This window comes from Loktanella sp. SALINAS62 (assembly GCF_018263905.1).
Lineage (GTDB): Bacteria > Pseudomonadota > Alphaproteobacteria > Rhodobacterales > Rhodobacteraceae > Loktanella.
Window position 1 is genome coordinate 1 of sequence record NZ_JAAFZU010000012.1, and the last position, 173,517, is coordinate 173,517.

The 173,517-nt window shown below is 61.1% G+C and carries 173 protein-coding genes, 2 tRNA genes and 1 pseudogene; 120 read left to right on the top strand and 56 right to left on the bottom strand.

Annotation, left to right across the window (positions count from 1 at the left end):
• Nucleotides 1–169: 169 nt before the first annotated feature.
• Nucleotides 170–1,342 (bottom strand): DUF6538 domain-containing protein, encoded by a 1,173-nt coding sequence (locus GZH79_RS05510; RefSeq protein ID WP_211642784.1) that lies wholly within the window; start codon nt 1,340–1,342, stop codon nt 170–172.
• Between the two features lie 62 nt (nt 1,343–1,404).
• Nucleotides 1,405–1,490, bottom strand: a tRNA-Leu gene (locus GZH79_RS05515).
• 147 nt (nt 1,491–1,637) lie between these two features.
• Here GZH79_RS05515 and GZH79_RS05520 point away from each other — a divergent pair.
• Nucleotides 1,638–2,624 carry a complex I NDUFA9 subunit family protein gene (locus GZH79_RS05520; RefSeq protein ID WP_211642785.1) on the top strand — a complete coding sequence of 329 codons (987 nt, stop codon included), beginning with the start codon at nt 1,638–1,640 and terminating at the stop codon, nt 2,622–2,624.
• On the opposite strand, the gene GZH79_RS05525 is transcribed toward GZH79_RS05520, so the two are convergent.
• Nucleotides 2,608–3,420: an undecaprenyl-diphosphate phosphatase gene (locus tag GZH79_RS05525; RefSeq protein ID WP_211642786.1), complete on the bottom strand. Its 813-nt coding sequence runs from the start codon at nt 3,418–3,420 to the stop codon at nt 2,608–2,610. The two genes, GZH79_RS05520 and GZH79_RS05525, sit on opposite strands and share 17 nt — an antisense overlap.
• A 227-nt stretch (nt 3,421–3,647) precedes the next feature.
• On the opposite strand from GZH79_RS05525, the gene GZH79_RS05530 reads away from it, so the two are divergent.
• From GZH79_RS05530 to GZH79_RS05570, 9 genes are all read left to right on the top strand, one after another.
• Nucleotides 3,648–5,123 (top strand): NAD(P)-dependent oxidoreductase, encoded by a 1,476-nt coding sequence (locus GZH79_RS05530; RefSeq protein WP_211642787.1) that lies wholly within the window; start codon nt 3,648–3,650, stop codon nt 5,121–5,123.
• A complete protein-coding gene (locus tag GZH79_RS05535; protein WP_211642788.1) occupies nt 5,120–5,824 on the top strand; it encodes a hypothetical protein in 705 nt (234 codons plus the stop codon). Before GZH79_RS05530 ends, GZH79_RS05535 begins: the two co-directional genes overlap by 4 nt.
• Entirely contained in the window at nt 5,821–10,353 is a 4,533-nt protein-coding gene (gltB, locus tag GZH79_RS05540) for a glutamate synthase large subunit (RefSeq protein ID WP_211642789.1), read from the top strand. Before GZH79_RS05535 ends, gltB begins: the two co-directional genes overlap by 4 nt.
• A 106-nt stretch (nt 10,354–10,459) precedes the next feature.
• A complete protein-coding gene (mtgA, locus tag GZH79_RS05545; RefSeq protein WP_211642943.1) occupies nt 10,460–11,176 on the top strand; it encodes a monofunctional biosynthetic peptidoglycan transglycosylase in 717 nt (238 codons plus the stop codon).
• 55 nt (nt 11,177–11,231) lie between these two features.
• Nucleotides 11,232–11,897 (top strand): glutathione S-transferase family protein, encoded by a 666-nt coding sequence (locus GZH79_RS05550; protein WP_211642790.1) that lies wholly within the window; start codon nt 11,232–11,234, stop codon nt 11,895–11,897.
• Between the two features lie 78 nt (nt 11,898–11,975).
• Nucleotides 11,976–13,031, top strand: a complete 1,056-nt coding sequence (queG, locus tag GZH79_RS05555; protein WP_211642791.1) for a tRNA epoxyqueuosine(34) reductase QueG — start codon at nt 11,976–11,978, stop codon at nt 13,029–13,031.
• Complete coding sequence (locus tag GZH79_RS05560) at nt 13,028–14,185, top strand: PQQ-dependent sugar dehydrogenase (RefSeq protein WP_211642792.1); 1,158 nt, start codon at nt 13,028–13,030, stop codon at nt 14,183–14,185. Before queG ends, GZH79_RS05560 begins: the two co-directional genes overlap by 4 nt.
• Nucleotides 14,182–15,186: a phosphatase domain-containing protein gene (locus GZH79_RS19305; RefSeq protein WP_211642793.1), complete on the top strand. Its 1,005-nt coding sequence runs from the start codon at nt 14,182–14,184 to the stop codon at nt 15,184–15,186. Before GZH79_RS05560 ends, GZH79_RS19305 begins: the two co-directional genes overlap by 4 nt.
• Nucleotides 15,187–15,241: 55 nt before the next feature.
• Nucleotides 15,242–16,165 carry a DMT family transporter gene (locus tag GZH79_RS05570; RefSeq protein WP_211642794.1) on the top strand — a complete coding sequence of 308 codons (924 nt, stop codon included), beginning with the start codon at nt 15,242–15,244 and terminating at the stop codon, nt 16,163–16,165.
• Here GZH79_RS05570 and GZH79_RS05575 read toward each other — a convergent pair.
• Together GZH79_RS05575 and GZH79_RS05580 are read right to left on the bottom strand one after the other, a co-directional pair.
• Nucleotides 16,162–17,070: a formate/nitrite transporter family protein gene (locus GZH79_RS05575; protein ID WP_211642795.1), complete on the bottom strand. Its 909-nt coding sequence runs from the start codon at nt 17,068–17,070 to the stop codon at nt 16,162–16,164. The two genes, GZH79_RS05570 and GZH79_RS05575, sit on opposite strands and share 4 nt — an antisense overlap.
• 121 nt (nt 17,071–17,191) lie before the next feature.
• A complete protein-coding gene (locus tag GZH79_RS05580; RefSeq protein WP_211642796.1) occupies nt 17,192–18,061 on the bottom strand; it encodes a branched-chain amino acid aminotransferase in 870 nt (289 codons plus the stop codon).
• 211 nt (nt 18,062–18,272) lie between these two features.
• Here GZH79_RS05580 and GZH79_RS05585 point away from each other — a divergent pair, with 211 nt between their 5' ends.
• The 6 genes from GZH79_RS05585 (at nt 18,273) to dxs (ending at nt 23,551) form a co-directional block, all read left to right on the top strand.
• Entirely contained in the window at nt 18,273–18,785 is a 513-nt protein-coding gene (locus GZH79_RS05585; protein WP_211642797.1) for a MarR family transcriptional regulator, read from the top strand.
• Nucleotides 18,775–19,476 (top strand): response regulator, encoded by a 702-nt coding sequence (locus GZH79_RS05590; protein WP_211642798.1) that lies wholly within the window; start codon nt 18,775–18,777, stop codon nt 19,474–19,476. Before GZH79_RS05585 ends, GZH79_RS05590 begins: the two co-directional genes overlap by 11 nt.
• Before the next feature lie 129 nt (nt 19,477–19,605).
• Nucleotides 19,606–20,535 carry a histone deacetylase family protein gene (locus tag GZH79_RS05595; protein ID WP_211642799.1) on the top strand — a complete coding sequence of 310 codons (930 nt, stop codon included), beginning with the start codon at nt 19,606–19,608 and terminating at the stop codon, nt 20,533–20,535.
• Entirely contained in the window at nt 20,528–20,767 is a 240-nt protein-coding gene (locus tag GZH79_RS05600) for an exodeoxyribonuclease VII small subunit (RefSeq protein ID WP_211642800.1), read from the top strand. The genes GZH79_RS05595 and GZH79_RS05600 overlap by 8 nt, the downstream gene beginning before the upstream one ends.
• Nucleotides 20,767–21,630, top strand: a complete 864-nt coding sequence (locus tag GZH79_RS05605) for a polyprenyl synthetase family protein (protein ID WP_211642801.1) — start codon at nt 20,767–20,769, stop codon at nt 21,628–21,630. The genes GZH79_RS05600 and GZH79_RS05605 overlap by 1 nt, the downstream gene beginning before the upstream one ends.
• A 7-nt stretch (nt 21,631–21,637) precedes the next feature.
• A complete protein-coding gene (gene dxs / locus GZH79_RS05610) occupies nt 21,638–23,551 on the top strand; it encodes a 1-deoxy-D-xylulose-5-phosphate synthase (protein WP_211642802.1) in 1,914 nt (637 codons plus the stop codon).
• 58 nt (nt 23,552–23,609) lie between these two features.
• On the opposite strand, the gene GZH79_RS05615 is transcribed toward dxs, so the two are convergent.
• Together GZH79_RS05615 and GZH79_RS05620 are read right to left on the bottom strand one after the other, a co-directional pair.
• Nucleotides 23,610–24,392, bottom strand: a complete 783-nt coding sequence (locus GZH79_RS05615) for an ion transporter (RefSeq protein ID WP_211642803.1) — start codon at nt 24,390–24,392, stop codon at nt 23,610–23,612.
• A gap of 53 nt (nt 24,393–24,445) precedes the next feature.
• A complete protein-coding gene (locus tag GZH79_RS05620; protein WP_211642804.1) occupies nt 24,446–25,306 on the bottom strand; it encodes an SDR family oxidoreductase in 861 nt (286 codons plus the stop codon).
• On the opposite strand from GZH79_RS05620, the gene GZH79_RS05625 reads away from it, so the two are divergent.
• Nucleotides 25,294–26,670: a lytic murein transglycosylase gene (locus GZH79_RS05625; RefSeq protein WP_249219008.1), complete on the top strand. Its 1,377-nt coding sequence runs from the start codon at nt 25,294–25,296 to the stop codon at nt 26,668–26,670. The two genes, GZH79_RS05620 and GZH79_RS05625, sit on opposite strands and share 13 nt — an antisense overlap.
• Here GZH79_RS05625 and GZH79_RS05630 read toward each other — a convergent pair.
• The 4 genes from GZH79_RS05630 to ribA form a co-directional block, all read right to left on the bottom strand.
• Nucleotides 26,650–27,111 carry a hypothetical protein gene (locus GZH79_RS05630; RefSeq protein WP_211642805.1) on the bottom strand — a complete coding sequence of 154 codons (462 nt, stop codon included), beginning with the start codon at nt 27,109–27,111 and terminating at the stop codon, nt 26,650–26,652. The genes GZH79_RS05625 and GZH79_RS05630 overlap by 21 nt on opposite strands.
• Nucleotides 27,108–27,590, bottom strand: a complete 483-nt coding sequence (locus GZH79_RS05635; protein ID WP_211642945.1) for an RNA pyrophosphohydrolase — start codon at nt 27,588–27,590, stop codon at nt 27,108–27,110. Before GZH79_RS05635 ends, GZH79_RS05630 begins: the two co-directional genes overlap by 4 nt.
• 66 nt (nt 27,591–27,656) lie before the next feature.
• Nucleotides 27,657–28,151 carry a L,D-transpeptidase family protein gene (locus tag GZH79_RS05640; RefSeq protein WP_211642806.1) on the bottom strand — a complete coding sequence of 165 codons (495 nt, stop codon included), beginning with the start codon at nt 28,149–28,151 and terminating at the stop codon, nt 27,657–27,659.
• A gap of 10 nt (nt 28,152–28,161) precedes the next feature.
• The gene (gene ribA, locus GZH79_RS05645) at nt 28,162–29,232 is read right to left on the bottom strand and encodes a GTP cyclohydrolase II (RefSeq protein ID WP_211642807.1); all 1,071 of its coding nucleotides are present in this window, start codon (nt 29,230–29,232) and stop codon (nt 28,162–28,164) included.
• A 158-nt stretch (nt 29,233–29,390) separates the two neighbouring features.
• On the opposite strand from ribA, the gene GZH79_RS05650 reads away from it, so the two are divergent.
• Entirely contained in the window at nt 29,391–30,077 is a 687-nt protein-coding gene (locus GZH79_RS05650) for a response regulator transcription factor (protein ID WP_211642808.1), read from the top strand.
• A gap of 57 nt (nt 30,078–30,134) precedes the next feature.
• Here GZH79_RS05650 and GZH79_RS05655 read toward each other — a convergent pair whose 3' ends face one another.
• From GZH79_RS05655 to GZH79_RS05665, 3 genes are read right to left on the bottom strand one after another with little or no spacing between them, the layout of a single operon-like run.
• Nucleotides 30,135–30,308 (bottom strand): Trm112 family protein, encoded by a 174-nt coding sequence (locus tag GZH79_RS05655; RefSeq protein ID WP_211642809.1) that lies wholly within the window; start codon nt 30,306–30,308, stop codon nt 30,135–30,137.
• Nucleotides 30,305–30,943 carry an LON peptidase substrate-binding domain-containing protein gene (locus GZH79_RS05660; protein ID WP_211642946.1) on the bottom strand — a complete coding sequence of 213 codons (639 nt, stop codon included), beginning with the start codon at nt 30,941–30,943 and terminating at the stop codon, nt 30,305–30,307. The genes GZH79_RS05655 and GZH79_RS05660 overlap by 4 nt, the downstream gene beginning before the upstream one ends.
• A 27-nt stretch (nt 30,944–30,970) precedes the next feature.
• A complete protein-coding gene (locus GZH79_RS05665; RefSeq protein WP_211642810.1) occupies nt 30,971–31,873 on the bottom strand; it encodes a co-chaperone YbbN in 903 nt (300 codons plus the stop codon).
• Between the two features lie 99 nt (nt 31,874–31,972).
• Here GZH79_RS05665 and GZH79_RS05670 point away from each other — a divergent pair, with 99 nt between their 5' ends.
• The gene (locus GZH79_RS05670) at nt 31,973–32,605 is read left to right on the top strand and encodes a GDSL-type esterase/lipase family protein (RefSeq protein WP_211642811.1); all 633 of its coding nucleotides are present in this window, start codon (nt 31,973–31,975) and stop codon (nt 32,603–32,605) included.
• A 73-nt stretch (nt 32,606–32,678) separates the two neighbouring features.
• Here the strand turns inward: GZH79_RS05670 and GZH79_RS05675 are convergent, their stop codons facing one another.
• Nucleotides 32,679–33,467, bottom strand: coding sequence for an exodeoxyribonuclease III (locus GZH79_RS05675; protein WP_211642812.1), 789 nt, complete (start codon nt 33,465–33,467; stop codon nt 32,679–32,681).
• A 10-nt stretch (nt 33,468–33,477) separates the two neighbouring features.
• The gene (locus tag GZH79_RS05680; RefSeq protein WP_211642813.1) at nt 33,478–34,473 is read right to left on the bottom strand and encodes an asparaginase; all 996 of its coding nucleotides are present in this window, start codon (nt 34,471–34,473) and stop codon (nt 33,478–33,480) included.
• A gap of 166 nt (nt 34,474–34,639) precedes the next feature.
• On the opposite strand from GZH79_RS05680, the gene GZH79_RS05685 reads away from it, so the two are divergent.
• Together GZH79_RS05685 and rlmN are read left to right on the top strand one after the other, a co-directional pair.
• Nucleotides 34,640–35,170: an invasion associated locus B family protein gene (locus tag GZH79_RS05685; protein WP_211642814.1), complete on the top strand. Its 531-nt coding sequence runs from the start codon at nt 34,640–34,642 to the stop codon at nt 35,168–35,170.
• A 95-nt stretch (nt 35,171–35,265) separates the two neighbouring features.
• Nucleotides 35,266–36,447: a 23S rRNA (adenine(2503)-C(2))-methyltransferase RlmN gene (rlmN, locus tag GZH79_RS05690; protein ID WP_211642815.1), complete on the top strand. Its 1,182-nt coding sequence runs from the start codon at nt 35,266–35,268 to the stop codon at nt 36,445–36,447.
• Nucleotides 36,448–36,666: 219 nt separating this feature from the next.
• Here rlmN and GZH79_RS05695 read toward each other — a convergent pair whose 3' ends face one another.
• Nucleotides 36,667–37,512 carry a TIGR00730 family Rossman fold protein gene (locus GZH79_RS05695; RefSeq protein ID WP_211642816.1) on the bottom strand — a complete coding sequence of 282 codons (846 nt, stop codon included), beginning with the start codon at nt 37,510–37,512 and terminating at the stop codon, nt 36,667–36,669.
• A gap of 83 nt (nt 37,513–37,595) precedes the next feature.
• Between GZH79_RS05695 and dapD the strand changes: the two genes are divergently transcribed.
• From dapD to GZH79_RS05720, 5 genes are all read left to right on the top strand, one after another.
• Nucleotides 37,596–38,423: a 2,3,4,5-tetrahydropyridine-2,6-dicarboxylate N-succinyltransferase gene (gene dapD / locus GZH79_RS05700; protein ID WP_211642817.1), complete on the top strand. Its 828-nt coding sequence runs from the start codon at nt 37,596–37,598 to the stop codon at nt 38,421–38,423.
• Nucleotides 38,423–38,704, top strand: coding sequence for a hypothetical protein (locus GZH79_RS05705; RefSeq protein ID WP_249219009.1), 282 nt, complete (start codon nt 38,423–38,425; stop codon nt 38,702–38,704). The genes dapD and GZH79_RS05705 overlap by 1 nt, the downstream gene beginning before the upstream one ends.
• A gap of 65 nt (nt 38,705–38,769) precedes the next feature.
• Nucleotides 38,770–39,024 (top strand): GlsB/YeaQ/YmgE family stress response membrane protein, encoded by a 255-nt coding sequence (locus tag GZH79_RS05710; protein ID WP_249219010.1) that lies wholly within the window; start codon nt 38,770–38,772, stop codon nt 39,022–39,024.
• A 71-nt stretch (nt 39,025–39,095) separates the two neighbouring features.
• Nucleotides 39,096–40,124, top strand: a complete 1,029-nt coding sequence (locus tag GZH79_RS05715; protein WP_211642818.1) for a sodium:calcium antiporter — start codon at nt 39,096–39,098, stop codon at nt 40,122–40,124.
• A gap of 32 nt (nt 40,125–40,156) precedes the next feature.
• The gene (locus tag GZH79_RS05720; protein WP_211642819.1) at nt 40,157–40,516 is read left to right on the top strand and encodes a hypothetical protein; all 360 of its coding nucleotides are present in this window, start codon (nt 40,157–40,159) and stop codon (nt 40,514–40,516) included.
• Here the strand turns inward: GZH79_RS05720 and GZH79_RS05725 are convergent.
• Complete coding sequence (locus tag GZH79_RS05725; RefSeq protein WP_211642820.1) at nt 40,477–41,559, bottom strand: Hint domain-containing protein; 1,083 nt, start codon at nt 41,557–41,559, stop codon at nt 40,477–40,479. The two genes, GZH79_RS05720 and GZH79_RS05725, sit on opposite strands and share 40 nt — an antisense overlap.
• Nucleotides 41,556–43,160, bottom strand: coding sequence for a Hint domain-containing protein (locus GZH79_RS05730; protein ID WP_211642821.1), 1,605 nt, complete (start codon nt 43,158–43,160; stop codon nt 41,556–41,558). The genes GZH79_RS05725 and GZH79_RS05730 overlap by 4 nt, the downstream gene beginning before the upstream one ends.
• A gap of 276 nt (nt 43,161–43,436) precedes the next feature.
• On the opposite strand from GZH79_RS05730, the gene dapE reads away from it, so the two are divergent.
• Nucleotides 43,437–44,585, top strand: a complete 1,149-nt coding sequence (gene dapE, locus GZH79_RS05735) for a succinyl-diaminopimelate desuccinylase (protein ID WP_211642822.1) — start codon at nt 43,437–43,439, stop codon at nt 44,583–44,585.
• 90 nt (nt 44,586–44,675) lie between these two features.
• Complete coding sequence (rnr, locus tag GZH79_RS05740) at nt 44,676–46,925, top strand: ribonuclease R (RefSeq protein ID WP_211642823.1); 2,250 nt, start codon at nt 44,676–44,678, stop codon at nt 46,923–46,925.
• Here the strand turns inward: rnr and GZH79_RS05745 are convergent.
• On the bottom strand, nt 46,922–47,386 hold the full coding sequence (locus tag GZH79_RS05745) for a DUF1810 family protein (RefSeq protein WP_211642824.1): 465 nt from the start codon (nt 47,384–47,386) through the stop codon (nt 46,922–46,924). The two genes, rnr and GZH79_RS05745, sit on opposite strands and share 4 nt — an antisense overlap.
• A 188-nt stretch (nt 47,387–47,574) precedes the next feature.
• On the opposite strand from GZH79_RS05745, the gene GZH79_RS05750 reads away from it, so the two are divergent.
• Genes GZH79_RS05750 through preA form a run of 3 tightly spaced genes read left to right on the top strand, consistent with a single transcriptional unit; the run spans nt 47,575 to nt 50,990 of the window.
• Nucleotides 47,575–48,897 carry an NAD(P)-dependent oxidoreductase gene (locus GZH79_RS05750; RefSeq protein ID WP_211642825.1) on the top strand — a complete coding sequence of 441 codons (1,323 nt, stop codon included), beginning with the start codon at nt 47,575–47,577 and terminating at the stop codon, nt 48,895–48,897.
• Complete coding sequence (locus GZH79_RS05755; protein ID WP_211642826.1) at nt 48,854–49,672, top strand: DNA-formamidopyrimidine glycosylase family protein; 819 nt, start codon at nt 48,854–48,856, stop codon at nt 49,670–49,672. Before GZH79_RS05750 ends, GZH79_RS05755 begins: the two co-directional genes overlap by 44 nt.
• A gap of 13 nt (nt 49,673–49,685) precedes the next feature.
• Nucleotides 49,686–50,990, top strand: a complete 1,305-nt coding sequence (gene preA / locus GZH79_RS05760) for an NAD-dependent dihydropyrimidine dehydrogenase subunit PreA (protein WP_211642827.1) — start codon at nt 49,686–49,688, stop codon at nt 50,988–50,990.
• Nucleotides 50,991–51,062: 72 nt separating this feature from the next.
• Here preA and GZH79_RS05765 read toward each other — a convergent pair whose 3' ends face one another.
• Together GZH79_RS05765 and GZH79_RS05770 are read right to left on the bottom strand one after the other, a co-directional pair.
• Nucleotides 51,063–51,731 carry a flavodoxin reductase gene (locus GZH79_RS05765; protein ID WP_211642828.1) on the bottom strand — a complete coding sequence of 223 codons (669 nt, stop codon included), beginning with the start codon at nt 51,729–51,731 and terminating at the stop codon, nt 51,063–51,065.
• A 32-nt stretch (nt 51,732–51,763) separates the two neighbouring features.
• The gene (locus GZH79_RS05770) at nt 51,764–52,381 is read right to left on the bottom strand and encodes a TetR family transcriptional regulator C-terminal domain-containing protein (protein WP_211642829.1); all 618 of its coding nucleotides are present in this window, start codon (nt 52,379–52,381) and stop codon (nt 51,764–51,766) included.
• 162 nt (nt 52,382–52,543) lie between these two features.
• Here GZH79_RS05770 and GZH79_RS05775 point away from each other — a divergent pair, with 162 nt between their 5' ends.
• The 6 genes from GZH79_RS05775 (at nt 52,544) to GZH79_RS05800 (ending at nt 59,056) form a co-directional block, all read left to right on the top strand.
• A complete protein-coding gene (locus GZH79_RS05775; protein WP_211642830.1) occupies nt 52,544–53,794 on the top strand; it encodes a Zn-dependent hydrolase in 1,251 nt (416 codons plus the stop codon).
• 75 nt (nt 53,795–53,869) lie between these two features.
• On the top strand, nt 53,870–55,324 hold the full coding sequence (gene hydA / locus GZH79_RS05780; RefSeq protein ID WP_211642831.1) for a dihydropyrimidinase: 1,455 nt from the start codon (nt 53,870–53,872) through the stop codon (nt 55,322–55,324).
• 106 nt (nt 55,325–55,430) lie between these two features.
• Nucleotides 55,431–56,210 (top strand): ABC transporter ATP-binding protein, encoded by a 780-nt coding sequence (locus GZH79_RS05785; protein WP_211642832.1) that lies wholly within the window; start codon nt 55,431–55,433, stop codon nt 56,208–56,210.
• 72 nt (nt 56,211–56,282) lie between these two features.
• A complete protein-coding gene (locus tag GZH79_RS05790; protein WP_211642833.1) occupies nt 56,283–57,200 on the top strand; it encodes an ABC transporter permease subunit in 918 nt (305 codons plus the stop codon).
• Nucleotides 57,197–58,033, top strand: a complete 837-nt coding sequence (locus tag GZH79_RS05795; protein ID WP_211642834.1) for an ABC transporter permease — start codon at nt 57,197–57,199, stop codon at nt 58,031–58,033. Before GZH79_RS05790 ends, GZH79_RS05795 begins: the two co-directional genes overlap by 4 nt.
• Nucleotides 58,034–58,072: 39 nt before the next feature.
• The gene (locus GZH79_RS05800) at nt 58,073–59,056 is read left to right on the top strand and encodes an ABC transporter substrate-binding protein (RefSeq protein ID WP_211642835.1); all 984 of its coding nucleotides are present in this window, start codon (nt 58,073–58,075) and stop codon (nt 59,054–59,056) included.
• 65 nt (nt 59,057–59,121) lie between these two features.
• Here the strand turns inward: GZH79_RS05800 and GZH79_RS05805 are convergent, their stop codons facing one another.
• The 5 genes from GZH79_RS05805 to chlG form a co-directional block, all read right to left on the bottom strand.
• A complete protein-coding gene (locus GZH79_RS05805; RefSeq protein ID WP_211642836.1) occupies nt 59,122–60,123 on the bottom strand; it encodes an HWE histidine kinase domain-containing protein in 1,002 nt (333 codons plus the stop codon).
• A gap of 242 nt (nt 60,124–60,365) precedes the next feature.
• Entirely contained in the window at nt 60,366–60,899 is a 534-nt protein-coding gene (gene idi / locus GZH79_RS05810; protein ID WP_211642837.1) for an isopentenyl-diphosphate delta-isomerase, read from the bottom strand.
• Nucleotides 60,896–62,077, bottom strand: coding sequence for a geranylgeranyl diphosphate reductase (locus GZH79_RS05815; RefSeq protein WP_211642838.1), 1,182 nt, complete (start codon nt 62,075–62,077; stop codon nt 60,896–60,898). The genes idi and GZH79_RS05815 overlap by 4 nt, the downstream gene beginning before the upstream one ends.
• Before the next feature lie 2 nt (nt 62,078–62,079).
• A complete protein-coding gene (locus GZH79_RS05820) occupies nt 62,080–63,360 on the bottom strand; it encodes a BCD family MFS transporter (RefSeq protein ID WP_211642839.1) in 1,281 nt (426 codons plus the stop codon).
• A 1-nt stretch (nt 63,361) separates the two neighbouring features.
• The gene (gene chlG, locus GZH79_RS05825) at nt 63,362–64,267 is read right to left on the bottom strand and encodes a chlorophyll synthase ChlG (RefSeq protein ID WP_211642840.1); all 906 of its coding nucleotides are present in this window, start codon (nt 64,265–64,267) and stop codon (nt 63,362–63,364) included.
• A gap of 135 nt (nt 64,268–64,402) precedes the next feature.
• Here chlG and GZH79_RS05830 point away from each other — a divergent pair, with 135 nt between their 5' ends.
• The 9 genes from GZH79_RS05830 to GZH79_RS05870 all read left to right on the top strand — a co-directional run bounded on the left by GZH79_RS05830 (nt 64,403) and on the right by GZH79_RS05870 (nt 73,576).
• Nucleotides 64,403–65,188 carry a ThuA domain-containing protein gene (locus GZH79_RS05830; RefSeq protein ID WP_211642841.1) on the top strand — a complete coding sequence of 262 codons (786 nt, stop codon included), beginning with the start codon at nt 64,403–64,405 and terminating at the stop codon, nt 65,186–65,188.
• Complete coding sequence (locus tag GZH79_RS05835; protein WP_211642842.1) at nt 65,185–66,246, top strand: Gfo/Idh/MocA family oxidoreductase; 1,062 nt, start codon at nt 65,185–65,187, stop codon at nt 66,244–66,246. Before GZH79_RS05830 ends, GZH79_RS05835 begins: the two co-directional genes overlap by 4 nt.
• Nucleotides 66,243–67,892 carry a glycosyltransferase family 4 protein gene (locus GZH79_RS05840; protein WP_211642843.1) on the top strand — a complete coding sequence of 550 codons (1,650 nt, stop codon included), beginning with the start codon at nt 66,243–66,245 and terminating at the stop codon, nt 67,890–67,892. The genes GZH79_RS05835 and GZH79_RS05840 overlap by 4 nt, the downstream gene beginning before the upstream one ends.
• Before the next feature lie 86 nt (nt 67,893–67,978).
• The gene (locus GZH79_RS05845) at nt 67,979–68,764 is read left to right on the top strand and encodes a hypothetical protein (protein WP_211642844.1); all 786 of its coding nucleotides are present in this window, start codon (nt 67,979–67,981) and stop codon (nt 68,762–68,764) included.
• A gap of 6 nt (nt 68,765–68,770) precedes the next feature.
• Complete coding sequence (locus GZH79_RS05850; RefSeq protein ID WP_349291167.1) at nt 68,771–70,129, top strand: tetratricopeptide repeat protein; 1,359 nt, start codon at nt 68,771–68,773, stop codon at nt 70,127–70,129.
• A 1-nt stretch (nt 70,130) separates the two neighbouring features.
• The gene (locus GZH79_RS05855; protein ID WP_211642845.1) at nt 70,131–70,535 is read left to right on the top strand and encodes a DUF6165 family protein; all 405 of its coding nucleotides are present in this window, start codon (nt 70,131–70,133) and stop codon (nt 70,533–70,535) included.
• The gene (locus GZH79_RS05860; RefSeq protein ID WP_211642846.1) at nt 70,532–71,305 is read left to right on the top strand and encodes an FkbM family methyltransferase; all 774 of its coding nucleotides are present in this window, start codon (nt 70,532–70,534) and stop codon (nt 71,303–71,305) included. The genes GZH79_RS05855 and GZH79_RS05860 overlap by 4 nt, the downstream gene beginning before the upstream one ends.
• A 79-nt stretch (nt 71,306–71,384) precedes the next feature.
• Entirely contained in the window at nt 71,385–72,185 is an 801-nt protein-coding gene (locus tag GZH79_RS05865) for a flagellar motor protein MotB (protein ID WP_211642847.1), read from the top strand.
• Nucleotides 72,186–72,262: 77 nt separating this feature from the next.
• On the top strand, nt 72,263–73,576 hold the full coding sequence (locus GZH79_RS05870) for a flagellar hook-basal body complex protein (RefSeq protein ID WP_211642848.1): 1,314 nt from the start codon (nt 72,263–72,265) through the stop codon (nt 73,574–73,576).
• On the opposite strand, the pseudogene GZH79_RS19310 reads toward GZH79_RS05870, so the two are convergent.
• From GZH79_RS19310 to GZH79_RS05885, 3 genes and pseudogenes are all read right to left on the bottom strand, one after another.
• Nucleotides 73,576–73,656 (bottom strand): annotated as a pseudogene (locus GZH79_RS19310) (flagellin); the annotation flags it as partial. The gene GZH79_RS05870 and the pseudogene GZH79_RS19310 sit on opposite strands and share 1 nt — an antisense overlap.
• Before the next feature lie 193 nt (nt 73,657–73,849).
• Entirely contained in the window at nt 73,850–74,191 is a 342-nt protein-coding gene (locus tag GZH79_RS05880) for a flagellar biosynthesis protein FlgN (protein WP_211642849.1), read from the bottom strand.
• Nucleotides 74,184–74,477, bottom strand: a complete 294-nt coding sequence (locus tag GZH79_RS05885) for a rod-binding protein (RefSeq protein WP_211642850.1) — start codon at nt 74,475–74,477, stop codon at nt 74,184–74,186. The genes GZH79_RS05880 and GZH79_RS05885 overlap by 8 nt, the downstream gene beginning before the upstream one ends.
• A 104-nt stretch (nt 74,478–74,581) precedes the next feature.
• Between GZH79_RS05885 and GZH79_RS05890 the strand changes: the two genes are divergently transcribed.
• Both GZH79_RS05890 and GZH79_RS05895 read left to right on the top strand, forming a co-directional pair.
• On the top strand, nt 74,582–75,955 hold the full coding sequence (locus tag GZH79_RS05890; RefSeq protein WP_211642851.1) for a flagellar hook-length control protein FliK: 1,374 nt from the start codon (nt 74,582–74,584) through the stop codon (nt 75,953–75,955).
• Nucleotides 75,956–75,965: 10 nt separating this feature from the next.
• Nucleotides 75,966–76,646, top strand: a complete 681-nt coding sequence (locus GZH79_RS05895; protein ID WP_211642852.1) for a flagellar hook capping FlgD N-terminal domain-containing protein — start codon at nt 75,966–75,968, stop codon at nt 76,644–76,646.
• Here the strand turns inward: GZH79_RS05895 and ubiB are convergent.
• Nucleotides 76,643–78,172: a 2-polyprenylphenol 6-hydroxylase gene (gene ubiB / locus GZH79_RS05900; protein WP_211642853.1), complete on the bottom strand. Its 1,530-nt coding sequence runs from the start codon at nt 78,170–78,172 to the stop codon at nt 76,643–76,645. The two genes, GZH79_RS05895 and ubiB, sit on opposite strands and share 4 nt — an antisense overlap.
• Nucleotides 78,173–78,175: 3 nt before the next feature.
• Nucleotides 78,176–78,925: a bifunctional demethylmenaquinone methyltransferase/2-methoxy-6-polyprenyl-1,4-benzoquinol methylase UbiE gene (ubiE, locus tag GZH79_RS05905; RefSeq protein ID WP_211642854.1), complete on the bottom strand. Its 750-nt coding sequence runs from the start codon at nt 78,923–78,925 to the stop codon at nt 78,176–78,178.
• An 83-nt stretch (nt 78,926–79,008) separates the two neighbouring features.
• On the opposite strand from ubiE, the gene mutM reads away from it, so the two are divergent.
• The 11 genes from mutM to GZH79_RS05960 all read left to right on the top strand — a co-directional run bounded on the left by mutM (nt 79,009) and on the right by GZH79_RS05960 (nt 91,622).
• Nucleotides 79,009–79,860: a bifunctional DNA-formamidopyrimidine glycosylase/DNA-(apurinic or apyrimidinic site) lyase gene (gene mutM, locus GZH79_RS05910; protein WP_211642855.1), complete on the top strand. Its 852-nt coding sequence runs from the start codon at nt 79,009–79,011 to the stop codon at nt 79,858–79,860.
• 61 nt (nt 79,861–79,921) lie between these two features.
• On the top strand, nt 79,922–80,698 hold the full coding sequence (locus GZH79_RS05915) for an enoyl-CoA hydratase (protein ID WP_211642856.1): 777 nt from the start codon (nt 79,922–79,924) through the stop codon (nt 80,696–80,698).
• A gap of 145 nt (nt 80,699–80,843) precedes the next feature.
• Nucleotides 80,844–81,107 carry a 30S ribosomal protein S20 gene (gene rpsT / locus GZH79_RS05920; RefSeq protein WP_211642857.1) on the top strand — a complete coding sequence of 88 codons (264 nt, stop codon included), beginning with the start codon at nt 80,844–80,846 and terminating at the stop codon, nt 81,105–81,107.
• 556 nt (nt 81,108–81,663) lie between these two features.
• Nucleotides 81,664–83,034 (top strand): chromosomal replication initiator protein DnaA, encoded by a 1,371-nt coding sequence (gene dnaA / locus GZH79_RS05925; protein ID WP_211642858.1) that lies wholly within the window; start codon nt 81,664–81,666, stop codon nt 83,032–83,034.
• A 102-nt stretch (nt 83,035–83,136) separates the two neighbouring features.
• Nucleotides 83,137–84,255: a DNA polymerase III subunit beta gene (gene dnaN, locus GZH79_RS05930; protein WP_211642859.1), complete on the top strand. Its 1,119-nt coding sequence runs from the start codon at nt 83,137–83,139 to the stop codon at nt 84,253–84,255.
• A 73-nt stretch (nt 84,256–84,328) separates the two neighbouring features.
• Nucleotides 84,329–85,444 carry a DNA replication/repair protein RecF gene (gene recF, locus GZH79_RS05935; protein WP_211642860.1) on the top strand — a complete coding sequence of 372 codons (1,116 nt, stop codon included), beginning with the start codon at nt 84,329–84,331 and terminating at the stop codon, nt 85,442–85,444.
• A complete protein-coding gene (locus GZH79_RS05940; RefSeq protein ID WP_211642861.1) occupies nt 85,441–85,968 on the top strand; it encodes a GNAT family N-acetyltransferase in 528 nt (175 codons plus the stop codon). The genes recF and GZH79_RS05940 overlap by 4 nt, the downstream gene beginning before the upstream one ends.
• Nucleotides 85,965–86,585 (top strand): LysE family translocator, encoded by a 621-nt coding sequence (locus GZH79_RS05945; RefSeq protein ID WP_211642862.1) that lies wholly within the window; start codon nt 85,965–85,967, stop codon nt 86,583–86,585. Before GZH79_RS05940 ends, GZH79_RS05945 begins: the two co-directional genes overlap by 4 nt.
• Before the next feature lie 80 nt (nt 86,586–86,665).
• Entirely contained in the window at nt 86,666–89,083 is a 2,418-nt protein-coding gene (gene gyrB, locus GZH79_RS05950; RefSeq protein ID WP_211642863.1) for a DNA topoisomerase (ATP-hydrolyzing) subunit B, read from the top strand.
• A gap of 205 nt (nt 89,084–89,288) precedes the next feature.
• Nucleotides 89,289–90,083, top strand: a complete 795-nt coding sequence (locus GZH79_RS05955; protein ID WP_211642864.1) for an inositol monophosphatase family protein — start codon at nt 89,289–89,291, stop codon at nt 90,081–90,083.
• A gap of 129 nt (nt 90,084–90,212) precedes the next feature.
• A complete protein-coding gene (locus GZH79_RS05960) occupies nt 90,213–91,622 on the top strand; it encodes a hypothetical protein (RefSeq protein WP_249219011.1) in 1,410 nt (469 codons plus the stop codon).
• 39 nt (nt 91,623–91,661) lie between these two features.
• Here GZH79_RS05960 and GZH79_RS05965 read toward each other — a convergent pair whose 3' ends face one another.
• From GZH79_RS05965 to pnp, 3 genes are all read right to left on the bottom strand, one after another.
• On the bottom strand, nt 91,662–91,793 hold the full coding sequence (locus tag GZH79_RS05965; protein WP_211642865.1) for a lipoprotein: 132 nt from the start codon (nt 91,791–91,793) through the stop codon (nt 91,662–91,664).
• 29 nt (nt 91,794–91,822) lie between these two features.
• Nucleotides 91,823–91,966, bottom strand: a complete 144-nt coding sequence (locus tag GZH79_RS05970; protein ID WP_211642866.1) for a hypothetical protein — start codon at nt 91,964–91,966, stop codon at nt 91,823–91,825.
• A gap of 119 nt (nt 91,967–92,085) precedes the next feature.
• Entirely contained in the window at nt 92,086–94,221 is a 2,136-nt protein-coding gene (gene pnp / locus GZH79_RS05975; protein WP_211642867.1) for a polyribonucleotide nucleotidyltransferase, read from the bottom strand.
• Nucleotides 94,222–94,479: 258 nt separating this feature from the next.
• Here pnp and GZH79_RS05980 point away from each other — a divergent pair, with 258 nt between their 5' ends.
• Both GZH79_RS05980 and GZH79_RS05985 read left to right on the top strand, forming a co-directional pair.
• Nucleotides 94,480–94,917, top strand: a complete 438-nt coding sequence (locus tag GZH79_RS05980; protein ID WP_211642868.1) for a universal stress protein — start codon at nt 94,480–94,482, stop codon at nt 94,915–94,917.
• 43 nt (nt 94,918–94,960) lie between these two features.
• Nucleotides 94,961–96,472 (top strand): alanine/glycine:cation symporter family protein, encoded by a 1,512-nt coding sequence (locus GZH79_RS05985; protein WP_249219016.1) that lies wholly within the window; start codon nt 94,961–94,963, stop codon nt 96,470–96,472.
• Nucleotides 96,473–96,535: 63 nt separating this feature from the next.
• On the opposite strand, the gene GZH79_RS05990 is transcribed toward GZH79_RS05985, so the two are convergent.
• The 8 genes from GZH79_RS05990 to rbfA form a co-directional block, all read right to left on the bottom strand.
• Nucleotides 96,536–96,718, bottom strand: a complete 183-nt coding sequence (locus GZH79_RS05990) for a CsbD family protein (protein WP_211642870.1) — start codon at nt 96,716–96,718, stop codon at nt 96,536–96,538.
• 191 nt (nt 96,719–96,909) lie between these two features.
• Nucleotides 96,910–97,179 (bottom strand): 30S ribosomal protein S15, encoded by a 270-nt coding sequence (gene rpsO, locus GZH79_RS05995; protein WP_211642871.1) that lies wholly within the window; start codon nt 97,177–97,179, stop codon nt 96,910–96,912.
• A gap of 114 nt (nt 97,180–97,293) precedes the next feature.
• Entirely contained in the window at nt 97,294–98,145 is an 852-nt protein-coding gene (locus GZH79_RS06000) for a calcium-binding protein (protein ID WP_211642872.1), read from the bottom strand.
• A 90-nt stretch (nt 98,146–98,235) separates the two neighbouring features.
• Nucleotides 98,236–99,120 (bottom strand): alpha/beta hydrolase, encoded by an 885-nt coding sequence (locus tag GZH79_RS06005; protein ID WP_211642873.1) that lies wholly within the window; start codon nt 99,118–99,120, stop codon nt 98,236–98,238.
• Nucleotides 99,117–99,641, bottom strand: coding sequence for a DUF1643 domain-containing protein (locus tag GZH79_RS06010; protein ID WP_211642874.1), 525 nt, complete (start codon nt 99,639–99,641; stop codon nt 99,117–99,119). The genes GZH79_RS06005 and GZH79_RS06010 overlap by 4 nt, the downstream gene beginning before the upstream one ends.
• On the bottom strand, nt 99,628–100,548 hold the full coding sequence (gene truB, locus GZH79_RS06015) for a tRNA pseudouridine(55) synthase TruB (protein ID WP_211642875.1): 921 nt from the start codon (nt 100,546–100,548) through the stop codon (nt 99,628–99,630). Before truB ends, GZH79_RS06010 begins: the two co-directional genes overlap by 14 nt.
• Nucleotides 100,549–100,615: 67 nt before the next feature.
• Nucleotides 100,616–101,332, bottom strand: a complete 717-nt coding sequence (locus GZH79_RS06020) for a phosphodiester glycosidase family protein (RefSeq protein WP_211642876.1) — start codon at nt 101,330–101,332, stop codon at nt 100,616–100,618.
• On the bottom strand, nt 101,332–101,733 hold the full coding sequence (gene rbfA, locus GZH79_RS06025) for a 30S ribosome-binding factor RbfA (RefSeq protein WP_211642877.1): 402 nt from the start codon (nt 101,731–101,733) through the stop codon (nt 101,332–101,334). Before rbfA ends, GZH79_RS06020 begins: the two co-directional genes overlap by 1 nt.
• 98 nt (nt 101,734–101,831) lie before the next feature.
• Between rbfA and dapB the strand changes: the two genes are divergently transcribed.
• Both dapB and GZH79_RS06035 read left to right on the top strand, forming a co-directional pair.
• Complete coding sequence (gene dapB / locus GZH79_RS06030; protein ID WP_211642878.1) at nt 101,832–102,641, top strand: 4-hydroxy-tetrahydrodipicolinate reductase; 810 nt, start codon at nt 101,832–101,834, stop codon at nt 102,639–102,641.
• 37 nt (nt 102,642–102,678) lie between these two features.
• Nucleotides 102,679–103,035: a dihydrodipicolinate reductase gene (locus GZH79_RS06035; protein WP_211642879.1), complete on the top strand. Its 357-nt coding sequence runs from the start codon at nt 102,679–102,681 to the stop codon at nt 103,033–103,035.
• Here GZH79_RS06035 and GZH79_RS06040 read toward each other — a convergent pair.
• Nucleotides 103,032–103,208 carry a DUF1674 domain-containing protein gene (locus GZH79_RS06040; RefSeq protein WP_211642880.1) on the bottom strand — a complete coding sequence of 59 codons (177 nt, stop codon included), beginning with the start codon at nt 103,206–103,208 and terminating at the stop codon, nt 103,032–103,034. The two genes, GZH79_RS06035 and GZH79_RS06040, sit on opposite strands and share 4 nt — an antisense overlap.
• Nucleotides 103,209–103,275: 67 nt before the next feature.
• On the opposite strand from GZH79_RS06040, the gene GZH79_RS06045 reads away from it, so the two are divergent.
• From GZH79_RS06045 to GZH79_RS06110, 14 genes are all read left to right on the top strand, one after another.
• A complete protein-coding gene (locus GZH79_RS06045) occupies nt 103,276–104,547 on the top strand; it encodes an RsmB/NOP family class I SAM-dependent RNA methyltransferase (RefSeq protein ID WP_211642881.1) in 1,272 nt (423 codons plus the stop codon).
• A gap of 38 nt (nt 104,548–104,585) precedes the next feature.
• A complete protein-coding gene (locus tag GZH79_RS06050) occupies nt 104,586–106,379 on the top strand; it encodes a heparinase II/III family protein (RefSeq protein WP_211642882.1) in 1,794 nt (597 codons plus the stop codon).
• On the top strand, nt 106,376–107,965 hold the full coding sequence (gene purH / locus GZH79_RS06055; protein ID WP_211642883.1) for a bifunctional phosphoribosylaminoimidazolecarboxamide formyltransferase/IMP cyclohydrolase: 1,590 nt from the start codon (nt 106,376–106,378) through the stop codon (nt 107,963–107,965). The genes GZH79_RS06050 and purH overlap by 4 nt, the downstream gene beginning before the upstream one ends.
• Before the next feature lie 9 nt (nt 107,966–107,974).
• Nucleotides 107,975–108,466 (top strand): signal peptidase II, encoded by a 492-nt coding sequence (lspA, locus tag GZH79_RS06060; protein WP_211642884.1) that lies wholly within the window; start codon nt 107,975–107,977, stop codon nt 108,464–108,466.
• A 53-nt stretch (nt 108,467–108,519) separates the two neighbouring features.
• Nucleotides 108,520–108,747 carry a DUF3035 domain-containing protein gene (locus GZH79_RS06065; protein WP_211642885.1) on the top strand — a complete coding sequence of 76 codons (228 nt, stop codon included), beginning with the start codon at nt 108,520–108,522 and terminating at the stop codon, nt 108,745–108,747.
• An 87-nt stretch (nt 108,748–108,834) separates the two neighbouring features.
• The gene (locus GZH79_RS06070; RefSeq protein ID WP_211642886.1) at nt 108,835–110,175 is read left to right on the top strand and encodes a pitrilysin family protein; all 1,341 of its coding nucleotides are present in this window, start codon (nt 108,835–108,837) and stop codon (nt 110,173–110,175) included.
• A complete protein-coding gene (locus GZH79_RS06075) occupies nt 110,172–111,482 on the top strand; it encodes a pitrilysin family protein (protein WP_211642887.1) in 1,311 nt (436 codons plus the stop codon). Before GZH79_RS06070 ends, GZH79_RS06075 begins: the two co-directional genes overlap by 4 nt.
• Before the next feature lie 67 nt (nt 111,483–111,549).
• On the top strand, nt 111,550–113,379 hold the full coding sequence (gene mutL, locus GZH79_RS06080) for a DNA mismatch repair endonuclease MutL (RefSeq protein WP_211642888.1): 1,830 nt from the start codon (nt 111,550–111,552) through the stop codon (nt 113,377–113,379).
• Entirely contained in the window at nt 113,376–114,623 is a 1,248-nt protein-coding gene (gene rmuC / locus GZH79_RS06085; protein WP_349291168.1) for a DNA recombination protein RmuC, read from the top strand. Before mutL ends, rmuC begins: the two co-directional genes overlap by 4 nt.
• Before the next feature lie 28 nt (nt 114,624–114,651).
• Entirely contained in the window at nt 114,652–115,041 is a 390-nt protein-coding gene (locus GZH79_RS06090; RefSeq protein ID WP_211642889.1) for a hypothetical protein, read from the top strand.
• An 86-nt stretch (nt 115,042–115,127) separates the two neighbouring features.
• Nucleotides 115,128–116,426 (top strand): FAD-dependent oxidoreductase, encoded by a 1,299-nt coding sequence (locus GZH79_RS06095; RefSeq protein WP_211642890.1) that lies wholly within the window; start codon nt 115,128–115,130, stop codon nt 116,424–116,426.
• The gene (locus GZH79_RS06100; RefSeq protein WP_211642891.1) at nt 116,423–117,178 is read left to right on the top strand and encodes a DUF1365 domain-containing protein; all 756 of its coding nucleotides are present in this window, start codon (nt 116,423–116,425) and stop codon (nt 117,176–117,178) included. The genes GZH79_RS06095 and GZH79_RS06100 overlap by 4 nt, the downstream gene beginning before the upstream one ends.
• Nucleotides 117,175–118,404, top strand: coding sequence for an MFS transporter (locus tag GZH79_RS06105; protein WP_211642892.1), 1,230 nt, complete (start codon nt 117,175–117,177; stop codon nt 118,402–118,404). The genes GZH79_RS06100 and GZH79_RS06105 overlap by 4 nt, the downstream gene beginning before the upstream one ends.
• Before the next feature lie 24 nt (nt 118,405–118,428).
• Entirely contained in the window at nt 118,429–119,163 is a 735-nt protein-coding gene (locus GZH79_RS06110) for an SDR family NAD(P)-dependent oxidoreductase (RefSeq protein WP_211642893.1), read from the top strand.
• A 6-nt stretch (nt 119,164–119,169) separates the two neighbouring features.
• Here GZH79_RS06110 and GZH79_RS06115 read toward each other — a convergent pair whose 3' ends face one another.
• Together GZH79_RS06115 and GZH79_RS06120 are read right to left on the bottom strand one after the other, a co-directional pair.
• Nucleotides 119,170–120,213 carry a saccharopine dehydrogenase gene (locus GZH79_RS06115; protein WP_211642894.1) on the bottom strand — a complete coding sequence of 348 codons (1,044 nt, stop codon included), beginning with the start codon at nt 120,211–120,213 and terminating at the stop codon, nt 119,170–119,172.
• Between the two features lie 10 nt (nt 120,214–120,223).
• A complete protein-coding gene (locus tag GZH79_RS06120) occupies nt 120,224–120,868 on the bottom strand; it encodes a histidine phosphatase family protein (protein WP_211642895.1) in 645 nt (214 codons plus the stop codon).
• A gap of 136 nt (nt 120,869–121,004) precedes the next feature.
• On the opposite strand from GZH79_RS06120, the gene recQ reads away from it, so the two are divergent.
• From recQ to GZH79_RS06195, 15 genes are all read left to right on the top strand, one after another.
• Nucleotides 121,005–123,038: a DNA helicase RecQ gene (recQ, locus tag GZH79_RS06125; RefSeq protein WP_211642896.1), complete on the top strand. Its 2,034-nt coding sequence runs from the start codon at nt 121,005–121,007 to the stop codon at nt 123,036–123,038.
• A gap of 83 nt (nt 123,039–123,121) precedes the next feature.
• Nucleotides 123,122–123,895: a peroxide stress protein YaaA gene (gene yaaA / locus GZH79_RS06130; protein ID WP_211642897.1), complete on the top strand. Its 774-nt coding sequence runs from the start codon at nt 123,122–123,124 to the stop codon at nt 123,893–123,895.
• 93 nt (nt 123,896–123,988) lie between these two features.
• Nucleotides 123,989–126,769, top strand: a complete 2,781-nt coding sequence (gene fdhF / locus GZH79_RS06135; protein ID WP_211642898.1) for a formate dehydrogenase subunit alpha — start codon at nt 123,989–123,991, stop codon at nt 126,767–126,769.
• A gap of 239 nt (nt 126,770–127,008) precedes the next feature.
• A complete protein-coding gene (locus GZH79_RS06140; protein ID WP_211642899.1) occupies nt 127,009–127,848 on the top strand; it encodes a DUF481 domain-containing protein in 840 nt (279 codons plus the stop codon).
• A gap of 218 nt (nt 127,849–128,066) precedes the next feature.
• Entirely contained in the window at nt 128,067–130,034 is a 1,968-nt protein-coding gene (locus GZH79_RS06145) for an AMP-binding protein (RefSeq protein ID WP_211642900.1), read from the top strand.
• A gap of 64 nt (nt 130,035–130,098) precedes the next feature.
• Nucleotides 130,099–130,917, top strand: a complete 819-nt coding sequence (locus GZH79_RS06150; RefSeq protein WP_211642901.1) for an ABC transporter ATP-binding protein — start codon at nt 130,099–130,101, stop codon at nt 130,915–130,917.
• Between the two features lie 11 nt (nt 130,918–130,928).
• Entirely contained in the window at nt 130,929–131,924 is a 996-nt protein-coding gene (locus GZH79_RS06155; protein WP_211642902.1) for a branched-chain amino acid ABC transporter permease, read from the top strand.
• Nucleotides 131,911–132,096, top strand: coding sequence for a hypothetical protein (locus tag GZH79_RS06160; protein ID WP_211642903.1), 186 nt, complete (start codon nt 131,911–131,913; stop codon nt 132,094–132,096). The genes GZH79_RS06155 and GZH79_RS06160 overlap by 14 nt, the downstream gene beginning before the upstream one ends.
• Nucleotides 132,097–133,173 (top strand): branched-chain amino acid ABC transporter permease, encoded by a 1,077-nt coding sequence (locus GZH79_RS06165; protein ID WP_211642904.1) that lies wholly within the window; start codon nt 132,097–132,099, stop codon nt 133,171–133,173.
• A gap of 75 nt (nt 133,174–133,248) precedes the next feature.
• On the top strand, nt 133,249–134,532 hold the full coding sequence (locus GZH79_RS06170; RefSeq protein WP_211642905.1) for an ABC transporter substrate-binding protein: 1,284 nt from the start codon (nt 133,249–133,251) through the stop codon (nt 134,530–134,532).
• Between the two features lie 75 nt (nt 134,533–134,607).
• On the top strand, nt 134,608–135,435 hold the full coding sequence (locus GZH79_RS06175) for an ABC transporter ATP-binding protein (RefSeq protein ID WP_211642952.1): 828 nt from the start codon (nt 134,608–134,610) through the stop codon (nt 135,433–135,435).
• Between the two features lie 112 nt (nt 135,436–135,547).
• On the top strand, nt 135,548–136,021 hold the full coding sequence (locus GZH79_RS06180) for a hypothetical protein (protein ID WP_211642906.1): 474 nt from the start codon (nt 135,548–135,550) through the stop codon (nt 136,019–136,021).
• Between the two features lie 78 nt (nt 136,022–136,099).
• A complete protein-coding gene (locus tag GZH79_RS06185; protein ID WP_211642907.1) occupies nt 136,100–136,486 on the top strand; it encodes a hypothetical protein in 387 nt (128 codons plus the stop codon).
• 115 nt (nt 136,487–136,601) lie between these two features.
• On the top strand, nt 136,602–137,798 hold the full coding sequence (locus tag GZH79_RS06190) for an AMP-binding protein (RefSeq protein WP_211642908.1): 1,197 nt from the start codon (nt 136,602–136,604) through the stop codon (nt 137,796–137,798).
• A gap of 11 nt (nt 137,799–137,809) precedes the next feature.
• Nucleotides 137,810–139,318, top strand: a complete 1,509-nt coding sequence (locus tag GZH79_RS06195; RefSeq protein WP_211642909.1) for a peptidoglycan-binding domain-containing protein — start codon at nt 137,810–137,812, stop codon at nt 139,316–139,318.
• A 3-nt stretch (nt 139,319–139,321) separates the two neighbouring features.
• Here the strand turns inward: GZH79_RS06195 and GZH79_RS06200 are convergent, their stop codons facing one another.
• The 3 genes from GZH79_RS06200 to GZH79_RS06210 all read right to left on the bottom strand — a co-directional run bounded on the left by GZH79_RS06200 (nt 139,322) and on the right by GZH79_RS06210 (nt 140,940).
• Entirely contained in the window at nt 139,322–140,548 is a 1,227-nt protein-coding gene (locus GZH79_RS06200; RefSeq protein ID WP_211642910.1) for a DVUA0089 family protein, read from the bottom strand.
• Between the two features lie 111 nt (nt 140,549–140,659).
• A complete protein-coding gene (gene ykgO, locus GZH79_RS06205) occupies nt 140,660–140,785 on the bottom strand; it encodes a type B 50S ribosomal protein L36 (RefSeq protein ID WP_083484190.1) in 126 nt (41 codons plus the stop codon).
• 80 nt (nt 140,786–140,865) lie between these two features.
• Nucleotides 140,866–140,940, bottom strand: a tRNA-Val gene (locus GZH79_RS06210).
• A 130-nt stretch (nt 140,941–141,070) separates the two neighbouring features.
• On the opposite strand from GZH79_RS06210, the gene GZH79_RS06215 reads away from it, so the two are divergent.
• On the top strand, nt 141,071–141,931 hold the full coding sequence (locus GZH79_RS06215) for an N-formylglutamate amidohydrolase (RefSeq protein ID WP_211642911.1): 861 nt from the start codon (nt 141,071–141,073) through the stop codon (nt 141,929–141,931).
• 19 nt (nt 141,932–141,950) lie between these two features.
• Here GZH79_RS06215 and GZH79_RS06220 read toward each other — a convergent pair whose 3' ends face one another.
• Both GZH79_RS06220 and GZH79_RS06225 read right to left on the bottom strand, forming a co-directional pair.
• Nucleotides 141,951–142,121 (bottom strand): hypothetical protein, encoded by a 171-nt coding sequence (locus GZH79_RS06220; protein ID WP_211642912.1) that lies wholly within the window; start codon nt 142,119–142,121, stop codon nt 141,951–141,953.
• A gap of 58 nt (nt 142,122–142,179) precedes the next feature.
• Nucleotides 142,180–143,433, bottom strand: coding sequence for a DNA polymerase IV (locus GZH79_RS06225; protein ID WP_211642913.1), 1,254 nt, complete (start codon nt 143,431–143,433; stop codon nt 142,180–142,182).
• A gap of 241 nt (nt 143,434–143,674) precedes the next feature.
• Between GZH79_RS06225 and GZH79_RS06230 the strand changes: the two genes are divergently transcribed.
• From GZH79_RS06230 to GZH79_RS06265, 8 genes are all read left to right on the top strand, one after another.
• Nucleotides 143,675–145,687 carry a hydantoinase/oxoprolinase family protein gene (locus tag GZH79_RS06230; RefSeq protein WP_211642914.1) on the top strand — a complete coding sequence of 671 codons (2,013 nt, stop codon included), beginning with the start codon at nt 143,675–143,677 and terminating at the stop codon, nt 145,685–145,687.
• Nucleotides 145,684–146,031 (top strand): antibiotic biosynthesis monooxygenase, encoded by a 348-nt coding sequence (locus tag GZH79_RS06235; protein ID WP_211642915.1) that lies wholly within the window; start codon nt 145,684–145,686, stop codon nt 146,029–146,031. Before GZH79_RS06230 ends, GZH79_RS06235 begins: the two co-directional genes overlap by 4 nt.
• Nucleotides 146,032–146,200: 169 nt before the next feature.
• Nucleotides 146,201–146,359: a hypothetical protein gene (locus tag GZH79_RS06240; RefSeq protein WP_211642916.1), complete on the top strand. Its 159-nt coding sequence runs from the start codon at nt 146,201–146,203 to the stop codon at nt 146,357–146,359.
• Between the two features lie 64 nt (nt 146,360–146,423).
• Nucleotides 146,424–146,900, top strand: coding sequence for a hypothetical protein (locus tag GZH79_RS06245; protein ID WP_211642917.1), 477 nt, complete (start codon nt 146,424–146,426; stop codon nt 146,898–146,900).
• 115 nt (nt 146,901–147,015) lie between these two features.
• Nucleotides 147,016–147,639, top strand: coding sequence for a CDP-alcohol phosphatidyltransferase family protein (locus GZH79_RS06250; protein WP_211642918.1), 624 nt, complete (start codon nt 147,016–147,018; stop codon nt 147,637–147,639).
• On the top strand, nt 147,636–148,829 hold the full coding sequence (locus GZH79_RS06255) for an ABC transporter substrate-binding protein (protein ID WP_211642919.1): 1,194 nt from the start codon (nt 147,636–147,638) through the stop codon (nt 148,827–148,829). The genes GZH79_RS06250 and GZH79_RS06255 overlap by 4 nt, the downstream gene beginning before the upstream one ends.
• A 103-nt stretch (nt 148,830–148,932) precedes the next feature.
• Nucleotides 148,933–150,576 carry an ABC transporter permease subunit gene (locus GZH79_RS06260; RefSeq protein ID WP_211642953.1) on the top strand — a complete coding sequence of 548 codons (1,644 nt, stop codon included), beginning with the start codon at nt 148,933–148,935 and terminating at the stop codon, nt 150,574–150,576.
• Entirely contained in the window at nt 150,569–151,201 is a 633-nt protein-coding gene (locus GZH79_RS06265; RefSeq protein WP_211642920.1) for an ATP-binding cassette domain-containing protein, read from the top strand. Before GZH79_RS06260 ends, GZH79_RS06265 begins: the two co-directional genes overlap by 8 nt.
• A gap of 73 nt (nt 151,202–151,274) precedes the next feature.
• Here the strand turns inward: GZH79_RS06265 and crtC are convergent, their stop codons facing one another.
• Nucleotides 151,275–152,189, bottom strand: a complete 915-nt coding sequence (gene crtC / locus GZH79_RS06270) for a carotenoid 1,2-hydratase (protein WP_349291169.1) — start codon at nt 152,187–152,189, stop codon at nt 151,275–151,277.
• A 2-nt stretch (nt 152,190–152,191) separates the two neighbouring features.
• Complete coding sequence (gene crtD, locus GZH79_RS06275; RefSeq protein ID WP_211642921.1) at nt 152,192–153,664, bottom strand: 1-hydroxycarotenoid 3,4-desaturase CrtD; 1,473 nt, start codon at nt 153,662–153,664, stop codon at nt 152,192–152,194.
• Between the two features lie 87 nt (nt 153,665–153,751).
• Here crtD and GZH79_RS06280 point away from each other — a divergent pair, with 87 nt between their 5' ends.
• The 14 genes from GZH79_RS06280 (at nt 153,752) to GZH79_RS06345 (ending at nt 165,232) form a co-directional block, all read left to right on the top strand.
• Entirely contained in the window at nt 153,752–154,627 is an 876-nt protein-coding gene (locus GZH79_RS06280; RefSeq protein WP_211642922.1) for a polyprenyl synthetase family protein, read from the top strand.
• A 59-nt stretch (nt 154,628–154,686) separates the two neighbouring features.
• Nucleotides 154,687–155,751: a methyltransferase gene (locus GZH79_RS06285; RefSeq protein WP_211642923.1), complete on the top strand. Its 1,065-nt coding sequence runs from the start codon at nt 154,687–154,689 to the stop codon at nt 155,749–155,751.
• A 102-nt stretch (nt 155,752–155,853) separates the two neighbouring features.
• Complete coding sequence (gene bchC, locus GZH79_RS06290) at nt 155,854–156,789, top strand: chlorophyll synthesis pathway protein BchC (protein ID WP_211642924.1); 936 nt, start codon at nt 155,854–155,856, stop codon at nt 156,787–156,789.
• Nucleotides 156,786–157,787 (top strand): chlorophyllide a reductase iron protein subunit X, encoded by a 1,002-nt coding sequence (locus GZH79_RS06295; protein WP_211642925.1) that lies wholly within the window; start codon nt 156,786–156,788, stop codon nt 157,785–157,787. The genes bchC and GZH79_RS06295 overlap by 4 nt, the downstream gene beginning before the upstream one ends.
• Nucleotides 157,777–159,378, top strand: coding sequence for a chlorophyllide a reductase subunit Y (gene bchY / locus GZH79_RS06300; protein ID WP_211642926.1), 1,602 nt, complete (start codon nt 157,777–157,779; stop codon nt 159,376–159,378). Before GZH79_RS06295 ends, bchY begins: the two co-directional genes overlap by 11 nt.
• A 49-nt stretch (nt 159,379–159,427) precedes the next feature.
• Nucleotides 159,428–160,882 (top strand): chlorophyllide a reductase subunit Z, encoded by a 1,455-nt coding sequence (bchZ, locus tag GZH79_RS06305; protein ID WP_211642927.1) that lies wholly within the window; start codon nt 159,428–159,430, stop codon nt 160,880–160,882.
• Complete coding sequence (gene pufQ / locus GZH79_RS06310) at nt 160,875–161,099, top strand: cytochrome PufQ (protein WP_211642928.1); 225 nt, start codon at nt 160,875–160,877, stop codon at nt 161,097–161,099. The genes bchZ and pufQ overlap by 8 nt, the downstream gene beginning before the upstream one ends.
• 108 nt (nt 161,100–161,207) lie before the next feature.
• Nucleotides 161,208–161,366, top strand: a complete 159-nt coding sequence (pufB, locus tag GZH79_RS06315; RefSeq protein ID WP_211642929.1) for a light-harvesting antenna LH1, beta subunit — start codon at nt 161,208–161,210, stop codon at nt 161,364–161,366.
• Nucleotides 161,367–161,378: 12 nt separating this feature from the next.
• Entirely contained in the window at nt 161,379–161,546 is a 168-nt protein-coding gene (gene pufA / locus GZH79_RS06320) for a light-harvesting antenna LH1, alpha subunit (protein WP_056029170.1), read from the top strand.
• A gap of 97 nt (nt 161,547–161,643) precedes the next feature.
• Nucleotides 161,644–162,477 carry a photosynthetic reaction center subunit L gene (gene pufL, locus GZH79_RS06325; protein ID WP_211642930.1) on the top strand — a complete coding sequence of 278 codons (834 nt, stop codon included), beginning with the start codon at nt 161,644–161,646 and terminating at the stop codon, nt 162,475–162,477.
• Between the two features lie 12 nt (nt 162,478–162,489).
• The gene (gene pufM / locus GZH79_RS06330; RefSeq protein WP_211642931.1) at nt 162,490–163,416 is read left to right on the top strand and encodes a photosynthetic reaction center subunit M; all 927 of its coding nucleotides are present in this window, start codon (nt 162,490–162,492) and stop codon (nt 163,414–163,416) included.
• 16 nt (nt 163,417–163,432) lie between these two features.
• Entirely contained in the window at nt 163,433–163,678 is a 246-nt protein-coding gene (gene pufX, locus GZH79_RS06335; RefSeq protein WP_211642932.1) for an RC-LH1 core complex protein PufX, read from the top strand.
• Between the two features lie 394 nt (nt 163,679–164,072).
• Nucleotides 164,073–164,963 (top strand): SPFH domain-containing protein, encoded by an 891-nt coding sequence (locus tag GZH79_RS06340; protein WP_211642933.1) that lies wholly within the window; start codon nt 164,073–164,075, stop codon nt 164,961–164,963.
• Nucleotides 164,963–165,232 (top strand): hypothetical protein, encoded by a 270-nt coding sequence (locus GZH79_RS06345; RefSeq protein WP_211642934.1) that lies wholly within the window; start codon nt 164,963–164,965, stop codon nt 165,230–165,232. The genes GZH79_RS06340 and GZH79_RS06345 overlap by 1 nt, the downstream gene beginning before the upstream one ends.
• A gap of 136 nt (nt 165,233–165,368) precedes the next feature.
• Here GZH79_RS06345 and GZH79_RS06350 read toward each other — a convergent pair whose 3' ends face one another.
• Both GZH79_RS06350 and pyrF read right to left on the bottom strand, forming a co-directional pair.
• Nucleotides 165,369–165,581: an orotidine 5'-phosphate decarboxylase gene (locus tag GZH79_RS06350; RefSeq protein ID WP_211642935.1), complete on the bottom strand. Its 213-nt coding sequence runs from the start codon at nt 165,579–165,581 to the stop codon at nt 165,369–165,371.
• 119 nt (nt 165,582–165,700) lie between these two features.
• Nucleotides 165,701–166,414, bottom strand: coding sequence for an orotidine-5'-phosphate decarboxylase (gene pyrF, locus GZH79_RS06355; RefSeq protein WP_211642936.1), 714 nt, complete (start codon nt 166,412–166,414; stop codon nt 165,701–165,703).
• 151 nt (nt 166,415–166,565) lie between these two features.
• Between pyrF and GZH79_RS06360 the strand changes: the two genes are divergently transcribed.
• From GZH79_RS06360 to GZH79_RS06370, 3 genes are all read left to right on the top strand, one after another.
• On the top strand, nt 166,566–167,315 hold the full coding sequence (locus GZH79_RS06360) for a hypothetical protein (RefSeq protein ID WP_211642937.1): 750 nt from the start codon (nt 166,566–166,568) through the stop codon (nt 167,313–167,315).
• Nucleotides 167,316–167,476: 161 nt separating this feature from the next.
• Nucleotides 167,477–170,086 (top strand): ATP-dependent chaperone ClpB, encoded by a 2,610-nt coding sequence (gene clpB / locus GZH79_RS06365; RefSeq protein WP_211642938.1) that lies wholly within the window; start codon nt 167,477–167,479, stop codon nt 170,084–170,086.
• A 117-nt stretch (nt 170,087–170,203) separates the two neighbouring features.
• Nucleotides 170,204–170,932 (top strand): M48 family metallopeptidase, encoded by a 729-nt coding sequence (locus GZH79_RS06370; RefSeq protein WP_211642939.1) that lies wholly within the window; start codon nt 170,204–170,206, stop codon nt 170,930–170,932.
• Between the two features lie 70 nt (nt 170,933–171,002).
• Here the strand turns inward: GZH79_RS06370 and GZH79_RS06375 are convergent, their stop codons facing one another.
• Nucleotides 171,003–171,485 carry a fasciclin domain-containing protein gene (locus GZH79_RS06375; RefSeq protein ID WP_211642940.1) on the bottom strand — a complete coding sequence of 161 codons (483 nt, stop codon included), beginning with the start codon at nt 171,483–171,485 and terminating at the stop codon, nt 171,003–171,005.
• 300 nt (nt 171,486–171,785) lie between these two features.
• On the opposite strand from GZH79_RS06375, the gene msrP reads away from it, so the two are divergent.
• Together msrP and msrQ are read left to right on the top strand one after the other, a co-directional pair.
• Nucleotides 171,786–172,685: a protein-methionine-sulfoxide reductase catalytic subunit MsrP gene (msrP, locus tag GZH79_RS06380; protein ID WP_211642941.1), complete on the top strand. Its 900-nt coding sequence runs from the start codon at nt 171,786–171,788 to the stop codon at nt 172,683–172,685.
• Entirely contained in the window at nt 172,685–173,320 is a 636-nt protein-coding gene (msrQ, locus tag GZH79_RS06385; RefSeq protein WP_211642942.1) for a protein-methionine-sulfoxide reductase heme-binding subunit MsrQ, read from the top strand. The genes msrP and msrQ overlap by 1 nt, the downstream gene beginning before the upstream one ends.
• Nucleotides 173,321–173,517: the final 197 nt, after the last annotated feature.

The window sequence follows — 173,517 nt, forward strand, 5'->3', positions numbered from 1 at the left end:
ACGTTTGAAGATCTTGCGGTGCCTGCAACGGGCACAAAACCAAAACATGCCGAGGAAACCAACCTCTCCTGGGCACCACGATTTCCCCGCAAGATATTGAAAACGCTCAGCTAATATTAATTTAGCGAGAGCCGTAGAACATGCCGGATCTTACCTCTGCGCTCTTCACCTAACTAGCTTGCAACCATTTACGCAGGACGCTTTGCGGGTAGCCGCTACCGTATGCTTCCCCGACCCCTCCTGTCTGCCAACCGCCAATCTGGTCTGCTATATCAGATGGGCATTCAATCGCCCTAAGCCGGTCCCTCATTGAATGACGAAAGCTGTGCATCGACACTCCGTCTGGAAGGTAAGCCCGTAACCACTTGTTCGTTGCCGCGCTGGCTGAATTGGCGTTTGAAGTTTTGGTCTTGTTGTATCGTGGAAAGGCAAAGCCTGTGATGCCTTGGGTCTTCAGGATACGTCTTGCGGCCCATGCTGCTGAACCTACAAGCGGGATCGTTCGTTCGCTCTGACTTGTCTTCAACCGTCGCCAAGGATGGGGTTTGATCTGTACGGACAGATTACCCGCTTCATCAGTTTGAAAATCCTCGCATCTCAGGCCAACCGCTTCCGCTAGTCTCATGCCTGTATCGGCGACAAGGGCAATCATCCAACGTAGATCGTCATCAAGCTTTAGGCATTCAGCTTGAACGGTCCTGATATCTGCGATTGGCACAGGACGGCGTATCTGAACGTTTGAAGTTCGGTCGAAGTAGACATTGCCGAAGGGGTTCTTGAAATCAATTCCTTCTTCACTGGCGGCAAAATTCAAGACGGATCTGATCGTTCCCAAGATGCGTGCGATGCTGCTACCTGCCATTCCCTTAGCAATAAGAGCGTCACGCACTTTGTTGGCATCGGCTTTAAGCAACTGATCGATTGGAACGTTCCCGCAGACCTTGACCAAATATCCACAGTTCCGCGTTGCAGCCCGTTTGAAAGTGATGCCTTTGCCCGCCCCCTTCTGTGTGAGGTATATCTCGAGGCAGTCGGACACCTTGAGGGCAGTGGGTTTGACGCCGGAAGGTTCATGTTTCGATGAGGCTGAAGACAAGTTGGACTTCAAGAGGTGCTGACCAGGTGTTCCGATGTCCTGGCACTTCAGGTGATACCAATATTCATCCAACTGATCCGCAACCCGTCTGGCACGTGACGCGGCAACTTGAAGCGATCTCGTCTTCAAGGAGTGTGAAATCTTGGCACTTCGATAGTGACCTTGAACTTCCACTGGGATCCTTCGCGTGAAATAAAAAATCCCGTCCTTGATGAAGGTATGGGGGGCAGAAATGTTCTCCGGCATGTTCTACGGCTCTCGCTAAATTAATATTAGCTGAGCGTTTTCAATATCTTGCGGGGAAATCGTGGTGCCCAGGAGAGGACTCGAACCTCCACACCGTTGCCAGTACTAGCACCTGAAGCTAGCGCGTCTACCATTCCGCCACCTGGGCAGGTCACGTGAGGGGCGATTTAGAAGGACTGACCGGAACTGTAAAGGCCATTCTGCACGCAATCCAACATTTTGCCGCAGTGCCTTTCGTCTTGCCCGTCAGGGGGGCGCGGTTTACATCAATGCAACACAGCGAAAGAGGTGTCCCATGTCCAAGCTTGTAACGATTTTCGGCGGTTCCGGCTTTCTCGGCCGTTATGTCGCGCGCCGTTTGGCGCAGGACGGCTGGCGCATCCGCGTGGCCTGCCGCACCCCGAACGAAGCGATGTTCGTGCGTACCTATGGTAATGTAGGGCAGGTCGAACCCGTCTTTTGCAACGTGCGCGACGACGACTCTGTGCGCAGTGTGACGCGCGGTGCCGACGCCGTGGTGAACTGTGTCGGTGTGCTGGCCGAGAAGGGCAAGAATACATTCAAGGCGTTGCAGGCCGAAGCGCCCGCGCGCATCGCGCGGATCGCGCGTGAAGAAGGCATCGACCGCATGGTGCAGATTTCCGCCATCGGTGCATCGCAAGACGCCGACAGCGACTATGCCAAGACAAAGGCGCAGGGCGAGGCGGCATTGCGCGAACACCAGCCCGACGCCGTCATTCTGCGACCGTCCATCGTGTTCGGATCAGAGGATGAGTTTTTCAACCGCTTTGCAGGTATGTCCCGGATGGGCCCGGTGCTGCCCGTGGTAGGTGCCGATACGCTGTTCCAGCCTGTCTATGTCGACGATGTCGCCAAGGCGGTGCATGTCGCGCTGACTGATCGGACTGTCAGCGGCGTGTATGAATTGGGCGGACCCGATGTCGCCACATTCCGCGACCTGATGCATCTGATGTTGAAAACCATCAATCGTAACAACATGGTCGTGAATATCCCGTTCTTTGTCGCCCGTGTCATGGCGGCGGTGTTTGGCGCGCTGAACAAGATTACATTTGGCTTGGCCCCCGCGCCGCTGACGACGGATCAGGTCAAAAACCTGGCCGTGGACAACGTGGTGTCCGACGATGCGCGCGGTTTCGCGGCGCTGGGCCTGACGCCCACGTCGATGGAAGCGGTGTTGCCCGATTACCTGTGGCGGTTCCGCCCGTCGGGGCAATATGCGGCGATCAAGAATTCGGCCCGTAACCTTAAGCTGCGGTCATAGCGACGATCAGCAGGATCACGCCCAGCACAATGCGGTAGATGACATATGGTGTATAGCTGACCGATTTCAGCAGACGCATCATCAATGACAGGGCTGCCAGTGCCGCAAGGCAGGACAACCCTGCCACAATGGCGATCTGGGTCCAGATCTGGGGTGTGGTGGTGCCGATCACATCCAGCGCCAGCAACGATCCCGACGCCAGAATCGTCGGGATCGACATCAGCATCGACAGCCGCGCGGCGTCGGAACGGTTGTAGCCCAAGGTGCGCGCGCCGGTGATTGTCACGCCAGACCGCGATGCGCCGGGAATCAGCGCGACCACCTGCCATAGACCCATGATCACCGCATGTTTCAGCGTCCATTGGGTGGCGGTGCGATCTTCCGGGTTGGTCTGGTCGGCGCGGTAAAGCACGATCCCGAAAATGATAAAGGCCAGCGCGATCACCGTCATACTGTCGCGGATCACGTCCGCCAGTCCGGTGATCTTCAGGATCAGGCCGGCCACGATGACAGGTATTGTTGCGATGATCAGGCACAGCGCCAGCCACGCGCCCTGCGTGTCGACCTTGCCCCGGATCAGGCGCGGCAACCCTGCCAGCGCCATGCGGACATCGGCCCAGAAAAACAGGATCACGGCGACCAGTGTGCCCAGATGCGCCGCCACGTCGATCACCAATCCCTGCGCGGGTTCGCCAGTAATATAGGGGATCAGGATCAGATGCCCGGATGACGAAACCGGCAGGAATTCCGTGATGCCCTGCACGAGGGCCACCAGAACCAAAGTAAAAAGTGTCATGACGTTGCAACCTGTTCCGGCCATTCTTGATTCGTCGTCACATTAGCCATGGAACGTGATACCGCCAGATCGAAAATAGGTATCGTTCGGACCTAAAATCGCGCAAATTCTGCCCGGCCGCAAATATGTCGCGCAAAATATGTGATAATAGGACAGTACTGCTGACTTTTCATTTGTTCGGAACTGCCGTAACACGCGTCAAAGTCCCCAAACCTCGGAGCGTACCCATGGCCGGCGAAAAGATGCTGAAGTTCACCACCGTCAGCCGCGACATGCCGGAAAAGCGTCCGCCTGACCTGCGCAATCAGGATTTTGGCGAAATCTACGCCGAATTCGCGCGCGACAAAGCGGCGGAACAATCCAGCCGGTGCAGCCAGTGTGGCGTGCCGTATTGCCAGTCGCATTGCCCGTTGCACAACAACATCCCCGACTGGCTGCGCCTGACCGCCGAAGGCCGGCTGCAGGAAGCCTATGAGGTATCGCAGGCCACGAACACATTTCCTGAAATCTGCGGTCGTATCTGCCCGCAGGACCGTCTGTGCGAAGGCAACTGCGTCATCGAACAATCCGGTCACGGCACCGTCACCATCGGGTCCGTGGAAAAATATATCACAGACACCGCATTTGCCGAAGGCTGGGTCAAACCGATCCGTCCATATGCGGAACGCACGGAATCTGTCGGCATCATCGGTGCGGGGCCAGGCGGTCTGGCGGCGGCTGACGCGCTGCGCCGTCAAGGTGTGCAGGTCACGGTTTATGACCGTTATGACCGTGGCGGCGGTCTGATGACTTACGGCATCCCCGGCTTCAAGCTGGAAAAGGATGTCGTGATGAAACGCATGGCGCAGCTTGAAGACGGCGGTGTCGCATTCCGTCTGAACTGCACCGTGGGCGAAGACATCTCTTTTGACGCGATCCGGGGCACCCATGACGCGGTGATCATTGCCACCGGGGTCTATAAAACACGAGAGCTGGACAATCATGGGTCCGATGCCGATGGCATCGTGCGCGCCATCGACTATCTGACTGCGTCCAACAAGGTCAGCTTTGGCGATACGGTCGAAGAATTCGACAGCGGAGAGTTGAACGCCGCTGGCAAAAAGGTCGTGGTCGTCGGCGGTGGCGACACTGCGATGGACTGCGTGCGGACCGCGATCCGTCAGGGTGCGACATCTGTCAAATGCCTGTATCGCCGCGACCGTATGAACATGCCCGGATCACAGCGTGAAGTTGCCAACGCCGAAGAAGAAGGCGTCGAATTCGTCTGGCTGTCCGCGCCGAAAATGTTCGTCGATAACGCAGCTGAAATGAACATCGAAACGCCTGCGCCGATCTCTGGTCCGCTGCGTGGCGTGGTGGTCGACAAGATGCGTCTGGGCCAGCCCGACGCGACAGGCCGTCAAAGCCCCGAATTGATCGCGGGCGCGCATTACGTCGAAGAGGCCGATCTGGTCATCAAGGCGCTGGGCTTCGAGCCCGAAGACCTGCCCGCCTTGTGGGGTGTCGACGGTCTGGAAGTCACGCGCTGGGGCACGGTAAAGGCCGATTTCACAACCGGAAAAACATCGCTGGATGGCGTATTTGCGGTGGGGGATATCGTGCGCGGTGCCAGCCTTGTGGTCTGGGCGATCCGTGACGGGCGCGACTGCGCGGCAGCGATCCTTGACTACCTGAACCAGTCGGACGCGGTGGCGGCTGAATGATCCGGGCAACCGCGTTTCTGTGTGTTCTGGCCGGGCCTGCCATCGCGCAGACGCCCGATACCTTTAGCCTGCCTGCGGGGTGTTCGGCCTTTGTGACGATCCAGTCGCGTAGCTGCGCCGTGGAACATCATTTCACCTGCGACGCCGACGGCGCCGGTGTCAAACGGCGCGCCAGCCTGAACGAAGACGGGCTTGTGTATCTGGGCAGCACCGATTCCGAATCGCAGTGGCTCAACAGCTTTCATCCGGTCACCGGGCATGCCGAACGTCTGGAATCCGACCCCGCCGATCCTGCATCGCTGACGGAACTGCTGCGGACGGGGCGCGACAGCTATGATTTCGTGACCCTGTCCGATGAAATCGGCCCGACGCGCTATGTCGGCGAAGACCGGCTGACCGGCGAAGTCGTCACAATCGACGATGTGACGCTGCAACGCACCGAATATCAGATCACTGCTTTTGCCCCCGATGGCCGCGAAATGTGGTCCTCTGCCGGCAACGAATTCGTGTCGGACGACTGGCGCATGTTCATCGGTGGGACAGGCCGGATCACCGTGCCCGGTGACAGCTTTGAAAAGAACGACAGCCCGGTCGAATTCATCTTTCCCGGTGAACCCGGTTTTCTGTCTGCCAATCCCAAACATGACTGCGGCGTGATGATGTCGCAATTGATTGCCCCCAGCATAGGAGAAACACGATGACGACGTATGATGACGCTTGGGTGGCCGCCGAAGAAGCAAAACGCGCTTGGATGGCCGAAAACGGTCTTTATCGTGACGAGGATGAACATTCATCCTGCGGCGTCGGTCTGGTCGTATCGATCAAGGGCGAACGCAGCCGCGATGTCGTCGATAAGGGCATCAACGCGCTGAAAGCGATCTGGCACCGTGGTGCCGTGGATGCCGACGGTATGACCGGTGACGGTGCAGGTATTCACATCCAGATTCCCGTCGCCTTCTTCGAAGATCAGATACGGCGCACGGGCCATGAACCTGAACCGGGTGAACGTATTGCCGTCGGTCAGATCTTTTTGCCGCGCACCGATTTCGCCGGTCAGGAACGCTGCCGCACCATCGTCGAAACCGAAGTGCTGCGGATGGGTCATTATATCTATGGCTGGCGGCACGTCCCGGTAAACACATCTGTTCTGGGTGAAAAGGCGAACGCGACGCGCCCGGAAATCGAACAGATCCTGATCCGTAGCCGCCCCGGCATCGACGAAGAAGCGTTCGAACGTGAATTGTATATCGTGCGCCGCCGCATCGAAAAGGCCGTGACCGCGTCCGGCGTGTCCGGTTTCTATGTCTGTTCGCTGTCGACCCGTTCGATCATCTACAAGGGTATGATGCTGGCCGAACAGGTGGCGACATTCTACCCCGACCTGATGGACGAACGGTTCGAATCCGCCTTTGCCATCTATCACCAGCGCTATTCCACCAACACGTTCCCGCAATGGTCGCTGGCTCAGCCATTCCGCATGCTGGCGCACAACGGCGAAATCAACACGCTGAAGGGCAACGTCAACTGGATGCGCAGCCACGAAATCCGCATGGCGTCCAGTGCGTTCGGGGAAGCGGCCGAAGACATCAAGCCGATCATCCCGTCGGGATCGTCGGATTCCGCCGCACTCGATTCCGTGTTCGAGGTGCTGGTCCGCGCCGGGCGCAATGCGCCGATGGCCAAGACGATGCTGGTCCCCGAAGCGTGGTCAAAGCAGCAAGCCGAAATGCCGCAGACGTGGCAGGATATGTATTCCTATTGCAACGCCGTGATGGAACCCTGGGACGGTCCGGCAGCGCTTGCCATGACCGATGGCCGCTGGGTTTGCGGCGGGCTTGACCGGAACGGCCTGCGCCCGCTGCGCTATGTCGTAACCGGTGACGGCCTGCTGATTGCCGGATCAGAGGTCGGCATGGTGCCGATTGACGAATCCACCGTTGTCGAAAAGGGCGCGCTTGGCCCCGGCCAGATGATCGCCGTCGACATGCAGGAACAGCGCCTGTTCCACGACGAAGAACTCAAAGGCAAACTTGCCGCCGCCCAGCCCTTTGGCGACTGGGTCGAAAAGGTCACCGAACTGTCCGATCTTTTGCAGAACACGCCCGAAAAGGCGCTGTACGAAGGCGAAGACCTGCGCCGCCGCCAGCGTGCCGCGGGCTATACCATCGAAGAGTTGGAACAGGTTCTTGCCCCGATGGCCGAAGACGGCAAGGAAATGATCGCCTCTATGGGCGACGACACGCCGTCGGCGGTGCTGTCCACGACGTTCCGCCCGCTGTCGCATTTCTTCCGCCAGAACTTTAGCCAGGTGACGAACCCGCCGATCGACAGCCTGCGCGAAAACCGCGTGATGTCGCTGAAAACGCGGTTCGGGAACCTGAAAAACGTTCTGGATCAGGACAGCAGCCAGACCGAAATCATCGTGCTGGAAAGCCCGTTCATCGCCAACGCCGAATTCGACAAGATGCTGGAACAGTTCGGTGGCAACACCGCCCTGATCGACTGCACGTTCGAATCCGGCGCTCATGCGTTGAACGACGCGCTGGCCCGCATCCGGTCCGAAGCCGAAGACGCGGTGCGGTCCGGTGCCGGCCATCTGATCCTGACCGACGAACACCAGTCCGCCGACAAGGTCGCGATGCCGATGATCCTTGCTACCAGTGCCGTGCATTCGCACCTGACGCGCAAGGGGCTGCGGACATTCTGTTCGGTCAACGTCCGGTCCGCCGAATGCGTCGATCCGCATTATTTCGCGGTGCTGATCGGCTGCGGTGCGACAACCGTGAACGCCTATCTGGCACAGGATTCCATCGCGGACCGCGTGAACCGGGGTCTGATCGACGGCAGCCTGACCGATGCGGTTGGCCGTTACCGCAAGGCCATCGACGCGGGCCTGCTCAAGATCATGTCAAAGATGGGGATTTCGGTCCTGTCGTCCTATCGCGGTGGTCTGAACTTCGAAGCGGTGGGCCTGTCGCGCGCCATGTGTGCCGAATATTTCCCTGGCATGCAGTCGCGGATTTCCGGCATTGGCATCAACGGCATTCAGGCCAAGCTGGAAGAGGTGCACGCCCACGGCTGGAAGAAATCGACCGACATCCTGCCCATCGGCGGGTTCTACAAGGCGCGCCGGTCCGGGGAAAAGCACGCATGGGAAGCGCAGACGATGCACATGCTGCAAGCGGCCTGTGCGAAATCGTCCTATGCGCTGTGGCAACAGTATTCCAAGGCGCTGCAAGCCAACCCGCCGATCCATCTGCGCGATCTGTTGGCAATCAAGCCACTGGGCAAAGCGATCCCCATCGAAGAGGTGGAATCGATCACCTCGATCCGCAAACGGTTCGTGACCCCCGGCATGTCGCTGGGTGCCCTGTCGCCAGAAGCGCACCGCACCCTGTCCATTGCCATGAACCGGATCGGTGCGAAATCCGACAGCGGCGAAGGCGGTGAAAGCCCCGATGATTTCACGCCCGAACCCAACGGCGACAACGCATCGGCCAAGATCAAACAGGTCGCATCCGGGCGCTTTGGCGTGACGGCGGAATACCTGCTGGCCTGCGAAGAACTGGAAATCAAGGTCGCGCAGGGTGCAAAGCCCGGCGAAGGCGGGCAATTGCCGGGGATGAAGGTCACCGACCTGATCGCCAAGCTGCGCCATTCGACCAAAGGTGTGACGCTGATCTCGCCGCCGCCGCACCACGATATCTACTCGATCGAGGATCTGGCCCAGCTCATCTACGATCTCAAGCAGATCAACCCGCGCTGCAAGGTGACGGTGAAACTGGTGGCATCGTCCGGTGTCGGCACCATCGCCGCAGGCGTGGCCAAGGCCAAGGCCGACATCATCCTGATTTCCGGCCACAACGGCGGCACGGGTGCGTCGCCCGGCACGTCGATCAAATACGCGGGTCTGCCGTGGGAAATGGGCCTGACAGAAGCGCATCAGGTGCTGGCGATGAACAACCTGCGCGAACGCATCACGCTGCGGACCGATGGCGGTCTGCGGACAGGGCGCGATATCGTCATGGCCGCGATGCTGGGGGCCGAAGAATACGGCATCGGCACCGCCGCCCTGATCGCGATGGGCTGCATCATGGTCCGCCAGTGCCAGTCCAACACCTGCCCCGTCGGTGTCTGTACGCAGGATCCTGCGCTGCGCGAAAAGTTCACGGGCAATGCGGAAAAGGTGGTCAACCTGATCACCTTCTACGCGACCGAAGTGCGTGAAATCCTTGCATCCATCGGGGCGCGGTCCATTCAGGATGTGATCGGCCGTGCCGATCTGCTGACGCAGGTCAGCCGTGGTTCGGCGCATCTGGACGATCTGGACCTGAACCCGCTGCTGATCACGGTGGATGGGGCCAGCCAGATCAAATACGACCGCCACCAGCCCCGCAACGCGGTGCTGGACACGCTGGACGTCGAAATCGTCAAGGACGCGGAACGCTTCCTGAAGGACGGCGAAAAAATGCAGCTGGAATATGCGGTGCAGAACACGCTGCGCACCGTCGGCACGCGCACATCCAGCCACATCGTGCAGCGGTTCGGGATGCGCAACCAGTTGCAGGACGACCATCTGACGGTAAAGCTGAAGGGCAGCGCCGGGCAATCGCTGGGTGCCTTTGCCGTGCACGGGCTAAAGCTGGAAGTGTCGGGCGATGCCAACGATTATGTCGGCAAGGGTCTGTCGGGCGGCACCATTGTGGTGCGGCCACAGATGCAGTCGCCGCTGGTGGCCGCCGATAACACCATCATCGGCAACACCGTGCTGTATGGTGCGACAGAAGGCTATCTGTTCGCGGCAGGCCGCGCTGGTGAGCGTTTCGCGGTCCGCAATTCCGGCGCGCATGTCGTGATCGAAGGCTGCGGCACCAACGGTTGCGAATACATGACCGGCGGTGTGGCGGTGATCCTGGGGTCCATTGGCGCGAACTTTGGCGCAGGCATGACCGGTGGCATGGCGTATCTGTATGACCCGGACGGTCAGGCGCAGGCGCTGATGAACATGGAAACGCTGGTGACCTGTCCGGTCACGGTCGATCATTGGCACGACCAGTTGCACGGCTTGGTCAAACGCCATGCCGCCGAAACCGGCAGCCGTCGGGCCAATGATATCTTGCAGCACTGGGACGAAGAGTTGCGCCATTTCATTCAGGTCTGCCCAAAGGAAATGCTGGCCAACTTGCCCGCACCCCTGACGTATGAGGCAGAGGCGATCCCGGCGGAATAACCTGCCCCGATCCCAAAGCTTTTACGCGCCCCGCAGGTTTCGCTTGTGGGGCGCTTTGCTGTGCGGTCGGCTTGACCCCACCGCAAGCGACGTGGCTTATGCAGGCATGGCGAAAAAGAGCACCAAAAACGCAACACCCCGAACCGCGCGCCCGCTGCGCCAGCGCATCAGGCGCGGCGTTTTGCTCTGCGTTGCGGCCTTGTTTGGGGCGGTGCTGCTATCCACCTTTGCCTATCGTTTTATCGGTCCACCGACGACGCCCTATCAAATCGCTGAAAGCTGGCGGCTGAACGGGCTGGATCGCAACTGGGTCCCGATGGACCGCATCGCGCCCGTGATGGCGCGGTCCGTGGTCGCGGCCGAAGACGCGAATTTCTGTCTGCACTGGGGGCTTGACGTGACCGCGATCCGTGCGGCAATGGAATCCGGCGCAAACCGGGGTGGGTCCACCATCAGCCAACAAGTGGTGAAAAATGTCTATTTGTGGCAGGGTCGATCATGGGTCCGCAAATCCATCGAAGCGATCTGGACCCCGCTGTCAGAAGCGATCTGGCCGAAACGCCGCGTTCTTGAATTATATCTGAACGTCGTGGAATTCGACGAGGGCGTGTTTGGCGTCGATGCGGCGGCTGGCCACTACTTTGGTGTCAGCGCGGCGGACCTGACCCCGGTGCAGGCCGCGCGTCTGGCCATGGTACTACCTGACCCCAAAGGACGCGACGCGGCCAATCCCACTGCCGCACAGCGCAACCGCACCGCCGCGATCATGGACGGTGCGGCGACGATCCTTGCCGATGGGCGCGCGTCCTGTTTCGAGGATTGAACCCGGAAGCGCGTTACGGCATTGAAGTGTCACCCCTTGCCCCCATGAGTTGTGCATGAACCGCCTGTATCATTATCCATTGTCACCATTTTCCCGCAAAGTGCGCCTGAGCCTTGCTGAAAAGCGCATCGAGGTCGAGCTGACACAAGAACGTTACTGGGAAAAAGACACGGACTTTCTGCGCCGCAACCCGGCGGGCAAGGTGCCCGTCCTGCGGCTGGGCAACAAGCTGATGTCTGAAAGCACGGCGATCTGCGAATATCTGGAAGAAACCCACCCCAACCCGCCGCTTTTGCCGCGTGATGCGGATGGCGCATACGAAGCGCGGCGTCTGGTTGGCTGGTTCGACGATACGTTCTATCACGAATGCACGGCCAAACTGCTGGGCGAACGTGTGTTCCGCAAGGTGATGAACACGGGCTACCCCGACAGCACCAACGTCAAGGCGGGCAGCCGCGCAGTACGGTTCCATCTTGATTACATGGCCAGCTTGCTGGAAAAACGCCGCTGGCTTGCAGGCAATGAAATGACGCTGGCCGATTTCGCCGCAGCGGCGCAGGTGTCATGCCTTGATTACATTTCCGACATCGACTGGAACAGGTCAGAGGTGGTGAAGGATTGGTATGCCAAGATCAAATCCAGACCCGCGTTCCGCACGCTGCTGGCCGATCAGGTGCCGGGGTTTCTGCCGCCTGCGCATTATGCCGATCTTGATTTTTGATCTCTTGCGTGGGTGGGCCCGCCCACCCACCCCTTTTGGGGGCCTTGCCCCCGTCCTGCGGACTCCCCCAGGATATTTATGACAAGAAGAAATCCGGACCTGACCGCCAGATTGCGGGACTATGCCCTGGATGCGGGCTTTGCAAAGATGGGGGTCTGCAGGCCCGACGCCGTGCCTGACCTGCCCGCGCGGCTGGATGCCTTTGTCGGGCAGGGGCGGCATGGGCAGATGTCATGGATGGCGGACCGCATGGCATGGCGTGGTGATCCATCCGCACTGTGGCCGCAGGCGCGCAGCGTGGTGATGCTGGCCGAAAACTATGCCCCCGACACTGATCCGCTGGCGATTCTGGAACGCCGCGACCGTGCGGCGATTTCCGTTTACGCGCAGGGGCGCGATTACCACGACGTCGTCAAGAAACGTTTGAAACAGGTGGGACGCTGGCTGATCGCACAAGAGCCAGAGGCCGAGATCAAGGTTTTCGTGGACACCGCCCCGGTGATGGAAAAACCGCTGGCACAGGCGGCGGGTTTGGGGTGGCAGGGCAAACATACCAACCTGCTGGCCCGTGATCTGGGGAACTGGGTCTTTTTGGGTGCGATCTTTACCACGCTGGATCTGGACGTGGATGCGCCAGAGCAGGAACATTGCGGATCGTGCCGCAAGTGTCTGGATATCTGCCCGACAGATGCCTTTCCCGCGCCGTTCCAACTGGATGCGCGGCGTTGCATTTCGTATCTGACCATTGAACATCGCGGACCGGTCGATCCGGAGTTGCGGGCGCTGATGGGCAACCGAATCTATGGTTGCGATGATTGCCTCGCGATTTGTCCGTGGAACAAATTCGCCCTAGACGCCCGCGATGCGCGGCTGGCCGCGCGTGACGATTTGCAGGCCCCTGCGCTTGTCGAACTTGCGGCGCTGGACGACGCAGGGTTCCGCGCCCGGTTTTCGGGGTCACCGATCAAGCGTATTGGGCGCGACCGGTTCGTGCGCAATGTGTGCTATGCCATTGGCAATTCCGGGAACCCTGCGCTCGCTGCCGCGTTGAAACCCCTGATGAATGACGCCGACCCTGCCGTGGCCGACGCCGCACGCTGGGGACTGGCCCGATTGGACAGGGAAACCCCATGAGATATGCCGTTCTGCTGACATTGTTCCCGACGCTGGCCTGTGCGCAGGTCGAACAGGGGCCCGCCAACACCGATTTCGAACCTGCATTCGAAAACCAGACCCGTGCGCCCGCGCTGCCCGACACACCTGTGACCACCAGCGTTTTCGCCGAAGGTCTGGAAAACCCGTGGGGGATTGCGGAACTGCCCGATGGCTCGTTTCTGGTGACCGAACGGACCGGCGCGCTGCGGCGTGTCGCGGCGGATGGCACCGTTTCGGCACCTTTGGACGGCGTGCCGGACGTGGACGCACGCGGGCAGGGCGGATTGCTGGACGTGGCGATCGGCACGGATTTCGCCACCAGCGGTACGATTTTTCTGACCTATGCGAAACGCTATGGCGGCGGCACCGGCACGGTGGCCGCACGCGCCACGCTGGACGGCGACAGTCTGACCGACGTGCAGGAAATCTTTGTGCAGGAACCGCCGTCGTCGGTGACAAAGCACTATGGCAGCCGGGTTGTGCCCGTCGTGGACGGCACGGTTTTTATCACCACCGGTGAACACAGCAGTGACGAAACCCGCGTGCTGGCACAGGACAACAGCACCACCTATGGCAAGATCATCCGGGTGAATGCTGACGGATCGGTGCCGCAGGATAACCCCTTTGTCGGGACCGATGGCATCGACACGATCTGGTCCTATGGGCATCGTAACGTGCAGGGTGCCGACATCGGCCCTGACGGGAAAATCTGGACGATGGAACACGGCCCCCGTGGTGGCGACGAATTGAACCAGCCGGAACCGGGCAAGAATTATGGCTGGCCGGTGATTTCCTATGGTGTGCGCTACGGCGGCGGTCCCATCGGATCGGGCGACGCGGTTCAGGACGGGATGGAACAGCCTGTGTATTACTGGGATCCGGTCATCGCGCCCGGTGGTATCGGGTTCTATGACGGCGATTATGCCGATTGGCAGGGCGATCTGTTCGTCGCGGGCCTGAACCCCGGCGCGCTGGTCCGGCTGAAAATGGAAAACGACCGTGTCGTGGGCGAAGAGCGCCTGTTGCGTGACGCGGGCCGCATCCGCGATGTCGAGGTGCTGGACAATGGCGAATTGCTGGTGCTGATCGACGCGAACCCGGGATCGATCCTGCGCGTGGTGCCCGGTCAGTGACCGCCATCCGTACCGCGATCATGCGCGCCGCCGCCATCGCAGAGGTCGCTGTGGAACGTGTCTTTTTTCGCGGTGATACGGCGAAACTGGTGATCGAACCCTACCACGGTTACGCCACGGACGAACACCTGATCGCACGCGGCCGGGTGCTGGCGTTGCGTGACGCTGAACGCGATGTGCGCGGCGGCAGCCGTCTGCAGAACGCGCGGCAGATGTTCCGTCTGTTCGCCACGCACGAAGTTGCGGACGTTGCCGTGTCGTGTGGGGACGTGACAGCCGTGTCCGACGCCGAAGGCTATTTTACGCTGTTCCTGCCACGCGACGTCCGTACCGGCTGGATTGACGTGACAGTCACAGCACAGGGTGCGCATGCGATCTGCCCGGTGTTGGTGCCATCCCCGGACGCGGGGCTGATGGTCCTGTCGGACATCGACGACACGATGATGAAAACCGGTGCCTATTCGACGTTGCGCAATCTTTGGACGTCTTTCACAGGAAGCGTGCAAAGCCGCGAGGTGTTTCCCGGTGCGGTCGAGCTGATGCGGATGCTGCACGATGATGGGCGCAACCCGGTCTATTATGTCAGCTCTTCCCCGTGGAATTTTCATGGCTTTCTGGAAAGCGTCTTTGACCGTGCCAGACTGCCGACGGGGCCGAAATTCCTGAAAGACTATGGGTTTTCAAAGGACCAGTTCATTACGTCCAGTCACGGCGATCACAAGGGCCGCGCGATTGATGTGATGATGGCCGCAAACCCCCGGCTTCCGGTGGTGCTGATCGGCGATACCGGACAGCATGACGCCCGGATCTATGCGGATGTGGCGGTCAGGCATCCGGGCCGCGTCCTGCATGTGGTCTTGCGGGCAACGCCGGACCGGCTTGATGTGCAGGATAAACTGCAGATCGGACGGTTGCGGGCGATGAATGTATCGGTCAGCGTCGCGCCGCAGTATCAGGATGCGCTGGCCCGGCTTGCGCCTGCGGTGCGTCCTGCAGCCTGACCCCCTTTCGGTCGCTGTGCAGTGGGCGTAGGGTCCCGGCGAAAGGACCACGTTCATGCAACCACTGCGCGGCATCGCCCTGAAATTCGTTTCGGTTTGCCTGTTTGTCATCATGTCCGCGCTGATCAAGGCAGCATCCGATCAGGTGCCGCCGGGACAGGCGGTGTTCTTTCGGTCGCTATTCGCCGTGCCGATCATTCTGATCTGGCTGGCCATGCGGCACGAACTGCGCGACGGGTGGAAAACGCGCAACCCTCTGGGGCATGTCTGGCGCGGTCTGGCGGGGACCAGCGCGATGGGGCTTGGATTTGCCGGGCTGGGCCTGCTTCCCCTGCCAGAGGTGACGGCCATCGGCTATGCGGCACCGATTCTCGTGGTGATCTTTGCCGCGATGTTCCTGAACGAACGGGTCGGACGTTTCCGGCTGACGGCTGTGGCGGTTGGCATGGTGGGTGTGGTCATCGTCCTGTCACCCCGCCTCACGGTCGGCGCATCTGCGGGCACGGCGGAAACGCTGGGGGCTGTGCTTGTGCTGATGGGGGCGATATGTGCAGCACTCGCGCAGGTGTTCGTGCGCAAACTGGTGGCCAGCGAAAATACCGCCGCCATCGTGTTCTGGTTTTCTGTCACGGCAACCGTTTTGTCGCTGCTGACGCTGCCGTGGGGCTGGGCCATGCCCACCGTCGACCGGATCGCATTGCTGGTCTGCGCCGGGTTGCTGGGCGGATTGGGCCAGATCTTTCTGACATCTAGCTACCGTTTTGCCGAAGCGTCCTTGGTCGCGCCGTTCGATTATTCGTCGATGTTGCTGGCACTGATCGTGGGCTACGTCTTTTTTGACGAGGTGCCGACCGGCACCATGCTATTGGGTGCGGCTATCGTGATCACAGCAGGCATCGGGATCATTTTACGTGAACGGCATCTGGGCCTGCAACGGGCCCGGCAACGCAAGGTCACCGGGACCGTCGGTCACAATTAAGATTCGCGCCGCGCCAGAACCTCTTCGCGGACCTGACCCCATGTGATCAGGCCGAACACCACCGTCCCGCCAAAAACATTGCCCAGGAACACGGGAATCCAAAAGCCGAATACCGCATGAACGATCCCCATTTCGCCGGTGACCAGCAACAGGGCCATTTCCACCGACCCCGCAATGATATGCGTGAAACCGCCGGCGGCGATCAGCCATGTCATGACGAATATGACGAAAAAATTCATCATCTCGCCTGCCGCCAGCATCCAAACCAGTGCCGCGATCAGCAGACCTGCCGGGATTGCCTTGAAAAACGCTGTCAGCGCGTCGTTTTCCGTCGCATGGCGGGAAATGACCTTCATCGCCTCTACCACTTCTGGTTCAAAGGCGGGGATATAGGCGATAAAGATTGCCGCGATGAAACATCCGATGACGTTGGCCGCGACGACGATCCCCCATAACCGGGCGACGCAGCCCAGCAAATATCGGCTGGGACGGGCCAGAAACGGCAGCACGGTGGTCAGCGTGTTTTCGGTGAACAACTGCATCCGGCCAATGATGACGATCAGGAAACCAAAGGTGTAGCCAAAGCTTTCGATCAGCGGCAACCAATCCGATTCCGGCAACCACGCGTGAAAAATACCTTCGCCGATCACTGAAAAGCTGATGCAGACACCCGCTGCGATGCCGGACCAGAACAACGACCGCGTCGGACGTTTCAGTTCTTCGTCACCTTCGCGGCGGACGACCTGATAGACCAGTTTGGCCGACATATGCGACGCTTCGCGCACCGCGTCTTCTTCGTCGACCTCGTTGGTTTCCTGTTCCGCGCGGTCGGCAACCGCGGCTTCCCGCTTTGCCTCGTTCGCTTCGACGGCGCGCCGGAATTCGTGTTCTTCTTGATCGGACATGATGTGCCTTTTGTTTATCAGGGTAAACTGGACCGGGCAGCATCATAATCAAGCCTGCGCGGATCGTGTGGCAGGTCATGGTCGGTTGCGCCCGCCCCCGGACAGGGGCGGGCGTACAAGATCAGGCGCGGACGCGCTTTTCGTAATCGCTGGCGATATCCAGCGTCAGCGATCCGACTTCAAAGTTGTAATCACCGATCTGGCCGACCGGCGTGACTTCTGCTGCAGTCCCGGTCAGCCAGCACTGCTGAAAGCTTTCCAGTTCTTCGGGCATGATGTGGCGTTCATGCACGGTGATGCCCTTGTCGCGCAGCATCTGGATCACGGTCTGGCGGGTCAGACCGTTCAGGAAACAGTCGGGCAGCGGCGTATGCACTTCACCGTCCTTGACGAAAAACAGGTTCGCCCCGGTGCATTCCGCGACATAGCCGCGATAATCGAACATCAGCGCGTCCGAACAGCCCTTTGCCTCTGCCGCGTGTTTGGACATCGTGCAGATCATGTAAAGCCCGGCAGCCTTTGCCTGATGCGGAATGGTTTCGGGGCTGGGCCGTTTCCATTTCGCGATATCCAGCTTTGCGCCCTTTGTCTTGGCATCGCCATAATAGTTACCCCAATGCCAGGCGGCGATGGCCACGCGGACCGGATTGCGCGCCGAAGCAACGCCCATGTCCGGCCCGGCCCCACGCCACGCAAACGCGCGCACATAGGCGTCGGTCAGGTTGTTGGCTTTCAGTGTTTCCGCCTTTGCCGCCATCAGTTCATCGACAGAATACGGAATCTGGAAATCAAGGCAGTTGGCCGAAAAATGCAGTCGTTCCGCATGTTCGCGGTCCAGAAAAATCTTGCCGTTGTAGCAGCGTTCGCCTTCGAATACGGACGACGCGTAATGCAGCGCGTGGGTCAGCACGTGGACATTAGCCCCGCGCCAGTCGACCAATTGGCCGTCCATCCAGATTTTACCGTCGCGGTCGTCGTATGAGCCTTCCATGTTCCACCCTTTGATTTTGCGTTTATGTCTTAAATGGTTCCGGTTCGGACATAATGTTGCGTGAATTGCAGGTGCTCGGTAGCAAGTGGGTGCTGTCATGTCAACAACACTGACGTATTTCCCATTGAACCGGCGCCGCGGTCGTAAAAATCTTCTAAAACAATACAGGTTTGACGTATAAGGCGCGAAAGATTTTAAAAAGTAGGGATCAATGGCCTCTGACAGTACCGCCCCCGCAGGTCGCAGCCTGCTGTTTTTGACGGACGATCAGCTTCGCAAGGGGATCGAGGCGATGTTCTTTGCTTATCGCGGCTTCACCGCCGATCCCGACCGGATTTTGGCGGAAAAATCATACGGGCGGGCGCACCACCGCGCGATCCACTTTATCCACCGCAGCCCCGGCACGACGGTCAACAACCTGTTGTCCATCCTTGGGGTGACCAAACAATCGCTGAACCGCGTGCTGCGGACCCTGATTGCAGATGGTCTTGTGTCGTCCACCGTGGGCGACCGTGACCGTCGCGAACGTCACCTGCATCTGACAGCCGAAGGGGCGGCGCTGGAACGCAGCCTATCGGATGCACAACGCGAGCGGATGCGCGCGGCCTATCGCGCGGCCGGTCCCGCTGCCGTTGCCGGGTTCCGCGAGGTGCTGGAAGCCATGATGGACGCTGAAATGCGCCGCCAATATCAATCACTGGTGGATCAACCCGATGGACGCTGACTCTCCGCATTTGCTGGTCGTGGACGATGACGAACGCATCCGCGATCTTTTGCGCAAATACCTTGTGCGGTCGGGGTTTCTTGTGACGCTGGCGCGGGATGCGGCGCAGGCCCGCCGTCTGTTGTCAGGACTGGAATTCGATCTGATCGTGCTGGATGTGATGATGCCGGGCGAGGACGGCATCAGTTTCTGCCGCGACCTGCGGTCCCGTCTGGGCACCCCCGTGCTGTTGCTGACAGCGCGCGGCGAAACCGCCGACCGGATCGGGGGACTGGAAGCAGGGGCCGATGACTACCTGGCCAAACCGTTCGAACCCAAGGAACTGCTGCTGCGGATCAACGCGATCCTGCGGCGCGCCCCAAAGGAAGACGCAAAGCCCATCGCCGCGACGGAACTGGTCATCGGGCTGTTCACATACGACATCGGCAAAGGCGAAATCCGCGATGGCACCGGCCCCCTGCGACTGACGGCGACCGAAAGCCAGCTGATGCGCATCTTCGCGACCCGCCCGCATGAACCCGTCACGCGACAGGAATTGGTCGAGGAATTGAGCCGGTCCGGGGGCCAGACGCAAGAACGCGCGGTCGATGTCCAGATCACGCGCCTGCGCCGCAAGATCGAACCGGACCCCAAGCAACCGCGCTATCTGCAGACCGTGCGCGGGGCGGGTTACATGCTGTCCCCCGACTAGATTGAAACACACAGGTCTGCAGGGGACTGCCAGTCAGGCTGACGTCTGACCTGTGGCAAGGTCGCGTTTGAGTATTTCGGGCAAGATGATGCTCTTGTCCTTTTGCGCGGGGCAGGGTTTTCTGGGTGCATGAAAACAGTCCTGATTACACATCCTGATTGTCTGGAACACGTCACGCCGCCCGGCCATCCTGAACAGGTGGCCCGTATGGATGCGGTGGCGCATGCGCTGGACGGAATGGATTTGCACCGCATCCTTGCACCGATGGCGGCCGAAGATGACGTGTTGCGCGTGCATCCCCGGTCGCATCTGGACGCGCTCCGCCGGGCGGCCCCCGCGACAGGTGTGGTTTCGCTGGATGCCGATACGCATATGTCGCCCGGTACATTGGCTGCCGTGTGCCGCGGGGCGGGGGGTGCCGTGCGCGCTGTCGATCTGGTCATGGATGGCACTGCGCGAAATGTATTCGTCGCCATGCGTCCGCCGGGCCACCACGCGGAAAAGACCACCGCGATGGGGTTCTGTTTCTTTGGCAATGTTGCGATTGCCGCAAAACATGCGCTGGACCATCACGGGCTTTCCCGCGTCGCGATCGTTGATTTTGACGTGCATCACGGCAACGGCACGCAGGATCTGGTCGAAGACGATCCGCGCATCCTGTTTTGTTCCACCCATCAGATGCCGCTGTATCCCGGCACCGGCCATGCCGATGAAACTGGCGTTGCGGATAATGTGGTGAACGTCCCGCTGGCCGAAGGCACTGACGGCACCGGGTTTCGCCACGCGATGAACACCCATGTTCTGCCGCGTGTGCGGGCGTTCAAACCCGACATGATCGTGATTTCTGCAGGCTTTGATGCCCATGCCCATGATCCGCTGGCCGGGCTCGCGCTGGTGGCGGACGATTTTGGATGGATCACCGGGGCGCTGTGCGATCTGGCCGACGATCTGTGTGACGGGCGGGTGGTGTCCTGTCTGGAGGGCGGCTATGACCTGACGGCGCTGGGCGCCTGTGTGGCAGCCCATGTCAAGGTTCTGAGGGAGCGATGCGATGGCTGATACGCCTGTCAATGAAATGACCTTTGAGGATGCGATCCGCGAGTTGGAAAGCGTTGTCGGCAAGCTGGAACGCGGCGACGTCGCACTGGACGACAGCATCGCACTGTATGAACGCGGTGCCGCGCTGAAAGCCCGCTGCGAAGCCAAGCTGACAGAGGCCGAGGAAAAGGTCGCAAAAATCACCGTCGGTCCCGATGGGCAGGCTGCTGGCACGGAACCGCTTGACCCGTGATGTTCGCCAACCGCCTGGCGCTTGATGCCTCTGACGCGATCCGGCTGATCGAAACGACGCTGGCCCCCGGCCCCGATGTCCCGTTGCGTGACGCGATGCTGTATGCCGTGCAGGGCGGCAAGGGGTTGCGCGCGTTTCTGGTTCGCGAAGGTGCGCGTCTGCATGGGGTCGGTGACCGCGCCGGACATGCGGCGGCGGCGATCGAGGCGGTCCATGCCTACAGCCTTGTGCATGACGATCTGCCTGCGATGGATAATGACGATCTGCGCCGTGGCCAGCCGACGGTGCACTGCAAATGGGGCGACGCGACGGCGATCCTGACGGGCGATGCGCTGCAATCGCTGGCCTTTGAATTGATTTGCGAACCGGGTTCCGGTGTGGATGCCGCGATCCGCGCGGAACTGGCGCTGACGCTGGCGCGGGCCGCGGGCGCGCGCGGCATGGTGCTGGGTCAGGCGCTGGATATTGCCGCGGAAACCGGGCCAACGCTGGATATCGACGCGATCACCGCGTTGCAGGCAGGCAAGACGGGTGCCCTGATCACATGGTCTGCCTGTGCCGGACCCCGGATCGCGGGCGACGACATAATGGCGTTGCAAGCCTATGGCGATGCGCTGGGGCTGGCGTTTCAGATCGCGGACGACGTGCTGGATGCGACCGGGGACGCTGCAACCGTGGGCAAGGCGGTGGGCAAGGATGCGGGCGCTGGAAAGGCGACGTTCGTATCGCTGCTGGGGCTGGATCGTGCGCAGACGCGCGCGCAGGATATGGTTGATGCGGCCTGTGACGCATTGACCGGTTACGGGTCCAGCGCAGATACCCTGAGGGAGGCCGCGCGATTCGTCATCGCGCGTGACAAGTGAGGACATCATGACCGACAGACCCAATACCCCCCTGCTGGATAACGTCCAGTCGCCAGCCGATCTAAAGGGGCTGTCGAACCGCAAGCTGCGCCAGATCGCGGATGAAGTGCGGTCCGAAACGATCAGCGCCGTGTCCGTGACCGGCGGCCATCTGGGTGCGGGTCTGGGTGTTGTGGAACTGACCGTCGCCCTGCACGCCGTTTTTGAAGCACCGCGTGACAAGATCATCTGGGATGTCAGTCACCAGTGCTACCCGCACAAAATCCTGACTGGCCGTCGTGACCGGATTCGCACGCTGCGGCAAAAGGGCGGTCTGTCAGGTTTTACCAAACGGTCAGAAAGCCCGTATGATCCTTTTGGTGCGGCGCATAGCTCGACCTCTATCAGTGCGGCGCTTGGCTTTGCCGTCGCCCGCGATCTGGGCGGAGAGGTGGGCGATGCCATTGCGATCATCGGTGACGGGTCGCTGTCCGCCGGCATGGCGTACGAGGCGATGAACAATGCCGGTCATCTGGGCAAGCGGCTGATCGTGATCCTGAACGACAACGAAATGTCGATTGCACCGCCGACCGGTGCCATGTCGTCCTATCTGTCGCGGCTTTACGCCGGTGCCCCGTTTCAGGATCTCAAAGCTGTGGCCAAGGGGGCCGTGTCGTTCCTGCCGCCGCCGTTCCGCGAAGGTGCCAAGCGCGCAAAGGATATGCTGAAACACATGACCGTCGGCGGCACCCTGTTCGAAGAGCTGGGCTTTTCCTACGTCGGGCCCATCGACGGGCACGATATGGAACAATTGCTGGCTGTTCTTCGCACGGTCAAGGAACGCGCCGACGGCCCGATCCTGATCCACGCCATCACCACCAAGGGCAAGGGATTCGCCCCGGCAGAGGCCGCCGCCGACAAGGGCCATGCGCGCGGCAAATTCGACGTGCTGACCGGAGAGGTGCAAAAAGCCAAATCCAACGCGCCGTCCTATACGGCCGTCTTTGCCAAGGCGCTGATCGACGCCGCCACCAAGGATGAAAAGGTCTGCGCCGTCACCGCCGCCATGCCGGACGGCACCGGGCTGGATAAATTCATGCAGCGGTTCGCCAGCCGCTGTTTTGATGTGGGCATTGCCGAACAGCACGCCGTCACATTTTGCGCGGGCTTGGCGGCGGGTGGCATGAAACCGTTCTGCGCGCTGTATTCCACGTTTCTGCAACGCGGCTACGATCAGGTCGTGCATGACGTTGCCATCCAGCGCCTGCCGGTCCGGTTTGCCATCGACCGCGCGGGACTTGTCGGCGCGGACGGGGCCACGCATGCGGGCAGTTTTGACGTGGCGTTTCTGGCGAACCTGCCCGGCTTTGTCGTCATGGCCGCCGCGGACGAGGCGGAATTGGTCCGCATGGTCGCCACCGCCGTGGCCCATGACGAAGGCCCCATCGCGTTCCGTTTCCCCCGTGGCGAAGGTGTCGGCGTCGAAATCCCCGTCGATGCGCAACCGCTGGAAATCGGCAAGGGCCGCATGATCCGCGAGGGCAAACAGGTGGCCATCCTGTCCTTTGGCACCCGCCTGTCAGAAGTCGAAGCCGCCTGCGAAGCGTTGGGTGCGCGCGGCATTACGCCGACCATCGCCGATGCCCGGTTCGCCAAACCGCTGGACCGTGACATGATCCTGAAACTGGCGGCTGACCACGACGCGCTGATTACCATCGAAGAAGGCGCCGTTGGCGGTTTCGGGTCGCACGTCGCCCAGCTTTTGTCGGACGAAGGCGTGTTCGATCACGGGCTGAAATTCCGGTCGATGACCTTGCCTGACACTTTCATTGACCACGCATCGCCCGCCGACATGTACGCCACCGCAAGATTGGGCGCCGCCGATATCGAAGCCAAAGTGCTGGACGTGCTGGGTGTGGCCCAGATGGAAAAACGGGCCTGATCCGGGCGGGGCAATGCGTCGCCATTGCCGGGTTTCATCTTGGCTGCCGTCAGGATCATCAGGGCGGCGGTGTTCGTTCGTTCAATCGCTTTTCGATCGCGTCCAGTTTCGCCATCACGTCATCACGATAGGCATCGGTGGCGGCGCCCGCTTCCTGATGGTGCGCGTCCTGCATCGAATTGACGATCAGACCGACCAACAGGTTGACCACGGCAAAGGTGGTCACAAGGATGAACGGCACAAAGAACATCCAGGCGTAGGGATAGACCTCCATCACGGGGCGGACGATGCCCATTGACCAGCTTTCCAGCGTCATGATCTGGAACAGCGAATACAGCGACAGCCCCAGATTGCCGAACCATTCGGGGAACGACGCCGCAAACAATTTCGTCGCCATGACCGCGCCGATATAAAATACGATCCCCATCAGCAGGAATACCGACGCCATGCCGGGCAGGGCGGTCACCAACCCTTCGACCACGCGGCGCAGGGACGGCGCCACGGATATGACGCGCAGCGCGCGCAGGACGCGCAATGCGCGCAGCACCGACAGACCCTGCGACGCGGGGATCAGCGCGATGCCGACGATCACGAAATCAAAGATGTTCCAGCCGTTGCGCCAGAAATCCTTGCCGCGCACGAACAGCTTGGTCCCCAGCTCGACGACGAAAATCGTCAGACACAACTGGTCCAGAAACAGGATCAATGGCCCGGCCTCCGCCATGATCGTGGCGGATGTTTCCAGTCCCAGCAGCACCGCGTTGAATATGATCACGCCCAGAATGATGTTCTGGACCAATCTGCGATCAAGCTGACGGCCAAGGGTGCTGCGCAGGGACATATCATCGGACCTTTGGATGGTTTGCGCCGATATGATCGGCCCGCTGTTCGGTTTCAAGCGCCGCTTTGCTGCGCCAGCAACGCTTTCAACCCCGACCGGTAATCGGGAAACAGCAATTCAACGCCCAGCTCGTCCTTGATCTTGTCGTTCCGGACCTTTTTGCTTTCGGCATAGAAACTGCGGGCCATCGGGGACATGTCGGCATCTTCAAATGCGACGGCCTCTGGCACAGGCAGGCCCAGCAGTTCGGCGGCATAGGCGATCACATCCTGCGGCGGGGCCGGATCGTCGTCGCAGACGTTGTAGGCGGCACCGGGATTGGGCCGCGCGATCGACGCTTCCAGCACGCGGGCAATATCCGCGACATGGGTGCGGCTGAACACCTGACCGTCCTTGATGATCCGGCGCGCGGTGCCGTTCCGCACCTTGGAAAACGGACCGCGACCGGGGCCATAGATCCCGGCAAGGCGAAAGATATGCAGCGGCAGGCCGGGGATCGCGCGCCATGCCGCTTCCGCCTCTACCCGTGCCTGTCCGCGTTTGGTGGCGGGGGTCAGGGCGGCGTCCTCGTCCACCCAATCGCCGGCATGATCGCCATAGACGCCGGTTGTGGACAGATAACCGACCCATGCGAACTGGTCTGCACGGGCGGCAATCTGGTCGTGCCACACGGCCAGCACCGGGTCGCCGTCGTCGTCGGGGGCTGCGGAAATCAACAGATGTGTCGCCGCATCCAATGCCTGCGTCATGTCGGCACCGGGCCAGATCTGCGGTTCCACGCCACGCGCCATGAACGCCGCGGCCTTGTCGTCGCTCCGGGTGGTGCCGATGATGCGCCAGTCGCGGGGCAGCAGCAGTCGTTCCAGTGCCTGCGCGGAATATCCATGTCCAAAGGAAAGCAATGTCTGTGTCATGGCAGGACCATTACCCTGTGCGCGGGCTGGTGCAAGACCCCGGCGGTATCTTGCCGCAACGCCCCCTTTTGCTTGCTGAAATCCGCCGCTGTCGTAAGGTGCGGCTGACCCCAATCCGGACCTGTTTTGCCATGCGCGCCTTTCTGATTATTGCCCTGTGCCTTGCCACTGCCGCCTGTGGTGCGCCTCAATCGACGGACAGGCCCGTCGCCCGACCGGACCGTGCCGAAAACGTGCCGGTGCCGAATGCCGGACTGAATGCCTGGGTGGCCGGCTTCCGCCCGCGCGCGCTGTCACAAGGCATTTCTGCCACGACATTTGACCGGGCGTTTGCGCAGGCAGGCTATCTGCCCGACAGCATCCGCCGCGACCGCAATCAGGCCGAATTCGTCAAACCGCTGGCGGACTACATGTCCACCGCCGCATCTGATGACCGCATTGCCGAAGGCCGCGCGCAACTGTCCGCACAAAGCGGCCTGTTGGACCGGATCGAACAGCAATACGGCGTCGACCGCCATGTCGTGCTGGCCGTCTGGGGCATGGAAAGCAATTTCGGCAAACGCCGGGGCGACGTGCCGCTGATTTCCACACTTGCGACGCTGGCCTATGACGGACGGCGCGGCCGCTTTTTCGAAGAACAACTGGTCGCCGCATTGCGTATCTTGCAAAACGGTGACGTGACGCCCGACCGGATGACCGGCAGCTGGGCCGGTGCGATGGGGCATACCCAGTTCATCCCGACCAGCTATCAGGCCTATGCGGTCGATATTACCGGCGACGGGCGACGCGATATCTGGGCGGATGATCCGTCCGACGCGCTGGCGTCCACTGCCGCCTATCTGTCGCGCTTCGGCTGGACCCGTGGCCAGCCTTGGGGGGTCGAAGTACAACTGCCGCGCGGGTTCGATTACAGCCAGTCGTCGCGCAGCGTGAAACAATCCACTGGCGCATGGGCCGCACGCGGCGTCGTGGGTGTCGATGGTCGCCCCGTGCCCGATTATGGCACAGCCAGCCTGATCACACCGACCGGCGCAGGTGGCCCTGCGTTTCTGGTGTTCCGCAACTTTGACGTCATCAGCCGTTACAACAACGCCGAAGCCTACATCATCGGCGTCGGCTATCTGGGCGACCGGATCAAGGGGCTCGGCCCCCTGCGCACCCCCTTTGTCGCCGGAGAGCGTAACCTGACCCGTGCCGAACGGGTCGAATTGCAGCAACGGCTGACCGCCGCCGGTTTCGATACCAATGGCATCGACGGCACCATCGGGTCCGGCACCCGTGGCGCGATCCAGCGCTATCAGGCCAGCCTGGGTCTGCCGCCCGACGGGTTTGCGTCTGTCGGACTACTCGACCGGCTGCGGTGAACAGGGGGTGTCGGTCAGGCATTGGGTCAACTGATCCCGCAATGCCTGATCCGGTGCGCCAAAGACCCAGCCGCCGCAGGCGTCCAGCGTGATCGTCGGCATGTCGGCGCCGACATCGACAAAAGCCATGACATCGGCGTCGGTCGGCACCGACCCGCACCACGGTCCGGCGCAGGTCACGTCCAGCCAGATCGCTTCGGCAAAGGGCACGTTGAACCCGGTCATGCCCAGCCCGACGCCTGCGAACGTACCGCGCAAACTCACGGGTTTCGTGATCGGATCGGGGGCGGGGTGATCCAGCGTGATCTGCCCGGTCAACAGCAGATAGGGCGTGTCGCTGGCATTGGCGCGATCAAACGTCGCCAGCGGATCGGGCTGGATACAGGACAATGCATTGGCCTGCGTGGCTGTCAGCGCCGCCACAACGGCGGCCCATTTCACAGTTTGCCACCCAATTCCGCCAGAACCTGTTCGTAAACCGCGCGCTTGAACGGCACGATATTGGCGACAAGCTGTTCCTTTGGCATCCATTTCCATGCGGAAAATTCCGGGTGTTCTGTTGCGATGTCGATATCCGTATCCTTGCCATGGAAACGGAACAGGAACCATTTTTGTTCCTGACCGCGGTATTTCCCGCCCCAGGCCTTGCCCACCAGATCATGCGGCAGATCATAGCGGATCAGCCCGGCGGTTTCGCCTTCGACGGTGACCAGTCGGTCGCTGACCCCGGTTTCTTCCCACAGCTCGCGCAGCGCAGCGTCGCGGCAGGTTTCGCCCCGGTCCACCCCGCCCTGCGGCATCTGCCAGGCATCGGTGTCACGGTCCAGACGGCTGCCGACCCAGACGTGCCCCCGGGTGTTCGCCAGCATGACCCCGACGCAGGGGCGGTAGGGCAGGTCGCTGATTTGCGCTTCGGTCATGAAGTGGCCTTGAGGTTTCATCGCATGTCCTTTCGTTTGGCAAATTAATGCCGTGAAGGTCCAGCGTTAAGCGATAACAAGCCGGTTGAAATGCTTTAACCTTGCCGCAATCCAGCGCAGATGATCGCGCCGAAACGCGACACAGCCCGCAGTTGGACGGCCCGGCCCCCGCCATTGGTGCAGGAAAATGGCAGACCCGGCGCCGGCCGCCGCATCGGGCCAGTTCCAGTCGGTCACAAGGATCAGGTCATACATCGGGTCGGCGCGGCGTAGGGATTCGTGGGAAAAGCGGTGTGGCGCGCGGACAAGGCGGTTGTAATCGGGATCGTCCGAATCGTCCGACCACAGATCACCGTGCCGGATCGGACGTGCCCAATGGACCGGGCGCGCCATGCGGTCGGGCCGATACAGCATGTCCACAATCCGGTGAATGCCGCGCGGCGTGGCGCCATCGCCTTCGGCCTTTGCCGTGGTCAGCCCGCCCCGCCCAATGGTGCAGGCAAAGCGGCGGCCCTGAAACCGGACATTTGTTGGTGTCAGCACAAGGTCGTCGGGCGTCATGCCGGGGCTGTCACAGCAGATGGCCGGATTTGGCAACCTTGGTCGCCAGATAGGCGTGGTTATGCACGTTTTCCCCGACCCGCAGCGGCACCCGTTCGGTCACGTCGATACCGGAATCGCGCATCCGCGCGATTTTGGCCGGGTTGTTAGTCAGCAGGCGCACCGCACTGAACCCCAGTTGCGACAGGATGGCCGCGCCGATGCGAAAATCCCGTTCGTCGTCGTGGAACCCCAGCCTGTGGTTTGCCTCGACCGTGTCGAATCCCTGATCCTGCAGGGCATAGGCCCGCATCTTGTTCGCCAGACCGATCCCGCGTCCCTCTTGATTCAAATACAATAGCACGCCTGCACCTTCGGCGCCCATCTGCGCCAGCGCACCGCGCAACTGCGGGCCGCAGTCGCATTTCAGGCTGTCCAGCAGGTCACCGGTGAAACAGGCCGAATGCAGCCGGGCCAGTACCGGTGCGTCGCGGTTGGGGTTGCCGATTTCAACGGCGTAATGTTCCTCTGCCCCGTCGTCGGGGCGAAAGACGTGCAGTCGCCCGGCGTCGGACACGGCCATGGGCAGGCGTGCGCCCGTGACCCGCGACAGTGTCGCCACCGCAGGGGTCATCGCATCGTCCGCGTTCACCACCGTCAGCCCATGCTGCACTGCAAACCCGGCGGCATCGTCCAGCGGCGCGATCACGGCGGCAGGCAACAGTCGTGCCGATTTGCACAATGCAACCGCCGCACGCGCCAGCACGGCGGACCCGTCACGCAACCCACGCAGCGGACCTTTCATCGGGTGGCGCAGATCATCCGCCGGGTCGGCCAGCGCCCGGACCCAGTCGCCGCCGGCATCGGCGGGCAGCGCGATCCGCGCGACATCGCCGTCATAGGCCGCAACCTTTAGCGTTTTGGCGCGCCAGTCTGTCAGCGCCACCGCCGGGTACAGGTCGCGCACAGCCTGCAATCTGTCCAGCGTCAGCGTTTCGGCAGCCAGCATCAACCCCGCGCCATCCACGATGACCGGCACGCCCATGCGCAAATCCGCGCGCGCGCGCGCCAGACGTTCCGTGCTATCCGGTGCCAGCGACATGCGGCCATCCCCCTTGTTGGATGCCCCGATTTAAGCCGCCGCGCGCCGGATTGAAACAAAATCAATCTAAATCACACGTCCGTGTGAACATTTTGCAGTATTGGTTGTTGTTTCCCTGTCTGGACACACCTGATGTTCAGACAAAACCGGAGTTAGTGATGGCACAGTTGAAGAAAATTCTTCTTGTTGACGATGACGATGACCTGCGCGAAGCGCTGGGCGAACAACTGCTGATGACCGAAGATTTCGATGTCTTCGAAGCAGACGATGGCGCAACCGCCATGACCAAGGTCAAGGAACAGCTGTACGATCTGGTCATTCTGGATGTCGGCCTGCCTGATACCGACGGCCGCGAATTGTGCCGCCTGATGCGCAAGCAGGGCGTGAAATGCCCTATCGTGATGTTGACAGCGCAGGACAGTGATTCCGATACGATTTACGGCCTAGACGCGGGTGCGAACGATTACGTCAGTAAACCGTTCAAGTTTCCTGTCCTATTGGCCCGTCTGCGCAGCCAGTTGCGGACACACGAACAATCCGAAGACGCGGTATTCCAGCTTGGGCCATATTCCTTCCGGCCCGCACAAAAGATGCTGGTGACCGAAGACGACCGCAAGGTGCGTCTGACGGAAAAGGAAACCAACATCCTGAAATTCCTGTATCGTGCGTCCGATGGCGTCGTGCCCCGCGATGTGCTCCTGCACGAGGTCTGGGGCTACAACGCCGGTGTGACGACACACACGCTGGAAACCCATATCTACCGCCTGCGTCAGAAAATCGAACTCGACCCCGGCAATGCGCGGTTGCTGGTGACGGAACAGGGCGGCTATCGTCTGTCCCACTGACCAAACGCCAAAGGCCCATCGCAAGGATGGGCCTTTTTGCTGTCTGCATCCGAAATATCAGTCCAGTTTGCGGGCTTCGTCCACAAGCATCACGGGGATACCGTCGCGGATGGGAAACGCCAAACCCGCGCGCTTGCTGATCAATTCCTGCGCATCGGCATCATAGCTTAGCCCGGTCTGGGTCTGGGGGCAGACCAACGCTTCCAGCATCCGGGGGTCAAAAGACGTCATTGCATCATGTCCTCGCTGCCGCCCCGCAGGGCATATTCGATCAATGTGACAAGCGTTTCGCGCCGCGTCGACAGCGAAGGCGCTTCCAGCAGCGCCTGTTTGTCCTCTGGCGGAAACGGGCAAAGCATCGACAGCGAATTGATCAGCAATTCATCTTCTGCATCGCCCAACTGGTCCCAGTCGGTTTTCAGCCCCTGATCGTCGAAATAGCGGCCCAGCATGTCCATGAACACATCGCGGTCAAAGTCGTGATCGCGTTCCACCGGTCCCAGATCTCGTTCAAACCCGTCCCATTTCACATCGCAGCGGCGATAGGGCTGGAACCCCTCCACCTCTCGCGTGACGCGGAACCGCGATATGCCGGACAGGGTGATCATGTACCGCCCGTCTTCTGTTTCGTTGAACGCGTTCAGACGTCCTGCGCAGCCGATACTGTGCAGGCGGCTTTGCTTGCCCGGCGTGTCATAGGGCTGGACCATGCCGATCAGCCGCAGCGGCGATTTCATCGCGTCCTCGACCATCGCCAGATAGCGTGGTTCAAAGATGTGCAGCGGCATCCGTCCCCGGGGCAGCAAAAGCGCACCGGGCAGCGGAAAGATCGGGATCGTCTCGGGTAGGTCAGAGGATGAGATCATGAGCAAGCATCTAGCCTGTTGCCAGACTTAAGCAAATATCATTGACGACAGTTTGCGTCGGCCTGTCAGTGCGGCGGGATCCTTTGGGTCAAGTGCTTCGAATAGCTTGAACAAATGCGCCTTTGCGGCCTCGTCGTTCCACGCGCGGTCGCGCCGGAACGATTCCAGCAGATGATCGACAGCTTCTTGTGTTTGCCCCTTGGCCGACAGCGCCGTCGCCAGATCCAGCCGCGCCTGATGGTCGTCGGGATCGGCTTCGATGCGGGCGCGCAGATCGTCGATCGGTCCGGTGTTCTGGGCATCGCGCAACAGGCTGATCCGTGCGGCGGCGGCTTCCAGTGCGGGATCGTGGCTGATCTCGGCGGGGGCGCCATTCAGGATGGCTTCGGCCTGATCCAGATCGTCCAGCGCCAGATGGGCGTTCACCAACCCGGCATAGGCGGGCGCGGATTGCGGGTCTTCCTGCAGGATCGCGGCGAATGTTTCGGCGGCATCGGCGGTGGCACCTTCGTCCAGCATCGCCTGTGCGGCTTCAATCGCGCCGGCCAGTCCGTCGTCTTCGGGCTCTCCGCCCATGTCGGCGATCTTGTTGACAAAGGTTTCCACTTCGGACGGCGGCAGCGCGCCCTGAAACCCGTCGACCGGCTGTCCTTGCCAGAAAGCATAGACCGTCGGGATCGACTGCACCCGCAACTGACCCGCGATCTGTTGGTTGGCATCCACATCGACCTTGACCAGCTTGACCCGCCCGCCTGCCTTGTTGACGGCGGCCTCGATGGCCGGGCCCAGCGTCTTGCACGGCCCGCACCACGGTGCCCAGAAATCAACGATGACCGGCGTTTTCATCGAAGCGTCAACAACATCGGCCATAAAGGTCGCGTCAGTGCTGTCGGTGATGTGCTGTTCGGGCGTGGGGGTCAGATCCATCATGCCGCATCTCCTTTTAAAATGTTCATGCCGTATATGTGTGTCGCAACCCGCGGGGGCAACCCAGTTGACGCGCTCCTAGCCCACACATAGCGTGCCGCCATGACCCGTAGCATCCTGACATTTGGCGACAGCAATACCCATGGCACCCCGCCGATCGTCACGCGCGGCACTTACGCACGGTTTGACGACGGCACCCGCTGGACCACGCGGGCCGCCCGCGCGCTGGACTGCACCTTGATCGAAGAAGGCCTGCCGGGCCGCATCGCCCGCGCCGACACCGACCCTGAAATGGGGGCGCATATGAACGGCCATCTGGGCCTGCACATCGCACTTCAAAGCCACGGCCCGATCGACACCCTGACGCTGATGCTGGGCACCAACGACTGCAAGGCACACTTTGGCCAAACGCCCGAAGGCATCGCCGCCGGTGTCGCGGGGCTGCTGGCCATCGCCTGCGGTGACGCCGCACAGACCCGCCACGGCGGCTTTGACATCCTGCTGATCTGCCCGCCCCCGGTGGTCGAAACAGGCCCGATCAAACAGGTCTTTTACGGCGGTGCTGCCCGGTCCAAAGGGCTTGCGCCGCTGTATTGTGACCTTGCCGCAAACTGGGGCGCGCAGTTCCTGAATGCGGGCGACCACATCACCGTCAGCACGCAGGACGGCGTTCACTACGACGCAGCGGCCCACGCCACGCTGGCCGATATCGTCGTGGCCGCGCTGCGGGCCTGACTTCTTCTTGCCAAAAATATCCCGGGGTTTGGGGCGGCGCCCCAATCCGCATTTTCGTGAAAATGCGGCCGCCCTACAGATCGAATGTCGCGAAAACCGGCGCGTGATCGCTGGGCTGTTCCCAGCCGCGCACGGCGCGCAGGATGCGGCTGGAATGTGCCGCACCGGAAATGTCGGGTGTCGCCCAGACATGATCCAGCCGGCGGCCCTTGTCGGCGGCGTCCCAGTCCGGCGACCGATAGGACCACCAGCTATACAGGTTCCCCATCGGCATATCCTGCCGGGTGATATCGACCCATGCGCCCGCGTCCTGCACCTGCGCCAGATGCTCCACCTCGATGGGTGTGTGGCTGACGACGCGCAGCAGCTTCTTGTGGTCCCAGACATCGTCTTCACGCGGGGCAATGTTCAGATCCCCCACAAGGATCGCGCGTTCCGGACGGTCCGCGTGAAAGGCATCGCGCATATCGGTCAGGTAATCCAGTTTCTGGCCGAACTTGTCGTTGATCGCGCGGTCCGGCTTGTCGCCGCCTGCGGGCACATAGAAATTGTGGATCGTCACACCGTTGTCCAGCCGCCCCGCGATGTGCCGCGCATGGCCCAGGCCCGCATGGTCTGCCGCGCCGACCTCTGTGATCGGCAGCTTGGACAGGATGGCGACACCGTTGTATCCCTTTTGCCCGCGCCCGATGCGGTGCACGAAACCCAGCGCTTCGAATTGTTCGGTTGGGATCTTGTCCATCGGCGATTTGCATTCCTGCAGACACAGCACGTCGGGGGCTTCATCGCGCAGCAGCCGCGCGACCAGTCCTTCGCGCAGACGGACAGAGTTGATGTTCCATGTGGCAAGCGTGAACGTCATGGCGTGATCCTTACAGCAGCTTTGCGGTTGGGCGGATATGGCCGCACAGCGTGCCGCGCCAGTTGCGGATGTCCGGCGCCATACGGGCGCGGGTGGCGGGGTGATCGGCGTCCAGCACGCCCAGTTTTACCAAAATCGCGGCAATTGCTGATTCAGCGGCGCGGGTGCTGCCGTCCACGATCTTCAGCGCGACGCCCAGCTTCTTTTCGGGAATGATGGCGATGAACACCGCCTCTGCCCCGGTCTTGATCGCAACGCGTCCGTCCATCGCGCGCATCAGGTCGGTGCAGGCGCGGGTTTCCCCCGCCACCAGCGCGGGGTGCATTGCCATCGCCTGCGTCAGCCGGACCATCGCCTGCGACCGTGTGTCGCTGCGGTCACCTGCGCTGGCGAATGCCGCCATCGCCCGCGCCAGACCGTGCACACTGGTTGCGAAATTCGGCGCCGAACAGCCGTCGATGCCATAGCCCGGCGATGTTTCTTCCGTCACCTCCTCGAACGCCTGCTTGCAGGCCTGCTGCACGGGATGATCGACCAGTTCGTAATCGGCCCCGCCGCCGATATGGCGGTTCAGCGTCAGGAACCCTGTGTGTTTGCCCGAACAATTGTTGTGGATCTGGCAGGGCCGGGCATGCGCGCGGATGATTTCGTCGCGTGCGGGCAGATCGGCGGGCCATTGCGGGCCGCAGCGGAAATCGTCATCACGCAGCCCCAGCGTATCCAGCCAGACCCGCACCCGGTCCGTGTGGATATGCGCGCCCTGATGACTGGCACAGGACAGCGCCAGATGCTCTGGCGTCAGACCGTGCGCATCCGCCGCACCGCTTTCGATCAGCGGCAGCGCCTGAATCATCTTGCACGACGACCGGGGAAAGATCACAGCACCGGGATCGCCCCATGCGTGGACGATCTGGCCGGTATCATCGCACACCACGGCATGTCCGGCGTGCTGCGATTCCAGCAGATCACCACGGATGACATCGACAAGGGGGGCTGGTGCGGGCATGTGTTCCTCTGACCCACGTCATTGTGCGTGGAATTGGCTTTCAAATCTGGGCGGTTTTTTGCTAGGGCTATGGCTACCCGGTTGAAGATCGCGCCGCCAGACGAAAAGGTCGCCAAGACCGCTGCGGCACACAATAACAGGCAAGGGCAGCTTGGAGGCCTAAGACATGAAGAAATTGACGACCCTCGGCACGACACTGGCGCTGACCTGCGCGCTCGCCGTTCCGGCCGCAGCACAGCAGACCACCGACAATCTTGTGGCCGCCAACACGGACTGGAGCACGTTCGAGGCTGAAAGCCCGCGTGAATGTATCAGCGTGTCGGCGCCCACGACCAGCACATTGACAGACGGCAACGGCAACCCGACGACGGGCAACCGTGGCGACATCTACCTGATGGTGTTCTACCGTCCCGGTGCCAATGTGCAGGGGCAGGTGACGTTCACGGGCGGTTATCCGTTTGCATCCGGGTCCACCGTCGAAATGGTCGTTGGCGGCAGCACGTTCCAGTTGTTCACCGAAGGTGAATGGGCTTGGCCCGCCACCCCAGAAGATGACGCACAGGTCGTCGCGGCGATGAAGCGCGGCACCGATGCCGTGCTGCGTGCGCGGTCCGGTCGTGGCAACATCACCACAGATACCTTTTCGCTTCTGGGCTTTACCGCCGGGGTCGAAGAAGCCGAAAACCGCTGCTCCTGATTTTGGCAGCAAACAATCTGGGGCCCGGTTTTCCATTGGAAACCGGGCCTTTTTGCTTATATGGGGCGTGCTTCACGCCTTGAGGGGTAATTGACATGACCGCGACCGCACCGATCACACAGGACGTTCACACCATCCCGCGCAAGCTGGCCGATGGCCCGGTCAACCTTGTCGGTCTGACCCGCGATGCCATGCGCGATGCGCTGATCGGCGCCGGCACCCCTGAAAAGCAGGCCAAGATGCGGGTCAACCAGATCTGGCAGTGGATTTATCACTGGGGCGTGCGCGATTTTGCCGAAATGACCAACCTGTCAAAAGACTTTCGCGCCCTGCTGGCAGAAAAATTCGTCATCAGCCTGCCAGAGGTCGTGACCCGTCAGGTGTCCACGGATGGCACCCGCAAATACCTTGTCCGCATTGCAGGCGGCCACGAGGTCGAGGTCGTCTATATCCCCGAAACCGACCGTGGCACGCTGTGCGTGTCGTCACAGGTCGGCTGTACGCTGACCTGTTCGTTCTGCCATACCGGCACACAGAAACTGGTCCGCAACCTGACGGCGGGTGAAATTGTGGGGCAGGTCATGCTGGCCCGCGACGATCTGGACGAATGGCACACCCCCGGTCAGGGCACGGGCGATAACGGCCCGCGTCTGGTATCCAACATCGTGCTGATGGGCATGGGTGAACCGCTCTATAACTTTGAAAACGTCCGTGACGCGATGAAAATTGCGATGGATGGCGAAGGTCTGGCCCTGTCGCGCCGCCGCATCACCCTGTCGACCAGCGGCGTGGTGCCCGAAATCGCGCGGACTGCGCAGGAAATCGGCTGCCAACTGGCCGTCAGCTTTCACGCGACCACTGATGACGTGCGCGACAGACTGGTGCCGATCAACAAGCGCTGGAATATCGCGGCACTGCTGGATGTGCTGCGCGAATACCCCAAGGTCAGCAACAGCGAACGGATCACATTCGAATACGTGATGCTGGACGGTGTGAACGACAGCGACGACGACGCACGCCGCCTGATCAAACTGATCGACGGCATTCCGGCCAAGATCAACCTGATCCCGTTCAACGAATGGCCCGGCGCGCCCTACAAACGGTCGTCCAACAACCGGATCAAGGCTTTTGCCGACATCATCTATAAGGCCGGTTATGCCAGCCCGATCCGCAAACCCCGTGGCGAAGACATCATGGCCGCCTGCGGTCAGCTGAAATCCGAAACCGAACGCGCCCGCAAATCCCGCAAACAGATCGAAGCGGAAACGGGCCTTTAACCGATCCGGCATATCCGTGAACAAAAGATTGCCCGATATCGACATGCGGGTCTGCGGAATGGATTTTTTGGACAAGAAGACGGGGTTCGGTCACCGTTTCTTTGCTAAGGTAAAGAAATCATTGGTGTTTAACATAATTTGTTTCGCGTGCGAAACATCAACGATTCAAGATATATCGCGCGCACAAACGGTATTTCTGCCGATCATGCGCGCGTGACCCTACCGCCCCGGAATGGTGTCGCGCACTTCGCCCGCGCCGTCCCATGTGTCGATCGCGTCCAGCGCTTCTTCGGCGGTGTCGACGAAACGGAACAGGTCCAGATCGGCGGGTGAAATCGTGCCGGCGTCGGCCAGCGCATCCCAATTAATGATCTTTTCCCAGAAACTGCGTCCGAACAGCAGGAACGGCACCTTTTGCATGCGGCCCGTCTGGATCAGGGTCAGCGCCTCGAACATTTCGTCCAGCGTGCCGAAACCGCCGGGGAACACGGTGATGACCGATGCGCGCATCAGAAAATGCATCTTGCGCGTGGCAAAGTAGTGGAAATTGAAACACAGGCCGGGCGTGACATAGATGTTTGGGGCCTGTTCGTGCGGCAGCACGATGTTCAGCCCGATGGACTTGCCGCCCGCGTCCGCAGCACCGCGGTTGCCTGCTTCCATCACGCCGGGGCCGCCGCCGGTGGCGATGACGTTTTCGGTCCCGCCATTCGCCAGTGACCGTTCCGTCATCAGCCGGGCGAACGTCCGCGCCTCGTCGTAGAACGCGGTCAGGTCGGCCAAGGTCTGCGTGCGTGCCGTCGCCTTGTCGGCAGGGGCGGGGATGCGTGCGCCGCCGAACATCACGACGGTCGACGTGACCCCCGCTTCGTTCATCAGCAATTCCGGCTTCATCAATTCCAGTTGCCAGCGGACCGGGCGCAATTCTTCGCGGCACAGAAAATCATCATCGGCGAACGCCAGTTTATACGATGGCGCACGGGTCTGCGGTGTGTCGGGCACCTGTCGCGCCGTGGCACGGTCGGTGCCGGAATCCCGTAGCGATTTTCGGTGGTCGTCTTTCATGGATTGTCCTTGTGATTGCGCGGCACGGCGTCCGTGGTCTATAGCCCGGACCTAACCGCCAAACCAGCCAAGAGGTCCTTACGATGTCCAACGCCCAGCTTGAAACCGCGATCGAATCCGCTTGGGACAATCGTGATGCCATCACGCCTGCGACCACAGGCGAAACCCGCGATGCGATCGAAGCCACGCTGAACGCGCTGGACAGCGGCAAGCTGCGGGTCGCTGAACGCCGCGACAACGGCGACTGGCATGTGAACCAATGGGCGAAAAAGGCGGTTCTGTTGTCGTTCCGTCTGAACGACATGGAACCGATCGCGGGTGGACCCGGCGGGGCGACATGGTGGGACAAGGTGCCGTCCAAATTCGACGGCTGGGATGCCGACCAGTGGCGCACGGCGGGGTTCCGCGCGGTGCCCGGCAGCATCGTGCGGCGGTCGGCCTTTATCGGCAAGGGCGTGGTGTTGATGCCGTCCTTCGTCAATCTGGGTGCCTATGTTGACGAAGGCACGATGGTCGACGGCTGGGCCACGGTGGGCAGTTGCGCGCAGATCGGCAAGAACGTCCACCTGTCCGGCGGCGTCGGCATCGGCGGCGTGCTGGAACCGATGCAGGCGGGTCCGACCATCATCGAAGATAATTGTTTCATCGGTGCCCGGTCCGAAGTCGTCGAAGGCTGCATCGTGCGCGAAGGGTCCGTGCTGGGCATGGGTGTGTTCATCGGCAAATCGACAAAAATCGTGGACCGTGAAACCGGCGAATTCACCTATGGCGAAGTGCCGCCCTATTCCGTGGTCGTGGCTGGATCGATGCCCAGCAAGAACGGGGTTAACCTGTATTGCGCCGTGATCGTGAAACGGGTGGACGAACAAACCCGGTCCAAGACCGCCATCAACGACCTTTTGCGCGCCTGATGATCCTGTCGCGGGCGCTGGGCAAACGGCGGATCGCGGCAGGCACGCGTCCGGGCTGGATCGCGGCCTGGGGTCCGGTGGTGCTGGATGCGCTGGCGCTGGCGGTCGTGTTGGCTGTTGTCCTCGCTTGGGTCAGTCCTGTTTTGCTGGCGGGTCCGGTCTGGATCGCCGTGATTGCCCTGTTCGGCATTGTTTTCGTGCCGGTTCAGGTGGTTTTGATCCTGTCTGCACTGTGGGCCGCGAAATCCCGCGGACAAATCGAAACAGAGCGGGAACCGTAGCCCATGTCACGCGTTTGTGTCATTGAAGGGCAGTATGTGCCTAGCAATAAATTAAAGGAATCGACATGGGCTGGCTTGCAGCAATCATCGTCGGCGGCATCGCAGGATGGCTCGCCGAACAATTCATGAAATCCAACATGGGTCTTCTGGCCAACATCGCGCTGGGTATTATCGGCGCCGTTGTCTTCAACTTTATCTTTGGGACACTCTTGGGTCTTTATGCGGCTGGCGCCAGCTTCAGCCTTGGATATCTGTTCGTCGGCTTTGTCGGCGCATGTATCCTGATCTGGATCGCCCGCATGGTGCGCGGTCGCACCTGACCCCCGCTACCGTCTGAATCCACAATGCGGCGCGCGTTTATTCGTGCGCCGTTTTTGTTGAAAGCGTACCGATGATTGCAAACCTGTCACTGCCGTTATTGATTGCCGTCTTTGTGCTGGCGGCGGCTGTTGTCGTCGTGTCTTCGGTCAAGGCCACCGGTCTTGCCGACATGCTTGCGGATCGCACCCGCATCGGAGAGGCGCTGGCAGGCGGCATTATCCTGGGGGCGGCCACGTCACTGGCTGGCATCGTGGTGTCGGTTGATGCAGCACTTGGCGGTGATGCCAGTTACGCCTTTTCCAATTCAGTCGGCGGGATCGCGGCACAGACGCTGTTTCTGGCGATTGCCGATCTGGTCCACCGCAAGGCCAATCTGGAACATGCGGCTGCCGAACCGGCGAACCTGTTTCAGGCGGTCATGTTGATGATGCTGCTGTCTATTCCGCTGTGTGCCATCGCCGGGCCGGACATGGCCTATTTGGGGGTGCATCCCGCATCTGTCGTCATGTTTCTGGCCTATCTTGGTGGGTTAAAGCTGACGCAACGGGTGTCCGAAAACCCCATGTGGCGGCCTGTCCAGACGACTGACACCCGCACCGACGAACCCGAAGACGATGACGAAAAACACCGGTCCCCAGTCAAGCCCGGCGTGATTTTCGTCGGGCTGGTCGTGCTGATGGGATTGGGCGGTTGGGTGATTGCGCAGGTGGGGGCCGTGCTGATCGACAGGTTCGGTCTGGCGTCTTCGCTGGTCGGTGCGGTGATTACGGCGGTTGTCACGTCGCTGCCCGAACTGGTCACGACCCTGACGGCGGTGCGGCGCGGTGCGCTGCAACTGGCCGTGGGCGGCATCATCGGCGGCAACACATTTGACACGCTGTTTCTGGTCGCGTCTGACGTCAGCTACCGCGAAGGGTCGATCTTTCATGCGGTCTCGGGGACGGATCTGTATTGGCTGGCGACGGGTCTTTTGATGACATCGGTCTTGCTGGGCGGGCTGATCCTGCGCCAGCGTCAGGGACCGGGCCGGATCGGCATCGAAAGCGTTTTGCTGATCGTGATCTATATCGCGGCACTGGGCGTGCAGTTCACCGCTTGACAGGGAACCTGCGCCGCGCGATGCGAACGGGCATGACAAAACGCACGCAACAGATTTTCACCCTGCTGGTCGAAGTCGGCCGAAGCGCCGACGACGGCCTGCCCAAAGGGGCAACCGGTGCCGCGCTGATGTGCTATGCCTCTGGCGTGGACGAAGCGGAAGCGGTGCGCGAAACGGTCGCCATTCTGAAACAGGCCGATTTGTCACCGCTGGACGTGTCGGGTTATGGCACCCTGGAAGAACGGCTTGCCGAAGGTCACGACATCCCGGACGAGGAACGCGCCCTGATGCAGCGTGCACTGGACGAAAACAGTGTGATCGTGGCGCAGATGACGCCGTTTTTCGACGACGATCAGGCCGCCAACGATTCACACAGCGACCGCACTTCGTAGTTCTGCAGGCGCAGCGGCGCGGGTCCGGTATCGGTTGGCAACAGTTCTGATGGGACATCACGCAGCACGGACAACCGCCGCAGGACAGGGTCCGTCAGCAGCCTGCGCGCGTCCAGCGATTCGCACGGCAGATTGTGCACCTGCATCGGCACCGGGCGATCCAGCAGCACTTGCCAATAGGTTTCCACGATCTGGCCGGGGCGCAGGCGGGGCACCAGACCTTCCAGCAGATCACCGGCACGCGCGACGACCGTGCGCGTGTCGAACAGATAATCCACAGCAGAGTTGCGGAACCGTACCTGTTGGCAGGCGGCGCAGTCGATGTCGCGCACAGCCCCGTAAAACGGCGCCTTCAGCCGCAGGGGACGGAACCGCGCACGGGCGGGCAGGGTCACGGACCCAACCCAGCGCACCTGCGCCATGTCACCGTCAGAGGTCAGAACCAGATCGCCCGTTCGCAGCGCATCGACGCTGCGCGGGCCGGACTGTGTCGTGACGGTTGTTCCGCCGTCCAGTGACGGCAACGGACCGATGGGTGTCCGGTCATTGGCAATCGCAGCAAAGCGCACACCGGGCGACAGGTAACAGCGTTTGCGATCCATGATCATGCGGCGTGCGTCGTTCACCGTGGGCGGCAGCGGTGCGTGATGTGTCGCGTAATGCAGCGCGCCCGTGTCCGGCAGTTCCGCCGACAGCGTAGCCTGCCGTGCGGGAGCGTCCCATGCAAAGACGATCGTGACTGACGCCGCGCGTTCGCGCAGCCCGGTTTCCAGGCGAAAGCAACGCGTTGCATCACCCAACCGTTGCCGCACGATCACCACCCCATCGGGGTCAAGCGACACCGAAAGCGCCGCCCGCCACGGGTTCTGTGCGGCATAGGACAGCAACGTCTGTTCTGTCAGGCTGGGCAGGATCGCGCAGTCGATCATCACACTGCCGCGCGGCAGCAGATCGTCAAGCCGTGCCGGACCATCGCCAAAGCCTGCGAATCCACCCGTGTCGAACAGGGCGGTGCGGGCTTCGCGCAGACCGATCCAGCTCAAAGGTTTGCCTCTGACAGCACACGCGCTTCGAAATGGCGCAGGGTGCGGCGCGCGGCAGGCCCGTAGCCCTGACCAGAGGTCCAGTTGATCTGCGGAAACAACGTCGTGATTTCGTCCAGCGCGTCGCGGGCAAAGGCCTTTTTCATCTGTGGCCCCGGTAGAAAGCTTTCGGTTGGCAGGCCTTCGGCCCAGATGACCTGATGCCGGTCGAACATCAGATGGACATAGGTGACAGACCCGCCGGGACAGGGACGTATCGTGCTGTCATTGACCAGATCCTTGGCCGCGACCAGCACCTCGTCCTCTCCGAACAGCAGCGATGACAGCGCATCGCGCAGCAAGACCCGGTGTTGGGGTGACAGCAAAAGCGATCCGTGCTGTCCCAACGCGTTGCGCGCAAATGAAATGGGCGCAAGACAGCCTTGGGCTGCCACGGTTCGGGTCCCGATCCAGCGCAGCGGCTGCGCGCCGTCGTCCAGCGTATCAACCAGATCACCGGGCACCAGTGTTTCGACCGGCATATCGCCAAGCGGCGTCTGGATCAGCGTACCTGCGACGAAACAGGGGACCGTATCGACAGTGACAAAGCCGACGTCGGACCCGAGTGTCGCACCAGAGGACGACGTGCTGACCGTATCATAGGTAAAGCTGATTTTTTCTTCGTCACTGGTGGTGACGATGTCGATGGTCCCGTCGGCCAGCAGTGTGATCTGGTGGCCCGACGGCAGGGTCACCGTATCGCCGGGGCTGACCGCAATGCCGTTGATGTGTGAAATCGACAGGGTGCCGCCCGTGGCATTCATGTCGTTTGCCAGCAGATCGACATTCGCGGTGCTGCCGGCGGCCGTGGTCACATCGTCCTGAATGGCGATCACGGTGGTCTGGATACTGTTGCCCGCGATCAGCAGCGTGGAATCAAAGCTGCTGTCAGATGCGTCTGCGATACCCAGTTTCAGCGTGTTGATCTGACCCGGATTGACCGGAATCGTCAGGGTCATGGTGACGGTAAGGCCATCCATTTCCGTGTTGAACTGATCGCCCGTGTTGTCCTTGTAAAGGTTGATGTTTTCGGTGTCGTTGATTTCGACGACGGATGCGGCGCTTTGCGTGACGGACAGCGGGATATGCACGCCGTTCGACCAGACGCCGACCACGTCGTTATAGATGGACGACGCGTATTCCGGATATTCCTCTGATGCGAAGACAAACTTGATTGACATCACGTTGCCGGTCGGGATGAAATCGACCGTGAGGAACGACGCATCATAGGTCCGCACGTCCGAGATCGCCTCGAAGTCGCTGTTGAAATTCTGGCCCCCCGTATCAGTCGAGGTATTCGACCGCTGGTTGGGATCGCCCCACCAGTTTCCAAAACCCGACCGGTTGGTAAAATCGGATACCCGGCCCGTTGACAGGATCACACCGGTATCGCCCGGGGTGACGCCCGGCGTGGTGTTGTCGCCGCCTGAATAGGTGGCCGATGAATAGCCGGACCCCGAATAGTTTGCCCCGACGACGGTGACGCCGTCGCCAAAAATCGTCTGCGCCATCTGCGACGCCGACGCATTCTGGTTCATCGAAAGTTCCGATGCCGTTGCCATGTCAAATCCCTTGCGCCCGTAGCCCAAGGTCAGCGCAAACGCTTTGCAGGGACGTTGCCCTGCGATCAGCTATATGTTGTGGTGCCTGATCGCACTCACACCCACTTTGGGGTTTGCCCTGCCTCGGGTCTGTTTATGATGCTGAAGATGCACGATAATTCAGAACATGTCATTTGTTAACTTATCAGGTGACACCCCCCGTGTCGGTTTGGTCACAATGTTTGCATCCCGCCCTGCGCCGCGCTACCGCTAGCGTATCCAGCCAAAGGTGCCCCGATGTCCGACCCCGTTGATCCCGTTGACCTGACCGCCCGACTGGTGCGCTGTGCATCGGTCACCCCTGCCGAAGGTGGCGCGCTGGTGCTGCTGGCCGACCTGCTGACCGATGCCGGTTTCGATTGCACCCGCGTGGATCGCGGCGGTGTCGCCAATCTGTATGCCCGTTGGGGGCACAAGGGCGCGAACCGCAGTTTCGGCTTCAACGGCCACACCGATGTGGTGCCGATCGGAAACCCTGACGACTGGACCGTCGATCCCTTTGGTGCCGATATCCGTGACGGGTTCCTGTGGGGGCGCGGCGCGACGGACATGAAATCCGGTGTGGCGGCCTTTGCCGCTGCCGCCTGCGATTTCGTACGCGATACGCCGCCCGATGGGGCGGTGATTCTGGCCATCACCGGGGACGAAGAAGGCGACGCGCAGGATGGCACAACGGCCCTGCTGGACTGGATGGCCGCCCATGGCGAAGCGATGACCGATTGTCTGGTCGGTGAACCCACCAGCCCCAACCACATGGGCGAGGCGATGAAGATCGGACGCCGCGGATCGATGACGGCATGGTTCACCTTTACCGGACAGCAAGGGCATTCAGCCTACCCGCACCGTGCGAAAAACCCGCTGCCCGCGATGGCACGCCTGATGGACCGGCTGGCGTTGGCATCGCTGGACGACGGCACCGACCATTTCGACGCCTCGACACTGGCGGTGGTGACGATGGACACCGGCAATCCCGCGACCAACGTCATTCCCGCATCCTGCCGCGCGACGGTGAACATCCGGTTCAACGACAGCCATACGGGGACGGCGCTGACCGACTGGTTGCAGGCGCATCTGGACGCGGTGGCGCAGGATACCGGGATCGCGATCGCCATGACGGTCAAGATCAGTGGCGAAAGCTTTCTGACGCCGCCCGGCCCGCTGTCCGACCTGATCGGGCGCGCGGTGCAGGCGGAACTGGGCCGCACGCCGGAACTGTCCACGTCGGGTGGCACGTCGGATGCCCGTTTCGTCAAGGATCACTGCCCGGTCGTGGAATTCGGCCTTGTCGGGAAAACGATGCATCAGGTCGACGAAAAGGTGCCCGTTCAGGACATCCACACGCTCAAGGCGATCTATGGCCGCATTCTGCGCGACTACTTCGCCTAGGTCTTCTTCTTGCCAAAAATATCCCGGGGTCCGGGGCAGCGCCCCGGTCCTGCATTTGCAACCAGCGCGCCGCCGCACTAGATGCTGGTCATGAACAAACTTCCATCCAAACGTGACGTTCTCGCCTTTCTGGCGGACAACCCGACGCAGACCGCGAAACGCGACATCGCGCGCGCCTTCGGGATCAAGGGGGCCGCACGTATCGACCTCAAGGCGCTCCTGCGCGAGATGGAGGCCGAAGGTGCGCTGACCAAGCGGCGGTCCAGCTACCGCGAACCGGGCAAACTGCCCCCCGTCAGCGTGGTCGAAGTGACGGGCGCGGACGCCGATGGTGATTTGCTGGCCCGCCCGCTGGAATGGACCGAAGACACCGACCCGCCCGTAATCCTGCTGGCCTTGCGCGCCGCCGACCCCGCGTTGGGGCCGGGGGATCGGCTGCTGGCGCGGCTGACGGCGACTCCCGGGGCGGACCATCCCTATCAGGGGCGGATGATCCGCCGCATCGGGACCAATCCGCAGCGTATTCTGGGCGTCTTTCGCGCGGCTTCCGAAGGTGGCCGCGTGATGCCCGTCGACAAGGGGTCGGACAAACAATGGGTGATCGCCGCAGGTGCCACCAACGGCGCGCGTGACGGAGAGCTGGTCGAAGCAGAACAGACCGGACCCAAGGGGCGCATGGGTCTGCCCAAGGCGCGCGTGCTGCACCGTCTGGGTGATCCGACAAGCGCGCGGGCAGTCAGCCTGATCGCGATCCATCAGCACGGCATTCCCGACCATTTCCCGGATGAGGTCGTCGCACAGGCCGATGCGGCCAAACCTGCCCCGCTGGGCGACCGCACCGATCTGCGGGACATGCCGCTGATCACCATCGACCCCGCCGATGCCCGTGACCGCGATGATGCCGTGCTGGTGCAGCCAAAGGGCGATGGCTTCGTCATCTGGGTCGCCATCGCGGATGTGGCGCATTACGTGACCCCCGGCAGCGCGCTGGACATCGAGGCGCGCAAGCGTGGCAATTCCACCTATTTCCCTGATCGTGTGGTGCCGATGCTGCCCGATACGCTGTCGGGCGATCTGTGTTCACTGCACGAACAGGTGGACCGGGCCTGTCTGGCGGTTGAAATGCACATTGACGCCGACGGGACCAAAACCAGCCACCAGTTCCACCGCGCCATGATGCGGTCGGTGGCGTCACTGTCATATGAACAGGCACAGGCGGCCATGGACGGCAGCCCCGACGATGCGACAGCCCCGCTGCTGGACGACGTGATCCGCCCGCTTTACGCCGCCTATGGCGCGCTGAAACAGGCGCGCGTGGCACGCCAGCCGCTGGATCTGGACCTGCCCGAACGCCGGATTGAACTGGATGACGACGGCAAGGTCACGGCCGTCAATTTCAAGGACCGGCTGGACGCGCACCGCCTGATCGAAGAATTCATGGTGCTGGCAAACGTCTGCGCCGCCGAAACCCTGATCGCCAAGAAAACCCCGCTGCTGTTCCGCGTTCACGAAGAACCCAGCCCCGAAAAGCTGGACGCCCTGCGCGAAGTCGCGGACAGCGCCGGGTTGTCGCTTGCCAAGGGGCAGGTGCTGAAAACGGCGAACCTGAACCGGCTGCTTGCCGCTGCCGCAAAGACCGACAGCGCAGAGCTGATCAATCTGGCGACGCTGCGGTCGATGACGCAGGCCTATTACCATCCCGAAAACTTTGGCCACTTTGGTCTGGCGCTGCGGGCCTATGCGCATTTCACATCACCGATCCGGCGGTATTCCGACCTGATCGTGCATCGCGCGCTGATCGCGGCGCATGGCTGGGGCAACTACGGGTTGTCGCCTTGGGACATCGAACATCTGGACGCCACGGCCAAAGCGATTTCCGACACGGAACGCCGGTCCATGACGGCGGAACGCGACACGACGGACCGGTATCTGGCGGCGTTCCTGTCTGAACACGTCGGCACGGAAATTACGGGCCGCATTGCAGGAATTGCAAGGTTTGGAATCTTCGTCAAGCTGGACGGCACGGGCGCCGATGCGATGGTGCCGATGCGGAACCTGGGGGCGGAATACTATCATCATGACGCGGAAACGCAGACCCTGATGGGGTCCGACAGCGGCACGGTCATCGCTTTGGGTCAGCGCGCCACGGTCAAACTGATCGAAGCGACACCGACGACAGGCGGGTTGATCGCGGAACTGATCGATCTGGATGGTGCGACCCTGCCGCGGGGGCCGTCGCGCGGGCGTGGCAAACCCGCCAAGCGGCGCGTCGGTCCGGCCAAGAAAAAGGCCGCCAAGACCGCGCAAAAGGTATCGCGCACGCGCAAGGCGAAACGCTAGAACGGATCGGGCGGCGGCTGTTGCAGCAGGCGCTGCGTTTTCGTGCAGCGCTGTCCGGCGAAGACCTGATCCAGCACCTTGGCGAACAGTGGCTGATGCGGCACGGCGGCTTCGAACAGGGTGGCGCTTGCCCGTATCTTGTAGGCGCAGGTGTCGCCCAAAAGCGTCGCCGCATCCTGATCGTGGTCCATCACCAGCCGAAAACAGGTATCCAGCCGGTCGCCCAGAATATGGTGGGTGACATAGTCGCGCGCCTCTGCGCAGTCGCGCAGGGAATAGAACATCGCCATCGGTGCGTCGTCGATCCCGGTCAGCACCGGAAAGACGAACCAGCACCAGTCGGTCTGTGACTGACCGGTCCGCAGGTCCGCCAGCACGCTGTCCCAGACCGTGTCTTGGGCATCGGTAAAATGGTCCAGTTCGTCTTCGTCGTCGAAATCGTCGAACGCATCGTCTGCCATCTTCAATCCCATCGCTGCCGTTTGATGGCACAGCATTACGGATCATGAGCAAAACCACCAGAGCCGAACCGTTTTTCAGTCGTTTGGCTGTCCTAAAATTGCAGTTTTCACGATGCCTAAAATTTACCGTTTGATAAAAAATCATTCCGTGCCAGTCTGAAATCAACGCTGACAGTGACGAGGCCGCCATGACATCTGTGACCGCACCAGGAATTACCGCAGGACGGCTAAGTGCCGACGCCTTGGCAGAAGCGTTTGGCGACCTGCACGCCCCGCTTGATCCGCACGAGGTGCGGGTGGCGGCAGATCGGTGCTATTTCTGCTACGACGCGCCCTGTGTCACAGCCTGCCCCACGGACATCGACATCCCGCTGTTCATCCGGCAAATCGCGACCGGCACGCCCGAAGCCGCAGCGCGCACGATCTTTGAACAGAATATTCTGGGCGGCATGTGCGCCCGCGTCTGCCCGACAGAGGATCTGTGCGAAGGCGCGTGTGTGCGTGAACTGGCCGAAGGCAAGCCGGTCGAGATCGGGCGCCTGCAACGGCATGCGACCGATACGCTGATGGCACGGCAGGGGCACCCGTTCACCCGCGCGCCCGCGACCGGCAAGCGGATTGCTGTCGTCGGCGCCGGGCCTGCCGGGCTGTCCTGCGCGCACCGTCTGGCAATGCTGGGGCATGATGTCACAATCCACGAAGCGCGACCCAAACCCGGCGGTCTGAACGAATACGGCATTGCCGCCTACAAAAGCACAGATGATTTTGCCGCCCGCGAAGCGGCGTGGCTGATGCAGATTGGCGGAATCGCGATCCAGACCGGGTCGGCGCTGGGCGACGGGTTGACCGTCGACGGTCTGGTGGCGGATTTTGATGCGGTGTTCCTTGCCGTGGGTCTGGGTGGCGTCAATGCGCTGGGTGCCGCGGGTGACGACCACGCAAGCGTCAACGACGCTGTGAATTTCATCGCGGATCTGCGGCAGGCGGGCGATCTGGCGGACATCGCCGTGGGCCGGCATGTGGTGGTGATCGGTGGCGGGATGACGGCGGTGGACGCGGCCGTGCAATCCAAGCTGCTGGGGGCCGAAAGCGTCACCATCGCCTATCGCCGCGACCGCGACCGCATGGGGGCCAGCCGCTATGAACAGGATCTGGCCGCAAGCCATGGTGTGCGGATCATGTTCAACGTCCAGCCGCATGCGATCCACGACGGCGAGATCGAACTGGAATACACCGCCGACACTGGCACCGGCCTGTCCGGCACCGGCGAAACCATCCGCCTGTCCGCCGATCAGGTGTTCCGTGCCATTGGCCAGACCCTGACGACCGATGGCGGGCTGACGATCGCGGACCGCAAGATCGCGGTCACCGGCGCGGGCCGCACCACGCGCACCGGCGTTTGGGCGGGGGGCGATTGCGCGCAGGGGGGTGACGATCTGACCGTGACGGCCGTGGCACAGGGGCGCGATGCGGCGATGGACATTCACGCCGCACTGGTCGGTGATGCCTGAGCTGCCAGAAGCAGACGCGGCCCGACGCCGGATCGCGGACGATTGTCTGCACCGCACGATTGCGGGCTTCACGTTGGGAGAGGTGGCGCATGTCACCTTACCCACCGAAGCAGAACGCGCGCGGTTCGTTGGCACCCAACTGACGCGGACGCATCGGCACGGTAAATACATCTTTGCGGGTTCGGTCGATGGCCCATGGTTGCATATTCATCTGGGCATGGCGGGCAGCCTGCGCACTTGGGATGCCCAAGATGCTGCGCCCGATTACGCGCGACTTACCATTGAATTCGAAGGCGACCGTCGGCTGACGTTTCGCGACCCACGCAAGTTCGGCGCGGTGCATCTGGTCGAGGATGTCGAGAATTTCATCGCTGAAAAAGGCCTTGGCCCCGATGCAATGCAGATTGGCGGCAACGCCTTTGCCGATATGATCGGGCGGACCCGCGGGGCCGTCAAACCAGCGCTTCTGGATCAGGCAAAGATCGCCGGTGTCGGTAATTTATGGTCGGACGAGGCGCTGTATCGCACCGGAATCGCACCCGAGGCCAAAGGGTCCGATCTGGAACCCGCCCGCATCGCGGCCCTGCACCGGGCGGTTCAGGACATCATGGGCCGCGTGATGGCTGAAAATGCCGATTATGCCCGGTTGCCCGACGACTGGCTGATTCATAACCGCACGGCTGGCGCGGCCTGCACGCGCTGTGATGGTATCATTACCCATAAAAAGGTGGGTGGACGCACCGCGTATCACTGCCCGACCCACCAAACACGCTGACCCGGAGGACCCAATGGCCGATCTGACCACCGATTTCGTAGGCATCAAAAGCCCTAACCCGTTCTGGCTCGCCTCTGCCCCGCCGACGGACAAGGAATATAACGTGCGCCGCGCGTTCGACGCCGGATGGGGCGGCGTCGTGTGGAAAACGCTGGGGGCCGAAGGTCCGCCGGTCGTCAACGTCAATGGTCCGCGCTACGGCGTAATCCACGGGGCGGATCGCCGCGTGCTGGGGATCAACAACATCGAACTGATCACTGACCGCCCGCTGGAAGTGAACCTGGAAGAAATGGCACGGGTCAAGGCGGATTACCCTGACCGCGCCCTGATCGCCTCGATCATGGTGCCCTGCGAAGAACAGGCATGGCGTGACATCCTGTCCCGGGTGCAGGAAACCAACGCCGACGGGATCGAATTGAACTTTGGCTGTCCGCACGGAATGGCCGAACGTGGCATGGGCAGTGCCGTGGGGCAGGTGCCGGAATACATCGAAATGGTCGTGCGCTGGTGCAAGGCATATTACGACCGTCCGGTGATCGTGAAACTGACGCCCAACATCACGGATATCCGCAAACCTGCGCAGGCCGCGAAAAACGGCGGGGCGGATGCGGTCAGCCTGATCAACACGATCAATTCGATCACCTCTGTCGATCTGGATATGATGGCGCCGCAGCCCACCATCGACGGCAAGGGCACCCATGGCGGCTATTGCGGACCGGCGGTCAAACCCATCGCCATGAACATGGTGGCGGAAATCGCCCGCGATCCGGCGACGTATGGCATGCCGATTTCGGGCATCGGTGGTATCGGCACATGGCGGGACGCGGCTGAATTCATGGCGCTGGGCTGCGGCAACGTGCAGGTCTGCACGGCGGCGATGACCTATGGCTTCAAGATCGTGGCGGAAATGAAATCCGGCCTGTCGCAGTGGATGGATGAAAAGGGCTACGCCTCGACCGCGGATTTCGTCGGCATGGCGGTGCCCAATGTGACCGACTGGCAGTATCTGAACTTGAACTACGTTGCCAAGGCGCAAATCGATCAGGACAAATGCATTTCTTGCGGGCGCTGCTACGCGGCGTGCGAAGACACCAGCCATCAGGCGATTGCAATGTCGCCCGACCGGACCTTTAGCGTGATCGACGAAGAATGCGTCGCCTGTAACCTGTGCGTGGATGTCTGCCCGGTCGACGATTGTATCACGATGATCGCCATGACACCGGGCAGCATCGATCCGCGCACCGGTAAAGAGGTGCTCAAGGAATATGCCAACTGGACCACGCACCCCAATAATCCCGGCGCGGTTGCGGCGGAATAGGCGGGCCAGTTAACTTCTTCTTGCCAAAAATATCCCGGGGGTCCGGGGGCTGGCCCCCGGTCCCGTCCTGAATTACCAGCCTTCTTCGGTCACGATGTTATCGGATGGGACGCCGATCGATTTGAGCGCGTCGCGGATGTCATTCACGAACCCCTTGGGTCCGCAAATATAGAACGGGCGATCCTGCTCGATTCCGATATCTTCCAGCATGGCGCGGTCCAGCTTGCCATGGCGGTGTTCAGTATCCGGCTGATCCGAAATGACGTAGACTGGCGTGACACCTGCCATCTGGTCCCACTGGTCTTTGAGGATGATGTCGCGGTCTGTCTTGTTGGCAAAGATCAGCTTGTCACCGCCAATTCCGTCGCGGGCGTGTTTGTTCAGGATCGCGATGAACGGCGTGATGCCCGCGCCTGCCGCGATAAAGGTGCCGCAGCCGTGATCGGTGATCGCGCCTGCGGGTTCATCCGCAATCCATCTGTCGCCGGGCTGGATGTCGGGCACCATTTCCGTGACGCCGTCATGTGACGGATAGGATTTGATGACAAAGACGACATCGCTATCCGATGGATCGCTGACCATGGTAAAGGGTCGGTCTTCGTCCCGCCAGCCGTCCTTGTCCAATGCCATGTGGGTGGCCTGTCCGGGTTCGAAATCGAACCCGTCGGGTCGGCTGCAGATCAGACGATATGTGTCATGGGTCAACGGCTCTGTCTTCTTGACGGTCAGCGTGTAGCTCATCGCGTTCTCCTTTTGTTAAAGGTAAAACTCGTTTAGCGCTGTCGTGGTTCCAAAAGGCTTCTGTAGAGCTGGTCCAGAAAACATTCCGCACCGGGAAACGGGTCGTCATCGTCCAGAACGGCGCGGATCTGGACATCGAAATCGGCGTAATGCTGGGTCAGTGACCAGATCGAAAAGATCAGGTGGACCGGGTCCGTGCGCCGGATCAGACCATCGTCCATCCAGCCTTGCAGCACGGTGGCGCGGTCATCGACCAGCGCCCTTAGCTCTGTGTGCAGGACGGGACCGACAAGCGGGGCGCCCTGCAGGATTTCATTGGCAAACAGGCGGCTTTCGCGGGGGTAATCCCGGCTCATCATCAATTTGCGCTGGGCATAGGCCAGAATTTCGGCAATCGGTTCGCCCGCAGGGTCCAGCGCGCGCAGCGGGTCCAGCCAGGTCACCAGCAGATCGTCCAGCAAGGCGGTATAGACGGCTTCCTTGGACGGGAAATAATACAGCAGGTTCGGTTTCGACAGTCCTGCGGTGCTGGCGATCTGGTCCAGTGTCGCACCCCGGAAACCATGCGCTGAAAACACGTCCAGCCCGGCGGACAGGATCGTCTTGCGATTGCGGGTCTGGATGCGGGTTTGCGGCGCAGCGTCTTCCATCGATTCTCCTCTTGCCGCATTTTCAGGCGATGCTGCCCGCGTTGGGCGCCATGACCGGCATCCGCGTCCTGTCTGCAAAGCAGAGTCTTGACGGACTGCAGACCCGTGGTAGCGTGAGTTTGACCAGTCGGTCAAATCAAGAATGTCAGGAGAACAGCGCATATGGGCTCACCGGGAAAAAATCTGCGTATCGATGGTGACCGGCTTTGGAACAGCCTGATGGACATGGCACAGATCGGCCCCGGTGTGGCGGGTGGGAACAACCGCCAGACCCTGACCGATGCCGATAGCGAAGGCCGCCACCTGTTTGCGGGGTGGTGCAAGGATGCGGGGCTGTCCATGGGTGTCGATGAGATCGGCAACATGTTCGCCCAGCGTGAAGGAACCGACCCCGATGCGCTGCCGGTCTATGTCGGCAGCCATCTGGACACACAGCCCACGGGCGGCAAATACGACGGCGTGCTGGGCGTGCTGGGCGGTCTGGAACTGATCCGCACCCTGAACGATCTGGATATCAAGACGAAACACCCCATCGTCGTCGTCAACTGGACCAACGAGGAAGGCACACGGTTCGCCCCGGCGATGCTGGCGTCGGGTGTCTTTGCGGGCAAGCATACGCTGGACTGGGCGAACGACCGCGTTGATGCGCAGGGTAAGCGGTTCGGGGACGAACTGGAACGGATCGGCTGGAAAGGTGACGAGCCGGTCGGGGACCGCAAGATGCACGCGCTGTTCGAATTGCACATCGAGCAGGGCCCGATCCTGGAAGCCGAGGGCCGCGATATCGGCGTCGTCACCCACGGGCAGGGTCTGCGCTGGATCGAATGCACCGTCACTGGCAAGGAAAGCCACACCGGATCGACACCGATGCCGATGCGCAGGAACGCGGGCCGGGGATTGGCGCTGATCACAGAACTGGTTCACCAGATCGCGATGGACAACCAGCCCAATGCGGTTGGCGCGATCGGCCATATCGATGTCTACCCCAACAGCCGTAACATCATCCCCGGCAAGGTGGTGTTCACCGTCGATATGCGGACGCATCTGCTGGATAAGCTGAATGCGATGGTGGATGCGCTGATGGCGAAGGCACCCCAGCTATGTGCGGATATCGGTGTGGACTTTCACGCTGAAATCGTCGGCCAGTTCGACCCGCCCGCATTCGATGAGGCCTGTGTCGGTGCCGTGCGCGATGCCGCGGAACGGTTAGGCTACAGCCATATGGATATCGTCAGCGGCGCGGGCCACGATGCCTGCTGGATAAACGACCTGTATCCGACAGCCATGATCATGTGTCCGTGCGTTGACGGCTTGTCACACAACGAGGCGGAAGAGATCACCAAGGACTGGGCCGTGGCTGGGACCGATGTACTGCTGCATGCGGTGATGGAAACCGCTGTGGTGGTGGACTAGGGGCTCTGCCCCCGGCTGCGCCTCCCCCGGGATATTTATAGCAAGAAGAAGTTTGACCCAAGAAGGACCATGGCCATGACCACAGTCATCAAGAACGGCACCATCGTGACCGCTGATCTGACCTACACGGCAGACGTGCTGATCGAGGGCGGTGTGATCACCCAGATCGGGCCGGACCTGAAAGGCGATACAGTGCTGGATGCAGGCGGATGTTACGTGATGCCCGGCGGGATCGATCCGCACACGCATCTGGAGATGCCGTTCATGGGCACCTATTCCAGCGACGATTTTGAAAGCGGAACGCGTGCGGCGTTGTCTGGGGGGACAACGATGGTGGTGGATTTTGCCTTGCCGTCGCCCGGTCAGGGACTGCTGGACGCGTTGCAGATGTGGGACAACAAATCGGGGCGCGCGGCCTGCGATTATTCGTTCCACATGGCCGTGACATGGTGGGGCGAACAGGTGTTCGACGAGATGGAAACAGTTGTCCGTGACCGGGGGATCAACACGTTCAAGCATTTCATGGCCTATAAGGGTGCGTTGATGGTGAACGATGACGAGCTTTATGCGTCGTTCAACCGGTTGGCGGAACTGGGTGGCATCGCCATGGTCCATGCCGAAAACGGTGATGTGGTGGCGGAACTGTCGGCCAAGCTGCTGGCCGCCGGGAACACCGGGCCCGAGGCGCACGCCTATTCGCGCCCGCCGCAGGTTGAAGGCGAGGCAACGAACCGCGCGATCATGATTGCGGATATGGCGGGGGTGCCGCTGTATGTCGTCCATACCTCTTGCGAGGATAGTCACGAGGCGATCCGCCGTGCGCGGATGCAGGGCAAACGCGTTTGGGGCGAGCCACTGATCCAGCATTTGACGCTGGACGAATCCGAATATTTCAACACCGACTGGGACCATGCAGCACGGCGCGTGATGTCGCCGCCGTTCCGCAACAAACAGCATCAGGACAGCCTGTGGGCGGGTCTGCAAAGCGGGTCACTGTCGGTGGTGGCGACGGATCATTGCGCGTTCACCACGGAACAGAAACGATATGGCGTGGGGGATTTCACCAAGATTCCCAACGGGACCGGCGGACTGGAAGACCGGATGCCGATGCTGTGGACCTATGGCGTGGCGACCGGGCGGTTGACGATGAACGAATTCGTGGCTGTGACATCCACCAATATCGCCAAGATCCTGAATTGCTATCCCAAGAAGGGCGCAGTTCTGGTGGGGGCAGATGCCGATCTGGTGGTCTGGGACCCCGAGAAGGAAAAGACGATCACCGCCGACAAACAGGTCAGCGCCATTGATTACAACGTGTTCGAAGGCAAGCATGTCAAAGGTCTGCCACGGTTCACCCTGACCCGCGGCCAGGTCGCCGTGCACGATGGTGAATTGCGCGCGCAGGAAGGCCATGGCAAATTCGTCAAGCGCGCGCCAAACGGGTCTGTGAACAAGGCGCTGTCGTCGTGGAAAGAGCTGACAGCACCGCGCCCTGTCGAACGGTCGGGCATTCCGGCGACGGGTGTTTGAGTTGAACAGATTTGCCATTTACGCGGGGCCGATGCCGCATATCCGTGATCCGGGGGCGGCGCTGGCCGCCGTTGCACTGCCACTTTACCCCATCATGGCGCGTTAGATGCCCGAGACCGTGATCACAGCGCAGGCGCTTGACCTGACTTTTCAGACGAACGACGGGCCGGTGCACGCGCTGAAAGATGTGAAATTGGACATCGAGAAAGGCGAGTTCGTCAGTTTCATCGGACCTTCGGGGTGCGGCAAGACGACGTTTTTGCGCTGTATCGCGGGGTTGGAGGAGCCGACGGGGGGCAGCTTGCGCGTCAATGGCATGACGCCGGACGAGGCGCGGCGCGCGCGGGCCTATGGTTATGTGTTTCAGGCGGCGGGGCTGTATCCGTGGCGGACCATCGGCGGCAATGTGAAGCTGCCGCTGGAGATCATGGGGTTTTCCAAGGCTGAACAGGCGGCACGGGTCGCGCGGGTGCTGGAGCTGGTGGATCTTGCGGGGTTCGAGAAGAAGTTCCCGTGGCAATTGTCGGGGGGAATGCAGCAACGCGCCAGTATCGCGCGGGCGCTGGCGTTCGATGCGGATATCCTGCTGATGGACGAACCGTTCGGCGCGCTGGACGAAATCGTGCGGGATCATCTGAACGAGCAATTGCTGCAGCTTTGGGCGCGGACCGAAAAGACGATCGGGTTTGTGACGCATTCGATCCCCGAAGCGGTTTATCTGTCGACCAAGATCGTGGTGATGAGCCCGCGTCCCGGGCGGATCACGGATGTGATCGAAAGCACGCTGCCCCGTGAACGTCCGCTGGATATTCGGGACAGTGCCGAATTCATCGCCATCGCGCACCGGGTGCGTGACGGGCTGCGGGCGGGGCATTCGTATGACTGAGCGGTGCGCGACTGGCGGTGGGCGGAGCCTCCGGCGGGAGTATTTCTGGCAAGATGATCCGATGGGCGCGTCATGAAGTCGGTTCTGCCCGTGGTGTCCGTGGTGGCGTTTTTATTGGTTGTCTGGATCGTTTCAGTCGTGCCGATGAACATTCATCTGGCGGCGGATCAGGCGGCACGGGGTGACGTGGCGGTGCAGCCGGATGATGCGCGCGCGCGCCAAGAGGTGGGCGCGGTTGCGCTGGCGTTGCGCAATCCGGCCGTGATCCCGATGACCTATACGTTGGATCGGCCACGATTGCCGGGACCGCAGCAGGTTGTGGGCGAATTGTGGAACACCGTTTTCATGGTGTCGCCCACGTCGCGGCAATCGCTGATCTATCATGGCTGGGTGACGCTGTCGGCCACGCTGCTGGGATTTGCGATGGGCACGGCGCTGGGGATCGCGCTTGCAGTTGGAATCGTATTTTCGCGGACCATGGACCTGAGCGTGATGCCATGGGCCATTGCCAGCCAGACAATCCCCATACTGGCACTGGCACCGATGATCATCGTCGTCATGGGGGCCATCGGTATTCAGGGGCTTTTGCCGAAGGCGATTATCAGCGCGTATCTGTCGTTCTTTCCGGTCGTCGTAGGCATGGTAAAGGGGCTGCGCAGCCCGGACGCGATGCAACTGGATTTGTTGCGGACCTATCACGCGGGACCGGCCCAAGGATTCTGGAAGCTGCGGTTGCCGGCGTCGGTGCCGTATCTGTTCGCATCGCTCAAGATCGGGATTTCGGCATCATTGGTGGGGGCCATTGTGGGTGAATTGCCGACGGGCGCGCGGGCGGGGTTCGGTGCGCGCATGCTGGTCGGTGACCAATACGGCCAGCCGCTGGTGACATGGGCCGCGTTGTTTGCGGCGGCGATCACGGCGGCGGCGCTGGTCGGGCTGTTCGCATTGATGGAACGGATCACGTTGAGACGCATGGGGATGGCGGCATGATGGCGCTGGCGGCAATCATGCTGATCTGGGGTGCGGGCTGGACCATCAACCTGATGCTGGCGCGACGTGGTGGCAACGGGGTCGGGTGGATGGCGCCGCTGGTGTTCGGCCTGACCATCCTGCTGATCTGGGAGGTTTACGTGCGGCTGGCCGGGGTCAGCCCGATCATCCTGCCGCCCCCCAGCGCCATTGCAGTGACGTTTTCTGATTCGTTGCCGTTGCTATGGGCGGATTTCGCCCAGACGATCCTGAAGGGTGCCATGACCGGCTATGTGCTGGGGGCCATTGCGGCCTTTGCCATTGCCGTTCTGGCGGATCGCAGTGATTTTCTGATGCGGGGCATCCTGCCGGTGGGCGGGTTCATGGCGGCGCTGCCGATTGTCGGCACGGCGCCGATTTTCGTGAAATGGCTGGGCAGCGATTGGCCGTCCAAGGCGGCAGTCGTCGGTGTGATGGTGTTTTTTCCAATTCTTGTGAATACGGTGGCGGGGTTGCGCGATACCACGACGATGCAGCGTGACCTGATGCGGACCTATGGTGCCGGCTACTGGCCGACGCTGTTGAAACTGCGCCTGCCGGCTGCCCTGCCGTTCATTTTCAACGGTCTTAAGATTGCGACCACGCTTGCGTTGATCGGGGCGATCGTTGCTGAATTTTTCGGCTCTCCGACGGTGGGAATGGGGTTTCGAATCTCGACCAGCGTGGGACAGCTTGCGCTGGATCTGGTCTGGGCAGAGATTGTTGTCGCGGCCCTGGCAGGTTCTGCGTTCTATGGCGTGATGGCCTGGATCGAGGGCCGACTGACATTCTGGCATCCAAGCCAGCGTACATAAGACCGGCTGAAGCCGGCTAACCTTAACAAGGAGAAGAAGATGAGACATCTTATCACCGCGGCGACGCTGGCGTTTGTCGGTAGTCAGGCCAGCGCGCAGGACAATGACGTGACACTGCAGTTGCAGTGGGTCACGCAATCGCAGTTCGCGGGCTATTACGTGGCACAGGACAAGGGTTTTTATGACGAAGAGGGCCTGAACGTCACGATCATGCCCGGTGGTCCCGATATCGCGCCGCCGCAAGTGCTGGCCGGTGGCGGGGCCGACGTGATGCTGAACTGGATGCCATCCGCGCTTGCGGCCCGTGAAAAGGGTCTGCCGGTCGTCAATATCGCGCAGCCGTTCAAAACATCCGGTCTGATGCTGACCTGCTGGAAGGATACCGGCATTACGTCGGTAGAGGATTTCAAGGGCAAGACCATCGGCGTCTGGTTCTTTGGAAACGAATATCCGTTCCTGTCATGGATGAGTCAGGAAGGCATTTCCACCGATGGCGGCGATGACGGCGTCACGGTGCTGAAGCAGGGGTTCAACGTCGATCCGCTGTTGCAGCGGCAGGCGGATTGCATTTCGACCATGACCTATAACGAATACGGTCAGGTGCTGGATGCGGGTGTAAACCCCGACGAATTGATCACCTTTAAATACGAGGATCAGGGCGTTGCCACGCTGGAAGACGGCATGTGGGTGCTGGAAGAAAATCTGGAAGATCCGGCGTTCGTCGAAAAGATGGTCAAGTTCGTCCGCGCATCGATGAAGGGCTGGAAATACGCCGAAGAAAACCCGGCAGAAGCCGCGCAGATCGTGCTGGATAACGACGAAACCGGTGCGCAGGGTCTGGAGGCACAGCAGCGCATGATGGAAGAGGTGGCAAAGCTGACTGCGGGATCGACCGGCGCACTTGCCGAGGCCGATTATCAGCGGACAGTGGATACATTGCTGGCTGGCGGGTCGGACCCTGTGATTTCCGCCGCACCCGAGGGCGCATGGACCAGCGTGATCACGGATCAGGCGCTGAACTGATAGCGATAAAAACATGAGGGAATGGCGCGGTGCCTTGCCGCGCCATTTTCGTTTGTCACGCAGGTTCAGGGATGTTGCATCCGGTCCGGCACGGTCAGGGTATAGTCAAAGCGGTCGGTCTGAAAAATGCGGTGCGCGGTTGCCTGCAGTTGCGATGGCACGACATTTTCAAGGATAAACGATCCAAAACCCGCGCGTGCGGGCTGGGGATCGATGTTGATATCGATTTCGGACCACCGGAAGTCATATCCCATCCGCCCAGTCACGTGCCACGCGATGTCCAGCTGGCCCAGATTTGATTTCAATGCGCCGTGCTTGATCGAATTGGTTGTCAGTTCGTGGATCGCCAGTGTCAGGATTTGTGCTTCGGTCGCGTTGATGATGATGCGGTCACCGGACAGCTTGATCCGGTCTGCTTCGATATCTTCGTATTGTGCCAGCTCGCGCCGGACAATCTGATCAAGCGAGATTCCGTCCCAGTTTTCGCCGGTCAGGTATCTATGGGTGCGGGCCAACGCCATCAGCCGGCCTTCGAATTTTTGCAGAAAGTCGGGCAGGTCTTCGGCATTGGCGACGGTTCGTTTGGCTGTCGCGGAAACCAGCGAAAAGATATTGCCGACGCGGTGCTGCAATTCCTGCGTCACGGCATCCTTGAGCCGGATCGCCATGACCTGCTGGGTCACATCGAGCGCGTTCTGGATCATGTATTCGACCTGACCGTCGGCGTCGTAGACGGGGTGATGCACGCAGGTCCACCAGATTTCGCGCATCTCGCCTGTATCCTTGCCGGTCTCATCGACCACAGGAATGGCATAGGGCACTTCGACAAGCGTGTTTTTTTCACCCGCCAGCGCGCGGCGCAGCGCGTCACCGATCAGTTTGCGGCGGTCATCGGTTTCAGGGAAAGCGTCAAAAATATATTGGCCGCGTATATCGCCCATCTTGCGCGAGACGGTTGAAAGATAAAGGTCACTGGCACCGATGATGCACAAGGAGTGGTCCAGCGCAATGCAAGGCGCTGGAAGGTGCTTGAACAATGCATCGCGATCAATATCGGTAAAAGGCATCTGGTCCTGTACGGGGAATGACACCGCGAAATTCAAATGAAAGTCGCGATGAATGGTGAAACGACGTACTTGAAAGATTTGCCGAAAGTTTCAGTGATTTCAAGTTCCAGCCAAAGTGTACCCGACTGGGTCACGCGATAACATTTGTTTGTGCCTCGTCTAATGACAACGAAGCTGACGTTATTTGGATCGATTTGCAAGGTCGCCGGACACCAAGACCCGACCGTTCCTGCTGGGATCAGTTACGACGCTGCGTCAGCATGGCCGAAAATCGCATCTGCGTAATCAGCCAGGTAAATTTTCAACCAAGGTGTGTAAAGGTCGGGTGTTCTGGCGATGTCGGCATGCAAATCATGCAATGTCACCCAGCGGGTTGCCATCACCTCTTGTGGATTCAGCCGCAGGGTCAGATCGGCAGGGGCGTCGGCGGTGAATACCTCGACCACTTCGTGTTCGATCAGGCCGCCGCCGACATCGGCGCGGTATTCCAGACGGTCGCGGTGGGTCAGGGTCAGACCGGTGATGCCCAGCTCTTCTGACAGGCGGCGGGTGGCGCAGGTCTGTGCAGGTTCGTTCCAGTCGGGGTGTGTGCAACAGGTGTTCGCCCACAGGCCGGGCGTGTGATATTTACCCATTGCGCGCTGCTGGATCAGAACCTGATCGCCGCGCATGACAAAAACGCTGATCGCCTTGTGGCGCAGACCGCGCACATGGGCGTCCAGTTTTTCGACCGGTTGCAATTCACCGTCGATCCATGCGGGGATCATGACTGTCATGTGCGTGTGACAGCCACCAGACCCGACAGGTGGGCAAGGTTCTTGAAGCCGATTTTCAGGTGCGCCATGGGCCGTGCCTTTACCAGTGCCTTGTTCATATAGGCCTCGAACGTCAGTTTTTGAACATCGACATCGTGGCAAAGGGACACAAAACGTTCGCGGCGTTCGTCGCTGCGGTAATAGGCGTTTTGCATCGCACCCAGCACACGGAAGACCTGTTTATGTTCACGCATGAACAGTTTGCGGGCCAGTTGCAGATCCTTGACCCGACCGGATTTCAGGTGTGCGGCAACGGCGGTTGCAGCAACACGGCCCCCGACCATGGCGTAATAGATGCCTTCGCCCGATGACGGCGCAACCACACCGGCGGCGTCACCGGCCAGCACCACGTCGCGTCCATTGTCCCAGCGGTCCAGCGGTTTCAGCGGGATTGGCGCGCCTTCGCGGCGGATCGTGCGGCAATCGGTCAGGCCATGGGCGGCGCGCAGGTCGGCGGTGGCCTGTTTCACGTCAACGGATTTGACCAGCGACCCCATGCCGATGCTGGCCTGTCCGCCGTGCGGGAAAATCCAGCCGTAGAAATCAGGAGAGATCTTGCCGTCATAGATCACGTCGCAGCGTTTGGGATCGTAGGTGGCGGTTGCGGCGGGGGCTTCGATGATTTCGTGGTAGGCGATGACATAGGGGATCTTGTCGCCGCCGGGCACGCATTGGGCCCCGACCTTGGACCGGGCACCATCGGCACCGATGATCAGTTGCGTCTGGATGCGGCTTTCATCGCCCGTCGTCTTGCAGCGATAGACGACATGGGTGCCGTCCGCATCGCGGTCGATCCGCACAAAGGTGCCTGCGATCATATCAGCCCCGGCAGCGACGGCGCGATCCCGCAGGAACGGGTCGAAATGTTCGCGGTCCACCATGCCGACAAAACCGTTTTCGATTGGAATATCGACGTGGCGCTGGGTTGGTGACACCATGCGGGCCGTGGTGATCTTGGCGACCAGTTGGTCGTCGGGAATGAAGAAATCTGCAATCAAGCGGGGCGGGATCGCGCCGCCGCAGGGTTTGATCCGGCCCAAGCGGTCCAGCATGGCCACGCGGTGGCCAGAGCGGACCAGATCCTCTGCGGCGGTGGCCCCGGCGGGCCCGGCGCCCACGACGACGACATCGTATTTCATGATCATTCTCCTGGAACGAGTGTGGGTGTGGACGCCGTGCGACGGTCCATGATTTTCATCGCCATCAGGGCGGCGGTCAGAAACAGGGCGGCCTCAAAAACAAAGACGCTGCCAAAGGCTTGGGTGTCGCCCAGCGTGGTGCGGCCCAGATCGACAAGGGCAGCACCGGTTAACCCGCCAAAGCCTGCGGCGACGGCCTGTGCCGCACCCCACAGGCCCATGCGGGTGCCTGTGCGGCGGTCGCGCCCCTCGCCCGCCAATGCCATCATGGACCCGATGGCGGCGACGGCGAACATGCCGTTGAAGAAACCCAGTGCGACGACGACCGGCACCAATGGTGCGCCCGGCCCCATTGGCCCGATAAAGGCGAGTGCGGCCAGCGCGGCAGCGGACCCGATACAGCCCGCGATGACCCATCCACGCAAGCCGCCGATCCGGAACCCGGTGGCAAGGATGCCGACCGCCAGCATCCCGACAAAGGTGCCGCCGTTCTGCGCGCCCGACAACGATGTGGACTGGCCGGGGGTAAAGCCGAACACCAGACCGGCATAGGGTTCAAGGATCAGTTCCTGCATGAAATAGGCCGTCATCGACAGGAATACGAACAGGGTAAAGTTGCGGGCGCGGCGTTCGGCCCAGACCTCTGCCAGGCCTTGGCGAAAGGGCGTGGCGTCGGGTTCCGTCACCTTGATCAGGCGGCGTTCCAGCCCCCAGACGGCCACACAGGTCAGCGCAACGGCGGCGGTGACGACGACCGACACGACCCGCAACAACAGCGCCGGGGTATAGGGATCAAGGAATGCGCCCACGGTGCCTGCGGTTACGGCAATGCCGAAGATCATCATCAGCCATGTGATCGTGGCCGCGGCGGCGCGACGGGGGGCGGCAGTGGTGGTGGCGAGCAGCGCCAGCAGCGACGTGCCGGATGCGCCGACCCCCAGACCGATCATCGCATAGGCCAGCAAGGACACGGCCAGACCCAGTGTGAAGCTGATGGGAAACAGCAAGATTGCGGCGGTCGCCAGCAGCGCACCCAGCGCCAGCATCGCCATGCCGCCAATGATCCAGCGCGTCCGCTGTCCACCTGCATCGGACGCGAACCCCCATTTCGGACGGCTAAGCTGGATGCCGTAGTGCAATGCCACCAGCGCACCGGGGAGGACGGCGGCCAGTGACAATTCGACCACCATCAGGCGGTTCAGGGTGGATGTCGTCAGGACCACGATGGACCCAAGGCACATCTGCACAAGGCCAAGGCGGACGATCTGGAACCACGTCAGCATGTCAGACTCCGATACTGCGCAGGGCGGTGGCGGCGACCATCATCCCGGCAATGAAAAACAGCACGCCCATGCCCTGATACCATTGCGCGCGCCCCAGCGGATCGCGCAGCAGGACCCGCATCGCCAAAAGCTGGATCGCCAGCAGGGCGGCGATGGCCGTGCCGTGCAACAGCTTGCCGTTCAGGTCCAGCAGCACGATCACGGCGATCTGCGGCAGGGTCATGGCCCAGCAGGCGACGCGTGCGGCCCGCGCCGGACCCAGCACCACGGGCAGCGACCGCAGGCCCAGCGCGCGGTCGCCTGTCACGGATTTGAAATCGTTCAGCACCATGATGCCGTAGGCACCGATGCCGTAAAGCGTGGCGACGACCAACACCAACGGCTGCGGCGCGCCCGCCGACAGGATCGCGGCACCGGTGATCCACGGCAGTGATTCGTAGGCGAGACCGCACAGCAGCGGTCCCCACAAGGGGGAGCGTTTGGCCCGCAGCGGTTCTGCGGAATAGGCCCATGCCGCGGCGCAGGCCAGCACCGTCGCGCCAAACCCCCACGGCCCCAGTTGCCAGCCGATCGCCAGTGACAAAACGGTCATCGCCAGCGCGATCCACAATCCCCAACGGCCTGGCACATTACCCGACGGGATCGGGCGGTCGGGTTCGTTGATGGCGTCGACATGCCGGTCGCACCAGTCGTTGGCGGCCTGACTCATCCCGCAGGTCACGGGACCGGCAAGCACAACGCCCAGCGCCACCAGCGTCCAGTCTGCGGACAGCGTGCCGACCGACACCACGCCGCACAGATAGGCCCACATGGGCGGAAACCACGTCCACGGTTTGACCAGCCGCAACAGCGCGCGCGGGGCGGGCCAGCGGCGGATCGGGACGGGATGGTCGGACAAGGTGCTCATGCTGTCAGTCTAACTAGACAGGTGGCGAGGGGGCAAGTGTAAACTAAAGCGGACACTTTAAGGTTCTGTTAACTTATGTTTGCACTTTTCCTGGCGGCGTTGCAGTTTCTCCGAAACGATTTGGAAGGGTAGATCATGAGTATTCGGGTTACGGTCTGGAATGAAAATGTCCATGAAACACATAACAAAACCGTGGGTGATCTGTATCCCGACGGGATTCACGGTGCGATCGCCAACACGCTGAATGGCGCAGATGGAATCACTGCGACCACGGCGACCCTGCAGGAACCTCAACACGGTTTGACGCAGGAAAAGCTGGATAACACCGATGTGTTGATCTGGTGGGGCCATGCCGCGCATGGCGATGTGGACGATGCCGTGGTCGAACGTGTGGTCGAGGCCGTTTGGTCCGGTATGGGTTTTATCGCGCTGCATTCGACGCATTTCGCAAAGCCGTTCAAGCGGTTGATGGGGAGCGCCTGCAACCTGACGTGGCGCGAAGCGGGCGAACGCGAGCGACTGTGGGTCACGTCGCGCAATCATCCCATCGCCGCCGGCCTGCCGGACCATTTCGAGTTGGAAAACGAGGAAATGTACGGCGAACCCTTTGGCGTGCCGGAACCACTGGAAACAGTTTTCATCAGCTGGTTTCAGGGCGGCGAGGTGTTCCGTTCCGGCCTGACCTACAAGCGGGGGGCGGGCAATGTGTTCTATTTCCGTCCGGGTCACGAAACCTATCCCACCTATTTCGACGCCAACGTGCAGACCGTGCTGAAAAACGCCGTGCGCTGGGCGCATAATCCGGCGGCCCGCGTTGTGGGCCCAAAAGATGCGCCCAATGTCCCGGTAGAAAAGGCGCTGGAAAAGATCGAGGCGCGCGGCCCCAGCCTGCACGCCGATGGCGAGGGGGGTTTCCGGTGACGACTCCTTTGCGCGTCCTGATCGTGGGCACGGGTGGCATGGCGCACGCCCATGCCGATGCCTACAAGGCGATGAACAGTGTCCAGATCGTCGGTGGTGTTGATCGCAACCCCGAACATCTGCACGCTTTCAATGCGGAATATGGCATTACCCACGCATTCGATTCCGTGGTGGAAGCCATCAAATGGGGTGAATTCGACGCGGTGTCTAACGTGACGCCCGACGCCGTTCACTTTCCCACGACCCTGCCGCTGCTGACGGCAGGCAAGCATGTGTTGTGCGAAAAACCCCTGTCGGTAAGCCACGCCGAAGCTGTGCAGATGGCCGATGCGGCTGACGCGGCGGGCGTGGTGAACATGGTCAATCTGACCTATCGCAACATTCCCGCCATCATGGAAGCCCAGCGCATCGTCGCCAGCGGTGCGATCGGTGAGGTCCGCCATTTCGAGGCGTCCTATCTGCAAAGCTGGCTGACCCAGCCTGCCTGGGGCAAATGGGATGAAGAAGAACAATGGCTGTGGCGGCTGTCGTCGCGGCACGGATCGCTGGGTGTGCTGGGCGACGTCGGCGTGCATATTCTGGATTTCGCCACCTTTGTAGCCGGGGCAAATGCGGCCAAGGTTTCCGCGCGGTTGCGGACCTTTGACAAGGCGCCGGGCGGGCAGGTCGGTGAATATGTGCTGGACGCCAATGACAGCGCCACGATGCAGCTAGAACTGACCAATGGCGCGGTCGGTGTGATCCATGCGTCGCGGTTCGCCAGTGGGCATATGAATGACCTGCGGTTGCGGATTTATGGCACGCTGGGCGGGCTGGATGTGCGGTGGGAAGACAAGCAATCTGTCCTGCGTGCCTGTGTCGGTGACAATCTGGGCACAGCCGCATGGGAGTATCTGGAGGTGCCGCCCGTGCAAACCAACTATACCCGGTTCATCGAGGCGATCCGCGCACAGCAGCCCGTGTTGCCCGATTTCGCCCGCGGTGCGCGTTTGCAAAAGGCGCTGGATGCTGCCGTGCAATCCAATGCCGAAGGATGCCGGGACATCGTGCTGGAATGACCGGACCCGCGATCTTTTTTCATGCCGACGCCATCGAGAGCAAAGGCAAGGAATTGGTCGGACGGCGCAGCGCGGGGCAGTCTTTTTTGCGGGGGTTTCTGCAACATGTGCCGGGGGATACGGTGCATGCGCTTGTGGAAACGCCACACGCGGGAAAGGTGTTTGAAACCGTCGCGCGTGATCTGGGTGAAACCCGCCCGGTGTCATCCATTGCACTGAATTCCGGTGCGGATTTCAGCGGACCGGGCACCATCTTTTTCCCCGGTCCGGGCTACATGCAGGCGGCGTGGCAGCGGCAGGGGCTGGGGATGGCATCCTGCAGTCTGGTGGGGATCACGCATACGGTGTCGACCCGCCGGGTCATGGAAGGCATGCATCGGCTGCTGTCCGAACCCGTGCAGAACTGGGACGCAATTATCTGCACCAGTCGGGCCGTGCATGGTGTTGTGCAACGTCAGATGACCGAAGAACGGGCGTTTTTGCTGGACCGTTTCGGCGGCACCCGCGTGCCGATGCCGCAACTGCCGGTCATCCCATTGGGGATTCAGGCAGACGATTTTGCGCGTCGTGACGGGGCGCGGCAAGCGATGCGCGCACGCTACGATGCCGGCGACGGGTTTGTCGTGATGACGATGGGGCGGCTGACCAGCGTGGAAAAGGCGAACCCGGTGCCGCTGTATCTGGCGCTGGAACAACTGGCGGGCGCATTGGGGCGTCCGGTGTATCTGTGGCAGGTCGGCTGGGCCAGCCGCGACACCGAAGCGGACCTGCACCGCGATGCAGCGGCGGCATTCTGTCCGTCTGTCAGCGTGCAACAGATCGACGGGCGTGACCCGGATGTGCGGCGCGATATCTGGGCCGGGGCGGACGTGTTCACGCTGCCGGCGGACAACATTCAGGAAACGTTCGGGCTTGTCCCGGTCGAAGCGATGGCTGCCGGTTTGCCCGTTGTGATGCCGGACTGGAACGGGTTCCGCGATACGGTCATTCACGGCGAAACCGGGTTTCTGATCCCCACACGGATGACAGGGCCGGGACATCCGCAGGGCCGTGATCTGGCGGCGCGGTTCGCGGACGGGCGTGACAGCTATCTGCATCATCTGTCGCTGATCCAGCAGCAGACGCAGATCGACGTGACCGCCTATGCCGGGGCATTGCTGGCGTTGGGCCGCGATGCCGACCTGTGCGCCCAGATGGGACAGGCTGGGGTGGATCATGTGCGCCGCACGTTCGATTGGTCGGTGGTGATCCCGCAATATCTGGCGCTGGGCGAGGAGCTTGCCGCGCGGCGCGCAGCCGCCAAACCGCGCAGGCCTGTGATGCCGCTGCAGATTGATCCGTTCGATCTGTACGGCGGGTATCCGACGGCGCATCCGGATGGCGATTGGATTATGTCGGGGGCCAAAACGCTGACACTGGAACAGCTGAACACGCTGGACCGGCTGAACGGCCGGACGCTGTATAACCGAAAGCAGTTGCCGGATGCGCGGGTTGTCGCCTTTGCCGACGCGGTGGCGCGTGTGGGGATCGCGACGGTTGCCGATATCGCCCAGACTGTGAAGATGCGCCTTGATCTGGCGCTGGCCGTTGCGTTGTTTCTGGCGAAATACGATTACCTGAAACTGGTCCCGCCGGAACCACAGTAACGCCCCAATTTACCTGATATTGACCAATGGTCATCCAATCCGGACTAATGACAAAGCAAAAAACCGGGTGGCAAGAGGTGTGGGCAATGCAGTTATCGGTCAGTTTTGAAAATACCAGAGGCGGTGAACCCGGCAAGGGGCCGGTTCAGGTCGGCTGGTTCCTGAACCAGATGAAAGGCGGGATCGTGTATTTCCCGCCCGAACGGGTGCGGTCCGTGGACATGAACAAAAGCCATGCCAAATCCGCCAGTCGGTGCCCGGCTGTGATCAACATGGAAAGCCGCTTTTTCGTCGTGCGCTGTCCGTTCGATCTGAACCTTGCTTTCGTGCGCGACAAGGACGGCAAGCCGGGATTGCGGAATCTGAACGGGGACAAGTCGGGTATCCGTGCCAACAAGCTGCGCGAAAAGCTGCATATCGCCGCCGAACATGAGTGGCGTTATCCCGGCGTGCCGACGATCCAGCTGGAACTGCCGTATGTTTTCATCGCGGATGAGCCGGTCTACATGAGCCAGGTCGCACCGTTCATGCATTACGCAAAGACGCCGCTGCCCGGCACGATCTTTGGCGGGCGGTTTCCGATCAATGTCTGGCCGCGCCCGTTGATGTGGGCGTTCGAATGGGTGGACCATACAAAACCGCTGGTGGTGAACCGGGGCGATCCGTTGTTTTACGTCACGTTCGAAACCGCGCCGCAGGATCGGTCCGTCGTCGTGCAAGAGGTCGAGCAAACCGACGACCTGAAAGACTATATGGAACTGATCTCTGGCGCGGTGAATTACGTCAACCAGACATTTTCGCTGTTCGAGGCGGCAGAAGCGCGCCGCCCCGCCAAGCTGGTCTGCCCGGTCAAGCGCGACAGGGCGGAGTAGCGGGTCGTGTCGGACCAACAGATTTTGCGTGCGTTGCGTGCTGCCGCGTCCGCCGCCCATCGTGACGGCGACATGGAAACGGCACTGGCGTCATATGCGTCCTATCTGTCGCAGGTGCCGCAGGACGCGCGCATCTGGTCCAACCTTGGCGCGTTGCACCGCAACGCAAAACGCACCGACATGGCGCTGCGTGCCCATGCGCGGGCGTTGGCGCTGGCACCCGGCGATGTGTCGGTGATGAACAACATGGCGAATGCCTTGTCCGATGTCGGGCAATATGACCAGTCGATCGCCCTGCGCCGTGATGTGCTGGCGCAGACCCCCGACGCCGCCAACCAACTGGCGATGATCGGGCGCTGTCTGCGGGGCAAGGGGGATTATGTGGCTGCCATCGACTGGCTGCAGAACGCCATTGCACGCTATCCCGACGAGACGGAATTGCGGATGCAACTGGCGTTTGCCCAGTTGGGGGCCGGGCGTTATGCCGATGGGTTCGACAATTACCGCGTCCGTTGGCAGGCCGGAGAGCTGAAGCCGCGCAATCTGCCGTTTCCGGAATGGCAGGGCGAACCGCTGGATGGGAAAACCATCCTGATCCTGCCCGAACAGGGGTTCGGTGATGCGATCCTGTTCGCCCGCTTTGCTGCGGTGCTGAGAGGGCGCGGCGCGCGGGTGATCCTGCAGGTGAAAAAGCCGCTGCGCCGCCTGTTTGCCGCCATCGACGGCGTGGACGAGACCGTGACAGAGATCCGCGGCGACGCACACGTCGATTTCTGGATCAACATGATGGATCTGGCCCTGCTGCATTTCCGCGCAGACACCGCGGTGCCAGCGCCGACCCGGTTGACCGTGCCGGACGATTCGATCGCCCGCGCGCGCAACATTCTGCGACCGCATGCAGGTGCGTTGCGGATCGGGGTCGTCTGGACCGGGTCCGTCACTTACAAGGGCAACGCATTCCGATCCTTTGGCCACCGGGATTTCCTGCCCTTGGCCGACATGCCGGGTGTGCAGCTGTTTTCCTTGTACAAGGGGCCAGAGCTTGCCGCCTATCATGCCGACGGAACCGATGCGTTTATCTGCGACGCTGGCAGCAGCGAACGCGATTTCGCGGATACCGCCGGGATGATGCAGGAACTGGATCTGGTCATCACGTCCGACACGGCGACGGCGCATCTGGCCGGATCATTGGGTGTCCCGGTCTGGACCGTTTTGCATTGGGATGCGTTCTGGGTATATCGCCACGCTGGAGAGACGACAGCATGGTATCCGACGATGCGCCTGTTTCGGCAGCCAGCGCCTTTGGACTGGGACGGGGTCTTGGCGGATGTGGCATCCGCTGTCCGCACCCTGAGGGAGAACTGAGATGAAAGACCTTTTGGTCCCGACAGCACCGGGAGAATTGATCGACAAGCTGACCATTCTGCGCTTGAAAGAGGAAAAGATCAGCGATGCCGCCAAACTGGCGAACGTCCGGCACGAACGTCGCGTTTTGCAGGCGATTGCGGATCGGGCATTGCCGCCTAGCGACGCACTGATGGCGCTGTGGAACGAGCTGTACGAGATCAACGCCGATCTGTGGGTGATCGAGGACGACATCCGGGCCTGCGAAGGGCGCAGCGATTTCGGTGCGACGTTCATCGCGCTGGCGCGTGCCGTTTATGTCACGAACGATCAGCGTGCTGCTGTCAAAAAGCGGATCAACCTTCTGCTTGGGTCCGCAATCGTTGAAGAAAAATCTTATTACAGTCCGGAAAGTCAGACCCTATGAACCCCCAAGATCGCGTCAACGCAGCCCGCAAGGAATTGAACGACGTCCGCAAGGAACTGTCCGACATCCTGAAAAAAGAGAAAAGCCGCAGACGCGGACCCGTGATCCGGTTGATGCACGAAGTCGCGGGTATGATGACCCCGGCCTTTCCCTATGCGTCGCAGTCGGGTCAGGATCAGGTGGTCGATACCGTGTTCAAGGGCAAGCGCGACGGCACGTTTCTGGATATCGGCGCCTTTAACGGCATAACTGGTTCAAATTCGCTGTATTTTGAAAAGTGGCGTGGATGGACCGGTACGATGGTCGAACCCGTTCAGGCGCATCGCGAAACCGCGCAAATGTGGCGCAGCGCGGCTTGCCTGCCATATGCGATTTCGGACCAGAACGGCGAAGCGTCGTTTATCGCGGTCACCAAGGGTTACACACAGATGAGCGGCCTGGAAGACAGTTATGACAGTGCGATCCTGAAGCGCGTGCGGTCCGATCCACGCCATGCCGAAGACCGCCTGACCGTGCCAACGCGCACGCTGAATGCGCTTTTCGACGAATTGGGTATCACCGAAGTCGATTTCGTTTCACTGGATATCGAAGGTGGGGAATTGTCCGCGCTACGGGCGTTCGATTTCGCAAAGTACCGGGTCGGCGCCTGGGCGATAGAGAACAACACCGGCACCCCGGATATGGCCGCGCTGATGCGCGAACATGGCTATAATCTGGCGGAATTCTGCGGTGTCGACGAAATCTATGTGCGCAACGATCTGTTGACCTAAACCCGGCCAATTCAGCGGTTCATCTTCTGTTGACGCCTTGCTTGCCATCCCGGTCGTGGGTGGCAAGCAAGGATGTGACATGACCGAAGGCAGCAACAGGCCAATCATCATCAAACGTAAGAAGGTGATCGCGGGTGGTGGGCACCACGGGGGCGCGTGGAAAGTCGCCTACGCCGATTTTGTCACGGCGATGATGGCGTTTTTCATGCTGATGTGGCTGCTGAATGCCACGACAGAACAACAGCGCGCTGGAATCGCTGATTATTTTTCCCCGACGATCCCGTTCAGCCAGTTATCGGGGGGCGGTGAGGGCACGCTGTCGGGCGATTCCCTGCAAACGCTGGATACATTGCTGGCGATGGGCACCGGCGGTATCGCAGAACTGGAGGCCGGTCAGGCCGCTGGCATCGCCGCAGCAGCAGATATGCAGGCGTTACGCGATCTTGAAAGTGCATTGCTGGGGCTGGGCGGCGAGTCGATGGAGTTGGAAAACGCGATGCGCCAGCTTGTGACGCGCATGACCGACGAAGGGCTGGTCATCGAACTGTTCGATCTTCCCGATGCGCCGCTGTTCGTGGATCTGACCGCACGACCGCAACCTGTTACCGTGGAATTGATTACACTGATCAGCCGCGTGATCCGGTTGGTCAGTAACGATATTGCAGTTGTCGGCCATGTCGCGGCGGAACAGGGACAAAGCCCGTGGGATCTGTCGATGGATCGGGCGGGTCAGACGCGCGCGATGTTGCAGGTGACAGGCACGACGCCCGAACGGATCGTGCGGACCACCGGCACGGCGGATCGCAAGCCGATCGTGTCCCCCGACGATGCAATTCGCAACAACCGGGTCCAGATCATCTTGTTGCGGTCGGGTCTGTGATTGCGCGTTAGGCCGCCGTTAAGCTGACCGCGCTAGGCAAGTGCAACACGACGTCCCGTATAGAAAGGCGCACGCCCATGACGATATCTTCTTCGCTGAATGCCGGTGTTCTTGGACTGTCAGCAAATGCGACCCGGCTGGCGACGATTTCCGACAATATCGCAAATTCGCAGACCTACGGCTATAAACGAATAGAAGCGGATTTTCATTCCATGGTCATTGGCGACCGGGCTGGGGGATATACCGCCGGGGGTGTGCGGGCGACCACGACGCGATTGATCGACCAGCGTGGGTCCGTGATTGCGACCGCAAATGCCACCGATATCGCGGTGCGTGGACGCGGCATGTTCCCTGTCACGACCGAAGTGTCGCTGGATAATCCCGGTGGGAATAATCCGATGATGCTTCAGACCACCGGATCTTTCCGTGTTGATGATCAGGGATATCTGAAAAGCAACTCTGGCCTGGTTTTGATGGGCTGGCAAGCCAACCCCGACGGGACGATCCCCGCTTATCCCCGCGATTCGCCAAACGGACTGACACCGGTTCAGATCAATACCAACCAGTATCCGGGCGAACCGACGACGGAAATGCGTTTGTTCGCCAATTTGCCCGCCACGGAAACAGAAGCCGGGGCAAACGGGAACATCCAGCCGGTGTTGATCGAATATTTCGACAACCTTGGCAAACCGGAAACGCTGTCGGTTGTCTTTACGCCAACCGTGCCGGGTGTCGGCGCATCGAATGAATGGACGATGACGATCAGCGACAGTGCCAGTGATGATGCGGTGGTCGGTGAATACCGCCTGACGTTCGATGATACGCGCGGATCAGGCGGCACATTGCTGGACGTGCAGACGATCAGCGGTGATGCCTATGACCCCGCGACGGGCCGCATGGGGTTCGATGTGGCCGGTGGTCCGATCAGTTTTGAGATTGGACCATACGGCAGCACGCAGGGCATGACGCAGCTGTCCGACAGCTTTGCGCAGGTCACGGTGAACAAGAACGGATCCCAAGTCGGTGCACTGACCGGTATCGACATTGATCCCAACGGCTATGTCCGGGCGTCTTTCGATAATGGCATAAACAGGGTTCTGTATCAGATTCCGCTGGCTGATGTGCCGAATGTGAACGGGCTGCAGGCACTGGACCAGCAAGCATACCGTGTGACGCCTGAATCAGGGGCGTTCTTCTTCTGGAATGCGGGTGACGGGCCGACCGGGGATGTCGTGAATTTCGCACGCGAAGAATCGACTGTCGATATCGCCGGTGAACTGACCGAACTGATCCAGACCCAACGCGCCTATTCTTCCAATGCCAAGGTGATCCAGACCGTCGCGTTATCTTTTGCAGAAGACACCGCCTTGCCGGTGGAAATCATTTCCTGAGTTTTGCCCAGGCTGTTGTTGATGGATTTCAATGTTTGCAGCGCAACCATCGCGCCGTTATTGGTCAGAATGCTAGACATGATATGGTCCTTTTAGTGACGGCTTTGCCGTCCTCTGGTAAGAGTGAGCCCCGTTTCAAGGCGGTGTAGTGTCATTCTGACGAGAGCCACATTGGCCGTTCATTCTGAACTGTCTCTAGATGGCAGAGAAAACCTGTAGGTTGCGTTAACAGGAGGCAGTCATTTCAAGGCGATTTCAAGATGCTTTGCCACATTAGGCCCGACGTTCCAGACTGGGATCTGGGGTGCGAATATTCGATTTCTTGCCAGCCGATGAATAGTAGCTCAAATTCGATTTGACGGATCGCATTTCTGCCAGCCGCGCGTTCGCCGCCCCGATACCGTCACAGGCGGATTTGAGTAAACGTTCGTTTCGGCCCATGACAGAAAGGATCAGTGACAAGCGGTCAGGCGCACTGCCGGATGTCACCAATCGATCGACAAGCGCGATTTTTTGTTGCGTCAGATCCTGTAACCTATCGATTTGACCTGCACGCAGGGCGCCGCGTTCCTGTTCAAGAATGGATAATAGATCTGTGGCGGTTTGTTCAGTCATTGGCGCGGGCTTTCATTGCGTTGAACAATGATTCGGCTATTCCAACTCCGCCAGCGTTCGCCATGTTTTCGGCCTGCGCATCACGCATGAAAGATGAAAACTGGTCGGACCCGGGACCGGACCCAAAGGGGCCGGAAACTTCGCCGAAGTTCATGGATTTCAGCATTTCGGACAGGAACGTCGCTTCAAGTTTGCGGGCCGCTTTCAACAGGTCCGCGTCGGGCGAGGGGATCGGCACGGCCACCAATCCGCGTGATGGGACGGGGGGAACTGGAATCTGTATCATCGGGCGGCCTCTTGTCTGTTGCCCGTCTAATAAATGTCATGGCGGTAAAACTTTTGCTAACTTTCGTCGTCCATTTTCAGCGGAAAGCCAGACAGGACAACGTGATGCAGATTGCAGCGGCACAGATGACGCAGGTTACAGGGTTGCCTAGCCGCCAAACAGGCTGTGGAAATCCTGCACGGACGCTGATTGATGTGCCCTTTGCGCAGATTTTGACCGAATTATCGATGTCGGAGCCGATTGAACATCCGATGCCGATGGATGCTGTTCCGGGCGATGATGACAAGGGCTTGGTCGACCCTGAATCGGTGGCCGGTTTGGATGTTGTCGATGCCGATGAACAGCAATTGGCTGTGGCGGGAATGTTTGCAATTGAAAAGGCGCCAGTGAATGCTCTGGTCCCGCACAGCATTCCGCAGACAGGTCGTGTCCCAACGACATTGGTATCAATGACGGATACTGAACTAAGCGACGTGCCGATTGATGAGACGGTGTTTCGGCAGATCACTGACCGACCAAAGGGGAATGCAGCGGCAGTTACGCCTTCTGCGATTCTGACGGAAACGGGACAGCTGATTCCGCCGCGACTGCAGGACATGACATTGTCGCAAAAAGATTTGGGGCAGGTGTTTGATGGTCACGCCCCGGTAAAAGGGGCGCAGGATAATGCGCCCATGACCACATTGCCCATGCCTGCGCCCCTGTCTGCCCAGACCGTGACAGGCATACCGCTTTCTGTCGCGCCGCGTATTCCGGTGCCCGATAACCGTTTACCGTATGAAACACATGGCAATCGTGAACGATTTTGGGGCCAGCCGCCGGACGTCACGAAAATAGGGTCAAGGATAGATCCCCAAACGTCTGGGGCGGTCCCAGCGCATTCCGCATTAGCGATGTCGATGATCGCGGCACCAGCCCTGGCAGACGGGATCGTTGCGCTGCCTTCTGCGGAAAATGCGGCGCCGATACGCGTTGATGCGGGGGCGTCTTTGCCGATCGGCGATCCACAGACGCTGCCCATTGGCACATACGACACCGATCTGACGCAGCGGACCGAACGTGCGTCACTGACCGCAGATGCAATTGCCCGGCAAATTGCAGTGACAGTGCGGCAGACGAGCGATCAGACGATGGAACTGATACTTAGCCCTGCCGAACTTGGCCGCGTTCGCATGACGCTGACGCCGCAAGATCAGGGGTTGGCTGTGGTTTTGATGATTGACCGACCCGAAACCGCAGAATTGATGCGGCGCCATGCCGATATGCTGGAACATGAACTGCGCTCGCTGGGATACGCCGCGGTCACCCTCAGCTTTGGGGGGGGCGCATCGGCGGGGGATGATACCGCGGGCAGTCGTCATTCTGTCCCCGATGATGAAATGCGGGCTTCTGAAATGACACTTCAGCAAACGGATCAGGAGCCCGGACCGCAGCTTGATCGCACCGCGCTGCATGGCGGTCTTGATCTTCGACTTTAAAGGATACGCAATGGATATGACCCAAATTCAACAGCCACCGGCCACCGGCGTCCCTGCGTCTGCGGTGACGGCGGCAACCTCAAATGGGATCGGTGCAGATTTCGAAAGGTTTCTGAAAATGCTCACTGTGCAGATGCAAAATCAGGACCCGCTCGATCCAATTGATTCCGCTGATTACGCGACGCAGCTTGCCACCTTTTCCGGTGTTGAACAGCAGGTGCAGACCAATGACCTGTTGCGGATCATGACAGGCCAGATGGCAGCCGGGGGGTTATCGCAACTTGCCGGATGGGTTGGCATGGAAGCCCGGACCGAAGGTGCCGTTCAGTTCGACGGGACGCCCGTGACGCTGGTGCCAAACATCCACCGCAGTGCCGACGATGCGCGTCTGGTGGTCCGCGACGTCGCTGGGACAGAGGTGCAGCGCATCCACATTCCAACGGATAATGCCGAATTGACATGGGCGGGCGTGACGACTGACGGTGCGCCGCTTCCCGTCGGGCGCTATAGTTTCGAAACGGTCAGCATCGCCGGAGGAGAAGTCCTGTCCCAAGACCCCATAAGCGTTTACGGCAAAGTCGCCGAGGTCCGGTTGGAAGAAGGACAAAACATGGTCGTTTTAACCACCGGTCAAAAAATCCCGGCAGCGGAAGTCACGGCCGTGCGTGACCCTGCGCTGCGACGCGATTAAAAGAAGGATTCCAGCGCCCAAAGACAGCCGACGATGGATGCGCCAAGTGCGGCCCAAGATATGCGCGCAATCCGGCGCTGGGGTTTGGGCGGCGGTGGCGGGTTATTAAGACGGATCAGCGCTTCTTCGGCCAGACGTGGCAATTGCGGACCAAATCGCGCCAGCACGATGGCCGTCCGCCGCAAGTCGTTCAGCAAGGCGCGGGGGCCGATGCTTGTCCGAACATAGTCAGTGACAACCGGTTTCGCCGATTGCCAGATGTTCATGTTGGGATCCAGCGTGCGCGCCACGCCTTCGACGACGACCATCGTGCGTTGCAGCAGGATCAGTTCGGTGCGCGTTTCCATGCCGAAACGTTCCGTGACTTCGAACAAATAAGACAACAGTCGGGCCATGGAAATTCGGCTGGCGTCCATGCCAAAGATCGGTTCACCCACGGCGCGCAAGGCGCGGGCGAATTCGTCAACGTCCTTGTCGGCTGGCACATAGCCCGCTTCAAAGTGGACTTCGGCGACACGCTGATAATCCTGCCGAATGAAACCAAACAGAATTTCTGCGTAAACCCGGCGGGTGTAACTGTCGATCCGGCCCATGATCCCGAAATCATATGCGACAATCGCGCCGTCTGCTGCGATCTTCAGGTTGCCCTGATGCATGTCACCATGAAAATATCCGTCGCGCAGCGCGTGGTTCAGGAACAGGGTCAGCACCCGGTCGGCCAAGGCACGTCGGTCATGACCGGCTGCATCCAGCGCCTCGACGTCACCTGCGCCGACGCCTTCGACCCAATCCAGCGTCATCACGCGGCGACCCGATAGATTCCAGTTGATCCGGGGCACCCGAAAACCGGGATCATTTTCGGTATTGGCAGCGAATTCCGCTGCGGCGGAACTTTCAAGCCGCAGGTCCAGCTCTCCCATCACCACGCCTTCGAAATGGGTGATGACGTCCATCGGACGCAAGCGCCGGGACGAGGGTGACAACACTTCGATCACACGGGCTGCGAAATAGAACGCGTCGATATCGCGGCGAAACGCCCGTTCGATGCCGGGCCGCAGGATCTTGACCGCCACGTCCTCGCCGGTTTCGATCAGCCGTGCCTTGTGCACCTGTGCCAGCGATGCCGCGGCGACAGGTTCGGAAAAGGACGAAAAGACCTCTTCGACTTCAACGCCCAGTTCGCGGCGGACTTCGTCACGGGCTTGTTGAAGCGGGAATGGCGCAAGCTTGTCCTGCAGGACGCGCAATTGCAGCGCCAATTCGTCCCCGACGACATCGGGGCGGGTGGACAAAACCTGTCCGAATTTGATGTAGGCGGGACCAAGGGCTGTCAGGGCGCGGGTGGCGGGCGGCATCGTCGTGTCGCCCTTGTAGCCCAGCCATTTGAATGGCCAGACCACGCCCCGCACCACGGCGCGCAGCAATGGCCCGGTTTCAAAGGCATCCATCACCACGGTCATGGCCCCGGTGCGTTCCAATGTGGCGCCCGTCCGGATCAGGCGGATGATGTTATGGGGCCCGCGCACCGTTTACAGTTTCCAGCCGGAATGCAGCGCCGCGACGCCCATCGTCATGTTGCGGTATTTCGCATTGTCGAACCCCGCTTGCCGCACCATGCCAAGGAACGTGTCCTGATCGGGAAAATTGCGGATCGATTCGACCAAATATTGATAACTGTCGCGGTCGTTCGCAATCATCTGGCCCATGCGTGGGATCACGTTGAAACTGTAGGCATCATAGGCCTTTTGCATCAGCGGGTTCGGCAACTGACTGAATTCCAGCACCATCAGGCGGCCACCGGGTTTAAGCACGCGGAACGCTTCGTTCAACGCCTCTTGGGGGCGGGTGACGTTCCGGATGCCAAAGCTGATCGTATAGACGTCAAATGTCGAATCCGCGAACGGCAGGGCCATCGCATCGCCGACGACCCAATCTAGCTGACCGGCCATCTGTTCGGCCTCTGCGCGCTGGCGTCCGGCGATCAGCATGGGTTCCGTGAGGTCCAGCACGGTGGCATGGCCGTCCCCCGCGCGGCGCAGAAACCGGAACGCGATATCACCCGTGCCGCCTGCGACATCCAGCAGCCGTTGACCGGGACGCGGGGCCAGCCAATCCATCATCGCGTCTTTCCACAGGCGATGCACACCGCCCGACATGACGTCGTTCATGATATCATAGCGGGATGCGACCGACGAAAACACGCCTTGGACGCGGCCGGCCTTTTGATCTTCGTCGACCGTTTCAAAGCCGAAGTGCGTCGTTCTGGGTCCGTCGGTCATGGGGTTGTCGTCCTTCTCGTGTCGTCCCAAATGTAGGACGTCGTTGTTTCCCTACAACGTCATGCGTCAGTAAGGAACACTGCATGCCCGAATTGCCAGAAGTCGAAACCGTCCGCACCGGCCTTGCCCCTGTGATGGAAGGTCAGAAAATCGCAAGTACGGATGTCAATCGTCCGGACCTGCGCTGGCCGTTTCCCGACCGTATGGCGGATCGGCTGACGGGGGCTATCGTGCTGGCGCTGCGGCGGCGGTCAAAATATATTCTGGCCGATATGGATACGGGTGAAACACTGCTGATCCATCTGGGAATGTCGGGCCGCATGCTGATTTCAGGCCACACCGTCGGTGATTTCCACCATGCGCATCCCGCCCCAGCAAAACACGATCATGTTGTGCTTCATCTGGGACAGGGCGCGCGCATCACATTCAACGATCCGCGCCGGTTCGGCGCGATGGACCTGATGCCAACGGCGGGTGCCGACGATCACTGGTTGATGCGCGATCTGGGACCGGAACCGTTTTCCAACGCATTCAACGAACCCTATCTGGTGGAACGGCTGAATGGGCGGAACACGCCGATCAAATCGGCGCTGCTGGATCAGCGAATCGTTGCCGGACTGGGCAATATTTATGTCTGCGAGGTTCTGCATCGGGCCGGAATTCATCCCGCGCGCAAGGCGGGACGCATTTCGGCAACACGTGTCGCGGGGCTGGTGCCGCTTGTCCGGCAAGTCCTGCAAGAGGCGATTGCAGCCGGTGGTTCCAGTCTGCGCGACTACCGCCAAGCGGATGGCGCGCTTGGATATTTTCAGCATGGGTTCGCTGTTTACGACCGTGAGGGCCAGCCCTGTCAGCACGCAGGATGCCCCAGCGTCATAGAGCGGATCGTGCAGTCGGGACGGTCGTCCTTCTTTTGTCCGACCTGTCAAAGATAGCTTGATCGCAGCGTTCGTTTGACGCAACACAGGTGCCTGACCAGATCAAACGGAGTGCCGTATGGCCTTTGAGACCATCACAGTCGAGACAAGCGATGACGTCACCGTCGTCACCCTGAACCGCCCCGATGCGCTGAATGCCCTGAACCAGCAATTGCTGAACGAACTCTGCGATGCGCTGGAAGAGGCGGATACATCCGACCAGACCCGTTGCATCATCGTGACGGGATCTGAAAAGGCATTCGCCGCCGGAGCTGACATCACCGAAATGGCCGACAAGTCTTATGTCGACATGGTCGGACAGGCTTATTTCCAGAAGCAGGCCGAAAGGATCATGGCGATCCGCAAACCGATTATCGCAGCCGTGTCCGGTTACGCGCTGGGCGGCGGTTGCGAACTGGCGATGATGTGCGATTTCATTATCGCGTCCGATACGGCAAAATTCGGCCAGCCGGAAATCAATCTGGGTGTCATACCCGGTATGGGCGGCACCCAGCGTCTGGCGCTGGCAGTCGGCAAGTCCAAGGCGATGGACATGAACCTGACAGGACGATTCATGGACGCCGAAGAAGCGATGGCATCCGGTCTGGTCAGCCGTGTCGTTCCGGCCAAAAAGCTGATGGACGAAGCCCGCGGTGCTGCAGCCAAGATCGCGGCCAAATCCATGCTGGCGACGATGGCGGTGAAGGACACGGTCAACCGGTCCTTTGAGACCACGCTGGCAGAGGGTCTGAATTATGAACGGCGCACGTTCTACGGCCTGTTCGCAACCCAGGACCAGAAAGAAGGCATGGCCGCCTTTCAGGAGAAGCGCGAAGCGCAGTTTCGCGACAAATAAAGGGTTTCCATTTGGGGCGGCGCCGCTTATAGGCCGCCCTACATGCGCGTGATGCCCGCTTTGGCAGATCAACCCGGTAGGTAAAAACCCGGGCGGGCCATTCAGGCGCTATAATAGTATTTGATTGTCCCGAAGGAAGCCCAGCATGGCCAATACACCCCAGTCCAAGAAGCGCGCAAAACAGAACGAAGCCCGTTTTGCCGTCAACAAGATGCGCCGTTCGCGTATTCGCACGTTCCTGCGTCAGGTCGAAGAAGCAATCGCTTCTGGCGATCAGGCCGCTGCTGCTGCTGCCCTGAAGCAGGCGCAGCCCGAACTGATGCGCGGCGTCACCAAAGGCGTCGTCCACAAGAATACCGCCGCCCGCAAAATGTCGCGCCTGTCGTCGCGCGTCAAAGCACTGGCCTGATTCGACCGGCCCCTGTGGCCCGCAAACGACGGTAAAGCGCGTCCCTTCGGGGGCGCGCTTTTTTGCGTCCGGACGGCCAATGTAAAATTTTTGTGACGTTTCAACAGGCTTACAGATTCTTTAGCACAGAGTCGTGAGTCAAGCGCGTTGTTGCGGTTGTGATGGTCCCAAACACCTTGCTACCTTGGCCCTGCGATTCACATCGTTCCGGGGGGAACATGAGGAGCCGCAGCAAAGCAGGAACGGGTTTAGGCCGGTATGCGGCAACCCTACGTTGTAGTTCCATAGGCGCTGCGTTTTCGACAGAAACAGTGTTCGACGTGTAAAACAATATTTACGCGAACGCTTGATCTGTGTCTGTGTTCGGGCGCTCTGCGCGCCTTTGTCTGCACAGCTTCATGTCACCCGCAATGCAGCCAGTGGGCCAAGCCCCTCGCTGCGAAGAAGACGGGGTATAGGGATTCGGGTTTGGCACCCGGCGCTCTTGCTGCTCTCCGGTCTGGTGTGTGACGTGGCAGGGGGACCCTGCCAAACCGGATGAAACAGGGCAGGGACTATGGGCGAAGCGACCGTGTGGGGACGGGTACAGGACGATCTCCGCAACAACATGAGCAAGGCGAAATTCCAAAGCTGGATCGCATCACTGGATTTTTCCGGTCTGGACGGCAGCGTGGCCGCATTCGATGTGCCGACCGCCTTTATCGGAAATTATGTCGAACAGCATTTTGGCGACCAGATCGTCTATAGCTTCAACCGGAATGGATGCGAGGTCAGCCGCCTGCGGTTCGCCGTGAACGCCGACCGTCAGTCAGGTCCGGCTGACAGCGTGCAGATCAAGCCTGCCACCGCCAAGATCGCAACCGCCGATTTCGCAAACGAGTCGGACCCGTTGGGCCTGCCGATTGACCCGCAGATGACGTTCGACAGCTTTGTTGTTGGTAAGCCGAACGAATTGGCCCATGCCGCCGCCCGGCGTGTCGCCGAAGGCGGCCCCGTCACGTTCAATCCGCTGTTTCTGTATTCCGGCGTGGGGCTGGGCAAAACCCACCTGATGCATGCGATTGCCAACGAAATCCGGATTCGCCAGCCCGAACTGACAGTGCTTTACCTGTCTGCGGAGCGGTTCATGTATCGGTTCATCACGGCCCTGCGCGAACGCAAGATGATGGAATTCAAGCACATGCTGCGCAGCGTCGACGTGTTGTTGGTGGACGACGTGCAATTCATGGGCGGCAAGGATTCCACGCAAGAGGAATTCTTTCATACCTTCAATGCGCTGGTCGATGCCCGCAAGCAGGTCATCCTGTCCGGCGACCGCGCACCGGGTGAAATCAAGAACATGGAAGACCGGATGCGGTCGCGCCTGCAGTGCGGACTGGTCATCGACCTGCACCCCACCGATTACGAATTGCGATTGGGCGTGCTGCAATCCAAGGTCCGTCAACAACAGGTGTTCTATCCCGATCTGAAAGTGGCGCCTGGTGTGCTGGAATTTCTGGCCCAGCGGATCACGAACAACGTCCGTGTGCTTGAAGGTGCGTTGGTGCGTTTGTTTGCCCACGCCAGCCTTGTGGGGCAGGACATCGACATGAGCCGGACAATCGACTGTCTGGCCGACATTCTGCGGGCCAACGACCGCAAGGTCACGGTCGAGGAAATTCAGCGCAAGGTCAGCGATTACTACCACATTCGCCTGTCCGACATGCTGGGGCCGAAACGTGTGCGGTCCTTTGCACGGCCGCGTCAGGTGGCGATGTATCTGTCGAAAACCATGACCAGTCGGTCCTTGCCGGATATCGGTCGACGCTTTGGAAAGCGGGATCACACGACGGTCATGCATGGTGTGCGCAAGATCGAAGATCTGGCCCAGACCGACAGTCAGATCGCGGATGATCTGGAAAACCTGCGCCGCGCATTGGAAGAGTAGCCACAGCCAGCGAAAATCGCATCAAAAACCCTTGAGTCGGAGCCGAAAAGCAGTAGCGTCACGGTCCGGCTCTTTGGTGGCCGGTCAACGACGGGGACGACCATGAAATTCAGCATCGAACGGGCCAGCCTACTCAAGGCGGTCGCACAGGCGCAATCGGTCGTCGAACGCCGCAACACGATCCCGATCCTTGCAAACGTGCTGATTGAGGCCGAAGGCGACACCGTGCAGTTCCGCGCGACCGATCTGGACATCGAAGTCGTGGATCGCGCCCCGGCCAAGGTCGAACGCGCCGGGGCCACCACCGTGGCCGCAGTCACGCTGAACGAAATTGTCCGCAAGTTGCCTGACGGTGCGCTTGTCACCTTGTCCGAAGACACGGCATCCGCGCGGCTGACCATTCAGGCCGGACGGTCGAATTTCCAACTGGCGACGCTGCCACGCGAAGATTTCCCGGTGATGGCGACGTCAGACTATACGACCAATTTCAGCGCGCCCGCGCCGGTGCTGCGCCGACTGTTCGACAAGGCGAAATTTGCAATCTCGACCGAAGAAACGCGTTACTACCTGAATGGCGTCTACATGCATGAGGCCGATTCAGATGGTGGCAAGGTGCTGCGCTGTGTGGCAACGGACGGTCACCGTCTGGCCCGCATCGACGCCAATCTGCCGGAGGGTGCGTCCGGCATGCCCGGCGTGATCGTGCCGCGCAAGACGGTGGGCGAATTGCGCAAGCTGCTGGATGATGACGAACTGCAGGTTGCCGTATCGGTATCCGAAACCAAGGTGCGGTTTGCGACGCCTGACATCACCCTGACGTCCAAGGTGATCGACGGCACGTTCCCCGACTACACCCGCGTCATTCCAACCGGAAACACCCGCAAGATGGAAGTCGACGCATCCGAATTCGCCAAGGCGGTGGACCGTGTGGCGACCGTCAGTTCCGAACGGTCGCGCGCGGTAAAACTGCAACTGGAAGAAGACCGGCTGATCCTGTCCGTCAACGCCCCAGATTCCGGCAACGCCGAAGAAGAACTGGCCGTCGCCTATAGCGACGAGCGTCTGGAAATCGGGTTCAACGCAAAATACCTGCTGGAAATCGCCAGTCAGGTGGACCGCGAAAACGCCGTTTTCCTGTTTAACTCTTCTGGCGATCCGACCCTGATGCGCGAGGGGAACGATACCTCTGCCGTGTATGTCGTGATGCCGATGCGCGTGTGACGTGTCAGGTTTTCTGTGAAAACCTGAGGCCTCCGGCGGGGATATTTTTGGCAAGAAGAAGGTGGGACGCCCCATGAGTGGATTGGCCGTCACCCACTTGCGGCTGTCGCATTTCCGGTCGCACAGGCGGGCGGTCGTCGATGTGGACCCGCGCCCGGTTGCCATCACCGGGCCGAACGGGGCGGGCAAGACGAACCTGATCGAAGCGATTTCCTATCTGTCGCCGGGCCGCGGATTGCGGCGTGCGCAATCGGGCGAGGTTGCCCGCAAGCCGGACCAGTTGGGCTGGAAGGTCGTTGCGCATCTGGGCGGCGGTGCGCGGCTGAACGAGCTGGAAACAGGTGCTGACGGCACAGCCACGCGCAGTGTGACCATCGACGGCAAAGCCGCGACCCAGACCGCACTTGCGTCTGTCGTGCGTGTTTTGTGGCTGATCCCCGCGATGGACCGGCTGTGGATCGAAGGCGCTGAAGGCCGCCGCCGCTTTCTGGACCGTGCAACGCTGTCTTTTGTGCCGGGCCACGCGGATGCCAGCCTGCGCTATGACCGCGCAATGCGTGAACGTAACCGCCTGCTAAAGGATATGGTCCGCGATCCGCATTGGTACGGCGCGCTGGAACAGCAGATGGCCGACGCCGGGGCAGAGGTGCAGGCCAACCGGCGCGCCTGTCTTGCGGCACTTGCCGCAGCGCAGGACGATGCGCAAACTGCCTTTCCGGCGGCGACGCTGACGCTGGCCGATACGGGCGATGTGAGCGCGGTCGATGCCGATGCCTTGCTTGACGCGTTCCGTGATGGGCGTGGGCGTGACATGGCCGCAGGGCGCACGCTGTCAGGGCCGCATCGCACCGATCTGGACGCAGTTTATGCCGACAAGGGCGTCGCTGCGCGGGAATGTTCGACGGGAGAGCAGAAAGCGTTGCTGATCAGCCTGATCCTGTCAAACGCACGCGCGCTGGCCGATGAGCAGGGCCATCCACCGATTTTGCTGTTGGACGAGGTCGCGGCCCATCTGGACGCGGACCGTCGTGCAGCGCTTTATGATGAAATCTGCGCGCTGGGTGCGCAGGCGTGGATGACGGGCACGGAAGCGGGATTGTTCGACGCGCTGGGTGCGCGGGCGCAATATCTGACGGTGACCGAAGACAACGGCGAATCCTGCGTGACAACCGAAACAGGCGAGGCATGAAGGTCGAAAAGATCCCCGAATTGGCGCTGAACCTTGCCGATGACCGTGCGATTGCGACGCTGATGGCCGATGCGTTCGGCCCAGATTTCAACGGTCGCGCCTATTTCAGGCAGCGCCATCATTTGCGGCTGATCGTGCGGGACGGTGACCGGATCATCGGGCATATCGCGTTGTTGATGCGCGATATCCGTGTCGGTGGTGCGCTTGTTCCGGTCATTGGTGTGGCAGAGGTCGCGACCGACCCAGACCATCGGGGGCGGGGCATCGCCGCCGCCCTGTTGCAAGAAGCGATTACCGTTTCACGCCAGTCGCTTGCGGATTTCATGGTATTGTTCGGGGACCGTCCGATGTATGCTGGGCACGGTTTTCTACGGGCAAACAACACCCTGAGTTATACGCTGCTGGACGATGCACGCACGCAAGGCATCAAAACCCGTGTGGACGAGGGGCTGATGATCCTGCCTTTACGGGACGCGGCGTGGAATTTCGGGGCGCATGTCGATCTGGTGGGGCATCTGTTTTGACGATCTCTGCCGCCGATATGGCGCTTTATGTCGGCGCGCTGTTTGCGCTGTTCCTGACGCCGGGGCCGGTCTGGGTGGCGTTGATCGCACGGACCCTGTCCGGCGGGTTCAACGCGGCATGGCCTTTGGCGCTGGGTGTCGTGGTCGGTGATGTGCTGTGGCCGCTGCTGGCAATCCTGGGCGTGTCATGGATTGTTTCGGTCTATGCCGATTTCATGGTCGTGCTGCGCGGTGTCGCGAGCGTGACGTTTCTTGTCATGGGCTGGTTGATCATCCGTCACGCGGACAGGGACGTGTCGACCAATAGCCGCCTGACGCGTCCTGGCATGTGGGCGGGGTTTATGGCCGGACTGGCGGTCATTCTGGGAAACCCCAAGGCGATCTTGTTCTACATGGGTGTGCTTCCCGGGTTCTTTGATCTGGGGGCGATGACGCGGCTGGATATCGTGGCGATCTGCACCGCCAGTTTTGCTGTGCCGCTGATCGGCAACCTGATCCTTGCGTTCTTTTTCGGGCGCGCGCGCAGATTGCTGACATCGCCTGCGGCGCTGCGTCGAACGAACCGGATCGCAGGGGGACTGCTGATTGCGGTCGGGCTGGCGATACCTTTTGTCTGACCACAAAATATAGGGCTTTGCGGGTGACACGACCCTTGGAAAAGCATATATTTCAGGGACAAGAATAAGGATAAAATCCCATGGTCGACGATACCGCTGAAAATGCTGCCTATGGCGCCGATTCCATTAAGGTTCTTAAGGGGTTGGAAGCCGTGCGCAAGCGCCCTGGCATGTATATCGGTGACACCGATGATGGGTCCGGCCTGCACCACATGGTCTATGAAGTCGTGGACAATGGCATTGACGAGGCGTTGGCCGGTCATGCCGACCATGTTTACGTGAAAATCCATGCAGATGGGTCGGTGTCTGTCGGTGATAACGGGCGTGGTATTCCTGTCGATATGCACAAGGAAGAGGGCGTCAGCGCGGCAGAGGTCATCATGACCCAATTGCACGCAGGCGGCAAATTTGACCAGAATTCCTATAAGGTGTCTGGCGGTCTGCATGGCGTCGGTGTGTCCGTCGTGAACGCGCTTTCCGACTATCTGGAACTGCGGATCTGGCGGAACGGCAAAGAACACTACGCCCGGTTCGAAGGTGGCTATACCACCGAAAGCCTGCGGGTCGTAGGGGATGCCAACGGCCGCAAGGGGACCGAAGTGCGGTTTCTGGCAAGCACCAATACCTTCAGCAACCGTGATTTCGATTTCCACACGCTGGAAAAACGCTTGCGCGAACTGGCGTTTCTGAATTCCGGCGTCCGGATCATCGTCGAAGACGAACGCCCCGCAGAACCGCTGCGGTCGGAATTGTATTATGACGGCGGTGTCCGGGAATTCGTCAAATATCTGGATCGGTCCAAAACGTCGATCCTGCCCGAACCGATCTATGTGCGCGGCGAACGCGACGACATCGGTGTCGAAGTCGCCATGTGGTGGAATGACAGTTACAATGAAATGGTCCTGCCGTTTACCAACAACATCCCGCAGCGCGACGGTGGCACCCATATGGCGGGTTTCCGCGCGGCCCTGACACGCACAATCAACAGCTATGCACAGACCAGCGGTATCGCAAAAAAAGAAAAGATCAGCTTTACCGGTGATGACGCCCGCGAAGGTCTGACCTGCGTGTTGTCCGTCAAGGTGCCCGACCCAAAGTTTTCCAGCCAGACCAAAGACAAGCTTGTCAGTTCCGAGGTGCGGCCAGCGGTTGAAAACCTAGTCGGTGAAAAGCTGGCGGAATGGTTCGAGGAAAATCCCCAGATCGCCAAGATCATTGTCGGCAAGATCGTAGAGGCCGCTTTGGCCCGCGAAGCCGCGCGCAAGGCGCGCGACCTGACCCGGCGCAAGAATCCGATGGATGTGAACTTTCTGGCTGGAAAGCTAAAGGATTGTTCAGAAAAAGACCCGACCAAGACCGAAGTGTTTCTGGTCGAGGGTGACAGCGCCGGTGGATCGGCGCAGACCGGACGCGACCGTGGCACGCAGGCGATCCTGCCGCTGAAAGGCAAGATCCTGAACGTGGAACGCGCGCGTTTCGACCGGATGCTGGGCAGTCAGGAAATCGGTAACCTTGTCATGGCGCTGGGCACCGGGATCGGGCGCGACGAATTCAACATCAGCAAGCTGCGCTATCACAAGGTCATCATCATGACCGACGCCGACGTGGACGGCGCGCATATCCGCACGTTGCTGCTGACTTTCTTCTTCCGCCAGATGCCGGAACTGATCGAAGGCGGTTATCTGTATATCGCGCAACCGCCATTGTACAAAGTGCAGCGCGGCAAGTCCGAGGTGTATCTGAAAGATCAGGCCGCCAAGGACGAATACCTGATCGAACAGGGCATCGAAGGCGCTATGCTGCGGCAGGGCAACGGTGAGGAAATCACCGGTCAGGATCTGCGCCGTGTCGTCGAAGACGCAAGGTCGTTGCGGCGCGTGCTGGATGCCTTTCCAACCCATTATCCGCGCCATATTCTGGAACAGGCCGCGATTGCAGGGGCTTTTGCCCCCGGTGCCGTGGCCGACGATTTGCAGGGTGTGGCCGACAAGGTCGCGCAACGTCTGGACCTGATCGCGCTGGAATGGGAACGAGGTTGGCAGGGCCGGATCACGCAGGATCACGGCATCCGTCTGGCCCGTATTCTGCGCGGCGTTGAAGAAGTCCGCACGCTGGATGGCCCGATGCTGCGATCCGGAGAGGCGCGCAAGACCGGCACGTTTACGCAAGCGCTGCGTGACGTCTATGAACTGCCCGCCGCACTGCACCGCAAGGAACGCAATCAGGTCATCACCGGTCCGCTGGACCTGCTGGACGCCATTCTGGAAGAAGGTGAACGTGGTCTGACCTTGCAACGCTACAAGGGTTTGGGCGAGATGAACCCGGATCAGTTGTGGGAAACCACGCTGGACCCCGACGCCCGCACCCTGTTGCAGGTCAAGGTCGAAGACCTTGCCGAAGCTGACGATCTGTTCACCAAGTTGATGGGTGATGTCGTCGAACCGCGTCGGGAATTCATTCAGGACAACGCGCTGAACGTCGAGCACCTTGATTTCTAGGCGTAAATCGGTGACGCCAATCTGATCGCGGGTCGGGTGCAGTATGGCCACTTCGCGGGCGCGGGTCTGGATTTGCCGGTCTTTGGCAATGACGGGCCTATGACGCGTTCGACCCGCCCCGCGCGGATCGCGCCGGTGACGGGCGGGGCTGTGCAACCTCGTATCGATGCCACTGGCGTCACCCGCCTTAACTGACGGAGCTTTCATGACCGACGCGATCATCGACCGCCATGCCCATGCCTGCGAACTGGCGCGCCACGCTGGCGCGGCAGCGCTTGCATTCTTCAACCAACGCGACACGCTGGCGGTCGAAGCCAAGGCTTCGCCGCAGGATGTCGTCAGTCGCGCCGACCGCGAGGTCGAGGTGTTGATCCGCAACGCGATCTCGAAATCTTATCCAAAGGATGCGATCATCGGCGAGGAAGACGCCCCCAAGCCCGGCACAAGCGGTTTCACATGGGTGATCGACCCCATCGACGGCACGATGCCGTTTCTGTCGGGCCTGCCGCATTGGTGCGTTGCGATTGCGGTGGTGGAAAATGACCGCGCCGTCGCCGCTGCAACTTTCGCGCCTGTCCACGACCTGCTTTACGATGCGCGCCTTGGCGGTGGCTTCCGCTGCGGTGGCGTGCTTCAGCAGATATCGTCCGACCTTGCCATCACGGACGCGATGACCGCTATCGGTGCAAGCCACCGGACCCCGGCCACCGACGCCGCAGGTGTGATCGAAAAGCTTTTGCGGGCGGGCGGTGCGTATTATCGCAACGGGTCAGGTGCGATGATGCTTGCCGATGTCGCCGCAGGACGGCTTGCCGGGTATTTTGAACCGCACATGAATGCCTGGGATTGTCTGGGTGGCCTATTGATGATCGAAGAGGCTGGCGGACGCAGCCAAGGCTTTGCCATGGGCGATATGTTGACACGGGGTGGCCGCGTTCTTGCTGCTGCGCCCCGGGTTTTTGACGCGCTGGCAGATATTGGTGCTGACGTATCGGCATAAGCTGGCACCTGTCGCTTGCTGACAGCGGCACAACACTGGCAACTATCGCAACAGTCTGACCTTTTTCATGCAGGGTTCAGGTCCCCCAGCTTCCGCGCTATGCAGGGCTGATTTTCAAGGCGCTGTCCCATGTCAAAGCCATCCCTGACTGACGCCCTTGGCGGCGTCCTGTTGATCGCAACAATGATTGCGCGCGGCACCTATGAATGGGGCGGGCCTGCGGTATTCCTGCAGATTTCAATGGTCACAAGTGCTGCGGCACTGGTGGTGTTTGCGTTCCACATCCGCTGGTCGCGCCGGATCTTTGTGCTGATCGGTCTGTTGCTGGTCGTGGCGGCCTTTGTGGTTCTTCCCGATCCGCGAGGTGCAATCGCGGCGGCGCTGACCTCTGCCAGTTTCATCACGGCATTTTTTGCCGCCCTGACGTCGTTGCGCAGTGCTGCGCTGACGTCGGCGCCCATCGTGGCGACCGGGCGGTTTCTGGCGTCGCAGCCGCCGGGGCGTCGGTATCTGGCGCTGACGACAGGTGGCGGGTTGTTCGGGTTGCTGCTGATGTATGGGTCAATCCAGCTGTTGGGCGGGCTTGCCACGGAAAGCGCCAGACATGAACCGCATCCCGAACGGCGCATGCACCGCATCCGTCGCATGCTGGTTGCGATCCAGCGGGGATTCATCGCAACGCTGCCGTGGTCGCCACTGGCCTTTGCGACCGCCGTGACAACCCAACTGATCCCCGGTGCAACATGGGGCGGGGCCGTGCTGCCCTGTCTTGTATCGGGTGCTGTCCTGGTCATCACGGGCTGGGCATTGGACACCATATACAAGCCCAAGATTGCCGGGCCAGCCGCCCCGATCGTCCCGCCCGAAGGCACATGGCTGCGCAAGCTGTTTCCATTGCTGACCCTGTTGATCGTGATCGCCACGGTGACACTGGGTTTGCATCTGTGGTCGGGGGTGCGGGTTGTCGGGGTGGTGATGATCGTTGTCCCCGTGATTGCCCTGCTGTGGATGGGCGAACAGGATGTGCTGAACCATCACAAGCACCCGATCCTGCATGTGGCCAGCCGGGCCCGCGATTATGCCATCACGGAATTGCCCGGCAACCGGGCAGAGATCGTCTTGCTTGCGATGGCGGGGTTCATCGGATCGCTTGGTGCAGCCCTGCTGGCACCGGTCATCGCGCAGTCCGGCATCGATTTGTCGTCGGTGCCGCCTTTTGTTCTGCTGCTGGCATTATTCTGGATCGTGCCGATTACCGGGCAGTTCGGCATGAATCCGATCCTGTCCGTTTCGCTGCTGGCACCGCTGCTGCCAGCCCCTGTCGATATCGGGATATCGCCGGCGGCCTTTGTCGTGGCAATCACGGGCGGTTGGGCGTTAAGCGGGGCGACATCGCCCTACACCGCGTCGACGTTGCTGATCGCGCAATACGGCGGCGTGTCGGCAAGCCATGTGGGTTTGCGGTGGAATGGCCGCTACGCGTTGATCTGCGGTGTCATTCTGTCGGGCTGGGTGCTGGTGGCGATGCACCTGCTATAGATGTCAGCGGGCACCATAAAGGCGCCCGCTGGCAACGATTTACAGTTTGTTCATCGTGGGCTCTGCGATGACCATGGGCTGCGTCGCCATCGGTTCCATCGCCATGGTGTCATGTTGGGCGCAAGCGGCCAGTGTGGCCAATGCGATGGCGGTCAATGTAATCTTTTTCATGCTCGTTCCTCTGGGTGATTGGGGCCGCGTCAGTTGATGACGGTATTGCCCATTGTTGCCGTTTCAGCGGTTGCGCCGCTTGGTGTTTGCATATTGGCGGGCATGTTCATGCCAGCAGTTGTATCACAAGCCACAAGTGTAAGCGTGGCAAGCATGCAAAATGCGAACTTCATCATAATCCTCCGGTTGTGTGTCCCGAAAGCTAAGGCACATCGCGCCGTCGTCATGGTCAGAACGCAAAAAGGCCCCGACGTTTTTGTCGGGGCCTGATGTCGTTTAAGAAGAAAGCCGCTTATTCGGCGGTTTCGTCTTCTTTTTTCAGCTCTTCGCCGGTGCCTTGGTCGACCATCTTCATGGCCAGACGCACCTTGCCGCGATCGTCAAAGCCCAGCAGCTTGACCCAGACGTCCTGACCTTCTTTCAGAACGTCCGACGGATGGTTCAGGCGGCGGTTTTCGATCTGGGATACGTGGACCAGACCGTCACGCTTGCCAAAGAAGTTCACAAAGGCACCGAAATCGACCAGTTTGACGACCGTACCCTTGTAAACCTTACCTTCTTCCGGCTCTGCCACGATCGAATAGATCATGTCATAAGCTTTCTTGATTGCGTCGGCATTGTTGGATGCCAGTTTGATCACACCGTCGTCGTTGATGTCGACCTTGGCACCCGACACTTCGACGATTTCACGGATGACCTTGCCACCGGACCCGATAACTTCACGGATCTTGTCGACGGGGATCTGCATCGTTTCGATTTTCGGCGCGTGAACGCTGAATTCGGACGCGCCGGTCAGGGCTTTGCTCATCTCGTTCAGGATGTGCAGACGGCCGGCCTTGGCCTGAGCCAGTGCCTTGCTCATGATCTCTGGCGTGATGCCTGCGATCTTGATGTCCATCTGCAACGACGTGATGCCGTTTTCAGTCCCGGCAACCTTGAAATCCATGTCGCCCAGGTGGTCTTCGTCACCCAGAATGTCGGACAGGATGGCATAATCGCCGTCGTCTTCCATCACCAGACCCATGGCCACACCGGCAACAGCGGATTTCAACGGAACGCCTGCGTCCATCATCGACAGCGATCCACCACAGACCGACGCCATGGACGACGAGCCGTTGGATTCAGTGATCTCTGACACGATGCGGATCGTATATGGGAAGTCGGTGGCAGCAGGCAGAACCGCCTGCAACGCGCGCCATGCCAGTTTGCCGTGACCGATTTCACGACGGCCCGGGCCGGACACACGACCGACTTCACCGACCGAATACGGCGGAAAGTTGTAGTGCAGCATGAAGTTGGATTTATACATGCCGGTCAGCGCGTCGATCATCTGTTCGTCGTCGCCGGTGCCCAGCGTGGTGACGACCAGACCCTGCGTTTCACCACGGGTGAACAGGGCCGAACCGTGGGTCCGGGGCAGAATGCCGGTTTCCGACACGATATCGCGGATTTCATCCAGACGACGACCATCGATGCGGCGACCGTTCTTGACGACATCTCCGCGCAGCACGGCAGATTCCAGCTTTTTGAGGGCGGCGCCAAGGTTGGCGTCTTCCTGCTGTTCTTCGCTCAGGCTGTCGATGATATCCTGCTTTGCAGCGGACACAGCGGTGGTGCGGTCCTGCTTGTCCGTGATCGCATAGGCGTCGCGCATCTTTTGCTCGCCTGCCGATTTGATCGCGGCATACAGGTCGTCATAGTTTGGCGGCTGGAAATCAAACGGCTCTTTCGCACAGTCTTCGGCCAGATCGATGATCAGGTCGATGACTGGCTGGATCTGCTCGTGTGCAAACGTCACGGCACCCAGCATTTCCTCTTCCGTCAGCTCGTAGGCTTCGGATTCGACCATCATCACGGCGTCTTTTGTGCCGGCGACGACAAGGTCCAGACGCTGTTCGGGGTTCATGCGCAGGTTGTGCATGTCGTCGATTTCAGGGTTCAGGACGTATTCGCCATCGGTGAAACCAACGCGGCAGGCAGCGATCGGACCCATGAACGGTGCGCCGGAAATCGTCAGTGCAGCGGATGCAGCGATCATGGCGACCATGTCGGGATCGTTGACCAGATCGTGGCTCAGCACTGTGCACATCACCAGCACTTCATGCTTGAAGCCGGGAACGAACAGTGGGCGGATCGGACGGTCGATCAGACGCGAGGTCAGCGTTTCCTTTTCGGTTGGCCGCGCTTCGCGCTTGAAAAAGCCACCGGGAACCTTGCCTGCGGCATAGTATTTTTCTTGGTAATGAACCGTCAGCGGGAAAAAGTCCTGACCCGGCTTCGGCTTCTTTGCAAACGTCACGTTGGCCATTACAGAGGTTTCGCCCAGCGTGGCGATCACAGAACCGTCGGCCTGACGGGCAACTTTGCCCGTTTCCAGTGTCAGCGTCTCTTCGCCCCACTGCATCGATTTCTTGAATTCCTTGAACATCAGTTCTTCCTTATCGGGCGCTTCGCCCTGTTACGTAGGGGGCGTATTCCCCCTGACCCCGGTATCTTGTTCGGCGCTGGGGTCCGGGCGCCTGTCTTCAGCAAGATGGACTGCCCTTATCCGAAATGTGGTGGTTTGGAAAGGGTCTGGCGCGGTGGCCCAATTGTAACAAAAACGGCGTTTTTATAACATTTTTCCTGTAAAAACAGATTAACATCGTCAAGCATTCGTACAGTGTCATTCCAATGGGAGAGTCATATGACCACGAAATTGCTTGTTGGGCTTGATGGCCGCGATAGCGGGGAACGGGCGTTGGCGTACGCGCAGACGCTAGCCGGGTTGATTGGCGATTGTGAATTAGTCCTGGCCTATGTCATCGAATGGTCCCCCTTTGCGTTCCAGACAGCCGAAGAAAACGCCCAGCGCCACAAGCGGCGCGAAGAAGAAATCGATTTGGCGCTGTCGCGCATTATCGATCCCGCCGTGGCCAAAGTGAAAGCCGACGGTCAGCAGGCCAGCGGCGTCGTCCAGCATGGCCACGTGTCCGACACATTGGACAAACTGGCGCGCAAACATGGGGCCGAACAGATCATCATTGCACGCGTCGCCGAAAGCGGGCTGGGCGCGCGGATCTTTGGGTCTTCGACGGCCAATCTGGTGATGCAGGCCCGCGTGCCTGTGACCGTTGTGAATTGAAGGGGGCGACATGAAACATCTGTATACGCGTTTGATCATCGTAATGACGACAATCTGGGCCGCAGGGGCCGCGACAGCCCAAAGCATTGATCAGGCGGTCAATGATGCCTTTGCGAGTGCAACCGGACCTTATGTCAGCTTCATCTTCTCGAACCTGCCGGGCACGAATTTCCCGTGGATCGTGCTGTGGCTGGTGGTCGGTGCAACCGTCTTTACCATCTACTTTGGCTTCGTGCAGTTCCGGTATTTTGGCCATGCCATCGCACTTGTCAAAGGTGACTATTCCAACCCCAATGATGCGGGCGAGGTCAGCCATTTTCAGGCGCTTGCCACTGCACTGTCGGGCACCGTGGGTCTGGGAAACATCGCGGGCGTGGCCGTGGCCATCGGCATTGGCGGACCGGGGGCCACATTCTGGATGATCCTTGCGGGTCTGCTGGGCATGGCGTCAAAGTTCACGGAATGTACGCTGGGTGTGAAATACCGGAATGAATATCCCGACGGCACCGTATCCGGCGGCCCGATGTATTACATGAAAAAGGGTTTTGCCGAACTGGGTCTGCCGGGTGGCGGTATTCTGGCGGTGCTGTTTTCGGTTTTCTGTATCCTTGGGGCGCTGGGCGGTGGCAATATGTTCCAGGCCAACCAGGCACACGTTCAGATCACGCAGATCACCGGCGCGTATCCGGGCTGGATCACCGGCCTGATCTTTGCAGTGATCGTCTTTGTCGTGATCGTAGGCGGTGTCAAATCCATTGCCCGTGTGACTGAAAAAGTCGTGCCGCTGATGGGTGTCATCTATGTCGGTGCCGCGCTGATCATCCTGATCGTCAACTACGACATGATCGGGACGGCGTTCGGTCAGATCTTTGCAGGGGCCTTTACCGGGCTGGGGGTCGCTGGCGGACTTGTTGGCGCGCTGATCCAAGGCTTTCGCCGGGCAGCATTCTCGAACGAGGCGGGCGTTGGATCTGCCGCGATTGCACACTCTGCCGTCAAGACCAAAGAACCGATCACCGAAGGTTTCGTGTCTTTGCTGGAACCGCTGATCGATACGGTCGTGATCTGCACCATGACAGCATTGGTCATCACCATTTCCGGCCAGTTAATTACGGACCCTGCAACGGGGATGTTCGTTCTGGACGAAGCCGGGGTTGCGATCCAAACCGTGGGCGGTAATTCGGGCGTCGCGCTGACGTCGGCTGCATTTGGGGCGTCGATCAGCTGGTTTCCTTATGTGCTATCGATCGCCGTGGTCCTGTTCGCCTTTTCAACCATGATTTCATGGTCCTACTACGGGCTGAAGGCATGGACCTATCTGGTGGGCGAGGGGCAAACCAAGGAAATCGTGTTCAAGGTGATTTTCTGCGTGTTCATCGTGATTGGCGCGTCTGCGAACCTTGGCCCGGTGATCGATTTTTCGGACGCTGCGATTTTCTCGATGGCGGTTGTCAACATCTTTGCGTTGTACTTCCTGATGAAGATCGTCCGGCGCGAACTGGCCAGCTATGGCCAGCGACTGCATTCAGGTGAAATCCGTAAATTCGAAATTTAGAACCAGCCAACAAAAAGGCCCGCCGGTGTAATCCGGCGGGCCTTTCGTGTGTTGTGGGATCAACTAGATATCGTTGCCCAGCTTACCCTTGACGGTGCCGGACACGTCCTGCACGTGGCCCTTGGCTTTTTGTGCCTGACCTTCTGCTTGCAGATCCGCGTTGTCGGTTGCGTCGCCGATCACTTCTTTCGCGGTGCCGACGGCCTTGTTGGCTGCGGCTTTGGCTTTGTCTGTCAATTCACCCATGGTCTTCTCCAGTTCAGCGCAGTGGGTGGCGATCATCGCCATCTTAAACTGCTTGAACCTTAGACTCCTGTGCGCCGAAATTGTTCCCGGCTCGTTCGCGACCGCCAACACATCTGCGACAGATCACAAACGCGAAACGCCCGCCAAAGACATTGGCGGGCGCTCGTATCAAATGCAGCTAACCGTATGGTTTAGCGGCGCAGGCCCAGACGCTTGATCAGATCCTGATAGCGTGCTTCGTCCTTGGACCGGGTGTAGTCCAGCAGCTTGCGGCGCAGTGCGACCATTTTCAGCAGGCCACGGCGACCGTGGTTGTCTTTCTTATGGGTTTTGAAATGCTCTGTCAGGGTCGCAATGCGGCTGGACAGGATCGCAACCTGGACTTCGGGCGAACCGGTGTCGCCTTCTTTGGTTGCGAATTCTTTCATGATCCGTGTTTTTTCTTCGGGCGTAATCGACATCGGGGTCTCCTGTAACAAAGGGTGAATGGCGCAATCCGGGATGTCGTCCAGAAAGGTCCGTGGAGGGTGGATGTGTGTCCTTAGTCAGGACGTCCCCAAAAGAAAAGCCCTATTTCAGTTGCGTGTCAGCACGACACTGGACAGGTCCAGTTCCGAAATGCCCAGCAAACGCGCCGTCGGCACGCCGTCGGCCAGCAGCGTCAGCCCGTCGTCATCCGTTTCGGTGGACAGTTCTGGCGTATCGTCCCAATAGGTCAATTCAATCGTATCTTCGGACGCATCGAAATCGGCAATCGTTGATTCTGCATCGACGCGTGTGATGAACAGGTCGGCCCCGCCGCCACCGTACATCACGTCGCCATCGCCCCCGATCAATGTATCGTCGCCTTCACCGCCGTTCAGGATGTCGGCTGATTGGTCGGCATCGTCACCGTCAAGGATATCATCGTCCCAGCCGCCGAACATCACATCACGCCCGTCACCGCCGACCAGCACATCGTCACCGAACCCGCCCTGAAGAATATCGTCGCCGTCCCCACCCAACAGGACATCGTCGCCATCGCCCGAGATCAGGGTATCATTGCCGGCACCACCGGACAGTACATCGTCCCCATCCTTGCCGATCAGAACATCGTCGCCATCAAGACCATCCAGCAGGTCGTCCCCACTGGCCCCGGTCAGTGTATCGTCACCTGCCGTGCCGTCGATTTGATCATCCACGATGTACTTTGGGTCATTCTGTGTGCCGTCGGGGATCGGTTTATAGATGTCATCGACTGGGGCGTTGACGTCGGTTTCCACCATGGACAGCACGTCGCCGTCAGACGCATCCAGCAGCCTGTCCAGACCGCCCGTCTGGTCGCCGCCGCTGTCTTCTGCGCCGTCATCCGTGTCGTATTCGTCGTCGGTCCGCAGCACGACAAAGCCGCCCATGGCAAGGCCGAACAATCCCAAAAATCCAAGCATATCAGGCGCCTTTTGATTTGGATCGCCCCCGGTCCAGTCGTTCGCAAGACTTACCACCGAACATCGGATTTTGCAGCCGCAAACTGATTCTTAGGTTAACGCTTTGAAGTGCGGTAGAAACGCGTCCAGTACGGCCTGCGGGTTTTCTTCCATCGCGAAATGGCCGGACCGACAGGCATTTCCGCTGACATCATGCGCCCAGTTCCGCCACAGGCCCAGCGGGTCACCGGTCCGTGCTGGAAACCCCGCTTCTGCCCAGAGAAACCGCAAGGGTGCGGCGATCCTAGCACCCGCGGCCCGATCCGCATCATCCAACCGGCGGTCGAACGTCGCGCCCGCCCGGTAATCCGCACACATCGACATCGCCCGGTCAGCCATCTGCTGACGATAGGACGCCAGCGCATCTGGGGCGAAGACATTCAGCGACTTGTCCAGCGTCCACTGCGCCAGTGTCCAATCGGCGTAACCGGCAGGATCCGCTGCGATCATCCGTTCCGGCAGCGGTGCGGGCTGTGCCAAAAAGGTCCAATGATATGCCGCCATTGCCAGATCGGCGGTCCACGCGTTCCAGAAATCGCCCGTCGGCACGATTTCGATGATCCCCAGTCGATCCAGTCTGTCGGGGTGATCCAGCGCAAACCGGTAAGCGACCCGTGCGCCGCGGTCGTGGCCCAGCACATGCGCACGGTCCAATCCAAGCGCATCCAGCAAACCCACGATATCGCGCGCCATCGTCCGCTTTGAATAGATGGAATGTGCTGCATCGTCCGGTGGCGCGTCACTGTCGCCATAGCCGCGCAGGTCGGGCACGATGACGTCAAAATGTGTGGCAAGGTCGGGTGCTACCCGTGCCCAGCAGTGATGATTCTGCGGATAACCGTGCAACAGCACCAGCGGCATGCCCTGCCCGGCGCGGTGAACGGACAGGTGAACCTCGCCACAATCGACGCGGGTTTGTGTGAATCCTGCGATCATGGCCAAGGCTCCGGTTGGGTGGCGTAGGCGACGTATAGCGGATGGCGCGGGTGGCCGTGCTTTGTCAGGCCGAGTGTATGCAGACTGATCGCGCTGTCACGCAAAAGCGCACGCACCTGCGTTGCACGATCCTGATGCGCCCCGTGCACGCCCCAGCCTGCAACCACCCGCCCCGCCCCGGCGCAGGCGTTCAGCAATGCGCGGTCGTTGGTCGGGCCGATCGGGGCTGTGGCGCGTTTCAGTGCCCGCGGATCGGTGGCGCGAAACGCAAACAGGTTCACGATCCGCAGGCCGCCGAAACCAGCGGCGCGGGCGCGCGTTTCGCACCGGGCGATGGTGGGATCGTTGGCGCGTTCCGTCGCGGTCGACGGGTTCAGCATCACGAAACACAGCGTCGCTGCGTCGCCCCAGACCCTTGTCAGCCTGTAACGGTAGGATTCGCAGGGGGAATAGACTGCGGCGGACAAGGTGCCGTCCGCAGCCGTATGGTGCCGGTGGATCAGCCCATCAGTCGTTGTCATGCGCCACGAAAACCCGCGACGGATGCAGGTCTGACCCCATCAGGCGACCGACCGCCACAGCTTGTCCGTCGTGCGCGGCCCAGACCTCTGTCCCGTAGGCGATGCCACTGGCGGCGATGACGGTGGCGGCATTGCCGTTGCGCAACGGCCCCAGACTGGCGGTGGGGCAGGTGACTTGCGGCAGATCGCACAGCCCGACCTGGATAGGTTGCACAAAGCTATCCAGTTCTGGCGTGCGCGCCATCGCGTCGATCCGGTCCAGTGTCAGCCCATCCGTCGCCCGGAACGGCCCGGACCAGATGCGGCGCAATTCGCGCACGTGACCATAACATCCCAGCGCCTGCCCCAGATCGCGGGCGATGGACCTGACGTAGCCGCCCTTGCCGCACACCATTTCAAGCGTGACATGATCGGCATCGGGCCGGTCGTCCATCAACAGGCTTTCGACCCACAGCGGGCGTGCCGCAATTTCCATCGTTTCACCGTCGCGGGCGCGCTTGTACGCGCGTTCACCGTCGATCTTGACCGCTGAAAACTGGGGCGGCACCTGTTCGATATCCCCGACAAAAGCGTTCAGCGCATCCTTGATCTGATCGTCAGTCGGTCGGATGTCCGATGTGGCGATGACCTCTCCTTCGGCATCGTCGGTGTTGGTGGCCTGTCCCAAACGCATCGTGAAAACGTAAGCCTTCAGCGCGTCGGTGATATAGGGCACGGTCTTTGTCGCCTCGCCCAGTGCTACGGCCAGCACACCGGTTGCGTCGGGGTCCAGCGTTCCCGCGTGGCCTGCCTTGTTCGCATCCAGCGCCCAGCGCACCTTGTTCACGACAGAGGTCGAGGTCATTCCAGCGGGTTTGTCCACGACCAACCAGCCAGAGATATTACGCCCTTTTTTACGACGTGCCATGCGATGCTCCGCTTTGATGAAGCCGCGTGCTAGGCCTGTGGTGCCCGCAGGTCAAGCGTGGCGGGTATCATTCGACCACACCGATCATCGGGCCCATCGGCAGGCCGAAATCATTGCGCCCCAGATCGGGGGCAAACATCCGCGACACGCGCCCGTCGAAATACAGCGCATCGGGTGTCTGCATCCGGTCCCGGAAAAACCGGGCGAAGGTGTGAAAATTCACCGGTTGGTTTGCAATGGCGAAAACGGCTGTCCGCCCGTCGGCAGTGGTGCCGACACCGTTGCGGATGTTCAGGCTGTCGCTGTCTTCCATAAAATCGGGGTGCAGCGCCCCGTTGATGACAAGCATCGGGCCAGACTGACTGGCATCCCGGCAGGCAGTCTGATTCGTCTCATAGGTCAGCGACTCGATCACGTGGGCCGTGTCATCGGTCAGACATAACAGCCCGTTGGGCAGCAAACCGAAATTGCCAGGACCATTGGACGTAATCAGCGGTGCGGTCTGTTCGCCGTTTTCGATATACAGACCAACCGCGCGGCGATCGTCGTGATACATCCCCGCATTCATGGCAAAGCCAAGCTGCGCAGGTTCCAGTTCAGCCGCCAGCATTTCAAATGACCCCAGAACGTTGCCATCGGCATCCCGATGGAACAGGCGCAGGTCCTCTGTCTGGGCGTCCACCGTGCAAGCGGTAAAGGACAGATCCTCGAACGTGATATCTTCGCAGCTCGCAGCTGCCGCCGGACCGGCGAACAGCACGATACAGGCGACGATCCAGCGCATCACGTGTCGTCCTGGTCAAGATCGCGTTTCACGTTCTTTTCTTCGAACAGCGCGCGCGTGGCATCCATCCGGTCAAAGGTGTCGTCGATTTCGAACCGGATTTCCGGGGCGAATTTGATCGACAATGCCTTGCTGACCTCGCGCCGGATTTCGTGGCGCGATTTGCGCAGCGCTGCCAGCATCTCGTCTTTCTGGCCGCCGCCCAGTGGCAGGACATACGCCGTGGCGACGCTTAAATCAGGAGAGCAGCGCACCTCGCCCACGGTAATCGACATGCGCGCCAGCGCAGGATCGTGGATTTCGCCGCGTTGCAACAGTTCGGACAGGCGGCGGCGGATCAATTCGCCGACACGCAGTTGTCGTTGGTTTGGGCCGGAGCCAGAGGAGTTCTTTTTAGCCATGACCCCCATCTAACGACGACGCCACCGATTTCCAAGCGAGGGTTTTCCCCGCCCCCTGCTGCGGCTATCAGTATGGCCAGCAACAAAAGGATACGGCCATGACGGATATGCCGGGGATCGTGATAACGGGCGCATCGGGTCGGATGGGGCGGATGCTGGTGCAGTCGGTCGCTTCGTCGGATGCCTGCCGACTGGTCGGCGCATTGGAACGGCCGGGCCATGACTGGATTGGCCGCGACGTGGGTGACGCGATGGGTGGTGCAGCGCTGGGTGTCGCAGTGACGGACGATCCGGTTGCCGCATTCGCGCAGGCGCAGGCAGTCATCGATTTTTCCGCCCCGGCTGCGACGGTCCAATTTGCAGGCCTTGCGGCGCAGGCGCGCGCTGTGCATGTCATCGGCACAACGGGGCTAAGCGCTGCCGATATCGACGCCATCGACCGTGCGGCACATCACGCTGTGATCGTGCGTGCGGGCAACATGTCGCTGGGTGTCAACCTGCTGACACTGCTGACGCGCAAGGTGGCGGCGGCACTGGATGCCGATTTCGATATCGAAATCATCGAAGCCCACCATCGGCACAAGGTCGATGCGCCCTCTGGCACCGCCCTGATGCTTGGAGAGGCTGCCGCTCAAGGGCGCGGCGTCGATCTGGCGGATGTGCGCGATTCAGGCCGCGACGGTATGACCGGCGCCCGCAAACGTGGCGACATCGGGTTTCACGCGGTGCGGGGGGGTGACATTGTCGGTGATCACGACGTGCTTTTTGCCGCCGATGGCGAACAGATCACACTGCGCCACCGAGCAACAGATCGCAGCGTCTTTGCCCGCGGTGCGCTAAAGGCAGCACTTTGGGGTCAGGACAAGACGCCGGGACATTATGACATGTTGAACGTTTTGGGACTTTGAAGGACGGTTACAACGCGAGGGTTGGAAGGGTTGAGTGATGTATCTGCGACTTGCCGTGCTTGCTGCGTTTTTCCCTGTCGCCGCATTGGCGCAGGACTGGCAGCGGGTGAGCGACGAAAACGAATTCCTGTCCCTCGTCAGCACGCAGCGCCTGACGCATCTGCTGTACAACATCGACATCACCGTATCGCCAACCGGCGCGATTGCGGGCGACGCGGTGGGCTGGGATGTGACCGGGGAATGGTCGTGGCAGGATGGGTATTTCTGCCGCAGCCTGTTTTGGGGTGGCGATGATCTGGGCTATAATTGCCTACTGGTCGAAGCGCGCGGTGACGAATTGCGGTTCACCGTGGATCAGGGCACTGGCCGGTCTGCCAGCCTGCGCCTGCGCTAGAAATCGATCGCCAATCCCTTGTTTTCCCAGTCCCCGTAACGGACGGGTTCCGGTCCGTCCCGGCCACCGTGTTCTTTCGGTAATTCCACTGCGGCTGCGGCCTTGCGGCGTTCTTCGGCCTCTGCAAGGGCGCGGCGCGCAGCGGGGGGCAGGTCGTCGTTTTGATCTGTCATGGTCAAGTCCTTGCCGGTCTGTCCCTGCTGATATACGTCGCGCAGCACACCCTACAAGGTTTTCGTCATGGATACTTCCGGTCTTGCACCACGCCGCGCCGCGCATCACCTGCTGCAACAGGTCACAACCGAAGACCGTTTGCTGTCCGAATTGATCGGGGCTGGCGCGCTGGATCATCTGGCACCGCAGGATCGCGCCCGCGCACAGCGACTGGCCACCGATACGTTGCGGATGCTGGATCGCGCTGATCGGATGTTGAAACCGCATCTGCGCCAGACGCCTGCAGATCACGTGATGAATGCCCTGCGGCTGGGCACGGTCGAACTGGGGCAGGGCGAAGCCGCACACGGTGTCGTCAACGCCTATGTCGAAATTGTCGCGCGCAATCCCCACACCGGACGGCTGAAAGGGCTGACCAACGCCGTGCTGCGCAAGATCGCCGCCGAAGGTCCGGCCAAATGGAACGCGATGCCGCTGCCCTTGCTGCCCGGCTGGCTGCGGCAACCGCTGGTGGCGGCATGGGGCCGTGCCGATGTGCAGGCGATGGAATCCGTGCAGGCCGTGGCGCCCCCATTGGATGTGACCCCCAAGGGCGACGCTGCTGACGTCGCCGCCGCTCTGGGCGGTCAGGTGCTGCCGACGGGATCGGTGCGCGTTCACGATGCAGGTCAGGTCAGCCAGATGCCCGGTTTCGACACGGGTGACTGGTGGGTGCAGGACGCGGCTGCCGCGATCCCCGTGCGCCTGCTGGGTGATGTCGCGGGTCTGTCCGCGCTTGATCTGTGCGCGGCGCCCGGCGGCAAGACACTGCAACTGGCGGCGGCGGGTGCTGTTGTGACGGCCGTGGATAATTCCGCCACCCGGCAGCAACGGGTGGGCGAAAACCTGCGCCGGATCGGGCTGACCGCCGATGTCCGCACGGCCGATGCTTTTGACGTGACGGGCCAGTGGGATGTGGTGATGCTGGATGCGCCCTGTTCCGCAACGGGGACGATGCGCCGCCATCCCGATCTGCCATATGCCAAGGACGGCGCGGAATTCGGCGGTTTGATCGACCAGCAGACCGCGATGATCGACCACGCGCTGACGCTTGTGAAACCTGGTGGCCGCCTGCTTTTCTGCACGTGCTCTTTGCTGCCCGACGAAGGCGAAGTGCAGGCCGAAGAGGCACTGCAACGCCATCCGGACCTGACCGTCGATCGTGTCGCACTGGATCGTCCGGGGATCGACCCCGGCTGGATCACGCCCGAAGGCGGATTGCGCCTGCGCCCTGATTATTGGGCGGACATCGGTGGCATGGACGGGTTCTATGCGGTGGTCCTGACAAAGCCTGCGTGACAGGGCCGTGACCCTGCGCTAACCTGCCGCCAACAAGAATGCGAAACCGCAGATCGAGGCAGCAGGTGGCACAGTCCCCATCCTGGCGAACGCGCCGCACGGCGTATTTGCACAGATATCATGCGCGCCGCGCCGCGCGCGCCAAACCTGCGACCGGATTCGTGTCGCAGCCGGAACCGCGCAGCATCGGGCATTTCGCGCGTGGCCGGCAGTTGCTTGCCGGTAACTTTTTGTTCGCGGGTGTGCTGACGACCTCCCCCGGTGGGTCGATCTGGGATGCGCAGGGCGACCGCGATCTGGTCGATCAGGAATTGCATGGGTTTGCTTGGCTGGATGATCTGGCAGCGGTCGGGGATGGCCGCGCGCGGGCTGCTGCGCAGAAATGGGTGGCGGAATGGATCGTTGCGTCGGGTGACGGGTCCGGCCCCGGATGGACGCCGGACCTGACGGGCCGTCGTCTGATCCGCTGGATTTCGCATGGTTTGTTCCTGTTGCGCGGTCTGGACCGGGCGTCGCAGGACCACATTTTTCGCAGTCTGGGCCAGCAAACGCTGTTTTTGTCACGCCGCTGGAAAGCCACGCGCGCCGGATTGCCCCGGTTCGAGGCATTGGCCGGCATGGTTTATGCGGGCCTGTCGCTGGAAGGCATGGAACATCTGGCAGATCCCGCCATTGCCGCCCTCGCAGTGGATTGCGCGGTCAGCATCGGGCCGGATGGTGGCATCGCATCGCGCAATCCCGAAGAGTTGCTGGATATCCTGACCTTGCTGATGTGGGCGACAGAGGCATTGGAAGCCAGCGACCGTCCCGTGCCACAACCGCTTGCCGACGCCGTAACGCGGATCGTGCCGACCCTGCGGACCCTGCGCCATGCGGATGGGGGTCTTGCGCGGTTTCACGGCGGCGGGCGTGGTCTGGACGGTCGGCTGGATCAGGCGCTGGCCCGCGTGGATCGGTCGATTGCCGGGGCCGGAACCACAGGCATGGGGTTTGCGCGGATCGCGGCAGGGCGCACCACGCTGATTGCGGATGGTGCGCCGCCGCCACAGGGGAACGAATCGTTCAATGCCCATGCATCAACCCTTGCGTTTGAATTGACCTCTGGCCGGCGCCCGGTGGTGGTGAACTGCGGGTCCGGCGTGACATTCGGTGCAGACTGGCGGCGCGCCGGTCGTGCGACGCCCAGTCATTCGACACTGTGTATCGCGGGCTATTCGTCGTCACGTCTGGGGGCGCCTGCATTGGTGGGTGGTCTGACCCGCGAACCGCTGATCGACCAGCCCGACGATGTGCAATGCATCGTCACCCGCATGGACGACGGCCACCGGGTCGAGCTTTCGCACGATGGTTTTCAACTGACACATGGGCAGACCCATGCACGGATTCTGGAAATGACGCTGGATGGCCGCGGTCTGGTCGGTGAAGACCTGCTGACCACCCTGTCGTCCATCGACAAGGAACGATTCGACCGCGCGCGCGGTCTGACAGGCGGGGCGATCCCCTTTGCCGTGCGGTTTCATCTGCACCCCGATATCGAAGCGCATGTCGATCTGGGTGGCGCCGCTGTATCAATCGCGTTGAAGTCTGGGGAAATCTGGGTGTTCCGGCACGACGGTCACGCCGATCTGACACTTCAGCCGTCCGTCTACCTTGAATCTGGCCGATTGAAGCCGCGCGCGGCGCAACAGGTGGTTTTAACCGGGTCCGCTTTGTCTTATGCGACCCGCATCCGCTGGTCGCTGACCAAGGCGCAGGACACACCTGATGTGGTCCGCGATCTTGCTCCCGCACGCCCGCAGGATGATGACGCATCAATCGAGGACGCCCCATGACCGATCTTTATCCCCTGCGCCGCGCACTGCTGAGTGTTTCCGACAAGACCGGCCTGATCGCATTGGGTCAGGCATTGGCCGCGCGCGGTGTCGACCTTGTTTCGACCGGCGGATCAGCGCAGGCGCTGCGCGATGCGGGGCTGGATGTGCGCGATGTGGCGGATGTGACGGGCTTTCCCGAAATGATGGATGGACGGGTCAAGACCCTGCATCCGGTGGTGCACGGCGGTTTGCTGGCGGTGCGTGACAATGCCGATCATCGTGCGGCCATGGATCAGCACGACATCGGCGGGATCGATCTGCTGGTCGTGAACCTGTATCCGTTCGAAGAAACCGTGGCCAAGGGCGGCGATTACGCCACCTGTATCGAAAACATTGACATCGGCGGTCCGGCAATGATCCGGTCGGCGGCCAAGAACCACGCCTTTGTCACCGTTGTGACGGATGTGCAGGACTATGACGCGCTGCTGGCGGAACTGGACGCGCACGACGGCCAGACCTCTCTGGCGTTCCGCAAGGGGTTGGCCCAGACCGCCTATGGCCGCACGGCGGCCTATGACACTGCTGTCAGCACGTGGATGGCGGGTGCGATCGATCTGGACACACCACGTCGCCGCAGCTTTGCCGGAACCCTGCGGCAGGAATTGCGCTACGGCGAAAACCCGCATCAGTCCGCCAGCTTCTATACCGATGGATCGGACCGGCCCGGTGTCGCCACGGCGACGCAGCATCAGGGCAAGGCGCTGTCTTACAACAACATCAACGACACCGATGCCGCATTTGAACTGGTGGCGGAATTCGACCCTGCGGACGGTCCTGCCGTGGCAATCATCAAACACGCGAATCCCTGCGGTGTGGCGCGGGGCACGACCCTGCTGGACGCCTATACCAAAGCATTCGACTGTGATCGCACCAGCGCGTTCGGTGGCATCGTCGCCCTGAACACACCGCTGGATGAAGAAACGGCCAAGGCCATCGCAGAGATTTTTACCGAAGTCGTCATTGCGCCCGGTGCATCCGACGCGGCCCGCGCCGTGTTCGCAGCGAAAAAGAACCTGCGCCTGCTGACGACGGACGGATTGCCCGACCCCAAGGCGCCCGTGATGACCTACCGTCAGGTGGCGGGCGGTATGCTGGTGCAGGACAAGGACACGGGCCATGTGGCCGCAGATGATCTGCGCGTCGTGACCAAGGCACAGCCGACCGATGACCAGATGGCGGACCTGCGCTTTGCTTGGTCAGTCGCCAAGCATGTGAAATCCAACGCCATCGTCTACGTCAAGGACGGGGCCACCGTCGGCGTCGGTGCAGGCCAGATGAGCCGTCTGGACAGCGCCCTGATCGCCGCGAAAAAAGCAGAACGCATGGCCGACGCGATGGATCTGCCGGAACCGCTGACGCGCGGCAGTGCCGTGGCGTCGGATGCGTTCTTTCCCTTTGCCGATGGCCTGATGGAAGCGGCTGCCGCCGGGGCCACCTGTGTCATCCAACCCGGCGGGTCGATGCGCGATGACGAAGTGATCGCTGCTGCCGACGCTGCCGGAATCGCCATGGTCTTTACCGGCATGCGCCACTTCAAGCACTAGGAACATCTGATGCGATTGGTTTTCTGGGCGGGTTTCTGGACGTTTCTTATCGATCAGGCGAGCAAATACGCCGTGGTCCATTGGGCCGATCTGATGACGCGCCAGCAGATCGACGTGGCCCCGCCGTTTCTGGTGTTCCAGATGGCGTGGAATCGGGGCGTGAACTTTGGCCTTGGGGCCGGGGCGGATCTGCGCTGGCTGCTGATCGCCGTTGCGATTGCGATTTCGGCCGCTGTCCTGATCTGGCTGTGGCGGACCGGCGGAACGAAATGGATCTATATCTCTGCCGGGCTGCTGGTGGGCGGTGCGCTGGGCAATGTCGTGGACCGGGTTCTGTATGGCGCCGTCGCGGATTTCATCAACATGAGCTGTTGCGGATTTAACAATCCGTTTGCGTTCAACGTGGCGGATGTTGCGATCTTTGCCGGGGCCATCGGTCTGGCGTTCCTGCCGCAGCCGCCGAACACAAAGACCAAAACCAAGTCCCGCAAGGCCGGGTGACGCCGCCGTTTTTCTGCGCTAGAACAACGCACCGGGCCACGCAAAGGACGACCATGCGCCATCTTGTTTCCACAGCCGCTTTACTTGCGATACTTGCCGGGTGCAGTGGCGCAACCGGGTCCGAAGGGCCGGATGAATTTTCGGTCATTCCGCAACGTCCGTTGATTATTCCCGACACGAACGCACTGCCTGTCCCGCAACCGGGTGGCACCAATCCTGCCGATCTGGACCCGCGCGCGCAGGCGATCCGCGCCTTGGGTGGTCGCAGTGCGGGCAACTGACGCTGCTGTCACATCCGCGTAGGGCAGGTTGCAAGTCGGGTCACAGACCATAAGTTGCTGTGAACGTTCATCAACCGCAGGCGACACATGAAACGATTTCTGGCCGTCGTTCTAACCGTTTTCGCAACCGCGACGACGGCGCAGGACGCCCCCGACGACGTCACGACCTATACTCTGGATAACGGGATGGAGGTGGTGGTCATCGAAGATCACCGCGCGCCGGTTGTCGTTCACATGGTCTGGTATCGGGCTGGATCGGCAGATGAACCCATTGGCCAATCCGGTGTTGCGCATTTCCTGGAACACCTGTTGTTCAAGGGCACGGACACCCTTGAACCCGGTGAATTCAGTGCAACCGTCGCGGACAATGGCGGATCTGACAACGCGTTCACCAGTTACGACTATACCGCCTATTTCCAGCGCATCGCGGCGGACCGTCTGCCGCTGATGATGGAAATGGAAAGCGACCGCATGGTAAACCTGCGGCTGGATCAGGACGATATCGTCACCGAACGCAACGTGATCCTGGAAGAACGCAATCAGCGCACGGAATCGTCGCCGGGTGCCTTGGCCCGCGAACAATTCAACGCGGCCCAATATCAGAATCATCGCTACGGCGTTCCCATCATCGGCTGGAAGCACGAGATGGAAGAACTGAGCCTTGAAGATGCGCAGTCCTTTTATGATCTTTATTATTCCCCGAACAACGCCATCCTGGTCGTCGCGGGTGATGTCACCCCCGAAGACGTGCTGGCATTGGCTCAAGAACACTATGGCCCGATCCCGGCAGAACCGGATCTGCCAGAACGCGTGCGCGCGACAGAGCCGCCGCAACTGGCCCCGCGCCGGATCGTTTATACCGACGAACGCGTCAGTGACCCCTATCTGGTGCGCAGCTATCTGGCACCGGAACGCGACAGCGGTGCGCAGGAAAAAGCGGCTGCGCTGACCATTCTGGCCGACCTTCTGGGCGGGTCCAGCTTTACCTCTGAACTGGGGCGCGCCCTGCAATTCGACACGCAGACGGCTGTTTACACCGGTGCGGGCTATTCCGCGACGAGCCTGGACAAGACGACATTCGGAATCTCGATCGTGCCGTCACAAGGCGTAACCTTGTCAGAGGCCGAAGCCGCGATGGACGAGGTGCTTCAGGATTTTCTGGACAGCGAGATTGACCCCGCAGCGCTGGACCGGATCAAATCGCAGATCCGGGCCGCCGACATTTACGCCATGGACAGCACGCAAAGCCGCGCCCAGCGCTATGGTGCGGCGCTGACCCAAGGGCTGACCGTGAACGACGTCAACGCATGGCCGCAAATCTTGCAGGATGTCACAGCAGAGGACGTCAAGGCCGCCGCCCGCGACGTTCTGAACCTGAACCAATCGGTGACCGGCTGGGTTGTCGCTAACAAGGAGCAGGCCCAATGATCCGTTTCGTTCTGGCCTTTTGTGCCACGTTTGCAGGCACGACCGCCATTGCCGCCGTCGATATTCAGGAAGTGACCTCTGACGGGGGCATCACCGCCTGGCTGGTCGAGGACCACAATATCCCATTCACCGCGCTTGAAATCCGTATCAAAGGCGGCGCGTCTTTGGACGTGCCTGACAAACGCGGTGCAGGCAACCTGATGGTGGGCCTGTTGGAAGAAGGCGCCGGCGACCTAGATGCGCAGGCGTTCCAGACCAGACGCGAAGAACTGGCGGCCCGGTTCGGCTTTGATATCAGCGACGATACCGTCAGCATTTCGGCGCGCTTTTTGACCGAAAACCAAAGCGAAAGCATCGCCTTACTGCGTTCGGCCTTGATCGAACCGCGATTTGACCAGACCGCCATCGACCGCGTGCGCGCGCAGGTCCTGTCTGGCATTGCGTCGGATGCCAAATCGCCCAACGCGATTGCGTCCGATACGCTGAATGCCGCCGCGTTCCCCGATCATCCCTATGGCCGCCCGATCAGTGGGACGGCGGACAGTGTGACCGCCCTGACCCGCGACGATATCGTGACCGCTTGGCAGAACATGCTGACCCGCGACCGGGTTTATGTCGGCGCTGTCGGTGACATCACGCCCGATGCGCTCGGTGAATTACTGGACTCCTTGTTGGGCGATCTGCCAGCCGAAGGACCGCCGCTGCCCGAAGATGTGGAATTCGCGCTTGATGGCGGTGTCACGGTTGTCGATTTTCCGACGCCGCAATCCGTGGCCCTGTTTGGCCACGAAGGCATGGAACGCGACGACCCCGACTATTTTGCAGCGACCATCCTGAACGAAACGCTGGGCGCAGGCGGCTTTGAATCGCGGCTGATGCAAGAGGTCCGCGAAAAGCGTGGCCTGACCTATGGCATCTCGACGTTCCTTGTGCCGAAATTCCATGCCGAAATGGTGCTGGGACAGGTCGCATCGTCCAACGCGACGATGGCCGAAGCCATCGACGTGATCCGCGACGAATGGGCTAAAATCGCGCAAAACGGCATGACGCAAGAAGAACTCGACCGCGTAAAACTTTACCTGACAGGGGCCTATGCGCTGCGGTTCGATGGCAATGCAAATATCGCGAGCATCCTTGTCGGGATGCAGATGATCGACCTGCCGCGCGCATACGTCGCCAACCGGAACGATTATATCAATGCGGTGACGCTGGACGATGTGAACCGCGTCGCGGCAGAGCTTTACCAGCCCGAAGATCTGCATTTTGTCGTGGTGGGTCAGCCCATAGGGCTGGAAGCCGACGACTGAATTTGACCGAGGGGTTGCTTGTTTCGCCCCTCGCAGAATCAACGGCGGTCATGCTATCCCTAGTGGCATGACCGTCAGTGCACCCCAGATAAAGACCGGATCGGCCCCCGTCATTCGCCAACTTGACGAAGCGGCGGTAAATCGCATCGCTGCTGGCGAAGTGGTGGAACGCCCGGCGTCGGCGGTCAAGGAACTGATCGAAAACAGCATCGATGCGGGTGCCACACGGATCGACGTGACGATTGCCGACGGCGGCAAGACCCTGATCCGCGTGTCCGACGATGGCTGCGGCATGACCGCCGCCGATCTGCCGTTGGCGATGTCCCGTCACGCGACATCGAAAATCGACGGGACAGACTTGCTGAACATCCATTCGTTCGGTTTCCGTGGCGAAGCACTGCCGTCGCTTGGGGCGGTCGGCCGACTGACGATCACGTCGCGCTGTGGTGACAGCGCCGCCGTGATCCACGTGTCTGGCGGCCGGATTGACCCGGTGAAACCGGCAGGACATCCACGCGGGACGCAGGTTGAACTGGCCGATCTGTTCTATGCCACGCCCGCACGGCTGAAATTCCTGCGGTCTGACCGCGCCGAAACGCAGGCGATCACCGATGTCGTCAAACGGCTGGCGATGGCCGAACCGTTTGTCACATTTATCCTGCGCGATGCATCCGGCGGCGATGCGCGCACGCTTTTTCGCGCCGACGCAGAAAGCGGCGACATGTTCGACGCGTTGCACCGTCGGCTGCGGGTCGCCATTGGGCGTGACTTTGCGGACAACGCGCTGCGGCTGGATGCTGAACGCGACGGGTTTCATCTGACGGGTTACGCCGCCCTGCCGACCTATTCAAAAGGGGCTGCCGTCGCGCAATATCTATGCGTCAACGGTCGCCCGGTCCGCGACAAGATGCTGCTGGGTGCCTTGCGTGCCGCCTATATGGATGTGATGTCGCGCGACAGGCATCCGGTGGCATGTCTTTTCATCGACTGCGATCCGACCTTGGTTGACGTCAACGTCCACCCCGCGAAATCCGAAGTCCGTTTCCGCGATCCGGCGGTCGTGCGCGGGCTGATTGTCAGCGGTATACGTCACGCCCTCGCAGAAGCGGGGCATCGGTCTTCGACCACGGTCAGCACGGCGACATTGGGTGCGATGACGCCGATGCCGCAGACGGACAAAGCACGGGTTTATCAGATGGACCGCGTGCCGGGACGCTTTACCGCCCAGAATATGACGTTTCAGTCCGGTTTCGCGGATGCACCCGCCGCGCGGATCGATCCGGTTCAGGAAACAGACCAGGCGGTCGCAGACGAATCGCGCCCGCTGGGCGCGGCGCGGGCGCAGCTTCATGAAAACTATATCCTGTCGCAGACCGCCGACGGGCTTGTGATCGTTGACGCGCATGCCGCCCATGAACGGCTGGTCTATGAACGGCTGAAATCGCAGATGGCCGAAACGGGCGTAGCCGCGCAGGCCCTGCTGATCCCCGAGATCGTGGAACTGACCGCCAGCGAGGCAGACCTGCTGTTGTCGCAGGCCGACGCCCTGTCACAACTGGGGCTTGGGATCGAACCGTTTGGCGGCGGCGCTGTCGCGGTGCGTGAAACACCAGCAATACTTGGCACTGTGGATGCGCGCCGCCTGTTGCTTGATGTGCTGGACGAACTGTCGGACGGTGGCGACACCGCCCCGTTGAAAGCGCGGATCGACGCGATCCTGAGCCGCGTCGCCTGTCATGGATCGGTCCGCACCGGTCGCCGCATGTCAGCACCCGAAATGAACGCCCTGCTGCGCGACATGGAAGCGACGCCGCTTTCGGGCCAGTGCAACCACGGGCGTCCGACGTCTGTCACGCTGTCGATGACCGACATCGAACGGCTGTTCGGGCGCACGTGATCCAGATTGGCGACATGGCGATCACGCTGGATGATCCGCGTGTCTGGGCGGCGGCGCTAGCCCTGCTGCTGCTGATCGCGGTGTTCTGTCTGTTGATCGCCACCGTGCGCCGTGCAGGCCGGTCGGGGCAGGCTGTCGACGGGCTGGCGGGGCAGGTCGGGCAGCTGTCGGGTTTCATGCAAACCTTGGCCGAAAATCAGGCACGGCTGGGCGAAAACATCCGGACCGTCGCCGACAGTCAGGCAAATGGACAGGCCCGCGTGATCCAGACCATGGAACGCCGTCTGGCAGAGGTGAACGCGCAGGTGGCGGAACGGCTGTCGGACAATGCGTTAAAATCCGCGCGCAGCCTGTCCGATCTTCAGGAACGGCTAAAGGATACGCTGACTGGCAGTTCTGAAAAATCGACAAAGCAGTTGACCGAATTGCAAGAACGGCTGGCCACCATCGACCGTGCGCAAAGCAATATCGAAAAGCTGTCGGGCGATGTGCTGTCGTTGCAGGATATCCTGTCGAACAAGCAGACGCGCGGGGCATTCGGTGAAATCCAGCTGACCGATATCGTCGGCAAGGCGTTGCCGTCCGACAGCTATACGCTGCAGGCGACACTATCGAACGGCAAACGGGCCGACTGTCTGATCCATCTGCCCAATCCCCCCGGTCCCATCGTCATCGACGCCAAATTCCCGCTGGAAGCCTATGAAGAGCTGACCCGTGCCGACACACGCGCAGCACAGGATGTGGCGCTGAAACAACTGGGGGCCGCCGTGCGCGTCCACATCAAGGCGATTGCCGACAAATACATCATCGAAGGCGAAACCGCCGACGGTGCGATCCTGTTTTTGCCGTCAGAAGCGGTTTACGCCGAACTGCATGCACGCCTGCCTGCCGTCGTGCGCGACGGGTTCGATGCGCGCGTCTGGATCGTGTCACCGACCACCTGCATGGCGACACTTCATACGATGCGCGCGATACTCAAAGACGCGCGGATGCGCGAACAGACCGGTGCAATCCGCAAAAGCCTGAAACAATTGCACCGCGATGTGCAGTTGATCGGGGATCGTGCGGGTAAGCTGGAAACCCATCTGCGGCAAGCGGGCGATGATGTGTCCGGCATTCTGACCGCAGCGACACGGGCCGGAAAACGGGCCGACAGGCTGGACAACTTTGATTTCGAAGAAATCGCGCCGGACGTTCAACCGCCATTGCCCCTTGCGACCGGCGCACGTGATGGACAAGACTGACTGCAACCCGAACAAAGGACCTTGATACATGACATTTCGCCCGACGATCTTGGCCGTTCTGGCGCTTGCCGCCTGTTCCGACCCGATGAATCCCGATCCCCTGTCTGACGGCGTGCGCCAGACCGGCATCGCGTTTAATGAGGCGTTCCGCGACACGCCGCTGGACGACGGGCCGATCAGCATCATCGTGAATGACCCCGACCCGCTGCGGACGCTTCTGACCTATACGCTGTCCCCCTGCCGTAACGGGACAGAGGTATGTGGCGGGTCCGAAACCGGCCCTGTCGCACAGATCGCCGTGATGGACGGCCAGTATGTTGTGGCGAATGCCTATCCGGGGCTGACGTTCTACCTTGACCCGAACGGCGACGGCTTTTTGAAACGTGGAAACACGCTGACGCCGTTGGCGTGGGACTGAACTGCGACGATTTTACCATGCCGGTTCTGCAACCGAATTGCGTTAGGAACCGTGGCTAGATCATCGTAGACCTGACCGGAGACACAATGCCCAAAGACATCCCGACCTTCGGGTCCCGCAAGGTCGCAGTGATCGGTGCCGGAATTTCCGGCATGGGGGCGGCCTATGCGCTGGCCGCCGACCACGATGTGACCTTGTTCGAAGCAGAGCCGCGATTGGGCGGCCACGCCCGCACCCGTCTGGCCGGACCCGATCATGATACCCCCGTCGACACCGGGTTTATCGTGTTCAATCATGCGAACTATCCCCATCTTGTCCGGCTGTTCGCTGATCTGGATGTGCAGACCGTGCCCAGCAACATGAGCTTTGGCGCATCATTCGATGGCGGACGGCTGGAATATGCGCTGCATTCACTCGATGCGCTGTTCGCACAGCGCCGTAATACTGCGAACCCGCGCTTTTTGCGCATGGTGCGCGATATTCTGCATTTCAACAAACACGGGCTGGCCGCAGCGCAGGACACGAAACTGACCGTGGGCGAGCTGATGGCGAAACTGGGTCTGTCGAATTATTTCCGCGACCATTACCTGACGCCGTTTTCCGGCGCGATCTGGTCAACGCCCAAGGAAAAGATAAACGATTTCCCTGCCCATGCCCTGCTGCAGTTCTTTGAAAATCACGCACTGCTGAACACCAACGGCCAGCACCAGTGGTTCACCGTCGCTGGCGGCAGTAAGCAATACGTTGACAAATTACACGCCGCGATGACCCTGCGCGGTGTCAATATCCGTCTGGCCAGCCCCGTGCAGGGCGTGCAGCGCACCGTGACCGGTGCGCAGGTCCGCAGCACCGGGACGGAATGGGAAGATTTCGATGACGTCATCTTTGCCACGCATTCCGACGACACGCTGGCGCTGCTGGCGGATGCCTCTGGTCCTGAACGCAAGGTGCTGGGCGCCGTGCGCTATCAGGGCAACCGCGTCGTGCTGCATTCCGATACGTCGATCATGCCAAAGCGGCGCAAGGTCTGGGCGTCATGGGTCTATACCGAAGATGCGGCCAAACGGTCCGATCAGATCGACCTGACCTACTGGATGAATTCGCTGCAACCCTGGCTGACCGGCCCGGATTACATGGTCACGCTGAACACCACCCGCACCATCCGCGAAGACCTGATCTGGGACGAAACGAACCTGCGGCATCCCGTTTACGACACCGCGGCCCTTGCCGCACAGAAACAGGCGGTCGCGATGAACGGGACGCGGAACACGTGGTTCTGCGGCGCATGGATGCGCAACGGTTTCCACGAAGACGGGCTTGCCAGTGCGATGGACGTGGTCACCGGGCTGAACGCCGCCCGGCCCACGACCCTTGCGGCGGAATGACAGGCATCGAACATATCGCGGGGCAGACCTTTCACGGGCGCAAGGGGGCGGTCAAAAACGCCTTTCGCTATTCCATCGACTACGTGTTGTGCGATGCAGAGGCGGCCTCGCGCGGTCCGGCCTTGTTCGGGCGAAACCGTGCTGGTCTGATGTCGCTGTGGGATACCGACCATGGCGGACAGCCAAAGGTCGGGACCGGCACGCAATGGGTGCGGCAGGTCTTGGCGCAAACGCCGTTGGACGACGTGGGCCGTATCGACCTGCTGGCGCAACCACGCGTGCTGGGTCATGTCTTTAATCCCGTGTCGTTCTGGCTGTGCCATGATGGGGGCGGTGTTCTGCGCGTGATCATAGCAGAGGTCGGCAACACCTTTGGCGACCGGCATTCCTATCTGTGTCACCACGACGATCTGTCACCGATCACAGGCGAAACGACGCTGTCGTCGCGCAAGGTGTTCCACGTTTCGCCGTTCCAGCCCATCGCGGGGGATTACACGTTCCGGTTTGATATCACGCCGGATGCGGTCGATATCCGCATCGACTATGGCCGCGATGCGGGCGGGTTGATCGCCACGCTGTCGGGACCGCGCGCCCCGCTGACCAACCGCCGTATCCTGTGGTCGCTTGTCCGGCGGCCCTTTGGTTCGCGGCGGGTGCTGGCACTGATCCACTGGCAAGCGGTCAAGCTGTGGATCAAGCGCGCAACCTTTCGTCGGTGGACCCCACCGCCCAAGGATGAGGTCAGTCGGTGAACCGACTTCCGGCCTTTGCGCTGTTTGCCGCAGTCATCAATGCGGCAGGGCTGCCGATCTATATTTATGCCCCGAAATATTATGCAGACACCTATGGCGTCAGCCTGACGGCGCTGGGCGCCCTGTTGGCTGCCCTGCGGTTGTTCGACGTGGTGCAGGACCCGCTGCTGGGCTGGATCAGCGAACGGCTGGACCGGGCCAAGGCGTGGGCAGTGACAGGTGGCGCCGTGGTACTGGCGTTGTCGATGCTGGGGCTGTTTGCGGTCGCGCCCCCCATCGCGCCGCTGTGGTGGTTTGGCATAACGATCACGGCACTGTTCAGCGCGTTCAGCTTTCTGACGATCAATTTCTACGCCCAAGGTATCGCCAAGGCCGGTGCCGGCGACGATGGACACGTGCGTCTTGCGGCGTGGCGCGAAACCGGCGCACTGCTGGGAATTTGCGTGGCGGCCATCGCGCCGACGTTGCTGATGGGGCAGGTTTCGTCGCCCTTTGCCGTCTTTGCGCTGGGCTTTGCTGCCATGACCGGGATCGCTGCCCTGTTGATGTGGCCAGAATGGAAAGGCCGCACACAGGCGCAGCCGACCCCGATCCGCACCATTTTGGCCGATGCGATCACCCGCCGTCTGCTGGTGCTGGCGTTGGTCAACGCCACACCGTTGGCGGTGTCGTCCACCCTGTTCTTGTTCTACGTTGACAGCCGCCTGCAAGCGCCGGGCTGGGAAGGCCCGCTGCTGGTTCTGTTCTTTCTTGCGGCAGCACTGTCATCGCCACTGTGGTCCGCTGTCGCGCGCCGATTTGGTGCGAAACGCACGCTGCTGGTGGCGATGGTGCTGGCGGTGCTGTCGTTCGGTTACACACTGACGCTGGGCGCTGGCGATCAGGTGGCGTTTGCCGTGGTCTGCGTGTTGTCGGGTGCGACCATCGGTGCGGATCTGACGCTGCTACCGGCCATGTTTGCACGCCGCATGGCCCGGGTGTCGCCTAACGGTGGGCAGGGGTTCGGACTCTGGAGCCTTGTGAACAAACTGACGCTGGCCTTTGCCGCAGCGGTGCTTTTGCCGCTGCTGGAACAGGCGGGGTTCCGGTCCGGTGCCGACAATCCGGCGCAGGCGCTTGATCTGCTGACATGGCTTTACGCCGGTGTGCCGTGCGGGTTGAAATTACTGGCAATCGTGCTTTTGACGCGGCTCTCGCTTGAGGAGCCGGCACGCGACCCTATCTGACGGTAATCACATAGGAGAACGGGCATGAGCGACTGGCAAGGCAAACGGTATTGGTTGATCGGTGCATCCGAAGGGTTGGGCCGTGCGCTTGCACACCAATTGTCCAAGGTCGGGGCCGAAGTGATCGTCTCTGCCCGCAGTGAAGACCGGTTGAAAGCGCTTGTCGACGAACTGCCGGGCAAGGCCAGTTTTCAGACCGTCGATGTGTCCGATATCGCGTCTGTCAAAGATGCCTATGCCGCTGTCGGTAAGATCGACGGCATGGTCTATCTGGCCGGTGCCTATTGGCCGATGCCCGCAACCGAATGGGATCAGGACAAGGCCGACACGATGGCGGTTGTAAACTATCTGGGCGCGCAACGCTGTGTCGGGGCCGTCATTGGTGACATGGTCGCGCGGGACGGTGGGCACATCTTGCTAACGTCGTCGCTGACTGCCTATCGCGGGCTGCCGGGGTCCATCGGTTATACCGCGTCCAAGGCCGCGATCCTGTCGCTGGCGGAATGTCTATACGCCGACTTGCGTAAAACGGGCGTCAAGGTGCAGGTCGCAAACCCCGGTTTCATCAAGACGCGTTTGACCGACAAGAACGATTTCAACATGCCGCAGATCATGGAACCCGAAGACGCCGCACGCGAAATGTTCGAATTGATGGACAGCGACAATTTCAAAAAGACGTTTCCCCGTGCGCTGGGGTCGCTGTTCCGTGTGGGTCAATTCCTGCCGGACGCGCTGTATTACCGGATTTTCGGACGCTGACCGCGATTACGTGATTGCGCGGTCGAACATGGCGCGGGCGCGCAACCAGACATCGCCATCGGGCAGCGTCAGCAGATGCGGCAAAAGCTGATCGGCAAAATCCTGACTGCTTTCCAGCGGCATCAGTGATGGCAGGTTGTCGATCGCCGTCACGTCCAGCGGTGGCGCCGCGTGGACGCGAAACGCAGGTGTGTCCCAGCTTGTGACGCGGTCATAGACCTTGATCGGGGAAAAATCGCTGTCTGGATCGCAGGCAATATCCCCGACGACTGACAGACGCCTGTCTGCGGATTTCGCGCTGGCGGGGACGAACACGGGCGTTCCGGGCCGGGCAAGGATGCAGTTCAGGAACAGCTCATGCGCCATGATTTCCGGGAATGGTCCGCCATGGGCGGTTTCGTCCACGTCCCATAGGGTGGTGGCGACGCCCATTTCGCGGCACAGATCGGCGGCCCCGGTGCCGACGCGGCCCTTGGCCCCGATGATCAGCGCGGTCGGGCGCTGGGTGCCCAATTGCACCAGATCAGCCTGCAAATCCGCCAGCAGATGCGCTGCTGACGGCACTGCGCGCACGGGTCCGGCGATGCCGCCACGCTGCTGCGCGATCCAGCATATCAGGGACACGGCGGCCCCCGCGTAGCCAGCCCAATAGCCGAATGCCGCGACCCGGCGGCCCTGTTCGTCGGTCAGATATTCCAGATCCAGCAAGCTCCCGCCGCCCGCATGGAACCGGTCCAGCAGGCGCCGCCCGTCGGGTTGCCCTTTGTAGGCGTGACCGAACATGATGTGCCGGTGTCGCAGCGGCGTGCGGTCGTCCGCCAATTCCTTCAGCCCGAAAACAATCGCATCTTCGGGCGCATTGACCCAGCTTTCAGCGGGCGCGATGGCCGCCCCGGTGCGGGCATAATCCGCAATCGGGACGCTGCGCTGCGCCGACTCCTCGACCGTGACGGCAAAGCCCGCTTTTAGCAGGGCGGTCACGCCTTCTGGCATGATGCCGACGCGCTGTTCATGTGCGCGTTGTTCGGCCCTGACCCAAAGATGCGTCATATCCGGCCTTTCAGTAAAACGTCTTGCGGTCGGCGCGATCAGCCGAATCCAGATGCGGTGTGCCGTTGAAGCTGACCAGCAGCGGCCCGTGATCGGTCACGTGGATACGATGGACCGAAGTGTTGAAAATCGGCAGCGCCACCCGCGCCATCTGCGGAATATCCAGACCCAGAATATCGGAAATCGCCTGTGCGATGATCCCGCCGGAACTGACGCACAGCACCCGTTTACCCGGCTGTGCGGCCATTGCCATGACATCGCGCACCCGGTCGGTAAACGCGGCATAGCTTTCGGCCCCGCCGATTTCACCCTGCCGCCATGCGGTCAGGGTAGCAGGAAAGTGGGTGACGAAATCGGTTGGATCATGCGCACCGCTGCCATGCACGCGGGTCATTTCATCGCTCAGGTCGTAATAGGCGATTTCGTTCAGGCGCGCGTCGCGGTCGGCGTCGGGATAGCCAAGGTTCGTCAGCGTTTCGCGCTGACGGCGCAGGGTGCCGGATAAAACCACGTCATAGGCCCGGTCGTGCGCGCGCATCCATTCGCCCAGCCACTGGGCCTGACGGTGCCCCAGTTCGGACAGGCGGTCATACTCTGCCTCTGTCGTTGCTGCGGAATTGGCCTGCCCGTGACGGACCAGCGTGATTTCGCCCATGATGGTCTCCCTTTTTATCCGCACCGGGGTAGTCGGGTGCGCTGGAATTGGCAACGCCACGGTGCGCCGGGGGACGCTTGTTTACAGATTCTTCATGTGGGATGAGACATCACGCAGGCAAAGATGGGAACCACGCATGGAAGCGGCGCAAATTTTGCGGGATGTTTTTGGCTTTGACGGTTTTCGTCCGGGCCAAGAAGAAATCGTGGACGCGGTCGCGGCGGGTCGCAACACGCTGGCGATCATGCCCACGGGGGGCGGCAAATCGCTGTGTTTCCAGCTGCCCGCGCTGGTCCGGGGTGGTGTGACGGTGGTGATTTCGCCGCTGATTGCCCTGATGCGCGATCAGGTGCGTGGATTGCGCGAAGCTGGGGTTGCCGCCGGTGCACTGACATCGGGCAACACGGACGCGGAAACCGATGCGGTCTGGGCCGGGCTGACCGATGGCACGCTGAAACTGCTTTATATGGCGCCCGAACGGCTGGCGTCGTTCGGCACCCAGCGGATGCTGCAAGAGGCCGGGGTCAGCCTGATCGCCGTGGACGAAGCGCATTGCGTCAGCCAGTGGGGCCACGATTTTCGCCCCGATTACCTGCGGATCGGTGAATTGCGCCGTGCGCTGGACGTGCCGCTGGCCGCGTTCACTGCAACGGCGGATGCCGAAACGCAGGCCGAGATCGTGCAAAAGCTGTTCGACGGCGTGCAGCCGGATACGTTCCTGCGCGGGTTCGATCGTCCGAACATCCATCTCGCCTTTGCGGTCAAAGACAGTCCGCGTGCGCAGATCATGGGATTTGCAGCCGCGCGCAAGGGGCAATCCGGCATCGTCTATTGCGGCACACGGGCCAAGACAGAAACGCTGGCACAGGCGCTGTCGCAGGCCGGACATTCCGCCTGCGCCTATCACGGCGGCATGGAAGCAGAGCCGCGGCGCGACATCGAACGCCGTTTCCAGCAAGAGGACGGGTTGATCGTCTGCGCGACCATCGCGTTTGGCATGGGGATCGACAAACCCGATATCCGCTGGGTCGCCCATGCCGATCTGCCGAAATCCATCGAAAACTATTATCAGGAAATTGGCCGTGCCGGCCGCGATGGTGCACCTGCCGAAACCCTGACGCTTTACGGTGCCGAGGACGTGCGGTTTCGCCGCCAGCAAATCGACGAAGGACTCGCACCGCCCGAACGGCGGACTGCCGATCATGGGCGGCTGAACGCGCTGCTTGGTCTGGCAGAGGCACAGGCCTGCCGTCGTCAGAATTTGCTGCGCTACTTTGGTGAAGATCCCGCGCCCTGCGGCAACTGCGATCTGTGCAATACCCCGCCGGAAACGTTCGACGCGACGACCCCGGTGCGGATGGCGTTGTCGGCGGCGCTGCGCACGGTTGAATCCTTTGGCGCGGGGCATCTGATCGACATCGTCATGGGGGCCGATACCGCCAAGATCCGTGAACGCGGCCACGACAAATTGCCGACCTTTGGCGTTGGCAAATCGTTTTCAAAACGGCAATGGCAGGCGATTTTTCGGCAGATGATGGGGCTGGACCTGTTCCGCCCCGATGCTGCCCGTCACGGCGCGCTGCGGATGACCGATGCGGCCCTGCCGATCCTGCGCGGAGAAGCGTCGCTGACCCTGCGCAAGGATACCGTGCAATCCGCGAAATTCAGTCCCGCCGTCCGCCAGATGGTCAGCGAAGACGACGCGCCGCTTCTGTCGGCGCTCAAAGCCAAACGGCGCGCATTGGCCGAAGCGGCAGGCGGCCCGGCCTATATCATCTTTAACGACAAGACCCTGATCGAGATGGCGGAAACGAAACCGCAGACAATGGACCAGATGGCCCGGATTGGCGGCGTCGGCGCCACGAAACTGGAAAAATACGGACGCGCTTTTCTGGAAGTGATCGCAGGCGCGGTGGAAGAGATTCATCCCGCCCGCATGAAGCTGGCAGGTCGGCTAGAAGGCGAAACCTATGACCGGCTGATGGCAGCACAGGCCGATCTGGCGCGGGGACCGGGCGGCACGGATAAACCGATGTCCTGTTCCGCAAGCCAATTGGCAAAGGTTGCGCGCCTGCGCAACGCTGACGAACAAGCCGTGGCGCGCATCATTGGCGACCGTCATTCCGAACGGTTTGCCGATGCCTTTCTGATGATCCTGAACGATGGATAACACGCACCCGACCTGCGGCGTCGCGGCGGGTGGCGCACGTCAGGCAGCGTGCTACAAATGCATCAAGACTGACCGGAGGCCCCATGCTTGTCACCATTTCGCCCGCTAAATCCCTGAACCTCGACCCTGTGGGTGTTACGCCCACGGAACCCGCATTTCAGGCTGATGCGGTGCGTTTGGCGAAAACCATGCGCGGCCAGACCTTGGGCGATCTCAAAAAACTGATGTCGATTTCCGACGATCTGGCGCGGCTGAACCGCGACCGGTTCAAGTCGTTTTCAGATGAACCCGCCCCGGATGCGGTAAAGCCCGCCGCATTGGCATTTGACGGCGATACCTATCAGGGGTTGGAAGCCCGGACACTGTCAGACGATGATTTGGCGTTTGCGCAGGACCGGCTTTGCATTCTGTCGGGGCTTTACGGCATCCTGCGTCCGCTGGATGCGATCCAGCCTTACCGTCTGGAAATGGGCAGCCGTCTGAAAACCCGGCGTGGCGCGTCGCTTTATGACTACTGGGGCGACACGCTGGCCCACGCGCTGAACGCGCAGGCTGCGGCCCAAGGGGCGGACACGCTGCTGAATTGCGCCAGTCAGGAATACTTTGCCGCCGCCGACCGGCCTGCGTTGAAACTGCGGATTGTCACCCCCCGCTTTCTGGAAGTGAAGGACGGTCGCGCGCGCATCGTCAGCTTTTTCGCCAAACGTGCACGCGGGGCGCTGGCGCGGTTCGTGATCGAAAACCGGATCACCGATGTCGACGGGGTCAAGGATTTCGTGGCGGGCGGCTATGCCTTTGATCCTGACCAGTCTGACGGCGACACCTGGGCCTTTGTCCGGCCCTATCCGGAAACCTGAAAGCGTCGTAAACAAAGCGGTCACAGCCGCTTTGGTCGGGTGACGCAGCACCGGAACGGCGCTATGTCTGTGCCAAGTCCGAAGGAGCGCGCCATGACCGATACGATCAGCTTTACCCTTGACGGCAAGTCTGTGCAGGCACAGCCCGGCCAGACCATATGGGAAGTCGCAAACGGTCAGGGGCTGGTCATTCCGCACCTGTGTTTCAAAGACGCCGCCAGCTATCGCCCCGATGGCAACTGTCGCGTCTGCATGGTCGCCGTCGAAGGCGAACGCAATCTGGTGGCGTCCTGCCTGCGGACCCCGACCGACGGGATGGTGGTGACCACAGACCAGCCCCGCGAACGGCAGGCCCGCAAGATGGTGATGGAACTGCTGGTGGCGGATCATCCCGATCACGACCGCGCACACGATAAATCCAGCCATATGCGCGACATGGCTGATCTGACCGGTGTGACCACATCGCGTTTTCCGGCAAAACGCCCCGATCACGTGCCGCTGCTGGACGACAGCCATGTCGCGATGCGCGTGAATTTGGACGCCTGCATCCAGTGCAATCTGTGCGTCCGCGCCTGCCGCGAAGTGCAGGTCAACGACGTGATCGGCATGGCCCACCGGGGGCATGACGCCTATCCGGTGTTCGACATGGCCGACCCGATGGGTGCATCGACCTGTGTGGCTTGTGGCGAATGCGTGCAGGCCTGCCCGACCGGCGCCCTGATGGAAGCCAGCGTGCTGGACGCCGACCAGATCGGTGACAGCAAGGATTTTGACGAAGAGGTCGCCAGCGTCTGCCCGTTCTGCGGTGTCGGCTGCCAGATCAGCCTGAAGGTCAAGGACGGCAAGATCAAATATGTGGATGGGCTGGACGGCCCTGCCAATGAAAACCGGCTGTGCGTCAAGGGGCGGTTCGGGTTCGATTACATCGATCACCCGCACCGTCTGACCAAACCGCTGATCCGGCGCGACGATGCCCCCGCAAAGGGGCTGAACGTCGATCCCGGCAACTACCTTGACGTGTTCCGCGAAGTGACCTGGGACGAAGCGATGACCCGCGCTGCCAAGGGGCTGACCGACCTGCGTGATACCGTGGGTGGCGAGTCCGTCGCCGGGTTCGGGTCCGCCAAATGCACCAACGAAGAAGCGTATCTGTTCCAGAAGCTGATCCGCGAAGGGTTCGGCCATAACAACGTCGATCACTGTACGCGTCTGTGCCACGCGTCCTCTGTTGCGGCGCTGATGGAAAACGTTGGCTCAGGCGCCGTTACGGCGACATTCAACGAAATCGAAAACGCCGATGTGGCAATCGTGATCGGGGCCAATCCGATTGAAAACCACCCTGTCGCCGCGACCTATTTCAAGCAATTTGCCAAACGCGGCGGCAAGCTGATCGTCATGGATCCGCGCGGTCAGGCGCTGAAACGGCATGCGTCGCACATGCTGCAATTCAAGCCGGGCACAGATGTCGCCATGCTGAACGCGATCTGCAACGTGATCGTCGAAGAACAGCTGTTCGATCAACAATACATCGAAGGCTATACTGAAAACTGGGATATCGAGCGTGAACACCTGCGCCGTTTCACCCCTGAAAAGATGGCTGACGTCTGCGGGATCGACGCCGACATGCTGCGCGACGTGGCCCGCACCTTTGCCGGTGCGCAGTCCGCGATGATCTTTTGGGGGATGGGGGTCAGCCAGCACACCTATGGCACCGACAATTCGCGCTGCCTGATCTCTTTGGCGCTGATGACGGGGCAGATCGGGCGTCCGGGCACAGGGCTGCATCCGCTGCGCGGTCAGAACAACGTGCAGGGTGCATCCGATGCAGGGTTGGTGCCGATGTATCTGCCAGACTACCAATCCGTCACCGAAGCAGAGATCCGCCGCAATTTCCAACACGTCTGGGGCAGCGATAATCTCAACCCCCAGCGCGGTCTGACCGTGACCGAAATTCTGGACGCCGTGCATCACGGCAAGATCAAGGGCATGTTCATTCAGGGCGAAAACCCCGCCATGTCTGACCCGGATCTGGATCATGCCCGCGATGCGCTGGCAAAATTGCAGCATCTGGTCGTGCAGGATATCTTTTTGACTGAAACCGCGAATTTTGCCGACGTGATCCTGCCCGCGTCAGCCTTTGCCGAAAAGACCGGGACGGTGACCAACACCAATCGTCAGGTGCAAATGGGCCGTCCTGCTGTCCCACCGCCGGGTGATGCCCGCGAAGACTGGGCGATCTTGATTGATCTGGGCCGTCGCATCGGGCTGAACTGGACCTACGCACATCCGCGTGACGTGTTCGCGGAAATGACGCGTGTCATGGGTTCACTGCAGAACATCACATGGGAGAGGCTGGAGCGTGAAGCGGTGACCTATCCCGTCCACGGTCCCGACCAACCCGGAGAGCCGATCATGTTTGCCGATGGTTTCCCCCGCAGTAACGGTCGGGCGAAATTCACCCCGGCAGAAGTGATCGCCCCTGACGAGACGCCCGACGCCGCATATCCGATGGTTTTGACCACCGGTCGGCAGCTGGAACATTGGCACACCGGGTCAATGACCCGCCGGGCCACGGTGCTGGACGCCGTGGAACCGCAGGCGAATTGTTCGATTCATCCCCATACCCTGCGCGACATGGGCGTGGCCCCCGGCGGGCAGGTCAGGCTGACGACCCGCCGCGGCAGCGTCACCCTGATGGCGCGGGCCGACCGTTCCGTCGCTCACGATATGGTGTTCCTGCCCTTTGCCTATGTTGAAGCGGCTGCAAATATCCTGACGAATCCGGCAATTGACCCCGTCGGCAAGATTCCGGAATTCAAATATGCTGCTGTGCGAGTTGAAAAAGCACCAGAGGATATATTCGTGGCGGAATAGCAGTTGCGTTGGTTCCATCACAAAACAGTAATCAGGCCATTTTTTTCAGACACATGGGCGTGATAATTTCAAGTAACTGAAATTGTTTAACTAAATTTATAGCTTCGGAGTCTGTGTCGCGATTCTGCTACAGTTTAACTACTGGACCTTTGAATCATGGCGCAAGCTATCGAACTTTTCCCGGTCATGGGCATTTAACCCCCACACCGCACAGTGCGGAGACTAAAGGGAAAGTAACAATGAAAACTCTGAACATTTTCGTAGCTGCCGCGACTGCCTCGATGATCGCTGGTGCCGCTGCCGCACAAACAACCGTCTTCAGCAACGAAGACGCCGCCGTGGATGCCGTCGATGACCTGCAAGAGCAGATCGCCGAAGACGCAGAGCGTGACATCGGCCGTTTCGGCAACGAAGGCCGTCTGGTCGGATCCTACGGTTCTGTTGCATTCCGCGCGACGGCCAACAGCAACGACGACGATGACAATTCCAATGTCGGCGTTGGCCTGCGTTACGGCACGTTTGACGGCGTGAACGGTATCGATGTGTCGGCAAAGTATGACTACGCAGCCGATAACGGCGATGAAACAACCAACCGCCTGCTGGCCGGTGCCGACTATCGCCGCGATCTGTCCGGTGCGTTCTTTGCCTACGGTAAGCTGGACGTCCTGCTGGATTCTGCTGTGACCGAGCCCGATTCGTATGAAACCGACATCTTTGCCGGTGTTGGCTTGGGCTACCGTATTCTGAATGACGCCACGTCGCAGTGGTCCGTGCAGGCAGGCCCCGGCTACCGCTATGCAGAGCAGGTCAACGGTGTTGATGTCGACGAAGTCGCAGCATCCGTGTCGTCGAACTACTACCGCTCGCTGTCGGCAACGTCCTACCTGACCAACGACACCGACATCATCTATTCGGACATCAGCACGCAGGTTCAGAACGAACTGGCGCTGAACGTATCGATGACAAACGCGCTGGCGCTGCGCACGTCGCTGACCACGATCTACAACGACAATTCGGACGACAGCTTCTCTGATGCGAACAACACCTTGGGTGTGTCGGTCGTTTACAACTTCAACTGATACCCTTCGGATTGCATTCCCGAATACTGTCAGTGAAGACGGGCGGTGGCGTAAGCCACCGCCCTTTTTCGTGGTTGATGCCTACGAATTGAACAAGCGTTCAAAAAAAACATTTGACCGCGCAGCAGGTTCTTATCCAAGATGATCCCAAGGGCGTGCTTGAGGAGGTGCAGCCCCCGTGAAGGCCGCAAGGCCCGATCCCATGGAGGGCCATCTTGATGAACACCGCCGACCTGGGCCGTGATGTCCGATCAGTGCCGCATTTGCTGGCGCGCAACGTGGCGCGTCACGGCGGCAAGCCAGCGTATCGCGAAAAGGAATTCGGCATCTGGCAAAGCTGGACCTGGGCCGAAGCCGCGCGCGAAATCGACGCGTTTGCGTTGGGTCTGCTGGAACTTGGTGCTGAAGTGGGGGACCACATCGCAATCACCGGGCGGAATCGTCCGTCCCTGTATTGGGCGATGGTCGCGGCGCAAAAGATCGGCTGCGTGCCTGTGCCATTGTATCAAGACGCCGCTGTCGAAGAAATCGCCTATGCGCTGGACCATTCCGGCGCGCGCTTTGCGGTCGTGGGCGATCAGGAAATGGTCGACAAACTGATCGACGCGCAAGCCGAAGGCGCGTCGCTGCACCATGTCATCTATCTGGACGGGCGCGGCCTGCGCCGTTACGACCACAGCGCGATGAGCAGCTTTGCCGACGTGCAGGACCGGGGGCGGGCCAGTGACCGGCGCGCCGACATGGACGCACTGACAGATGCGCGGACGTTGGACGATACCTGCGTCATGCTTTACACCTCTGGCACGACGGGTCGGCCAAAGGGCGTGGTGCTGTCCAACCGTAACGTGATCGCGACGTCAAAGAATTCCGCCGAATTCGATGCGCTGCGCGCCGGCGACGAGGTGCTGGCCTACCTGCCGATGGCATGGGTCGGTGATTTTATCTTTTCCATCGGTCAGGCGATGTGGACCGGGTTTTGCGTCAACTGCCCCGAAAGCCCGGACACCATGCTGACCGATCTGCGTGAAATCGGGCCAACCTATTTCTTTGCCCCGCCGCGCGTGTTCGAAACCCAGCTGACCACCGTGATGATCCGCATGGAAGACGCGGGCCGGATCAAAAAATGGATGTTCGATCATTTCATGGCGCATGCCCGCCGCGTCGGCCCCGATTTGCTGGATGGCAAATCTGTCGGCCTGTTTGACCGGCTGCGTTACCGGTTGGGCGACATGCTGGTTTACGGTCCGCTGAAAAATACGCTGGGCCTGTCGCGGGTGCGCGTGGGCTACACCGCCGGGGAAGCAATCGGGCCAGAGATCTTCGATTTCTACCGTTCGCTGGGTATCAACCTCAAACAGCTTTACGGCCAGACCGAAGCAACCGTTTTCATCACGCAGCAACCCGACGGTCAGGTGCGGTCCGACACGGTCGGCGTGCCGTCCCCCGGCGTAGAGCTGCGGATCGACGATAACGGAGAGGTGTTCTACCGCTCTCCCGGCACGTTTGTGTCGTATTACAAGAACCCCGAAAGTACCGCGTCGACCAAGGACCCCGAGGGCTGGGTTGCGACAGGTGACGCCGGTTTCATCGAAGACGGCACCGGACATCTGCGGATCATCGACCGCGCCAAGGACGTCGGCAAAATGGCGGACGGTGCGATGTTCGCGCCGAAATACGTCGAAAACAAACTGAAGTTCTATCCCAACATTCTGGAAGCGGTCGTCTTTGGCGCGGGCCGCGACCGGTGTGTCGCCTTTATCAACATTGACCTGAACGCCGTTGGCAACTGGGCCGAACGCAACAACATCGCCTATTCGTCCTATCAGGAATTGTCGCAGCACCCGCGGGTGTTGATGCAGATCGAGGAACACGTGAACGCCGTCAACGCCAGCGTTGCCGAAGACCCGATGCTGGCCGCCTGCCAGATCCACCGGTTCCTTGTGCTGCACAAGGAACTGGACGCGGACGACGGTGAAATGACCCGCACGCGCAAGGTGCGCCGCGCGGTCGTGGGCCAAAAATTCGATGACCTTGTCACGGCTCTCTATGACGGGTCATCGACCGTCTATACCGAAACAGAAGTGACCTACGAAGATGGCCGCAAGGGCAAGCTGAAGGCGACGCTGGATATCCGCGACGCCCGCGTCATACCGGTCACAGCCCCCCGGATGGAGGCAGCGGAATGACGATACGACGCTGTTTTCGCTGCGCGAAAAAACGCCCCGCCCGCCATCCCGCAGGAGAACGCGCATGAAGGATATCGCAGACAGCCATGTCACCGCAGATGGCCGGACCATCGGCGGCGTCCTGATGGATATGCGCGGGATCACGCTGCGCTTTGGCGGTGTAGAAGCGATCAAGGACATCAGCTTTGACATCCGCGAAGGCGAAATTCGCGCCATCATCGGCCCGAACGGTGCCGGCAAGTCATCCATGCTGAACGTGATTTCCGGTTTCTATAACCCGCAAGAGGGCGAAGTCTGGTTCCGTGGCGAAAAACGCCCACCGATGAAACCATATCAGGTGGCGCGTCTGGGCATCGCGCGGACGTTCCAGAACATCGCCCTGTTCGAAGGCATGAGCGTTCTGGACAACATCATGACCGGGCGCCTGACACACATGAAGGCGGGCATGCTGGCGCAGGCGATCTGGACGGGCAAGGCCGAGCGGGAAGAGACCGAAAACCGTGAAGCCGTGGAACGGATCATCGACTTTCTGGAAATTCAGGCGATCCGCAAAACGCCCGTCAGCCGTCTGCCCTATGGTCTGAAAAAGCGGGTCGAACTGGCACGCGCGCTTGCCGCCGAACCCAAGCTGTTGCTGCTGGATGAACCCATGGCCGGCATGAACGTCGAGGAGAAAGAGGATATGAGCCGTTATATTCTTGATGTGAATGATGAATTCGGCACGACTGTCGCGCTGATCGAACACGACATGGGCGTTGTGATGGATATTTCCGACCGGGTGGTCGTCATGGATTATGGCCGCAAGATCGGTGACGGCACCCCGTCAGAGGTCCGCAATAATCAGGACGTCATCGACGCCTATCTGGGGGTCGCCCATGACTAAGGAGCACACCAATGTCCGCTGATTTCCTGTATGGGGTCGAGGTTTTGATCAACGGCCTGATGGCAGGCGTGCTTTACGCGCTGGTGGCGCTGGGGTTCGTGCTGATCTTCAAGGCGTCAGGCATCTTCAACTATGCCCAAGGTGTAATGGCGCTGTTCGCTGCGCTGACACTGGTGGGGGTGATGGAAGGGCAGGTGCCGTTCAGCCATCTGATAAACGCGACATTCGGCACCAACATCCACCACTTTGGTTGGACCGTACCAGCGTTCCTTGGGATATTGATAACCTTGGCACTGATGGTCGTGTTCGCATGGGCGGTGCATACGTTCGTGTTCCGGCATCTGGTTGGACAGGAACCGATCATCCTGTTCATGGCGACCATCGGGCTGGCCTATTTTCTTGAAGGTGTCGGTGACCTGATGTGGGGGTCAGATATCAAGACGCTGGATGTCGGTTTGCCGCAGGGTGGATCGATGTTTGTCGAAAACCTGACCGTGGGTCTGGGTGGCGAGGATTTCTACGGCTTCTTCATCGACAAACTGGACATGGTCGCCACGCTGGTGGCCATCGTGCTGGTGGGGGCGCTGATCGCGTTTGCCCAGTATACAAAGCAGGGCCGTGCGATGCGCGCGGTGGCGGACGATCATCAGGCCGCGCTGTCGGTCGGAATTTCGCTGAACTACATCTGGGTATTGGTCTGGTCGCTGGCGGGCATGGTTGCGCTGGTCGCAGGTATCATGTGGGGCGCGAAATCCGGCGTTCAGTTTTCACTGTCGCTCATCGCGCTCAAGGCGCTGCCTGTTCTGATGCTGGGGGGCTTTACATCTATTCCCGGTGCCATTGTCGGCGGGCTGATTATCGGGGTCGGGGAAAAGCTGTTTGAATACATCGTGGGGCCGATGATCGGCGGGGCGACAGAGACATGGTTTGCCTATGTGCTTGCGCTGATTTTCCTGGTGTTCCGCCCGCAAGGCCTGTTCGGGGAGAAGATCATTGAAAGGGTTTAGCACGATCAAAACCGCCAAAAGCGGTCTGATCATCGCATGTCTGGGTGCGATAAGCTGCGCGGTTTTTGCTGTGCTGGCCATTCAGGAACAATCGCTGTTGCTGCTGACGGGTGCCGCCGCAGGCGCATTCTACGGCAAGGTCGGTTTCCTGCGTTACAAAGAGGGCGACTGAATGCTGTATCGTGAAGCCGGCGATTTCAAGACGACTTACAAGGCGGACAGCCAGACCTTTCCCATCGCGTTCGACCGGTGGCGGTATTGGGCGGTGCTGGCGGTTGCATGGCTGGTCATCCCGTTTTTCATCAATGATTACTGGGCCAACGCCATTCTGGTGCCGTTCCTGATCTATGCGATCGCGGCCATCGGATTGAACATCCTGACGGGCTATTGCGGTCAGGTCAGTCTGGGCACGGGCGGGTTCATGGCGGTGGGGGCCTACGCCGTTTACAAACTGATGACGGTTTTCCCGGATGTGTCGATGCTGGTGCATATCGTGCTGGCAGGCGCGATCACGGCTGTCGTCGGCGCGCTGTTCGGTCTGCCGTCACTGCGGATCAAGGGGTTCTATCTGGCGGTGGCGACACTGGCGGCGCAGTTCTTTCTGGTCTGGTTGTTCAACAAGGTGCCGTGGTTTTACAACTATTCAGCATCTGGTCAGATCAGCGCGCCGGAGCGGTTTGTGTTTGGACAGGCCGTCACGGGGGCAAATACCGCACCTGCTGCGCAATACCTGATCTGCCTGCTGTTCGTGACGATCTGCGCGATCCTGGCCCGAAACCTGACGCGCGGCACGATTGGGCGGTCGTGGATGGCGATCCGTGACATGGATATCGCGGCGGAAATCATCGGTGTTGATCCGCTCAAGGCAAAACTGACCGCGTTTGCCGTGTCGTCGTTCTTTATCGGCATTTCCGGCGCGCTGTTCTTTGCCGTCTATCTGGGTGCTGTGGAGGTGGGCGAGGCGTTCGGCATCAACAAGTCGTTCCTTGTGCTGTTCATGTGCATCATCGGTGGGCTTGGCAGTATCTTTGGCAGCTTTGCTGGGGCGGCGTTCCTTGTGTTGCTGCCTGTCGCACTCAAGGTGCTGGGGGCCGATGTGCTGGGCTGGCCGACGCAGATCGTCAGCCACCTGCAACTGGTGTTCGTGGGCGGGCTGATCATGTTTTTCCTGATCAAGGAACCGCACGGATTGGCGCAGCTTTGGCGTCTGACAAAGGAAAAACTGCGGCTTTGGCCGTTTCCATATTAGGTGCGCTGCGAGGAGGCAGCCCACTTGACCATCGACCGGGGAACACCCCGGCGCATCACCACTGGGAGGAAAACCATGAAAACTTCGACTTTTACGGCAGCGGCGATTGCCGGCCTGTTGGCTGGCAGCGCGGCGACGGCAGACCTTGTCATTCCTGATCTGTCCTATCGCACGGGCCCCTATGCCGCAGGCGGCATCCCGTTTTCGGACGGCTATCAGGATTATTTCAACCTGTTGAACGCCCGTGACGGCGGGATCGGCGGCGAACCGGTGCGCATTATCGAATGCGAAACCGGCTACAACACCGAAAAAGGTGTGGAATGTTACGAATCGACCAAGGGCGAAGGCGCGCTGGTCTATCAACCGCTGTCCACGGGCATCACGTACCAGTTGATCCCCAAAGCGACTGCCGATGGCATTCCGCTGCACACCATGGGTTACGGCCGGACGTCGGCCGCCGATGGTGAAGTGTTCAACTGGGTATTCAACTACCCCGCGAACTATTGGGATGCGGCATCGGTCGCGGTGAACTACCTGATTGACGAAAACGCCGGTGATCTGTCGGGCAAGACCATCGCACTGGTCTATCATGACAGCGCCTATGGCGCGGAACCGATCCGCACGCTGGAAGAACTGTCTGCAAAGCACGGCTTTGACCTAAGCCTGTTTCCCGTCACACCGCCGGGACAGGAACAGAAATCGACATGGCTGCAAATCCGCCGCGAACGTCCCGATTACGTCGTGATGTGGGGTTGGGGTGTGATGAACCAGGTCGCGATTCAGGAAGCGGCCAACATCAGCTTTCCAATGGAAAACTTCATCGGCAACTGGTGGGCCGGGGCGGAACATGACGTGACACCGGCAGGTGCGGCGGCAGACGGATACAAGTCGCTGAACATGAACCGGGTGCAGGATTACCCCGTGCTGGACGAAATCCAAAGCCTTGTCGTCGATGCAGGAAACGCCGCGGGTGACGGCAACAATCTGGGCAAGGTGCTGTATGTACGTGGCATGTATGCCGCCATGCTGGCCGCCGAAGCGATTGCAAAAGCGCAGGAAATCCACGGTGTATCCGACATCACCGCAGCCCAGATGCGTGAAGGCATGGAAGCGCTTGAACTGACAGAAGCGCGGATGGCCGAACTGGGCATGGCGGGCATCGGGCCAGAGTTTTCGGTATCGTGTGAAGACCACGGTGGATCGGGCGGTGGTCTGGTCCAGCAGTGGAACGCATCGGAAGGCGTCTTTGTCCCGCTGACCGACTTTATCGCGCCCGACGACGAAGTCATCACGGCGCTGGTGGCCGAAGATGCTGCAGCCTTTGCTGCGGAAAACAACATCACGCCGGGCTGCATGTAAGCCGCGTGTTCGGGCGGCCCGTTCCGGGCCGCCCGATTTATGAGTATTTTTGGCAAGATGATGCAGGGGCGCACCATGCTGGACACGACCGACACCGCGACAGAGACCCTGTTAGAGGTCAACAACATCGAGGTGATCTACAATCATGTGATCCTTGTGCTGAAAGGTGTGTCCCTGAAGGTGCCAAAGGGCGGCATCACGGCACTGCTGGGTGGCAACGGTGCGGGTAAAACCACAACGCTGAAGGCGATATCCAACCTGCTGCAATCCGAACGCGGCGAAGTGACCAAAGGGTCGATCCTGTATCGCGGTGACCGGGTGCAGGATCTGACGCCGACCGATCTGGTAAAGCGTGGCGTCATTCAGGTGATGGAAGGTCGGCACTGTTTTGAACATCTGACCATCGAAGAAAACCTGATGACCGGTGCCTATACGCGCCGCGATGGTTCGGGTGCTGTCAGTGCCGACCTGGAGTTGGTTTATAATTACTTTCCGCGCCTGCGGGAACGGCGTCGCAGTCAGGCTGGCTATACCTCTGGCGGGGAACAGCAGATGTGCGCGATTGGCCGCGCCTTGATGTCACGGCCCGAAACAATCCTGCTGGATGAACCGTCGATGGGGCTGGCACCGCAACTGGTCGAGGAAATCTTTGGTATCGTCAAAGATCTGAATGAACGTGAAGGTGTGTCGTTTCTGTTGGCCGAACAGAACACCAACGTGGCGCTGCGGTTCGCGCATCATGGCTATATCCTTGAATCCGGCCGTGTCGTCATGGAAGGGCCCGCGCGGGAATTGCGCGAAAACCCTGACGTAAAAGAATTCTATCTGGGCATGTCGGACGAAGGCCGCAAAAGCTTTCGTGATGTGCGCAGCTATCGGCGTCGCAAGCGGTGGCTTGCCTGAGTGCGGTCAATTATTGCTTTGCTTAAATGGTTTTAGAAACTTTATTCCGGCATTCGCATTCTCCCTGCAGGTGACAGCAACGGCTGTCCGCAACCTGAAAGGGAATGAAACTATGAAAACGATGACCATTCTAAGCGGTGCAAGCGCCATCGCTATGTCCTGCGCCGCAGCACCCGCATTTGCGGCGGCCCATACCGGCAACGCCATGATGGTATGCGACGAATTCCTGGCGCTGGCCCCTGCCGATCAGGAAGCTGGCGCACAGACGCTGGCAGACGCGGGCCGTGACAACGCCATGTCCGAAGATGCCATGTCAGATGACGCCATGTCAGACGACAGCGCGTCCGACACCTCTGGCGAGAGCGACGACATGGCCACGGACGTGTCACCGGACGCATCCGCATCGGACGATGGGTCTTTGTCGACCGACAGCGAAGGATCGGACAGCGACACATCGGACAGCGACGGATCGGATGACGAAGAGTCCGACAGTGCGATGGAATCGGGCGGTTCCGACATGCAGCAGTCCGATATGGTGCTTGCACTTGTGACGATCTGCACCAACACGGCCAGCGCCGCGAACTGATCTGTCGGTGCAGCCATTGGCGGCATCCGGTTTCGGTCGGGTGCCGCCAGTATCATACCTTGCAACGGGATACTTACGATGAATAGCACGACATTGGCCGCGGCTTGCGCGGCGCTGACGACTTTCACCATGCCTGCCGTGGCACAGACGATCGACACCGGCGCGGGCAATCCGACGCTGACCTGCACGCAGTTTCTTGAACTGGATGCGGATGCGCAGATCGACGCGGTCGCCAACTTGTCGACGGTCGGGTCTGACACGATGCCCCCACCGGACGCCGGGGTGGACAGCGGTGCGGTCGGGTCAATGACATCGTCCGATGACGCGGCATCCCCGGATGATACCGCGACGGCGACCGAAAACGCCGAACCGGGTGCGGATAATATGGGCACCGAAGCAGAGGTGTCTGACGCCATGGTGCGGGCCATGGTCAACATCTGCCGCAACAGCGCAGAGCCGGCCTGACCCTGACGCGGTATCCGCTGACAGCGGGGCGATATTGAATAGCGCCCCGCACCGCCCCTAGCTTTCGATTGTCCAGAGCGTCAGACTAAGCACGACCTGGACAGGAGAAAGCGCGATGACACCCCATTTCGATGATCTGGAAACCCGCAATGCTGAAACGCGCCGTCAGGCGCAGCTTGCGGGAGTAAAGGCCCAGATAGCCCGGATAACGGGGTCAGGCGTATCGTGGCTTGCAGGCGGGACCGTCGATTCCCTTGACGATCTGTCCCGCCTGCCGGTCCTTCGTAAATCTGATCTGGTCCGCATGCAGGCCGATGCGCCACCGTTCGGCGGTATTCCCGTGCAAAATGTCAGCCACGTTTTCCAGTCCCCCGGACCGATCTATGAACCGGGCGGCAATACGCGCGACTGGTGGCGGTTTGGCCGTTTTCTGCATGCCTGCGGAATCGGGGCCAACGATACGGTGCAAAACTGTTTCGCCTATCACCTGACCCCGGCTGGTACGATGTTCGAAAACGGGGCAGGCGCCGTCGGTGCGCGCATCATTCCCGCTGGCACCGGCCAGACCGACCAGCAGGTGCAGGCCGCCGCCGCGTTGGGTGCGACAGCCTATGCCGGGACGCCCGATTATCTGAAGGTGATCCTTGACCGGGCCGATGCGCTGGGCGTGCCGTTGTCGATCACCAAGGCGGCCGTTTCGGGCGGGGCATTGTTCCCGCAGTTGCGGCAAGCCTATGCCGACCGTGGAATCACCTGCATGCAATGCTATGCCACCGCCGATCTTGGTCTGATCGCATATGAAGCGGCGCCCGACGACGGCATGATCGTCGATGAAAATGTGATCGTCGAAATCGTCACCCCCGGTACCGGCGACCCGGTCCCGGCGGGAGAGGTGGGCGAGGTCGTCGTGACGACCTTAAACCCCGATTATCCGCTGATCCGATTTGCCACCGGCGATCTAAGCGCTGTGCTGCCCGGCCCCAGCAGGACCGGACGCACCAATATGCGGATCAAGGGCTGGATGGGCCGCGCCGACCAGACAACCAAGATCAAGGGCATGTTCGTAAGGCCCGAACAGGTCGCGGCATTGGTCAAGGCGACGGGGGCCGACCGCGCCCGGATCATCGCGGACCGGCAAGGCGACGCCGATACGATGGCCGTACAGATCGAAGGGCTGGACCTTGACGCCGAAGCAGCGTCCAAGGCCGTGGTCGATATCCTGAAATTGCGTGGCGACGTGACCATTCACGGGCCAGATACGCTTCCCCGCGACGGACTCGTGATCGAGGACCGCCGCAGTTACGACACCTGATAGGACACATGATGCGCCAACTGCTTTTGACCACCACCCTGATCTGCGCTGCAACGCTTGCCAGCGCGCAGGACGCCGCCCTGATCGTCGGCAATGCCGATTACGCCAATTTGCCCGACGTTGCGCGTGCGGATCGGCTGGTTGCCGCGGGCGCTGATCTGGCGGACCACGGGTTTGACCTGATGGGCGGACGGAACGTGGCGGCGGGTGATCTGTTCGGGCAGGCGGTGGCGTTTTCCGATCAGGCACAGGATGCGACACGTATGGTCGTGGCGTTGTCCGGTCAGTTCGCCACCAACGACGCCCAGACATGGTTCATGGGGCAGGACGCGGGCGAGCCCGATGATTTTACCGTCGGGCGACGCGCCATCCTGTTGCAGACAGCGCTGCAAACACTGGCCCGCGCGCCGGGGGCCGCCGTGCTGATGTTGGGCGTGACAGACGCTGACACCACGTATGACGACGGGCTGACGGCCGGGATCGGCACGCTGGACATTCCCAGCGGTGTCACCGTTCTGCAGGGCACGCCAGAAGTGATCGAAGGCCTGATGCGCTACGCGGTCGCTGTGCCGGGGGCGGACCTTATTGCGACGGCGCGCCGCACGCGGGGCATCACGTTGTCCGGGTTTGTGCCCAACAGCCTGACCCTGATTGAAAGCGACGCACCGATCCCTCCCAGCGAACGTGTGACCTTGCCGCCCGAACTGACGGCCCAGACCACCGACAGCGAAACGACGGCGTGGACGGCTGCACGTGCGGCAGACACCGAAAGCAGCTATGCGCGCTATCTGGATGCCTATCCGTCTGGGGCCAATGCCGCCGCTGCCGTGTCACGTCTGGCCGACCTGCGGCGTAACCCGCCCAACCCGTTGCGCGATGCAGAAAATGCGTTGGGTCTGTCTGCCGATGCACGCCGGGCCATCCAGCGTGATCTGCAGATCATGGGCTTTGATACACGCGGGATTGACGGCATCTTTGGGCCGGGAACACGTGGCGCGATCACGGCGTGGCAGGACGACAACGACGTTGATGAAACCGGCTTTTTGACCCGCGATCAGATCGACCGGCTGTCCATACAGGCCACCGCCCGCGCGCAGCAACGCGAAGCAGAAGCCGCCGCCGCGCGCGCCGAACTGGAACGCCGCGACCGCGCCTATTGGGAAGAAACCGGCGAACGCGGCGGCAAACGCAACCTGCGCGCCTATCTGGACCGGTTTCCCGACGGTCTGTTTGCGGAACAGGCGAACGAAAGACTGGGGCGCGCGAATGCCCCGGCGCCAGCCGATGACAACAGCGCCGCTGCCGCGGTTGAGGCGCAACTGGCGATGGACCCCATCAGTCTGCAACTGGTCGAGGCACGGCTGGCGCAACTGGGTCTGGAACCGGGTTCGGTTGATGGACAGTTGGACAACCGCAGCCGACAGGCGATTCGGCGATATCAGCGTGACCGGAACCTTGGGGCGACAGGCTATCTGGATCAGGCGACCGTCAGCCAGATGCTGGTTGATGCGTTCCGGTAGGCGTCAGGGCGCGGGGATGAAGCGTTCCATCAGCAATCGTACCCACGCCTGCCCGCCGCCGATCTGTTTCAGCCCGATCAGATAGGTGCCTGCCGCAACCCGCGCGGTCATCAACGCATTGGTGTCCATACCTGCGTCGTCGTTTTGTGCGATCTTGCGGCCCGCAGCATCGAACATCACCAGCCACGGGTCGCCTGTGGCGGTGGCGATGCTGTTGGCCTCTGTCAGGATCAGTCCGGATTCCGGCATCGTGACGCTGAACCATGTGGTATCGCCAGACGTGTCGATATCTTTTTGCAGGGTGTTTTCCAGAACCCCCAGTTCCGTGATCGGGTAGCTGTCATCCATCGGTGGGGCGGCATCGCCACGGGCATATAGCGCTTGCAGCGCCGCCGCCGGGTCATACGCGGTCACGGCTACAGTGATCGGCAACGTCGGATCGCCCAACGCGTCCAATCCGATGCAATAGGTGCCGGGGGCCAGCGGGTCGGTCATGTCCAGCCGCGCATTCAGCCCGTCGTAATCATCGTTTTCGCCAAGCGATGCGCCATCCGGCCCGTTCAGCCGGATCAGGGGGTCTGCATCTTCGTTGCTGGCCGTTATCGTGATCGCCATCGGTTCGGTCAGATCAAAGCGAAGGATCCCGCCGTCGGCCGCTGCCGCGTCGACAGACAGCGGTGCGCCGTTCTGTGCCAGCGTGCCAAAGGATTCGCTCGCATCGCATCCCGCCTGCTCTGCGCCGGGGGGATTGGTGGGCTGGAACGGTGTGTCATCGGTCCCATCGGTCAGGGCTTCTGTGTCGTCACGCCCGATGCGCACGAATGCCGTCATCGGCGCGTTGTCATAGCTTCTGACGATGGCGCAATAGGTGCCGGGGTCCAGATCGACCTCTGCGCGGGCGGCACCGCCGCCGCCCGAATCGTCGTCGGTCAGGATTTCGACGCCGTCCGGTCCGAAAAGCGCCAAAACCGGATCACCGTTGCCCCGACCCTGTGCTTCAATGCGGGTGGTTGCCGGCGCGCTAAGCGTGAAAACACTCGCATATTGGTTGCCATTCAACACCAGTGCCATCTGTTCGGCAAAGCTGTCGATCGTCGCGATGTCGGAATTTTCCGCCGTACCGCCGATCCAGACCCCGGACCCGCCGCTGCCGGCGCAGTTGGGGTTTTGCGCGAAAACAGGGGTTGCGCTGCAAAGCACTGCGGCAAGGCTTGGAAATATGCGGGGCATGACAATCCTATCTTTGAAATGTTCTGCGCAAACCTTACGCCAGACCCGCATCAAAACAAAAGGCCGCGTCCCAATGGGGCGCGGCCTGTTCGTTCCGAAATGTCCGGTGGTTCAGCCCTGACGAGCTTTGAACCGACCTTGCGTCTTGTTGATCACATAGACGCGGCCCTTACGGCGCACGATGCGGCAATCGCGGTGGCGCTGCTTGAGCGAGCGGAGGGAGTTGCGAACTTTCATCGAAGTTCTCCTCTTTGTCGTCGCGGCGCGGCGATGCGCCTTTGGGTTACGGTCTGGGCCAGCGGCGGCCCGGCGAATTCTGGTGGACGATACTGGGATCGAACCAGTGACCCCTTCGATGTCAACGAAGTGCTCTACCGCTGAGCTAATCATCCATTCCGGTCACAACGGCAGACAGCCCTTGCGTCGGTCAGGCGGTCTATAGAAGGTGACCGCCAGGGGATCAAGTGACTTTTGAAGGTTTCGACAATCGCACTATCTGTTGTCCCTGATCAGGAGCATCGGATGCAACACGAACCCTATTCCATCGTTATGCCCGCACAGCGCGATACCGGTGTGGTTTTCGCCTCGCCGCACAGTGGACGTGCTTACGATGCGGCATTTGTGAATCATAGTCGTCTTGATTTCCTGCAGCTTCGGTCATCAGAAGACGCGTTTGTCGATGATCTGTTCGGGACGGCACCGGCCTGCGGCGCACCGTTCCTGATGGCGCGCGCGCCCCGCGCCTATGTCGATCTGAACCGCGCGCCAGAAGAACTGGACCCCGCCCTGATCGAAGGCGTCCGTCGCGTCAGCCAAAATCCGCGGGTCGCATCCGGGCTGGGCGTGATTCCGCGCGTCGTGGCAGGTGGGCGTGCGATTTACACAGGCAAGATCACGCTGGAAGACGCGCATCACCGGATCAAGACCTATTGGCGCCCCTATCACGACCGGCTGCAGACCCTGCTGGACGAAGCACGGCGCGATTTTGGTCAGGGCATCTTGATTGATTGCCATTCCATGCCGCACGAAGCGCTGGATCAATCCGTCCGGAACGGCCAGCGGCCCGACGTGGTGATCGGCGACAGATTCGGGGCCGCCGCATCCCCCCGAATCGTGGCGGCTGTCGAAGCTGCGTTTGCAGCGGCTGGGTTCCGGACCGTGCGAAACGTGCCTTTTGCGGGGGCGTATATCGCGCAGGCCTATGGCCGTCCGTCCCGGTGCCAGCATGCGGTGCAGGTTGAAATCGACCGCGCGCTGTACATGAACGAATCGACGCTGACCTTGCGGTCCGATGTTGCGGATATGAAATCCGCGCTGTCTGCCGTCGTGGCCGATCTGGCCCACATCGGTCGCACGACCGAAAGACGGCTGGCCGCCGAATAGCAGCCAGCCGCATCGTGTTTCAGCTTGTCCGGCTTTGCTTGTCGGCATTCGGACTGCCTGCGGGGGCTTCGTCCATGGTGTCAGTGGGATTGTTCCACTTTTCCTTCGCCTCGGTGTCGGGCTTTTTGCGGTCGTCTTGCGCGATGGTCGGGCGTTGATCCTTGCCGTCGTGGTCATTCTTGTCGGTCATGACATCATCCTTTCGTTGAGTGTATGAACCAACGTCGCATGTGCCGATCCGTTCCCGATCAGCGCAGGGCGCGCCCCTTGATGATCGCGTCGGTGCCGAATCGCGCCCTGATCCGGTCCGCCGCCAGTTCCGCCTGTGTGCGTTTGGCGGCACCGGGGTCCAGCAAATCGGCTTCGCGGTCCGCGTCTTCGACGCCTGTCAGGTCGGAAATCCCGACGCCCAGCAGACGATACGCCGGGTGCGGTGCGGCGGCATCGAATAGACTGCGTGCCGTGCGATAGATCGTGTCAGCCATCTGTGTGGGTTGCCGCAGTGCCTGACGCCGCGTGATCAGTTTGTGATCCGCGCGCTTCAGTTTCAGGGTCACGACGCGACCTGCCTTGTCCTTGGCCTTGGCCCGGCCTGATACCTTTTCGGCCATGCGCCAGATATGACCGTCAAGAATGTCAGGGTCCGACGTGTCATCGTGAAACGTGGTTTCGTTGCTGAGCCCCTTGACCGGTGTATGCGCGCTGATCCGGCGGCCATCTTCTCCCCGCGCCAGCCGCCACAAACGGTCACCCATACCGCCAAAGCGGTCCCCCAGATCGCGCCGGTCCCAGCGCAACAGATCGTCAAAGGTGCGGATTCCGGCCTGTGCCAGATGATCCTGACCGACCTCGCCAATGCCCCAGATGATACGGACGGGTTTGGGCCGCAGGAATGCCGTGGTTTCGGCCTTCCCGATGATCGAAAAACCGCGTGGTTTGTCCAGATCGCTTGCGACCTTGGCCAGAAACTTGTTGTGGCTTAGCCCGATGGACCCGGTCAGACCCAGTTCGTCCTTCATCCGCTTGACCAGTCTTGCGAGCATCGCGGCGGGCGGCGCGCCGTGCAGCCGCGCGGTGCCGGTCATGTCCAGAAACGCCTCGTCCAGCGACAGCGGTTCGACCACCGGTGTCAGGTCGTCCATCATCGCGCGGATCGCGCGGGACGCTTCGACATAGGCATCAAAGCGCGGTTTCACGATCACCGCGTCCGGGCACAGTTTCAGCGCCTGAAACATCGGCATCGCGGATTTCACGCCCCGGATACGCGCGACATAGCAGGCGGTGGACACGACGCCACGCCGCCCGCCGCCGATGATCACGGGCTTGTCTGCAAGTGCCGGATTGTCGCGCTTTTCGACGCTGGCATAGAAGGCGTCGCAATCCATGTGCGCGATGGTCAGATCGAATAGTTCCGGGTGGCTGGTGACACGCGGGGATCGGCACGCCGGGCAGCGACGCGCGGTTTCGAACGTGATCAAACAGTCGCGGCACAAGCTGGGCATGCGTCATAGATAAGCGACGCGCAGGCCCACGACAACGGGCATCACAGGGCCGCGTGCAACCGCCCGCCAGCGGCATGTGCAGTCTGACGCGGCCCGCCGCAGCCTGTGCGGGTTGCACCGATCCTGCGTGTTATCTGGCGCAAAACAGACGTAACCGACAGTCCGTGTGGCCCGCGTCGCAAACGGGTGCTGACAGCGCCGTCGAAGCTTGGCAAAAGACCGCTTCAAAGGAGATCATCGCATGGGCCATTTACTGGGCATCGACACAGGCGGCACCTATACCGACGCCGCCGTTCTGGATGGTGACGCAACGCGGGTGCTGGGGCATGCCAAGGCGCTGACCTCTCGGCCCGATCTGTCTGTCGGGGTGGCGGGTGCGATTGATGCAGCACTGTCGGCTGCCGGGGTCGCCCCGCGTGACATTGCCATGGTGTCGCTGTCCACGACGCTGGCGACCAATGCGCTGGTCGAAGGGCAGGGGGGACGCGTCGCACTGGTCTTTATCGGGTTCGATGCGGCAGAACTGACCCGCGCCGGCCTTGATACCGCATTGAACGGCGACCCGGTCATCCTGCTGTCCGGCGGACACGACCATGCAGGTGTCCAGACCGCAGTGCTGGATCTGGACCTGCTGGCAGCGCGGGTCGCGGAATTGGAAGGCGTGACCGGTTTTGCCGTCGCGGCGCGGTTCGCCACCCGCAACCCGGCGCATGAACGTGCCGCACGCGATGCAATTCGCGCGCAGACCGGCCTGCCGGTGACCTGTTCGTTTGAGCTGTCGGCGGCCCTTGGCGGGCCGAAGCGGGCGCTGACGGCGGTGCTGAATGCCCGGCTGATCGGCATGGTCGCGGGACTGATCGACGCGGTCGAGGCGCATCTGACCGCCATTGGCACCGTTGCCCGGCTGATGGTGGTGCGCGGCGACGGTGCGTTGATCCCCGCCGATCTGGCCCGTCGCCGCCCGATCGAAACGATTCTGTCCGGCCCGGCGGCGTCGGTGGCGGGTGCGGGATGGCTGACAGATACGCCCAATGCGTTGGTGTCCGATATTGGCGGTACGACGACCGACATTTGCCAGTTGATCGACGGCCACCCCCGGATCGACCCGCAAGGGGCGCTGGTCGGCGGCTACCGCACCATGGTCGAGGCGGTTGCCATGCGCACCTGGGGGCTGGGGGGCGATAGCGCTGTCAGTCTGGTTCCGGGGCTGGACGGCGCTTTGCATCTGGGGCCGCGCCGCGTGATGCCGGTGTCGCTGCTGGCGACGACCCATCCCGCGCTGGTCCACACGGCGCTGGATCAGGCATTGGCACAAGTCGGCCCGCCGCTGGACGGTGCGGAATTCGTCCTGCCGTTGTGGGCGTCCCTGCCGCCCGCGTTGGATAAGCGCGAGGCAGCAGTCGCAGCACGGCTGACCAATGGACCGCAGCGGATGGGCGATGCCGTCACGACGCGTATAGAGATGCCCGCCCTGATGCGGTTGGTGGCGCGCGGTCTGGTCATGATCGCGGGGATCACGCCGTCTGATGCGGCCCATGTCACAGGGCTGACGGATCAATGGGATACGGATGCCGCAACCAAGGCGCTGACGCTGTTTGCACGTCGCCGTCGGGGTGACGGCCAGCGGATTGCAGCGGATGCTGAAACACTGGCGCATATGATCATCGACCGCGTGACGGCACAGACAGCGGACTGCTTGTTGCAAGCTGCCTTTGCCGATGATTCCAATGATTGGGGCAGCGAAACGCCTGTTGCCCTGTCGCGCCATCCGTTGACGCGCGCAGGGCTTGGCAATCATGACGGTCTGATACGCACCTCGCTGGCGCTGGGCGTGCCGGTCATTGGGCTGGGCGCCTCTGCCGCCAGTTATTATGGGCCGGTTGGGGCCGCTTTGCACACGCAGGTGATCGTGCCGGACCACGCTGCCGTCGCCAATGCGATCGGGGCCGTCGTCGGGCAGGTCGCACAGCATGCCACGGGTGCGGTCACAACACCGGGGGCGGGGCGTTTCGTGGCGCATTTGCCTGATGGCCCGGTCGCCCATGGCACCGCCGATGACGCCATCACGGACCTGACGTATGCGCTGACAGCCCATGTCACGACGCTTGCGACACAATCTGGCGTGACCGACCCCCAAATTACCGTAGAGCGTGATATCAACCGCGCACAGGTCGAAGGAACCGATACGTTTTTCGGCGCGACCCTGCGCGTCACGGCGCGCGGCCGCCCCCGCATCGCAAAGGACACCCCATGATCGCCATCATCTTTGAAGTGACCCCCGCCCCCGGCAAAACCGACGATTATCTGGCCATGGCAGCCAAAATGCGCCCACTGGTCGAACAGATCGACGGTTTCATCTCTGTCGAACGTTTCCAAAGCCTGACCAACCCCGAAAAACTGCTGTCTGTCTCGTTCTTTCGGGATGAAAAGGCGCTGGATGACTGGCGCAAGCTGTCTGCACACCGCGGCGCGCAACGCGCTGGTCGTGATGAAATGTTTGCCGATTATCGCCTGCGTGTCGCAGGTGTGATCCGCGATTATGGCATGTTCGAACGTGATCAGGCCCCCGCTGACAGCAAGGACACCCACGGCGCATGACCGAACGCGGACGCTGCCCGGCCTAGGGTAATGCGCGCCGATTAAATACCTTACTGAATTTGTCAGATTGACATATCCGACAAAAACTATCAGGCTAATCATATGAGGAGATGACCCGCAGGCTCATCCCTCGCACGAAGCTGAAAGCAGGTCAGTAAGGGATACCGCGATGCACGGTCACGAAACGAAAGGGTCACAACCGGACCACGACATCCACGATTCGGATGTGGCCGATAAACTGGAATTCTGGCTTGCGCTGGCGGCGTCCGAAGACGGTCTTGCCGATTGGATGCTGGATAAACAGCCTGTGGCCGGTGATCCGCGATGATCTTTTGTAATTTCGCCCACCATGCCGGCGCATTGCCCTGCGCCTATACTCCAAGGATCAGGACATGACTGCGCATGACAGAAAGCGGGGCGGTGCCCCCGTGGGGTTTGTGACCGAACTTGACGGGATCGAGGCCGCCGCCGTCATTTATCTGCGACTGTGGGGCGACGGGCCTGATTCGCAGGCACAGGTCTGGAATGATCTGGCGTCCCGACTGGGTGCAGAAGGGGGCCGCCGAGCGCTGGAATCTTTTGAATCGCTTTTTTCTCTCTGTATTCGGCATGGCCGTCGGCCACTGATGCGACATGCGGTGCAGTGCAAATGCCTTGGCGCCGACGAATCCTGCTTTGCCAATTTCATCGCCACGGCGGCAACCGGGGACCGCGAGGACGCAATGCTGATTGCAACGCTGCTGGTGCGGGCCGATGTGGCGCCCCTGATCGCGTCCTTGGCCGCCGATTTCGGCCATGCCCTGAAACGGATGCAACTGGCAGCACCCCGCGATCTGCATCGTCAGGCTGTGCCGCACACACTGCATTAAGCGACCGCTATGTGTGACGTGCTGCGCCTGCGTTGCAATCACTCACTTTAGCGTCAAGGCCGTTGTCAGTTTTCGCGGCCTGCGTCAGGTTGCGCCATGACAAGGAACCTGACCGATGCTTGACGCTTTTGCCCGCCGTTTGATCGACCCGCCGCTTGATCGGGCTGGGCGGGCGCTTGCGCGGGCTGGCTGGACGGCAAACACGGTGACGCTGCTGGGATTGGCGCTGGGTTTGCTTGCGGCGTTGACCATCGCGCTTGGTGCGCCTTTGCTGGCATTGTTGCCGCTGTTGGCCAGCCGCATCGCGGACGGGCTGGATGGGGCCGTCGCCCGCGCCACCAAAGGGACCGATTTCGGCGGGTATCTGGATATCACCAGCGATTTTCTGATTTACGGCGCGGTGCCCTTTGGTTTTGTGGTGCTGGACCCGCATGCCAACGGGTTGGCAGGCGCGTTTTTGCTGGTGTCTTTCTATTTCAACGGCGCCAGCTTTCTGGGCTATGCCATTCTGGCCCAGAAACATGGTCTTGAAACCCGCGCGCAGGGGGTCAAATCGCTGTATTATTCCAACGGCTTGCTGGAAGGCACCGAAACCATTGTGTTCTTCGTTCTGCTTTGCCTGTTTCCTGCGATGTTCCCCATCTTGGCCGGTATCTTTGCGGTACTGTGCTTTGTTACTGCGACCCTGCGCCTGCATGGCGCATCTGTTCTGTTTACTTCAAAAGGACCCCCGACATGAGATCACTTGCCCTGCTGGCAGCACTTGCCGCAACACCGGCCCTTGCCCAGACTGACCCATCCGACTGGGACGCCGTCGCTGCCACAGCACAGGGGCAGACGGTTTATTGGAACGCATGGGGTGGATCGACCACCACCAATGATTTCATCGCATGGGTCGGTGAACGCGTCGCCGAAGATTACGGCGTCACGCTGGAGCATGTGAAACTGACCGACACCGCCGACGCTGTCACCCGCGTTCTGTCGGAAAAGCAGGCGGGCACCGATACCGACGGTGCGATCGACCTGATCTGGATCAACGGTGCGAATTTCGCTGCGATGAAGGACGCCGATTTGCTGTTCGGCCCCTACGCCGAACAATTGCCGAACTGGCAATACGTCGACGTTGACGGCAAAACCGTGCAGACCGATTTTACCGTGCCGACAGACGGTTACGAATCCCCATGGGCCATGGCGCAGGTGGTGTTTGACTATGACAGCGCCGATATGGAACCACTGGGGTCAATGCAGGACATTCTGGCGTGGTCACAGGCCAATCCGGGGCGTTTCACCTATCCGCAGCCGCCCGATTTTCTGGGCGCCACGTTCCTGAAACAGGTGTTGGTCGATCTGCTGGACGATGCATCAGTGCTGTCCGAACCTGCAACCGACGATAACTATGAACAGGTGACCGCGCCGCTGTGGGACTACCTTGATGCGCTGACGCCGACACTGTGGCGCGAAGGTCGCGCATATCCCCCGACAGGCACCGCCATGTTCCCGCTGATCGCCGACGGTGAACTGGACCTGTCGATCTCATTCTCGCCCGGTGCCGCATCGGCAGCCATCGCTAACAACGAATTGCCCGATACGGTGCGGACATTCGTGCTGGACAAAGGCACAATCGGCAACGCCAGTTTTGTCGCGATCCCCTACAATTCCGGCAGCACCGAGGGCGCGATGGTCGTCGCCAACTTTCTGATGTCACCCGAAGCGCAGGTCCGCGCGCAAAACCCGGATGTGCTGGGCTACGGCACCGTTCTGGACATGGAAGCCCTGTCGGACGAACAGCGCGCGGCCTTTGATGCACTGGATCTGGGGATCGCCACCCTTTCGCCCGCTGCATTGGGCGCGGTGCAGGCTGAGCCGCACCCCAGCTGGATGACGCGCATCGCCGACGACTGGGCGCAGCGTTACGGCGTCGCGCAGTAGTCGTGCGTCACGTCATGCGATACGGCACCGGGCAATATCTGTTTGCCCGGTGCCTGTGACCCGTCCGTTCTTGCCCGTTCTGCCTGCGCTGACCTTGCTGGCAATGCTGGGCCCCTTGCTGGCTGGGATTTACGGCACAATCCTGCCTGCATTTGGCCACCTGCCCGCGGCGGGTCTGACCGGGCCGTCGCTGGATGCGTTCCGGGCGCTGTTCGACTGGCCCGGATTGCCGCATGCTGTGACCCTGTCGCTGACAACGGGGCTGACAACGACGTTCATCGCACTTTTTATCGTCGTCGGGCTGGTTGCGGGCTGGTCCGGGACACGGTCGTTCCGCGCGCTGGAACGCGCCCTGTCACCACTGCTCAGCGTGCCACACGCTGCGGCGGCCTTTGGTTTGGCATTTCTGATCGCGCCGTCGGGTTGGATCGCCCGTGCAGGCTCGCCTTGGTTGACCGGATGGGACAGACCGCCTGACGTTCTTATTCTGCAGGACCATTGGGGTCTGACCATGACCGCCGGTTTGATCATCAAGGAGATCCCGTTTCTTCTGCTGATGACGCTGGCCGCGCTGGGACAGGCCGATGTGGTCCGCGCCCGCACCGTCGCCGCGGCGCTGGGATATGGGCGTGTGACCGGCTGGCTGAAATGCGTCTTTCCCCGCGTCTATAGCCAGATCCGTCTGCCGGTCTATGTCGTGCTTGCCTACGGGATGAGCGTGGTGGACGTAGCCGTGATCCTTGGTCCGAACACCCCACCGCCGTTGTCCGTGCAAATCGTGCGCTGGATGAGCGCGCCTGATTTCAACGCGCGCCTGCTGGCCAATGCCGCGGCCATCCTGCAACTGGCGCTGGTCATCGGCGCGCTGCTGGTCTGGCGGCTGGGCGAAGGGTTGGTCGCCATGCTGGGCCGTCGCTGGATCATGGCCGGAACCCGCAGCACCTGCGATCCGGTCATCGCCGCGGCGTCCGTGACCTTGGCCGCGACATCCGCGCTGGCGATCGGTGGCGGGTTGGCTGTCCTGGCAGTGTGGTCATTTGCCGGATTCTGGGGGTTTCCCGACGCGCTGCCCGACGCATTTTCGCTGCAAAACTGGTCGCGTCACGCCAGCGGGTTGGGGGATGCGCTGGGCCAGACCGTGCTGATCGCCGCCTGCGTCACACTGGTGTCGCTGGCGCTGGCCATTGGCTGTCTGGAAGCAGAGCATCGCCACGGTCTGCGCCTGACGCAGCGCGGAATGTGGCTGCTGTATCTGCCACTGATTGTGCCGCAGACGGCGTTTTTGCCGGGGCTGCAGACGTTTTTGCTGAATGCTGGTCTGGATACCGGGATCGCGCCAGTGATGCTGGCGCATCTGGTATTCGTGCTGCCCTATGTCTTTTTGTCACTGGCGGACCCGTTCCGCGCGTGGGACCGGCGCACAGCGACGGTTGCTGCGGCATTGGGCGCGTCACCGAACCGGGTGTTGTGGGCCGTGCGACTGCCGATGTTGCTGCGCCCGGTGCTGACCGCGACAGCCGTTGGCCTGTCGGTCAGTGTCGGGCAATATCTGCCGACACTTCTGATCGGTGGCGGTCGCGTGTCCACGCTCACCACCGAAGCGGTCGCGCTGTCATCCGGTGGCGACCGCCGGGCCATCGCGACCTATGCGCTGATGCAAACGGCGGCGGCGCTGGTGCCGTTTGCCTTGGCTTTGGGCCTGCCTGCGCTGGCGTATCGCAACCGAAAAGGATTGCAGCATGGATGACGGGCTGGCCCTGCGCGACGTGACGATCGCAAAAGCGGGCGTTCCGCTTGTGCGGATCGACCACCATATTCATCCGGGCGAAGCCCTGACCGTGATGGGGCCGTCGGGGGTGGGCAAATCCACGCTGCTTGCATTTGTGACCGGTACCCTGTCGCCTGCCTTTACCGCGACGGGCAGGATCATGCTGGACGGCCATGACATCACCGATGCGCCGCCACACAAACGGCATATCGGGATTCTGTTCCAGGACGATCTGCTGTTTCCGCACCTGACGGTCGGCCAGAACCTTGGGTTCGGGCTGGCGCCGGGCGGCAGCCGCGCCAGCCGCAAAGCCCGCATCGACGCCGCATTGGCAGAGGTCGATCTGGCCGGTTACGCCGACCGTGACCCTGCGACACTGTCGGGCGGGCAAAAAGCGCGGGTGGCCCTGATGCGGATGCTGCTATCCGACCCTTGCGCGCTTTTGCTGGACGAGGCGTTTTCCCGACTGGATGCCGCATTACGCGCGCAGGTCCGCGATCTGGTCTTTGCCCGCGCGATGGCCCGCCAACTGCCCGTTCTGATGGTGACACATGATGTCGAAGATGCGCGCGCCGCGGGCGGCGCGGTTATCACGCTGGCCTGACCTGACGCGCCTTCGCCGCGCGATCAGGGGTCAGAACGCGTCGCCTTGTATGCTCTAGATGTTCACGCAGCAGTCAGCCTGAATCGTTCCAGCCCGCCCGGCGTGGCACGCGACAGGCCAGCATCGGTTTTAGCAGCGGTTGACGGTATCGTGTCAGGTCCAACGCCTCGTGGACGCCGGTGACGCGTTCGCCCTGCAGCGTGGTCGTCACGGTGGACCGCGAATAGAACGGCGCATCCAGCATGTTCAGCGCCTGTCGCGGCGTGGTGCCGGGGTCGGCCCGCGTTTCGCGTTTCACCTGCCACAGTGACCGTTTGAACGGCGTGCGGGGCGGGGCTGCGACCTCTGCCGCGTGGCCGGCGCGGTCAAACGCGATCGCCCGGTCAAAGCTGGTCCCGTCGCGCAGTGTCGCGTCATAAAAACAGGTGGCACCATTGGCGGTGGGATACCGGCCCCACGTCCAGAAATCGAAATCGGATTCAAGCGGGCGGGTGCCGAAATTGGCGTCGAAATAGCCGTGACCGTCCCAGTCCCAGCCATCTGATTCCAGCCGGACCTGAATATCTGCAATGGGCGCGAACGGTCGCCAGACATGCGCCCCGTCCTGCGTCAGCGGCAGTTCCACCCCCGTGATGGCACCCGGGGTCAGCGTGACCGTGCCCCGGACCCGAGAGATGACGGGCGGGCCGCTGATTTCGTTGATCTCGATCACCAGTCGGTCGTTGTCCCAGCGCATCGACGACGGACCGACCTGCAACAGATCGTCGGTCGTGCGCAGCGCCGCGCGACCCCGGTCGGTCATGGTGAACCGTCCGCCCGGCCCATATGTGCCCACGTTGATGCAGCAGTGGTTTTCCGGCGAATGGCGCCCCGACCATGCGTACCACGGCGAAAAGACTGAACCGATAAATCCGATGATGCTGATGGCGCGGGTGCCATCGGTGCTGACACCATCGACATACCACCACGCATAGCCGCCCGCTGGCACGTCTAGGTCAAAGACAGGTCTGCGATCATCGCCTCTGCCGCATGCCGGGCGGAGAGTGCCGCCATCGGAACCCCCGCCCCCGGATGCGTCCCGCCCCCGCACAGATACAGGCCGTTGATCCGCGTGCGCGCTGTCGGTCGCTGAAACGCCGCCATCGTGCCCTGCGGGGATCGCCCGTATAGCGCGCCGTCGCTGCCCGGAAACATCCGCGCGAATTCCTGCGGACCCGTGATCGTCACCGGTCCCGCGTCCAGCGTCAGGCCAAACGCTTTCAGTCTGTCGAACATCGTTTTGGCGCATTGATCTGGCTCCTCGGTCTGGGTCGGAAGTGGGCTGGCGTTGCGGATGATCTCGAACCGCTGCAGCGCACCTGCGGGACGGTGCCCGTGATCCTGTGCGCACAGGTAAAGCGTTGCATCGGTGGGTGTGTTCCGCCGCGCGATGGCTGCGAATTCCGCTGCGGGGTCGTCGGCAAAGAACAGCGTGTGATGGGCCAGCGGCACGCCCTGCGGTTTGGCCGCAAAACTTGCAACATGCGCCGACAGGCTGCGTGGTTTCACCTGCGCGGATTGCACCGTTGCTTTTGGGGCGTCGCCCAACAGGCCGTCATGCAACGCCTTGGGGTCGCCGTTGAACAGCACCGCATCGGCGGGCAGTGTCCCGTCGTCGGTCCGAACCCCGGTAATGCGCCCATCGCGGGTTTCGATGGCATGGGCCTGTGTGTTGTAATGAAACGTAGCACCGCGCGCCTGCGCCAGTGATGCAAGCGTCTGCGCCAATACGTGAATCCCGCCTGCCACGGTCCAGACGCCACGCGATTCTGCAGCCCAGATCAGCGACAGCAGGGCTGGCGTATGGCGCGGGTCGCCCCCGACGTAGGTCGCGTAGCGCGCAAATAGCTGTGCCAGTCGCGGGTCGGCAAAGCTGCGGTTTGCCAGCCCCGCCAGTGTGCGATGCGGGGCCATATCCCGCAGCAGCACGGGTTGCTGCATCACACGCGCGGCCACCCCGCCAAAGGTCGGCGCAGCTGTCTTCATCATCGGCCCTTCGAACGCATCGAACAACCGTGCGGCGCGCGCCGAAAACCGCCGCACCTGATCTGCCGCCGTCGTGCCAAAGACATCGGCCACGCGCGCCAGCGTGTCGTTGGGATCGGCCATCAGGTCCAGCGTCGTGCCACCGGGCCAGTAATGGCGCGCCAGTATGTCCAGCGGGCACAGCGTCAGATGATCGTCCAGCCGCAGGCCTACAGCGTGGAACAGATCGTCAAAGACACTGCGCATCGTCAGCACCGTCGGTCCTGCATCGATGGGTCCAGCGGCACTGGGGATCGTTCGCATCTTGCCCCCCGGTGCGGCATGACTGTCCAGTACCGTCACATGTGCGCCCGCGTGCGCCAGTCGCAAAGCGGCGGCCAGACCGCCGATCCCGGCGCCGACAATTACGACAGAGGTAGCATCTTGGGCGCGTTGCATGCGGCCATTGTTGACAGACCGCCGAAAACTGTCCAGTCTGATTTACATATTGCTGTCAGAAATTACTGACACATAGCGGAGCCTGCCATGCCACTGACCGTTCGGATCGAAGCCGCCATTCAGCGCGCCATTGCAAACGGGCAGGGCGGACTGGCCCCGGCCCGGCTGGCGGGCGCGCTTCATTATGCGACCGCGCCGGGGGGTGCCCGAATCCGGCCCACGATTCTGCTGTCCGTGGCGCGCGCCTGCGGCGATGACGCCCCGCTACTGTCTGACGCTGCCGCCACCGCGCTAGAGTTGATCCATTGCGCAAGCCTTGTGCATGACGATCTGCCTTGCTTCGATGATGCCGATACGCGCCGTGGCAAAGCTTCGGTGCATCGCGCCTATTCCGAATCGCTGGCGGTGCTGACAGGCGACAGCCTGATCGTGATGGGATTTCAGGTGTTGGCGCGCGCCGCTGCGACCCATCCCGTCCGGGCGATAGCGCTGATCGACGCGCTTGCGACCCGCACCGGCATGCCCGATGGCATCTGCGCCGGGCAGGGGTGGGAATCCGAAGACACCATCGACCTTGCCGCCTATCATCGGTCCAAGACCGGCGCATTGTTCATTGCCGCCACGACCATGGGGGCCATCGCCGCCGGTCAGGATGCAGAACCATGGGAAGAGCTTGGCGACCGCATCGGAGAGGCGTTTCAGTTGGCGGACGATCTGCGCGACGCGCTGTGCAGTGCTGCCGATCTGGGCAAACCCGCCGGTCAGGATGATCTGCACGGACGCCCCAATGCGGTCGCCGTCCTGGGCGTGCATGGGGCGGTCGCACGATTCGACGACATGCTGGCCGGCGCGATCGCCAGCATCCCCGCCTGCCCCGGAGAGGCCGCATTGGCAGGCATGGTGCGCGCCTATGCCGACCGTCTGGTGCCTGCCGCCGCACGCCAGACCGTCCCCGGAGAGTGACCGTCATTTCCGGCGATTTACCCGCCCCAAAGCGCCGCACGTCGCGTTGGACGCGTCTGATGGCGGACCCCGCGTTTCAGGCCCGCTGCGCGCGAATCCCGGTGTTGCGCCGTTTCGTCCGGCGCGAGGGCGAGGCGATGTTCGATCTGGTCGCGGGTTTCTGTCACAGCCAGATCCTGATGGCGCTTGTCCGGCTGGATATCCTGTCGCAATTGCTTGACGCGCCTGCATCGACCGAGACGCTGGCCGCCCGTGCCGCGATGCCTGTGCGCAACATGACCCTTTTGCTGAACGGCGCGGCCAGCCTGGGGCTGATCCGTCAGCGGCAGGCCATGTGGGGCTTAACGACGCGTGGCGCGGCGCTGACTGGTGTGCCGGGGCTGTCCGGGATGATTGCGCACCATGATGTGCTGTACCGTGACCTGTCCGATCCGGTCGCCTTCTTTCGTGGGCAGGTGCAGACCGAATTGGCCGATTTCTGGCCTTATGTCTTTGGGGCTGCGGGGGCGACCGATCCCGGCGTCACGCAGACCTATTCGCAACTGATGGCTGACAGTCAGCTCTTGGTGGCGCAGGACACGCTTTCTGCGGTCGATTTCTCCGATGCGCGGCATGTGCTTGATGTCGGCGGCGGTACGGGTGCCTTTCTGACAGCGCTGGGCGAACGGCACGCCGGGCCGCATCTGTCACTGTTTGATCTGCCTGCGGTCGCACCCGCAGCGGTGCAACGGTTCAACCGCGCCGGACTGGCTGACCGCAGTACGATTCACAGTGGATCGTTTCGGGATGACCCGCTGCCGATGGGCGCGGATACCATCACGCTGGTGCGTGTTCTGTACGATCACGCTGACCCCACCGTCATGGCGTTGTTGCGGGCCGCGCGTGCCGCCTTGCCGCCCGGCGGGCGCATCGTCGTATCCGAACCGATGACCGGCGGCGCACGCCCGACCCGGGCAGGTGACGCTTACTTCGCACTGTATTGTCAGGCGATGCGGACCGGTCAGGCGCGGTCCCAACAGCAGATTGCGGGGCTGCTCGGGCAGGCGGGGTTCACCGACGTCCGTTGCCCCGCAGCCAACCGTCCCTTTGTCACCAGCGTTGTCACAGGTGTCAATCAAAGTTGACACTTAACCTGTCCAACTGGGTTGACACACGCCCGTGTCTAGCTAAAGTGACAGGTGTTCGGCCCCGCGTTTCAGCGCGACCGGACCAAAACGGAGACCGATGTGTTTACTGATGCTGTCATCCTTCATGAACCCCGCCGAATCGGCGTAGAGCAGGTGACGCTTGTGGCGCCCCAGCCGGGTGATGTTGTGGTATCAGTCCAGTATTCCGGCATCTCGACTGGCACCGAAAAACTGTTCTGGTCGGGTGACATGCCGCCGTTTCCCGGCATGGGCTACCCGCTTGTCCCCGGCTATGAAGCCACGGGCGAAGTGGTCGAATCATACGATCCGGCAACCCCGGTCGGCACCACTGTCTTTGTTCCTGGCGCGACCTGTTTCGATGATGCGCATGGTCTTTTCGGTGGGGCGTCCGCCACACTGATCACCCCGGCCACCCGCGTCACGCCGCTGGATGCCACACATGGCGCATCAGGCGCATTGCTGGCGCTGGCGGCGACCGCCTATCACGCGATGACGGGGTCCGGCAAAACCGCACCTGACCTGATCGTCGGTCACGGCACGCTTGGCCGTCTTTTGGCGCGGTTGACCGTTTTGTCCGGCGCGCCTGCGCCCACCGTTTGGGAAATCGATCCGGCCCGCGTTTGCGGCGCTGACGGCTACACCGTGACGAACGCCGCCGATGATCCGCGCCGCGATTATACCGCGATCTACGATGCAAGCGGTCAGGCGGCCCTGCTGCCCGATCTGATCGCCCGCCTTGCAAAGGGTGGCGAGATCACGCTGGCCGGATTCTATACCGATCCGATCAAATTCGCCTTTGTCCCTGCCTTTATGCGCGAAGCACGGCTGCGTATCGCCGCCGAATGGCAGCCCGCTGACATGACCGCGACGCGAAATCTGGTGGATGATGGGCGGCTGATCCTGTCGGATATGATTACGCATACGCGCCCCGCACATGATGCCGCCGCCGCCTACGACGCGGCCTTTACCGATCCCGCCTGCCTGAAAATGATCCTCGATTGGAATGCCGCATGAAAGACGAAGTCCCGAACCTGCGTGACTACGACCAGACCTTGCGCGACGAGGCGGCTGAACCTTCACTGGAAGTGCCGCAGGGCGAACCGACGTCCAAAACGCAGATCATCGCGATCTATGGCAAGGGCGGCATCGGCAAATCATTCACCTTGGCGAACCTGTCGTACATGATGGCCGAAATGGGCAAACGCGTCCTGTTGATCGGCTGTGATCCGAAATCCGACACCACCAGCCTGCTGTTCGGCGGCAAAGCCTGCCCGACGATCATCGAAACCTCGTCGAAAAAGAAACTCGCCGGCGAAGAAGTCAGTATCGGTGACGTCTGTTTCAAGCGCGGCGGCGTCTTTGCCATGGAACTCGGCGGGCCAGAGGTCGGTCGCGGCTGCGGCGGTCGCGGTATCATCCACGGGTTCGAACTGCTGGAAAAGCTGGGATTCCACGATTGGGATTTTGACTACGTCCTGCTCGATTTTCTGGGCGATGTGGTCTGCGGTGGTTTCGGTCTACCGATTGCCCGCGACATGGCGCAAAAGGTGATCCTTGTCGCGTCGAACGACCTGCAGTCGCTTTATGTGGCCAACAACGTCTGCTCTGCGGTGGAATACTTCCGCAAGATGGGCGGCAATGTCGGCGTCGCCGGTCTGGTCATCAACAAGGACGACCACTCTGGCGAGGCGCAGGCTTTTGCCAAGGCGGTCAACATTCCCGTGCTCGCCGCAATTCCGCAGGATGACGACCTGCGCAAGAAATCTGCCAACTACCAGATCGTCGGCACCCATGCGTCGCAATGGGGCCCGATGTTCGAAAGTCTGGCCGAAGCCGTCGGGATCGCGCCCCCGGTCCGCCCGACACCGCTGGATCAGGACGGCCTGCTGGGCCTGTTCGACAGCAAGGACACCGGCGGCGACTACCAGCTTGTGCCCGCCACTGCCACCGACATGCGTGGCAAATACGGTGCGACCACCGCCAGCCTGGAAGTGATCTACGATGACGCGTGAAGGGTTCCACGTCAGCAAGGACGCCGACGGCACCGTGCTGGTCACGGAATCCCCTGCTTCTTCTTGCCAAAAATATCCCGGGGGGGATGCGACAGCATCGGGGGCAGAGCCCCCTGCCGACGCCGGTCTTTGTTCATCACGATCCGAAATGGATGTCGCGGCGCGCAAGGCCGGACAGTCCGACATCCTCGACCAATACGCTGCCGATTATCCCAAAGGTCCGCACGACCAGCCGCAATCCATGTGCCCTGCTTTCGGGTCGTTGCGGGTTGGCCTGCGCATGAAACGGGTTGCGACGGTGTTGTCGGGTTCTGCCTGCTGCGTTTATGGCCTGACATTCGTGTCGCATTTCTACGGGGCGCGCCGGTCGGTGGGCTATGTGCCGTTCAATTCCGAAACGCTTGTCACCGGCAAGCTGTTCGAAGACATCCGTGAAGCCGTGCATGACATGGCCGACCCCGACCGTTATGACGCGATCGTCGTGACGAACCTGTGCGTGCCGACGGCCTCTGGCGTGCCGCTGCGCCTGCTTCCCAAAGATATCAACGGCGTGCGGATCATCGGCATCGACGTGCCCGGTTTTGGCATCCCGACCCACGCCGAAGCCAAAGACGTGCTGGCCGGCGCCATGCTGAACTACGCCCGGGCAGAAGCACAGGCCGGCCCCGTCGCCCGCCCTGCGCAAGCACCGTCCGATCTGCCCGCCGTCGCATTGCTGGGCGAAATGTTCCCCGCCGATCCCATGATGATCGGCGCGATGCTGGCGCCCATGGGGCTTGCTGCCGGGCCGACCGTGCCGACCCGCGAATGGCGCGAACTTTATGCCGCACTCGACTGTGGGGTCGCTGCGGCGATCCATCCTTTCTATACCGCCAGCGTCCGTGAATTTCAGGCCGCAGGCCGCAAGATTGTGGGGTCTGCCCCTGTGGGTCACGACGGCACTGCCACGTGGCTGGCGGCCATCGGTGACGCCTATGGTATTGCGGCTGATAAAATTGCCGCTGCGCAAAACTCGTTTCTACCTGCGATCAAGGCCGCGCTGTCCGGCGCGCAGGTCAAGGGCCGGATCACCGTATCGGGTTATGAAGGGTCCGAACTGCTGGTCGCGCGCCTGCTGATCGAAAGCGGCGCGGATGTGCCCTATGTCGGCACCGCCTGTGCAAAATCGCCTTGGTCCGCCGATGATGCCGCGTGGCTTTCGGCCAAGGGCGTCAAGGTCAAATTCCGCGCCAGCCTCGAAGACGATCTGGCCGCGATGGAAGGTCTGCGCCCCGATCTGGCCATCGGCACCACGCCTGTCGTGCAACAGGCCAAGGAACTGGGCGTGCCCGCGCTTTACTTCACCAATCTGATTTCGGCGCGTCCGCTGATGGGGCCTGCCGGTGCAGGCAGCCTGCAACAGGTCGTGACAGCGGCCATGGGGAACGGCGATCGCATGGCGAAAATGCGTGGCTTCTTCGAAGGTGTGGGCACCGGCGATACCGCTGGCGTCTGGGAAGGCAGCCCTAATCTGCGCCCCGATTTCCGCGCCCAGCACCAAAAGAAACTGGACAAGCAGGCCCGCGCCGCGAAAGCGGAGCAGATGATATGACCCCGCAGTTTTGCAAAAACTCGGCTGGCCCCATGACAGGGGGTGCGTCATGCTGGTGACAGACCACGACCGCGCGGGCGGCTATTGGGGCGCGGTTTACGCGTTCTGCGCGACCAAGGGGCTGCAAGTCGTCATTGATGGACCCGTGGGATGCGAAAACCTGCCGGTGACATCGGTTCTGCATTACACCGACGGCCTGCCGCCGCACGAATTGCCCATTGTCGTCACGGGCTTGGGCGAAACCGAAATGGGCGAAGGCACCGAAGCGGCGATGAAACGCGCTTGGGACGTGCTGGACCCCGCGCTGCCCGCCGTTGTCGTCACCGGGTCAATCGCGGAAATGATCGGTGGCGGTGTCACACCGCAGGGCACCAATATCCAACGGTTTCTGCCGCGCACCATCGACGAGGATCAATGGGAATCCGCAGACCGCGCGATGACCTGGCTGTTCACTGAATTCGGCCAGACCAAAGGCCGGATGCCGCCCGAGAAGAAGCGTGAAGAGGGGTCCGCCCCCCGCGTCAATATTCTGGGGCCGATGTACGGCACGTTCAACATGCCGTCCGATCTGGCCGAAATCCGCCGTCTGGTCGAAGCCATCGGGGCAGAGGTCAACATGGTCATGCCGCTGGGCAGCCATCTGGCGGAAATGCGCAATCTGGTGAACGCCGATGTGAATATCTGCATGTACCGCGAATTCGGTCGCGGCCTGTGCGAAGTGCTGGGCAAGCCGTATCTGCAGGCCCCCATCGGGATCGAACAGACGACGAAATTTCTGCGCACGCTGGGCGAATTGCTGGGGCTGGACCCCGAACCGTTCATCGAACGTGAAAAGCATTCGACGTTGAAACCCGTCTGGGATCTGTGGCGGTCCGTCACGCAGGATTTCTTTGCGACCGCTGAATTCGCGGTCGTCGGCACCGAAACCTATACCCGTGGTATCCGCGCCTATCTGGAAACCGATCTGGGCTTTCCCTGCGCCTTTGCGGTGGCTCGCATCCGGGGCAAGAAAACCAACAATGACGACGTGCGGCATATGTTGCACACCAAACGCCCCCTGATCGTGATGGGGTCGATCAACGAGAAAATGTATTTGGCGGAAATGAAGCAGGGCTTTGGCCCCGCACCCGTATTCATTCCCGCAAGCTTTCCCGGTGCCGCGATCCGCAGGCACACGGGCACGCCGTTCATGGGCTACGCAGGCGCCACCTATCTGCTGCAAGAGGTCTGCAACGGGCTGTTCGATGCCCTGTTCCATATCCTGCCGCTGGGGTCTGACATGGATTCCGGCCCTGCGACACCCACCAGTCAGGCGCAATTGCCCTGGGATGCTGACGCGCAGGCGCGGCTAGACGACATCGTGGCCAGCCACCCGATCCTGACACGGATCTCGGCGGCCAAATCATTGCGCGACGCGGCCGAAAAAGCCGCGCGTGACAACGGGGACGACCGTGTGGTGCTGACCACCGTCGCGGCCCTTCATTCAGGAGGACAGAATGACTGATTTCACCACCGACACACCGATGGTCCGCGACCGCACGGCGCCGCCGAAGCGCGAATATTACGCCTATTTCGCGCTGATCTTTGCGGCCACGCTGCCGCTGTCGCTGCTGACATGGGCGCTGAAGGCCGCACGCCGGATGGAGTTGCCTGAAAAAGGCCCCATCGCCAGCGCCTGGAGTCAGGCCCGTATTATTACGCCGCACATTTTCAGTGCATAGCGTTACCCATTTCGCCAGTCCCCGGGCCGGCGAATTACGCGGGGGATACGCCCCCGCAATACCCGGCCGCCGGGGTGCGCGGCGTCAGTTCATAGTTGGAGACTAACGATGGCTGATAAAACCGACCTGTCCTTTACAGGTCTGACAGACGAGCAAGCGCAGGAGCTGCACACAGTCTACATGAGCGGATTTACGATCTTCACCGCGATCGCGGTCGTGGCACATGTGCTGACGTACATCAAACTGCCTTGGTTCAACTGGGGTTAAAGGAGACTTATCATGGCACAGTTCTACAAGATCTGGCTCATTTTCGACCCGCGCCGCGTTTTCGTGGCACAGGGCGTCTTCCTTTTTCTGCTGGCAGCGATGATTCACCTCGTCCTGCTTAGCAACCCGGAGACGAACTGGTTCAACCGTGCGTTCGGCAGCGAAATGGCCGCCGAATAAGCGACGGTAACGTCGCCGGGGGCGGGTCAGCTCGCCCCCGGTAAACACGACAGGGATACGGCCATGGGGGCCGCGTCACGCAACGAGGGGACGCATTATGGCGCAACTCAGCTTCGAGCGAAAATACCGCGTCCGCGGCGGGACGCTTGTAGGAGGGGACCTGTTCGATTTCTGGGTGGGGCCGTTCTATGTCGGCTTCTTCGGGGTCGTGACCTTCTTCTTTGCCGCCTTGGGCACAATTTTGATTTTTTACGGCGCCAGTCAGGGTCCAACATGGAATCCGTGGCTGATTTCCATCGAACCGCCGGGCCTGGATGTCGGCTTGGGGGCTGCACCGCTGCTGGAAGGCGGTTTGTGGCAAATCATCACCATCTGCGCGACTTTCGCGTTCATCGGCTGGATGATGCGAGAGGTCGAGATCTGCCGCAAACTTGGGATCGGGTATCATGTGCCCTTTGCCTTTGGGGTTGCGATTTTCGCCTATGTCACGCTGGTCATCATTCGGCCTGTCCTGATGGGCGCATGGGGATACGGATTTCCCTACGGCATTTTCAGCCACCTCGATTGGGTGAACAACACCGGCTATGCCTACGGCAATTTCCATTACAATCCGGCGCATATGGTCGCCATCAGCTTTTTCTGGATCACCGCACTGGCGCTTGCATTGCACGGGTCACTGATCCTGTCGGCGGTGAACCCCGCGCGCAAGGGTGACGAGGTCAAGACGCCCGACCACGAAGACACGTATTTCCGCGATTTGATCGGCTATTCGATCGGGCCGCTGGGGATTCACCGTCTGGGTCTGTTTCTGGCGCTGATGGCCGGTTTCTGGTCGGCGGTCTGCATCGTGATTTCAGGCACCATCTGGTTCGACGAATGGATCATCTGGTGGGACTGGTATTACGAGCTGCCGTGGTGGGTGAACCTGTGAGGAGTATGAAACATGGCTGAATATCAAAACATCTTTACGGCCGTCCAGGTTCAGGGTCCGCCCGAAATGGGCGTGATCGCCGACCCGACGACCCAGTTTGAACGGACAGACCGGGCCCGGTTTTCGACCCTTGCCGGTATTTTCGGCAATGCACAGATCGGACCGGTCCATCTGGGCCCCTACGGGTTGGTCGCCGTCATCGGCTTTGCGGCTTGGTTCTTTATCATCGGCATGGTGTTCTGGGATCAGGCGGATTATTCGCCTGCGATCTTCCTGCGCGACCTGTTCTGGCTGTCGCTGGACCCGCCTGCGGCAGAATACGGTCTGGGCTTTGCGCCGCTGGATGATGGTGGGTGGTGGCTGATTTCCAGCTTCTTCTTTGCTGTCGGCTGCATCGCGTGGTGGATCCGCACTTATACCCGCGCCACGGCATTGGGCATGGGGCATCACGTCAGCTGGGCATTTGCCGCCCTGCTGTGGCTGATTTTCGTGCTGAACTTCTTTCGTCCGATCGCCATGGGCAGTTGGTCCGAAGGCGTGCCTTATGGCATTTTCAGCCATCTGGACTGGACCAACCTGTTCTCGATCACCTACGGCAACCTGTTCTACAATCCGTTCCATGCGCTTTCGATCGTGTTCCTGTATGGCTCTGCCTTGCTGTTTGCGATGCACGGCGCAACCATTCTTGCAGTCAGCCGCTTTGGCGGTGACCGCGAACTGGAACAGATCTTGGATCGTGGGACGGCCACGGAACGGGCGGCGTTGTTCTGGCGCTGGACCATGGGCTTTAACGCCACGATGGAAGGTATCCACCGCTGGGCGTGGTGGTTCGCAGTGCTGACCCCGCTGACCGGCGGAATCGGGATCCTGCTGACCGGTACGGTCGTCGACAACTGGTATGCCTGGGCACAGGTCCACAACTATGCCCCTGCCAACTGATCAAGGAGCACGCGATATGAGTAGCAACGACAATTCCAATCTGCTTGGAATCAGTAGCCGATCCCGGCTTGCCGGCGATGTGACGATGCTGATGCTGCGGGGCGCAGGATATGCGCTGGTCGTGGTGCTGGCGATCTGGGCGACGATTGCGATCATCGCCTTTGTCGGCCGTGCCCTGCCCGAAGAAAGCAGGCAGCAACCCGACCCGACGCCGCTGTCTTCACATATGACGATCCCCGCACCGGCAGTCGTGCAGGTCTGATAAGAATTCCCGGGCCGACAGCTCATGTCAGCCCGGGACAGGGATCGGATGGCGGTTAAACGCTGTTCCGGTCGGTGCCATGCTTTCCCGGCGACGGCACCTGTTCCCGTCCTGTTGGCTACAGGGCTTGGGCGTCGTCGGTCAGCCGACGACGCCCGTTCATATCCTAACACATGATGACCGTGTTTCGCATGCGAAACATATTATGTCATAAAGACGCGTGGATGGGGCACCGGGTAAGGATTGTCTGAACAATGCGCCCGCATGGCGCGGCCTGAATTCGTTGTGGTAAATTCCGCGCGGGCCGATCAGGGATCGGCGCACGCAGCAACGCCACAGATTGCAACGCCGGGACCGGCTGGATACCCTTTGCAAAAGTGCAGGGGGTAGACGCATGATCGAAGACACCGTTTCACAGTTTCTAGGCCAGAACCTTGTTCTGATCTTGCTTGCGGTGTTCTTGATCGCCTGCATTCTGGCGGGCGTGCGGATCGTTCCGCAGTCGGAAAAATTCGTCGTGGAACGTTTGGGCCGGTTGCGGTCCGTGTTGGGGCCGGGGATCAATTTCATCATCCCGTTTATGGATCAGGTCAAACACCGGATTAGCATTTTGGAACGCCAATTGCCCAGCATGCAGCAGGATGCGATCACGTCCGACAACGTGTTGGTTCAGGTTGAAACCAGCGTGTTCTACCGGATCATCGAACCTGAAAAGACGGTTTACCGTATCCGCGACGTCGACGGCGCCATCGGCACCACGGTCGCGGGCATCGTCCGGTCAGAGGTTGGCCGGATGGAACTGGATCAGGTGCAGTCGAACCGGTCCAGCGTCATTGCCGCCGTGCGCGACCAACTGGCCCAGCAGGTCGATGACTGGGGGATCGAGGTGACCCGCGCCGAAATTCTGGATGTAAATCTGGACGCCGCGACGCGGGCGGCCATGTTGCAGCAGCTGAACGCCGAACGCGCCCGCCGCGCGCAGGTCACAGAAGCCGAAGGGCGCAAGCGGTCTGTCGAATTGCAGGCCGACGCCGATCTTTATGCCGCAGAGCAGGAAGCAAAAGCGCGCCGCGTTCTGGCCGATGCAGAAGCTTATGCCACGCAGGTTGTCGCGGTTGCCATCGCGGAAAACGGATTGGAAGCAGCGCAATATCAGGTGGCACTGAAACAGGTCGAAGCCCTGAACAAACTGGGATCTGGCCCAGGCAAACAGACGATCATTCTGCCCGCCGATGCGGTCGAGGCGTTCGGCAACGCATTCAAGATGCTGAAGGGTGTGCGCTGATGCCGCTCTGGTCGATCTGGTGGGTCTGGATGTCCGCAGCACTGGCGCTGGCAACGCTGGAAGTCATGGTCCCGGGTTACATCTTTTTGGGGTTTGCCGCCGGGGCTGCCGTGACAGGGGTAATCCTGCTGGTGGCGGATATCGCGTCGCTGCCGGTCGTTCTTGTGATCTTTGCGGTGCTGTCAGGGGTCGCTTATCTGGGTGCGCGCCGCGTCTTTGGCATTCCGGGCAACAAGCCCAAGGTTTGGGACCGGGATATCAACGACTGACCTGCAATCTGATGGACGACAAAAAAGGGCCCGTCGCAAAAGCGGCGGACCCCAGTGGAAGGTCGGCAGTAGATAATGCAATCGCATCAGGGACAGAGGCAGAGATTGCAGCCGATACCTTCGACTCGGAAAAGGGTCAGACGTGGGACAGCAGGCTGGACCCGCTGTCGGACATCCGCAGGGCGTGACGGGCCAAACCGGATTTGACGCGTTCCATGTCCATCGTCATCGGTCCGGCGACCTGACAGGGGTAGCGAAAGGTCTGGCCAGCGCGTTGGATGTCGACGCGTGCTTCGAATGCGCCGGCGGTGGCGTTGTAGCGGACGGAACCAAGGTTGATCTGTGTCATAACGTTACTCCTGCTGAAAAGCCGGCAACATTTGTTGCCTGGCCCGCATCGTTGATTGTCAGAGTAACGGCACAGCCACCGAAAAAGTTCCAAAACAGGCAGAAAAAAGTTTACAAGCGCTACGAGCTATGAGCCGAAGCAAGCTCTGACAGAATCGCCTGCGCTGCTGCCTTGGGGTCATCGGACTGCCAGATCGGACGACCGACCACCAGATGGTCGGCCCCGTTCAGGATGGCGTTTGCGGGGGTTGCGACCCGCTTTTGGTCGCCAAGAGATGCCCCTGCTGGCCGGACGCCGGGGGTCACGATCAATCGGCCTGCCGATTCGGGCAGGGCGCGGATTGCCGCGGCCTCTTGTGGGGATGCGATCAATCCGTCGGCCCCGGCATCCAATGCGCGCGCGGCGCGATCAATGACCAGATCGGACACGGTGCCAGCGCGCATCAATGACGCATCCAGATCATCGCGGTCGAGCGACGTCAGGATCGTGACCGCAAGAATTTTCATGTTGCTGCCCGCAGCCCCCTGTTTTGCGGCCCGCACGACATGGGGGTCGCCATGGACGGTCAGAAAGTCGATGTCGAATTGGGTGAATCCGCGCACCGCCGCTTCGATCGTGGCGCCGATGTCGAACAGTTTCATGTCCAGAAAGATACGCTTGCCGTGTTCCTGTTTCAGTTCATTGGCAAGTGCGAGCCCACCACCCGTCAGCATCCCCAGACCGATCTTGTAGAACGATACGGCGTCGCCCAACCGTTGGGCGATATCCATTCCGGCCAGGACATTGGGCAGATCAAGGGCTACGATCAGGCGGTCATCGGCGGGATGGGACATGGCGGCTTCCTTTTCATGGGTTGTTATCGTTTAGGGAAGCTGCATGAAAAGGGCAACGCAGGCTGTGTTCGCTAATTGACGGCGGATTGTCAGACCCTAATTAAACGGATAAGCGCGGTTGCGTGGGCGGCAAGTTAAAGGAAACAAGGTTATGGCAAATTCTTCTGGCGCGATGTCCAGCAATCCGTTTTTCATGATCGTTGGTCTGGGGGTCGGAGCTGCGGCTTTGATCGCAATCGCGATTGCGGCAACGTCACCGACGACAGGCGATGCTGTCGGCAGCGGGCCCGAGGTTGAGGTGGTCGCGGAAGATGAAGAAGAAGCTACTGTTGATGTCGACGCCGCCGCAGACGACGAAATGGTAGAGGAAGACGCGCCCGTAGCGGAAGAGCCTGCAGAAGACGCGCCTGCCGCGACCGAAGATGCGGATGCCGACGATGCGCCGCTAGAAACCGAAGGTGAACTGCCGCTTGATGTGTCAGAAGCAGAAGAAGAAGCGACCGACGGCGACGTCGTCGGCTCTGAAGCGCCGGACACCAGCGAAACTATCGTCGAAACCAGCGGTAACGCGGTCACGCCCGAAGATACCGATGTCACTGTGGAAACAGTGCCTGCCGATGATGTGGATGTACCGGCGGCCGGCGACACGCTGATCCCCAATGCGAATGACGGCAATGTCGACCTGTCCGAGCCAGATGATGACGCGTTTGTCAGCCCGGAGGTGCAGAATACGGACGTACCCGAAGACGAACAGACGCCCAGCGGGCTTGAAACCGACCTTGTCGTAGATCCTGATCGGGGCGCGGCAGGCGGGCCGGACCCCGATGGTGGCGCGGAACCGTTCTTTCCAACGCCATCCGGTCCCGAAGGTGGCGACGCGGACGCACTGACAGTCGATTGATCCCATAAAAACGCGGCCCCGGTGGGCCGCGTTTTTCATGACAGCACACCCTGCGGCGATCTTGCAACAGGGTCAGTCGCCCCCCATCTTTCTGTAGAGGTCCGAACCGGACGTGCCGCAAAGCGGGCGCCCCTTGTCGGATGCTTTACAGGAGAGACGACATGAACCTTGAAACATTCACGGAACGGTCGCGCGGTTTCATTCAGGCCGCACAGACCATCGCCATGCGCGAAAACCACCAGCGGGTTTTGCCCGAACATTTGCTGAAAGCCTTGATGGATGACGATCAGGGTCTGGCTTCCAACCTGATCACCAAAGCGGCGGGCGACGTGGCTGCGGTGCGTGCATCGGTCGATGCCGCTGTCGGCAAGGTGCCTGCGGTATCGGGCGATACCGGCCAGATCTACGTGGACACGACGACGGCCAAGGTGCTGGACGAAGCGCAAAAGCTGGCCAACAAGGCTGGCGACAGTTTTGTCCCCGTCGAACGGTTGCTGACGGCCTTGGCATTGGTGAAATCCAAGGCAAAGGATGCGCTTGACGCAGGCAAGGTGACGGCGCAAGGCCTGAACGCCGCGATCAATGACGTCCGCAAGGGCCGCACCGCTGACAGCGCCAGCGCCGAAGACGGTTATGACGCGCTGAAGAAATACGCCCGCGATCTGACAGAAGCCGCCCGTGCGGGCAAGATCGACCCGATCATTGGTCGGGACGAGGAAATCCGCCGCGCGATGCAGGTGCTGTCACGGCGGACCAAGAATAACCCCGTGCTGATCGGTGAACCCGGCGTCGGTAAAACGGCGATTGCCGAAGGTCTGGCGCTGCGGATCGTGGATGGCGACGTGCCGGAAAGCCTGCGCAACAAGCGGTTGATGGCCCTGGATATGGGCGCGTTGATCGCTGGTGCCAAATACCGTGGCGAGTTCGAGGAACGGCTGAAGGCGATCCTGACCGAAATCGAGGCTGCGGCAGGCGAAGTCATTTTGTTCATCGACGAAATGCACACGCTGGTCGGCGCTGGCAAATCCGAAGGTGCGATGGATGCCGCCAACCTGATCAAACCCGCATTGGCGCGGGGGGAACTGCATTGCGTGGGTGCCACGACGCTGGACGAATACCGCAAGCATGTCGAAAAGGATGCGGCACTGGCCCGGCGGTTCCAGCCCATCATGGTCGAAGAACCGACGGTCGTGGACACGATCAGCATTCTGCGTGGGATCAAGGAAAAATACGAACTGCACCACGGTGTGCGGATTGCGGATGCGGCTTTGGTGGCTGCGGCGACCCTGTCGCATCGCTATATCACGGACCGGTTCCTGCCCGACAAGGCTATCGACCTGATGGACGAGGCCGCCAGCCGTCTGCGGATGGAAGTGGACAGCAAGCCCGAAGCACTGGATGCGCTGGACCGTGACATCATGCAAAAGCAGATCGAACAGGAAGCGCTGCGCAAAGAAGACGATGCCGCGTCCAAGGACAGGCTGGCCAAGCTGGAAAAAGATCTGGCCGACCTGCAGGACCGCGCGTCCGAAATGACCGCCGCATGGCAGGCAGAGCGTGACAAGCTGGAAGGCGCGCGCGACGTCAAGGAACGGCTGGACCGCGCGCGGGCCGAACTGGAAATCGCCAAACGTGAAGGCAACCTCGCGAAAGCGGGTGAGCTGTCTTATGGTGTGATCCCGGAACTGGAACGCACGCTGGCGGAAACCGACGGCGACGAACGTGTGGTCGAAGACGCGGTACGGGCCGAACAGATTGCAGAAGTTGTGGAACGCTGGACGGGGATTCCCATGTCCAAGATGCTGGAAGGCGAGCGTGACAAGCTGCTGCGGATGGAAGACGAACTGGGACGCCGGGTCATCGGCCAACGGACAGCGGTGCGCGCGGTGTCGAACGCGGTGCGCCGGGCGCGTGCCGGGCTGAACGACGAAGCGCGGCCATTGGGCAGTTTCCTGTTTCTGGGGCCAACTGGCGTCGGCAAGACGGAACTGACAAAGGCGCTGGCCGACTACCTGTTCGACGACGATTCCGCGATGGTGCGGATCGACATGTCCGAATTCATGGAAAAGCACGCGGTCAGTCGTCTGATCGGTGCGCCTCCGGGCTACGTCGGCTATGACGAAGGCGGTGTTTTGACCGAAGCGGTGCGGCGCAGACCCTATCAGGTCGTGCTGTTCGACGAGGTCGAAAAGGCGCATCCCGATGTGTTCAACGTGTTGTTGCAGGTCTTGGACGATGGCGTCCTGACGGACGGGCAGGGGCGGACGGTGGATTTCAAGCAGACGCTGATCATCCTGACGTCGAACCTGGGTGCGCAGGCGCTGAGCCAACTGCCCGAAAACGCCGATGCCAGTCAGGCAAAGCGAGATGTGATGGACGCGGTGCGGGCGCATTTCCGTCCCGAATTCCTGAACCGTCTGGACGAGACGATCATCTTTGACCGGCTGGCCCGCGAGGATATGGCCGGGATCGTCAAAATCCAGTTGGGGCGTTTGGAACAGCGTTTGGCCGGGCGCAACATCAGTCTGGTTCTGGACGATGGCGCGCTGCAATGGCTGGCGGACGAAGGTTATGACCCGGTGTTCGGGGCGCGGCCACTGAAACGCGTGATCCAGCGCGCGATGCAGGATCAACTGGCAGAGATGATCCTGGCTGGTGACGTGATGGACGGGGCCACCGTGACGATCAGTTCCGGTCCGGACGGGTTGATCGTGGGCGACCGGATCAGCGCCAGCAACCGACCCAAACCAGACGATGCCGTGGTGCATTGACCAGACAAATGGCGGGGCATGCCCCGCCATTTTCTTTTCCGGCTGTGCATGATGACCCGTGTGGGAACCCGCGCCATGGCTTATGTATTTGTCCAGAACCCTGAACGGAGCCGACCGATGATGCGACCATTCCTTACGTCTACCATGCTTGCTGCGATGCTTGGCCTGTCGGCCTGTGATGACGCGCCGACACTGGTGTCTGATACGCAGGTTGCACAGATGGGCCTGCAGGAATGGGAACAGATCACGTCGTCGATGCCCGCATCGACCAATGCTGAATATCAGCGGCGGCTGGACCGTGTGACACGTCGTTTGCTGAATGCTGCGGGGGAAAACCCCGCCGACTGGCGCTGGCAGGTGTTTCAAAGCGGTCAGCCGAACGCCTTTGCCTTGCCCGGCAACCGGATCGGTGTGTTCAGCGGAATGATGCAGATTGCAAACACCGATGCGCAACTGGCAGCGGTTGTCGGCCACGAGATCGGGCATTTGCAGGCCAATCACAGTGCGGAACGCGTTTCGGCGCAGATTGCCAGTGAATTGGGGCTGAGTGTTCTGGATGCTGCCTTGGGTGCCGGAGAGGTCGTGGGACGCGAACAGATCGGGTCAGCGCTGGGCATGGGGCTGAACTATGGCGTACTGTTGCCCTATTCGCGCCGGAACGAACTGGAAGCCGACCGTCTGGGTATCGAGTTGATGAATCAGGCAGGTTACGATCCGAATGCAGCGCTGCGGTTTTGGGAAAGCATGGCGCGGGCCAATGCCAATCGCGGGCCTGCGTTCCTGACGACCCATCCGGCGCCGGAATCCCGGATTGCCCAGATCGAAGAAATCATTGCCGCGCTTTAGTCAGGCCGGTGGCTGAACGAAAAAAGGCCCCGGTGTGAACCGGGGCCTTTTCGCGTCAACAATGGGTTGATTACATCGGTGGCATGATGACGGTGTCGATCACGTGGATCACACCGTTGGTTGCTGCGATGTCTGCGGTCGTGACGGTCGCGTCGTTGACCATGACAGCGTCACCGACGCTGATCGTCACATCCGCACCGTTTACGGTGGTTGCGGTCATGCCATCGGACAGGTCCGTGGACATCACGGCGCCCGGGACCACATGATAGGTCAGGATCGCGGCGAGTGCTTCTGGATCTTCCAGCAGACCTTCGACCGTGCCTTCGGGCAGGGCGGCAAAGGCTTCGTCCGTGGGTGCAAACACGGTGAACGGGCCTTCGCCCTTCAGCGTTTCGACCAGACCGGCGGCTTCGACGGCGGCGACCAGCGTGGTAAAGTTACCGGCTTCGACGGCGGTATCGACGATATCCATTTCTGCGGCATGGGCGGCGGCGAATGCGCCGGTTCCCAGTGTCATCAAGGCAGCGGTCGTCATAAATGTACGGCGTAGCATAGTGTCATCTCCTGTTGAAGAATTTGGCAGCATTGGCTGCGAACCACAGCTAGGTGCGCGTTCGGAAAAAACATCAGGGCATCTGCGACGCCTTGTCACTTTTCAATGGCCACGACGCGACTAAGCCAGATCAGTTTTTTTCTTCAAGTCGCGGGTTCGTGACCTGACGTGATCCGGCGTGAATGGCCGGATCGGTGCAACCGGGTTTTCGTTACAACATGCTGCTGGGATCGTGAGAAACCTTTCAGCGGTTTGTCACGTATATAAGGGACGGAACGAGCATTATAGATGGAGTACCGCATGGCCTATCGCTGGAAGAACGACCTGACTGCCGCAGACGTCACACCCAAAGCCGCCTTTCTGAACAGGCGGCAGATGATCGCGGGAACGGCAGGTCTGGGGGCGATCGCGTATGCGGGTGGGGCACAGGCGCAGGATGCGCTGGAACCCAACACGCTGGAAGAGATCACGACCTACAACAACTTTTACGAATTCGGCACCGGCAAGACCGATCCCGCGCAGAATGCCAGCGCCATGGTCATCGACCCTTGGACCGTGACGGTAGACGGTTTGGTCGACAATCCCGGTGACTATGATTTTGCAGACCTTCTGGATGGGCTGACGACCGAAGAACGGATCTACCGGTTCCGCTGTGTCGAAGCGTGGTCGATGGTCATTCCGTGGAACGGCATCGAACTGGCCGACATTCTGGACAAGGTCGGGGTGCAGGCTAATGCGCAATACGTCCGGTTCGAAACCGTGGTGCAGCCCGAAAACATGCCGGGCGTGCGCAGGGGTGTCATCGACTTTCCCTATATCGAAGCGTTGCGACTGGACGAAGCGCGCCACCCGCTGACCCTGATGGCGACGGGCATTTACGGCGAACCGATGCCAAAACAGAACGGCGCGCCGATGCGTCTGGTGGTGCCGTGGAAATATGGTTTCAAATCGATCAAGTCGATCGTGCGGATCACCTTGACCGAAGAACAGCCCGTCAACACATGGCAGGACATCAACGCGCGGGAATACGGGTTCTACGCCAACGTGAATCCGAACGTGGATCACCCGCGCTGGCCTCAGGGGTCCGAACGCCGGATCGGCGGCGGCCTGTTCAGTGCGCGGCAGGACACGCTGATGTTCAACGGCTATGACGAGGTTGCCGACCTTTATGCCGGCATGGACCTGAGCGTCGATTACTGATGACCCTGTCGCAACGCATCAACGGGGGGCTGCGGCGCGTGCCGGCGTGGCCTCTCTATATACTGACTGCGGTCTACACGGCGTGGATGTTCTGGCTGGCGGCCAGCGGGCAGCTGGGCGTGGAACCGATCAACACGCTGGAACGCGAATACGGAGAAGCCGCGCTGATCCTGCTGATCGTCGGATTGGTGGTCACGCCGCTGCGGGACTGGACGGGAATCAGCCTGGTCAAGTTCCGCCGCGCCATCGGGCTGTCGGCGTTCTTTCTGGTGGTCGCACATTTCGCTGTGTTTGCCGTGCTGGACGTGCAGTCGCTGGGACGGGTCGTGACCGAAGTCGTGAAACGCCCCTATGTCACCGTGGGCTTTGCCGCATTCGTGCTGCTGATTCCGCTGGCGGTGACGTCCAACAACCGCAGCATCCGCAAACTTGGCCCGGTGCGCTGGCGCAACCTGCATAAACTGACCTACCCGGCTGCCGTTCTGGGGGGGCTCCATTACATCTGGCTGGTCAAAGGATGGCCGATCGAACCCTTTGTCTACATGGGGGCGATTCTGGTGCTGTTGGTCGTGCGACTGAAATGGGCGCGGATTCGTGCGTGGATGGGTCAGAATCTGGGGTCGGCAAAGGCCTGATCGCTTCTGCGTCCAAGCTCACGCAATAGAGAGGTCATATTCTTTCGATATGACCCTAGGTCCGAGAACGGAAATTCCGCTAAGACTAGGTAAACACGGGAAAATCAGCTTTTTCGGGAAAAATGCGAAGTTTTTGTAAAAAGGTGCTTGCGGCGGTTCGTTACTAACCGTAGAAGCCCCCTCACCGGAGACGCAGT

Coding starts and splice junctions, on each gene's coding strand:
- GZH79_RS05510 (WP_211642784.1), bottom strand. CDS start 1,342: ATGCCGGAGAACATTTCTGCCCCCCATACCTTCATCAAGGACGGGATT.
- GZH79_RS05520 (WP_211642785.1), top strand. CDS start 1,638: ATGTCCAAGCTTGTAACGATTTTCGGCGGTTCCGGCTTTCTCGGCCGT.
- GZH79_RS05525 (WP_211642786.1), bottom strand. CDS start 3,420: ATGACACTTTTTACTTTGGTTCTGGTGGCCCTCGTGCAGGGCATCACG.
- GZH79_RS05530 (WP_211642787.1), top strand. CDS start 3,648: ATGGCCGGCGAAAAGATGCTGAAGTTCACCACCGTCAGCCGCGACATG.
- GZH79_RS05535 (WP_211642788.1), top strand. CDS start 5,120: ATGATCCGGGCAACCGCGTTTCTGTGTGTTCTGGCCGGGCCTGCCATC.
- gltB (WP_211642789.1), top strand. CDS start 5,821: ATGACGACGTATGATGACGCTTGGGTGGCCGCCGAAGAAGCAAAACGC.
- mtgA (WP_211642943.1), top strand. CDS start 10,460: ATGGCGAAAAAGAGCACCAAAAACGCAACACCCCGAACCGCGCGCCCG.
- GZH79_RS05550 (WP_211642790.1), top strand. CDS start 11,232: ATGAACCGCCTGTATCATTATCCATTGTCACCATTTTCCCGCAAAGTG.
- queG (WP_211642791.1), top strand. CDS start 11,976: ATGACAAGAAGAAATCCGGACCTGACCGCCAGATTGCGGGACTATGCC.
- GZH79_RS05560 (WP_211642792.1), top strand. CDS start 13,028: ATGAGATATGCCGTTCTGCTGACATTGTTCCCGACGCTGGCCTGTGCG.
- GZH79_RS05570 (WP_211642794.1), top strand. CDS start 15,242: ATGCAACCACTGCGCGGCATCGCCCTGAAATTCGTTTCGGTTTGCCTG.
- GZH79_RS05575 (WP_211642795.1), bottom strand. CDS start 17,070: ATGTCCGATCAAGAAGAACACGAATTCCGGCGCGCCGTCGAAGCGAAC.
- GZH79_RS05580 (WP_211642796.1), bottom strand. CDS start 18,061: ATGGAAGGCTCATACGACGACCGCGACGGTAAAATCTGGATGGACGGC.
- GZH79_RS05585 (WP_211642797.1), top strand. CDS start 18,273: ATGGCCTCTGACAGTACCGCCCCCGCAGGTCGCAGCCTGCTGTTTTTG.
- GZH79_RS05590 (WP_211642798.1), top strand. CDS start 18,775: ATGGACGCTGACTCTCCGCATTTGCTGGTCGTGGACGATGACGAACGC.
- GZH79_RS05595 (WP_211642799.1), top strand. CDS start 19,606: ATGAAAACAGTCCTGATTACACATCCTGATTGTCTGGAACACGTCACG.
- GZH79_RS05600 (WP_211642800.1), top strand. CDS start 20,528: ATGGCTGATACGCCTGTCAATGAAATGACCTTTGAGGATGCGATCCGC.
- GZH79_RS05605 (WP_211642801.1), top strand. CDS start 20,767: ATGTTCGCCAACCGCCTGGCGCTTGATGCCTCTGACGCGATCCGGCTG.
- dxs (WP_211642802.1), top strand. CDS start 21,638: ATGACCGACAGACCCAATACCCCCCTGCTGGATAACGTCCAGTCGCCA.
- GZH79_RS05615 (WP_211642803.1), bottom strand. CDS start 24,392: ATGTCCCTGCGCAGCACCCTTGGCCGTCAGCTTGATCGCAGATTGGTC.
- GZH79_RS05625 (WP_249219008.1), top strand. CDS start 25,294: ATGTCTGTGTCATGGCAGGACCATTACCCTGTGCGCGGGCTGGTGCAA.
- GZH79_RS05620 (WP_211642804.1), bottom strand. CDS start 25,306: ATGACACAGACATTGCTTTCCTTTGGACATGGATATTCCGCGCAGGCA.
- GZH79_RS05635 (WP_211642945.1), bottom strand. CDS start 27,590: ATGACCGAAGCGCAAATCAGCGACCTGCCCTACCGCCCCTGCGTCGGG.
- GZH79_RS05640 (WP_211642806.1), bottom strand. CDS start 28,151: ATGACGCCCGACGACCTTGTGCTGACACCAACAAATGTCCGGTTTCAG.
- ribA (WP_211642807.1), bottom strand. CDS start 29,232: ATGTCGCTGGCACCGGATAGCACGGAACGTCTGGCGCGCGCGCGCGCG.
- GZH79_RS05650 (WP_211642808.1), top strand. CDS start 29,391: ATGGCACAGTTGAAGAAAATTCTTCTTGTTGACGATGACGATGACCTG.
- GZH79_RS05655 (WP_211642809.1), bottom strand. CDS start 30,308: ATGACGTCTTTTGACCCCCGGATGCTGGAAGCGTTGGTCTGCCCCCAG.
- GZH79_RS05660 (WP_211642946.1), bottom strand. CDS start 30,943: ATGATCTCATCCTCTGACCTACCCGAGACGATCCCGATCTTTCCGCTG.
- GZH79_RS05665 (WP_211642810.1), bottom strand. CDS start 31,873: ATGATGGATCTGACCCCCACGCCCGAACAGCACATCACCGACAGCACT.
- GZH79_RS05670 (WP_211642811.1), top strand. CDS start 31,973: ATGACCCGTAGCATCCTGACATTTGGCGACAGCAATACCCATGGCACC.
- GZH79_RS05675 (WP_211642812.1), bottom strand. CDS start 33,467: ATGACGTTCACGCTTGCCACATGGAACATCAACTCTGTCCGTCTGCGC.
- GZH79_RS05680 (WP_211642813.1), bottom strand. CDS start 34,473: ATGCCCGCACCAGCCCCCCTTGTCGATGTCATCCGTGGTGATCTGCTG.
- GZH79_RS05685 (WP_211642814.1), top strand. CDS start 34,640: ATGAAGAAATTGACGACCCTCGGCACGACACTGGCGCTGACCTGCGCG.
- rlmN (WP_211642815.1), top strand. CDS start 35,266: ATGACCGCGACCGCACCGATCACACAGGACGTTCACACCATCCCGCGC.
- GZH79_RS05695 (WP_211642816.1), bottom strand. CDS start 37,512: ATGAAAGACGACCACCGAAAATCGCTACGGGATTCCGGCACCGACCGT.
- dapD (WP_211642817.1), top strand. CDS start 37,596: ATGTCCAACGCCCAGCTTGAAACCGCGATCGAATCCGCTTGGGACAAT.
- GZH79_RS05705 (WP_249219009.1), top strand. CDS start 38,423: ATGATCCTGTCGCGGGCGCTGGGCAAACGGCGGATCGCGGCAGGCACG.
- GZH79_RS05710 (WP_249219010.1), top strand. CDS start 38,770: ATGGGCTGGCTTGCAGCAATCATCGTCGGCGGCATCGCAGGATGGCTC.
- GZH79_RS05715 (WP_211642818.1), top strand. CDS start 39,096: ATGATTGCAAACCTGTCACTGCCGTTATTGATTGCCGTCTTTGTGCTG.
- GZH79_RS05720 (WP_211642819.1), top strand. CDS start 40,157: ATGACAAAACGCACGCAACAGATTTTCACCCTGCTGGTCGAAGTCGGC.
- GZH79_RS05730 (WP_211642821.1), bottom strand. CDS start 43,160: ATGGCAACGGCATCGGAACTTTCGATGAACCAGAATGCGTCGGCGTCG.
- dapE (WP_211642822.1), top strand. CDS start 43,437: ATGTCCGACCCCGTTGATCCCGTTGACCTGACCGCCCGACTGGTGCGC.
- rnr (WP_211642823.1), top strand. CDS start 44,676: ATGAACAAACTTCCATCCAAACGTGACGTTCTCGCCTTTCTGGCGGAC.
- GZH79_RS05745 (WP_211642824.1), bottom strand. CDS start 47,386: ATGGCAGACGATGCGTTCGACGATTTCGACGACGAAGACGAACTGGAC.
- GZH79_RS05750 (WP_211642825.1), top strand. CDS start 47,575: ATGACATCTGTGACCGCACCAGGAATTACCGCAGGACGGCTAAGTGCC.
- GZH79_RS05755 (WP_211642826.1), top strand. CDS start 48,854: ATGCGGCGATGGACATTCACGCCGCACTGGTCGGTGATGCCTGAGCTG.
- preA (WP_211642827.1), top strand. CDS start 49,686: ATGGCCGATCTGACCACCGATTTCGTAGGCATCAAAAGCCCTAACCCG.
- GZH79_RS05765 (WP_211642828.1), bottom strand. CDS start 51,731: ATGAGCTACACGCTGACCGTCAAGAAGACAGAGCCGTTGACCCATGAC.
- GZH79_RS05770 (WP_211642829.1), bottom strand. CDS start 52,381: ATGGAAGACGCTGCGCCGCAAACCCGCATCCAGACCCGCAATCGCAAG.
- GZH79_RS05775 (WP_211642830.1), top strand. CDS start 52,544: ATGGGCTCACCGGGAAAAAATCTGCGTATCGATGGTGACCGGCTTTGG.
- hydA (WP_211642831.1), top strand. CDS start 53,870: ATGACCACAGTCATCAAGAACGGCACCATCGTGACCGCTGATCTGACC.
- GZH79_RS05785 (WP_211642832.1), top strand. CDS start 55,431: ATGCCCGAGACCGTGATCACAGCGCAGGCGCTTGACCTGACTTTTCAG.
- GZH79_RS05790 (WP_211642833.1), top strand. CDS start 56,283: ATGAAGTCGGTTCTGCCCGTGGTGTCCGTGGTGGCGTTTTTATTGGTT.
- GZH79_RS05795 (WP_211642834.1), top strand. CDS start 57,197: ATGATGGCGCTGGCGGCAATCATGCTGATCTGGGGTGCGGGCTGGACC.
- GZH79_RS05800 (WP_211642835.1), top strand. CDS start 58,073: ATGAGACATCTTATCACCGCGGCGACGCTGGCGTTTGTCGGTAGTCAG.
- GZH79_RS05805 (WP_211642836.1), bottom strand. CDS start 60,123: ATGCCTTTTACCGATATTGATCGCGATGCATTGTTCAAGCACCTTCCA.
- idi (WP_211642837.1), bottom strand. CDS start 60,899: ATGACAGTCATGATCCCCGCATGGATCGACGGTGAATTGCAACCGGTC.
- GZH79_RS05815 (WP_211642838.1), bottom strand. CDS start 62,077: ATGAAATACGATGTCGTCGTCGTGGGCGCCGGGCCCGCCGGGGCCACC.
- GZH79_RS05820 (WP_211642839.1), bottom strand. CDS start 63,360: ATGCTGACGTGGTTCCAGATCGTCCGCCTTGGCCTTGTGCAGATGTGC.
- chlG (WP_211642840.1), bottom strand. CDS start 64,267: ATGAGCACCTTGTCCGACCATCCCGTCCCGATCCGCCGCTGGCCCGCC.
- GZH79_RS05830 (WP_211642841.1), top strand. CDS start 64,403: ATGAGTATTCGGGTTACGGTCTGGAATGAAAATGTCCATGAAACACAT.
- GZH79_RS05840 (WP_211642843.1), top strand. CDS start 66,243: ATGACCGGACCCGCGATCTTTTTTCATGCCGACGCCATCGAGAGCAAA.
- GZH79_RS05845 (WP_211642844.1), top strand. CDS start 67,979: ATGCAGTTATCGGTCAGTTTTGAAAATACCAGAGGCGGTGAACCCGGC.
- GZH79_RS05855 (WP_211642845.1), top strand. CDS start 70,131: ATGAAAGACCTTTTGGTCCCGACAGCACCGGGAGAATTGATCGACAAG.
- GZH79_RS05860 (WP_211642846.1), top strand. CDS start 70,532: ATGAACCCCCAAGATCGCGTCAACGCAGCCCGCAAGGAATTGAACGAC.
- GZH79_RS05865 (WP_211642847.1), top strand. CDS start 71,385: ATGACCGAAGGCAGCAACAGGCCAATCATCATCAAACGTAAGAAGGTG.
- GZH79_RS05870 (WP_211642848.1), top strand. CDS start 72,263: ATGACGATATCTTCTTCGCTGAATGCCGGTGTTCTTGGACTGTCAGCA.
- GZH79_RS05880 (WP_211642849.1), bottom strand. CDS start 74,191: ATGACTGAACAAACCGCCACAGATCTATTATCCATTCTTGAACAGGAA.
- GZH79_RS05885 (WP_211642850.1), bottom strand. CDS start 74,477: ATGATACAGATTCCAGTTCCCCCCGTCCCATCACGCGGATTGGTGGCC.
- GZH79_RS05890 (WP_211642851.1), top strand. CDS start 74,582: ATGCAGATTGCAGCGGCACAGATGACGCAGGTTACAGGGTTGCCTAGC.
- GZH79_RS05895 (WP_211642852.1), top strand. CDS start 75,966: ATGGATATGACCCAAATTCAACAGCCACCGGCCACCGGCGTCCCTGCG.
- ubiE (WP_211642854.1), bottom strand. CDS start 78,925: ATGACCGACGGACCCAGAACGACGCACTTCGGCTTTGAAACGGTCGAC.
- mutM (WP_211642855.1), top strand. CDS start 79,009: ATGCCCGAATTGCCAGAAGTCGAAACCGTCCGCACCGGCCTTGCCCCT.
- GZH79_RS05915 (WP_211642856.1), top strand. CDS start 79,922: ATGGCCTTTGAGACCATCACAGTCGAGACAAGCGATGACGTCACCGTC.
- rpsT (WP_211642857.1), top strand. CDS start 80,844: ATGGCCAATACACCCCAGTCCAAGAAGCGCGCAAAACAGAACGAAGCC.
- dnaA (WP_211642858.1), top strand. CDS start 81,664: ATGGGCGAAGCGACCGTGTGGGGACGGGTACAGGACGATCTCCGCAAC.
- dnaN (WP_211642859.1), top strand. CDS start 83,137: ATGAAATTCAGCATCGAACGGGCCAGCCTACTCAAGGCGGTCGCACAG.
- recF (WP_211642860.1), top strand. CDS start 84,329: ATGAGTGGATTGGCCGTCACCCACTTGCGGCTGTCGCATTTCCGGTCG.
- GZH79_RS05940 (WP_211642861.1), top strand. CDS start 85,441: ATGAAGGTCGAAAAGATCCCCGAATTGGCGCTGAACCTTGCCGATGAC.
- gyrB (WP_211642863.1), top strand. CDS start 86,666: ATGGTCGACGATACCGCTGAAAATGCTGCCTATGGCGCCGATTCCATT.
- GZH79_RS05955 (WP_211642864.1), top strand. CDS start 89,289: ATGACCGACGCGATCATCGACCGCCATGCCCATGCCTGCGAACTGGCG.
- GZH79_RS05960 (WP_249219011.1), top strand. CDS start 90,213: ATGTCAAAGCCATCCCTGACTGACGCCCTTGGCGGCGTCCTGTTGATC.
- GZH79_RS05965 (WP_211642865.1), bottom strand. CDS start 91,793: ATGAAAAAGATTACATTGACCGCCATCGCATTGGCCACACTGGCCGCT.
- GZH79_RS05970 (WP_211642866.1), bottom strand. CDS start 91,966: ATGAAGTTCGCATTTTGCATGCTTGCCACGCTTACACTTGTGGCTTGT.
- pnp (WP_211642867.1), bottom strand. CDS start 94,221: ATGTTCAAGGAATTCAAGAAATCGATGCAGTGGGGCGAAGAGACGCTG.
- GZH79_RS05980 (WP_211642868.1), top strand. CDS start 94,480: ATGACCACGAAATTGCTTGTTGGGCTTGATGGCCGCGATAGCGGGGAA.
- GZH79_RS05985 (WP_249219016.1), top strand. CDS start 94,961: ATGACGACAATCTGGGCCGCAGGGGCCGCGACAGCCCAAAGCATTGAT.
- GZH79_RS05990 (WP_211642870.1), bottom strand. CDS start 96,718: ATGGGTGAATTGACAGACAAAGCCAAAGCCGCAGCCAACAAGGCCGTC.
- rpsO (WP_211642871.1), bottom strand. CDS start 97,179: ATGTCGATTACGCCCGAAGAAAAAACACGGATCATGAAAGAATTCGCA.
- GZH79_RS06000 (WP_211642872.1), bottom strand. CDS start 98,145: ATGCTTGGATTTTTGGGATTGTTCGGCCTTGCCATGGGCGGCTTTGTC.
- GZH79_RS06005 (WP_211642873.1), bottom strand. CDS start 99,120: ATGATCGCAGGATTCACACAAACCCGCGTCGATTGTGGCGAGGTTCAC.
- GZH79_RS06010 (WP_211642874.1), bottom strand. CDS start 99,641: ATGACAACGACTGATGGGCTGATCCACCGGCACCATACGGCTGCGGAC.
- truB (WP_211642875.1), bottom strand. CDS start 100,548: ATGGCACGTCGTAAAAAAGGGCGTAATATCTCTGGCTGGTTGGTCGTG.
- GZH79_RS06020 (WP_211642876.1), bottom strand. CDS start 101,332: ATGCGCTGGATCGTCGCCTGTATCGTGCTGTTCGCCGGTCCGGCGGCA.
- rbfA (WP_211642877.1), bottom strand. CDS start 101,733: ATGGCTAAAAAGAACTCCTCTGGCTCCGGCCCAAACCAACGACAACTG.
- dapB (WP_211642878.1), top strand. CDS start 101,832: ATGACGGATATGCCGGGGATCGTGATAACGGGCGCATCGGGTCGGATG.
- GZH79_RS06035 (WP_211642879.1), top strand. CDS start 102,679: ATGTATCTGCGACTTGCCGTGCTTGCTGCGTTTTTCCCTGTCGCCGCA.
- GZH79_RS06040 (WP_211642880.1), bottom strand. CDS start 103,208: ATGACAGATCAAAACGACGACCTGCCCCCCGCTGCGCGCCGCGCCCTT.
- GZH79_RS06045 (WP_211642881.1), top strand. CDS start 103,276: ATGGATACTTCCGGTCTTGCACCACGCCGCGCCGCGCATCACCTGCTG.
- GZH79_RS06050 (WP_211642882.1), top strand. CDS start 104,586: ATGCGAAACCGCAGATCGAGGCAGCAGGTGGCACAGTCCCCATCCTGG.
- purH (WP_211642883.1), top strand. CDS start 106,376: ATGACCGATCTTTATCCCCTGCGCCGCGCACTGCTGAGTGTTTCCGAC.
- lspA (WP_211642884.1), top strand. CDS start 107,975: ATGCGATTGGTTTTCTGGGCGGGTTTCTGGACGTTTCTTATCGATCAG.
- GZH79_RS06065 (WP_211642885.1), top strand. CDS start 108,520: ATGCGCCATCTTGTTTCCACAGCCGCTTTACTTGCGATACTTGCCGGG.
- GZH79_RS06070 (WP_211642886.1), top strand. CDS start 108,835: ATGAAACGATTTCTGGCCGTCGTTCTAACCGTTTTCGCAACCGCGACG.
- GZH79_RS06075 (WP_211642887.1), top strand. CDS start 110,172: ATGATCCGTTTCGTTCTGGCCTTTTGTGCCACGTTTGCAGGCACGACC.
- mutL (WP_211642888.1), top strand. CDS start 111,550: ATGACCGTCAGTGCACCCCAGATAAAGACCGGATCGGCCCCCGTCATT.
- GZH79_RS06090 (WP_211642889.1), top strand. CDS start 114,652: ATGACATTTCGCCCGACGATCTTGGCCGTTCTGGCGCTTGCCGCCTGT.
- GZH79_RS06095 (WP_211642890.1), top strand. CDS start 115,128: ATGCCCAAAGACATCCCGACCTTCGGGTCCCGCAAGGTCGCAGTGATC.
- GZH79_RS06100 (WP_211642891.1), top strand. CDS start 116,423: ATGACAGGCATCGAACATATCGCGGGGCAGACCTTTCACGGGCGCAAG.
- GZH79_RS06110 (WP_211642893.1), top strand. CDS start 118,429: ATGAGCGACTGGCAAGGCAAACGGTATTGGTTGATCGGTGCATCCGAA.
- GZH79_RS06115 (WP_211642894.1), bottom strand. CDS start 120,213: ATGACGCATCTTTGGGTCAGGGCCGAACAACGCGCACATGAACAGCGC.
- GZH79_RS06120 (WP_211642895.1), bottom strand. CDS start 120,868: ATGGGCGAAATCACGCTGGTCCGTCACGGGCAGGCCAATTCCGCAGCA.
- recQ (WP_211642896.1), top strand. CDS start 121,005: ATGGAAGCGGCGCAAATTTTGCGGGATGTTTTTGGCTTTGACGGTTTT.
- yaaA (WP_211642897.1), top strand. CDS start 123,122: ATGCTTGTCACCATTTCGCCCGCTAAATCCCTGAACCTCGACCCTGTG.
- fdhF (WP_211642898.1), top strand. CDS start 123,989: ATGACCGATACGATCAGCTTTACCCTTGACGGCAAGTCTGTGCAGGCA.
- GZH79_RS06140 (WP_211642899.1), top strand. CDS start 127,009: ATGAAAACTCTGAACATTTTCGTAGCTGCCGCGACTGCCTCGATGATC.
- GZH79_RS06145 (WP_211642900.1), top strand. CDS start 128,067: ATGAACACCGCCGACCTGGGCCGTGATGTCCGATCAGTGCCGCATTTG.
- GZH79_RS06150 (WP_211642901.1), top strand. CDS start 130,099: ATGAAGGATATCGCAGACAGCCATGTCACCGCAGATGGCCGGACCATC.
- GZH79_RS06155 (WP_211642902.1), top strand. CDS start 130,929: ATGTCCGCTGATTTCCTGTATGGGGTCGAGGTTTTGATCAACGGCCTG.
- GZH79_RS06165 (WP_211642904.1), top strand. CDS start 132,097: ATGCTGTATCGTGAAGCCGGCGATTTCAAGACGACTTACAAGGCGGAC.
- GZH79_RS06170 (WP_211642905.1), top strand. CDS start 133,249: ATGAAAACTTCGACTTTTACGGCAGCGGCGATTGCCGGCCTGTTGGCT.
- GZH79_RS06175 (WP_211642952.1), top strand. CDS start 134,608: ATGCTGGACACGACCGACACCGCGACAGAGACCCTGTTAGAGGTCAAC.
- GZH79_RS06180 (WP_211642906.1), top strand. CDS start 135,548: ATGAAAACGATGACCATTCTAAGCGGTGCAAGCGCCATCGCTATGTCC.
- GZH79_RS06185 (WP_211642907.1), top strand. CDS start 136,100: ATGAATAGCACGACATTGGCCGCGGCTTGCGCGGCGCTGACGACTTTC.
- GZH79_RS06190 (WP_211642908.1), top strand. CDS start 136,602: ATGACACCCCATTTCGATGATCTGGAAACCCGCAATGCTGAAACGCGC.
- GZH79_RS06195 (WP_211642909.1), top strand. CDS start 137,810: ATGCGCCAACTGCTTTTGACCACCACCCTGATCTGCGCTGCAACGCTT.
- GZH79_RS06200 (WP_211642910.1), bottom strand. CDS start 140,548: ATGCCCCGCATATTTCCAAGCCTTGCCGCAGTGCTTTGCAGCGCAACC.
- ykgO (WP_083484190.1), bottom strand. CDS start 140,785: ATGAAAGTTCGCAACTCCCTCCGCTCGCTCAAGCAGCGCCACCGCGAT.
- GZH79_RS06215 (WP_211642911.1), top strand. CDS start 141,071: ATGCAACACGAACCCTATTCCATCGTTATGCCCGCACAGCGCGATACC.
- GZH79_RS06220 (WP_211642912.1), bottom strand. CDS start 142,121: ATGACCGACAAGAATGACCACGACGGCAAGGATCAACGCCCGACCATC.
- GZH79_RS06225 (WP_211642913.1), bottom strand. CDS start 143,433: ATGCCCAGCTTGTGCCGCGACTGTTTGATCACGTTCGAAACCGCGCGT.
- GZH79_RS06230 (WP_211642914.1), top strand. CDS start 143,675: ATGGGCCATTTACTGGGCATCGACACAGGCGGCACCTATACCGACGCC.
- GZH79_RS06235 (WP_211642915.1), top strand. CDS start 145,684: ATGATCGCCATCATCTTTGAAGTGACCCCCGCCCCCGGCAAAACCGAC.
- GZH79_RS06240 (WP_211642916.1), top strand. CDS start 146,201: ATGCACGGTCACGAAACGAAAGGGTCACAACCGGACCACGACATCCAC.
- GZH79_RS06245 (WP_211642917.1), top strand. CDS start 146,424: ATGACTGCGCATGACAGAAAGCGGGGCGGTGCCCCCGTGGGGTTTGTG.
- GZH79_RS06250 (WP_211642918.1), top strand. CDS start 147,016: ATGCTTGACGCTTTTGCCCGCCGTTTGATCGACCCGCCGCTTGATCGG.
- GZH79_RS06255 (WP_211642919.1), top strand. CDS start 147,636: ATGAGATCACTTGCCCTGCTGGCAGCACTTGCCGCAACACCGGCCCTT.
- GZH79_RS06260 (WP_211642953.1), top strand. CDS start 148,933: ATGCTGGGCCCCTTGCTGGCTGGGATTTACGGCACAATCCTGCCTGCA.
- GZH79_RS06265 (WP_211642920.1), top strand. CDS start 150,569: ATGGATGACGGGCTGGCCCTGCGCGACGTGACGATCGCAAAAGCGGGC.
- crtD (WP_211642921.1), bottom strand. CDS start 153,664: ATGCAACGCGCCCAAGATGCTACCTCTGTCGTAATTGTCGGCGCCGGG.
- GZH79_RS06280 (WP_211642922.1), top strand. CDS start 153,752: ATGCCACTGACCGTTCGGATCGAAGCCGCCATTCAGCGCGCCATTGCA.
- GZH79_RS06285 (WP_211642923.1), top strand. CDS start 154,687: ATGGCGGACCCCGCGTTTCAGGCCCGCTGCGCGCGAATCCCGGTGTTG.
- GZH79_RS06295 (WP_211642925.1), top strand. CDS start 156,786: ATGAAAGACGAAGTCCCGAACCTGCGTGACTACGACCAGACCTTGCGC.
- bchY (WP_211642926.1), top strand. CDS start 157,777: ATGACGCGTGAAGGGTTCCACGTCAGCAAGGACGCCGACGGCACCGTG.
- bchZ (WP_211642927.1), top strand. CDS start 159,428: ATGCTGGTGACAGACCACGACCGCGCGGGCGGCTATTGGGGCGCGGTT.
- pufQ (WP_211642928.1), top strand. CDS start 160,875: ATGACTGATTTCACCACCGACACACCGATGGTCCGCGACCGCACGGCG.
- pufB (WP_211642929.1), top strand. CDS start 161,208: ATGGCTGATAAAACCGACCTGTCCTTTACAGGTCTGACAGACGAGCAA.
- pufA (WP_056029170.1), top strand. CDS start 161,379: ATGGCACAGTTCTACAAGATCTGGCTCATTTTCGACCCGCGCCGCGTT.
- pufL (WP_211642930.1), top strand. CDS start 161,644: ATGGCGCAACTCAGCTTCGAGCGAAAATACCGCGTCCGCGGCGGGACG.
- pufM (WP_211642931.1), top strand. CDS start 162,490: ATGGCTGAATATCAAAACATCTTTACGGCCGTCCAGGTTCAGGGTCCG.
- pufX (WP_211642932.1), top strand. CDS start 163,433: ATGAGTAGCAACGACAATTCCAATCTGCTTGGAATCAGTAGCCGATCC.
- GZH79_RS06340 (WP_211642933.1), top strand. CDS start 164,073: ATGATCGAAGACACCGTTTCACAGTTTCTAGGCCAGAACCTTGTTCTG.
- GZH79_RS06345 (WP_211642934.1), top strand. CDS start 164,963: ATGCCGCTCTGGTCGATCTGGTGGGTCTGGATGTCCGCAGCACTGGCG.
- GZH79_RS06350 (WP_211642935.1), bottom strand. CDS start 165,581: ATGACACAGATCAACCTTGGTTCCGTCCGCTACAACGCCACCGCCGGC.
- pyrF (WP_211642936.1), bottom strand. CDS start 166,414: ATGTCCCATCCCGCCGATGACCGCCTGATCGTAGCCCTTGATCTGCCC.
- GZH79_RS06360 (WP_211642937.1), top strand. CDS start 166,566: ATGGCAAATTCTTCTGGCGCGATGTCCAGCAATCCGTTTTTCATGATC.
- clpB (WP_211642938.1), top strand. CDS start 167,477: ATGAACCTTGAAACATTCACGGAACGGTCGCGCGGTTTCATTCAGGCC.
- GZH79_RS06370 (WP_211642939.1), top strand. CDS start 170,204: ATGATGCGACCATTCCTTACGTCTACCATGCTTGCTGCGATGCTTGGC.
- GZH79_RS06375 (WP_211642940.1), bottom strand. CDS start 171,485: ATGCTACGCCGTACATTTATGACGACCGCTGCCTTGATGACACTGGGA.
- msrP (WP_211642941.1), top strand. CDS start 171,786: ATGGCCTATCGCTGGAAGAACGACCTGACTGCCGCAGACGTCACACCC.
- msrQ (WP_211642942.1), top strand. CDS start 172,685: ATGACCCTGTCGCAACGCATCAACGGGGGGCTGCGGCGCGTGCCGGCG.